The sequence below is a fragment of the Mucilaginibacter sp. GW822-FHT03E02 genome (assembly GCF_058801545.1).
Genome location: NZ_JBXANJ010000001.1, coordinates 5,246,638 through 5,477,323, shown reverse-complemented (window position 1 = coordinate 5,477,323; position 230,686 = coordinate 5,246,638). Strand labels below are relative to the sequence as shown.

At 44.7% G+C, this 230,686-nt stretch carries 199 protein-coding genes, 1 tRNA gene and 1 pseudogene (1 of these 201 cut by a window edge); 82 read left to right on the top strand and 119 right to left on the bottom strand.

Annotation, left to right across the window (positions count from 1 at the left end; all coding sequences use genetic code 11):
- Positions 1-49: 49 nt before the first annotated feature.
- The 15 genes from ftsZ to AC1RM2_RS22670 all read right to left on the bottom strand — a co-directional run bounded on the left by ftsZ (position 50) and on the right by AC1RM2_RS22670 (position 17,603).
- Positions 50-1,660 carry a cell division protein FtsZ gene (gene ftsZ / locus AC1RM2_RS22740; RefSeq protein WP_477382431.1) on the bottom strand — a complete coding sequence of 537 codons (1,611 nt, stop codon included), beginning with the start codon at positions 1,658-1,660 and terminating at the stop codon, positions 50-52.
- A gap of 127 nt (positions 1,661-1,787) precedes the next feature.
- Positions 1,788-3,128, bottom strand: a complete 1,341-nt coding sequence (gene ftsA, locus AC1RM2_RS22735) for a cell division protein FtsA (protein ID WP_492987446.1) — start codon at positions 3,126-3,128, stop codon at positions 1,788-1,790.
- 1 nt (position 3,129) lies between these two features.
- Positions 3,130-3,990, bottom strand: coding sequence for a cell division protein FtsQ/DivIB (locus AC1RM2_RS22730; RefSeq protein WP_492987445.1), 861 nt, complete (start codon positions 3,988-3,990; stop codon positions 3,130-3,132).
- On the bottom strand, positions 3,983-5,341 hold the full coding sequence (murC, locus tag AC1RM2_RS22725) for a UDP-N-acetylmuramate--L-alanine ligase (protein WP_492987444.1): 1,359 nt from the start codon (positions 5,339-5,341) through the stop codon (positions 3,983-3,985). The genes AC1RM2_RS22730 and murC overlap by 8 nt, the downstream gene beginning before the upstream one ends.
- Positions 5,342-5,402: 61 nt before the next feature.
- On the bottom strand, positions 5,403-6,560 hold the full coding sequence (gene murG / locus AC1RM2_RS22720; protein ID WP_492987443.1) for an undecaprenyldiphospho-muramoylpentapeptide beta-N-acetylglucosaminyltransferase: 1,158 nt from the start codon (positions 6,558-6,560) through the stop codon (positions 5,403-5,405).
- A gap of 82 nt (positions 6,561-6,642) precedes the next feature.
- The gene (locus tag AC1RM2_RS22715) at positions 6,643-7,788 is read right to left on the bottom strand and encodes an FtsW/RodA/SpoVE family cell cycle protein (RefSeq protein ID WP_090652420.1); all 1,146 of its coding nucleotides are present in this window, start codon (positions 7,786-7,788) and stop codon (positions 6,643-6,645) included.
- Positions 7,789-7,904: 116 nt separating this feature from the next.
- Complete coding sequence (murD, locus tag AC1RM2_RS22710; RefSeq protein WP_492987442.1) at positions 7,905-9,290, bottom strand: UDP-N-acetylmuramoyl-L-alanine--D-glutamate ligase; 1,386 nt, start codon at positions 9,288-9,290, stop codon at positions 7,905-7,907.
- A 79-nt stretch (positions 9,291-9,369) separates the two neighbouring features.
- Positions 9,370-10,611 carry a phospho-N-acetylmuramoyl-pentapeptide-transferase gene (gene mraY / locus AC1RM2_RS22705; protein WP_492987441.1) on the bottom strand — a complete coding sequence of 414 codons (1,242 nt, stop codon included), beginning with the start codon at positions 10,609-10,611 and terminating at the stop codon, positions 9,370-9,372.
- Positions 10,612-10,727: 116 nt separating this feature from the next.
- Positions 10,728-11,072 (bottom strand): four helix bundle protein, encoded by a 345-nt coding sequence (locus AC1RM2_RS22700; protein ID WP_492987440.1) that lies wholly within the window; start codon positions 11,070-11,072, stop codon positions 10,728-10,730.
- A gap of 111 nt (positions 11,073-11,183) precedes the next feature.
- Positions 11,184-12,644, bottom strand: a complete 1,461-nt coding sequence (locus AC1RM2_RS22695; RefSeq protein ID WP_492987439.1) for a UDP-N-acetylmuramoyl-L-alanyl-D-glutamate--2,6-diaminopimelate ligase — start codon at positions 12,642-12,644, stop codon at positions 11,184-11,186.
- Complete coding sequence (locus tag AC1RM2_RS22690) at positions 12,641-14,755, bottom strand: penicillin-binding protein (RefSeq protein ID WP_492987438.1); 2,115 nt, start codon at positions 14,753-14,755, stop codon at positions 12,641-12,643. Before AC1RM2_RS22690 ends, AC1RM2_RS22695 begins: the two co-directional genes overlap by 4 nt.
- On the bottom strand, positions 14,742-15,155 hold the full coding sequence (locus AC1RM2_RS22685; protein WP_492987437.1) for an FtsL-like putative cell division protein: 414 nt from the start codon (positions 15,153-15,155) through the stop codon (positions 14,742-14,744). Before AC1RM2_RS22685 ends, AC1RM2_RS22690 begins: the two co-directional genes overlap by 14 nt.
- Entirely contained in the window at positions 15,152-16,054 is a 903-nt protein-coding gene (gene rsmH, locus AC1RM2_RS22680) for a 16S rRNA (cytosine(1402)-N(4))-methyltransferase RsmH (protein WP_492987436.1), read from the bottom strand. Before rsmH ends, AC1RM2_RS22685 begins: the two co-directional genes overlap by 4 nt.
- Positions 16,047-16,511 carry a division/cell wall cluster transcriptional repressor MraZ gene (mraZ, locus tag AC1RM2_RS22675; RefSeq protein ID WP_090652428.1) on the bottom strand — a complete coding sequence of 155 codons (465 nt, stop codon included), beginning with the start codon at positions 16,509-16,511 and terminating at the stop codon, positions 16,047-16,049. Before mraZ ends, rsmH begins: the two co-directional genes overlap by 8 nt.
- Before the next feature lie 366 nt (positions 16,512-16,877).
- Positions 16,878-17,603 carry a copper homeostasis protein CutC gene (locus AC1RM2_RS22670; RefSeq protein ID WP_439696058.1) on the bottom strand — a complete coding sequence of 242 codons (726 nt, stop codon included), beginning with the start codon at positions 17,601-17,603 and terminating at the stop codon, positions 16,878-16,880.
- Between the two features lie 144 nt (positions 17,604-17,747).
- Here AC1RM2_RS22670 and AC1RM2_RS22665 point away from each other — a divergent pair, with 144 nt between their 5' ends.
- Both AC1RM2_RS22665 and AC1RM2_RS22660 read left to right on the top strand, forming a co-directional pair.
- Positions 17,748-18,032 (top strand): type II toxin-antitoxin system RelE/ParE family toxin, encoded by a 285-nt coding sequence (locus AC1RM2_RS22665; protein WP_492987435.1) that lies wholly within the window; start codon positions 17,748-17,750, stop codon positions 18,030-18,032.
- A gap of 11 nt (positions 18,033-18,043) precedes the next feature.
- Positions 18,044-18,343 (top strand): HigA family addiction module antitoxin, encoded by a 300-nt coding sequence (locus AC1RM2_RS22660; protein ID WP_492987434.1) that lies wholly within the window; start codon positions 18,044-18,046, stop codon positions 18,341-18,343.
- A 46-nt stretch (positions 18,344-18,389) separates the two neighbouring features.
- Here AC1RM2_RS22660 and AC1RM2_RS22655 read toward each other — a convergent pair whose 3' ends face one another.
- Entirely contained in the window at positions 18,390-19,601 is a 1,212-nt protein-coding gene (locus AC1RM2_RS22655; protein ID WP_492987433.1) for a PepSY-associated TM helix domain-containing protein, read from the bottom strand.
- 179 nt (positions 19,602-19,780) lie between these two features.
- Entirely contained in the window at positions 19,781-22,249 is a 2,469-nt protein-coding gene (locus tag AC1RM2_RS22650; protein WP_492987432.1) for a TonB-dependent siderophore receptor, read from the bottom strand.
- Positions 22,250-22,420: 171 nt separating this feature from the next.
- Between AC1RM2_RS22650 and AC1RM2_RS22645 the strand changes: the two genes are divergently transcribed.
- Complete coding sequence (locus AC1RM2_RS22645) at positions 22,421-23,731, top strand: polysaccharide deacetylase family protein (RefSeq protein ID WP_492987431.1); 1,311 nt, start codon at positions 22,421-22,423, stop codon at positions 23,729-23,731.
- Positions 23,732-23,773: 42 nt separating this feature from the next.
- On the opposite strand, the gene AC1RM2_RS22640 is transcribed toward AC1RM2_RS22645, so the two are convergent.
- From AC1RM2_RS22640 to AC1RM2_RS22630, 3 genes are read right to left on the bottom strand one after another with little or no spacing between them, the layout of a single operon-like run.
- Positions 23,774-24,193 carry a hypothetical protein gene (locus AC1RM2_RS22640; protein ID WP_492987430.1) on the bottom strand — a complete coding sequence of 140 codons (420 nt, stop codon included), beginning with the start codon at positions 24,191-24,193 and terminating at the stop codon, positions 23,774-23,776.
- A gap of 47 nt (positions 24,194-24,240) precedes the next feature.
- Entirely contained in the window at positions 24,241-24,693 is a 453-nt protein-coding gene (locus AC1RM2_RS22635; protein WP_492987429.1) for a DUF2314 domain-containing protein, read from the bottom strand.
- A 32-nt stretch (positions 24,694-24,725) separates the two neighbouring features.
- Positions 24,726-26,591: a CocE/NonD family hydrolase gene (locus AC1RM2_RS22630; RefSeq protein ID WP_492987428.1), complete on the bottom strand. Its 1,866-nt coding sequence runs from the start codon at positions 26,589-26,591 to the stop codon at positions 24,726-24,728.
- Between the two features lie 361 nt (positions 26,592-26,952).
- Between AC1RM2_RS22630 and AC1RM2_RS22625 the strand changes: the two genes are divergently transcribed.
- Entirely contained in the window at positions 26,953-28,191 is a 1,239-nt protein-coding gene (locus tag AC1RM2_RS22625; protein WP_492987427.1) for an endo-beta-N-acetylglucosaminidase H, read from the top strand.
- Between the two features lie 60 nt (positions 28,192-28,251).
- On the opposite strand, the gene AC1RM2_RS22620 is transcribed toward AC1RM2_RS22625, so the two are convergent.
- The 5 genes from AC1RM2_RS22620 to AC1RM2_RS22600 form a co-directional block, all read right to left on the bottom strand.
- The gene (locus AC1RM2_RS22620; RefSeq protein ID WP_492987426.1) at positions 28,252-28,680 is read right to left on the bottom strand and encodes a GNAT family N-acetyltransferase; all 429 of its coding nucleotides are present in this window, start codon (positions 28,678-28,680) and stop codon (positions 28,252-28,254) included.
- 68 nt (positions 28,681-28,748) lie between these two features.
- Positions 28,749-29,939, bottom strand: coding sequence for a phosphoglycerate kinase (locus AC1RM2_RS22615; RefSeq protein WP_492987425.1), 1,191 nt, complete (start codon positions 29,937-29,939; stop codon positions 28,749-28,751).
- Positions 29,940-30,040: 101 nt separating this feature from the next.
- Positions 30,041-30,475: a GNAT family N-acetyltransferase gene (locus AC1RM2_RS22610; protein ID WP_492987424.1), complete on the bottom strand. Its 435-nt coding sequence runs from the start codon at positions 30,473-30,475 to the stop codon at positions 30,041-30,043.
- A gap of 84 nt (positions 30,476-30,559) precedes the next feature.
- Complete coding sequence (gene gap / locus AC1RM2_RS22605) at positions 30,560-31,561, bottom strand: type I glyceraldehyde-3-phosphate dehydrogenase (protein WP_492987423.1); 1,002 nt, start codon at positions 31,559-31,561, stop codon at positions 30,560-30,562.
- A 116-nt stretch (positions 31,562-31,677) separates the two neighbouring features.
- The gene (locus tag AC1RM2_RS22600; protein ID WP_492987422.1) at positions 31,678-32,298 is read right to left on the bottom strand and encodes an MraY family glycosyltransferase; all 621 of its coding nucleotides are present in this window, start codon (positions 32,296-32,298) and stop codon (positions 31,678-31,680) included.
- A 169-nt stretch (positions 32,299-32,467) separates the two neighbouring features.
- Between AC1RM2_RS22600 and AC1RM2_RS22595 the strand changes: the two genes are divergently transcribed.
- Positions 32,468-33,559 (top strand): acyltransferase family protein, encoded by a 1,092-nt coding sequence (locus tag AC1RM2_RS22595; protein ID WP_492987421.1) that lies wholly within the window; start codon positions 32,468-32,470, stop codon positions 33,557-33,559.
- A 55-nt stretch (positions 33,560-33,614) separates the two neighbouring features.
- Here the strand turns inward: AC1RM2_RS22595 and AC1RM2_RS22590 are convergent, their stop codons facing one another.
- A complete protein-coding gene (locus AC1RM2_RS22590; RefSeq protein WP_492987420.1) occupies positions 33,615-34,076 on the bottom strand; it encodes a redoxin domain-containing protein in 462 nt (153 codons plus the stop codon).
- A 206-nt stretch (positions 34,077-34,282) separates the two neighbouring features.
- On the opposite strand from AC1RM2_RS22590, the gene AC1RM2_RS22585 reads away from it, so the two are divergent.
- The 4 genes from AC1RM2_RS22585 (at position 34,283) to AC1RM2_RS22570 (ending at position 39,317) form a co-directional block, all read left to right on the top strand.
- Positions 34,283-36,676 carry an ABC transporter permease gene (locus AC1RM2_RS22585; protein ID WP_492987419.1) on the top strand — a complete coding sequence of 798 codons (2,394 nt, stop codon included), beginning with the start codon at positions 34,283-34,285 and terminating at the stop codon, positions 36,674-36,676.
- Between the two features lie 402 nt (positions 36,677-37,078).
- On the top strand, positions 37,079-37,972 hold the full coding sequence (locus AC1RM2_RS22580) for a DUF4349 domain-containing protein (RefSeq protein WP_492987418.1): 894 nt from the start codon (positions 37,079-37,081) through the stop codon (positions 37,970-37,972).
- Positions 37,973-38,174: 202 nt separating this feature from the next.
- Complete coding sequence (locus AC1RM2_RS22575) at positions 38,175-39,062, top strand: DUF4349 domain-containing protein (protein ID WP_492987416.1); 888 nt, start codon at positions 38,175-38,177, stop codon at positions 39,060-39,062.
- Between the two features lie 60 nt (positions 39,063-39,122).
- Complete coding sequence (locus tag AC1RM2_RS22570; RefSeq protein ID WP_090651678.1) at positions 39,123-39,317, top strand: hypothetical protein; 195 nt, start codon at positions 39,123-39,125, stop codon at positions 39,315-39,317.
- Positions 39,318-39,893: 576 nt separating this feature from the next.
- On the opposite strand, the gene gldB is transcribed toward AC1RM2_RS22570, so the two are convergent.
- Positions 39,894-40,931, bottom strand: a complete 1,038-nt coding sequence (gene gldB / locus AC1RM2_RS22565) for a gliding motility lipoprotein GldB (RefSeq protein ID WP_492987415.1) — start codon at positions 40,929-40,931, stop codon at positions 39,894-39,896.
- Positions 40,932-40,988: 57 nt separating this feature from the next.
- On the opposite strand from gldB, the gene AC1RM2_RS22560 reads away from it, so the two are divergent.
- On the top strand, positions 40,989-42,638 hold the full coding sequence (locus AC1RM2_RS22560; RefSeq protein ID WP_492987414.1) for an NAD+ synthase: 1,650 nt from the start codon (positions 40,989-40,991) through the stop codon (positions 42,636-42,638).
- A 172-nt stretch (positions 42,639-42,810) separates the two neighbouring features.
- Complete coding sequence (locus AC1RM2_RS22555) at positions 42,811-46,554, top strand: S8 family serine peptidase (RefSeq protein WP_492987413.1); 3,744 nt, start codon at positions 42,811-42,813, stop codon at positions 46,552-46,554.
- A 101-nt stretch (positions 46,555-46,655) separates the two neighbouring features.
- Here the strand turns inward: AC1RM2_RS22555 and AC1RM2_RS22550 are convergent, their stop codons facing one another.
- On the bottom strand, positions 46,656-47,153 hold the full coding sequence (locus tag AC1RM2_RS22550; RefSeq protein WP_147056004.1) for a hypothetical protein: 498 nt from the start codon (positions 47,151-47,153) through the stop codon (positions 46,656-46,658).
- A gap of 245 nt (positions 47,154-47,398) precedes the next feature.
- Between AC1RM2_RS22550 and ggt the strand changes: the two genes are divergently transcribed.
- The 4 genes from ggt (at position 47,399) to AC1RM2_RS22530 (ending at position 51,641) form a co-directional block, all read left to right on the top strand.
- Positions 47,399-49,120, top strand: a complete 1,722-nt coding sequence (gene ggt, locus AC1RM2_RS22545; protein ID WP_492987412.1) for a gamma-glutamyltransferase — start codon at positions 47,399-47,401, stop codon at positions 49,118-49,120.
- 277 nt (positions 49,121-49,397) lie between these two features.
- Positions 49,398-49,841 (top strand): MarR family winged helix-turn-helix transcriptional regulator, encoded by a 444-nt coding sequence (locus AC1RM2_RS22540; protein WP_492987411.1) that lies wholly within the window; start codon positions 49,398-49,400, stop codon positions 49,839-49,841.
- 310 nt (positions 49,842-50,151) lie between these two features.
- Positions 50,152-50,649 carry an FKBP-type peptidyl-prolyl cis-trans isomerase gene (locus tag AC1RM2_RS22535; RefSeq protein WP_492987410.1) on the top strand — a complete coding sequence of 166 codons (498 nt, stop codon included), beginning with the start codon at positions 50,152-50,154 and terminating at the stop codon, positions 50,647-50,649.
- 62 nt (positions 50,650-50,711) lie between these two features.
- On the top strand, positions 50,712-51,641 hold the full coding sequence (locus AC1RM2_RS22530) for an FKBP-type peptidyl-prolyl cis-trans isomerase (RefSeq protein ID WP_492987409.1): 930 nt from the start codon (positions 50,712-50,714) through the stop codon (positions 51,639-51,641).
- Between the two features lie 2 nt (positions 51,642-51,643).
- Here AC1RM2_RS22530 and AC1RM2_RS22525 read toward each other — a convergent pair whose 3' ends face one another.
- The 3 genes from AC1RM2_RS22525 to AC1RM2_RS22515 form a co-directional block, all read right to left on the bottom strand.
- Complete coding sequence (locus tag AC1RM2_RS22525) at positions 51,644-52,957, bottom strand: cryptochrome/photolyase family protein (RefSeq protein ID WP_492987408.1); 1,314 nt, start codon at positions 52,955-52,957, stop codon at positions 51,644-51,646.
- A complete protein-coding gene (locus AC1RM2_RS22520; RefSeq protein ID WP_492987407.1) occupies positions 52,950-53,870 on the bottom strand; it encodes a TIGR01777 family oxidoreductase in 921 nt (306 codons plus the stop codon). Before AC1RM2_RS22520 ends, AC1RM2_RS22525 begins: the two co-directional genes overlap by 8 nt.
- A gap of 157 nt (positions 53,871-54,027) precedes the next feature.
- Entirely contained in the window at positions 54,028-54,909 is an 882-nt protein-coding gene (locus tag AC1RM2_RS22515) for an NAD(P)H-binding protein (RefSeq protein ID WP_492987406.1), read from the bottom strand.
- 267 nt (positions 54,910-55,176) lie between these two features.
- Here AC1RM2_RS22515 and AC1RM2_RS22510 point away from each other — a divergent pair, with 267 nt between their 5' ends.
- The 8 genes from AC1RM2_RS22510 (at position 55,177) to AC1RM2_RS22475 (ending at position 64,368) form a co-directional block, all read left to right on the top strand.
- Entirely contained in the window at positions 55,177-56,106 is a 930-nt protein-coding gene (locus AC1RM2_RS22510) for an outer membrane protein assembly factor BamD (RefSeq protein ID WP_492987405.1), read from the top strand.
- 12 nt (positions 56,107-56,118) lie between these two features.
- Entirely contained in the window at positions 56,119-56,451 is a 333-nt protein-coding gene (locus AC1RM2_RS22505; protein WP_147055989.1) for a DNA-directed RNA polymerase subunit omega, read from the top strand.
- Between the two features lie 176 nt (positions 56,452-56,627).
- Positions 56,628-57,833 carry a bifunctional phosphopantothenoylcysteine decarboxylase/phosphopantothenate--cysteine ligase CoaBC gene (gene coaBC / locus AC1RM2_RS22500; protein ID WP_492987404.1) on the top strand — a complete coding sequence of 402 codons (1,206 nt, stop codon included), beginning with the start codon at positions 56,628-56,630 and terminating at the stop codon, positions 57,831-57,833.
- Entirely contained in the window at positions 57,830-58,720 is an 891-nt protein-coding gene (gene porD / locus AC1RM2_RS22495; protein WP_492987403.1) for a type IX secretion system protein PorD, read from the top strand. The genes coaBC and porD overlap by 4 nt, the downstream gene beginning before the upstream one ends.
- Positions 58,721-59,154: 434 nt before the next feature.
- On the top strand, positions 59,155-59,532 hold the full coding sequence (locus AC1RM2_RS22490) for a BlaI/MecI/CopY family transcriptional regulator (protein ID WP_090651664.1): 378 nt from the start codon (positions 59,155-59,157) through the stop codon (positions 59,530-59,532).
- 6 nt (positions 59,533-59,538) lie between these two features.
- Positions 59,539-61,467: a M56 family metallopeptidase gene (locus AC1RM2_RS22485; RefSeq protein ID WP_492987402.1), complete on the top strand. Its 1,929-nt coding sequence runs from the start codon at positions 59,539-59,541 to the stop codon at positions 61,465-61,467.
- 189 nt (positions 61,468-61,656) lie between these two features.
- On the top strand, positions 61,657-63,381 hold the full coding sequence (gene recN / locus AC1RM2_RS22480) for a DNA repair protein RecN (RefSeq protein WP_492987401.1): 1,725 nt from the start codon (positions 61,657-61,659) through the stop codon (positions 63,379-63,381).
- Between the two features lie 174 nt (positions 63,382-63,555).
- Positions 63,556-64,368 carry an enoyl-ACP reductase FabI gene (locus AC1RM2_RS22475; protein ID WP_492987400.1) on the top strand — a complete coding sequence of 271 codons (813 nt, stop codon included), beginning with the start codon at positions 63,556-63,558 and terminating at the stop codon, positions 64,366-64,368.
- Between the two features lie 75 nt (positions 64,369-64,443).
- Here the strand turns inward: AC1RM2_RS22475 and AC1RM2_RS22470 are convergent, their stop codons facing one another.
- The 5 genes from AC1RM2_RS22470 to AC1RM2_RS22450 form a co-directional block, all read right to left on the bottom strand.
- Positions 64,444-64,842, bottom strand: a complete 399-nt coding sequence (locus tag AC1RM2_RS22470) for a hypothetical protein (RefSeq protein ID WP_492987399.1) — start codon at positions 64,840-64,842, stop codon at positions 64,444-64,446.
- A 72-nt stretch (positions 64,843-64,914) separates the two neighbouring features.
- Positions 64,915-65,610 (bottom strand): GDSL-type esterase/lipase family protein, encoded by a 696-nt coding sequence (locus AC1RM2_RS22465; RefSeq protein ID WP_492987398.1) that lies wholly within the window; start codon positions 65,608-65,610, stop codon positions 64,915-64,917.
- A 243-nt stretch (positions 65,611-65,853) separates the two neighbouring features.
- Positions 65,854-66,342, bottom strand: a complete 489-nt coding sequence (locus AC1RM2_RS22460; protein WP_492987397.1) for a hypothetical protein — start codon at positions 66,340-66,342, stop codon at positions 65,854-65,856.
- Positions 66,333-67,976 (bottom strand): hypothetical protein, encoded by a 1,644-nt coding sequence (locus AC1RM2_RS22455; RefSeq protein ID WP_492987396.1) that lies wholly within the window; start codon positions 67,974-67,976, stop codon positions 66,333-66,335. Before AC1RM2_RS22455 ends, AC1RM2_RS22460 begins: the two co-directional genes overlap by 10 nt.
- A gap of 145 nt (positions 67,977-68,121) precedes the next feature.
- Positions 68,122-70,656: an ATP-dependent Clp protease ATP-binding subunit gene (locus AC1RM2_RS22450; protein WP_492987395.1), complete on the bottom strand. Its 2,535-nt coding sequence runs from the start codon at positions 70,654-70,656 to the stop codon at positions 68,122-68,124.
- Between the two features lie 837 nt (positions 70,657-71,493).
- Here AC1RM2_RS22450 and ettA point away from each other — a divergent pair.
- The 3 genes from ettA (at position 71,494) to AC1RM2_RS22435 (ending at position 74,456) form a co-directional block, all read left to right on the top strand.
- On the top strand, positions 71,494-73,176 hold the full coding sequence (gene ettA, locus AC1RM2_RS22445) for an energy-dependent translational throttle protein EttA (RefSeq protein ID WP_090651655.1): 1,683 nt from the start codon (positions 71,494-71,496) through the stop codon (positions 73,174-73,176).
- Positions 73,177-73,351: 175 nt separating this feature from the next.
- A complete protein-coding gene (locus tag AC1RM2_RS22440) occupies positions 73,352-73,888 on the top strand; it encodes a hypothetical protein (protein ID WP_492987394.1) in 537 nt (178 codons plus the stop codon).
- Between the two features lie 40 nt (positions 73,889-73,928).
- Entirely contained in the window at positions 73,929-74,456 is a 528-nt protein-coding gene (locus tag AC1RM2_RS22435; RefSeq protein WP_492987393.1) for a hypothetical protein, read from the top strand.
- Positions 74,457-74,500: 44 nt separating this feature from the next.
- Here AC1RM2_RS22435 and AC1RM2_RS22430 read toward each other — a convergent pair whose 3' ends face one another.
- Positions 74,501-77,368 carry a carboxypeptidase-like regulatory domain-containing protein gene (locus AC1RM2_RS22430; RefSeq protein ID WP_492987392.1) on the bottom strand — a complete coding sequence of 956 codons (2,868 nt, stop codon included), beginning with the start codon at positions 77,366-77,368 and terminating at the stop codon, positions 74,501-74,503.
- Between the two features lie 248 nt (positions 77,369-77,616).
- On the opposite strand from AC1RM2_RS22430, the gene AC1RM2_RS22425 reads away from it, so the two are divergent.
- The gene (locus tag AC1RM2_RS22425) at positions 77,617-78,684 is read left to right on the top strand and encodes a branched-chain amino acid aminotransferase (RefSeq protein ID WP_492987391.1); all 1,068 of its coding nucleotides are present in this window, start codon (positions 77,617-77,619) and stop codon (positions 78,682-78,684) included.
- Between the two features lie 183 nt (positions 78,685-78,867).
- Here AC1RM2_RS22425 and AC1RM2_RS22420 read toward each other — a convergent pair whose 3' ends face one another.
- Positions 78,868-79,425: a histidine phosphatase family protein gene (locus tag AC1RM2_RS22420; protein WP_492987390.1), complete on the bottom strand. Its 558-nt coding sequence runs from the start codon at positions 79,423-79,425 to the stop codon at positions 78,868-78,870.
- Positions 79,426-79,463: 38 nt separating this feature from the next.
- Positions 79,464-79,745 (bottom strand): ATP-dependent Clp protease adaptor ClpS, encoded by a 282-nt coding sequence (locus AC1RM2_RS22415; protein WP_147055964.1) that lies wholly within the window; start codon positions 79,743-79,745, stop codon positions 79,464-79,466.
- Between the two features lie 113 nt (positions 79,746-79,858).
- Between AC1RM2_RS22415 and AC1RM2_RS22410 the strand changes: the two genes are divergently transcribed.
- Entirely contained in the window at positions 79,859-80,752 is an 894-nt protein-coding gene (locus tag AC1RM2_RS22410) for a hypothetical protein (RefSeq protein ID WP_492987389.1), read from the top strand.
- 54 nt (positions 80,753-80,806) lie between these two features.
- Here the strand turns inward: AC1RM2_RS22410 and AC1RM2_RS22405 are convergent, their stop codons facing one another.
- From AC1RM2_RS22405 to AC1RM2_RS22395, 3 genes are read right to left on the bottom strand one after another with little or no spacing between them, the layout of a single operon-like run.
- Positions 80,807-81,544 carry an SGNH/GDSL hydrolase family protein gene (locus AC1RM2_RS22405; protein ID WP_492987388.1) on the bottom strand — a complete coding sequence of 246 codons (738 nt, stop codon included), beginning with the start codon at positions 81,542-81,544 and terminating at the stop codon, positions 80,807-80,809.
- A complete protein-coding gene (gene lipB, locus AC1RM2_RS22400) occupies positions 81,541-82,299 on the bottom strand; it encodes a lipoyl(octanoyl) transferase LipB (RefSeq protein ID WP_492987387.1) in 759 nt (252 codons plus the stop codon). The genes AC1RM2_RS22405 and lipB overlap by 4 nt, the downstream gene beginning before the upstream one ends.
- On the bottom strand, positions 82,299-82,943 hold the full coding sequence (locus AC1RM2_RS22395; protein ID WP_492987386.1) for a 4'-phosphopantetheinyl transferase family protein: 645 nt from the start codon (positions 82,941-82,943) through the stop codon (positions 82,299-82,301). The genes lipB and AC1RM2_RS22395 overlap by 1 nt, the downstream gene beginning before the upstream one ends.
- A gap of 202 nt (positions 82,944-83,145) precedes the next feature.
- Between AC1RM2_RS22395 and dcd the strand changes: the two genes are divergently transcribed.
- The 6 genes from dcd to AC1RM2_RS22365 all read left to right on the top strand — a co-directional run bounded on the left by dcd (position 83,146) and on the right by AC1RM2_RS22365 (position 92,234).
- Entirely contained in the window at positions 83,146-83,682 is a 537-nt protein-coding gene (gene dcd, locus AC1RM2_RS22390; RefSeq protein WP_439695925.1) for a dCTP deaminase, read from the top strand.
- 57 nt (positions 83,683-83,739) lie between these two features.
- Entirely contained in the window at positions 83,740-83,970 is a 231-nt protein-coding gene (locus tag AC1RM2_RS22385) for a hypothetical protein (protein ID WP_492987385.1), read from the top strand.
- Positions 83,957-84,349 carry a type II toxin-antitoxin system VapC family toxin gene (locus AC1RM2_RS22380; protein WP_492987384.1) on the top strand — a complete coding sequence of 131 codons (393 nt, stop codon included), beginning with the start codon at positions 83,957-83,959 and terminating at the stop codon, positions 84,347-84,349. Before AC1RM2_RS22385 ends, AC1RM2_RS22380 begins: the two co-directional genes overlap by 14 nt.
- Positions 84,350-84,591: 242 nt before the next feature.
- Positions 84,592-87,312 carry a TonB-dependent receptor plug domain-containing protein gene (locus tag AC1RM2_RS22375; protein WP_492987383.1) on the top strand — a complete coding sequence of 907 codons (2,721 nt, stop codon included), beginning with the start codon at positions 84,592-84,594 and terminating at the stop codon, positions 87,310-87,312.
- Positions 87,313-87,373: 61 nt separating this feature from the next.
- The gene (locus AC1RM2_RS22370; RefSeq protein ID WP_492987382.1) at positions 87,374-89,803 is read left to right on the top strand and encodes a hypothetical protein; all 2,430 of its coding nucleotides are present in this window, start codon (positions 87,374-87,376) and stop codon (positions 89,801-89,803) included.
- Positions 89,754-92,234: a carboxypeptidase-like regulatory domain-containing protein gene (locus AC1RM2_RS22365; protein WP_492987381.1), complete on the top strand. Its 2,481-nt coding sequence runs from the start codon at positions 89,754-89,756 to the stop codon at positions 92,232-92,234. The genes AC1RM2_RS22370 and AC1RM2_RS22365 overlap by 50 nt, the downstream gene beginning before the upstream one ends.
- Positions 92,235-92,332: 98 nt before the next feature.
- Here the strand turns inward: AC1RM2_RS22365 and AC1RM2_RS22360 are convergent, their stop codons facing one another.
- A complete protein-coding gene (locus AC1RM2_RS22360) occupies positions 92,333-93,760 on the bottom strand; it encodes an L-serine ammonia-lyase (protein WP_492987380.1) in 1,428 nt (475 codons plus the stop codon).
- 135 nt (positions 93,761-93,895) lie between these two features.
- Here AC1RM2_RS22360 and AC1RM2_RS22355 point away from each other — a divergent pair, with 135 nt between their 5' ends.
- Both AC1RM2_RS22355 and AC1RM2_RS22350 read left to right on the top strand, forming a co-directional pair.
- Entirely contained in the window at positions 93,896-94,330 is a 435-nt protein-coding gene (locus tag AC1RM2_RS22355) for a DUF5684 domain-containing protein (RefSeq protein WP_492987379.1), read from the top strand.
- Between the two features lie 35 nt (positions 94,331-94,365).
- Positions 94,366-94,668, top strand: coding sequence for a DUF2752 domain-containing protein (locus tag AC1RM2_RS22350; RefSeq protein ID WP_492987378.1), 303 nt, complete (start codon positions 94,366-94,368; stop codon positions 94,666-94,668).
- Here AC1RM2_RS22350 and AC1RM2_RS22345 read toward each other — a convergent pair.
- A complete protein-coding gene (locus AC1RM2_RS22345) occupies positions 94,665-95,426 on the bottom strand; it encodes an RDD family protein (protein ID WP_492987377.1) in 762 nt (253 codons plus the stop codon). The genes AC1RM2_RS22350 and AC1RM2_RS22345 overlap by 4 nt on opposite strands.
- 93 nt (positions 95,427-95,519) lie before the next feature.
- Between AC1RM2_RS22345 and AC1RM2_RS22340 the strand changes: the two genes are divergently transcribed.
- From AC1RM2_RS22340 to AC1RM2_RS22310, 7 genes are read left to right on the top strand one after another with little or no spacing between them, the layout of a single operon-like run.
- Positions 95,520-96,503 carry a stage II sporulation protein M gene (locus AC1RM2_RS22340; protein ID WP_492987376.1) on the top strand — a complete coding sequence of 328 codons (984 nt, stop codon included), beginning with the start codon at positions 95,520-95,522 and terminating at the stop codon, positions 96,501-96,503.
- The gene (locus tag AC1RM2_RS22335) at positions 96,478-97,323 is read left to right on the top strand and encodes a hypothetical protein (protein ID WP_492987375.1); all 846 of its coding nucleotides are present in this window, start codon (positions 96,478-96,480) and stop codon (positions 97,321-97,323) included. The genes AC1RM2_RS22340 and AC1RM2_RS22335 overlap by 26 nt, the downstream gene beginning before the upstream one ends.
- Positions 97,324-97,331: 8 nt before the next feature.
- Positions 97,332-98,108 carry a DUF4129 domain-containing protein gene (locus tag AC1RM2_RS22330; protein WP_492987374.1) on the top strand — a complete coding sequence of 259 codons (777 nt, stop codon included), beginning with the start codon at positions 97,332-97,334 and terminating at the stop codon, positions 98,106-98,108.
- Complete coding sequence (locus AC1RM2_RS22325) at positions 98,105-99,292, top strand: DUF4350 domain-containing protein (protein ID WP_492987373.1); 1,188 nt, start codon at positions 98,105-98,107, stop codon at positions 99,290-99,292. Before AC1RM2_RS22330 ends, AC1RM2_RS22325 begins: the two co-directional genes overlap by 4 nt.
- Complete coding sequence (locus AC1RM2_RS22320; RefSeq protein ID WP_492987372.1) at positions 99,282-100,259, top strand: AAA family ATPase; 978 nt, start codon at positions 99,282-99,284, stop codon at positions 100,257-100,259. Before AC1RM2_RS22325 ends, AC1RM2_RS22320 begins: the two co-directional genes overlap by 11 nt.
- Before the next feature lie 9 nt (positions 100,260-100,268).
- The gene (locus AC1RM2_RS22315) at positions 100,269-101,615 is read left to right on the top strand and encodes a DUF58 domain-containing protein (protein ID WP_492987371.1); all 1,347 of its coding nucleotides are present in this window, start codon (positions 100,269-100,271) and stop codon (positions 101,613-101,615) included.
- A gap of 4 nt (positions 101,616-101,619) precedes the next feature.
- Positions 101,620-102,762 carry a hypothetical protein gene (locus tag AC1RM2_RS22310; protein ID WP_492987370.1) on the top strand — a complete coding sequence of 381 codons (1,143 nt, stop codon included), beginning with the start codon at positions 101,620-101,622 and terminating at the stop codon, positions 102,760-102,762.
- Between the two features lie 23 nt (positions 102,763-102,785).
- Here the strand turns inward: AC1RM2_RS22310 and AC1RM2_RS22305 are convergent, their stop codons facing one another.
- From AC1RM2_RS22305 to AC1RM2_RS22265, 9 genes are all read right to left on the bottom strand, one after another.
- Positions 102,786-103,574: a mechanosensitive ion channel family protein gene (locus tag AC1RM2_RS22305; RefSeq protein WP_492987369.1), complete on the bottom strand. Its 789-nt coding sequence runs from the start codon at positions 103,572-103,574 to the stop codon at positions 102,786-102,788.
- Positions 103,575-104,011: 437 nt separating this feature from the next.
- The gene (gene groL, locus AC1RM2_RS22300; protein WP_477361009.1) at positions 104,012-105,643 is read right to left on the bottom strand and encodes a chaperonin GroEL; all 1,632 of its coding nucleotides are present in this window, start codon (positions 105,641-105,643) and stop codon (positions 104,012-104,014) included.
- 169 nt (positions 105,644-105,812) lie between these two features.
- Positions 105,813-106,088, bottom strand: coding sequence for a co-chaperone GroES (gene groES, locus AC1RM2_RS22295; RefSeq protein ID WP_090641441.1), 276 nt, complete (start codon positions 106,086-106,088; stop codon positions 105,813-105,815).
- 240 nt (positions 106,089-106,328) lie between these two features.
- On the bottom strand, positions 106,329-106,673 hold the full coding sequence (gene secG, locus AC1RM2_RS22290) for a preprotein translocase subunit SecG (protein ID WP_492987368.1): 345 nt from the start codon (positions 106,671-106,673) through the stop codon (positions 106,329-106,331).
- Positions 106,674-106,731: 58 nt separating this feature from the next.
- Positions 106,732-106,950: a preprotein translocase subunit SecG gene (secG, locus tag AC1RM2_RS22285; RefSeq protein WP_492987367.1), complete on the bottom strand. Its 219-nt coding sequence runs from the start codon at positions 106,948-106,950 to the stop codon at positions 106,732-106,734.
- 11 nt (positions 106,951-106,961) lie between these two features.
- On the bottom strand, positions 106,962-108,428 hold the full coding sequence (locus AC1RM2_RS22280; RefSeq protein ID WP_492987366.1) for a hypothetical protein: 1,467 nt from the start codon (positions 108,426-108,428) through the stop codon (positions 106,962-106,964).
- 21 nt (positions 108,429-108,449) lie between these two features.
- Positions 108,450-108,959 carry an LptE family protein gene (locus AC1RM2_RS22275; RefSeq protein WP_492987365.1) on the bottom strand — a complete coding sequence of 170 codons (510 nt, stop codon included), beginning with the start codon at positions 108,957-108,959 and terminating at the stop codon, positions 108,450-108,452.
- 4 nt (positions 108,960-108,963) lie between these two features.
- Positions 108,964-110,217, bottom strand: coding sequence for a sigma-54 interaction domain-containing protein (locus AC1RM2_RS22270; protein WP_492987364.1), 1,254 nt, complete (start codon positions 110,215-110,217; stop codon positions 108,964-108,966).
- A 72-nt stretch (positions 110,218-110,289) separates the two neighbouring features.
- The gene (locus tag AC1RM2_RS22265; protein WP_492987363.1) at positions 110,290-111,795 is read right to left on the bottom strand and encodes a MiaB/RimO family radical SAM methylthiotransferase; all 1,506 of its coding nucleotides are present in this window, start codon (positions 111,793-111,795) and stop codon (positions 110,290-110,292) included.
- A gap of 153 nt (positions 111,796-111,948) precedes the next feature.
- Between AC1RM2_RS22265 and AC1RM2_RS22260 the strand changes: the two genes are divergently transcribed.
- A complete protein-coding gene (locus tag AC1RM2_RS22260; RefSeq protein ID WP_492987362.1) occupies positions 111,949-113,754 on the top strand; it encodes a hypothetical protein in 1,806 nt (601 codons plus the stop codon).
- Between the two features lie 80 nt (positions 113,755-113,834).
- On the opposite strand, the gene sov is transcribed toward AC1RM2_RS22260, so the two are convergent.
- The 14 genes from sov to AC1RM2_RS22190 all read right to left on the bottom strand — a co-directional run bounded on the left by sov (position 113,835) and on the right by AC1RM2_RS22190 (position 135,129).
- Positions 113,835-120,863, bottom strand: a complete 7,029-nt coding sequence (sov, locus tag AC1RM2_RS22255; RefSeq protein WP_492988267.1) for a T9SS outer membrane translocon Sov/SprA — start codon at positions 120,861-120,863, stop codon at positions 113,835-113,837.
- A 34-nt stretch (positions 120,864-120,897) separates the two neighbouring features.
- Positions 120,898-121,482 carry a Holliday junction branch migration protein RuvA gene (gene ruvA, locus AC1RM2_RS22250; protein ID WP_492987361.1) on the bottom strand — a complete coding sequence of 195 codons (585 nt, stop codon included), beginning with the start codon at positions 121,480-121,482 and terminating at the stop codon, positions 120,898-120,900.
- Positions 121,483-121,515: 33 nt separating this feature from the next.
- Positions 121,516-123,792, bottom strand: coding sequence for an NADP-dependent malic enzyme (locus tag AC1RM2_RS22245; RefSeq protein WP_492987360.1), 2,277 nt, complete (start codon positions 123,790-123,792; stop codon positions 121,516-121,518).
- A gap of 118 nt (positions 123,793-123,910) precedes the next feature.
- The gene (locus AC1RM2_RS22240; protein ID WP_492987359.1) at positions 123,911-125,197 is read right to left on the bottom strand and encodes a lytic transglycosylase domain-containing protein; all 1,287 of its coding nucleotides are present in this window, start codon (positions 125,195-125,197) and stop codon (positions 123,911-123,913) included.
- Positions 125,198-125,261: 64 nt separating this feature from the next.
- The gene (gatA, locus tag AC1RM2_RS22235) at positions 125,262-126,686 is read right to left on the bottom strand and encodes an Asp-tRNA(Asn)/Glu-tRNA(Gln) amidotransferase subunit GatA (protein ID WP_492987358.1); all 1,425 of its coding nucleotides are present in this window, start codon (positions 126,684-126,686) and stop codon (positions 125,262-125,264) included.
- Between the two features lie 100 nt (positions 126,687-126,786).
- A complete protein-coding gene (gene tatA, locus AC1RM2_RS22230; RefSeq protein ID WP_147055904.1) occupies positions 126,787-126,954 on the bottom strand; it encodes a twin-arginine translocase TatA/TatE family subunit in 168 nt (55 codons plus the stop codon).
- 78 nt (positions 126,955-127,032) lie between these two features.
- Entirely contained in the window at positions 127,033-127,458 is a 426-nt protein-coding gene (locus AC1RM2_RS22225; protein ID WP_492987357.1) for a Sec-independent protein translocase subunit TatA/TatB, read from the bottom strand.
- A gap of 210 nt (positions 127,459-127,668) precedes the next feature.
- Positions 127,669-128,952: a murein hydrolase activator EnvC family protein gene (locus tag AC1RM2_RS22220; protein ID WP_492987356.1), complete on the bottom strand. Its 1,284-nt coding sequence runs from the start codon at positions 128,950-128,952 to the stop codon at positions 127,669-127,671.
- A 16-nt stretch (positions 128,953-128,968) separates the two neighbouring features.
- Complete coding sequence (gene lolB1, locus AC1RM2_RS22215; RefSeq protein ID WP_492987355.1) at positions 128,969-129,757, bottom strand: lipoprotein insertase outer membrane protein LolB1; 789 nt, start codon at positions 129,755-129,757, stop codon at positions 128,969-128,971.
- Positions 129,735-131,363 (bottom strand): tetratricopeptide repeat protein, encoded by a 1,629-nt coding sequence (locus AC1RM2_RS22210; RefSeq protein ID WP_492987354.1) that lies wholly within the window; start codon positions 131,361-131,363, stop codon positions 129,735-129,737. The genes lolB1 and AC1RM2_RS22210 overlap by 23 nt, the downstream gene beginning before the upstream one ends.
- Positions 131,364-131,580: 217 nt before the next feature.
- A complete protein-coding gene (dut, locus tag AC1RM2_RS22205) occupies positions 131,581-132,015 on the bottom strand; it encodes a dUTP diphosphatase (protein WP_492987353.1) in 435 nt (144 codons plus the stop codon).
- Positions 132,012-133,511, bottom strand: coding sequence for an oligosaccharide flippase family protein (locus AC1RM2_RS22200; RefSeq protein ID WP_492987352.1), 1,500 nt, complete (start codon positions 133,509-133,511; stop codon positions 132,012-132,014). The genes dut and AC1RM2_RS22200 overlap by 4 nt, the downstream gene beginning before the upstream one ends.
- A 39-nt stretch (positions 133,512-133,550) precedes the next feature.
- Entirely contained in the window at positions 133,551-133,829 is a 279-nt protein-coding gene (locus AC1RM2_RS22195) for an acylphosphatase (RefSeq protein WP_492988266.1), read from the bottom strand.
- 133 nt (positions 133,830-133,962) lie between these two features.
- The gene (locus AC1RM2_RS22190) at positions 133,963-135,129 is read right to left on the bottom strand and encodes an amidohydrolase family protein (protein WP_492987351.1); all 1,167 of its coding nucleotides are present in this window, start codon (positions 135,127-135,129) and stop codon (positions 133,963-133,965) included.
- Positions 135,130-135,291: 162 nt separating this feature from the next.
- Here AC1RM2_RS22190 and rlmN point away from each other — a divergent pair, with 162 nt between their 5' ends.
- From rlmN to AC1RM2_RS22175, 3 genes are read left to right on the top strand one after another with little or no spacing between them, the layout of a single operon-like run.
- Positions 135,292-136,353, top strand: a complete 1,062-nt coding sequence (gene rlmN / locus AC1RM2_RS22185) for a dual-specificity RNA methyltransferase RlmN (RefSeq protein WP_492988265.1) — start codon at positions 135,292-135,294, stop codon at positions 136,351-136,353.
- 24 nt (positions 136,354-136,377) lie between these two features.
- On the top strand, positions 136,378-137,076 hold the full coding sequence (locus AC1RM2_RS22180) for a ComF family protein (protein WP_492987350.1): 699 nt from the start codon (positions 136,378-136,380) through the stop codon (positions 137,074-137,076).
- Positions 137,066-137,200, top strand: coding sequence for a hypothetical protein (locus tag AC1RM2_RS22175; RefSeq protein WP_492987349.1), 135 nt, complete (start codon positions 137,066-137,068; stop codon positions 137,198-137,200). The genes AC1RM2_RS22180 and AC1RM2_RS22175 overlap by 11 nt, the downstream gene beginning before the upstream one ends.
- Here the strand turns inward: AC1RM2_RS22175 and AC1RM2_RS22170 are convergent.
- Both AC1RM2_RS22170 and glyA read right to left on the bottom strand, forming a co-directional pair.
- Positions 137,177-140,308, bottom strand: coding sequence for a PAS domain S-box protein (locus AC1RM2_RS22170; RefSeq protein ID WP_492987348.1), 3,132 nt, complete (start codon positions 140,306-140,308; stop codon positions 137,177-137,179). The genes AC1RM2_RS22175 and AC1RM2_RS22170 overlap by 24 nt on opposite strands.
- Positions 140,309-141,595, bottom strand: a complete 1,287-nt coding sequence (gene glyA / locus AC1RM2_RS22165) for a serine hydroxymethyltransferase (RefSeq protein WP_492987347.1) — start codon at positions 141,593-141,595, stop codon at positions 140,309-140,311.
- A 482-nt stretch (positions 141,596-142,077) separates the two neighbouring features.
- Here glyA and AC1RM2_RS22160 point away from each other — a divergent pair, with 482 nt between their 5' ends.
- The 3 genes from AC1RM2_RS22160 to AC1RM2_RS22150 all read left to right on the top strand — a co-directional run bounded on the left by AC1RM2_RS22160 (position 142,078) and on the right by AC1RM2_RS22150 (position 143,320).
- On the top strand, positions 142,078-142,611 hold the full coding sequence (locus AC1RM2_RS22160; RefSeq protein ID WP_492987346.1) for a GNAT family N-acetyltransferase: 534 nt from the start codon (positions 142,078-142,080) through the stop codon (positions 142,609-142,611).
- Positions 142,612-142,666: 55 nt separating this feature from the next.
- A tRNA-Ala gene (locus AC1RM2_RS22155) sits at positions 142,667-142,740 on the top strand.
- Between the two features lie 223 nt (positions 142,741-142,963).
- A complete protein-coding gene (locus tag AC1RM2_RS22150) occupies positions 142,964-143,320 on the top strand; it encodes an ISAon1 family transposase N-terminal region protein (RefSeq protein WP_492987345.1) in 357 nt (118 codons plus the stop codon).
- Between the two features lie 166 nt (positions 143,321-143,486).
- Here the strand turns inward: AC1RM2_RS22150 and AC1RM2_RS22145 are convergent, their stop codons facing one another.
- Positions 143,487-143,705: a hypothetical protein gene (locus AC1RM2_RS22145; RefSeq protein WP_492987344.1), complete on the bottom strand. Its 219-nt coding sequence runs from the start codon at positions 143,703-143,705 to the stop codon at positions 143,487-143,489.
- Positions 143,706-143,949: 244 nt separating this feature from the next.
- Here AC1RM2_RS22145 and AC1RM2_RS22140 point away from each other — a divergent pair, with 244 nt between their 5' ends.
- The 4 genes from AC1RM2_RS22140 (at position 143,950) to AC1RM2_RS22125 (ending at position 146,167) form a co-directional block, all read left to right on the top strand.
- The gene (locus AC1RM2_RS22140; RefSeq protein WP_492987343.1) at positions 143,950-144,210 is read left to right on the top strand and encodes a DUF3276 family protein; all 261 of its coding nucleotides are present in this window, start codon (positions 143,950-143,952) and stop codon (positions 144,208-144,210) included.
- A 30-nt stretch (positions 144,211-144,240) separates the two neighbouring features.
- Complete coding sequence (locus AC1RM2_RS22135; protein ID WP_492987342.1) at positions 144,241-144,363, top strand: hypothetical protein; 123 nt, start codon at positions 144,241-144,243, stop codon at positions 144,361-144,363.
- 163 nt (positions 144,364-144,526) lie between these two features.
- Positions 144,527-144,802: a hypothetical protein gene (locus AC1RM2_RS22130; protein ID WP_492987341.1), complete on the top strand. Its 276-nt coding sequence runs from the start codon at positions 144,527-144,529 to the stop codon at positions 144,800-144,802.
- Between the two features lie 264 nt (positions 144,803-145,066).
- Complete coding sequence (locus AC1RM2_RS22125; RefSeq protein WP_492987340.1) at positions 145,067-146,167, top strand: ComEC/Rec2 family competence protein; 1,101 nt, start codon at positions 145,067-145,069, stop codon at positions 146,165-146,167.
- Here the strand turns inward: AC1RM2_RS22125 and AC1RM2_RS22120 are convergent.
- The 3 genes from AC1RM2_RS22120 to AC1RM2_RS22110 all read right to left on the bottom strand — a co-directional run bounded on the left by AC1RM2_RS22120 (position 146,164) and on the right by AC1RM2_RS22110 (position 148,547).
- Positions 146,164-147,444 carry a hypothetical protein gene (locus AC1RM2_RS22120; protein ID WP_492987339.1) on the bottom strand — a complete coding sequence of 427 codons (1,281 nt, stop codon included), beginning with the start codon at positions 147,442-147,444 and terminating at the stop codon, positions 146,164-146,166. The genes AC1RM2_RS22125 and AC1RM2_RS22120 overlap by 4 nt on opposite strands.
- Complete coding sequence (locus AC1RM2_RS22115; RefSeq protein WP_492987338.1) at positions 147,441-147,875, bottom strand: hypothetical protein; 435 nt, start codon at positions 147,873-147,875, stop codon at positions 147,441-147,443. The genes AC1RM2_RS22120 and AC1RM2_RS22115 overlap by 4 nt, the downstream gene beginning before the upstream one ends.
- Positions 147,876-148,007: 132 nt before the next feature.
- Positions 148,008-148,547: a hypothetical protein gene (locus AC1RM2_RS22110; RefSeq protein ID WP_492987337.1), complete on the bottom strand. Its 540-nt coding sequence runs from the start codon at positions 148,545-148,547 to the stop codon at positions 148,008-148,010.
- 956 nt (positions 148,548-149,503) lie between these two features.
- On the opposite strand from AC1RM2_RS22110, the gene AC1RM2_RS22105 reads away from it, so the two are divergent.
- Positions 149,504-150,940: a hypothetical protein gene (locus tag AC1RM2_RS22105; RefSeq protein ID WP_492987336.1), complete on the top strand. Its 1,437-nt coding sequence runs from the start codon at positions 149,504-149,506 to the stop codon at positions 150,938-150,940.
- Between the two features lie 390 nt (positions 150,941-151,330).
- Here AC1RM2_RS22105 and AC1RM2_RS22100 read toward each other — a convergent pair whose 3' ends face one another.
- From AC1RM2_RS22100 to AC1RM2_RS22070, 7 genes are all read right to left on the bottom strand, one after another.
- The gene (locus tag AC1RM2_RS22100) at positions 151,331-152,497 is read right to left on the bottom strand and encodes a Wadjet anti-phage system protein JetD domain-containing protein (RefSeq protein WP_492987334.1); all 1,167 of its coding nucleotides are present in this window, start codon (positions 152,495-152,497) and stop codon (positions 151,331-151,333) included.
- A complete protein-coding gene (locus AC1RM2_RS22095) occupies positions 152,498-155,902 on the bottom strand; it encodes an ATP-binding protein (RefSeq protein WP_492987333.1) in 3,405 nt (1,134 codons plus the stop codon).
- Between the two features lie 9 nt (positions 155,903-155,911).
- The gene (locus AC1RM2_RS22090; protein ID WP_492987332.1) at positions 155,912-156,478 is read right to left on the bottom strand and encodes a DUF4194 domain-containing protein; all 567 of its coding nucleotides are present in this window, start codon (positions 156,476-156,478) and stop codon (positions 155,912-155,914) included.
- Positions 156,479-156,480: 2 nt separating this feature from the next.
- Positions 156,481-157,905: a DUF3375 domain-containing protein gene (locus tag AC1RM2_RS22085; protein WP_492987331.1), complete on the bottom strand. Its 1,425-nt coding sequence runs from the start codon at positions 157,903-157,905 to the stop codon at positions 156,481-156,483.
- A gap of 254 nt (positions 157,906-158,159) precedes the next feature.
- Entirely contained in the window at positions 158,160-158,969 is an 810-nt protein-coding gene (locus AC1RM2_RS22080) for an ImmA/IrrE family metallo-endopeptidase (protein ID WP_492987330.1), read from the bottom strand.
- Positions 158,938-159,294 (bottom strand): hypothetical protein, encoded by a 357-nt coding sequence (locus tag AC1RM2_RS22075; RefSeq protein ID WP_492987329.1) that lies wholly within the window; start codon positions 159,292-159,294, stop codon positions 158,938-158,940. The genes AC1RM2_RS22080 and AC1RM2_RS22075 overlap by 32 nt, the downstream gene beginning before the upstream one ends.
- Positions 159,281-159,946: an RNA polymerase sigma factor gene (locus AC1RM2_RS22070; protein ID WP_492987328.1), complete on the bottom strand. Its 666-nt coding sequence runs from the start codon at positions 159,944-159,946 to the stop codon at positions 159,281-159,283. Before AC1RM2_RS22070 ends, AC1RM2_RS22075 begins: the two co-directional genes overlap by 14 nt.
- Before the next feature lie 140 nt (positions 159,947-160,086).
- Between AC1RM2_RS22070 and AC1RM2_RS22065 the strand changes: the two genes are divergently transcribed.
- The 5 genes and pseudogenes from AC1RM2_RS22065 to AC1RM2_RS22045 all read left to right on the top strand — a co-directional run.
- Positions 160,087-161,133 (top strand): CBASS oligonucleotide cyclase, encoded by a 1,047-nt coding sequence (locus AC1RM2_RS22065; RefSeq protein WP_492987327.1) that lies wholly within the window; start codon positions 160,087-160,089, stop codon positions 161,131-161,133.
- 1 nt (position 161,134) lies between these two features.
- Positions 161,135-161,620 carry an HORMA-1 domain-containing protein gene (locus AC1RM2_RS22060; RefSeq protein WP_492987326.1) on the top strand — a complete coding sequence of 162 codons (486 nt, stop codon included), beginning with the start codon at positions 161,135-161,137 and terminating at the stop codon, positions 161,618-161,620.
- On the top strand, positions 161,614-162,519 hold the full coding sequence (locus tag AC1RM2_RS22055) for an AAA family ATPase (protein WP_492987325.1): 906 nt from the start codon (positions 161,614-161,616) through the stop codon (positions 162,517-162,519). The genes AC1RM2_RS22060 and AC1RM2_RS22055 overlap by 7 nt, the downstream gene beginning before the upstream one ends.
- Positions 162,516-164,273, top strand: coding sequence for an SAVED domain-containing protein (locus tag AC1RM2_RS22050; protein ID WP_492987324.1), 1,758 nt, complete (start codon positions 162,516-162,518; stop codon positions 164,271-164,273). The genes AC1RM2_RS22055 and AC1RM2_RS22050 overlap by 4 nt, the downstream gene beginning before the upstream one ends.
- 511 nt (positions 164,274-164,784) lie before the next feature.
- A pseudogene (locus AC1RM2_RS22045) lies at positions 164,785-165,210 on the top strand (DUF8757 domain-containing protein); the annotation flags it as partial.
- Positions 165,211-165,219: 9 nt separating this feature from the next.
- Here AC1RM2_RS22045 and mobC read toward each other — a convergent pair.
- From mobC to AC1RM2_RS22025, 4 genes are all read right to left on the bottom strand, one after another.
- On the bottom strand, positions 165,220-167,199 hold the full coding sequence (gene mobC / locus AC1RM2_RS22040) for a conjugal transfer protein MobC (protein WP_492987323.1): 1,980 nt from the start codon (positions 167,197-167,199) through the stop codon (positions 165,220-165,222).
- Between the two features lie 143 nt (positions 167,200-167,342).
- Positions 167,343-168,641, bottom strand: coding sequence for a relaxase/mobilization nuclease domain-containing protein (locus AC1RM2_RS22035; RefSeq protein WP_492987322.1), 1,299 nt, complete (start codon positions 168,639-168,641; stop codon positions 167,343-167,345).
- Positions 168,629-169,018 carry a plasmid mobilization protein gene (locus AC1RM2_RS22030; protein ID WP_492987321.1) on the bottom strand — a complete coding sequence of 130 codons (390 nt, stop codon included), beginning with the start codon at positions 169,016-169,018 and terminating at the stop codon, positions 168,629-168,631. Before AC1RM2_RS22030 ends, AC1RM2_RS22035 begins: the two co-directional genes overlap by 13 nt.
- Before the next feature lie 211 nt (positions 169,019-169,229).
- On the bottom strand, positions 169,230-170,162 hold the full coding sequence (locus AC1RM2_RS22025) for a DUF8464 domain-containing protein (RefSeq protein ID WP_492987320.1): 933 nt from the start codon (positions 170,160-170,162) through the stop codon (positions 169,230-169,232).
- A 142-nt stretch (positions 170,163-170,304) separates the two neighbouring features.
- Between AC1RM2_RS22025 and AC1RM2_RS22020 the strand changes: the two genes are divergently transcribed.
- A complete protein-coding gene (locus AC1RM2_RS22020) occupies positions 170,305-170,586 on the top strand; it encodes a hypothetical protein (RefSeq protein WP_492987319.1) in 282 nt (93 codons plus the stop codon).
- A gap of 373 nt (positions 170,587-170,959) precedes the next feature.
- On the opposite strand, the gene AC1RM2_RS22015 is transcribed toward AC1RM2_RS22020, so the two are convergent.
- From AC1RM2_RS22015 to AC1RM2_RS22005, 3 genes are all read right to left on the bottom strand, one after another.
- Positions 170,960-171,262: a hypothetical protein gene (locus AC1RM2_RS22015; protein WP_492987318.1), complete on the bottom strand. Its 303-nt coding sequence runs from the start codon at positions 171,260-171,262 to the stop codon at positions 170,960-170,962.
- Positions 171,263-171,298: 36 nt separating this feature from the next.
- Entirely contained in the window at positions 171,299-171,877 is a 579-nt protein-coding gene (locus AC1RM2_RS22010; protein WP_492987317.1) for a hypothetical protein, read from the bottom strand.
- 134 nt (positions 171,878-172,011) lie between these two features.
- Entirely contained in the window at positions 172,012-172,590 is a 579-nt protein-coding gene (locus AC1RM2_RS22005) for a UPF0758 domain-containing protein (protein WP_492987316.1), read from the bottom strand.
- Positions 172,591-172,705: 115 nt separating this feature from the next.
- On the opposite strand from AC1RM2_RS22005, the gene AC1RM2_RS22000 reads away from it, so the two are divergent.
- Both AC1RM2_RS22000 and AC1RM2_RS21995 read left to right on the top strand, forming a co-directional pair.
- The gene (locus AC1RM2_RS22000; RefSeq protein WP_492987315.1) at positions 172,706-173,140 is read left to right on the top strand and encodes a hypothetical protein; all 435 of its coding nucleotides are present in this window, start codon (positions 172,706-172,708) and stop codon (positions 173,138-173,140) included.
- 406 nt (positions 173,141-173,546) lie between these two features.
- Positions 173,547-173,765, top strand: coding sequence for a hypothetical protein (locus AC1RM2_RS21995; RefSeq protein ID WP_492987314.1), 219 nt, complete (start codon positions 173,547-173,549; stop codon positions 173,763-173,765).
- A gap of 358 nt (positions 173,766-174,123) precedes the next feature.
- Here AC1RM2_RS21995 and AC1RM2_RS21990 read toward each other — a convergent pair whose 3' ends face one another.
- The gene (locus AC1RM2_RS21990) at positions 174,124-174,525 is read right to left on the bottom strand and encodes an RNA recognition motif domain-containing protein (RefSeq protein WP_492987313.1); all 402 of its coding nucleotides are present in this window, start codon (positions 174,523-174,525) and stop codon (positions 174,124-174,126) included.
- Between AC1RM2_RS21990 and AC1RM2_RS21985 the strand changes: the two genes are divergently transcribed.
- Complete coding sequence (locus tag AC1RM2_RS21985; protein WP_492987312.1) at positions 174,524-174,655, top strand: hypothetical protein; 132 nt, start codon at positions 174,524-174,526, stop codon at positions 174,653-174,655. The two genes, AC1RM2_RS21990 and AC1RM2_RS21985, sit on opposite strands and share 2 nt — an antisense overlap.
- A gap of 183 nt (positions 174,656-174,838) precedes the next feature.
- On the opposite strand, the gene AC1RM2_RS21980 is transcribed toward AC1RM2_RS21985, so the two are convergent.
- From AC1RM2_RS21980 to AC1RM2_RS21960, 5 genes are all read right to left on the bottom strand, one after another.
- On the bottom strand, positions 174,839-175,381 hold the full coding sequence (locus AC1RM2_RS21980) for a hypothetical protein (protein WP_492987311.1): 543 nt from the start codon (positions 175,379-175,381) through the stop codon (positions 174,839-174,841).
- A gap of 6 nt (positions 175,382-175,387) precedes the next feature.
- Positions 175,388-175,705 (bottom strand): hypothetical protein, encoded by a 318-nt coding sequence (locus tag AC1RM2_RS21975; RefSeq protein ID WP_492987310.1) that lies wholly within the window; start codon positions 175,703-175,705, stop codon positions 175,388-175,390.
- A gap of 156 nt (positions 175,706-175,861) precedes the next feature.
- Positions 175,862-176,068: a hypothetical protein gene (locus AC1RM2_RS21970; RefSeq protein WP_492987309.1), complete on the bottom strand. Its 207-nt coding sequence runs from the start codon at positions 176,066-176,068 to the stop codon at positions 175,862-175,864.
- A 7-nt stretch (positions 176,069-176,075) separates the two neighbouring features.
- On the bottom strand, positions 176,076-176,810 hold the full coding sequence (locus AC1RM2_RS21965) for a hypothetical protein (RefSeq protein WP_492987308.1): 735 nt from the start codon (positions 176,808-176,810) through the stop codon (positions 176,076-176,078).
- 7 nt (positions 176,811-176,817) lie between these two features.
- Positions 176,818-178,494 (bottom strand): hypothetical protein, encoded by a 1,677-nt coding sequence (locus AC1RM2_RS21960; protein ID WP_492987307.1) that lies wholly within the window; start codon positions 178,492-178,494, stop codon positions 176,818-176,820.
- A gap of 272 nt (positions 178,495-178,766) precedes the next feature.
- Here AC1RM2_RS21960 and AC1RM2_RS21955 point away from each other — a divergent pair, with 272 nt between their 5' ends.
- Complete coding sequence (locus tag AC1RM2_RS21955) at positions 178,767-179,117, top strand: RNA polymerase sigma factor (protein ID WP_492987306.1); 351 nt, start codon at positions 178,767-178,769, stop codon at positions 179,115-179,117.
- 604 nt (positions 179,118-179,721) lie between these two features.
- Here AC1RM2_RS21955 and AC1RM2_RS21950 read toward each other — a convergent pair.
- Positions 179,722-180,396, bottom strand: a complete 675-nt coding sequence (locus AC1RM2_RS21950) for a hypothetical protein (RefSeq protein ID WP_492987305.1) — start codon at positions 180,394-180,396, stop codon at positions 179,722-179,724.
- Between the two features lie 185 nt (positions 180,397-180,581).
- Between AC1RM2_RS21950 and AC1RM2_RS21945 the strand changes: the two genes are divergently transcribed.
- From AC1RM2_RS21945 to AC1RM2_RS21930, 4 genes are all read left to right on the top strand, one after another.
- On the top strand, positions 180,582-181,181 hold the full coding sequence (locus AC1RM2_RS21945; RefSeq protein WP_492987304.1) for a Crp/Fnr family transcriptional regulator: 600 nt from the start codon (positions 180,582-180,584) through the stop codon (positions 181,179-181,181).
- Between the two features lie 54 nt (positions 181,182-181,235).
- A complete protein-coding gene (locus tag AC1RM2_RS21940; RefSeq protein WP_492987303.1) occupies positions 181,236-182,561 on the top strand; it encodes a hypothetical protein in 1,326 nt (441 codons plus the stop codon).
- Between the two features lie 12 nt (positions 182,562-182,573).
- A complete protein-coding gene (locus AC1RM2_RS21935) occupies positions 182,574-182,906 on the top strand; it encodes a hypothetical protein (RefSeq protein WP_492987302.1) in 333 nt (110 codons plus the stop codon).
- Positions 182,907-183,336: 430 nt separating this feature from the next.
- Positions 183,337-184,857 (top strand): IPT/TIG domain-containing protein, encoded by a 1,521-nt coding sequence (locus AC1RM2_RS21930; protein ID WP_492987301.1) that lies wholly within the window; start codon positions 183,337-183,339, stop codon positions 184,855-184,857.
- Between the two features lie 705 nt (positions 184,858-185,562).
- On the opposite strand, the gene AC1RM2_RS21925 is transcribed toward AC1RM2_RS21930, so the two are convergent.
- Complete coding sequence (locus tag AC1RM2_RS21925) at positions 185,563-185,823, bottom strand: helix-turn-helix domain-containing protein (protein WP_492987300.1); 261 nt, start codon at positions 185,821-185,823, stop codon at positions 185,563-185,565.
- A 91-nt stretch (positions 185,824-185,914) separates the two neighbouring features.
- Here AC1RM2_RS21925 and AC1RM2_RS21920 point away from each other — a divergent pair, with 91 nt between their 5' ends.
- Positions 185,915-186,184, top strand: a complete 270-nt coding sequence (locus AC1RM2_RS21920; protein WP_492987299.1) for a hypothetical protein — start codon at positions 185,915-185,917, stop codon at positions 186,182-186,184.
- On the opposite strand, the gene AC1RM2_RS21915 is transcribed toward AC1RM2_RS21920, so the two are convergent.
- Complete coding sequence (locus tag AC1RM2_RS21915) at positions 186,117-187,286, bottom strand: hypothetical protein (RefSeq protein ID WP_492987297.1); 1,170 nt, start codon at positions 187,284-187,286, stop codon at positions 186,117-186,119. The genes AC1RM2_RS21920 and AC1RM2_RS21915 overlap by 68 nt on opposite strands.
- A gap of 279 nt (positions 187,287-187,565) precedes the next feature.
- Here AC1RM2_RS21915 and AC1RM2_RS21910 point away from each other — a divergent pair, with 279 nt between their 5' ends.
- Positions 187,566-188,630, top strand: a complete 1,065-nt coding sequence (locus tag AC1RM2_RS21910; RefSeq protein ID WP_492987296.1) for a sensor histidine kinase — start codon at positions 187,566-187,568, stop codon at positions 188,628-188,630.
- On the top strand, positions 188,627-189,358 hold the full coding sequence (locus AC1RM2_RS21905) for a LytR/AlgR family response regulator transcription factor (RefSeq protein ID WP_492987295.1): 732 nt from the start codon (positions 188,627-188,629) through the stop codon (positions 189,356-189,358). The genes AC1RM2_RS21910 and AC1RM2_RS21905 overlap by 4 nt, the downstream gene beginning before the upstream one ends.
- Here AC1RM2_RS21905 and AC1RM2_RS21900 read toward each other — a convergent pair whose 3' ends face one another.
- Positions 189,359-192,361 carry a thiopeptide-type bacteriocin biosynthesis protein gene (locus AC1RM2_RS21900; RefSeq protein WP_492987294.1) on the bottom strand — a complete coding sequence of 1,001 codons (3,003 nt, stop codon included), beginning with the start codon at positions 192,359-192,361 and terminating at the stop codon, positions 189,359-189,361.
- A gap of 90 nt (positions 192,362-192,451) precedes the next feature.
- Between AC1RM2_RS21900 and AC1RM2_RS21895 the strand changes: the two genes are divergently transcribed.
- Both AC1RM2_RS21895 and AC1RM2_RS21890 read left to right on the top strand, forming a co-directional pair.
- The gene (locus tag AC1RM2_RS21895; RefSeq protein WP_492987293.1) at positions 192,452-192,895 is read left to right on the top strand and encodes a MauE/DoxX family redox-associated membrane protein; all 444 of its coding nucleotides are present in this window, start codon (positions 192,452-192,454) and stop codon (positions 192,893-192,895) included.
- A gap of 106 nt (positions 192,896-193,001) precedes the next feature.
- Positions 193,002-193,298: a DUF6520 family protein gene (locus AC1RM2_RS21890; protein WP_492987292.1), complete on the top strand. Its 297-nt coding sequence runs from the start codon at positions 193,002-193,004 to the stop codon at positions 193,296-193,298.
- Between the two features lie 65 nt (positions 193,299-193,363).
- On the opposite strand, the gene AC1RM2_RS21885 is transcribed toward AC1RM2_RS21890, so the two are convergent.
- From AC1RM2_RS21885 to AC1RM2_RS21870, 4 genes are all read right to left on the bottom strand, one after another.
- Positions 193,364-194,758, bottom strand: coding sequence for a RagB/SusD family nutrient uptake outer membrane protein (locus AC1RM2_RS21885; protein ID WP_492987291.1), 1,395 nt, complete (start codon positions 194,756-194,758; stop codon positions 193,364-193,366).
- Positions 194,759-194,765: 7 nt separating this feature from the next.
- Entirely contained in the window at positions 194,766-197,987 is a 3,222-nt protein-coding gene (locus tag AC1RM2_RS21880) for a SusC/RagA family TonB-linked outer membrane protein (RefSeq protein WP_492987290.1), read from the bottom strand.
- 32 nt (positions 197,988-198,019) lie between these two features.
- On the bottom strand, positions 198,020-199,015 hold the full coding sequence (locus AC1RM2_RS21875) for a TlpA family protein disulfide reductase (RefSeq protein WP_492987289.1): 996 nt from the start codon (positions 199,013-199,015) through the stop codon (positions 198,020-198,022).
- Positions 199,016-199,183: 168 nt separating this feature from the next.
- Positions 199,184-199,351: a hypothetical protein gene (locus AC1RM2_RS21870; protein WP_492987288.1), complete on the bottom strand. Its 168-nt coding sequence runs from the start codon at positions 199,349-199,351 to the stop codon at positions 199,184-199,186.
- Between the two features lie 709 nt (positions 199,352-200,060).
- On the opposite strand from AC1RM2_RS21870, the gene AC1RM2_RS21865 reads away from it, so the two are divergent.
- A complete protein-coding gene (locus AC1RM2_RS21865) occupies positions 200,061-200,447 on the top strand; it encodes a helix-turn-helix domain-containing protein (protein WP_492987287.1) in 387 nt (128 codons plus the stop codon).
- A 4-nt stretch (positions 200,448-200,451) separates the two neighbouring features.
- A complete protein-coding gene (locus tag AC1RM2_RS21860; protein ID WP_492987286.1) occupies positions 200,452-200,781 on the top strand; it encodes a hypothetical protein in 330 nt (109 codons plus the stop codon).
- 511 nt (positions 200,782-201,292) lie between these two features.
- On the opposite strand, the gene AC1RM2_RS21855 is transcribed toward AC1RM2_RS21860, so the two are convergent.
- Both AC1RM2_RS21855 and AC1RM2_RS21850 read right to left on the bottom strand, forming a co-directional pair.
- Positions 201,293-205,294, bottom strand: a complete 4,002-nt coding sequence (locus AC1RM2_RS21855) for a cache domain-containing protein (protein WP_492987285.1) — start codon at positions 205,292-205,294, stop codon at positions 201,293-201,295.
- 876 nt (positions 205,295-206,170) lie between these two features.
- Positions 206,171-208,297, bottom strand: a complete 2,127-nt coding sequence (locus tag AC1RM2_RS21850) for a hypothetical protein (RefSeq protein ID WP_492987284.1) — start codon at positions 208,295-208,297, stop codon at positions 206,171-206,173.
- 327 nt (positions 208,298-208,624) lie between these two features.
- On the opposite strand from AC1RM2_RS21850, the gene AC1RM2_RS21845 reads away from it, so the two are divergent.
- Together AC1RM2_RS21845 and AC1RM2_RS21840 are read left to right on the top strand one after the other, a co-directional pair.
- Positions 208,625-209,230, top strand: coding sequence for a hypothetical protein (locus tag AC1RM2_RS21845; protein ID WP_492987283.1), 606 nt, complete (start codon positions 208,625-208,627; stop codon positions 209,228-209,230).
- A gap of 259 nt (positions 209,231-209,489) precedes the next feature.
- On the top strand, positions 209,490-209,663 hold the full coding sequence (locus AC1RM2_RS21840; RefSeq protein ID WP_492987282.1) for a hypothetical protein: 174 nt from the start codon (positions 209,490-209,492) through the stop codon (positions 209,661-209,663).
- Between the two features lie 26 nt (positions 209,664-209,689).
- Here AC1RM2_RS21840 and AC1RM2_RS21835 read toward each other — a convergent pair whose 3' ends face one another.
- From AC1RM2_RS21835 to AC1RM2_RS21805, 7 genes are all read right to left on the bottom strand, one after another.
- Positions 209,690-209,959, bottom strand: coding sequence for a hypothetical protein (locus tag AC1RM2_RS21835; RefSeq protein ID WP_492987281.1), 270 nt, complete (start codon positions 209,957-209,959; stop codon positions 209,690-209,692).
- A gap of 31 nt (positions 209,960-209,990) precedes the next feature.
- Entirely contained in the window at positions 209,991-211,748 is a 1,758-nt protein-coding gene (locus AC1RM2_RS21830; protein ID WP_492987280.1) for a coiled-coil domain-containing protein, read from the bottom strand.
- Positions 211,749-211,820: 72 nt separating this feature from the next.
- The gene (locus AC1RM2_RS21825; RefSeq protein ID WP_492987279.1) at positions 211,821-212,879 is read right to left on the bottom strand and encodes a DUF4407 domain-containing protein; all 1,059 of its coding nucleotides are present in this window, start codon (positions 212,877-212,879) and stop codon (positions 211,821-211,823) included.
- A 5-nt stretch (positions 212,880-212,884) separates the two neighbouring features.
- Entirely contained in the window at positions 212,885-214,687 is a 1,803-nt protein-coding gene (locus AC1RM2_RS21820) for a hypothetical protein (RefSeq protein ID WP_492987278.1), read from the bottom strand.
- Positions 214,671-216,992 (bottom strand): hypothetical protein, encoded by a 2,322-nt coding sequence (locus AC1RM2_RS21815; protein ID WP_492987277.1) that lies wholly within the window; start codon positions 216,990-216,992, stop codon positions 214,671-214,673. Before AC1RM2_RS21815 ends, AC1RM2_RS21820 begins: the two co-directional genes overlap by 17 nt.
- Positions 216,982-217,569, bottom strand: a complete 588-nt coding sequence (locus AC1RM2_RS21810) for a TIR domain-containing protein (RefSeq protein ID WP_492987276.1) — start codon at positions 217,567-217,569, stop codon at positions 216,982-216,984. Before AC1RM2_RS21810 ends, AC1RM2_RS21815 begins: the two co-directional genes overlap by 11 nt.
- A gap of 97 nt (positions 217,570-217,666) precedes the next feature.
- Positions 217,667-218,638 (bottom strand): caspase family protein, encoded by a 972-nt coding sequence (locus AC1RM2_RS21805; RefSeq protein WP_492987275.1) that lies wholly within the window; start codon positions 218,636-218,638, stop codon positions 217,667-217,669.
- Positions 218,639-218,879: 241 nt separating this feature from the next.
- On the opposite strand from AC1RM2_RS21805, the gene AC1RM2_RS21800 reads away from it, so the two are divergent.
- From AC1RM2_RS21800 to AC1RM2_RS21785, 4 genes are all read left to right on the top strand, one after another.
- Entirely contained in the window at positions 218,880-219,320 is a 441-nt protein-coding gene (locus AC1RM2_RS21800) for a hypothetical protein (protein WP_492987274.1), read from the top strand.
- Positions 219,321-219,413: 93 nt separating this feature from the next.
- Positions 219,414-220,100, top strand: coding sequence for a hypothetical protein (locus AC1RM2_RS21795; RefSeq protein WP_492987273.1), 687 nt, complete (start codon positions 219,414-219,416; stop codon positions 220,098-220,100).
- Positions 220,067-220,879, top strand: coding sequence for a sensor histidine kinase (locus AC1RM2_RS21790; RefSeq protein WP_492987272.1), 813 nt, complete (start codon positions 220,067-220,069; stop codon positions 220,877-220,879). Before AC1RM2_RS21795 ends, AC1RM2_RS21790 begins: the two co-directional genes overlap by 34 nt.
- Before the next feature lie 7 nt (positions 220,880-220,886).
- Positions 220,887-221,567, top strand: coding sequence for a response regulator (locus AC1RM2_RS21785; RefSeq protein WP_492987271.1), 681 nt, complete (start codon positions 220,887-220,889; stop codon positions 221,565-221,567).
- 212 nt (positions 221,568-221,779) lie between these two features.
- Here the strand turns inward: AC1RM2_RS21785 and AC1RM2_RS21780 are convergent, their stop codons facing one another.
- The 9 genes from AC1RM2_RS21780 to AC1RM2_RS21740 all read right to left on the bottom strand — a co-directional run.
- Positions 221,780-222,613, bottom strand: a complete 834-nt coding sequence (locus AC1RM2_RS21780) for a hypothetical protein (protein WP_492987270.1) — start codon at positions 222,611-222,613, stop codon at positions 221,780-221,782.
- A gap of 24 nt (positions 222,614-222,637) precedes the next feature.
- Positions 222,638-223,378: a hypothetical protein gene (locus tag AC1RM2_RS21775; protein ID WP_492987269.1), complete on the bottom strand. Its 741-nt coding sequence runs from the start codon at positions 223,376-223,378 to the stop codon at positions 222,638-222,640.
- Between the two features lie 274 nt (positions 223,379-223,652).
- Positions 223,653-224,885: a hypothetical protein gene (locus tag AC1RM2_RS21770; RefSeq protein ID WP_492987268.1), complete on the bottom strand. Its 1,233-nt coding sequence runs from the start codon at positions 224,883-224,885 to the stop codon at positions 223,653-223,655.
- Positions 224,886-224,958: 73 nt separating this feature from the next.
- Positions 224,959-225,600, bottom strand: a complete 642-nt coding sequence (locus AC1RM2_RS21765; protein ID WP_492987267.1) for a DNA/RNA non-specific endonuclease — start codon at positions 225,598-225,600, stop codon at positions 224,959-224,961.
- A gap of 13 nt (positions 225,601-225,613) precedes the next feature.
- Positions 225,614-226,420, bottom strand: a complete 807-nt coding sequence (locus AC1RM2_RS21760) for a S1/P1 nuclease (protein WP_492987266.1) — start codon at positions 226,418-226,420, stop codon at positions 225,614-225,616.
- A 22-nt stretch (positions 226,421-226,442) separates the two neighbouring features.
- Positions 226,443-227,717 carry a hypothetical protein gene (locus tag AC1RM2_RS21755; RefSeq protein WP_492987265.1) on the bottom strand — a complete coding sequence of 425 codons (1,275 nt, stop codon included), beginning with the start codon at positions 227,715-227,717 and terminating at the stop codon, positions 226,443-226,445.
- Between the two features lie 122 nt (positions 227,718-227,839).
- The gene (locus tag AC1RM2_RS21750; RefSeq protein ID WP_492987264.1) at positions 227,840-228,421 is read right to left on the bottom strand and encodes an N-acetylmuramoyl-L-alanine amidase; all 582 of its coding nucleotides are present in this window, start codon (positions 228,419-228,421) and stop codon (positions 227,840-227,842) included.
- 553 nt (positions 228,422-228,974) lie between these two features.
- Positions 228,975-229,742, bottom strand: a complete 768-nt coding sequence (locus AC1RM2_RS21745) for a hypothetical protein (RefSeq protein WP_492987263.1) — start codon at positions 229,740-229,742, stop codon at positions 228,975-228,977.
- A gap of 11 nt (positions 229,743-229,753) precedes the next feature.
- Positions 229,754-230,686, bottom strand: partial view of a type I restriction endonuclease gene (locus tag AC1RM2_RS21740; RefSeq protein WP_492987262.1) — the 3' portion only. Its footprint extends 141 nt past the window's final position; 933 of the gene's 1,074 nt are visible here — the last part of the coding sequence; its start codon lies beyond the right edge, outside the window — the gene reads right to left on this strand; it ends in the stop codon at positions 229,754-229,756.

The following is a 230,686-nucleotide window of genomic DNA, read 5'->3' as shown; positions in this document are numbered from 1 at the left end:
TTACTTATAACGGCTTTGCGTTTTTTATCTTGATACTTACTACTTGATACTAATCCGCATTATCGTGCAAAAACGAGTTATTTCTCCTTATCTCGGTGTTGCCTTCGTTATCGGGCATCAGGCTGAAACGGGAGATGGCGCTTTCGTCAGATTTTGGCGTATCCTGCAGGGCAACTTCTTTACGTTTGTAAGCAGGTACATTTTCCAGCTCCTGGATGTTGCCTGTACGTAGTTTCATGCTCAAATCTTTAAGGCGCATGATACGCTCGCGCGATTTTTTCAGCTGCTCCTCTATTGATTCGTTTGTTTTATTATCATCAGCACCTGCAAGGGCTACCGGCTCCGGCTCAGGAACAGGAGTTGGCACAGGCTCGGGCTTGCGTGCTTCCTGTACTGGCGCGCTGTAAGTTTCAGGCTCACTCATTTTAAAAGTGAAGCCAGCCATATCCTGCTCGTTTTCTTCTTCCTGCTCCTCTTCGTGCAGGTTAAACTTAACTACATCGTCGTCCCTTTTTTCGGTGGCTCCAAACATATCAAACAAACCGGTTTGCTTAGGCTCCTCTTTGTGTTTAATATATGGCTGAGCAGGCGTGTTGGCTTTAACCGGGTTTATAAATTCATTTACAGGTTTCACCAACGGTGCGTTCTCGGGAACCAGCATTGATACTATCTTTTTGTTGTTTTGCTCTTTTGCGCGCTCATCCTGGGTTTGGAAACCGGTTGCTATAATGGTAACCGAAAGTTTATCTTCCAGGTTTTCATCAACACAGTTACCCCAAATCAGGTCGGCAGCCAAACCGGCTTCTTCCTGTATATAATCGGTAATAATGCTCACTTCATCCATGGTAACCTCTTTAAGGCCCGAACTGATGTTAAGCAAAATGTAACGTGCGCCTTCTATCTCATTATCTTTTAATAATGGCGAAGCCAACGCACCTTCAACGGCCTTTAAGGCGCGGCCTTCGCCTTCGGCGCTGCTGCTGCCCATAATACATACGCCGCTATCTTTCATTACGGTGCGCACATCTTTAAAGTCGACGTTGATATAGCCTGGTAAGGTTATAATCTCGGCTATGCCTTTGGCGGCTGTGGTTAATATATCGTCTGCCTGGCCAAAAGCGGAACTCATGGTAAGGTTACCAAAAATCTGGCGCAATCTATCGTTCGAGATCACCAGGAACGAATCAACGTATTTGCGCAGTTCTTCCATGCCCGCATCGGCCTGCATTTTGCGGCGTTTACCTTCAAACGAGAATGGCGTAGTTATAATACCCACGGTTAATATATCCATTTCGCGGGCGGCCTTGGCTATAATGGGGCTTGCACCGGTACCGGTACCACCACCCATACCCGCGGTAATAAACAGCATTTTGGTATTAACACCAAGCATTTGTTTTATATCGTCGATATTTTCTATTGCAGAGTTTTTTCCCACCTCGGGTATCGAACCGGCACCCATACCTTCGGTAAGGCTGGCGCCCAATTGTACCTTGTTGGGTATAGGGCTAAGTTCCAGCGCCTGGGCATCGGTGTTACAAATTATAAAGTCGACACCGGTAATTCCCTGCCTGTACATATGGTTTACGGCGTTACCACCGCCACCGCCAACACCAATTACTTTGATGATTGACGATTTTTCTTTTAACATCTCAAACTGCATAATCTTCGTTTTCAGCTATATGTGATTTTACCAACATTTAGATTTAACCATCGTAATAATAATACTTTTTCCACAGGAGTTTTCCACAAATGTCTACAATGTGGAAAATCTTAACTATTGTGTATAATTATTTCAAAAAGTCCTCATCATTTATATCATCCTTAATAAAGGTGATGCTTTTCTTTAACAACCTGTCAAATAAACCACCCTCTTTTCCTTTGCCCTCAAACTTGGGCTTCTGTGCTTTTTCAACCGGGGCATCTACACTCATGTACTCCGTTTTCTGAATACCTTTTATCAACAGGCCTATACCGGTAGCAAACGTTGGGCTTTGCAGCTCTTCGTAAATATTTTTTGGCAGTACTTCATTCTTGGCCAAGTGCTCGGTAGGGTAGCCTACGCGGCAATCTAAACCGGTAACAAACTCTACCAATTGGCGCAGGTGTTTAAGCTGCGCGCCACCACCTGTAATTACTATACCGGCAATCAGTTTTTTCTCGTAGCCTGATGATTTAATTTCATAATACACATGCTCTACAATTTCCTCCATGCGGGCCTGTATCACGTAAGCCAGGTTTTTAACACTGATCTCTTTGGGCTCGCGGCCGCGTAAGCCGGGTACACAAACAATCTCATTTTCCTTATTCTCATCTGCCAGGGCCGATCCAAACCTTACCTTCAACTGCTCGGCTATATTGCGCATTACCGAGCAACCCTCGCGGATATCCTCGGTTACGCTGTTGCCACCAAAAGGGATAACGGCGGTATGGCGGATTATGCCTTCATGGAAAATGGCCACATCGGTAGTACCACCGCCAATATCAACCAGCACAACACCGGCTTCTTTTTCCTCTTCGCTCAACACAGATTCAGAAGATGCCAATGGCTCCAGTATCAGGTCCTGGCTATCCAGGTTGGCCTTGTTAACACATTTTACAATATTTTTAATAGCAGTAACCTGGCCGGATATGATGTGGAAGTTGGCCTCTAAACGCACGCCGGCCATACCAATAGGGTCTTTAATCCCAGGCTCGTTATCAACAGTAAACTCCTGTGGCAACACATGGATAATATCCTCGCCCGGAGGCATTACCAGGTTGTACATATCCTCAATCAGCTTATCAATATCCTTACGGCTTATCTCCGATTGTAAATCGCGACGGGTTATTAAACCACGGTGCTGCAAGCTTTTAATATGCTGCCCTGCAATACCCACAAATACCACTTTGATATCTACATTTGATTGCGCACCGGCAATCTCAACCGCCTGGGTAATACCCTGTACGGTTTTATCTATATTTGAAACCATCCCACGGGTTACGCCCGCAGATTCTGCTTTACCAATTCCTAATACCTCAATCTTTCCATTCTTGCTCCTGCGACCAACGATGACGCATATTTTAGTAGTCCCGATATCCAATCCTACTACAATTGGTGAACTTTTTTCTTGTGTTGAGCTCTTGTCCATATTACATTTTTATTTGAGATGTATCCTTTTTCATTTTAAGCGAGTCCAGCTTCAATGCTTTCATTTTAGCCGAATCTGCTTTAGTCAGTTCGTTTTTTACACCAATTACCTGGTTGGTGTATTTAATATTAATGGTGCGGTATTTATCCCAGCCCACGTGTGGCAGCACTTGTTTATAAAAGGCTTGCAGGTTTCTTAGTTTTACATTTAACGAGTCGGCATTACCTATCAAAATCCGCTGGCTGCCTACCCTTGGTATCAGTTCAATCTCGCGATCTGTGTTTACATAGATCTGTGCTATCTGCGCATCCCATAATGAATCCCGGCGAATAAAATCAGCTGTTTTATATAAATCTTTTGCCAGCTGCGTATGCAATGAATCAACATGGTTGGTAAACAACTCATCGATATAACCATTGGCAACCAATACCCTTGCGGTAAAGTTTGACGACAGCGGAATTTTTAACCCATGCTGATCGATATAAAAATCCATATCGTAATGGTTCATCACCCTTAATATGGGCTGGCGCTGGCTCACCTCCACCATCAGCACCCCATCCATTTCGGTGTATACCTTGGCAAACTCAATAAATGGATTTGCCCTTAGCTTGTTTTCCAGGTCCTGGATATTAATACTTTCCAGCTTTTGCCCTATTAGGGTATGGCTGTTGGCTTGCAATATCTGGTCAACCTCCTGTTTATCTATAAAATACTGGTTACCCGGAATATTTACTTTTACCGCAGTGCAAACCACCGATGCTTTTTTCGATTCGATAAAACCCATAAGCACCACAAGACCACCCAGGCAAATTATCCAGGCAAATCCTATTAAAAGGCGCTTCCAAATGAGTTTTTTATCCATGCTGCATTATCTCTTTTAAGGGATGTACCAGTGTATCTATATCACCCGCGCCTACTGTTAACAGCAGTTCGGGTTTTTCATTTTTAATAGCGTCCAACGCTTCCTGCTTGCTCAGTATGCGTTTATTGATCAGCGACATTTTGTTAAGCAGCATGCCTGAAGTAACCCCTTCAATAGGCAACTCGCGGGCCGGGTAAATATCCAGCAGTATCAGCTCATCAACCATGCTCAACACCTCGGCAAAACCATCGGCAAAATCGCGGGTGCGGGTGTACAGGTGAGGCTGAAAAATGGCGGTCAGCTTTTTATCAGGGTATAATCTTTTTACCGATGATATGGCCGCCCGCAATTCTTCGGGATGATGCGCGTAATCGTCAATATAGATATGCCCCGGTGTCTTTACGATATACTCAAACCTGCGTTTAACACCGCGGAATGATCCAAGCGCATCTTTAATTGATTCGGCCGGGATATCCAGTCTTAAAACAGCCTCGATAGCAGCTACGGCGTTTTCGATATTGTGCGTACCGGCAATGCCCATTTTTATGCCGGGGATACTGATATCGGCATTGATAAAATCAAAGTAAAAGTCGCCACCCTCAATACGGATGTTTGCCGCATGCGCGTCGGCCGTTGCATCTTCCAGGGCATAGGTATAGCCGGTATCTAAAGGCAGTCCTTTTTTGTGTACCAGTGTACCGCCGCTTTTTATCTGCGATGCAAATAGCTTAAACGATTCTGTTAAATGTTCATGATCGCCATAAATATCCAAATGATCTGCATCCATGGACGTGATAATGGCCACATCCGGGAACAATGTTAAAAACGACCGGTCGTACTCATCAGCCTCTACCACCATTACATTGTTTTTGCCATAAAGCACATTGGTTTGGTAGTTTGACGATATGCCACCCAAAAAAGCCGAACAATCGTTACCCGATGCTTTTAACAAATGCGCCACCATGGTTGATGTGGTGGTTTTGCCATGTGTACCGGCAACGGCTATGGTGAAAGAGCTTTTGCTGATTAAGCCTAAAACCTGCGAACGTTTAAATAACCCGAATCCTTTATTTTTAAAATAGTTAAGCACCGCCGAATCCTTAGGGATGGCCGGTGTATAAATAATAAGTGTATCTGCAGATGGCTCCTGGAAGCTGATGGGGATACAATCGGCATTATCCTCAAAACAAATCTGGATACCCTCGTTGTGTAAATCGGTGGTGAGGTCGGTAACTGTTTTATCGTACCCGCAAACAATACAGCCCAAATGATGGAAGTAGCGGGCCAGGCCGCTCATCCCGATGCCGCCTATGCCCACCAGGTAAACCCTTTGTATGTCGCGTAATTCCATTTTAGTGTTTTTAAAAAAGGCCCTCCCCTTTTTGGGAGAAGGAGGACCCTAACTTTAATTGTTATTTTATTATTTGTAAAAGCTCTTTTGCTATCACCTCATCGGCATTTGGCATAGCCATTTTACCTATGTTAGTGCTTAGCTTCTTTTGTAATGATTTGTCGTTCAATAATTCAATCGCCCTATCCACCAATTTCGCTTCGGCATCCCTGTCGGCTACAAAAATGGCGGCATCCTCCTGCACCAGTGCCAGCGCGTTTTTTGTTTGGTGGTCTTCGGCCACATTTGGCGATGGCACCAGGATAACCGGCTTTTTCACCACGCATAATTCGGCAATGGTGCCCGCCCCTGCTCTTGATATAATAACATCGGCAGCTGCGTAAGCCAAATCCATCCGGGTTAAAAACTCCCTTATCTTCACATCCGGGTGGTAATCTTCGCCCAGTTTCCCGATGATTGTTTTATAATAAAACTTACCGGTTTGCCAGATGATCTGCACGTCGGCAGCTATCAGCTTATCCAAACCAGCCATAATGCTGTTATTTAATGTACGTGCGCCAAGGCTGCCACCGGTTATCAGTATAGTTTTTTTAAAGGTTGATAACTTGTACAACTCCAAGGCCTGCATGTGCTTACCGGCTATATTTACCGAATCTTTACGGATAGGGTTACCGGTTTTGATGATTTTACCGGCAGGAAAAAACTGCTCCATATTATCAAAAGCCACACAAATTTTTTGTGCTCCTTTGCCCAGCCATTTATTGGTAATACCTGCATAGGAGTTTTGTTCCTGTATCAGGTATGGTATTTTTTTCATTGATGCCGCATACAACAACGGGCCCGACGCATAACCACCAACCCCAACAGCAGCATCAGGTTTAAAATCCTTTATAATTTGCAATGCCTTGCGCACGCTACCTACCAGTTTAACCGGGAACATCACATTTTTCCAGATAGAATCGCGCTGAATGCCGCGAATATCCAAGCCGATGATTTTATACCCGGCAGCGGGCACCTTTTCCATCTCCATACGCCCAAGGGCTCCCACAAACAGGATCTCGGTTTTAGAGTCGATAGCCTTCAAAGCATTGGCAATAGCAATAGCCGGGAAGATGTGTCCTCCTGTTCCGCCACCACTTATGATGATGCGAGCCCCCCCCGCTCCCTGAAGGGGGAGCTTTTGATTGGCGGCTTTTGCTTTTATGCTATTATCTTTCATCTTTTAAACTCTTTAACTATTGTTCCCCCTTTAGGGGGTTAGGGGGCTACCTTTTCGTTCCCCCTTCAGGGGGTTAGGGGGCCTACGCCACGCTTATCTCCCCAACCACAACTTTCTTCGGTTCCTCTATATCCCTGCTTACTGATAGTATGATGCCAAAGGCCACACTTGTGAACAACAGCGATGTACCACCCATACTTACAAAGGGCAACGGCACACCCGTTACCGGGCCAAGGCCTACTGCCACAGCCATATTGGCAAAGGCCTGTATAGCCAGGCTAAAACTTAAGCCGCAAGCCAGCAACGCGCCAAACGCTTTGGGCGCTTTGGTAATAATTTTTATACACCTGTACAACAAAAACAGGTAAATGCCTACCAGCGCGAAACCGCCAACCAGGCCGTACTCTTCTACTATGATGGCATAAATTTCATCCGAGTATGATTCGGGCAGGTAATTCCGTTCGGTGCTGTTACCCGGGCCTTTACCAAAAAGGCCTCCGCTGGCGATGGCTATCTTGGCATGGTCGGCCTGGAATGATTTATCTGTTTTGGTTGAATCGGGGTGCAGGAAGGTATTTACGCGCGAAACATAAGTATGTCGCCTTGGCCCCAAAAATATTACTCCCAATAACAATATAAATCCAGCGCCGCATACAATTGCAATCTGCTTTATGCTGATACGGCCTATGATCAATAACAATATGCTTACCCCAAACAGCATCAACGCGGTTGATAAGTTGGCCAGCGCTATCAGGATAAAAACCAGGCAAACCGAACCCATGATAGGCAAAAACGATTCTTTTACATCCTTGATATTTTCCTGCTTGCGCGATAAAGTGCGCGCCAGGTAAGTAATCAGGGCGAGTTTGGCCAAATCTGATGTCTGGAAGCTTAAACCGACAAGCGGGATATTTATCCAGCGGCTTGCATTGTTGATGTGGCTACCAAATACCAGTGTATAGATAAGCAATGGAATAGTCACGATCATCATGATTTTGGACAAGCCGGCATAGTACCTATAATCCAGTTTGTGCGAAATGTACATCAGCATAATACCACCCACAACCATAGCCAGGTGTTTCATCAAAATCGACTCGACACCAACACCACGTTTATAAGCAAGCGTACCCGTTGAGCTGTATACAGCCAACAAGGATATAACAGAAAGCAATATCACTATCAGCCATATCCACCGGTCGCCTTTTGTGTTGTTTAATATCCTATGCATAGCCCCCTCTAAATCTCCCCCGGTAGGGGAGACTTTTGTTTTTATATTTGTTAATAATCTTTTCTCTAATTATTCCTTTTAATCTGCACATCTGAAATTTGAAATCTGCACATCTGCTACAATTCCTTCACCGCTGCTTTAAACTGGTTTCCCCTGTCTTCGTAATTTTTAAACAAATCAAAGCTGGCACAGGCTGGTGATAACAATACAGTATCCCCTTTTTCGGCCAGGTGAAAAGCCACCTGGGCAGCCTCCTGGGCCGAGAATGTATTTACTATAACATGCACATCATCTTCAAAAGCATCATGTATACGCTTGTTATCTTTCCCCAGGCAAACTATCGATCTAACCTTCTGCTTCACTAAATCCTTGAGCATACCGTAATCGTTACCTTTATCAACGCCGCCAAGTATCAGTACCACATCACTACTCATGCTCTCCAATGCATACCAGGTTGAGTTAACGTTGGTAGCTTTTGAATCGTTGATAAAACGGATGCCCGATATATTGGCTACAAATTCAAGCCGGTGTTCAATAGCTTTAAAGTTGCCCATGCTCTCCTTTATCGTTCCCTCGCGCAACTCCAGCACCCTTGCTACAATACCTGACGCCATGGAGTTGTAAATGTTGTGCTTGCCCTGTAAGGCCAGTTCTTGAATTGACATTGTAAAATGTTCTTGATTTGTGTTGATGACAATATTGTCGATATCGAGATATGCTCCCGGTTCAATCTTGGTTTCAATAGAAAAAGGCAATAGTTGAGCGTCGAATTTCCGGTTGGCCATACCTTTAATGGTTTCCGGGTCATCGGCGCAATAAATGAAATAGTCGGCCGCCGTTTGGTTCTGCGTAACCCTGAATTTGGATGCCGCATAGTTTTCCAGCTTATAATCGTACCTGTCTAAATGGTCGGGTGTGATATTGAGCAATACCGCTATATCTACCTTAAACGTAAACATATCATCCAGCATAAAGCTGCTTAGTTCCAGCACGTACAAATCAAAGTTTTCGGTAGCCACCTGGTAAGCAAAGCTTTTACCTATATTGCCGGCCAGCCCAACATTTAAACCACCATTTTTTAAAATATGATAGGTTAAACTGCTGGTAGTAGTTTTACCGTTTGATCCGGTTATGCCGATGATCTTCGCGCTGCAATACCTGCCCGCAAATTCAATTTCGGATATTACCGGGATCCCTTTTTCTTTAAGTTTTTTGATGATCGGCGCTTTATCCGGAATGCCCGGGCTTTTGATCACCTCAACCGCGTTCAGGATTAAATCCTCAGTATGTTGTTTTTCCTCGAAGCTGATATTCCAGTCTTCCAGTTGTTTTTTGTATTTATCCGCAATGGTCCCAAAATCCGACACAAACACATCATACCCCTGCTGTTGCGCCAGGTATGCCGCACCAACACCGCTTTCGCCGGCGCCAAGCACAACAATAGCCCCCCCCGCCCCCTGAAGGGGGTGCTTTTGATTGGGTATGTTGTTGTTAGTACTCATTATCTCTTTATCTTTAATCTTTATTCCTTTTCACTCTCCGCTATCGTTCCCCCTTCAGGGGGTTAGGGGGCTTCGCCTCCTATCTCAGCTTCAACGTTATTATCGTTATTATCGCCAGCAGTATCCCGATGATCCAGAACCGGGTTACGATCTTAGCTTCGTGGAAACCTTTCTTTTGGTAGTGGTGGTGCAGCGGCGCCATTAAAAACACCCTGCGGCCTTCGCCAAATCTTTTTTTGGTGTACTTAAACCAACCCACCTGCATAATTACCGACATGTTCTCGATCACAAATACACCGCATAACACCGGCAGCAATAACTCTTTACGAATCATGATAGCAAAAACAGCTATGATACCGCCTATGGCCAAACTGCCCGTGTCGCCCATAAAAACCTGCGCCGGGTAGGAGTTGTACCACAAAAAGCCAACACAGGCACCAACAAAAGCACCAGCGAAAATCACCAGCTCGCCCGAGTTGGGGATGAACATGATGTTCAGGTAGTCGGCTATTTCGATATTACCGGATACATAAGCCAGTATGGCCAGCGTAATACCAATAATGGCCGAGGTACCCGTCGCCAGGCCGTCTATACCATCCGTTATGTTTGCCCCGTTGGATATAAAGGTGACAATGAGTATCACAAAAAACAGGAACACCACCAAAGCGTAATACTCATATCCGGGGCCGATGAACTTTAATACTTTGCCGTAATCCAACTCGTTATTTTTGTAAAAAGGCATGGTAGTTTTGGTAGAGTGTATATCCTGGGTATATACCGGTACATTCTTTTTCAGGTGAAAATCAACCGGGGCGTTGACCATTACCGGCAATTTTACTTCCTGGCGAATAACGATGTTGGTATTGAAATACATTGTCCAGCCTACTATCAGCGATAAACCCACCTGGCCTACAATTTTAAAACGGCCTGCTAAACCCTCCTTATTCTTTTTAAATACTTTAATATAATCATCTAAAAAACCAATGGCGCCCAGCCAAACGGTAGTAACTATCATCAATATGATGTATACATTACCCAATTTGGCAAACAACAATGTAGGCACCAGGATACCCAGCAAAATGATTAGTCCGCCCATGGTTGGTGTACCCGATTTTTGCATCTGGCCTTCCAAACCTAAATTCCTAACTGTTTCGCCCACCTGTTTAAAACGCAGGTAATCAATCAGCCTACGACCATACACGGTTGTAACCAGCAACGATGTTATTACAGCCAAAGCCGTACGAAACGTGATATACTGAAATACCCCGAGTCCCGGTATGTTGTAGTTTTTATTTAGATAGTTAAATAAGTAATATAACATTGGCTTTGCGATGTGCAGATGTGCAGATTTCAGATGTGCAGATTAATAATTTGCAGATTCGAGATAAGCAGATTTGCGATTAATGTTTTAATTTCTCAGTTCTATTTAATTACTTTTTATTCTTTTATCGAGGAAATTATCTTTCCTAAAACCTTTACTATTGATTGCACATCATCGAGCATCGATTGTTCAAAGGGGTAACTCTCTGCTTTCTGACATAACAACAACCAGTACCTGGTTTCTTCGGCTTCCTTATAAGCTACTTTACATTTATGTTTAAAATCGCTTTTACTTTGCGCCCCTTGTGCTTCGCAAACATTTGCCCCTATTGATGTACCGCTTCTGAACAACTGATTAGCCATATTGAATTTCCTTAACGCTTCCAGCTTCTCGGTGAAGCTGATAACCTTTAAAGAAAACTCGAAAGTCAAATCAACAATCAGGTTAGGTCTATCACTCATTATTTTATCAATTCATCAATCACTAATTCCCAATCCAAACATCTATTCCTCATCTGCATATTTGCATATTTGCATATCTGAAATCTGCACATCTGAAATCTGCACATCCACCTACACCAATAATTTAAACTGCTCTTCCAACTCCTCCATATCGTCAAAATGACTCTTTATGCCATGCGACTCCTGGTATTTCTCGTGCCCTTTTCCCGCTACCAGGATTATATCTCCCGGATTTGCCAGCATGCAGGCTGTTTTAATTGCCTCTCTCCTGTCAACTATGCTCACTGTGTGGCGTTTAAACGCGGGGTCAACGCCTTCAACCATCTCTTTAATGATCTGGGCTGGGTCTTCCGTACGTGGATTATCTGATGTCAGGATCACTTTATCGCTCCATTCGCTGGCTACACGGGCCATAATAGGGCGTTTGGTTTTGTCGCGATCTCCGCCACAACCTATTACGGTTATTACTTTTTCGTTGCCTTTGCGGATGTCGTGAATAGTGCTTAGCACGTTTTGAACAGCATCCGGTGTATGGGCATAATCAACTATGCCTATAACCTTGTTCGGGGCAACTATGTATTCAAAGCGACCTTCGGCGCCAGTTAGTTTACTCAGGCTGGTTAATGTTTTGGCTTTATCCTGCTCTAACAACATAGCTGTGGCGTAAACCGCCAACAGGTTGTAGGCATTAAAGGTGCCCACCATTTTAAACCATACTTCTTCGTTATCAATATGCAATAACAGGCCACCAAACTGGTTTTCCAGGATGCGGGCCTTGTAATCGGCCATGCTTTTTAGCCCGTAGGTTTTGCGGTGTGCCTGCGAGTTTTGCAGCATGATGTTACCATTCTTATCATCGCTGTTGGTTAAAGCAAAGGCGTTTTTCGGTAATCCATCAAAGAAGGCTTTTTTGGCCTTCAGATAACTGTCAAAGGTTTTATGATAATCCAAATGATCGTGCGTGAGGTTGGTAAATACCCCGCCCGAAAAATGCAGGTTGGCTACCCGGTGCTGTGCAACCGCATGCGAGCTAACTTCCATGAAGCAATAATCGCAACCCTGCGTTACCATCTCTTCCAGCAAACGGTTAAGTTCAATAGGATCGGGTGTGGTATGGGTTGATGGTATTACCTGGCCATTAATCTGGTTCTCCACAGTTGATAGCAAACCGGCTTTATAACCCAGATCGCGAAACAATTGATAAAGCAGCGTAGCGATGGTGGTTTTGCCGTTGGTACCGGTAACCCCAACCAGCTTTAACTGTGCCGATGGATTGCCGTAAAAATTAGCAGCCACCAAACTTAATGCCTTAGCCGAATCGGCAACCATTAAAAAATCAACTTCGGCCGCGGTATGGGCAGGTAAATCTTCGCATATAACAGCGATGGCGCCCTGTTTAATAGCCTGGTCAATATAGTCGTGCCCGTCAACCTGTGTGCCTTTTACGGCAACAAACATCGACCCCGGAATTACCTGGCGCGAATCAAAAGCTACAGACGTAATTTCTACATCGGCGCTGCCTTGTAACTCGGTAAATGCTAACCCATCTATTAAATCACTTAAATACCTCATTGCAGTTCAATTGTTATGCGTGATCCTTTTGGTATTGAGCTGCCGCCGGTAACCGATTGTGTGGTTACCATGCCGCTGCCGCGTACCGTTACTTTATAACCTGCATTGCCCAAAACATACAGGGCATCGCTCAGGCCCATTCCTGTTACTGTTGGAACGGTGCCTTCTTTATATCGTGTATCCTCAAATGGAATACCATTGCTGGTATCAACTCCGTTGCCGGCAGCATCTGCAGATGCATATAGCGGTTTTACGCCCAATTTGGCATATACATGTTTTAGTGCCTTTAAATTACCCTGCTTTACCTTAGGCATTGATGTATTGCCAACAAGGCTTACCGGCGACGGCTGGTTTATCTCCATATCATTGGCATAAACCTTATCGGCAATCTCCCTGAAAATAGGCCCTGCCACTTTAGCCGCCAGGTACGATCCGCGGGTGGGGTTATTTACCACCACGATCATGGAATATTTAGGATGATCGGCCGGGAAATAACCGCAAAATGAGGCCTGGTATTTTTTTACTTTATAACCTTTTGTACCATCGGCTACCTGGGCTGTACCTGTTTTGCCGGCTACCGTATAACGCGGGTTTTTTATTACACGCTTACAATTACCTTCCTGCACAACGCCTTCCAGCATACTTCTAACCTTACCAAGCGTAGCATCCGAACATACTTTTTCATTAATAACCCTGGCGTTAAACTGCTCAATAGTGCTGCCCATCCTCCTGATCTCGCGCACAAATATCGGCGCTATCATTTTACCATTGTTGGCTACCGAATTATAAAACGCCAGCATTTGCAACGGGGTAAGATTCATTTCATAACCATAGGCCATTTCGGGCAGTGTATAATATTTATTCCAGCTGCGGTTGCCCGGGTTTTTTATAACAGGCCTTCCTTCTCCGGGTATCTGCAACCCCAGCTTATCATTTAAATGATAGCTATACAGCTTATTGATAAACTGCCATGGGTTATCTTTATAATGGCCATAAACCAGCTTTGCTGCCGCCACGTTTGATGATTCTTCAAAAGCCTTTTTTACCGTCATTTCATAATTGTCATGTTCGGTATCGGTAATGGTTGGCCCCTTGGGGAACTTGTATTTACCGCCCTCGGCATTCACTATAGTGTTGGTATCCAGTTTATGCTGATCAAGCAGGGTCATATAAGATACCAGTTTAAAGGTTGAACCCGGATCAATAGCGTTGCTGATGGCGTAATTAAAGCTCTCTTTAAAAGTATTTTCTTTTGAACGGGTAAAATTCGCTATAGCACGCACCTCGCCGGTAGCAACTTCCATCAGCACCACGCAGCCATGATCGGCGGCGCTTGAATCCAGCTGCCTTAACAAAGCCGCCTGCGCTATCTCCTGGAAGTTAACGTTGATGGTCGACATAATATCCGCACCATCTTTTGCCGGTATCTCGTCTTCATCATTATTTACAGGCATCCACGTTCCGCCGGGAATACGCTGCATTAAGCGCCTGCCGTTTTCGCCATTGATGTATGACGAGTAGGCGCCCTCCAGCCCTACCGGGTTTTTAATATTTTCGTTTTTATAACCAATAGTACGTGCGGCCAACGCATGAAAAGGCAAAATGCGCTTGTTTTGCTGCAATACAATCAGGCTGTTTTTAGTTTTCCTGTTTTTAAACACCGGGAACTCGCGGATCTTTTTTAACTCCTGGTAAGTTACCCTGCGGCGTAAAAGCTGGTAACGTGAGCCGTCTTTACGGGCATCGCGTAGTAACCTGGCATATTCGCGTGGCGTTCTATCGCCATATAATTGCGATAAACTTGCCGCCAGCACCTCTACGTTATCATTAAAAACACTATCAATAGCAAGGCCTGCACCCAACATATCCATGTGCAGCTCATACTCAGGTACCGATGTTGCCAGCAGGCTGCCATCAACGGAAAAAATATTACCCCGTGCGGCCTCTACATCCCTGAACTGGGCTGTCATGTTTACTGCCTTGGCTTTCCACTTTGCGCCCTGAATAAATTGTACCCGGCAAAGCTGTACCACAACCGCGAACGAAAAAAGCACAACAAGGCCAAAGGCAATATACACCCGAAGCAATATGTTAGTCCTAATTTTCATCATTATCCTCCTTCACCGTTATCTTTTTTGGCGGTTCAACGCTTTGCCTCACCCCAAGGGTATCGGCACGTTTGGCCACTTCAATTAATGTACTTTTAAAAGCCATATCGGCTTTTGTAGTTTTAAAATCCCAGCTGCGCTCTTTTACTTCTTTAGTAAGATCATCAATATCGCGGATGGTTTTTTCGGCCAGGTGCATATTGCCTATATACACCATACCCAAAAAAGCAATGAATAGTACAAAAGGCAGGGCGTTGGTAGCCTTCTCGCTTGTAATAAAGCGTTTGGTGAAAAATTGTGTAAAGAAATTATCGGGGATCTCCCTTTTCCGGGGTTTATCCTCAATAATCAGCTCTTCCTCTTCTTCCTCCTCCTGAATTTCTGTACGTAAACGATTGCTCATATTTTTACAGCTATCCTTAATTTAGCGCTCCGTGCCCTGTTATTGTTACTTATCTCATCTGCCGATGCGGTTATAGCCCCGCGGCTTACAGCATCAAGCGGCCTTTTATTATTACCGTATAAATCCTTTTCTACCTCGCCGCTAAACTTACCTTTGGCGATGAAGTTTTTTACCAGCCTGTCTTCCAGGGAGTGGTAGCTCATTACTACCAACCTGCCGCCAACAGCCAGCACCTCGGCACTCTGTACCAAAAATTCCTTCAAAGCTTCCAGCTCCTGGTTCACTTCGATACGCAGCGCCTGGAAAACCTGTGCCAGGTACTTATTTTCTTTCCCCTTCGGGATGCGGTTAATAATCGCGTTCTTCAAATCGGCTATGGTTACTATCGGGGCATTAAGCCTGGCAGTGACTATAGTTTCGGCCAATGATTTGGCGTTTTGAATTTCGCCGTAAACACCAAAAATGCGGTGCAATTCGGCACCTGTATAATTGTTTACCACATCCTTGGCCGTAAGCTCCCCGCCCTGGTTCATCCGCATATCCAACTCGGCATCAAAGCGGATTGAAAAACCACGCTCGGCCTGGTCAAACTGGTATGATGATACGCCCAAATCGGCCAGTATGCCATCAACCGGGATAGCACCGTGCAAACGGGCAAAGTTTTTCAGGTACCTGAAATTCTGATCTATAAAAACAAAGCGCGCATCGTCAATAATATTTTGTTGCGCATCGGTATCCTGGTCAAACGCCAGCAAAGTACCTTCGGGCCCCAAATGTTTCATAATCTCGCGCGAATGCCCGCCGCCGCCAAAGGTTACATCCACATAAGTGCCGTCCTTTTTTATTGCAAGGCCTTCAATGCATTCCTGCAGCATAACCGGTGTATGGTACTCACTCATCTATCCTCCTTGCTTTACTACCCATTACCGCTTCAGCCAATTCGGCAAAATTATCAGGCTCGTTATTTATCATTTCGGTATGGGCAGCCTTATCCCATACTTCAATTTTGTTTAATACACAGGTTAAAACCACATCGTTGCCAATGCCGGCAAAATCAAGCAAACTCTTTGGCAAAAGCACCCTGCCGGCCGAATCGGGCATCAAAGCCGTGGCGCCGCCGGTGAAATAGCGAATAAAACGCAGATTTTGCCGGTCATATTCGTTAAGTTTGCTCAATTCGTCAAGTCTTTTGTCCCATTCGGATTTTGTGTAAATAACCAGATACTTCTCCAGGCCGCGATTGATCATAAGGCCCTCTCCGTCAGCTTCAGGAAGCTGCTTTTTGAGGCCCGCAGGGATCATCATCCGCCCTTTGGCATCCAGTTTACATTCAAATTCTCCGGTTAAATGCGGCATTATAAGACTATGGCTTAATTTAATAGGTAAAAGTAATTTTCTTTTACCACAAATTACCACTTTTTACCACCAAAAAGTTTTCAACATTTTTGATGGCTTTTGGGGCTCTACGGCCAAATGCAAAAACCCGGCAAGTGCCGGGTTCAAATCTTTCAGTATTACTAAATTAATTAGCAATCAATTCATTATTAAACAGATAAGATTTAAGGGTGAAATGCTTCTATCCACTCCGCTTATCCCGATGGCATTGTTTCGAGTAGAAATATTTTATCTTTTTTGCGGAGTTAATCTTCACTAAATAACGGCAATAGCACGGTAAAAAACTGCTTCATAATCAACCAGGACTGTACCTTAATTATAGCATTTTTAGCCTTTCAAAACCGCCACCATCGCCCTCACTTCATCCTCATCAGCTATATAAACATGGCCATAATCGCTTACTTCTTTATTAATATAAGTTAAAGGATTTGGCGCTATTGCGCGTGCCGACGAATGGTATTCTGTTGCATTACTTTCGCCTATAAGTTTTTGCAGATTGGTTGATTTAACACCGGCACCGGGCATAATGGTAATGCGGCCGGCGGCTTGTTTAACCAGTTCACCTAACAACTGGCCGGCATCGGGCGCCGCGCTTTTTTGGCCGGAAGTGAGTACCCGCCGGCATCCGCAGGCTATCAGTTCTTCTAACGATTTAAAAGGATCGGGCGTACCATCAAACGCCCGGTTGCAGGTAACGCTCATTGGGCCAGCCCATTCAACAATGCGTTTCAGCCATTCGGTATCAATCTCGGCATCTATGGTTTGTGTGCCTACCGAAATGCCATTACAGCCCAGCTCGCGGCAAATTTGTATATCGTGCTTAATAATGGCATATTCATCCTCATTGTAAAAGTAATTTCCAGACCGCGGCCTGATGATAGGGAACAAGTCGATACCTATTTTATCGCGCACCTGTTTTATGGTGCCATAGCTCGGTGTAGTACCGCCTTCAATAGGGTTATCACATAATTCAACCCGCGCAGCACCGGCGCGTTCGGCTATAATACAGGTTTGAATAGTAAAGGCGCATACTTCGAGAATCCTGGCAGGCATATTTGTTATTTGTTAAGTTGTAAACATACAAGGATTATTCCCTTACTAACAACAGGCCCAATAAATTCAATAGTTTACATGTTAAAAGTATTGACTGTTAAAATTGCATACTGTATATTTACAATATACAGTATTGCTTAAGCAATGATAAAGTCTATACAACATAAAGGCTTGAAATTATTTTGGACTAAAGGAGATTCCAGCAAACTTCAATCTGAATATATTCATAAAATTAAAAAACTTTTAAATATTATAGAATATTTGGAAAGGGTGCCACAAGATCTGGAAGGCTTTAAAAACTTGCGGCCACATCCTTTAAAAGGTGACCTGGACGGTTTTTGGTCGCTTGATGTTTCAGGAAATTGGAGGACTATTTTCAGGTTTGACAATGGAAACGCCTTTGATTTAGACTATTTAGATACGCATTAAATTCAGGTAAAATGGAAAGAGCATTAAACACAAATATCCATCCGGGGATAATTTTAAAAGAAGACATCATAGAAGCAAACGGCCTGAGCGTTAGTAAAGCTGCCGATTTATTAGATATATCAAGGTTAACCCTATCTAAAATAACAAACGGCAAAGGATCTATTACACCTAACATCGCATTAAGAATTGAAGGTGTTTTTGGAGGCAATGCAGATTTTTGGCTTAGAATGCAACGAGGGTATGATTTGATTGAAGAAAAAATAAAATTCCTAAACAATCCACCCAAGTTAACTCATTTTGAGCTGGCCTGATATTCGGGCTATATTGCCAGATATTAAACAAACCATCAACCTCAATTTAAACCAATTCCAGCTTCCTATAGGTTTTAGTTTTTTTACGGGTACGGTTAAGCCACATCATTACCCCTGTTACCGGGAATATGAGTGATAAAAGGCATACAATAAAACTGATTATTTTGGTAGGCAAGCCGTAAACCGAGCCGGTATGTACCGGTTTTACGTAAGCCCTTACCCGCTGGCCTAAACTTTTGGCGGCAAACAGTTGCGCGCCTGCTATGTCGCCGCTATATTGGTCAACGTAATAGGTATCGGCAGTGGTTTCAACTGCACCCTTAGGTAAAATGTTTATGCTGTAAACCGCCAGTGAGTCTTTAGGCACCCTTACCGTATAATAATCTGCCAATGCGGTTTGTGCTGCTACTGCCTGTAATGCGGCATCTGCCTTTAAAGCTTCGGCCCCGGCCTGGTACTTTGATTGCGGTGCTTTAGGCTGCTCTTTTACCAGCTTTGAGCCGGTTATAGCAAACAAGGCCTGATTGGCAAGCTTAAATGTCATGATCAAACCTGTTAATGTAATTACAATTAAAAATAACGAAGTGTAGAAGCCGGTAACCAGGTGCAAATCGTGCACCAGCCGTTTGGTACTGCCGCCCCACTTTATTTTTAACCGCTGCTTCATAATGTTTTTGGTTTTAGGCCACCACAGTATTACCCCGGTTATTAATATAAACAAGAACAGCAACGTTGAGATTGACACCACCCAATCACCAAGGCTATCCTTACCTGCCAGCAAAAACCGGTGAAACATCTCGGCCGAGTACAGGAACGATTGCTTGCGGCTGTATTGCCCTGTTACCTGGCCGGTATAGGGGTTTACAAACACGCTTAAATTTGCCCGGTCGGCCTCTTTAGCTTTTTTATCCTTATCGCCCTGTGCCTTTGCGGGCCTGCTTTTTTCGGCCTGGGCAGCATTATCTTTTTCACCTTTCTTCTCGGGTACAATTAAGCCAATCTCAACCGTTCTTGTGGCATCATTATAAACCATTGCCGATGCCAGCTTTGCTTTGGGAACGTGCTTAAGGGCTGCCTTAATCATTTGCTCCAGCGGCACCCGTGTGGCTGCGGCCTGTACGTAATAAAGTTTGGGGTGCAGGGTATGCTCAATTTCTTTTTCAAAAACCAGCATAGTGCCCGTGAGGCATGAGCAAAAAATAACAATGCCTGCTGCAAGGCTCAAATAAAGATGTATGGTACGGAAAAATACTTTCATGGCTTTCATTACAAAACCGGGTATACTAACGCATATCCCGGTTTGTTTATTAATATGTATTAGTAAGTCAATCGTCCCAAGTCGTAAGTCTAAAGTTGATTTTTTTCTTTTCTACTTAGAACTTAAGACTTTAGGCTTAAGACTATCCCTCAATTTATCGTTGACACGACTTTAGTGTATTAAAAACTATAACTCACGGTAGTTAAAAACTGCCTTGGCGCTATTGGGTTAATACTATAATTTTCATGCACATTGTAGTTAAGTACATTGCCTATATTGGAGATTTTACCAATGATAGAAACCTTTTTATAGGTGTAACCAACCGAGGCATCAACCGTGGTAAAGCCCGGTACATTAACCAGCCTTGATATGGTTTGAGTTTGCCCAACCGTGTTGGCGTTACCCGCTATACGGTTACCCAGGTAGTACACGGAAGCTTCCACTTTAAAACCTTTCAAATCGCCATTGTAAAAATTGTAGAATGCGCTGGCATTGGCGGTGTGCTTAGGTACGTTTATTAATGGCTGGCCGGCTATATTACTGCCAACCGATGTTGATGTTTTTGAGTAACGCGCATTGGTATAGCTGTATCCGGCCATCAAATCGAGCCCCTTTACCGGGTGGCCTGCAATATCAAGTTCAACACCGTCGCTTTTGGTTTGGCCAACAAGTTCCTTGATATTGGTATTAATGTTCACTGTGGTTCCATCGGCCAAAAACGGCGCTGTTTGGGCCAGGTTATTATTGATAATACGGTATGCCGTTACATTTACTGATAAATTACCGTTCAGGAAATCGTTTTTAACACCGGCCTCAAACTGATCTACCAATGATGGCGAAAGTGGTTTATTATTAACATCTACCCCTGTATTGGTGATAAAAGAGTTGGAGTAGCTTGCAAATAACGCCGTATTGGCCACAGGCTTATAAACTATACCAACGCGGGGCGAAAATGCCTTATCCTCTTTACCGGCAGCTTGTACAGCTAAAGCAGGGCTTGAAATATAATAGTTGGTAACCGATGTCGGCGCTACATACTGATACGACCAGCGGATACCGGCTAACACCTTAACTTTATCTGATATGCTTATCAAATCATTAAAGTAAGCCCCAAAGCGGTTTGTTTTTGTAAGGATACGGTATAAAGGGTTCATCTGCGGCTTATTGGTGCGCAGGGTATATTTATTTACATTAAAAATATTGATAGTATCGTAAACCGCCGGTTTTAACGATGTACCATTATCCCAATAGCTTGATACCTTATTGATGGTTGCCACGTAGGTATAAGCCGTGTTGTTGTACCTGTCGGCATCAATACCAACTAAAATGTTATGTTTTATGGCGCCTGTATTAAACTGGCCGGTTACATTAAACTGGCCGGTGTAATAATCTTCCAGTGTTTTTGCACGGTTAAGCGTACGGCCCCAATCGCCGGTTGCATCGGGCAGTACACGCTCGGTAGTTTGATACTGCCTGTTAAAATGCTGGTAATTTATACCGCCGCTTATTTGCCACAAGCTGTTAATTTGATGGTTAATGGTAACTGTACCTGTTGACTGTTTGGTATTCCCTGTCGACCATGAAGCGCCCAGGTAGCGGTTGCGCGGCACATTGGCTATTACGTTGTTTATTTGCCCGGTTCCAAAATCGGGTGTAAAATCGTAGTTCAGGTAATCGCCCTCAACTGTAATGGTTGTTTTATCACTTACTTTATAAAGGAACGAAGGGTTGATGTACTCCCGTTCGGATTTTACATTATCGCGAAAGCTGTTCGCCTTCTCGTAGGTGCCATTTAAACGATAAGCCAGTTTAGAAGTTATCGGACCATAAACATCAAACGACGGGCGGTACAAATCATAGCTCCCGTATGTCATAGATACTTTGCCGCCTGCCTCAAACAATGGCTTTTTAGTTACCATATTTAAAATACCACCGGGCGCTACGTTACCATATAATAAAGCCGCACTGCCTTTTAATACTTCAATACGGTCAAGCGAGCTTACTTCGGGCACAACACCGGAGTTTACCCGGAAACCATTTTTAAACATATTGGTGCTCGAAAAATTGTAGCCACGTGCACCAAAAGTTTCCTGGGTATTGCCGCGGGCGCTATACAGGTAAACGCCATTAACATTCCTGATTACATCACTTAACCTGATAGATTGCTGCTGGGCAAGCGTATTGCTGCTGATAACCATAACGCTTTGCGGCAAATCCATAGGCGCTACATTCATTTTACCAATAGTAAGCTTTTTGGTGTTGATGGTTTTTGTTGACGAAATAAGCACCTCATCCAGCTGCGCCGAAGTTTCATTTAAGGTAAAATTTACCTGGGTAGTTTGATTGGCCACCACGGTAACCGTTTGCTGCTCGGCTTTAGTGCCCATAAAGCTGGTAACTAAAGTATATACTCCCGGCTTAATGTTAACAAAGGTAAACGAACCATCATCAATGGTAGTGGTGCTTTTGTTTAAGCCTTTGATAGCTACAGTAACGTATGCTGCCGGTTTACCATCATTGGTTTTTACAAAGCCATTAATTTTGCCGCTATTGCCATCATCATCGGCTTTAAGGGTTAAAATATTTATAAATACGAAAAGAAAGAGGAGGGTAAATTTTTGCAGGAAGTTGTGTATATGATCTGACATTCTATTTAGATTAAGTCTAATTAAGCGCAAAAATAACAACTCAATTTTAATTCACAACTTTTATTTAGAATTAGTTTAAATAAGGTCGTCCTTCCATTGAATAACTATTTCGTTACAGGGATAAAGGGAACAACCATCTGCATATATTAGCTTTTGTAAATCCTCCCCCAAATGAAAAAGCTTTTCGCGGCCTTGTTGTTCATGCTGTTGTTTATGAACTATTTAAAGGCACAGCCTGGTAAAACTGAAATAACCAAATGGCAATATGACCGCAATGGCGCGGTATCCGTTACCTGGGATGATGGATCCATCAACCAGTTTAAGGTAGCGCTGCCTATTTTAAACAGGCTGGGAATCAAAAGCACGTTTTTTATTATCACGGGGCAAATACCCGGTTCGCAGTACCAGGCAAAATTTACTGGGAGGCCTTTGAAACAAATAATTGCCGAAACCGCCACAATTCCTACTAACAAAGAGAATTTTTACGAGCGTGCATCCGCCGCGGGGCACCTGGGGCTTGTTGGCACGCTCGACTATCATTATAAAGCCGGTTCGTTAATTGACGATAACAAACCCGGAGCGGCCTATAAGGTGATAGATGAACTATACAGTAAAGTGCGTCATGGTGATTTTAAACCAGGCATTGAGCATAACACCGAGTACAATGATGCTCACGGCACAACCTGGGCGCAAATTAAACAATACACTGCGCAGGGGCACGAATTTGCCAGTCACATGGTTACCCACCCGCGCCTGGCCGCGCTCGACGAGCCCAATATGCTTTATGAGATGGAGAAAAGCCGGCTGGATATTTTGCATAACCTTGGCCTACGATACACTTTTAGCGCCGAAGGGCCCTTTGGCACCGAAAACGAGCGGGCGGTAGCATACCTAAGCAGGGTTTACCCGGCACTGCGCAACCGCATGCCCGAACCGTGGCTGAAAGAGATTAGCAGGGGGAATAAAGAGACGCCCGGCAATACCGATAAACCTTATGTACAGTACCAGCGCGGCGCCACCACCAAAACACCGCTGCCTATGATGAAGGACTGGGTTGATACTACCATGAACAGGCAGGATACATGGCTGGTACTTACCCACCACGGCGTCCAGGGCATTGGCTGGGAGGCCTTACCTGCTACCGAGCTGGATGAGTATTTTACCTACATCAAAAACCACGAAGACAAACTTTGGATTGCCACCTTTGGCGATGTTACCAAATATATGCGTGAACGCCAAAGTGCCAATCTTACCACCGGCGTTGAAAATGGCAAACTACTCATAAAAGTAAGTCACCCGCTTGATAAGCGGTTTTACAATATGCCACTTACGCTTAAAACCTATTTACCTGCCGGGTGGAAAAATGCTAAGGTAACGCAAGGTGGTAAGGCTGTTGATGTCAGATTGATTCGAAATAAACAGGGCGATTATGTGCTTTACCAGGTTAAAGCCAGTACACTTGCAATTATAACAAAATTATAAACCTGGTAAAGCAATCGGGGATTTATCCGCTATCCAATACCCTTAATCGAAAACTATTGTATCGGGTCCCGAAACCTTGCTGATGTGGCAGGCACATCCGCCTGCAATTTTTACTATGGCAGTTTTAATTTGATGAGTTGATGGATTTGTTGCCGTAATTTGTACATTATCGCCACTTGTAGAGAATTTATTGATAAGGCCATCGTTGGCAATGGTTTTAAATGCAGGTGAGAATCCCGGATCAATAACACCCGGAACTACAATAACAGAATCGGAACGCAGGTTTTTTGCAGCAAAGTTTTCAACGGCTACTCCGTCTCCATTTTTGTCAACGAAGCGAACGCCAACGCTTACAAATTCCTGCGTACAAGTGGTGATAGTGCAAGCAGGTTGCTGTCTGTTTTTGTTGCAGGCTGTAAAGGATGAGGTAATAAGAAGCAGCAGTAATATTCTCCTGATCATGATAGTGGTTTTATATCATTACGGAGTATGAGATCAGAATGCTACAGTTAATTATCCTTGCTCTTCAGATACTTTTCCGAAAAATCGCCTGCTATTCTTTCATTATTTCTAAACACCGCCCAATCTTCAACATCTATCTTTTTAATGGCAATTTTATCGCCGTTTTTTATTTTTTTGAGATTGAAAGGCGAATCAATAAATACAGCTCTAAAAACACTGTTACTGTACCCTACAATCTGCGACCACATATGTTCGTGATTTGTGTCTTCTACAAAGTCAGACTTTACTATAAAACGGTAGTTGTTATAGTCTGCACCATGTTCTTTTAGCAGATCTAAAAACTCAGGCATATGTTTTTGGGCCGTATCTTTTAATTTTAGAAATTCAGCATCATCTTTTTTTAACCTAACAGATTGATACTTTACATCTTTCTCAACTTTAGTTTGGCCGAAAGATTGGGCACTGATAAGAACCAATAAGAGAAATAGCATTTTCCTCATAAGCATACTGTTGATATTGTTTGTTTCTTTCTTTATTCTATCACCCTGACTTTCAAAAGGCTTGGCTCATCTTTAGATGTATAAACCTTGTGGGTTGCCTTTTTAAAATCGGTGTCCTTAGCTTTCATAATATCCTGGAATTGCTGAGTATTACGATCAATCAGCGGGAACCAGCTGCTTTGCACCTGCACCATCAGGCGATGGCCTTTTTTAAAGGTGTGCAATACATCCTGTAACTCAAAATTAACAGGGGTTACTTTGCCGGGTACAAAAGGCTCGGGCTTATCAAAACCATTGCGGAATTTACCGCGCATGGCCTCGCTGCGTACCATTTGCTGGTAGCCGCCCAGGTAAACATCCTTGCCGGTAAACTTGTCGTTTTTGGTCGAGTCGGGGTATACGTCAATTACTTTAACTATCCAATCGGCATCGGTGCCAGTTGTTGATACTTTAAGGTTGGCCCAAATGTTGCCTGCAAGGGTTACATCTTTGTCAAGCACATCGGTTTCATAAGTCAACACATCAGGGCGTTGCGATGCAAAGCGCTGGTCGGCGGTCATGTACTCACGTTTCATGTCGTTTTCAATCGTACTGATGAATGGCACCGGTTTGTTGGGATCAGACACAAACTCGTCAAAACTATCGCCTGCTGCTGGGGCATCAAATGAAAGTTTACCGCCGGGCAGCAGGTACAGGCTTTTATCAACGGCTTCTTTTGGCGGCCAGGTTTTATAAGTTTTCCATTGGTTAACACCCGTTTCAAACGTCGAAACCGGTTCCAGGTTAAGGTCGGTACCTTTCAAGTAGTGGCTAAAAAAAGCAAATTCAATTTTTTCGCGGTAAAAGGGGCCTGTAGGGCCGCCAAAACCAATATCGCCTAAATGATCGCCGTCGCCACGGGCCCAACCGCCATGCACCCAGGGGCCCATGGTAAAGTAAACCGGGGTTTTAGGATTTTCCTTAACCAGTGTTTTGTATGTGTTGATAGCGCCGTACAAATCTTCAGCATCATACCATCCGCCGGTAACCAGCACTGCAGTTTTTATATCGTGCAGGTGGTAAAGTACATTACGATCTTTCCAATGCTGATCATAGTTGGGATGATCAAGCATCTCGTTCCATAAACGGATGGTATCTTTATAATATTTATCGTTGGAGTTTTTTACCGATCCCATCCTCATAAAAAAGGCATAACCATCATTTGTGCCGGCGTTAAATCCGTTGCCACGGCGTTGTGTGGGTTTATCATCCTGGCGGTTGGTAAAAAACGGGTAGAAGCCAAAATTGGCGGTAAGCATAAACGCGCCGTTATGAAAAGCGTCGTCGCGGTACAAATCGGCCATTGGCGCCTGCGGCGATGCAGCTACCAATGCCGGGTGACGGCTTAACAATGCAGCAGTTGTATAAAACCCGGGGTAAGAAATGCCCCAGACGCCCACTTTGCCGTTGTTGCTTTTAATGTTCTTCAGCAACCAGTCAATAGTATCATAGGTGTCAGTACCTTCATCAACATCATTTTTGGTTTTGTGCACTTCCCTTTCAGGAGTCATCTCTTCAAAAATGCCTTCGCTCATCCAGCGGCCGCGTGCATCCTGGTAAACAAAAATATAGCCATCGTGCACAAATAACGACGACGGGCCAAGGCCGCTCTTGTAGGCATCAACACCATAAGGCGCCACACTGTACGGCGTCCTATCCATCATGATGGGGTATTTTTTGGTTTGATCTTTTGGCACATAAACCGATGTAAACAGCTTTTTACCGTCGCGCATGGGCACATTGTACTCGTACTTGGTGTAATTTGCCTTTATATAATCAGCATCGGGGCCTTTTGGCTGTGCATAGGCACAAAAACTTAGCAGCACAAAGCTTAAAGCTATGAGGAGGGATTTTTTCATGTCAACTTAATAGTTGCCCTAAAATAGTCGAATAAAATAAATTGGGCAAACTGGCGGTCTGGCATTTTATAAAATGAGTGTATTTGTTACAAAAAGCGATGCTTTTTTTTCGAATTAAACCATCGAGATAATTTATATTAATCAATATATTATTTTAATAAAATAATAAGCAATATTTGTAAGCGAAATCGCCGCTTAAATTGCCCTTTTGTTATAAACCAATAACCTGAAGTATAAATTCCCCGGTTATACCCAGGCAACCTGATAAGATAAATAAAATTGATATTTCACTAATTCCTGGCTGCACTGCGAGGGAACAAGACCTTTATATATCTATTTATTCATCATTTAAAACAACACTATGAGAACAAATTTTAATGTGTCCCTAACCAAAAACTTAACAGTTTTATTCGGCTCGCTTATGCTGATGACTGCCGCTTGTAAAAAAGACCAGGCACCCGCCGCTGTCGAATCGCCGAAAACAAACAACCCTTCAAAAGCCGGCACCGATGCCATAGGCGTAAGCGGCCCAAAGGGAGTTTGCTATGTAGAGGTAAACAACAATGATATCCGGAATGTGGGCAATTACTACCTGTCAACCGGGCAGCAGCTGTTTGATATCGCTATTATTTTTGCGGCCAATATCAACTACAACACCACAACACAAAAAGCAGAGCTATTTTTTAACACACAGGTAACTAATGTGCTTAGCAACAAAGCAACTTATATACAACCACTGCAGGCCAAGGGTATCAAAGTTTTACTATCCATTTTAGGCAACCACCAGGGAGCGGGCATCTGCAATTTTCCAGACCAGGCTTCGGCACAGGCCTATGCGCAATTATTGAGCAATGCCGTGACAACCTATGGCTTGGATGGAATTGACTTTGATGACGAATATGCCGATTATGGCACCAACAACACCGGGCAGCCAAATTCCAGCTCGTTTGTTTACCTGGTAACTGCTTTACGTCAGCTAATGCCTAATAAAATTATTTCCTTTTACGATTACGGCCCCGCGGCATCGCGACTAAGCTTTAATGGTGTAACTGTAGGGTCGAAAGTTGATTATAGCTGGAATGCTATTTATGGCACCTACTCGGTACCAAACGTACCGGGCCTTGCTGCTGCCAACCTTGGGCCCGCGGCCATTGACATTCAAAGCACCAGCGCATCAACTGCTGCTTCATTGGCTACCCAAACTGTAAATAATAATTATGGCATTTATTTGTATTACAACCTGCCAAACGCCGATACCCACACCTATTTAACCAGCGTATCTAACGCTCTTTACGGCCAGGCTACCACTTTTAATACAGGAACGCCTGCGGCGGGCGTTAATTTTTACCAGGATATTAATTACGCCGGTACCGCAACCGGTGCCATACCTAAGGGCAATTATACTTTAGCGCAGTTGCAGGCTTATGGCTTTGTAAACGATTGGGCATCGTCTATAAAAGTACCATCCGGATGGACTGTTACTATGTACAGCAATGATAATTTTGCCGGCACATCATGGACAATAACTGCCAATACCACCAACTTTACAACCCTATCGCCAAACGCCAATGACGTTGTATCATCGGTTAAGATAAACTAAAAAACAAGCGGGGCGGCTTTTCTGTCAGGAAAACCGCTCCGCTTTGCTTATTAAAATACCTTAGCTATAGCTCATCAAAAAATAATCGCCTGTTTTGCTCTCATTTCTTGCCTGGATTTGCCACCCTTGCGACCGGTAAAATGCCAAAGCGGTTTCGTTACGGGCTAAACACTTCAGCGTAACAGGTTTGTTAAGCATGGCAACCGCAGCATCCGACAACATTTTTCCCACACCTTTTTTGATATAAGCAGGATGAACAAACAGGTGGTGTATGAAATTATCGGGCAACCATAGTGATATAAAACCAATTACCGCGCCTTCATAATCGGCAACCAGGATCTTTTCTCCTTCGGTATCCCTGTCAAAATCATCCAGGCTATATCCGGACGTGTCAAACCAGGTAAATGTTTGTTTTCGGCTTATGAGGTAAATGTTTCTAAGGGCATGGCGGTCATCGTCTATAAAATCCCTTATTTGCAATTGGGTCATGGCTAATTAAAATACAAAAAGTCCGGCCGTTTAGTGGCCGAACTCTTTATTTTTATACCTTTTTATTATTATTCGTTGATAGCTTTTACACCTGGTAACTCCTTACCTTCCATGTACTCTAACAGTGCACCACCACCAGTTGATACGTAGCTAACTTCATCAGTGAGGTTAAATTTAGCAACAGCAGCGGCAGAATCGCCACCGCCAATCAGGGAAAATGCGCCGTTTTCGGTTGCCTTAACCACTGCCTCGGCAATAGCTTTGGTTCCTACTAAAAATGTTTCCATTTCAAATACGCCCATAGGACCATTCCATAAAATGGTTTTTGATTCTTCAACCACCTTGCTGAATATTTTTACCGTTTCGGGGCCGATATCCAATCCCATCCAGTTGTCAGGAATTTCGCCGGTTTTGGCAACGCCGGTTTTAGCATCGTTTGAGAAAGCGTCGGCAATAACGTTATCTACTGGTAAGTAAAGATTTACTCCTTTATCCTTAGCTTTTTGTCGTAGGCTGATAGCAAGATCAAGTTTATCGGCCTCTACTAATGAGGTACCGATATTACCACCATCTGCCTTGGCAAAAGTGTAAGCCATCCCACCACCGATGATAAGATTATCCACTTTATCCAATAGTTTTTCAATTAACTGAATCTTGTCAGATACCTTAGATCCTCCCATGATAGCCGTAAAAGGTTTTGCAGCGCCATTCAGGATTTTTTCGGCGTTAGCCAATTCGCCTGCCATCAGGTAACCAAAGTATTTGGCATCCGGGAAAAACTGAGCGATGATTGATGTTGAAGCGTGCGCACGGTGAGCTGTACCAAAAGCATCATTTACATATATATCGCCTAATTTTGAAAGCTTTTCGGCAAAGGCTACATCACCTTTTTCTTCTTCTTTATAAAAACGGAGGTTTTCTAACAACAGCACTTCGCCATTGCCCAGGTTTTTTGATTTTTCAACAGCTTCTTCACCGATACAATCATTGGCAAACTGCACCTGTTGGCCCAACAAATCAGAAAGGTGAGCAACTACGTGTATTAAAGAATCCTTTTCGTTCGGACCATCTTTTGGTCTGCCCAGGTGCGACATCAGGATAACCCTGCCGCCATCTTTCAAAATCTTTTTTATAGTTGGCAATGCTGCCGTCATCCGGTTATCGTCGGTAATGTTATAATCTTTATCCAAAGGCACGTTAAAATCAACCCTGATAAGGGCTTTTTTGCCTGCAAAACTAATTTGATCTACGGTTTTCATATAATTATATGGGTCGTTTAATGGTAAGGCGCGCAAATTCAGCATTTTATTCTAAATTCTTAACTAAAAAAGTAAAAAGCTGGTGTATTTTACCCAATATTTCACATTAACTTAACGTACATCACAAAATGCGGTCCTATTCCGGGCACGTCAAACTCGGCCGAAACAATCTCAAAACCAGTATTATGGTAAAACGCCACTGCCTTTTTGCGGGCATTGCACCAAACATAGTTTGCCTTTTGGCCACGCAGGTAGGTAAGTGCAAAATTAACCAACTGGTTTCCCAGCCCCTGTCCCCTATATTTTTCAATTGTAGCCATTCCCCTTAACTGGTAACCTGTGCCAATAAATTCGCCATAGTTTTGGGGGTGAAAAGATACGATACAGGCCAACTCATCGTCCCTATAGTGCCCCAAATGAAAAGCCCCGGCTATTTTATCTGTAGGGAAACGGCATTCTTCGGGCGTAAGGCGGCCTTCGCGCAATATTTCATTACGGATAGGCAGCAATTCTTCAACCTCAATAAATTTTATCATGTTTAAATAAGTAAGTGCCGATAGGGTACATTTTTTACTATGTACAACAACCGTCAGCTTTGTTATACCAAAAGGTAAATCTGCTTATATCTTTTTTAATTGGGCTATTTTTTCTACCAGGTCGGCAAGGCGACTGCTGTACCCCATTTCATTATCGTACCAGCCCACAACCTTTACCAGCCCCCCTACTATTGAAGTGAGTTGGGCATCAAAAATACAGCTATGAGTATTATCCAATATATCTGTTGATACTATCGGATCGTTGGTGTACTCCAATACATTTTTCATTGGGCCATCGGCCGCATGTTTAAATGCAAGGTTAATTTCACTAACGGTAGGCTGTCTTTTCAAACTACAGGTAAAATCGGTTAATGAACCATTGAGTACCGGTACCCTGATACCAGCGCCTCCTAAATGACCATCTAAGTGCGGAAATATAGCCGTTATTGCTTTGGCGGCACCCGTAGTGGTTGGAATTATAGAGGCCGACGCCGCGCGGGCACGCCTTAAATCTTTATGGGGGGCATCGTGTAAATTCTGGTCGCCGGTCATGGAGTGTATAGTGGTTATATAACCATCGATGATACCCCAGTTTTCATCGAGTATTTTTACCATAGCCGCTACATTGTTGGTAGTACAGGAGGCATTTGATAATATAGGCGATGATAAATCAACCTCACCATCATTAACTGCCAGCACCACTGTTGGCACGCTTTTATCTGTTGCCGGGGCCGATATGATAACCTGCTTTGCACCCGCTGTCAAATGTTTTTGAGCCCCCTCTTTCGATATAAATTTACCCGTCGATTCAATTACCAGATCTATGCCCAGGTGTTCCCACGGTAGCGCCGAAGGATTGTTTTCGGCCAAAACCTTTATCGCCTTACCATCAATATAAAGATTACCGGTATCAAAACTTACCTCGCCCTTAAAGCCGCGGTGAACCGAGTCGTATTTAAATAAATGGGCAAGGGTTTGGGTATCGGTAAGGTCGTTAATAGCCACAACCTCAATACCCGGCCTGGTTAGGATGTTACGCAAAAAAATGCGCCCAATACGCCCAAAACCGTTTATAGCAATCTTCATCTTATTTGTGTTTTATAAAGGGCGCAAAGTTAATGAAGATGAATGGCTAATTATAGCGCCCCCAATTTAGTGACGCTAAAACTACTTTACAGCAGATTGCCGGGGGGGAGATGTTATTAAGCAAAAAAGTTGCGAAGAGCAAAATGCTCACGTTCTTTTGATCGAAGGCTAAATGTTATAATCCAGTTGGCTATGATTGAAATTGCCAGGATAAGCACTATAAGTAAAGAATTACTAAGCCAGCCAAACATAAATACCATGGCTATTGACACTAAATTTAGTGCCGATAAACACAAAGTTGCTTGCAGGTGATTTAACCCCAACCTTAAAATACGGTGATGAATATGGTTTCTATCGGCCTCAAAAGGTGATTTTCCGCTTGCTATCCGCAAAGTAAATACTCTTAGAGTATCAAAAACAGGGCCTATTAATATAGCAATGGTTAATGCTGGCGCACAGCTGATGGCAGGCACACCTATGTGCTCAATTTTTGTAACCTCGATAAATTTAACGGCCATTACCGCCGATATTAAACCAATAAGCAATGCGCCGGTATCTCCCATGAATATTTTGGCCGGAGTAATATTGTATTTTAAAAACCCAATAATAGCACCCACCATAGCCAGCGAAATAGCCGCAAGTTCATATTGTCTGATGTACATAAATAAAAAGGCAAAAGTACTGTTTACAATAATACCCGTAGTTGCAGCCAAACCATCTATGCCATCTCTATCCAATTGAGCTACGAGTGCTTTTCGAAACGGAATGCAAAGATAGAATTTCTTTTTAATCTCTCATACTTTTTTTCAAAAAACCCATAAACCGCAGTTTTGCATGGTCTTACTTTGCTTCATAATTAGCTATTTGTTTTTATATCTTTAAATTTTTAACCGGATAATAACCAACGTGAAGTTTAACAATAGCGCCAGCCTTTTCTCCGAAATAAAATCGGTGCCTGCTATTTTAGATCAAAAAAAATATCCGTCGCTTGATGGGTTAAGGGCCGTTTCAATCATCATGGTGCTTATCCATCATTTCATCCTCAACTACAACCCTTATTTTCAAAGCCTTGTATTTATCGGCCCCCTGGGTGTTGATGTGTTTTTTGTGATCAGCGGTTTTTTAATCACCACTTTATGCATTAAGGAGAAAATCACAACCGGCGATTTATCGCTCAAAAACTTCTACATCCGCCGCGCGTTAAGAATCCTCCCGGTGGCTTACCTGTACATAGTGGTGATTGCCATACTTAATTATTTTTTCAAATTGCAGGTAGGCGCGTTAAGCTTTATTTCATCGGCGCTGTTCATCGCCAACCTTTCCTATTTCAGAAGGTTACAGTTCGACTGGAGCCTGGCCCATTACTGGTCGCTATCGGTCGAAGAACAGTTTTACCTTCTATTCCCGGTTTTTATCAAAAAGAAGTTTCAGCTATACGTAACTATCCTGCTGGTAATCATTCTGCTGGTGCCGGTACTGGTTTACCTTCAAACAATAATCGCTTTTTTAAATAACGGCGTGCTATCTGCAGCTTTACGTTACCTGGTTAAATTCCAGGGCATCGCTGTGGGTTGCCTGTTTTCGGTTTTGTTATTTAAAGGTTATTTAAACTTTGGCAAATTGAGCCTGGCGGCTACGCTGGTATCCGTTTTTATGATATTTTACCTAAAGTTCGATGCCTTTTTTACGCTGCAATCCTGCTTTATCAATTTGTTCATATCCATTTTTGTCGGCATTATCATTGTCAATAACATCAGCCCTAAAACTAATTTGATCTATAAATTTTTGAACTTGAAGGCCTTGAGCTTTATAGGCGTCCTATCGTACAGTATCTATATCTGGCAGCAACTATTCCTATCTAACGATACACGGTTCCCGCTTACCAAATATCCCATCAACCTGCTGTTCCTGGCGCTGGTGCCGGTGTTATCATATTTTTATTACGAGAAGTTTTTCTTAAAGCTGAAGAAACATTTTGCCAAAAACAAAAAGGCATAAAAAAGCCTGCCAGGCATTTCGGCTTAACAGGCTCAGTGTGCTTTAGTATACAAAATTATTTTACCACTTCGGCAATGGCCGCAAAGTTTGGCAGATCGGTAGCAACCTCCAGTACTTCGGCGTAAATGATATTTTGCTCTTCGTCGATAACAAACGCGGCACGTTTTGAAACGCCTTTTAAGCCCATTACAAAATCGGCATAAATGGCTTCGTAAGCGGTAGATACCTCCTTGTTAAAGTCCGACAACAAATCAAACTGGTAACCATTTTCTTCTTTAAACTTGGCCAGCGAAAAAGGCGAATCCACCGAGATGCCCAGTATGGTGGCGTTTAACCCATCGTAATAGCCAAAGCTATCGCGCATGGTGCATAGTTGCGTGGTGCAAACGCCGGTAAATGCCAAAGGGAAAAAATGTAATACCACCTTGCGTCCCTTAAAATCAGACAGTGATACAGTTTTCAACCCTGATGATACTAATGTAAATTGTGGTGCCGCCTGGCCTGGTTGTAATGACATAATGCGTGTTTTTATACTGCAAATGAATGATAATTAAATGAAAACATAGTAAATAAAGGGTCAAAATTTCACTACGATCTTTCTCGAGTGCGCCGCCATAATATCTCTGTTTACTGATATGGCAAAAACAAATCAGATCCATTTTCTTTCAACCCTTGATTAACTAAATATTTAGTTATAGCTTTACCCTATCAACCAATAAAGCTATGATCAGGAATTACATCAAAACCGCGTTCCGTTCCCTTTTAAAAAACAGGGGGTTTACTTTTATCAATATTATAGGGCTGGCGATGGGCCTGGCAACCTGCCTGCTTATTGTGCTGTACGTGGTTGATGAATTGAGCTACGACAGGTACAACACAAAATATGAACGCATTTACCGGGTAAATACCGATTTAAAATACGGCGGCGTTGTAACCTCATTTGCTATTGCCGCGCCACCGGTGGGCGATGCTTTAAAAAGCAATTTCCCTGAAGTAGAAAATGCGGTAAGGATTTCGCCTGCATTAAATATCCGCTTTAAAAAAGGCAGCCAGAATATTGCCGAAGATAAAGTGATTTATTGCGACCCATCCCTGTTTTCGATATTTACCCTGCCCATGATTAATGGCGACCCGAAAACCGCGCTTAATGATCCTAACGCCATTGTACTTACCGAATCGTCGGCCATCAAATACTTTAACAAAACCGACGTGGTAGGCCAAACACTCACCATTAATACAGATAGCATCCCGCATAAAATAACCGGGGTTGTTAAAGATGTACCCGTACAATCGCATTTTACGGCCGGCTTCTTCCTGTCCATTTTGTCGCAGGAATCATCGCGCGACAAAACGTTTAATCATTTTAGTTTCGGCACCTACATTTTATTGAAGCCAGGTGCAAGCTCTTCACATCTGGAAGCAAAGCTACCTGCCATGATACGCCAATGGCTTAACGGCAGTATGAATATGGATAAATTTGAAAAAGGCGGTAATTATATCCGCCTGAATTTAACGCCGCTAAAAGACATCCACCTGCAATCAAACCGCCAGCGCGAACTGGGGCCAAACGGCAACATTCAGTATGTATACATCTTCTCGGCCATTGCATTGTTCATATTGGTGCTGGCCTGTATCAACTTTATGAATCTTTCAACCGCCCGTGCTGCCAACCGTGCCCGCGAAGTTGGGGTGCGCAAAGTACTGGGCTCCTCGCGCTGGGCGCTCATCGTACAGTTCCTGTCCGAATCATTTATGGTTACCCTGGCAGCTACGATCATAGCGGTGTTAGTGGCATGGGCGTTGTTACCTGCATTTAACCAACTCGCAGGGAAACAAATAACGATAAGCAAGCAACTGGTTAGCTGGCTGTTGCCTGCTTTGGCGGCTATCATCATCATTGTTGGCATTGTTTCCGGCTCGTACCCTGCCTTTTTCCTGTCGGCCTTTCACCCTGCTCATGTTTTAAAGGGCAAAATATCAACCGGGTTTAAAGGAGGCATGCTGCGCAGCTTCTTGGTAGTATTCCAGTTTTCGATTTCCATTTTCCTGATCATTGGCACCATGATAGTTTACAACCAACTCAGGTATATCCAAAATAAAGACCTTGGCTTTAACCGCGACCAGTTACTACTGGTAAAAAATGTAAACGCCTTAAACAATCCGCAGCTGCTAAAACAGCAGGTAAAGCAATTACCTGGCGTTGTAAACGCCACACTTAGCGCCTACTACCCTACCAACACAACCCACTTCCCAAACAGCATCAGCAGCGAACATAAAAGCGGTTTGATGGCCGAATATTGGTCGGTTGATGAAGATTATCTGCATACTATGGGGATGCAAATGTTAACAGGCCGCGGATTCTCGAGCCAGTTCCGTTCCGACTCATCGGGCATGGTCATCAATCAAACAGCCGCCAATATCCTTGGCTTTAATAATGATGCCTTAAACAAAACGCTTACTACCGGGCAGGGGGCAAATGCAAGAACATATCACGTTATTGGTGTAGTAAAAGATTTCAACTTCAGTTCGTTAAGGGATAATATCAGTCCGCTGGTGATGGTGATGGACCAGGATTGGCGGCAGTTGCTTTGCGTTAAGGTGGATACCAAAAACCTGCCGCTTTTTTTAAGCCAGGCAGCTCATGAGTGGAAAAAGCTTGCCCCCAACCAGCAATTTGAATACTCGTTTATGGATACCGATTTTGACGCCCTTTACCGTACAGAGCAGCGCATGGGCAGCCTGTTTGTAGTATTTACCGCCCTTGCCATTTTGATAGCCTGCCTGGGCTTATTTGGCCTTGCAGCTTATGCCGCCAGCCAGCGTAACCGCGAAATAGGCATCCGCAAAATATTAGGTGCCGGGGTGTTCGGTTTGGTAACCATGTTATCAAAAGATTTCATCAAACTGGTACTGATTGCCATCGCTATTGCTACCCCTTTGGCCTGGCTGGTCATGCAAAAATGGCTGCAGGGCTATGCTTACCGGCAAAATATCCAATGGTGGGTATTTGTGCTTACAGCACTTACGGCTGTTGTAATTGCCATGATAACCGTGAGCTTTCAATCTGTTAAAACGGCTATGGCCAACCCGGTGGATAGTTTAAAGGAGGAATGTTAGTTCATTGGTTCGGTTAGTTCATTGGTTCGGTTAGTTCATTGGTTCACTGGTTCATTAGTTCATTGGTGAAAAGCTGGCAACACTTTGCGGGGACATAACATCGGCGGGTTGACTCACCCCAACGAGGCTACGCCCGTCTGCCCTCTCTCCGACTGCGTCGCATAGAGGGGCGAAAAAATAATAAAATAAAAATGGGGTTAACCCTCTTTGCGGCGCCAGCCGGAGAGAGGGTCGGCCAGCGCAGCGTAGCCGGGGTGAGTCGTGGCCAGCGTTCGACAAACACTACATTAAAGTCAATCTACCCTTACAGCCCCACAACTTTAATCCCCTGATAATCTCGTCCGTAGGGTTACCTAAATACCCTTTTTGGTATCAATAGTAACCAAAAAACAAATTAACATCATGAAAACAAAAATTTTTACTGCCCTTGCGGCGGGAGTATTGCTGCTGGGCGCATGTAAGGGAGGCAGGTCGGGAAATTACGAAGCTATTAACAACAGCAGCAGCGCCGATTCGGCTAAGTCAGGTAAAGAAACGATGGCCGATACCTCCTTATTTGTGCAGCCCAAGCTTGTAAAATCGGCCGATATGCGTTTCAAAGTAAAAAACGTACAGCAAACGGCCGAGAAAATAACAGCGCTCACGGTGAAAAATAACGGCATGGTAATGCACCACCAAATGGAGTCGTCGGCACAGGGTAGCCAGGATTACCGCATCAGTGGTGACTCCGTACGCAGGGTATCAGCATTTAATACCAACGAAGACATGACCATAAAAGTCCCCTCTGATAAACTGGAGGATTTTATGTACCAGGTGGCACATATGGGTACGCATGTTACCTTAAGCAAAATGGATATTGAAGATAAATCGCTCGATTATTTATCCGCAAAACTAAAACTAAACAGTCGTAAAGAACTCGTAGATCAGCAAAAGAAAGGCAAGGTAACCATCAAAAATCCGCTGAATGTATTGTTACTAAAGGATGATGTGGTAGACGGGCAGATTGACAATCTTAAAATAGATGCTGCCGTTAAGTTTAGCGTAATTACCCTTAACTTTTATGAAAGCAATACCATCATCCAGGAAAACATCGCCAACGATGATCCATCGGCCTATCAGCTATCTTTCGGCAAACGTTTTTTCAATTCGGTGGCTTACGGTTGGTTTTTGTTTACCGAATTAATTTTGGCGCTTACCAATCTTTGGGTATTTGTTTTAGCCGCGATAGGCGTGTGGATGTTATTCAGATATTATAAAAGAAAACACCCGGCTTTTTTAGGTGCGATAAAACCCTGAGTAGTTTTTCATTCCTTTCGGGAACGGTGACGAAGGGTATTGAAAATGGTGTAGAGCAGATGATGGTTAGATAATACCCATGAGCGGGTGAGTCTTTAACCAACGTCCAGCCAATCATCATAACTTACTGATTTTCTTAAACATAAGGGTTACCTAAATACCCTTTTTGGTATCAATAGTAACCAAAAAACAAATTAACATCATGAAAACAAAAATTTTTACTGCCCTTGCGGCGGGAGTATTGCTGCTGGGCGCTTGTAAGGGATCAGGCGGAGCCTACGACAAAGAAAAAAGTGCCGAAAACGCGGATACCGCAGGTTTGGCTATGGAAGTAAGTGCAAAAACCGAGAAATTAGATTCGGCTAAGCTGATTAAAACAGCCGATATGCGTGTAAAAGTAAAAGATGTTGGCAAAGCCACAGAAACGGTTACCGCCTTAACTGCAAAATATGGTGGCATGGTAATCCATCACCAAATGCAAACAACAAATGAAGGCAGCCAGGACCTTAGCGTCGGTAATGATTCTGTGATGCACATTTCTTCGTTTAGCAGCGTTGCCGATATGACAGTCAACGTTCCTCCAAATCACCTGGAAGATTTCATGAACCAGGTTGCCCAGATAGGGCTATATGTCGAGAACAGGAAAATGAACATCGAAGATAAATCTCTTGACTACTTATCATCAAAGCTCAAGCGCCAAAACAGGGAAAATGCGGTGAAGCAGGAGGCTAACACCGGTGAAAAGATTGACCCGGAAAAACAACTCACGGCTAAAGATGACATTGTCGACAGAAAAATTGCTAACCTTAAAACAGACCAGGATGTAAAGTTTAGTACCGTAATATTAAGTTTTTACCAAAGCAGAACGGTATTAAAAGAGGTACTGCCAAGTAATGATGCATCAGCATATCAGCTGCCTGCTTCTAAACGTCTGGTTAGCGCATTAATTTATGGATGGTCGCTTTTTATTAATCTGGCCGTTGGTTTCGCCAATATCTGGGTATTTGTTTTAGCTGCCATCGGTCTGTGGCTATTTTATAGGTATTATAAGCGAAAACACCCGACATTTTTCGGCACTATAAAATCATAAAATTTTAGTAGCATTTTCGGTAAACATTTCTATTTTTGCGGTACAAAAAATATCGGTATCATGGAGTCAATGGAAAACGCTAACGCAGAGAAACATTACAAACTATTAGTTGTCGCAATCATCATAGGCATTTTTGGTGTATTTATCCGTTTTGCAGGCGATGAAAACTCAGCTTATTTCTCATGGATAGCCAACGCAGCATTGTTAATTGGTACTCTGATAGCTTTAAAAGCTGTTTTTGCAATTATGAAGTAACCCCCCCGGCCCCCTGAAGGGGGAGGAAGAAAATATATTATAAAGAAGCCTCGTTCATTTTTTGGATGGGGCTTTTTTGATTTTATACATTTTTTAAAGCTTGTTATGCCCAGTTGTAAAATTGGCGAAATTATGACATCGATTTGCCGCCAATGCCATGCCGAACTTGTTTCAGCACCCCACATGCAAGGTGTACAACACGTTGGCTACCTGTCCTGTGGGATCCTGAAACAAGTTCAGGATGACTTCCGTTTTTCAACTAGTCAGGGAAGCATTGCGGGCAAAGGCCTCTCCGCGCGAGTCTTCGACAGGCTACCCATGACATGTTGGAAATAACCTCTTTGTCATTCTGAACGTAGTGAAGAATCTGTTAACCGACATGCATCGCCGACAGAAAAGTTCGCGTATAGATCCTTCATTACGTTCAGGATGACAATTCTCTTATTGTATGCCATTCCCCCCTTCAGAATTTTGCGAAATTTTACCACTCAGACTGACAAGCCTTCTCTTTTTCTTATAAAACTTTCTTTACCTGCAAGTCAAAAACTCCCCCTTCAGGGGGTTGGGGGGCTCGTCCTACTTAGGCCTGTACTTTGACTCATTCAATATTTTCTGCGCATCCTTATTGGCCATCAACTGTTGCAGGGTAACTTCGGGATGTTTATCCATATAAGCGCGTACAATTTGCCAGCCCGTCCACACGGCCAGTTTTGGGGCCGATTCATTGCGTTCGCCAAGGCCGGGCGTAAAGGGTGCTTCGGTAAGGTATTTTTGAATTTTGGGATAGTCGGTTTCGTACAGCAGGTTTTCTTCTAAAAAGTAAGCCCATATCTTAGGCTCAAAATCGGTGCACCATTTTAGCTGGTCGCGGGTGTAGCTTATTTTCAGGGTATCGCCGGCATCGGGCAAAATTTTGTCCATAAAATACATGATCTTACCATTGTAAATCATTTTTGTCAACAACGATTTATCATCGTCACTTTCGGGGAACATATCTTCGCGGGCAACGCCTTCAACCACCCGCGGCGTGATATTTTCGGGCGTAAAATGCCTTGATAAATAATGCGGGAACGCGCTGGTGATGGAAGGGTAAAACCGCGAATTAGCACCCAAAAACAAATCGAGCCCGATAGCAAAATACCCATCGCCTATGGATGTTTGCGCCTGGAAGCCCGAAAAATAACTGTAAACCTTAGGAATCCTTTTTTGGGGGTAATAATATTTAATATGCTTAAAGGCATCGGTAAGTTCGGCTTCCTGCTTATCCAGTTTGGGGTAAGTAGCCTCCACATCATGTCTTAGGTCGTTATAGGCTTTGTTGGCAAAAACATTGCGCAGGGTTTTAAAATAAGCGGTATCCTTAATGCTGCCTACCGGCAAAATACGCTCAATAAAATCCTGGTAAAACACCTTATACTTATTATGCAGGTGGATAGCCTGCTGTGCCATAGGGTGGGTGCGCATGGCGTCGAAATCCTGGTCGAAGCGTTCAATCTTCACCTCAAGGTCAATATTACTTACATCAACCTTTTTGTTGCCGCGGCAGGCCGACAATATCATACCGATAAAAAAAATTAAGTAAATTTGTTTTGCTTTATACCGGGTAGTTATCATATTTATCCTTTGAACAAAAATAATTTTTATTTGCATTAATACGTTACTATACCATCCATGAAAATTGCATTAGCCCAGCTTAACTATCATATAGGTAACTTCGAATCAAACACAGCCAAAATAATTGACCACATATTAAAAGCCAAACAAAACGGCGCCGACCTGGTGGTTTTTGCCGAGTTGTGCGTGTGCGGCTATCCGGCGCGCGACTTTTTGGAATTTGACGAGTTTATTGGCCTGTGCGAAGAATCGGCAAAAAAAATAGCCGAAGTGTGTATTGATATCGCCTGTATTATCGGCCTGCCTACAGTTAACAATAAAACCGAAGGCAAGGACTTAAATAATTCGGCTTATTTTATTGAGGATGGTAAAGTAAAGGCGATAGTAAACAAAGCGCTGCTGCCCAACTATGATGTATTTGACGAATACCGCTATTTTGAACCGTCAACGGATTTTAACTGTATTGAGTTTAAAGGCAAAAAAATAGCGCTTACCATTTGTGAAGATTTGTGGAACACGATAGAAAACCCTTTATACATCACCCGCCCTATGGATATCCTGATCCATCAGCAGCCCGATGTAATGATCAATATAGCGGCATCGCCATTTGCCTATAACCATGATGAAACGCGGATTGCTATTTTAAGCGATAATGCCAGCCGTTACAAGCTGCCTCTTTTATATATCAATAACATAGGCGCGCAAACGGAATTGATTTTCGACGGCGGATCACTGGTATTTGATAATACAGGAACACTGATAGATGAAATGCCTTATTTTGAAGAAAGCACGGCTTACTATACCCTCAATGAGGATAACAGCATCAGCTTTGAGCATCCGTCAACCATGAAAACAGACAGGCCCGGTGATATTGAACAAATTCACCAGGGGATCATATTAGGCATCCGCGATTATTTTTATAAATCGGGCTTTAAGCAGGCAATTTTGGGCCTGTCGGGCGGTATCGATTCCGCCGTAGTTTGCGCTTTGGCAGCCGAGGCCCTGGGTGCCCAAAATGTAATGGCTGTTTTGCTGCCATCCCGTTTTTCAACCGATCATTCGCTGAAAGATGCCGAAGACCTGGTGGCTAATTTGGGTTGCAAGAGCGAGACCATCGCCATAAAAGATATAACCCAGGCCATAGAAACATCGCTGCACCCCCAATTTAAAAACCTGCCGTTTAACATTGCCGAAGAAAATATCCAATCGCGTACCAGGGCGGTGTTGTTAATGGCCATGTGTAACAAGTTTGGCTATATATTGCTTAATACCAGTAATAAAAGTGAAGCCGCCGTTGGCTACGGAACTTTATACGGCGATATGTGCGGCGGCATTTCTGTTATTGGCGATGTATACAAAACCCAGGTATTTGCCCTGGCCCGCCATATTAATAAAGATAAAGAGATCATCCCGATAAACTCCATTGTAAAACCACCATCGGCCGAGTTAAGGCCCGATCAAAAGGATACAGATTCGCTGCCCGAATACGATATACTGGATAAGATATTGGAAGAATATATTGAATACCGCCGCTCATCTGCCGAGATCATTAAAATGGGTTACGATGAAGCAACCGTGCGCCGGGTGATCAAGCTCACCAACTCCGCCGAGCATAAGCGTTACCAAACCCCGCCGATATTACGGGTATCACCCAAAGCGTTTGGCATGGGCCGCAGGATGCCGATAGTAGGGAAATATTTGTCGTAGGAAGAGAGCCAAGAATTAAGAGTCAAGAATCAAGACGGGAAAAACAGGTAGAAAAACAAGAAAGCGCCGGAAAAATAACTTTTTGGCGCTTTTTTATTAGCTATTTAAAAGTCTTAACTCTTGATTCTGGGCTCTTGATTCTTTCCCCATAAAATACCTATATTTCAAGCCTATGAATAAGCGATACGCCGCGATATGTACTTCCTTTTTTTTGCTGTGTATTGCAGTTCAAACGTTTGCCCAGCAACCCCTTGTTAGCGATGCAAAAAAAGCCGAATTAAATAGTTTTTCTTCGCAATTGAGGAGCGCTTTCAATGTAAATAAGCAACAGGCCCTTTCATTGGCGGCGCAAAAAGGCTGGCCGGTTACACGCCGGTCGCGCAACGGCAACCACGTGTTTTTACAGGGCGTTAACAGTCTTGGTTTTCCTATATATCTTACTACACACAACAATACAACGGCCGCAGCTACAACGGGCACTAACGCGGTACAGCCAGGCGGCTCATTAGGACTAAATCTTTCGGGATCGGGCAGCAACCTTGTTGGTAAGCTGGCCATTTGGGATGGAGGTTCGGTGTATACCGCGCACCAGGAATTTGCGGGTAAAGCCATCACCATAAAAGATGGCGCTTCGGTGCTTGACCATACTACGCATGTGGCCGGCACTATGATTGCCAAGGGTGTTTACGCACCGGCAAAAGGGATGGCGTTTAATGCAAGCAGCCTGTTATCATGGGATTTTGATAACGATGTAGCTGAAATGAGCGGCGCGGCAGCAGGCCTGTTATTATCAAACCATTCTTATGGCGATGTTGCCGGTTGGGATTATAACAGCGATGCCAGTCGCTGGGAATGGTACGGCCTGCCGGGGGATACCGTCGATTACACTTTTGGGTTTTACGATACCCGTGCCCAATCATGGGATAAAATAGCCTACACGGCCCCCTATTACCTTATTGTAGAATCGGCAGGTAACAGCAGGGCCAGCAACGGGCCGGCCATAGGTACAACCTACTACGGTTACCGAAGCCGAACCGATCAAACTATGGTAAACAAAGGCGCCCGTCCCTCAACAATAAGCGACAACAGCGGCTATGATATCATCAGCACCACCGGCAACGCTAAAAACACACTGACGGTTGGCGCTGTAAACCCGCTGCCATCGGGTCCTACCAACAGGAACGATGTGAGCGTTGCCTATTTCAGCGCCTGGGGCCCTACAGACGACGGTCGCGTAAAACCAGACATTATGGGGGATGGGGTTAATGTAACTTCGGTAGGGATAGAGAACGCTACGTCGTACCTTACCTTATCGGGCACGTCGATGGCGGCACCTAATATCACCGGCTCATTGTATTTATTGCAGGAGTATTATTCGCAAAAAAACAGCGGAAGTTTCATGAAGTCGGCCACGCTGAAAGGGCTGGTTTGCCATACCGCTTTTGATGCCGGCAACGTTGGGCCCGATTATATTTATGGTTGGGGATTGCTTGATATGCCAAGAGCAGCACAGGCCATTACCGACAATGGCATTAAAAGCATGGTAAAGGAAAACTCGCTTACCCAGGGCCAAACCCAAACCTTTAATGTACTGGCATCTGGCGCCGACGCCTTGATTGCCACCATTGCCTGGACGGATCCGCAGGGAACAGTTTTGCCCGATGGCACCATTAACAGCCGAACACCAAAACTAATTAACGACCTGGATATAAAAGTGAGCGATGGCACCACCACTTACAATGCCTGGGTTTTAGATCCCGACCATCCATCCGCAGCTGCAACCACCGGCAACAACATTAGGGATAATGTGGAGCAGGTATATATTGCCAATACCATACCCGGCAAGGCTTACACCATCACCGTATCGCACAAAGGCACTTTAACATCCGGCCCCCAGGCTTACTCGCTTATAGTTACCGGGATAGGCGGCACGGCATATTGCTCTTCGGCTCCTTTAAGCAATGCCGATTCGCGTATAGACAATGTTAAGCTGGCCAATATCAACAACAGCCCGGCAGCGGGCTGCAAAAGTTATTCTGATTATACCAATTTAACCTTTCAGCTTGAGCAGGATAAATCATACCCGCTTAGCCTTACATTGGGCACCTGCGGTGGTAACTTCAATAAAGCAGCCAAAGTTTTTATTGACTATAACGAGAACGGCATTTTTGAAGATACCGAACTTGTAGCAAGCACCGGCATTATAAATGGCACCGGTACTTACAATACAACCATTAAAATACCGGCAAACGTTGCAGCCGGAACTTACAGCCTGATGCGCGTAGTACTTAGCGAAACCAATACTGCTACAAATATTACAGCCTGTGGCAGCTATGCCAAAGGCGAAACGCAGGACTACCGGGTGCAGTTTTTACAAACCAGTATTGATGCCGGCGTGCTATCGATAATTAACCCGGGGTCAAGCGGGGCATGTTCGGCAAGTACACCGGTTACCATCGCGGTTAAAAACTTTGGCAGCGCGGCTATTACCAACATTCCATTAACCGTAAAAATAACTGCCGCCGATAATACCGTAACTACCTTTACCGGTACTTACACGGGCACCCTTGCCCCCGGCGATCAGGATAACTTTACCTTCGCCCAAAACTTTAATGCCCTGGCCGGCGCCACATATACCATAACGGCCATCAGCAATTTAACCGGCGATCCGGTAAAAACCAACGATACCGTTACCACAACCATCGTCATCAACACCCCATCGGCAATAGGCGATTTAAGCGCCTATTATTGTACCGATACCAAACAATACCAACTATTAGGTCAGGGCGATGGCACCATCCTTTGGTATCAAAATATTAACGACGCTATACCCATTGCCGCAGGCAGCCCTGCAAATACCACGGCAACTCCTGTAAACAATACCTTTTATGCAGGTGTAAATGATTTTAAGGGCTCTGTTGGGCCGGCAACAAAAAACGTTTTTACGGGTGGCGGGTACAACCAGTTTACGCCATCGGTGATTGTTAACACTAAAGTTCCGGTGGTTATACAGTCGGCGCGTTTATATATTGGCAGTTCGGGCAAAATAACATTTAACATAAGCAACAGCAGCGGTCAGGTTGTGGCTACCACAACTATCAACGCCCAGGCCACCCGCACCACCCCCTTACCCGGCGCACAGGCCGATGACCCCGCCGACCAGGGCAAAGTATATGACCTTAACCTGGAGTTACCGGCAGCCGGCAATTACCTAATATCTATTGCTTATGACAACACGGCCACCATATACCGTAATAATGCGGGCGTAACAAGTTATCCTTTTAGCATCGGCAACGTCTTCAGCATCCTGGGTAACGATGCCACCGGTGACAATCCCGCCGACACCAATTACTACAAAGGTTTTTATTACTATTTTTATGATATGAAGGTACAAAGCCTTGGCTGTGCTTCGGCGGCGCGTAAAGCGGTTACCTTAACCAAACCGGTTATTGTGCAAAGCAACAATACCTTAAACTCCAGTTTTGCAACAGGCAACCAGTGGCTGTTAAACGGCAAACCCATACAAGGTGCCACCGGCGCTACGTTTGATCCCTTGCAAAGCGGGAATTACCAGGTTGTTGATACGCTTGCCAGTGGTTGCGCGGTAATATCGGATGTATTTGCCTATGCCCGCACGGCATCCAACGTTGATAAATCTACCGATATTGGTTTAACCGTTTTCCCGGTACCGGCAAGCACCAACCTGTATGTGGTTTTTAAAGCAAATGCTGCTACAGATCTTGACTTGTCACTTATAAACTCAGTTGGGCAAACCATAATTTCCGAAAAGCAAAGCATCCCGCAGGGCAATTTCAGCACGGTAATGAATGTAACAGGCGTGCAGCCCGGTGTGTATATATTAAGGGCCACGCTGGGCAGCAAGGCTTATGCAAAGAAGGTGATTGTGGTGCATTAAGCCTCCAGCCCCCTCTAAATCTCCCCCAGTAGGGGAGACTTTTTATTTTTTAAGCCCTCCCTTCCGGGGAGGGTTTGGGTGGGGCTGGCTGCTGGCTCTCTTTACTGAAAAGTATACTTCACCCCTACACCGGGCGCGATATCAAAAAACGGGCCGGTAGCTACTTCAAGGCGCGGGTTCAGATCAAGGCTTACGGCAATGGGGCTGTTGGGTATTACCCATTCCAGGCCTGCCACACCATCGGCGCCAAATAAAAGATGCCTGTCTTTATAATATTGGGCGTCGCTGCCAAAACGTTTGTAATAACCGCTGCCTATCGAGCCTAAGTGACCTCCAAAGCCGTAAAAAAAGTTCAGCTTATCAACGTTAAACGCACGGGTATGAATTTCGTACAAACCGGTAATTACTATACCATGATCGCGGATGCCCAGGATACCTTCAATAGCGGTTGTCTGGTTTAAAAAGTATTTTCCCGATGGGCCTATCTCATAAGCGCCAAACTTTAAACCGGCCGCGGCCTTGTAATCCTGCGCCTGCGAACGCTGGTTTATCAATAAAAACGAAACCGATAACGACAGGATGTAAATGATTTTTTTCATGTAGTAGTTTTAGTAAATGAATTAAACAGGTAATACAATGACATTTGAATTTAACATAGGTTTAACCCATTTTCGACCCGAATGTTCAGGTAAATAAACGTTCAAATATGCTTTTTATGCTATTTCGGCTTAAAATGGGGGCTAAATTGTGCCCAGTCCATTGATTTTCAACCCTAAATAATGAGCTTTTTCCGTGGGTTTTGCCTATAAATAGGTTACTTTAGTGAAAATAATTTTAGTTGATAATGATATTACACTCCTTTAAAATAAAAAACAACAAACATCTTGGCCTTGCTATGGCGGTACTTTTGTTTATACCCGCCGGATACGTACATGGGCAATCAGGTATAAGCAATACTGGTCAATACAGTAATGGGATGGTAGTTTGCGCCTATCCGGATGCTTCGCAGGTGGGGGTTGATATTTTAAAGAAGGGCGGCAACGCTGTTGATGCCGCCGTGGCTGTACATTTTGCATTAACTGTTACGCACCCGCAGGCCGGCAATATTGGCGGCGGAGGGTTTATGGTTTTCCGCTCGGGCAAGGGTAAAACCAGCACGCTTGATTTCAGGGAAAAAGGTCCGGGTGCCGCCAGTGCAAATATGTATCTTGATTCGGCCGGGAATGTAATTCCGGATATGAGCCTGTATACCCACCAGGCCTCGGGAGTCCCCGGATCGGTAGACGGGATGGTAACCGCCCACAAAAAATATGGCAAATTGAAATGGGCCGACCTGGTACAACCATCCATTGACCTGGCCCGCAATGGTTTTAAAATAACCAAACACCTGGCCAGCGACCTTAACCGCACCCAGGCGCAATTTATAAAACTAAACCCCGGCAAAAACTATCTTATAAAAGAAGGCGGATGGAAAGAAGGCGATGTACTGGTGCAGGAAGACCTTGCCAAAACATTCGAGTTTATCCGCGATAAAGGCCGCGATGGCTTTTATGATGGTGTAGTAGCCAACCAGATTGTTGCCGAAATGAAAAACGGCAGCGGGCTGATGACCAAAGAAGATCTTAAAAACTACCATTCGGTTTGGCGCGAGGCTATAACAGGCAATTACAAGGGCTACAAAATAATTACTATGCCGCCACCATCAAGCGGGGGTATTGCGTTGCTGCAGTTACTTCAATCTGTAGAAAAATATCCTTTAAAACGATGGGGGTATAACCAGGATTCGACCATCAGGTTAATTGTTGAGGCCGAACGCCGGGTGTACGCCGATCGCTCTAAATACCTTGGCGATCCGGATTTTTATAAAGTACCTGTTGATAGCCTGCTTAAACCAGCCTACATCACATCGCGTATGAGTAATTTTAGCTGGGACGCAGCCACACCAAGCGCCAGCATAAAACCCGGCACTTTTGTTGGATACGAGAGCGACCAAACCACCCATTACTCGATAGTAGATAAAGATGGCAATGCGGTATCCATCACCACTACGCTAAATGATAGTTTCGGTTCTAAAATATTTGTAAACGGCGCAGGTTTTTTATTAAATAATGAGATGGACGATTTTAGCTCGAAACCCGGCGTACCCAACATGTACGGCCTGGTAGGTGGCAAAGCCAACAGCATTCAGCCGGGCAAACGCATGCTTTCATCCATGACGCCAACCATCATCGAAAAAGATGGTAAGCTGTTTATGGTAGTGGGCACCCCGGGCGGATCTACCATTATAACCTCTGTTTTTCAAACAATATTGAATGTGATAGAGTTTGACCAAAACATGCAACAGGCAGTAAGTTCCAAACGTTTCCACTCCCAGTGGTTGCCGGATGAAGTTGTTTTTGAGCGGGATGGCGTTGATAGTGCAACCATATCCAGGCTTGAGGCCAAAGGCTACAAAACAAAACCCATCGGAGGCATAGGCCGCGTAGATGCTATCCTGAAAAAAACATCAGGCTACTACGAAGGCGGAGCTGACCCAAGGGGGGATGATACGACGGTAGGGTATTAGTTCATTGGTTATACGTTGTACGTGATACGTTTTACGGTTATCAGGAGTGCAGCTTTCCTTTATCGTAATTGCTCCGCAGAAACAGATAATCCTACGATGAGATAAACGTATAACTTACAACTTATCCAGTACAACACCCTTGAAACCTTTTACGTTCATTAAAGGTGAAGAAAATAAGATGTACTTTCGCAACGTTGTTACAACAGAAACCGAAATTGCTTAGGGAAACCGAAAATAAAAACGTATCACGTACAACGTATAACCTATATTATTAAAGATGCATAAAGGCGTAAAACACCAGGAAACCATCGATTATTTTTTGAAGATTGTGTGGCAAACCGTAGCCAACAGGTATAACCAGTTGGTTACAGAGTTTGGCATTACACAATCTATCGGCTACCTGTTAATCAATATCGACGAAAACGAAGGCACCACGGTATCGCAGGCGGCCGCTTTACTGGGCCTTAAATCAACCAGCTTGTCAAGAATGCTCAGCCAGCTGGAAAAAACCGGGCTTATTTACCGCGAATCAAACCAGGGCGACAAACGCTCGGTAAAAATTTACCTGACCGCACTTGGCAAAGAAAAACGCCACCAGGCCCGCGCGGTGGTAAAACAGTTTAACAACTACCTTAATGAGCACATCAGCGAAGCTGATAAAGAGTACCTCACCGAAATGCTCAAAAAAATCAACAAACTCACCATTAACTATAAACCTTAATTGGTCATTGGTCATTGGTTCATTGGTTCATTGGTTCATTGGTTCATTGGAACGCGGGCATACCGATCATGCTGGCTTTTCGGCTGAATGCTGCCCAACTGATCATCCCCACCAGAAAAGATCAATGAACCAATGAACAAGTGAACCAATGAACTAAAAAAAGCACAGATAATTTTTTTGATTGGAATACGTTTTTTGCTGATACAGATGTTTTTGTATAACAGCTTGAGGCTTTTTTTAATTGAATGTGTTAAAAAATGTTAAGCTGCCGTTTTTCTATTATAAAAGAATAAATTTGCCTTTTGAAAAAATGAACAGGTTACTGGTTTTGTTATTGGTTTTGATGGCTGGCTTGGGCGCATGTAAAAAATCTGTCGACCCGATGGTGCAGTATAATATTCAAAAGGGTATTGACGATAAGATCATAAGCGATTACGTAGCAGCACACCCCGGGGACAGTGCCAAGAGAATTGACACCACCGGGGTATATTATATTATTAAAACAGGCGAGGGAGGTTCAGGCAACGATTTGTATACCAGCTCCACAACCATAACAGTAGGGTTTACGGGGCAAATACTAACTACCGGTTATACATTTGCGCAAACCAATAATTTTCACCCGTCGTACACATTAGGGAGCGTAATAAGGGGATGGCAGTTAGGTGTGCCGCAGATAAAAAAGGGAGGCAAAGTGCGGTTATTGATACCATCGCGCTACGCTTACGGGCCATATGCGCAGGATTCGATACATTTGCCGGCAAATTCGGTGCTTGATTTTAACATACAGCTTTATAACGTAACAAACTAAAAGACAATAATGAAGGTAAAGGCTGATAATTACGCGCCGCTTACCGGTAACAAATAATATAAATGAGAAAAATTACTTTTACGCTTTTATTCCTTATTTCTGTAGGGTTATTATCTTGCCGCAAGACCAGCGACGATCCGAATATTACGCAATACGACGCCACCAATATCCAAAACTACATTAAAGCCAATGGCCTCACCGGAATGGTACGCGATACATCCGCCGGTGATACCAGTGGCATTTATTACCAGATCCTGTCGCAAGGTGCCACTACTACGCCTATGGCCTATTCGGATACCGTAAAATTTGTATTTACCTTAAAATCATTTGACGGAAAATACACCAATTTAGATTCGCTTACAAACAATCATTATGATGGCTTTGTGGGGCACATCAACTCTGGCTCAGGCCTTCCTAAGGGCCTGCAGATAGCCATCCATAACATTATCAAGTATAAAGGCACAAGGGCAAGAATATTGATACCATCTCGTTTGGCATATGGCGTTAATGGTTCTGGCAGCGGTAGCTCCAGCAACGTAAACACCCGTATTGCCGGCAATCAATGCCTGGATTACTATGTAAACGTAGTATCTGATCAAAATTTATATGACGATCAGATCATTAAAAACTATATATCAACAAAGGGCTTAACCGGTTTTACCAAAGCCTCCGGCGGCTACTACTACAAAGTAACTATTCCCGGAACCGGTACAGATCCTATTGATCAATACTCAACCTTTACAGCAACATATGCTGCTAAGTTTTTAACGGACGTTCAGTTCGACGCAAGTCCTACAGATGGTACCGCTACATCGCTTTCGATAGATAGCGTTGTACCTGGCGTTGCGCAGGGCCTCCAGGGGCTTACAACAGGGGCTGCTGTTACCTTGTTATTACCGTCCAGGTATGGTTATGGCAGGGCTGGTACTACAGGAGTTGCCGGAAACACCAGCCTTCGGTTTGATTTTACAGTAGTTACCATAACTAACTAATATTACTTAGCCAGCGCGGCTTTAAAAGCTTTCAAACAACGCTCGCGTGCAAAGGCGTGATCGATAATGGGTTTAGGATACTTGCCGAAATCGGCATATTCCGGAACCCATTTTTTTATGTATTTCAGTTCAGGATCAAACTTTTTGGTTTGCGATTCGGGATTAAAAATCCTGAAGTAAGGTGCAGCGTCCGTTCCCGACCCTGCCGCCCATTGCCAGCCGCCAACATTGCTTGCCATTTCGTAATCTAACAGCTTACGGGCAAAGTAATGTTCGCCCCAGCGCCAGTCAATCAGCAAATCTTTGGTTAAAAAGCTGGCTACTATCATGCGCACCCGGTTGTGCATAAAGCCGGTTGCATTTAACTCCCGCATACCCGCATCAATAATCGGGTAGCCGGTTTGTCCTTCGCACCAGGCTTTAAACTGGTCTTCATCATTTACCCATTTTATCCGGTCATATTCGGGCCTGAAAGCATGATCCATGGTATGCGGAAAATGGTGCAGTATCATCATATAAAATTCCCGCCATATCAGCTCATTCAGCCAGGTTTTGTTGTGATAGCTATGCGCTGTTTTAGCCAGCTCACGAATACTTACCGTGCCAAAGCGGAGGTGTAAGCCGATATGCGAGGTGCCTTTGGTAGCAGGAAAGTCCCGCTTTTCTGCATAGTCGCCAATCACATTTTTATATTCCTGGTCGGGAAAATTCGCTTCACTTTTCACAAAACCCATTTCATTTAATGACGGTAGCGGCAGGTGACGGATTTTAACCAGGTTGTCGAGGTATTTTTCGGTAGGGTAGCTTTTTAAATAAAATAGTTTAAGCGTTGCGTACCATTTGCGCTGATACGGCGTGTAAACGGTGTAGGGCTTACCATCATCCTTGGTAACCTCGTCCTTTTCAAAAATCACCTGATCTTTAAAAGTATGGAAGGCGATTCCGTGCTGTTTTAGTTTCTCGCTTACAATGTCATCGCGTTTCGTCGCGTAGGGCTCATAATCATGGTTGGTATATACTGCGGCAATGGGATATTCTTTGATGATCTTGTCCCAGGCATTTGTTGCTTTATCATACACCACCAGTAAACTGCAGCCGTGTTTGTGCAATTGGCTGCGCAGGTTTTCGATGGTATTGTAAATGAACGTTACCCTTGCATCATTTTTATCTTCCAGGTTGTCCAGTATCTCCTGATCAAAAATAAATACGGGCAAAACCGGGTTGCCCCTTTTTAACGCCCGGTACAAACCGGCATTATCATTTAAACGCAAATCGCGCCGAAACCAGAAAATGGTAACAGGTGCGTTATTATCCATAAATCTCCTTTAACGCATCGGCTACTTCGGGGTATTTGAAACTGAAGCCCGCATCTGTAATTTTTTGTGCCGATACTTTGGTACTTCCCAAAACCAGCGAACTCATTTCGCCCGACAATAATTTTAATAAAAATGCCGGAACCCTGGGAGCCCATAGTGGTTTACGCAGCTGGTGGGCCACAGCTTGTACCATTTGCGCATTGGTAACCGGGTTTGGCGCCACCATATTGTACACGCCTTTCAGGCCCTTATTTTCGATGCCGAAAAGGTACATATCAATTACATCCTGCCAATGAACCCACGGGATCCATTGTTTACCGGTGCCTATGGGCGAGCCAACATACAATTTTACGGGCAAGGCCAACATTGGTAATGCCCCTGCATCTTTATCCAAAACCACGCCTGTACGGAATTTCAATATCCGCAGCCCCAGCTTTTCGCCTTCGTTAACAGCGGCTTCCCATTCAACACAACATTGGGAAATAAAATCATGGGTAGGGGCGCTGGTTTCTGTCAGCAGCTCATCGCCCCTGTCATTATAATAGCCAATGCCCGAAGCGGATATGATCGTTGCAACCTTATTCGCCCTATTTTTTACCAGGTTATAAATAAGCGCGATTGATTTGGTACGGCTTTCAACTATCTCTTTTTTGCGTTCACCCGTCCAGCGCTTATCGGCAATACCGGCGCCTGCCAGGTGAATAATAGTATCTACGCCATCAATGCAATGCTCATCAATGGTGCCTTTATTTACATCCCACAAAAAGGTTTTAACGTTATTGTCGCCACCCGGTGCCCGGCTCAGCACACTTACCTGGTAGCCTTTGCCCAGCAAATGCTTACTTAACCGTTTGCCTAAGCCTCCCGAGCCGCCTGTTATTAATATATTGTTCATTGGTTCTTTTTTGTTCATTGGTTCACTGGTTCATTAGTTCATTGGTCTTTTCTGGTGGTTAATAGGTTTATCGGTTTTGGCTGGCGGCATTAAATAAAAATCGTTGGCTATCGCTGATAAACCAGTTGTCAATGAACTCTGCACCAATGAACCAGTGAACTAATGAACCAATGAACTAAAAAGAACTAATGAACTCGTGGTAACTAAGGCATTTGCGTGGCACAATATCGTCGATACTATGATCTTTCATGATGGCTGCGTTCTTCATACTGTTTACCAGGCTTTGGGCCAGGGTAAAGCTGGTGGAGGTTACGAAGTAAAGCCAGTATGACGAGATTTTTGGCGACAGATACGGTACAACAAATATATGCCTTTTAAGCTTATGCACTTTGGCATATACCAGCATCATATCTTTGAAAGATAAAATATCCGGGCCGCCAATATCAAATGTTTTGTTGAAAGTTATTTCCTTCATCATTACGCTTCCCAGGTAACCCAATACATCGCTGATAGCTATGGGCTGACAGCGGGTATTTACCCAGCCCGGAACAGCCACGACAGGCAGTTTTTCTGTGAGGTCGCGAATGATCTCGAATGATGGGCTGCCCGGACCAATAATGATACCGGCCCTTAACACCGTAAGCGCGGCCTTGCCCTCTTTTAATACGTTCTCTACATGCCTGCGCGATCCAGGGTGTTCTGAAGGTTTGTCATCATTGGTAATCCCGCCCAGATATATAATTTGCCTGCAATTAGTTTTATCAAGGGCATTGATAAAATTATAGGCCGATAACACCTCCAGCGCGGCAAAATCCTGCGCCTGCAACATGGGATGAACCAGGTAATAAGCAGCATCAATATCTTCCGGGAAAGCTTCAATGTCCGATTCTTTGAACAAATCGCCGGTAATCAATGTAACCTGTTCGCTAAAATCGCTATGCTCATGAAAGTGCCGCTTATCGCGTACCAGGCAAATTACATCGTGGCCTTTCTCCAGCAAAACCGGGATGAGCCTTGCACCTATGTAACCATTAGCACCAGCAAGTAAAACTTTCATATTTTTTCTAAACAATAAAAATGGCCGGGTGTTTTGCAAAGCCAATTTAAAACCAGGCTCGCAATAATTGCAGCAAAATAAACTTTAATGATATTATGCCAAAAGAAAAGTCCTTTGCTTTATAACCCACGGGACGATGTATAAAACTGCCATAAGTTAAAAGATGTTAAAAGCGCGCGCGATGTATAAAAGGAGCACCAAACACGTTATATATTAGCACCTAAATAAATAATTGACTGATTTACATTAATCACCTATCTTTGCAAAATGTTTAAAAAACAACTAACGTTATTCGCCTGTGTTTTAGCCCTGTTGATTATAACACTGGGAAGTTGTAAAAGCAAATACGAAAAGTTAAAAGCAAGTAACGATTACGCCAAAAAATACCAGGAAGCCATTAAGTACTATAATAAACAGGAGTACGAAAAAGCGCTGGGTTTGTTTGATGTGCTGGTTGAACGCTATCGTGGCCGCAGTGCTGCCGAAGACTTGTTTTATTACTATGCCTTCACCAACTATAAGTTAAAGGATTATACATCTGCAAGGTTTCATTTTAAAACCTTTGCCGATACTTACCCATCGAGCCCAAGGGCCGAAGAATGTCGTTTCTTTTCAGCTTATTGCTACTACCTGGATTCGCCTACCTACTCGCTTGACCAGGAAAACACTTTAAAGGCTATTGAAACGTTACAGTTGTTTATTAACCTTTACCCTAAAAGCGACCGTGTTACCGAGGCAAGTAAACTGATACAAAACCTGCGCGATAAACTGGAGCAAAAAGCTTATGAAAACGCTAAGTTATATTTAACCATCAGCGATTATCAATCGGCAGTTATTGCTTTTAATAATGTGCTGCGCGATTACCCGGATACCAAATATGGCGAGGAAATTGAGTACCTTACCATAAAAGCGCAGTATGAGTACGCCAACCATAGCTTTGAAACCAAACAGGTTGAACGTTTTGAGCAGGCCATAACCTACGCAGATCAGTTTAACGAAAAGTTTCCTAAAAGCAAATACGGCCACGAAGCCACTACGCTTAAAAAAGATAGCCAAACCGGTATTGTGGATGCCAACCGGGTACTGGCCGAAGACCTTGCAAATAACAAACTGGGCAAAAAGTTAGCCGCCAGGAAAGACACGCTCAAAACGCAGCCACCATCAGAAAAGAATCAGGATCAGAAAATACCATATTAAAAAAATTAAGATATGACAGCTAATAACACCAACAAACCGGCAGTAGCAAGCAGCACTGTAACCCGCGATTTACGCGAGCTGGACGTTAAAACCAACAACATATATGAGTCGCTTGTGATCATGTCTAAGAGGGCGAACCAGATATCAAACAATATTAAAGAAGAGTTACACCAAAAACTTTCGGAGTTTGCATCATCAAACGATAACCTGGAAGAAGTTTTTGAAAACCGTGAGCAAATCGAGATCTCTAAATACTACGAAAAATTGCCAAAACCATCTTTGGTTGCAGTTCAGGAGTTTTTAGACGATAAGGTTTACTACCGTAACCCGGCTAAAGAAGTATAAGCTTCGTTAAAGCAAAATTCAAAAGTCAAAATTCAAAAGTGATCTATATGGTTACTTTGGGTTTTGACTTTTGTTTTTTTAGCTATATTCACATGGTTATTTAAATTATCTTTTTTGAATTAGCCATATCGATGTCGTTGACTAAGTCATATTTTTTGACTTTTGAATTTTGAATTTTGAATTTAAAAAGTAAAAACATCATCCTGGGAGTTTGCGGCAGTATAGCCGCATATAAATCGGCATTGCTGGTTAGGCTATTAGTTAAGGCCGGCGCACAGGTGCAGGTTGTAATGACACCGGATGCCGTTAGCTTTATAACGCCGCTTACACTTTCAACCCTATCTAAAAAGCCGGTATTGGTGAATTATTATAAAACCGACACCGGCGAGTGGCATAACCATGTTGAGCTTGGCCTTTGGGCCGATATGCTCATTATAGCTCCCGCAACGGCCAATACCCTGGCAAAAATGGCCAACGGACTTTGCGATAATTTACTTACCGCCGTTTACCTATCGGCCAAATGCCCGGTATATTTTGCCCCTGCCATGGATTTGGATATGTGGCTGCACCCCGCAACCCATCAAAACGTAAGCCGGTTACAATCCTTTGGTAATACCATGATAGCACCCGGCAACGGCGAGCTTGCCAGCGGGCTTTATGGCGAAGGCCGATTGGCCGAACCCGAAGAGATTGTGGCTTTTTTATCGTCGGAGCTTAAAAAAAAAGCCCTTTTAGCGGGGCATAAAATTATGGTAACCGCCGGCCCCACTTATGAGGCTATTGATCCGGTACGTTTTATAGGCAACCATTCATCTGGCAAAATGGGTTTCGCTATTGCCGATGAGCTGGCTGGTATGGGTGCCGATGTTACTTTAATAAGCGGCCCAACAGCACAGGTTAGCAAGCATCAATCTGTTAAACGGATAAACGTTACATCGGCAGCCGAAATGCTTGATGCCTGTTTAACCATTTACAAAGATGCAAAAGCCTGCATCATGAGCGCCGCCGTGGCTGATTATACACCAACAGAGGTAGCATCGCAAAAAATCAAGAAAAAAGATGCTTCGTTGAACATAGATCTTAAAGCCACCACCGATATTTTAAAAACCCTGGGCGGGCAGAAAGCCGATGGCCAAATACTGGTTGGCTTTGCGCTGGAAACCAACGACGAGGAAACAAATGCAATAACCAAGCTGCAAAACAAGAATTTGGATTTTATTGTATTAAATTCGTTGAATGATGCCGGCGCCGGTTTTAAGCAGGATACCAATAAAATTACCATTATTGACCGTAACCTGCAAAAAACAACCTTCGCCCTAAAAAGCAAGGAGGCAGTAGCGCATGATATTTGCCTTAAACTCGCACAACTTATAACCGGATGAAACAATTGTTCATTTACACTATCCTGATTTTTTGGGGTTTCAGGTGCGCTGCACAGGACCTGAATGCACGTGTATCGGTAGTTTCGCCAAAGATACAGGTGAGCAATAAGCGGGTTTTCCAGACACTTGAAACCGCCATGAAGGATTTTTTAAATGGCCGTAAATGGAGCGCCGACCCTATTTTACCACAGGAGCGTATTGATTGTAATTTTGTGCTAAACATTACCAACTGGGATGGCGGCAGTAATTTTAGCGGCGAGTTGCAGGTACAATCATCAAGGCCTGTTTTTGGGTCGTCATACAGCACAACGCTGATTAATATTAACGATCGCGACGTTGATTTTACTTACAACGAAGGCCAGACAGTTGATTACAGCGATCAGAATTTTCAAAGCAACTTAAGTTCGGTAATGGCATTTTACGCCTATATTATTGTAGGGATGGATTATGATACCTTTTCGCGCTTTGGGGGCAGCCCCTATTTTGCCGCAGCCCAAACGGTGGTAAACAATGCCCAAACAGGATCTTATAAAGGCTGGAAAGCTTTTGATGGTAACACCAACCGTTATTGGTTATCCGAAAATTTAAACAACAAACTTTACGCCCAGCTACGCGGTTTTATGTACGATTACCACCGCAACGGGCTCGATTTAATGGCCGACAACGTGAATAAAGGCCGTAAAGCCATCTCGTCTTTTTTACCCACCCTGCAACAGGTCGACAGGCAGCGCGTGGGCTCTATGTTTCCACTCATATTTTACACCGCCAAAAGCGATGAACTGGTATCACTATACAGCAAGGCCGATCCGCAGGAGCGCGTGCAGGCCATGAACTTATTTTTACAAGCCGATCCGGCTAACGGGAATAAGTACCAGGCTTTAAAATAGCCCCCCAGCCCCCTGAACGGGGAGTTTTTGATCCGTTTATTTGAAGCCTGCTTCACTATCGTCCTTGCCCAGTTCTTCGGTCTCAAATCTCACATCTAATGTCTCAAATCTCAATAATGGTGTTGCCTGCGGCCCGGGCTTTACGCTTATACTGCACGGGCATTAACCACATGGCCGGTATTCGCTGCAATCCCTAACACATTTGTCTGAACCGGAATTTGTCAGATTAATAGATTATACAGGATTTTCTTTTCAAGTTATCCATCCACCTGCAAATCAAAATCAAAAAACCTGTTAAATCTGCTCAATCCGAGTTCAGACAACCACTCACCTAATCAACCCAATCAACCATTCACCAAAAAAATTTCACAAATCTCTTGCATATACGAAACCTATCGTAGATATTTGTACGAAGAAATTCGTATTAAAATAAAATGGATATAAAAGCAACAGAAAGCGAGCTGGAAATTTTACAGGTAATCTGGAGGATGGGACAATGCACCGTGCGCGATGTACACGAAGAATTGGCCAAAACTAAAGATGCAGGCTATACTACTACCCTTAAACTAATGCAGATTATGCATGATAAAGGTATGGTTGAGCGCGATACCACCTCTAAAACACATTTATACAAAGCTTTATTTACACAAGAGCAGGCGCAAAGCAACGCTTTGGATAAAATATTGTCTACTGTGTTTAAAGGCTCCACATCCGATCTGGTGATACAGGCACTTGGCCAGCACCGGGCCTCAAAGGATGAGATAGATGCCATTAAAAACTTTTTGAATCAGTTTGATCAGGATAAAAAATAAAACGTTATGGAAAGTGTGTTCTATAATATAAGCCAGGTTTTGGGTATCACCATTATCCACTCATTATGGCAGGGGTTATTGGTTTGGTTTGCTTTGCGCCTGTTACTAACCTGCGCGCCATCGTTATCAACCATAAAAAAACATAACACCGCTATGGTTGCCATGTTGGCTATAAGCGTGTGGTTTGTTTACACCTTTGTAAACCAGCTACAGGCGCATGTTTGGGTAAATTTAGCGGCAGCAAACGCCCCTGCCCTGTTACCTGCACTTAACCTGCCCTTGATTAACATCCATTATACAGCACAACATAATTATTACTATTACGCCATCGAGGGTTATTTGCCCTACATATCGGCCATCTACTTTATCGGGCTCACCTTCAATATTTTAAAAATGGGGCTCAACTGGCAAAAAATCAACCATATTAAACGCACCATGATGCCATCTGATACCGTGCAGGTTTACGTGGATACACTTTGCCGCCAAATGAACATTAGCGAATATGTAAGCGTAAACATCAGCCGTTTTGTGGATGTGCCCTGCATGATTGGCTTTTTTAGCCCGATAATATTGCTGCCCATTTCGCTCACTACTTACTTATCTGCCGACGAGATAAAATCTATTTTATTACATGAGCTATCGCACATCAAACGTAACGATTACCTACTCAACCTGTTGCAGCAGTTTATGAGCATATTGCTTTTCTTTAACCCCTTTGCCCAATTAATTAATAGGATAATAAACCAGGAACGCGAAAACCGGTGCGATGACCTGGTTGTACAAACCACTGCCCAGCCCTTAGTGTATGCGCATGCACTATTAAAACTGGAGCAAAAAAGGCAGGTAAACCTGCAAATGGCACTTGCCGCCACCGGGAAAAAATATCATTTATTAAACAGAATTGAACGGATCATGAAAACCCAAAAACCAATAGGCAACATACGCCACCTTTTAGTGGCTGTTGCAATACTTACCGCCGGCATCAGCAGTATTGCCTGGCTTAACCCTACCATAGCTGATGGCAAAATAGCCATCAAAAAAGTAAAAATTACCTACCCAACCGTATTAAAAGAATTACTGGCCGATACCACCCGCAAAAAGGCTGTTAAAGCCAAAAGGGTTGTAGCTAATAAAACTGCCATCAGGAACAAACAACTTGCCGAAGAACGTTACAGCAACTTTGATGATAAAGAGTTGAACAGGTTAACAGCCGAAGTTGATAAGTACGCAAAACAGATGGATAAGTACTACAACAGCGCCGATTTTCAAAAACTACAAAAGCTGATGGAAGAGAAAGGCGAAGCCATGGAGAAGTTTTACAACAACCCGGAGTTAAAGAAGATACAGGAAGAACAGGAGAAAATAGCCGAAGACTTTCAGAAAAACTGGGCCGAAACCGGTGAAACCACCAAAATGAGCGAGCAAATGGGCAAGCTTGGCGAAAAAGTTGGCGCCTACTATAACAGTGCCGAATTTAAACGTATGAATGCCGAGCTGAGGAAAAAATATGGTATAAAAGGCGAATATCATGATGACCGCAAGGATGAAAACTATCGCAAATATCAAGACGAACTGCAAAGCAAAATATCGCCCGAGGTAAAAGAGCAAACCGAACAATTGAAAAAAATGGGCGAGGAAATGCGCGGTCATTATGACTCACCAGAATTTCGCAAAAAAAGCGAGGAGCTTAGGGTAATGAGCGATAGTTTGAGAAAAGCCTTCCGCAACCCGCAAATGGAAGAGCAAAAGCAGGAGATGAGAAAACTTGGCGAACAAATGCGGGGCTACCAGGATAATGCCGAAATGAAACAGGCAAAAGCACAATTACGTGAAGCCAGTAAAAAATTGCGCGAATATACCAACAGTCCCGAATTTAAAAAGCGCATAGCCGAAGCCAAAAAAGAGGCTTACCTGATGGACAGTGACAAAGAATAATTGAAGTGCCAAGTCCGAAAGTCGGAAAGTCCGAAAGACCCAAGTCTGGATTGCATTTTTGACTTTCGGACTTTCCGACTTCCAACCAAAGACCAACACTAAATTATTTAGCAATAATTTATTAAATTTTATTTTAAAGAAGCTTAATGCTTAATTTAGTATCCTTAATAAAATAAGGATACTTTTTTTATGCTTCAAAAGCTAACCATCAATAATTACGCGCTGATTGATAACCTGGAGATAAGTTTTGGCGAGGGCCTTAACATACTCACCGGCGAAACCGGCGCAGGTAAATCGATCATTTTGGGTGCACTGTCGCTTATTTTGGGGCAGCGTGCCGAGAGCCGCTACTTTTTTAACCAGCAAAAAAAATGCGTTATCGAAGGTTCGTTTAAAATCAGCGGCTTTCACTTAGGCTCCTTTTTTGAAGAGAACGACCTGGACTACGAAGCCGAAACCGTTTTACGCCGCGAGATATCTGCCGATGGTAAATCGCGTGCTTTTGTAAATGATACACCGGTAAACCTTACATCGCTTAAGCAATTAGGCGAAAAACTGATTGACATCCATTCGCAACACGCCACATTAGAGATTAACGACCCGGAGTTTCAGCTATTGGTGGTTGATTCGGTAGCCAAACACGACGATTTGCTGAACGACTACCGCACTAAATACCGCGCATTTAAAAAAGACACCGGTAAGCTTACTCAATTGATTGCCGAAAGCGATAAGGCCAAAGCCGACCTGGATTATTTTCAGTTTCAGTTTGATGAACTGGAAAAAGTTAGCCTGGCGGCCGACGAACAGGAGCCGCTTGAAAAAGAACTGTATGCCTTAAATAATGCCGAAGAAATAAAACGTAACCTGTACGGAGCATACTACCTGGTACAGGAAAGCGAAACCGCCGCCCTGGCACAACTGCGCGAGGCGGGGCAGCAATTAGGCTCCATAGAAAAATTTGATACGCAGATTGAAGAACTGCACCAGCGATTGAACAGCGCTATTATCGAATTAAAAGATATCGCCGCCGAAATAGAAGGCATTGAACAAAAAACGCACACCAACGATGCCAGGGTTGATGAAATTAATACCCGGCTTAGTTTGATATATAACCTGCAAAAAAAACACCGGGTAAATAGTAACGCCGAACTATTGCAGATACAGGATGACCTGTCAGAGAAAATTCAACAGGCTTTGTTTGGCGATGAAACCATCGAAAAATTGCAAAAACAACTTGCTGCCGATAAAGCTGAGCTTGAAAAACTGGCAGGCAAATTAACTGCAAACCGCCTGAAAGCCATCCCTGCTATCGAAAAACAGGTAATTGATACCCTGGCCGAAATGGGGATGGGAAGCTCGGCGTTGAAGATTGAAAACATAGTCCGAAAGCCGGAAAGTCCGGAAGTCGGAAAGTCAAATCATCTTCCGGACTTCCGGACTACCGGACTTTCGGACCATCTCACCAAAAACGGTGTAGACCAGGTACGCTTCCTGTTCTCGGCCAATAAGGGGCATGCTTTGGCCGAAATGAGTAAAGTAGCCTCAGGTGGCGAGCTTTCCCGGCTGATGCTGAGCCTTAAATCTATCATTGCTAAATACACCGCCCTGCCAACAATTATATTTGACGAGATTGATACCGGGGTATCCGGCGAAGTAGCCAACAAAGTAGGCACCATTATGGAGCGCCTTGCCGATAATTTACAGGTGATAACCATTACCCACCTGCCGCAAATTGCCAGCAAGGGTAAAAACCATTACTTTGTTTATAAGGACGATAGCGCGGCAACTACCTATACCCGCATGAAACAACTGGATGCCCAGGAGCGTATATTGGAAATTGCCAAAATGCTGAGTGGTGATAAACCGGGCGAAAGCGCTTTGCAAAATGCGAGAGAGCTACTTAGTAGTAAGTAGTAAGTATCAAGTAGTAAGACCGGGAAGTTTTGGACAAAAGCTTTTGGCCCCCTGGACTTTCAGACTTCCTCCCTTATTACGTGATATGCGAAGAAAAATCTTACTACTTGATACTTACTACTTACTACTATAAAAACTAATATTAACTTTGCTCTAATTACATAAACTCAAAACATGGCTTATAATTTATTAAAAGGCAAAAAAGGTATCATATTTGGTGCCCTTAATGAGCAATCCATCGCCTGGAAGGTAGCGCAGCGCGCTGTACAGGAAGGTGCCGAAATTGTATTATCAAACGCGCCTATTGCATTACGCATGGGCGAACTCAATAAACTTGCCGAAGAATGCAATGCGCCCGTTATAGGTGCCGATGTTACCAGCAATGATGACATCAACAACCTGTTTACCAAAACAAAAGAACATTTTGGCGGTGGTGTTGATTTTATCCTGCACTCTATCGGCATGAGCATCAACGTGCGTAAAAACATTCCTTATTACGAAAACAACTACGATTTTACCCATAAAGGTTTTGATATTTCGGCCTTAAGCCTGCACCGCATTTTACAGGCAGCCATGAAGCATGATGCCATTAATGATTGGGGATCTGTAGTGGCGTTAAGCTATATAGCCGGCCAGCGTTATTTCCCGGGCTATAATGATATGGCCGATAACAAAGCCGTTTTAGAAAGCATTGCCCGTAACTTTGGTTACGAATACGGCGTAAGCAAAAAAGTACGCGTGAATACCATATCACAATCGCCAACCCGCACCACTGCCGGGGCTGGCGTAAAAGGCTTTGATGGCTTTATTGAATTTGCCGAAAAAATGAGCCCGCTTGGCAATGCCGATGCCGACCAATGTGCCGACTACTGCATTACCCTGTTTAGCGATTTAACCAAAATGGTTACCATGCAAAATCTTTTCCACGACGGCGGTTTCTCCTTTACCGGTGTAACGCAGGCTGTTATAGATCAGATGGCGAAATAAAAAATCTCATCAATCATAAAAATGGAGCCTTGCAATGCAAAGCTCCTTTTTTGTTAAAAATAAATGAGTTTCTTTTTAACTACCCTCTACCAACAAAACTTTTACGGTTGCCGCCCCAGGTTTAACCGGTGCCGAACCAGTGCTTGTTTGAGCATCTATCTGGATAGATCCTTTTACATAGCTGAAGCTATAAGCTGTGCCGCCATAAACTTCTGGCACTTGCTCATAAGTTGTGCCCCCATCAAATGAAATGTAAACCAATACAGCATCGTGAGCAAGGGCATAACTATCAATTTCGGGAACGTCCAATACTGTTGAGTAAGTGGCGCCGTTGTTTCCTAAAGCCCAACCGGTTGATCCATTGACAGTAAAAATAATGGTCTGGGTAGTATTTGGCCCAACAATGGTTTCTTTTTTACATGATGTAGCTGCTAATAGTATCGTGCAGCAAATTAAAGTCAAGATTTTTTTCATAATGTTTCGATTGTATATACTGTAAGAACAATATAATTAAAAAAGGTTTAACGGAATTTGAGATAATTTATTTCAAAACATATTTATTACGCATTCGGTAATATATTTTTCCAGCTGCTTTTTCCATAAATAATAGCCATAAGGAGTAAGGTGGGTACCATCGGTAGTTGCAAGGGCGTTTAGCTTATTATCAACCAAAAAACAATCATACATATCTATATAAACCACATGGTTGGCTATACAGTAGTTTGCCATCCTGCGGTTATAGGCTTTTATCTTCTGGTTAAACTGGTTATTCAAAGTAGGTAATACCGATTGCACATACAGCCTTGTTGCGGGCGAGACAGCTTTGGACACCGTACACATTTCCACAAAGTTATTGTAGGCATTGTCCATACTCTTGCCGTTGCGTACATCATTTATGCCGGCTTCTAAAAATATCTTTGGCGGTTTACGTGCAATTATCCTCTTTAGGTTTTTCAGAACTCCATCCGTCTCCAACCCGGCAAAGCCCATGTTTTTAAGGTGGATGTTATCAAAGGTGCTTCTTAACGCGAAGCCTTCGGTTAAGCTTGTACCAATAAATATAATTTCCTGGCTGTCTTTTTGTGTACTAAAAAGGGCATACCATTTTTGCTTTTCAAACTGATGCCGGCGCATGTAACCAAAATAAACTTTACGATCGATAAAATAGCCCACAGTTATGATATTCAGCAGTACTGAAATAATGAAAAGCCATTTATAGATCAATCTTTTATTTACCGGCATAAAAATTATTAATGCGTCATCCCACACACCCTGTTGGCGATAAAGATACAATTAACAAGAATGTACAGGCAGCGAATATGGTGCGAATAAATTCATTCGTTATAACAAGCACCCTTAAACTTTATTCATCGAAATTATGTTCTTCACTCTGGCTATTGACTTTTTTAGCTGGAAGAATGGCCAAAGCATAGCAGAAGGTTCCCCCCGCCGGAGGTAAATAAATAAGGTAAGCGTACTTAGCCTTTATTGTTGGGGTGCCCAATACTTTTTTATGATGGGATATGGCTCTATATCTATTTTAGGATCATCTAACCTTAACCGTTGTAAAATGCCACAAATTATATCAACAACCTGGTTAGGATTGTAAAAGATTTTTTGCCCATTTATGGGTTTACATATTTCTGAATTATCAATCGAAAAATAAAATGCTAACGAATGCGTCTTAACGTTAATTTTTTCTCGAAACTTGTATCCTATAATAAAATCAAAATTATATTTCATCGTATCGGGCAAACTACTTATAACTTTATATTTAGTTATTTTATGTTCCCTGTTAATGTCAACTTTTACCACAGCATACGTCCACTCACAATTCAACTTCAGGTTATCAGGCAGTGTAAACTTATTACCAACAAAACCAATGAAATCGCTATACTTCAAAGCAGATTGGGCTTTAACTGTTAAAGAGCATAAAACCGCTCCCCAAATAAAACAAATTTTGATTATGGACATGGCGTACCTGATTTTCCGGTTTTATAATCCTTATTAGTGATCGTTATATTATTTTTATCTGCCTGCGGAAGGCTACTGTACGTACTCAATGCATCTTTTTCCAACCCTCCCCATGTCAAGGCATTTGCATCAGCCTGGCTGAGGCTTGGGTACATTGCCCTCAGTTGTGTTGCCATAGATGAAAAATAATTACGCGCCATATCTAAATGTTGATTTAATATAGTGTGACTATAAGTCAAATAGGCATGAAACGCTTCGTGCATTATTGTTGCAGTTACATATTCCTGAGAAGCACTTTGTAATCCCGGATGATTTAATGTAATCCTAATATCCATAGCCGTGGTAACTATTCTTCCGTTAACATTTTGTTGGCTCGAATTATCCACTTGGGTTACTCCGTCAACCGTTGGACTTGTGAAAAAACTACTTGGCGCGTCAAAATAACTTAAATTAAAGTTTGTATTGCTGTTAAAAATAGACACCATAGATTCATTTAATTTAAATATAACATCTTTTGCTACAGCGGCATTAACTTTATTTCTCAAACAAGGATCATCTGTTATATTATTGGTGATTGTTTTACTAGTAGTGGTCGGGCAAGGCACCTTCCCGCTCGGCGGCGGAAAGCCATTGCCACCATCAATAGGTGGTGTAACAAACTGTACCTTTAAATCATTTACCGAAAGACCACCTGAATTTTTAACATTTTGCACCGCACTCCCCGATCTTGGAATACAAGGTGTTGGAGGAATGGGCTTCGTTGAAGTACCGCCGCCGGTACCACCGGAGGTGGTACCAGTCGTAACGCCACTGCCACCACCGCCACCACTTCCATCATCATAATAAGAATAGCTGTTTGTACATTGTGTACTTAGGGTTACAGGTGCGTTGGTAACCGTTTGCCCCGCACTGTTTGTATATGAACTTGTTTGTGTCCAGGTTATGCAAGTGGTCGTTGTAATAATAACTATTTTATTGGTTTTTAAAGCTTGGGTAGCTTTAGCATGTGCCGCATTGACGGAAGCCGTCTCATCATCGCCCGACATCTGACTTATAGCTACCCCATTTTTATACTTCCAGCCATTTACCAATTTGCCTATTGGCGTAGTATATATCACCGTCCCGCTAAAGTCGCTATCGCGTTTGTTGTATTCATTGTTATTAAGTTTGTCAAGATCACCTTTCAAGTAATCATCATCGGCTATTATGGTCATGATATAGGCATTATACTTACCAAGCTCATTCAGTAACAAAAACCAACTACGACTATTCTTTTGAGTGATAGCTTCATCGTTTAGGTTTGCCGATAGTATGGGGCCGGCCTCCATCGGCATTTCTATCACATCTGCCTCAAAGCGGCTATATATTGCCGGATTATTCCAATCCGGGCTTACCAGTTGGCTGAAATCAGCTCCGCTTGAATCCAGGCTGCTTACATTTTTACCAGCAAGCGATTTTTTTGGATAAGCGCTCTCATACCATGATTTCGCTTGTGCAACAGGCGGACTTAATACAGCCTTTGGGTTGCCAGTTTTGGCATCTTTTTTACAACTGTATGCAAAAAATGCCACCACCAAACATAAGGCAGCAATGCTTGAGCGAATAAATGATTTTTGGGTATTGTATTTTTTCATGACAAGGTTACAGGTATTATTAATGCAAGATAATATAAATCAATCATAAATGCAATAATAATTAAATATAATCTCCAACAGCCCACCCAACAAAAAACCCCGCCTGCTTGCACAAACGGGGTCGTATTTTAAAATAAGAACTTGCTTATTTGGTTTCCTCTTCGGTTGGGGTTTTGCTTTCGCCTTTTTCGTCGATGATGGTGATCTGGCTGGTTTCTTTGTCGAAATCAACTTTCATAATATCACCTTCGCTCAATTCACCTTTCAGTATCTCTTCGGCAATTGGGTCTTCCAGGTATTTCTGGATAGCACGTTTTAACGGACGTGCGCCAAATTGCGAATCGTAACCTTTTTCGGCGATGAATTCCTTGGCGGCTTCAGTAAGCTCAATTTTGTATCCCAGGCCATTTACGCGGCTAAACAAGAATGCCAGTTCGATATCGATGATCTTGAAAATCTCGTCTTTACCCAATGAGTTAAACACGATAACATCATCAATACGATTCAAAAACTCAGGGGCGAAAGCACGTTTCAAAGCGTTCTCGATAACGCCTCTTGAATGTGTATCGGCCTGTAAGTTTTTAGCATTGGTGCTGAAACCTACACCCTGCCCAAAGTCTTTCAACTGGCGGGCACCGATGTTCGATGTCATGATGATGATGGTATTCCTGAAATCAACCTTACGGCCCAAGGAATCGGTTAGCTGGCCTTCATCCAATACCTGTAACAATATGTTGAATACATCCGGGTGAGCTTTTTCAATCTCATCCAGCAATACTACAGCGTATGGTTTACGGCGTACCTTTTCGGTAAGTTGGCCGCCTTCTTCGTAACCTACATAGCCCGGAGGCGCTCCAACCAAACGAGATACCGCGAATTTTTCCATGTACTCGCTCATATCAATTTGTATCAACGCGTCTTCGGTATCAAACATAAAGCGGGCAAGCTCTTTGGCAAGCTCGGTTTTACCAACACCGGTGGGGCCCAGGAAAATAAATGAGCCAATTGGCTTTTTAGGATCTTTTAAGCCTGCACGGGTACGTTGTATGGCACGGGTTAGCTTTTTGATAGCATCGTCCTGGCCAATAATTTTGCTGGCAACAGTATCTGCCATATTCAATAGCTTTTGGCTATCGGCCTGGCCTACCCTTTGTACAGGGATGCCGGTCATCATAGATACTACTTCGGCAACATTATCTTCGGTTACTGTATAACGTTTTGATTTGGTTTCGGCTTCCCAAACAGCTTTGGCCTGGTCAAGTTCGGCAATCAAATTCTTTTCGGTATCGCGTAGCTGGGCAGCTTCCTCGTATTTCTGGCTGCGTACAACCTTGTTTTTCTCGATTTTTATCTGCTCAATCTTTTGCTCAATATCCAGTATATTTTGTGGCACATGAATATTGGTTAAGTGAACACGCGAGCCCGACTCGTCTAAAGCATCGATAGCCTTATCCGGTAAAAACCTATCGGTAATATAACGGGTGGTTAGGTTAACGCAGGCATTGATAGCTTCGGGGGTGTATGTTACACCGTGATGCTCTTCGTATTTCTCTTTGATGCGGTTCAGGATCTCGATAGTTTCAACAGGGGTGGCTGGCTCAACCATTACCTTTTGGAAACGACGGTCCAATGCGCCATCTTTTTCGATGTACTGGCGGTATTCATCTAAAGTAGTTGCGCCAATGCATTGAATTTCGCCCCTTGCCAAAGCAGGTTTAAACATATTTGATGCATCAAGCGAGCCCGAGGCACCACCTGCACCAACTATAGTATGAATTTCATCAATAAATAAAATTACATCAGGAGATTTTTCCAGTTCGTTCATCACCGCTTTCATCCGCTCTTCAAACTGGCCACGGTATTTTGTACCGGCAACCAACGAGGCTAAATCAAGCGTTACCACCCGTTTGTTAAACAATACACGCGATACTTTACGCTGTACAATGCGCAGTGCAAGGCCTTCGGCAATAGCCGATTTACCCACACCCGGCTCACCTATTAGTATAGGGTTGTTCTTTTTACGGCGCGACAGGATTTGCGATACACGCTCAATCTCTTTTTCGCGCCCAACAATCGGGTCAAGTTTACCATCTTCGGCGGCACGGGTTAAATCGCGGCCAAAGTTGTCCAATACCGGGGTTTTTGATTTAATGTCAGATACCTTTTTAGGCTGGCTGAATGATTCTTCTTCTTTAAAGTCGTCATCTCCGCCGGTTGGTGATCCGGGCATTTCGTCGGTTACATCGTTTTTATGTGATTCCACTTCACCTTTAAACACCTCGTAGTTTACGTTAAACTGTACCAATATCTGCGATGCGATATTATCCTCATCGCGTAATATAGATAGCAACAGGTGCTCGGTTCCAATTACATCACTTTTAAATATTTTGGCTTCCAGATAAGTAATTTTTAATACTTTTTCAGCTTGCTTGGTCAGGGGGATGCTGCCTATGTGTACATTGGTTCCAATGGTACCTTTAACGGCATCTTCCACAGCACGGCGAAGCTTTGCAGTATCAACGTTCAAACCTTTCAGCAATTTAATTGCTACGCCATCACCATCCCTGATGAGGCCCAGTAAAAGATGTTCCGTTCCTATATAGTCGTGCCCAAGGCGTAATGCCTCTTCTCTGCTGTATTGAATGACATCCTTAACCCTCGGCGAAAATTTAGCTTCCATATATACCTTTCAATTATTATGAACGCCGCAATCTATAAATTTTGTTTTTACAAACCCGACGCGTGAATTAACTTTTATCAACAATATTGCCAACATTTAACACTTTGCAGAAACAGACATTGATATGATACGCAAGCTATTAAAGTTTGGGTTTAATCAATAATTTTTATCAAAAAATCCAACAATCACCTAATTTTTTTACAATATACGAACGAAACTCACCAATTTGATACAAAAAATTCAAAATAGTTTAAACATTGTGTTAATAAATTATAACGATAGCAACAAAACAGGCATTTCGTCATAACATATGCCATAAAGGCATTAACATAATATTTACGTTCCGTTCACCTATATGTACGCAAATACAAGCAAAACAGTTGCCATTTTACTCTGTTAAACGCAATTAAATACTTACAAGTATGTATAAATTAATATGGATTTGTATTTGGCAGTAAATAATTTTTCTGCCATCGGTTTTTTAAGCGAATCCATCAATTTTACTCATATTTGTTGCGATACTTATTTATCGTGTGAGTATAGTTCTTAAATAAAGAGTTGTTATTCGGGTGAGGAAAATCCGAGCGTAGGTTGCAGGCAAGCATCGTGTAAACTAACCACGGAAAAGACTCACCCGGCGAGGCTACGCCCGCCACCCTCTCTCCGCTTCGCGCAAAGAGGGTGAAAAAATAAAAAAATGGAGTTTACCCTCTATGCGGCGCAGCCGGAGAGAGGGTCGACCGGCGAAGCCAGGTCGGGGTGAAAAACGACACTTTTTATTTATAGAAACAGCTATTCACGCAATAAAATGTTCATCAGCATTTCAAATCAATTATAATGGCAGACGAAAAGATCATTTTTTCAATGGCTGGGGTTAGCAAAGTTTATCCCCCGCAAAAAACAGTATTAAAAAACATTTACCTATCGTTTTTTTATGGCGCCAAAATCGGCGTTATCGGTTTAAATGGCTCGGGTAAATCATCCTTATTAAAAATTATTGCAGGCATTGATAAAACCAATATAGGCGAGGTTGTTTTTTCGCCGGGCTATACTGTTGGTTACCTGAGCCAGGAGCCCGAGCTTGATCCTGAGAAAACCGTGCGCGAAATTGTGGAAGAAGGCGTTGCCGAAACCACCGCCTTATTAAAGGAGTACGAAGAGATAAACGAAAAATTTGGACTGGAAGAGTATTATAGCGATGCCGATAAAATGGATAAGCTGATGAACCGCCAGGGCGAATTGCAGGACCAGATAGATGCCGTAAACGCCTGGGAGTTGGATACCAAGCTGGAACGCGCCATGGATGCTCTGCGCTGCCCAGAGCCGGATACCAAAATTTCGGTATTATCGGGAGGCGAACGCCGCCGCGTAGCTTTGTGCCGCCTTTTATTAAAGGAACCGGATGTGTTACTATTGGATGAGCCTACCAACCACCTGGATGCCGAATCGATAGATTGGCTGGAACAGCATTTACAACAATATAAAGGCACCGTTATAGCGGTAACGCACGACAGGTATTTCCTGGATAACGTTGCCGGATGGATCCTGGAGCTCGACCGTGGAGAAGGAATCCCATGGAAGGGAAATTATTCCTCATGGTTAGATCAGAAAGCCAAACGCCTGGCCCAGGAAGACAAAACCGAAAGCAAACGCCAGAAAACCCTGGAACGCGAACTGGAGTGGGTACGAATGGGACCAAAAGGCCGCCACGCCAAATCAAAAGCCCGCTTAGGCAATTACGAAAAACTGGCATCCGAAGAAACTAAAGAACGCGAAGACAAACTGGAACTGTTTATCCCCCCAGGCCCGCGTTTGGGTAATATAGTGATTGAGGCCAACGGCGTAAGTAAGTCATACGGCGATAAGTTATTGTTTGATAACCTGAGCTTCTCCTTACCGCCCGCAGGTATTGTAGGCATCATAGGCCCCAACGGCGCGGGCAAAACCACCCTGTTCCGCCTGATTACCGGGCAGGACCAGCCGGATGCAGGTACCTTCCGCGTAGGCCCAACCGTTGCTTTAGGTTATGTTGACCAGATGCATGATGACCTTGACCCCAACAAATCTGTTTGGGAAAATGTAACCGGCGGCCTGGAAACTATTATGGTGGGCAACAAACCGTTAAACTCGCGTGCATACGTATCAAAGTTTAACTTTAACGGTGCCGATCAGCAGAAAAAAGTAGGCGTACTATCGGGCGGTGAACGTAACCGGGTGCACCTCTCTATCACCCTCAAAAAAGGATCGAACGTGTTGCTGCTGGATGAGCCCACCAACGATATCGACGTAAACACTTTACGTGCCCTTGAAGAGGCCCTTGAAAACTTTGGCGGCTGCGCCGTAGTAATCAGTCACGACCGCTGGTTCCTTGACCGTATTTGCACACACATCCTGGCTTTTGAAGGCAACTCGCAGGTTTACTTTTTTGAAGGGAATTATTCTGATTACGAAGAGAACCGCAAGAAACGTTTAGGTGATGTTGCGCCGAAAAGGATTAAGTATAAGAAGTTGACGGTGTAAACCGAAGCCCCCTCTAAACTGCGCAGCACTCATGAACAACTTAAAAAATAAACAACAGTGAATAATCTCCCCCTGAAGGGGGAGACTTTTGAATTGCATAGTGAATATTCCCAGACTTACGAAGTTTTAAAAACTTCGTAAGTCTTCAAGCCCAACCGGCATCCCTTACACATCAATGAGCCAATTAAACTTTTTCATAACCCATGACGAAACGATAAGTATATTAAATGCCCTTATCGACACAGGTGAAGTTGACATCTTTATCGGAAACGCTTTTGAACAAGAAAAGCCGGTCCCTGTTAGCAAGATCACCACGTCAATTGATGCTGACTACTTTACGCTTTGGCTAAAAAATGAATTTAGGGAAGCAAAAGGGGTAAAAATGAATCATGTATTTAATAAGGACCAGTATGTATTCAACCATTACAAAGACCCCATCATACAATTTTCCGATTGTAAAAGAACACCAACATTAATCTCGCCTGGTCGTATATTTTATAAGGCCGGATGGGTAGAACATGAAGCACTAAGGCAAAAGCATAAAAATTGGGGTATACGAGTATCACGCTTAATTGATAAAAGGCTCCATAAATTAAACAACATCTGGAGAATATCTGATAATGTAAAAGATTGGGTGGTAAATGGAGGAAATTTGGAATTGGGGCTGGGTGGTATGATTGTTAATAAAGATAACCTTACCACTATACCATAATCCGTAGATAATCAGTCATCATTTCCCTCATTTTTATCAAATGCCCTACGATTACTCCCAGCCTTCTACATATACGCCTCCCCCCTCAAAGGCCACCGGCATTATTATTATGGCCTCATTTTTTATCGGTATCGCTGCTACGGTACCAGAAATCAATTTATTTAGGCTCACGTTTATATCGCTGCCCTGTGCCATGGGGATATGGGCCATATTTTCAGCATTGCCGTTTTTGCTGCTCCTTAATTTGTTTCGGAAACATCTTTCGGCTGTAACGTCTTTTTTATTGGCTTCACTTTATGCGTTTGCATGCGCCGGGCTGCCGCTTTACCTGTTTATGGCCGCAAACTATTATTTTGCCGATGCCAAAACCACAACGCAAATATATGTTGTTATTACCGCGGACAATGGCAGCCCTACCGGCAAATGCGTTGAGCCTTACATCGAAATAGAACATAAAGGATTAAAAAAACAGATCATTTATCCCTGCGGCACGGTGGTTGATAAGCAAAAATCTCTTACTTTAACCACAAGCAGAGGTTTCTTTGGGTATGATATCATAAGAAATTAGCAATTGCTCCCATCAATACCAATGCAGTAAAATAACGAATGCTGCTACTTCACAACTTTAATAATTGTCGACCCATACCCCACATTTCCATTCAAATCACTCCCCTGCAAAATAACCGTATACCCCGTATTGCTATCCGAAGCGTAAAAAGAAACATGGGCTACGCCTGTGGAGTCTGTTACTAAATTAGGCTCCCAATGAATGGTTGAACGTAAATCGGTATTAGCCATTTTATCCTTGATGCCATACTTCGGCCTGTAAAAAGCAGCCGGAACACTGAATGGCAATGGTTTATATAAATAACGGCCAATGGTATTATCAACAACAGGCCCGTGACCGGAGCGGGTAGTGATCTCGATGATAGCGAAATCAGACGCGTTATAACGGGAATATTTGCCCCTGAAATAGTTTGCTGTATTACCAGTTGTAGTCATCACTTCAACACCTTTTACATCCTCGGCAGTATTTGTTTCAAGGTAATTCATCATCAGTTCGGCGCCATTATGGGGTCCACCCGAATAAGCTTCCATTACACTGGTTCCGTCAACAAAAAATTTAATTGCCCGGTCTTTTACAAAACACCATTGCTTACTACCAATATTCATCGGGATGGCAACACCGCCGGTGGTATCACTTAAAAAAAACATTTTGCCCAAATCGCCTGATGCCCTGCTGCTTTGACCAATCAACATGAGCGAAGCTATTCTAAAACCGGGCACACGCTCCTGTAACAATTCCAGATAAGTTTTTTTGCCGGCCTGCTCCAATTCCGCCTGGTCCAAAACTATATCGGCACCTCCGGGGCCATTTAAATTCTTCGAACCCTTGATTATCTTTTTTGCCTTAATATTTACCTGCTGCAGTAAATGCCCTGCTATCCCGGTATTATCCATATTTTTTAACCTGTTGGCATTGTTGTTCAGATATCGTAAAAGGGTACTATCATTCGTACTGATGTTTATCCCCCTGTTAAAATAAGAATTTGCAAAGACTGTCGGCTTAAACGCATCCATTTCAATATTCACATTAAAGCTGTTACCCCTTTTGTTACGTGCCTGTAAAACATAAGCAGGTGTATCCAGCGGGGCTATATTTAAAAACGTAAAACGGCCTTGCTCATCGGTAGTGGTATCTTTAAACAATTCCGGCTTTTTAGATAACAGCACAACATGGGCATTCTTTACAGGTTTGTTAAAAAAATTATTCACGCGCCCGCTTATCTTAAAATCAATTTCGGCCGGGTAGCCGGGCTTCGTATTACCCTTCATCACCTGTTCCCAATTATACCCAACCCATCCCTGTGTAAGCAGCAGGTTATCCAGGTCGTGTTTTCTTCTGGCAGATGAATCTGGCTTAAAATAATACGACGGATCTTCAACCTCGCCCTTTAAATCTGATGTGAGCAGCATATAACTGCGGATATTATTTGAGGTATTGGCTTTAACCTGGGCGTTGTCGGTAACAGCCACAGAAAAATTACCGGCAACGGGCAAGCCGTTTTCGTCAGTCACTTTCACCTCCAGGTCTATACTGTCTCTTTTAGAAAGTAAGGTTTTATTTGATTTTATGCTGATATGCATGCCGTCCTGGTGATCTATAAAAACCACCCGCTCATTAAGCGGATGCAACATATTATCCAGCAAAGTAAACCTGCAAATACCCGTAGGGAATGCGCTTTTGGGCACCGCTACGCAAAGTAGCCCGCCGGTAATGTTTATAGCTGCCGAATAGCTAACTATGCCCCGGGCCTGTCCAACAATGTAATAACGCGTATTTAAAGCTTGCCCACCCGCCGCTGCCGAAATATTTACTATCAATGAATCGCCCCCGGTATCTTCTATCCTCAGCACCGTACCAAAACTCTTTACATCCGGGAGCGAATAGCTTTTCTGCTGCCCATTTTTAAAAGTTATACTGGCCGAATACATTTCTCCCGATTTAGGAATGATATCGAAAGCGCCCATACCACCGTGGCCAGTTGCTACCGATGTTATCTTTTGACGATGCTGATTGTACACATCGGCAGTCACCATTACAGCGTGGCCGTCATGCCCTATCGCTTTAAAGCCAATACGTGCAGGCAACCCGGCAACCATTGCGCCACCTTCGGGCATAAATTGCAGGTCGATATCATTTTGCAAAGTCGCCGTTAGGGGAATCATGATCTCCTGCCCGTCGTTTTCGGCCATCGGCTCCTTGGCATTTAGCACCAGGTTGTTTTTAACGTCATTTGTATCCAGTGAAAAAGCTAATTCGGTAATCCCATCAAGATTAGTTTCCTGGCTTTTACGGTATAAAACTTTGGTGCCGTTTTTTACCGTTAGCTCCAAAGCCTTTAATCTTAGCGGCATTTTATTCTGTTGGTTAAACCTTAAAGTAACATGCGCTTTGCCGGGCTCCTTTTTAAGGTCGATGGTTGAACTTACCTCCCATTCATTTACCGCGACGTCACCTATAAGAATATCTTTCTTAAAAATGTAGTCTTCGCCAAAATTGCGCATCCAGTTGGTGTAGGCGTTAACATGGTACCTCCCTTTAGCAAAATCTTTTGCATTCAGCGCAATATTGCCCCAGCTTAAACCACCGGCAACCGGGAACATAACGCGTTTCACCGGCACATTTTTTTCGTTAATGAACTCCATATATAACCGTCCGCTCAATAGCGAGCCGGTTAAATAAGCCGCATTCAACAAGTACGCCTTAAGCCAAATGGTATCGCCCACAGCATAGTAAGGCTTATCAAAGTGAACAAATAATTTTTCGATAGGCAGCGTTTTTTTTGCAGAATCCATCAGCGCAGAAATGCGATGTACCTCTGATATCTGAACCGTTTGGGCAACAATTTTTTGCGAAGTATATAAAAGACAAAAAAACAGGCAGCAAAGCGCTGCTTTTAAATACTTTAACTTCATAAGGCTGGTATGGCGAGGTTTATTTTATGAAGGTAAGATTTAAATATTAAAACAGGTAATGCTATCCCCAATATTATCGCGAACCCCGGTTAATTCTTATCGCATACAAGCTTGCCCAATTTGTTTGGCCTATCCATTAAATCTAACTCATTCAAACCACCTTTTTTACCCTTACTATCAATTCCTTAACACAACTCATTAAAAAATTTCCTAACTTGCCGTTTTCTAATAAATAATACTTTAAGGCCATGACAGAGACGCTGGACATCAAGATCACCAAGACCACGCATTCCCGTTTAGCAGAAACGGATTTTGACAACTTACCTTTTGGAAAAACATTTTCTGACCACATGTTTGTGGCCGATTATGCTGATGGTGAATGGAAAAACCTGCAGGTCATTCCCTACGGCGAGATTGGTTTAAGCCCGGCAATTTCGGCCCTGCATTACGGCCAGGCATTTTTTGAAGGTTTGAAAGCCTACAAACATGCCGATGGAAAGGTTACCATTTTCCGCCCTGATAAAAACGCTATCCGTTTAAACAAATCGGCTGAGAGGCTTTGCATGCCTGCCCTGCCCGAAGAAATATTTTTACAAAGCATGGCCGCCGTTGTTGACCTTGACCGCGAGTGGGTGCCATCAAAACCAAACCACGCTTTATACATCCGCCCATTCATGTTTGCTACCGATCCTTACCTGGGTGTAACACCATCGGCAACTTATAAATACATGGTATTGTGCGGCCCGGTTGGCCCGTATTTTTCAAAAACACTACGTGTAAAAATTGAAACCTACTACACCCGCGCTGCCGAAGGCGGTATGGGCTACGCAAAAGCTGCCGGTAACTACGGAAGTTCGATGCTGCCTGCCCGCAAAGCGGCAGAAGAAGGCTTTGACCAATTGATATGGACTGATGCCAAAGAACATAAATACGTTGAAGAAATGGGCGCTGCAAACGCCATGTTTATGCTGGATGGCAAACTGATAACCGCCGAAGCAAAAGACACCATTTTAGATGGCGTAACCCGCGATACGGTTATCGCTTTAGCCAAAGAGTGGGGTATCCCGGTTGAAACCCGCAAAGTTTCGGTTGCCGAAATTGTTGAAGGCGCCAAAACCGGCAAACTAACCGATGCTTTTGGCGCAGGCACTGCCGCAACCATCGCTTCGGTAGGCTCTATCAGCGTTGATGGCGAGGAATATTTCCTGAGCGATCCAAAAACACGCGAGTTTTCACAAAAAGTATTAGCCACCCTTGATGCAATTAAGTACGGCAGAGCAGAAGATACCCACGGCTGGAATTATTTGGTTGGGTAATCAGGATATTAATATAAGTTGAAAAGGTGCTCTGATGGGCACCTTTTTTTGTTTGAGGGGATGGCACTAAAATAAAAAACTGTCATCCTGAGGTACGAAGGATCTCCTATTCGCGAACTTTTCTATCGGCGATGCGTGTCGGTTAATAGATTCTTCACTACGTTCAGAATGACAAAAAGGGAATTACAAACTACAATTCCCCACCGGCTTTATCCCCTCTTTATCCTTTGTTAAAACCGGTTCACCATTTTTAAAGGTTACAATCCATATACTATCATAATCATCATCGGGCCAATCCATCCCTTTAACTTTAACGCCCAGGGCTTTTATAACCGGTTTAATATAGTTGTGTTCCCAAACAACCAGGATGGTGCCTTTTTTGCCTTCCAGTTCATCAGCCAGGTCCTTGGCATCTTCCTCCTCAAATTTGGTATTAACAGGTAAGTTATATTTGCTGGCAAAGGGCGAAGCCGTCTGGAACATTCTTGCTCTTGGGGTTGTTTTACCCAAATGCAGTGCTGGTACATATATTTGAGCAGGTAACCCAAATTTGGCTTTTAAAACTTCAGGAAGCCTAAGGGCACGATTTAGCCCTATACAGGAAAGGTTATCACCATCCGCGGGCTTCTCGGCATGCCGGATAAAAATCAGTTTAAGATTTTTGTTTTGTGCTTTAACGTTATACGTTACCAGGCACAACAGCAATAAAATTATGGCGGGGAGTATGGCGTATCTTTTCATATAAGGCAAGATACAATTCCTAAAGTGGTGTCAAAAATTTAATCAACCGATACGGTCAATCCTTCTTGCTGAAGAATTTTACGGTAGATCTCCATTTCCGTAAAGGAACCTTCCAGCACTGCGCATTTGCCTTCGTTGTGTACCTTCCAGGCAATTTTCTCGGCCTGCGATTCGGAGTAATCCAGGTACTTCATCATACAATGGATCACATGGTCAAACGTGTTGAAATCATCGTTCCATAATATCAGGCGGTGAACTTCCTTAAGTCCTGCCAGTAATTCTTCGAGGGTAAATGTTTCTTCCTGTGTTTCAGTTGGCATACGTAACTACAAAATTACTCAAAAACAATAATAAAAATAGTAAAATCGTGTTCAATTCACTTAAAAACATACCCCAACGGTGTGCCTGCTACACACCGGACAATCTAAACACCATGAAAAAAATCGCTATTTGTATTATTATCCCATTAGCAGTTCAAGTTTTTGCCATTGCCCTGGCAAACGCACAAACATCAAAAAACACCCCTGTCAGGCTACAACCCCCACCTCCAAACATCAAAGTAGATGGCGATGATAAGGATTGGGGCGATAGCCTGCGCTACTTCAACGAAGACCGGAAACTAAACTATGCGCTGGCTAATGACCAGACAACACTTTACGCTGCCATAAAAATAACCGATAAAATGGACCAGATGCGCACGCTGAATGCAGGCATCACCCTAAGCATTGATAATAAAGGCAAAAAGAAAGAAAGCTTCTCGCTCACCTTCCCCTTAGCCGAACCGGGCAGCAAACCTGATTTTGGCAAACGCCCCGACGATAATACCGAAGTTACCCAGCAAGACCGCGACGATTTGCAGCGCGAACGCATAACCAAGCTACGCGACATTAAAGTAGTTGGGTTTAAAGATATTGAAGGCGACATGATTACCACTTCAAACACCTACGGAATTAAAGCTGCCATTGATTATGATGCCGAAGGCAATCTCATTTATGAAATGGCCATACCCCTGAATTTTTTTCATGCTGATGAGCAGTTTAAAACCGAATGGGCTTTCAATTTTAAAATAAACGGCATCCAAAAACCAAAAGGTGACGGAACGGAAAACAATGGTGAACGGCAAGGTGGCGGAATGGGCGGCGGCGGCGGTCGCGGAGGACGTGGCGGGGGTATGGGAGGTGGCGGCGGACATGGCGGCAGGGGCGGTCGCGGAGGAGGCATGGGCGGTCGCGGAGGAGGCATGGGCGGCGGCGGTGCCGAAGGCAGCCGCAGCGAACTATCCAAATCAACCGATTTTTGGACTAAGTTTTTTCTTAATAAAAATTAACAATTTATTACCGGGCCTGGGTTTAAGCCGATGAAAACCGGCCAAAGCCCAGCCCTATTTTTTAAATTGAGCAAGTATCTCGGGTATCAGCTTTAACACCCACTGGTTGTACATTTTGGCAGACGGATGCAGCCTGTCATTAGCAAGAAGGCTAAGGTCAAACGCAGCTTGTTTTGATATGGAGGTAATATCAACATAAATAACCCCTGCCTTTTTGCTCTCATCCAGGTTAATGGCGTTAAACTGATCTATATCGGGGCCAATCACCGCATCATTTCCATTAGCAAAGGGCGTTACGCCATAATCCGGAATAGATAAAACAAATACATGCTTTTTATTGCCTTTTGCAAACTTAATGGTTGTATTTAAAACCGCCGCAAATTTTATACGATAGTTATCCTTGCTGTAGCCCCCGTATTGGTCATTAACGCCAATAAGCAGGGTTACAAAATCATAAGTTTTACCGTTGATAGTGCTGCTTTTAATGGCAGCTATCAATTGGTCGGTTATCCAGCCGGTGCGGGCTATAATTGTCGGTTCGGTTACTTTAAACCCTGGCAGAACGGCTGCAAGCTGATAAGGGAACGACTCTGCCGCGGTAACAGACTGGCCTATAGTATATGAATCGCCAAGTGCAAGGTAGCTTAGGGTATCTGTTACAGCGCCGGTTACCGGCACCGTATCTGCAGGCTGCGGAATAGGGCCGCTATTACTGTTTTGCATCTGATCGGTCTTTTTTGAGCACGCGGTTAGCGCGCCTATCGAAAATAAAATTAAAAATAGTGCTTTCATGACAACATCTCCATATCAAACAATACGGAAATGTGGTGCTTAAGGATTTCTTTTACTTCATTTATATTTACCTCGTAGCTAAGTTCCTGCTGCATCGAGGTTACGGCTTTATCGTCAATACCGCAAGGCACAATGTTTTTAAAATAATCGAGGTTGGGGTTTACGTTAAATGCCAGCCCATGCATAGTTACCCAACGGCTGCACCGCACACCCATAGCGCAAATTTTGCGGGCCTTTTCGTTATCGGCATCAAACCAAACGCCAGTGTAACCCGGGTAACGGCCGGCCTTTAAACCATAATCGGCCAGGGTTAATATTACAGCCTCCTCCAGCGTGCGCAGGTACAGGTGAATATCGGTAAAAAAATTATCCAGGTCCAATACCGGGTATGATACTATTTGCCCCGGGCCATGATAGGTAATATCCCCGCCCCGGTTAATAGTATAGTAAGCCGCCTGCTTTTCCTTCAGTCCGGCTTCATCCAATAGTAAGTGTTCGGCTTTGCCGCTTTTGCCTAAGGTATATACATGGGGGTGTTCGCAAAAAACAAGGTAATTGAAGGTTTCGTCAGCTTCAAAAGCATCAAAGGTATTTACCGGCACCAATGTTTTAACTGCCTCGGCATAAGCCAGCTCATTATTCCGGTTATCCAGCTTGGTTTTTACCGTTGCCGAAAACAGGTCTTCCTGCCTGTCCCAGGCTTGCTGGTAATCTATCAGCCCCCAATCCTGGAAAAATACTTTCTTATTCTTCATCACTTATCTTCTTTTACGTAGCCAATCATATAATCGGCGTATTGCATATAGCCAACGGTGTAGTCTAAATTAAGTTCATTTTTATGCAAATTGGCATTTAGCACGCCGTGGTGTTCAAAGTTAAAAGGCTCTAAAAAAATGTTCTCGGCAAATGATACCTCTTTTTGCCCGTTGCATTTATAAACCGCTTCTTTGGCACACCAGCAAACATACAGGTGTTCTATTTTTTTATCCTCGCCAATAAAAGCAAGCTCATCGGGGCGCATAAATTTAGACGCTATACGCTCAACTTTTTCCTTTATCTGTTCAATATCAATGCCTACCTTATGAGTTTTACTAATCATCACCGCGGCATAATCAAACGAGTGACTTAACGAGATGTGGTAAGGCAGGTTTACCAGGTAAGGCTTGCCATGCGCGTCAACTTTACAATCAATATACTCATCAGTGCTCAGCATTTTACGCAACAATACGCGGGTGCCAAGCCAGTGCAGGTACCTCTTACTATGGCTTAGCTTTTCAACATAAGCCTTCTCATCTTCATCCAATTGCAATTGTTTATACAGGTCATCAGCCTGCTCCTCTATTTTCCAGAGTGCAAACTCAGTATCATCATCAATACGCTGCCGGTACGCTATCGCCATAAAAGTAAAATTGCAAAATCGGACGCAAACTTATGCCAAATAAATTTAATTATAATAATTGCCATATCATATTCATAAACGATTGATTTTTAATTAACTGTATACCAAATTCTATTCAACAATCAATTTCAACAATGTTTGGTTGTTTACTGTTGCCTGTTGCGGTAATTAGTCATATTTTCGCCCCTCATCAAATTTGGCTATGATATTATCCGATAAGCGCATCCTCGAAGAAATAGAAAAAGGGACCATCATTATTGAACCATTTGCGCGTGAGCAACTTGGCACCAACTCCTACGATGTGCATTTGGGTAAACACCTGGCTACTTACCGCGACAGGGTACTTGATGCCAAAAAACATAACGAGATTGATGCCTTTGAGATACCTAAAGAGGGCTTTGTACTGCAGCCCAACACCCTTTACCTGGGCGTAACGGTAGAATATACAGAAACTCATAAACATGTACCCTTTTTGGAAGGAAAATCGAGCACCGGCCGTTTGGGTATTGATATACACGCCACAGCAGGCAAAGGCGACGTTGGTTTTTGCAACACCTGGACACTTGAAATATCATGCGCCCAACCCGTACGTGTATACGCCGGAATGCCCATTGGCCAGCTGATATATTTTGTAGTTGAAGGCGAAATTGAAACCCTGTACAACACCAAAAACAACGCCAAATACAACAACCCCACCACCCGCCCGGTTGAAAGTATGATGTGGAAGAATAAGTTTTAGGGCTAATAGTTTTATAATATATTTCTTTAAATTTGTTAGCAACATAAATTTAATCAGATGTTCACAGAGGCCAGAAAATTGCATTTACTTGAAGAAGTAATTAAATTAAGAAGCGAAAAGGCATTAATGCAAATTGAGCACATCTTAAAAACCGCGGTATCTACCGAATCGGCTGGTCGGCCGTCTGCACATAGTTTTCTTGGTAAAATATCAAAAAAAGATATCACACTTATGGAAAACGCAATACAAGAAGGCTGTGAGCAAATTGATCCGGATGACTGGGATTAATGTTTTACTGGACACCAATATTGTTTCAGCATTGCTCAAAGGAGAAACTACCGTAGCAAACAATATAGACGATGCCAATGAAGTTTATATTCCGGTCATTGTGATAGGTGAACTTTATTATGGTGCCGAATACTCAACCCAAATCCAGAAAAATGTAAACAATATTCTTAAATTATCTCAAACGTATACTGTATTATCTGCCGATGCAGAAACAGCTCGTTTATACGGAGCCATAAAATCCGCCCTGAGAAAACAGGGAACACCTATTCCTGAGAATGACATATGGATAGCCGCGCTGGCTAAACAATATCGTCTTACTTTAATTACGAGAGATAAACATTTTAGCCACATTGGCGAATTGGATAAAGACAACTGGTAGTGTCCGGTCGCTTTTTTTTCAGTTGATTAAACCTTTACCTAAACCAAGTGTCAAACGGCAAGTTATCTAAAACCTCTACCTATGAAAACCAAAAACCGACATAGCCTTAAATACAGTTTTATCAACGTAAAACTTATAACGTAGCACGTAAAACCTAAACCATTTTCCCAGCGTCCCCTCCCGTAACACACTTGTTATAATATTATTATAATATTTTCCGTAGATTGAAAATTATTTACCTGATGAAAAACAAACGTCTTTTTACCGGTTTATTGATAACTGTTATTGCTACAGCTATATTGAGTTTTAAAGGGCCGGGCGAAGAGCTGCTGCACAAAATGGTCGACCAGCTTTATAAATGGCGGGCCGAGCATCCGCAGGAAAAAGTTTACCTGCAATTTGATAAACCAGGTTATGCCATTGGCGACGACATCTGGTTTAAAGCTTATGTAACTATCGGCAGCAAACACCAACTCTCGGCACTAAGCGAAATACTCAATGTGGACCTGATTGACGAGAACGACTCTGTAAAACGAAGCATCAAACTCCCGCTTATCAGCGGCCTGGCCAGCGGCGATTTTGCCCTTGCCGATTCGATGAAAGAAGGCAACTACCGCATTCGCGCTTATACCAACTGGATGCGTAACGAAAGCGATGCTTATTTTTTTGATAAAACCATCACCGTTACAAATAGCATCAGCAATAACGTTTTTACTAAAACCGCGTTTACTTATTCCACTCAAAACGGCAAGCAAAAGGTAAATGCACTTATTAGCTATAGCAACATTAACGGCGAAGCTTATGTGGCTAAAGAAGTGAGCTACCATATAGAACTGAACGGGAGAACCGTTTTTAAAGGCAAGGGGATTACTGATGATAAAGGCAATATTGATGCAAGCTTTATAAATACCACAAACGATTTAGCGGCCACCGGTCAAATACTAACCACCATTAAATATGCCGAGAAGAAAATGGCCGAGAAAGCCATTGCAATAAAGGCTGTATCCAACAAAATTGATGTTCAGTTTTTCCCCGAAGGGGGCAGCCTTATTAACGGGGTAAACTCAAAAGTAGCATTTAAAGCTATTGGCGCCGATGGTTTAGGTGTAGATGTAAAGGGCACCGTAGTAGATGACCAGAACCAGTTAACTGCCAATTTTAATAGTACGCACCTGGGTATGGGTGTTTTTAAATTTCTGCCGACGACGGGAAAAACTTACAAGGCACACATTACCTATCCCGACGGAACTGAAGGAATATTTGATTTGCCCAAGGCGGTTGATAACGCGTACTCCTTAGCTATTGATAATTCATATGACGACAACATTTTGATTAAAATACTGCCGGGAAAAGATCTGTTAAATGGTGCTACACCCACAGCCGGGCTTTTGCTGGTAGCGCAGGTGGGCGGCGAGATTTATTACGCAGGCAACAGTGCCGACGGAGGAAAGACTTTTACCGCCGAAATCCCCAAAAGCAAATTCCCTTCGGGTATTGTGCAATTCACTTTATTTTCAGATAAGGGCGAACCATTGAATGAGCGGTTAGTTTTTGTAAAAAATAACGACGATTTAAAGCTGTCGGTATCGGCTGACAAGAAGAAGTATGCCCCCCGCGAAAAAGTGACCATCAGCCTTAACGCTAAAAACATTGAGGATAAACCGGTAAGCGCCAGCTTCTCGGCCGCGGTGATAGATCTGTCGAAAGTTTCGGTTGATGAAACAGCAGAAGAAAGCATTTTATCAAACATCCTGCTTACATCCGATTTAAAAGGTTATATCGAAAAACCAGGCTACTACTTTCACAACGCAAGCGCCCAAACCGACCTTGATGCCCTGCTCCTTACCCAGGGCTATCGCCGTTTTGAGTGGAAAAAAATATTGAATGACAGTTTTAGTCCTATAGTTTACAAACCCGAAAAAACTTTACAGGTATCGGGCCATTTAAAAACCTTTGGCGGCAAGCCGGTAGTGGGTGGTAAAGTGACTTTATTCACCACATCAGGAGGCATTTTTATTCTCGATACGGTATCTGACGACAAAGGGAACTTTGTATTCAAAGACCTGGTGTTCAGGGACAGCATTCGTTTTGTAGTACAGGCACGTACTGCTAAAGACCGAAAAAACCTGGAAATTGAACTGGATAATATTGCCCCACAAGCCGTGGGCAAAAACAAAAACGCGCCCGATGTACAGGTAAACATCAGCGATGGCCAGTCAGTGTACCTTAAAAACAGCAAAAACAGATTTAACGAGGATATTAAATATGGTATTGGCAACCATACCATTGTTTTAAAAGAAGTGTTTATAAAGGACGTGAAGGATAAAAAAAATCTGATTAAAAACTCCAACAATTTAAATGGCCCCGGCAATGCCGACCAGGTACTTACTTACAAGGACTTTCAAAACATGGGCGGCTCTTTTACCAACGCCTTACAGATGAAAATTTTTGGCGTAATTTTTAAAAATGGAGTACCCTACTCAACCCGAAGCCAAAACCAGCCCATGACCATTATGGTTGATGGAGTTGAGGTTGAAGGCGATTATCTAAATAGTTTATCTACAAATGATGTTGAAGGCGTGGAAGTTTTACGGACTATAGGCAATACGGCAATTTATGGCTTTCGCGGTGGTGGTGGTGTTTTGGTTATCACGACAAGGCGCGGCGGCGATGGATCTGTTTACAACCGCTATGCGCCGGGTGTTGTAACCTATGCGCCAAAGGGATATTATAAAGCCCGCGAATTTTATTCGCCGGCGTATGATGATCCTAAAACGAATACGCAAATGCAGGATTTACGCTCAACTGTATACTGGAAACCTAATATTATAACGGATAAAGATGGCAATGCAACGTTTTCTTTCTTTAATGCAGATGCTAAAGCCACTTACCGCATTTTAATTGAAGGAATTGATGTTGAGGGCAACCTTGGCCGGCAGGTTTATACCTATAAGGTGGAGTAAACCGGGTTGGTAGCAGTTGATTATTGCGTACCCCCTCAACTATTGCATTTATTGTTTTTTTATGAAACTTAGCCTAACCTTCATTTTCCTGTTTACTTTATTTTGCGCATTGAACGGCTTTGGTCAAACCGATTCGGCATTTTTGACCCGCACCGTTAATTCGCTTGAAAAATATGCATTGGCAAACCCTATAGAAAAGGTTTACCTGCACCTTGATAAACAGGAATATATGCCCGGCGATACCATTTGGTTTAAGGCATATACAGTTGCCGGGCCAAATCATGGGCTGTCGGCCATTGGCAATATAGTACACGTTGAATTACTTACCCAAAAAGATTCCGTTATCGGCCGGATAGCCCTGGCATTAAGTTCGGGAATAAGCTGGGGCGATTTTGCTTTGCCCGTTTTAATTAAAACCGGGGCCTATCACATCAGGGCCTACACCAACTGGATGCGAAACTTCAGCCCCGATTACTTTTTTGATCAAGCTATCCGCGTGAGCGAAGGAGGTACAGCACTTGCTCAAAAAAAATTAAAGGCCCTGCCCGATCCCGATGTGCAGTTTTTCCCCGAAGGCGGCTCGCTTGTTAACGGGTTGAGGAGTAAAGTAGCCATTAAAGCTGTTGGTACCAGTGGCATGGGCGAAGACCTTGAAGGCTCGGTTATAGATAATGACGGTACCGAAGTTTCTGTATTCAGTTGTCAGCACCTGGGGATGGGTGTGTTTGCCATCACACCACAGGCCGGCAAAAGTTATAGGGTTAAAATAACACGGAAGGATGGCAGGCAATTTACAGTAACGCTGCCAAAAGCACAAGATGATGGCTTTGCCATCGCCATAAATAATAGCCAGGTGGATAGTATCAGTATTAGAGTTGCCGCATCAGCCAACTTGCTCGATTCAAAAAAAGAGGCAAAATATTACCTTCTGGCCCAATCTGGTGCCAAAGTTTATTATACTGCCGATTTTAAATTATCGGCACAAAGTTTCACAACTTTAATTGATAAAAAGCGCTTCCCAACAGGTATTGTGCAGTTTACTTTATTTGCCGGTAATGGCGAGCCGCTTAACGAACGTGTAGTATTTATACGCCGCAATGATCAGCTGAAACTTAACCTTACATCAGCGAGAGAAGCTTATACGACACGGCAAAAAGTGGATATACAGATAAAAGTAAGCGCCCCCGGAGGCAAACCCGCTTTGGGAAGTTTTTCGGCAGCTGTGATTGACCAGGACCTGGCAAACCTGGATAAAACATCGGCCCAATCCATTTTTAGCACCCTGTTACTTACATCGGATATTAAGGGTTATATTGAACAGCCTGAGTACTATTTTACCAACGTAACAGCTAAAACCAATAATGACCTGGACATCCTGATGCTTACGCAGGGATATCACCGGTTTGAGTGGAAACAGGTATTGAACGAAACTTATCCAGCTATTACTTATCAGCCGGAGAGCTCCCTTTCTGTATCCGGCTATATAAAAACATTTCACGGCAATCCCATTCCCAGGGGCAGGTTAATGTTATATAACATGCAGCGAGGATGGTTTAAACTGGATACGCTATCCGATGACAATGGGCGGTTTACGTTTGATGGATTGATCTCAAATCCCGATACTACTTTAAAATATGTAATACAAGGCCGAACCGCCACCAACAAAAACAAGTTGGATATTACCCTTGATACCATTGCACCTTTTAAAAAGCAGGCAAATATTGGTGTTTACCACTGGCTTGCAACTGATGCTGGTGATACCGTACAGCTTACCCCCTACCAACACCGGGTAAAACAACAAATTAAGGTTAGCCTGGATAAAAGGGTGATTCCACTAAAAGAAGTAGTGATTAAAGACACCCAATACCATTTGGTTGGTGCACCAATTCCAGATCAGTTTGTAAAATTCCCTAAAGAGAACACAGGACAAACCCTGGCCCAGTTTTTATCGGTGCGATTATCAGCCATTAGTTTTATGGATGGGTTGCCTTATACTTACAGAACAATAGCCCGTACACCTGCGGGCCTGGCCCCTACGCCGATGAACATCATGATAGATGGTCTTTACATTGACAACACTGTTTTTTCGATGCTCAACCTGGCCGATTTCGAAAGCGCAGAGGTTTATCGTACCACCGGAAAAATTGATATTACAACCGGCAAAGGAGAGATATTGTTGCTAACCACAAAAAGACATACCAGGGAAACTATCAAACAAGTAACGCCTGATGTGATAACTTATAATTCAACGGGGCTTTACAAAGCTCGCGAATTCTATTCGCCAAAGTATAGCGTTGTAAATGAAAGCACTTCGACTAACGATTTACGGACAACCATTTATTGGAAACCTGATATAATTACTGATAAAGATGGTAACGCTACATTTTCATTTTATAATGCGGATACCACGGGCACCTACCGCGTAACTATTGAGGGAATTGATGCAGACGGAAATTTGGGCAGATCAGTTTTTACGTATAATGTACAATAACAGAGCATTGAATATAAAATTCATTAAAATTTTCATTTTATCGGGCCTGTTGTTTACGGCACTTAACAGCCTGGCACAAACCGATACGGCATTTTTAAGCCGCGCTGTTAACTTACTGGATAAAGATGTTACAGCAAACCCTATAGAAAAGGTTTACCTGCACACCGACAGGGATTCATACCTGCCCGGCGATACCATTTGGTTTAAGGCTTACACAGTAATTGGCCAAAAACATGAGCTATCAGCTTTAAGTGGTACGCTTTATGTTAAACTGCTCGGTGCCAAAGATTCAATACTGCAAAGCATTACTTTAAACATTGTAGCAGGTATTACCTGGGGCGATATAGCCTTACCGCTTACCCTTAAAACCGGCGCTTATCATCTTATTGCCTATACCAACTGGATGCGCAACGCCGGCAACGATTATTTTTTTTATAAACAAATTGTTGTTAACGATATCAGCAATACATCGCCACAAAAAAAACAAAGTTTAGCAGGTAAACCAGCTGTACAGTTTTTTCCGGAAGGGGGCGATTTGGTCAATGGCCTACGATCAAAAGTGGCCGTAAAATGTGTGAACGAAAAAGGATTGGGCCAGGACATACGCGGAACAATTATTGACAATAACGGCACCGAAGTGGCCGATATAAAAACACAACACCTGGGGATGGGGATATTTGCCTTAACTCCCGAACCGGGAAAAACCTACAAGGCTAATTTGCTTACCACTGATGGTAAAGCGCTTACAGTAGATTTACCATCAGTGAAGGATGATGGGTTTACTATCTCTGTTAATAATGGCAGGCCAGATAGCTTAACTATCAGGGTAGTTTCGTCAAACAAGCTGTTTGATACTAAAAAGAATGCCGGTTATTATATACTGGCACAATCGGGCGGTAAGTTATACTATGCCGCAGGGTTCAAACTTTCGGCACAAAGTTTTAATGCCATTATAGATAAAAAACGGTTTCCAACAGGCATTGCCAGGTTTACCCTTTTTGCTGATAACGGCGAACCGCTAAATGAGCGTATTGTATTTATTCAGCATAACGACACTTTAAAGTTAAGCATAGGCGTTACCGGCAAAACTTTTGCGCCAAGAGAAAAGATGAAAATCGATTTAGCTACGAAGAATATTTCGAGCAATAGTGTAACCGGGAGTTTCTCGGTATCTGTTATTAACGAAAATTTCGCCCCGGTTAATGATTTGGCGCAAAGTACCATCATCAACAACCTGCTACTTACATCAGATATAAAAGGGCACATTGAGCAACCCAACTATTATTTTAATATGGCAAATGACAAAACAGCTGCCGACCTTGATATTTTGATGCTTACCCAGGGTTATCACCGGTACGAGTGGAAGCAGGTATTGGCAGGCGATGATCAGGCAACACCTTGTTTTGAATCCGAAAAATCTTTACAAATTTCGGGGTATGTAAAAAACCTGGCAGGTAAACCGCTTGCAGGCAGCAAGGTATCGTTACTGACTACAACAGGCGGCTTTTTTATGCTGGATACCATCACTAACCAAAATGGCCGGTTTACTTTTAACCTCATCCCCGATGAAACCCTGAAATACGTAATACAGGCAAGTACAGGCAAGGATAAAAAGAATGTAATGGTTGCTTTGGATACTTTATCAAACTATAAAGCATTGGCATTTGTATCAGTACCTGCAGCAGTGGATACTTTAACACTATATCAAAAACAAGTTGAACAACAACTTAAGGCAAGTTTAGATAAGCGGGTAATTCGCATTAAAGAAGTGGTGATAAGAGAGAAAAAAGAACCCATAAAAGACATGTTTATACATGCAGATAATCCAGACGAGGTTATTAATGATTTCCCGAAGGACGATACCGGGGAAACAATGAGTTCCTTTTTGTCTGTACGGCTGCGCAATATCCAGGTTTATGTTAATCGTGATAACACCATCAGTTTTTATACATATCGTGAGATAGCTAAAGAGCAACCGCCAAAACCGATGTTAATAAAATTAGACGGCCAGGTAATAGGATCAAGCTTATACAGCGATTTACGGTTAACCAATATAGAAAGTGCCGAAGTGATCAGAACGACAGGCAAAATGGATATGACCAGTGGGGTAAAAGAAATGATCTATTTTATATCGCGGCGAATTCCGGCCGGGTATAAGCCGCCAATCACAAATGTTATTAATTACCAATCAAACGGCTTTTATAAGGCAAAGGAATTTTACTCGCCCAGGTATGATATGCTAAACGAAAGCAGCGCAAAACCCGATTTACGTACCACTATTTACTGGAACCCCAATTTAATAATAGATAAAGCACCTACAGAATTTGAGTTTTTTAACGCCGATACCAAAGGCACTTACCGCGTAACCGTGGAAGGAATTGATGCCGACGGTAATTTGGGCAGAGTTGTATACAGATATTATGTTGAGTAAATGATGCTCCTTCAAGCCTCCGAAATCAACCCTTTTGACCACATACCCTTTTATCTATCATTTGCATATCTGAAATCTGCACATTTGCACATCATTAGCTAACACTCCGGTAAACTGATAGGTATATTAATAGCCAGCCCGCCATCTGACGTTTCTTTATATTTAGAATTCATATCAAGCGCGGTTTGCCACATCGTTCTCACTACGGCATCGAGGCTTACTTTAGCTTTTTCGGGATTGCTTTGCAGCGCCAACTGCGAGGCCGTAATGGCTTTTATGGCCCCCATAGTATTGCGCTCGATGCAGGGGATTTGCACCAGGCCACCAATAGGATCGCAGGTAAGGCCAAGGTGATGTTCCATGGCTATTTCGGCAGCCATGAGTACCTGTCGCTGGGTGCCACCCAGGCATTCTGTTAATGCGGCAGCAGCCATAGCAGATGACACGCCAATTTCGGCCTGGCAGCCGCCCATCGCTGCAGATATGGTAGCGCCTTTTTTAAAGATGCTGCCAATCTCGGATGCGGTTAGTAAAAACTGGATGATCTTCTCGTCGGTATTACCTTCACAAAAAACAATATAGTATTGTAATACGGCTGGGATAACGCCGGCGGCCCCGTTTGTAGGTGCGGTAACTACTCGGCCAAATGAAGCATTTTCTTCATTCACTGCCAGCGCAAAGCAGCTTACCCAATCCAATATATTTTTAAAACTATCGCCTGTTTGTCGTATAGCGATAATCCATTCCTCGTAATTATTATACGGCCGGTTACCCAGTAGTTTGGCATTTAATTTGAAAGCCCTGCGGGCAACATTTAATCCCCCGGGTAACTGGCCGGTAGTATGGCAGCCACGGTACATGCATTCTTTTAGCGCATTAAAAATATTGAGTACACCGGCACGTGTTTCATGTTCGCTACGCCAGGCCAGTTCGTTTTCCATAACCACTTCAGAAATGCGAAGGCCGGTTTTTATACACCAATGCAATAAATCTGCAGCAGTATCAATTGGGAAAGGCAGGTCAACCTCGTGTTTTGATTGGGCCGATGCACCATCCTTAACCACAAATCCCCCGCCTATGGAGTAATAAGTTTCGGATACCGCTTTGCCATTGCTCAAAAACGCCTGAAATGTTACCGCGTTGGGATGAAAAGGCAAACTTTCGTTAAACAAAAACAACAGGTCGTCAATTACCGAAAATTCAATTTCCTTCGTCCCACCTAATATCAATTTATGCGAAGAGGTAATATGGTTGATTTTCGGGGTAATCTGATCAACCTCAAAAGTTACGGGATCATCTCCGCTTAGGCCCAGCAGTACGGCAATATCAGTGCCATGCCCCCTGCCTGTTTTTGCTAACGAGCCATAAAGCAGTATTTGCACCTGGTTAACAAGCGGCAGCACCTCCTGCTGTTGCAACGATAGTACAAACTGCTGGGCAGCGCGCCAGGGCCCAAGGGTATGCGAGCTTGAGGGCCCTATCCCTATCTTAAACATATCAAATACCGAAATTTGTTCCCTTTGCATCGGTGTCAAATTTAAAAATAATAAGCTAACCAAGCTTTGTAATAAATATGATGGAGTGCTTAATTTTTATTTAAAAAATTTATATTTTGCAGGAACTTAAAAAACACGAACACTATTTACTAAACCTTCAAAAAAATGGAAAATTATCCTTCTTCAGCACCAGCGTTTGGCGCCGGCTTTTTTGTAATCATTATTGCTGTATACCTTCTTACGATAGCTGGTATGTGGAAAGTATTTACCAAAGCCGGAAAACCGGGATGGGCCGCAATAATCCCCATATACAATTATATTGTACTGTGTGAAATTGCTGGTAAGCCAATCTGGTGGTTCCTGCTTATGCTTTTTCCTTGTACCTCGCTTATATTTCTAATATGGGTTTACAATCTGGTAGCCAAAAGCTTTGGAAAAAGCGAGGGTTTTACTGTTGGCTTAGTTATTTTGGGGCCTATCTTCTGGCCTATTTTAGGTTTTGGCGACGCAGTTTATTTAGGCCCATCTGCAAAAGAGGCAAACATGAACAACCGTTTTGGATCTGGCGATTACCAAAAACCATTTGATCCTCAGGCATAATTATGCATTGTTATACCATATTATGCAGCCATTTCATGTTTATTGAATGGCTGCATAATCATTTAATACCCTGTCCGTTTAAAAAACTAACCGGTATTGACTGCCCCGGTTGTGGCTTTCAGCGCTCCGTCATCGCCCTGCTACAGGGTAACCTGCACCAAAGCTTAACACTTTACCCGGCGGCTATCCCGCTTATTATTACCATACTGTTCGTGGCATTAAAAACAAAACTCCATTTTGATAAAAAGCACCTTATTACCAAAACATTGTATCTAATAACCGGGAATATTATCCTGTTCGCTTACATTTATAAAATGTATACCCTATACGGCAATTAAACGCCCTGCCTTGAAACTACATAGCTATAATCTTTAACTACGGTTTGCAAAAAGTCGTACTCATTCATTCCGGCCGGGAGCTCGATACCTAAATGACTTTTTACCTGTACAGCCATATTGTAAACCAGGCTGCTGTTACCTGTTGCTTTAAAATTGGTTATCACCTCGTATATTAAGGTCATGTCCGAGTCTTTCAAGTCGCTAACGCCACTAAACACAGGCTCATATTCATCCTCGTCCTGGTAATTAAAAAACAGTTCGTTCAGGTTTGTCTTGGGTGTGGTTTTAACAACTGTGGTGCCCGCTACAATATCGCCAATCCTCTGCTTTTTTTCGGATACAGCAACCGAGATCACGGCGCCTACTCCCACTGTTAATAAAAAATCAACCAACCTGAAAACCCATCGCAAAAAAAACTGCCCTAATGTTGGCCGGGCACCGTTAATATTTACCACGCGTATTTTTAAAGCATATTTACCAATGCTTTGGCCGTTAAAAAACACTTCTGCAACCAGGTCATAAAATATGGTGATAAGGGCATAAATAACGCCAATAACTATTAGTACAACAGGCGCGCTCTTACCATCCAATCGCTCCATAGTACCGATAAAAAACGCTATAACAATAATATATATCGCGTATAGGAGCCCCATAAATACCCCCGTATCTACAATCCGGGCAAGTACCCTATCGCCAAGGCCGGCTACTTCATAATCGATATCAATATTTTGCGAGGTGCGTATTTTTACTGTTTGCATGTATAACAAATATAAATTAACTATTTGATGTGTTTATATCCACACATCAAATATTGTTATTATTTTAACAAAAAATTACTTGACCCTTTCACAATGCGTGAACCATTATTTATAAAGCAAAATTCTGCCCGGTGGAAAAGCTATGAAACCGACCTTGCCAGTGATCCTGATGAGCTTGCCGAACGCTTTATAACCATTACCGACGATTTAGCGTACGCCAAAACTTTTTATCCAAAATCAAAAACAACGGTTTACCTTAACGGTTTAGCGGCGGGTTTTCACCAGTCGATATATAAAAACAAAAAAGAAAAAGCCAATCGTTTTATATTTTTCTGGCAGATGGAGCTTCCGCTGCTTTTTGTACAATACCGCAGGCAGCTATTATACTCATTTATATTTTTTATCACCTTTTTCCTTATCGGCATACTATCATCCAAATACGACCGCAATTTTATCAGGCTGATACTTGGCGACGATTATGTGAATATGACTAACGAAAACATAAGCAAAGGCGACCCCTTTGGGGTATATAAAAGTCAGAACGAGTTTTTGATGTTTTGGCAGATAGCTAAAAACAACCTCCAGGTGACGGCAATAACCTTTGTTGCAGGTATTACATTATCTGCAGGTACTATTTATCTGTTATTTAAAAACGGCATTATGGTTGGCTGTTTTCAATATCTTTTTATAGCCCAGGGGCTGGGCATTAAATCTGTGATGGTAATCTGGATCCACGGCACGTTAGAGATTTCGACAATTATTTTGGCGGGCGCCTCAGGTTTAATAATGGGCAACAGTATTTTATTCCCAAAAACATTCAGCAGGGCCGTTTCTTTAAAAAAAGGCGCGTTGGATGGTATAAAGATAATGCTGGGCATATCCCCCATTGTAGTTACCGCAGCTATTTTCGAAAGCTTTATAACCCGCCGCACCGAAATGCCGATGTGGCTTAGCATTTCCATTTTGACTGGTTCCTTTTTATTTATCATATGGTATGTGGTAATTTACCCGGCCTACTTGTCATACAATTTAAAAACTACTGCTAATACAAATGAAGGAGAAAATAGAACTAAGTAAGGTTCGTGAGTTTGGCGATATTATAAGTGATAGTTTTATCATCATCAGGCAAAATTTTAAGCCTTTGATTATATCGTATCTGGTTATATGCGGTATGTTTATTGTTACCGGAGTGCTTGTTACGGTGGTTGCCCAGTGGCGGCAGGTTGAAGAAGGCAGCTCCGGCTTCTTTTCATTTTGGAATATTACCAGCCTGTTATTTCAAATGGTTGAGTATACCGCTATAATTTTAACCACCATCAGCTATTTGGCCATATATAAGCAAAAAGATAACCAGCACCCTACGTTGCTGGAGGTTTGGGAATACTTTAAGTTTTATTTTTTGCGGGTATTTGGCGCGCAGGTGGTTTTAACGATCGGATTGTTTTTGGGGATTTTATTGTGTTTTCTACCGGGAATTTATCTTAGCCCTATCTTCGCGCTGGTAACTCCGATCATGATCATAGAGAACACTAACCTGGAGTATGCCATCCGTAAAGCCTTCCGCATTATTAAAGAAAACTGGTGGTTTACCTTTGGTGTAATTTTGCTTTTATCTATCATTGTGGGAATGGCCTTACTGGTATTTTTTATCCCGGCGGCTATATTTTATGGCGGGAGCCAATGGCTAACCGGCAATAGCTTTGATACCACTTTTAACACTATTCAGGCAATAATTTTTAATGCGGGCCAGGTTTTATGGCTGTTGCCTATTATTGCCGTTACACTGGTTTATTACAGCTTAACCGAGCATAGCGAGGGTAGCAGCCTGGTAAACCGCATAAAAATGTTTGGCAAAACCGATTCCCCTTCTGATCAATTCCCAACCGAGCAATATTAACAACTGATATGTTTAAGCCTTTGGTTATATTGTTTAAAATAAGCGCGACGGGGAACGCTAAAGCGATGGCTGCATTAAAGCATGCTGCAGTTAAAGCATCGCCTGCAAAACTTAAAACCGACAGCACTAAAATAAACGTACGCCACTTTGATGCGGCATCATTAAAAGCCTACAAAAACGATAAGGATTTTAATTACCATACCCAAAAGGAGGCTATTACCTGGTGGGATAGGTTCTGGAACTGGGTTTGGCACCTCTGGGATAACTTTTGGCAATGGGTTGATGAATTACTCCGCAAAATATTCGGCGGTTCATCCATGGGGCATAATTCTGCTACGGTATTTAAATATTTAATTATTGGCATTGCCGCCTTTGGTGTAATTTATATTATTTTAAAGTTGTTGGGCATCAACGCCTGGCATCTCTTCAAAAAAGATCCGAAACAAGTTCCCCTTCCTTATGATGAATCCATTGAAAACATTCACGAAATAAGTTTTGACCAGGCCATTGAAGATGCATTAGCTATTAAAAACTATCGCCTTGCTGTAAGGTTACTTTACCTGCGCAGTCTTAAACAGTTGAGCGACCATAATCTTATCAACTGGCGCATAGAAAAAACCAATTCAGCTTATATCAATGAACTAACAGATCAAAACAGGCGCCGGCAATTTATTATTGTTACACGGCAGTTTGAGTATATCTGGTATGGCGATTTCCCGGTTGACGGAGATTCGTACCAAAAGATCAATACCATTTTCCAGGAATTTAAACAGTTGCTGTCATGAAAAGTTTAAAACTATACATTGCCGTGCTGGGCTGTTTAATGCTGGTGTACCTTATAGCCCAATACAACCGCCCTAAGCCTATAAACTGGGATAATACATTGGATATTAACGATAAGATACCCTTTGGCACCCATATACTGTATAACCGCATTAACGACATTTTCCCCGGCGCTAAAATATCAACCTTTCGCGAACCGGTTTATAACGTACTTAACGATCATGGAATAAAACATGGCTCCTATATTATTATCTGCAATTCGGTAAAATTTAACGAATACGATTATGCCAAGCTGAAAAACTACATAAGCGCAGGCAACGATGTATTTATCGCTGCATCGTATTTTGGCGACGAGCTAAAGAAAAACCTTGGGGTTGAAGCGCAGGTTGAGTTTGGCAATAAAAACCGGGTCGGCATTAAATTTAGCAACAAGTACCTTGATACTACAAAGCTTTACGGCGGCGAAAAAGGAATAGGTGATGGCTACTTCAGGCGAATAGATACCTCAAAACTTATAGCGTTGGGCAGCAATACCGGGCATCATACAAATTTTGTGAAATACGCCATTGGTAAGGGCAATATGTATTTAAATGCCAATCCGCTCATGTTTACCAACTTTAGCATGTTAAGTGACAATAACGCCGAATATGCATCAAAGGCCTTATCTGTTTTAAAAAACGATTCCAATTTAATATGGGATCAATATTATACCCTCGGCCGGTCTGACGATGAATCAAGCATGCGTGTATTTTTACGCAACCCCGTTTTACGCTGGGCATTTTACATCTCTTTCTTTGGGCTGATGACTTTTATCGTTTACGAAGCCAAGCGCCGGCAGCGTATTATCCCTGTTATTGAACCATTGCCAAATTCAACCGTAGAATTTATAAGTGTAGTTGGCCAGGTATACTATGAAAAGCGCGACAATGCCAATATTGCCCGTAAAAAAGCAACTTACCTGTTAGAATATTTGAGAGATAACTATCGTTTAAAAACCAATAACCTCGACGATGAGTTTATAAGCACCTTATCCCAAAAAACAGGTACACCAATGGAGTTTATAACAGATCTGATTAATACCATCAATTTCATAGATACCCGCGAACACATATCCGATATAGAACTGATCAGATTTAACAAACTAATAGAGAAATTTTACAGCCAAAACCGATACAATGGAAAATGATATTTTTGAACAACGAACAGATATGACCAAGCTAAGCCAGGCGGTTGAGCAGATAAAAGCAACGCTGGCAAAAATTATTGTAGGCCAGCATGATTCTATCGATCTGTTGATAGCCGGCATACTGGCCGACGGGCACATCCTGATAGAAGGTGTACCTGGCGTGGCGAAAACACTTACCGCCAAACTGATAGCTAAGGCTATAGATGCCCAATATTCGCGCATACAGTTTACTCCGGATTTGATGCCATCAGATATATTAGGCACTTCGGTATTTAACCCTAAATCAACCGAGTTTGAGTTTAAGCGGGGGCCAATTTTTGGCAACATTATACTGATTGATGAAATTAACCGTGCGCCGGCCAAAACGCAGTCGGCTTTGTTTGAGGCGATGGAAGAGCGGCAGATTACTATCGACGGGCATAGCTATAAAATGCAGGAACCTTTTACTGTATTGGCTACCCAAAACCCTGTTGAACAGGAAGGCACTTACCGCTTGCCCGAAGCCCAGTTGGATAGGTTTTTGTTTAAGATAGAAATTAAATATCCAACCCTTGAAGAAGAGATTGCCATTATAACCCAACAGCATAGCCAAAAAACAACAGACCAGCTCAACCACGTTGAGCCGGTTTTATCGGCAGCCGATATTATAGCATTAAGGCAACAGGTAAAAAGCCTTCATGTTGAGGATAAATTGCTGGAGTTTACTGCCAAAATAGTTTATAATACCCGTAACCATAAATCACTGTACCTGGGTGGTTCGCCAAGGGCATCGCTGGCCATTATCAATGCGGCTAAGGCGCTGGCCGCCATTAAGGGCAGGGATTTTGTAACCCCCGAAGATATTATTTATGTAGCCACTCCTGTCTTAAGGCACCGCGTTATGCTAACGCCCGATAGGGAGATGGAAGGCGCGAGTCCGGATGATGTTATAACGCAAATTATTCAAAAACTGGAAATTCCCCGTTAAAATAATCGTGTGAAAAAATTCTTCCGCCTGTTTTATAAAGACCTTTTTTTAACCAACCGATTATTTACCGGCCTGGGTGTATGTGTTGTATTGTTTTTACTCACATTCTTTTTTCCTTGGCTGGGCATCATTCCTGTCCTGGCCTTTGTGGTATTGATGGCTTTGCTGTTTATCGATATCCTGATGCTTTATACAACCGCCAAAGGCGTGTTTGCCAAGCGCCATGCCCCCGAAAGATTAAGCAACAGCGACGAAAACGAACTGGGTGTTTATGTTGAAAACTGGTATCCGTTTAATGTTAGCATCGGTATCATCGACGAGATTCCCTTTCAGTTTCAAAAACGCGACATCTGGTTTAAAACAACCTTAAAACCACATGAGCGTAAACTGATAAGCTATAGCTTGCGCCCCACCAAACGCGGCGAGTACGAATTTGGCGACATCCGGGTTTACGCCAAATCGCCATTAGGGCTCATCAGGCGGCGTTATACTTTTCAGCAGGCCGAGACATTGCCGGTATACCCATCCTTCCTCCAGATGCGTAAATATGAGTTGATGGCTATCTCTAACCGGCTCACAGATATCGGCATCAAAAAAATACGCCGAATTGGCCACAGCCTGGAATTTGAACAAGTAAAAAACTATGTTGCCGGCGATGATTACCGCACCATTAACTGGAAAGCCACTGCCAGACAGGGCAACCTGATGGTTAACTCCTATACCGACGAAAAATCGCAGCATGTGTATTGCATAATAGATAAATCGAGGGCGATGAAAATGCCTTTTGAGGGCTTAAGCCTGTTAGATTATGCTATAAACGCCAGCCTTGTTCTGTCAAGCGTTGCGCTTATAAAAGAGGACAAGGCTGGTTTAATTACTGCATCTGAAAAAATTGGCGCTGTTATTCCTGCTGACAGAAAATCGTCGCAATTGAATAAGATACTGGAGGTTTTGTATAAGGAGCGTACCCGCTACCTGGAAACCAATATGGAGCTATTATACAGCACAGTGCGTACGGTAATAAAGCAACGCAGTCTGGTGGTATTTTTCACCAATTACGAAAGCATGAACGCCCTTAACCGGCAATTACCCTACCTGAAAAGGATAGCCAAATTTCACCTGCTGCTGGTTGTTTTTTTTGAAAACACAGAACTTAAAACCTTGAGCGAGCAACCAGCCACCGACCTGGAAGGTGTATACATAAAAACCATTGCCGAGAAATTTGCTTACGACAAAAAACTGATTGTAAAAGAGCTTGCCAAATATGGTATCCAATCTATTTTAAGTGCGCCGCAAAATTTGACGGTTAATACCATCAACAAGTATTTGGAATTAAAGGCTAAACAGAAAATTTAAGGTTATGCTGTTGCATTTAGTATACCACGCTATAAAAGGCATTATTAAGCTTGCCGAAGACGATGAACCTGTACAACATTTAGATTCGGCTTTATACCGGCGAAAATCGAGAACAATCTTACAATACATCGATTTTGCAACAAATGCAATGATCAATGATGGCAAAAAAATCGACGAAGTTAAAGCGAACCTGCTAAAAAAGGGGCTACACGAAGACCACCTGGACGTAGTATTAGATAAAGCCCAGCGCGCTTACAAAAAATGGGTTAACGAAACCGGGGGTAAGCCTGAACTCACTGTATTTGAACTTTATGAACAATCGCTAAAAAATGTATCAAGTACGCCGATTAAAATGGACACACATCCCGGCGAAGATCATGCCCTGCATTTTTGTACTTTAACTAATTTTGATAGCTATTATAATATAAATGGCAGAGCCTTACTGTCAACTATCGCCAACAAGGCTTTGAATACTGCGCCTATAATTCAACATAAAGAGGCCGCCATAAGGCAATCCACCTTTGCGCAATTGGGTGGCACCCCAACAAATCCGTTTTTACGTGTTGTTACCATCAATAACTTTACAGAAGCCGTATACCCCTATCTCCGCACTACAAGCAAAATAAGCTTTCGTACCGAACAGATTACCGAATGGGATAACGGCGACCCGATTGTGGAGGCTGAAATAGAGGGCAGATTAAATAACCTATATCCCCTGTGCTTTTTTGCAACCGACTATGCAGTAAATCAGGTTATATACAAAAGCCGACCGGAGATTGAGATCCGGCTCTCGGCCTTTGTACTGGAACTTGTTGACGTTAAAAGAAACACCAACGACACCAGACAGCAGCCAAGGGCAATGCAGCAAAACAAAAATTACGACAATAAGAGTTATTTTTCATTTGAAGGCGTGATTCTCGATATAAAAGCTGCCTCGGTTGACCGTTTTTGCATAGGCTGCATAATGGCATTAAAACTTAATTGCAGCGATCGTCCGGGCAGCAACAGCACTATTGATGCATACGTGACCAATGCTAACATTAAAGCCAATAAAATACTAAAGGGCATGTTAGTGACGGGAGTGCTTTGGTTTCAGGGAGAAATTGCAACAGAACTCCCCTTTTCAGAAAAAAGTCTTAAATCTTGATTCTTACATCTTGACTCTTATTCCTATCCCGCCTTCGGGAACGCCACTCCATTAGCGCCGAAATCCTTAAATATCTTTTCCTGCAGGGCTATTTTGGCAGTTAAAAAGTTGGCTGGCTGCACCCATACGTTTATGGTGATGCGCACCGAATCTATCTCCATACTTATGATACCTACTCTTGCGGCCGGCTCGGTAAGCAGGTCGTGGTTTAAGCTGATGGCTTCATTAATGATGGCCTTCACCTTATCCAGGTCATTAGCATAGGCAATCTTAATCTCAAAATCCAACCGACGTTTACCCTCGCGGGTTACGTTTACAATCACTTCGTTAAAAAGCTTTCCATTGGGGATAATCACTTGTTTGTTGTCGGCAGTAATTAAAACGGTGTAAAAAATCTGGATAGATACCACCTTACCATCCTGACCCTGCGCTACTATGCTGTCGTCAACCTCAAATGGCTTTAATAGCAGTATAAGCACCCCGCCGGCAAAGTTTTGAAATGTACCCGAAAGGGCCAAGCCTGCCGCCACACTAAAGGCGCCAATTATAGTGGTAAAAATAGTGAGCTGGAAACCAAAAATATTAATTACCGAAATTATCAGTAATATATAAAGGCTGGTAATTGTAACACTAAGAAGAAAGGGCTGTAATGATGAATGAACTTCCTTTTGAAGAAGCCGTTTGCGTATCCGCGACCTTAAAAATTTGATAAACCAAAGGCCAACAATTAGAACTATTAATCCGAATGTATAGCGAATCCAATTATCAACTATCCATTTGTGCGTATCAAAATAAAAATCTTTTAACTCCATATGTGGAGGCAAAAGTAAAAATTAATTACTTACCGTAAATGGTTATAAATAATTCGGGGCCTTTAAACAACAACCAATCTACGATGGCGCTGTGTATTTGTTTTGATTTTTGTGTTATATTTTTCATATCATCCTACGCTATTCAAATCCTGTGCCTAAGAAACTATCTTTCAGCTTTGTTACGCAAAAATACAGGTTAGCTGTTAAGATAATTTTAAAAACTAATCAAATGATTAATTAATGACCATCCGTTTACGTTCAAATGACCGTAAGCGATCTTTAAAAAGCAGAAACCCTGTATACAAAAGCATACAGGGTTTCATTTTTAGTACGTATGATCAAGTCTCAAGTCCGAAGTGTTAAGTCTTAAGTCACAGGCTATTTCTGGCCTTTAGACTTCGGACTATAAACTTAAGACTTTCAACTCAGGGCTTATATTACATCATGCCGCCCATACCGCCGCCGCCCATTGGTGGGCCAGCTGGAGCATCTTCAGGATCATCAGCTAATACAACTTCTGTTGTTAACAACATAGCTGCGATAGAAGCTGCGTTCTCTAATGCTACACGACCAACCTTAGTTGGATCGATAACGCCTGCTGCAATCAGGTTTTCGTATTTATCGGTACGTGCATTGTAACCGAAATCGCCTGTACCTTCTTTAACTTTTTGTACTACAATTGAACCTTCGATACCAGCATTCTGGCAAATCTGACGTAAAGGCTCTTCGATAGCGCGACGGATGATCTGGATACCAGTGTTCTCGTCTTCGTTATCACCTTTAAGATCAGCTAAAGCAGCTACCGCACGGATGAAGGCAACGCCACCACCAGCAACAATACCTTCTTCAACAGCAGCGCGTGTTGCGTGTAAAGCATCGTCAACACGGTCTTTTTTCTCTTTCATTTCAACTTCTGTAGCAGCACCTACGTAAAGCACAGCAACACCACCAGATAATTTGGCTAAACGCTCTTGTAATTTTTCGCGGTCGTAATCAGATGTAGTTGATTCGATTTGAGATTTGATTTGGCCAACACGACCTTTGATCTCATCGGCAGAACCAGCACCATTAATGATGGTTGTGTTATCTTTGTCGATAATGATTTTCTCGGCAGTACCTAAGTAAGTCAAGTCAGCATTTTCTAATTTGTAACCTCTTTCTTCAGAGATCAAAGTACCACCTGTAAGGATAGCGATATCCTCTAACATGGCTTTACGGCGATCGCCAAAGCCTGGTGCTTTAACAGCAGCAACTTTCAGTGAACCACGAATTTTGTTAACTACCAAAGTAGCCAATGCTTCGCCATCAAGATCTTCGGCAATAATTAACAATGGTTTGCCTGTTTGTACTTGTTTTTCAAGGATAGGAAGTAATTCTTTCATCGAAGAGATCTTTTTATCGTAGATCAGGATGTAAGGATTTTCTAACTCTACTTCCATTTTATCAGCATTGGTAACAAAGTACGGAGAAAGGTAACCACGATCAAACTGCATACCTTCTACAGTTTTAACTTCAGTTTCAGTTCCTTTTGCTTCTTCAACGGTGATAACACCATCTTTACCAACTTTAGCCATAGCTTCGGCAATTAACGAACCGATGATCTCGTCGTTATTTGCAGAAATTGCAGCAACTTGTTTTATTTTGTTATTGTCTTCGCCTACAGTTTGCGATTGAGCTTTTAAATCCTCAACAACAGCTGCAACAGCTTTATCAATACCACGTTTTAAATCCATTGGGTTTGCACCTGCAGCTACGTTTTTAATACCTGCGGTAACAATAGCTTGTGCTAAAACGGTAGCAGTAGTAGTACCATCACCTGCAATATCAGCAGTTTTTGATGCAACTTCTTTAACCATTTGGGCACCCATGTTTTCTAAAGCATCTTTCAGTTCGATTTCTTTAGCAACAGTAACACCATCCTTAGTGATCGACGGTGAGCCGAATTTTTTATCAATAATTACGTTTCTGCCTTTAGGGCCTAATGTTACTTTAACCGCATTAGCCAAAATATCAACACCGCGTTTTAAGGCGTCGCGTGCTTCAACATTGTATTTAACTTGTTTTGCCATGATTTTAGTTTTGAATTATTGAATTACTGAATTATTGATTTGGCTGTCAGCCTAATCTATTTTCAGCATCCAATAACTATTTTCGTTTTAACTTTTGATTGTGAGTTGAAGAATTATTGTTTGTGCAGGATAATTCAATAAATCAATCCTTCAATAATTCAATAATTAGTTACAGTACCGCGTAAACGTCAGATTCGCGCATAATTAAATACTCTTTTCCTTCGTAAGTAATTTCGGTACCGGCATATTTACCGTATAAAACCTGGTCACCAACTTTTACTGTTAAAGGCTCATCTACTTTACCGTTACCTACTGCAACGATAGTTCCACGCTGAGGTTTTTCTTTAGCGGTATCCGGGATAATGATTCCCGAGGCGGTTTTCTCTTCGGCTGCTGCGGCCTCTACAACCACTCTGTCGCCGATTGGTTTAATGTTTAATGACATAGTTATAACTGTTTATTTATTTAAGTTTTTCAACCACCAAATCCTCATCAATTATGCCAAGGCCGGGCAATGGCAAATATTGACATACTTAACTGTTGTAATGGCAGCAAAAACGTTTTTTTACTTTTTACCCTTAACAGTATTTTAACTTGCCCGTGCCATCGTGTCAGTTAAACAGGGCACAAAAAAACGGCTTTGGGACAATCCAAAGCCGTTTTTTACTATTTACTAAGTGTAAGCTTATTTCGTTTTATTTGGAGTTTGCGTTGCAGGCAAATTCAATGGCTGTGATACCGGCGCTGTTGATGAAGGTTTTGAAGCCTTATCAATTTGGTTTTGCAACGGATTTGCGGTACTTGCTGAACCACCTTTGGCTACCACGTTAATGGCTAATGCCAATACCATTACGGTAATTGCCAATACCCAGGTACCTTTTTCTAAAAAGTCGCCGGTTTTTTGAACGCCCATTAATTGCGATGAACTTGAAAAATTAGATGATAAACCGCCGCCTTTAGGGTTTTGGATCAGCACGATTAGCCCCAACAGAGCACATACAATAACGGTAAGGATAATTAAAATGACCATTTCTTTATTTAATATTAATTCGTTTTCTTTTCTAATTGTTCAATTTGACTGATTGCTGCTAACGAGCTATAACATTAATAGCCATTGCCAAAACCATTATCCCAATTGCCAATACCCAGGTTCCTTTTTCTAATATATCGCCGGTTCTTTTCACACCCACTATTTGCGATGAACCCGAAAGATTAGATGATAAGCCGCCACCCTTAGGGTTTTGTATCAAAACAATTAGCACTAACAAAGCACATACAATAACAGTAAGAGTAATTAAAATATACATTGTTTTATTGGTTAATTCGTTTTATTTTCTAATTGTTCAATTTGGTGGGCAAAGTAACGGCTTTTTTCCGGGAATTTCAACATCAATTTTTTATAAGTAGCAATCGCTTTGTGATATAGCATCTGGTCGGCGTATATCTGCGCCAGGGTTTCGCTTACCAGCTCATTTTTATCTTCCGAACTTTTTTTGGCCTTATTCTCGTTATCTATCTTGTTTATTGATGGCGGTCTTATTTGTGGCTCCTCCTTAATAAACTTTTCAATAATGATATCTTCTTTGCGCTTTATCTCAGGAGCATCTGGTATGGGGGCATTTTCAAGGTCCTGAAGCGATTTATCATGAAATATATTTTCAAAATACTGCTGTTGCAGTTCATCGGCAGCATGTTCCTTTTTTTCTTCGGCAGTTATCCCTTGCGGTACCTGCGGTTGTATCGGCGGCAAATATGGCTGATATGTTGACGCGTACTCTTTACGTGTTTTATCAAGCCACCACATGAAGGAATAAGGCATCTTTTCATCATGATACTTTGATACCGTTTCGGCGTCCTGGGCAGTATCTTCGGTTTTGGCCAGTACCGGAAGTTCTTCGGCCTCAACAGACCCAGGCTTTCCAGCTCCTTTTTGATCGGCTATCGAATTATCAAACATAAAATAATCGGTAGCAGCAATACTGCCAATGATCCATTTTTCTGTTTCAAAATTAATATCGGCCGAATTGCTTTTAGGCTCTATTCGCTCAGCAACAGTCAATTCATCAGCAGTAACCGGCGTTTCTTCCGCAGCTTCAGTTTCTTCAACAGCTTGCTCTTTGATGTCCGACACACTGCCATTAAAGCTGATATCTTCGATACCTACAATTTCGTCAAAAATCTCGTCTTCGATATCTTCTTCATTCTTTTCGTCAGCTATCTCTTGAAACGCAACAGGTGGCGCAGTTTCTTCAACAGCCACCGCTACTTCATTCTCTGTTTTATCATTTTCTACCGATAACTCTTCAACAGCTGGTTCTTCCAACTCTCCGGTTATAACATCGGCTTCATGTTCTGTTACAGATTCGGGCGCAGGCTCTTCTGTCAATATTTCAAATTGGTTTTCCTGGCCGTTGATGCCCTGCGGCTCCTCAGTTATTTCAGTTGCTGTACCTATATTAAAATAGTTTTCGCTTTCGGGGGCGGGTGGTGCGTAAACGGGTGCCGCACCATTTTTTAAACCGGCAATTTGCCCTGCCGAAACAACAGGCAGGCTCTCAGGATCGTTAATAAGCTTGTGCAGCAACCGGGGATTAAAGTAGGCAGCGGCGTGTTTTAAGTCGCTTCCGTTACCTGCGTGGGCAAGCATGGCCCTTAATATGCCACTTTGCGGAAACTCATCAACCAACTGCTGCAAATCATAGTTATGCAACTGGCCATTATCGGCCGGATTGGCCAACAACTCCCATAATATCTCGTTTTGCCTGTTATTTAAATATTGATCCACGTGGTTGAAAGTACGAAATGCCTACCAATTAGAAAAGGCCTTGTTATAAATATCTTCGGTTAATTGCTTGGTAATATTCTGGATAAGATTTTGTTCCTGCGATCCTATATCACCTTTATAATCGGCAAACCTTGTCATGCTTTCGTCAAAGTTAATCTTTTTGTCCTTATCATAAACAAATTTCACCTTTACGGTTATACTTAACCTGTTTGCACCGGCAATAGGCGCAGTATTAGTTGAAGTAGCCTCTATAGACACAGGAGCGATGGTATAACCAACAATACTCCCGGACAGGGTTGCATCGGCCTCGCCACGTACCAGGCTCAGCCGGCTTTGCGTACGTACACGTTCTTTTAAAGCCTCGGTAAATGTCTGGCTTAAGTTGTTTACCACCAGCGGTGCGTTATTCTCAAAAAACTGGATGTTCAGTGTTTTCAAACCGGGTGGAATAGCTTCATTACGGAGTGTATAGCATGATGAAAGCAAACCTAAATTTAAAACTATAATTACAGAACCGATTATTCTTTTCATCAACCTATAAATTTAACTCTTTTATTTTTCTGTACAGTGTGCGCTCAGATATACCCAGCTCATTGGCAGCCAGCTTGCGTTTCCCTTTATGTTTCTTTAAAGCCTTACGGATCAGGTCTGATTCTTTTTCAATCAGCGATAGCGATTCCTCTACCTCCTCGGCTTCGTGGGTTATATTATACGCATCGTTACCGCCAATATTGCTGCCATTATTATTTGTATTAACGGGTTGCTGCAAAGTAAATTGTCCCTCGGGGCCGCCCGGAATTTCAATATCGCGATACAACTGGTTAAGTGTTTGCGAGTGGCTGGCGTAATTGGTTGATACGCCGCCGTGTTCAATAATATCGGCCACCAGTTTTTTCAGTTCAACCATATCGCGTTTCATATCAAACAGTACTTTGTACAATATATCACGTTCCGAAAAATCTTCTTTGCCGGGATTACCCACACGCATAGGTAAATTGCGGCCGTTTGCCTCTTGTGGAATATATGTTAACAAGGTTGGCCCGGTAATAATACGATCCCGCTCCAATACAGCTAACTGCTCGGCCATATTTTTAAGCTGACGCACGTTACCCGGCCAGCTGTAGTTTATCAGCACTTGTTGTGCCTCTTCATCCAATTGAATTGGCGGGGTACGGTATTTATCTGTAAAATCAGATGTAAATTTCCTGAACAGCAGGTAAACGTCCTCCTTCCTATCGCGCAAAGGTGGAATTTTCAAGGGCACCGTATTTAAGCGATAGTAAAGATCTTCCCTGAACTTACCGCTTTTTACGGCATCGTAAACATCAACATTGGTAGCGGCTATAACGCGCACATTGGTTTTCTCTACCTTTGATGAACCTACTTTAATGTACTGGCCAGATTCCAGCACCCGGAGCAAACGGGCCTGGGTGCCTAAAGGCATCTCGGCAATTTCATCCAAAAATATGGTACCACCGTTTACGGTTTCAAAGTAACCCTTACGTTCGCCAACAGCACCGGTATAAGAGCCTTTTTCGTGGCCGAACAATTCCGAATCGATAGTCCCCTCGGGTATAGCCCCGCAGTTAACCGCGATGAAAGGCCCATGCTTACGCGGACTCATCTGGTGTATAATATGCGAAAACACTTCTTTACCACTCCCGCTTTCGCCGGTAATCAGCACCGAAATATCTGTAGGCGCCACTTGGTTGGCTATATTTATGGCCCGGTTAAGCAATGGCGAATTGCCAATGATACCGAAGCGTTGTTTTATTTCTTGTATTTCCATGTATTCAATTTGAAAATCCGGCAATTTGAAAATTTGAAAATTACCTCATCTTCAAATTTTCAAATCTTCAAATTAATCAATTACCTTCCCTATCAACGTAGCCGTAGTAGTTCGTTCAATCAAAACGTTCACGTATTGGCCGGGTTTATAGTTGTCGGCTACCGGGAAAATCACCATGGCGTTTTGATCGCTGCGGCCGCAATAATCATTTTTTGATTTTTTGGAGAAACCTTCAATCAGCACTTTTTCTGTTTTGCCAACGCGTGCTTGTGCACGGTAGTAAGAGTATTCCTGCTGCTTGGCAACTATCTCAGTTAATCGTTTTTGCTTTACTTCCTCGGGAATATCATCAGCATAGCGTTTCGCGGCTAATGTTCCTGGGCGTTCGCTGTATTTAAACATGTAGGCAAAATCGTATTTCACGTAATCCATCATGCTTACGGTTTCGGCGTGTTCTTCGTCGGTTTCAGTGCAAAAACCGGTTATTACATCTGTAGAAATTGCGCAATCGCCAATTATCCGGCGAATAGCATCAATCCTGTTAATATACCAATCACGGTCATAAGTACGGTTCATCAAATCCAGGATGCGGGTATTGCCCGATTGTACCGGAAGGTGTATGTAGTTACAAATATTATCGTATTTAGCAATAGTATATAAAACCTCGTCGGTAATATCCTTCGGGTGCGACGTAGAAAAGCGCACGCGCAAATCGGGATTAATGAGCGCCACCATTTCCAAAAGGTTAGCAAAATTGGTAACGGGGGCCTCACCTAAATCCTCTCCAAAGGAGAGAACTTGCTTAGCACCTTGTCCATCCTGCTCATCAGAACCCTCTCCTTTGGAGAGGGCAGGGTGAGGCCTCCACTTATACGAATCCACATTCTGCCCCAACAAAGTAACCTCGCGGTATCCTTTATCAAACAAATCGGTACATTCGGCTACTATTGATTGCGGGTCGCGGCTGCGTTCGCGGCCACGGGTAAATGGTACCACGCAAAACGAACACATGTTATCGCAGCCACGCATAATAGAAACAAAAGCGTTAATACCGTTGCTGTTTAAACGTACCGGGCTTATGTCCGCATAAGTTTCCTCGCGGGATAGCAATACGTTTACGGCTTTTTGGCCGCTATCAACCTGGTCTATCAGGTTAGGCAGGTCGCGGTATGCATCAGGGCCAACAACTACATCAACCAGTTTTTCCTCTTCTAAAAATTTCGATTTCAGGCGTTCGGCCATACAGCCCAGCACGCCTACCACCAGGCCAGGATTTTTAACCTTCGTTATGGCAAACTCCTTTAAGCGATTACGCACACGGGTTTCGGCATTCTCGCGGATAGAGCAAGTATTTATAAATATAACATCGGCCAAATTATGATCGCCGGTGGTTTCAAAGCCCTGTTCAGACAATATGGATGCAACAATTTCGCTATCGCTAAAATTCATTGCACAGCCATAACTTTCAATATAAAGTTTACGGCCGTTATTTTTACCCGTCACCGGCTGCTCTAAAACTAAAGCCTCGCCTTGCCTGCTCTCGTCATGTATCTTATCCGGAAGAACCAAATCCATCATTCAATTAAAAATTAGTTTGCAAAAATACATAAAATTTGAATACACGGATGACATATTGTCAGTATTTAACAAAATCGAAATTTTATTGTTATATTTCTGATTCTATACGTATAACAGTACCAGTAACACCATAAAGTAAACGGATATCTTTAAATGAAGCTTAAATTTTTAAGGCATAAGTGGCAAAAAATAGCATTTAGTTTTGTGTTGGTACCGGTACTTATAGTATTTATTATTGCCCTTATCCTTAACCATTACCTGGCCCCTATTTTGGCCACGCAAGTGCGCGACGCTGTTTTAACCGGCAGCGACAACCTTTACAGGGCCGATTTTACGAGGGCCGAGCTACATTTACTGGAAGGAAAAGTTACCATATATGACATTAGCCTTATCCCCGATACGGCTCTGTATAACCGAAAAAAGAAGCAGCACCTGGCACCTAACAACCTGGTAACCCTGCATGTAAAAAAGCTCATTTTAAAACACATACACCCATTCAGCTATTATTTCAGGCAGCGATTAAAAATAAATGAGATAATTTTAAATGAGCCCGAACTAAACGTTAGCTATGCGCTTAACCATACGCAGGATACCGTTTTAAAAGATCATCGCACAGCCTGGCAAAAAATTTCCAAAAGCTTGCATTCTATAAGCGTAGATCATATTTATTTTAACGATGTGAAATTTAAATACGAGGACTACTCGGGCCATAAGGTAGTTATATCAACCCTTAAAGAAATGAACCTGAGCGCTACCGACCTGCTCATTGACTCGGCAACCCAGACTGACAAATCGCGACTTTTATATTGTAAGGATATTGTTACCGAGCTAAATAATTATAGCGGCAAAACAGATAACGGGCTATATGATTATAAAATAAAATACCTTAAGCTATCAACCATGTACGCGCGGCTCAATATCAGGGGACTGCAATTACAAGCCGCAAAAAACGACCTGTTTTTTAACAAAAGCCAAAGTGATAGTTTTACGCTGGGCATGGATTCAATACAACTCAATAACTTCGATTTTTTGAATTACCATAAATACCGGCGCGTACAGGCATCAAGTCTTGAGCTTGCCAATGGCGCATTAAAGGTGTTTGGCAACCCCAATAAGGCTAAGCAGGTACCGGAAGACAAAGTGTCCACCTTCCCTAATGTGCTGGTACGCAATACTGATGCCGACCTGACGATAGATACCATCCGGTTAAAACACATCAACGTATCCTACTCCGAATATAATGCCGAGACAAAAAAAACAGGATCGGTTGAATTTGATAATACTGAAGGCGAATTTCATAATGTAACAACAAACAAGGCGTCCATAGCTAAAAATAACATTACCGATGTACGGCTTAGCAGCTACTTCATGAACCGGGGGCGATTGGATGTTCAATTTCTGTTTAATTTAACCGATGCCGATGGCTCATTCAACTATAAAGGATCACTAAGTACGATGGTTGCCAACAAGCTTAACCAGGCAACCGTACCGCTGGCCATGCTCAAGATAACATCGGGCAATATCAAACAATTTAATTTTGATATTCATGCAAACCGCAAGGCCTTTAAGGGGCGGATATCTTTATTATACAACGATTTAAAGGTATCAATCCTGGAAGCCGACACGGCCAACAACCGTTTAAAAAAGCAGCAGCTGATATCCATATTTGCCAACCTGTTTGTTATAAAACACAACAACCCCGATGCTACCGGCAAAGCCTCCCGCTTTGCCGATGTTAATTACATTCGACCAAAAGACTCGCCATTTTTTAAAACTGTTTGGCGCACATTGTTACAGGGCATAAAAGAATGTGCCGGGCTGGATGAAAAATCGCAACAGGCTGCAATGGGGCGCTTAACCGAACACAAAAAAAACAAGCAGGAAAGATTAGTAAGGAAAGCCGAACGCAAACAGCATAAAGCTGAAAGAAAAGCGGCAAAGGAAATGGATTCACACTAATTTAAGAAATTGAAAATTAACGGAACTTACTATGCATTTTCAAATCTTCAAATTCTCAAATTTTCAAATGGGCTCCAACTTTATTGCAGCAACAATTTCAGGTTGATGCCGAAATTGGTAAAGGCGGTATTAAATGTTTGCGAGGTATATGGCCGGGTGATGTTTGAATCGTAAAACAGGTTGAGGTTAAAACGCTGGTTTATCACATAGTCAATTGACGGCCTCACGGTAATGTTTTGCGCGCCTGATGATATTTCGGCGGCTGCTACGTCGGCACGGTAAATAAGGGTTTTATTATCGCGCAACGAGAAATCGAGCTTAAAATTAACATCTTTGGGGCTGCCACCGGGGAACAGGCCAAACGGGAAGTGGAAATTTTTGGTATGATAGCCAAAGCCAAAAACCATGATCTTTTCGTTTTGCTGCGCCAGCTGGCTGTTAAGCAGGCTTAGGCTAAGGGTACGACTCTGCCTAAACTCTACGTTGGCGGTCATGCTGTTTTTAAACCTGGCGCTGGCTCCCAACAAAGGCACAAACTGCTCAAATATGGTAACCTGCGAAAACTGGTAAAGCGGCAAAAAATCGTTATTTAAATCGCGCGCGCTGCTGGCGCCGTTGGCTTCCTGGTATTGCAGCAAGGTGGTAAAACCGTTTACGTTGTATGACGACCGGTAACCGTGGCTCAGATCGAACGAGTCGAAAATATCGGCGAAAAACGGAATTTTGGCCAGGCCGCTGTACCTGACATCCCAGTTGGGTATAGGTATTTTAGGAAACTGCGATGTACTGGCCTTCGCCGCTTTTTTACCTGTATAGGCAGCCAAAAATGCCGGCACCAGCACGTTTTGTGAGTTTTGGCCGTAACCATCTCTAAGCCCAACAGAATCTACCAATTGCGTTGAATTAGGATTTTGCGCGGCAAGCCTTTGCGATATAATGGAACGATTGGCAAGCATTTGTTGAAACAGCGGCGATGTATTATTAATACCGGTAGTTTTTTTGAACGCCGTGCCTATAGTTAAATAAGAGACACTATAATTACCCGTGGTAACCGGGCTTAACGATTCTATACTGTTGGTTGCGGCCAGGTATTTAAAGTTAGATTGATAGTTATTATCCTGTGTTTTAAAGGCGATGAGGTCAATTTTAAGGCCAGGAATTGGCTCGAGAACAGCCCTGAAGTGCATATCCTCATTGAGTGATTTTGTGTACAATTGATTTTGCAGGGTATCTGTAGATATCCATCCATTGGCCACCGCCCTGGCACGGATATCGGTTTGGCTGCCCAGTAAGAAACCTATCCCCGGCGCGTTATAATCTGAATTTTCGCCAAAAATACCCGATTGGGGCAGATAGCCCGGTAAATAGATACCCTGCTTGCGCGAGTAAGTAGCGCTTACATTTTTAACACTGGTAAGCAGGCCAATTAACACCTTGCTAATGCCACCCGGCGAATTAGGGTTACCGGCCTTGCGTATAAATGGAAACTTGTTATACAACGATACCATGTTAAAAGTCGGGTTCACCTGTATTTCGCGCAGGTTGCTGATGCTGTTACCTACGTCATACGAAGGATCATTAATGGCAAACAAAGGCTGGGTTTGCCAGTTAAAATGCGTGCTATACCGGGTAGTTACCGATGTCCAGTCCATCCCCGGAATTTTGTTGATAGGAAGGGCATAGTTGATATTGATTGTGTGGTTGTAGTTGGTGGTGCGGCCCAGCTTTTTCAAGTTATCCCAAAGGGTATCGCGTTTTAAACCATTAATGCGCCCCGCTGGTTCATCAACAACCGAAAGGTTGGTGGCATCAATATCTAATGATAAGGATTTTGATAAATTCCAACCTATGCCATATACCCTGGTAATATTAAAGTATTTATTGAAGGTAGTTGTTGGTATGGGAATAAAATTGTTAGGATCGTTATCCCGCAAGGTGTTTTCAGAGTAAAACCGATCAAAATTAATACTGAAATTTAGCCTTGATGGTAATATGCTAAAGTTGATATCGCGCGCCAGCGCCAGCAAATTACTTTTAATAATTTTTGCAAATGGGTTATAGTATTTGGGCGCGTTGGTATAATTATAGGCAAAGGTAAAGTGATACGTTTTTTCTAAATCACTTTGGGTGGTAAAATCATGATGGGTAAACTGTGTAAAGGCGTAGCTGGCGCTCAGGTTCTCGATATCCCAAACATGATTTTTTGCCGTAGGGTCAAGCTTTGTTTTATGTACGTTGGTAAAATTGAAGCTTTTTCTGAAAGTGTAATCAACCGCCGCGTTCCTTATCGAATCGCGCTCTTTAGTACTTGTGGCTGCGGCAAGTGATTGCTTCAATTCTATATCCGGCGCCCCCGGATCATACTGAGGTAAGCTTGTTTGCGACGATACATTGATGTAGGCTGGTATACTGATCCCGCTTTTAGCCGGGAAAAACTTACCTAACTCGGCAGTGGCCGATATATCATAAACCTGGTTATCGCTCTGGCTCCTGTCGTTCAGCCGTGAATCCAGCGTACCAAAACCTATGCTGGTTTTACTACCCGATACGGTAACGTCGGCAAAATCGGCCAGCTTAGTATCCAGCCTTGCTGTAGCTGCCCAACCACCGCGCTGGTCAAAATCGGTTAAGCGCAGTTCATCAAACCAAACTGTGCCTGTTTTATCCAGCCCATCATCTGTACCCGTTGCCTGGCTGCCTTTTAAAGGGTTACGTACACCTATCATAATGGTACGCAGGCGGCTTAAGTCAGGCTGGCCTTTTATATAAACAGTTTGGATGCCTTCGGTATATTTAAATACCTGGTTAAAGGATACATTGCTGTGGTTACGGGCAAGTTTTGCACGGGTAAGCAAACCAAGCTCCAGGTCAATAGCGTTGGCGTCGGGCCATATAGCATCGGGGCTGCTGGTGCCCGGCTGCGTAATTTTTAAAGGCACTTCGTACTCGTAATAGTTATCCTGGTAATCAACACCAAGGCGTAAAAACGCGTTCAAATCGTCGTCTTTCAACAACTCGCCCTCGGCGTGCACAAACATTTGTACACGTTTGTATTTGCGCAAATCGTTATAAAAAGTCCGGAAAGCAGCCCTTGAATAGCCATCCCGAAGACTTTTTACATTTAATGACAGCGATTGCTCGTTCAGCTTGGTATTTGTTTGCAGGTTATTATAATTACGCTGGCGCTGAATGCCCGGCGGCACCACGTATGGGATGGGCGTACGGTTACCATTCTCCTCAATATTCACTGCCTGCACATCAAGCGTCGAGTTATCTAAAGGCGGATTGCTGATAGATGGATCGGCAATAACATTCAGCGGATTTCGCTCGATGTTAAATGCCCGCCATTCGCCGCGCACCAGTTCCAGTGTCGCGAAGCGGAGGATGGCGGTATCGGCAAAATTGGTCATGAACATCCGCATAAAACGAATGGCTTTAAAATCGCCAATATTACCCACCTTGCTTTGGTAATCGGTAATCGGGATCCTGAACTGATACCAGTTTACCGATTGGGTTGTACCATCGGGCAGTTTAACATTTGCCGTTACCTTATCGCTGATGTTGTTTTGCCCAACAACCATATCACCGGGCCGGATAGATACTTTGTACTGAAAGTACGAATCTTCCTGGCTCATGTTATTATCGCGGTTAATATCCTCGCCATCGGGCAACGAGGTTGATGCCGAATTCTGGATCCCAAGTTCGGCTTGCGATTGCTGCGATGTTTTGGAGTTGCCATCGGTACCATTGTACTTGCTATACCTGTCAAGGATACCTAACCTTCCCTGATCCAGCGCCGAACCCTGGTAGTACTGATAATCATCAGACGATGGGTCATTTGCAAAGCTGGTTGCAGCCTGCGCGTTCAGTTGCCCTTTTACCTGGGTAACTATCGGGGCAAATTTTTTCTCCTCGTCGGCATCATTTAATCCATCCAAACCTACATCCTGCAAACGGCGAGCATCGGGGTTATTGTCAAAGGCGTTAATAACCGGCTGTAGTTTAGATACCCGACCCCAGTTGGTTTCGTCAACCTGGGTAAGGTCGCCATTCACGGGCAGGCTGTTCTCCAGGCTTTTCCGGCCATCTTTCAATATATCTTCAGATACGCTACCCAGGTTAAAATACAAATCGCCACCTGCCGAGTTGGGTTTGTAAATAAAAGGATCGAGTACCCAAAACTCAATGTATGATACGTTTAACGATTCAAAATCATTCGTTTCCAGTTTCCTGAACATACCCCCCCAGCGCGATTTTGGATTTTGTAACGTACCATCGGGATTAAAGCCCGTAGTGGTATAGTTGTACGGACCGCGCACATTGGGATAAAAAGCCATATTCAGTGTAGCCAGGGTTAATGGCTGCCCGGTGCTCGACTGCTTGTAGGGGAATACTTCCTGCTCCAATACCTGCCTTGCATAATGATTGGACAGGTCGGCCCTTGATATGGCAATGTTATTCGAGTTGGTATAAAATATAGGGTCGATATTATAAAATGCAAGGCGAGCGCGATTGTAACCGTAGCTCAGGTCATCAAACCGGCTGGCTTCGGGGAATAACTGCGGCGTACCCGAAATTTGCCAGGCATTAGCGCTTTTTATATCGATGATGGATTGGCTGTTTTCAAAATCATCCAGGTACGATGTACCGTTTTTTGAGCCTGCAAAATTTAACGCGCCGGGGCTGCCCGGTAACAACTGAGCAAACTCACCCGAAAAGGTAACCGACGATGGCGCCTTGGTGTGGATCAGTGGTATTTTATCAACCAGGCGGGTAAGCATGCGCGAATCTGAACTATAGTTAACATCAAAACCCCATATGGTGTTGGAGATTGATTCCTCGCCTGCTGTTTCATTTTGAGTAATAGGCTGCTCGGTAAGGTGCATCAGCGTACCGCCTAAATTCAGCTTATCGTTCACATGGTAATCAAACCTCGATCCGTATAATGACTTTTGCTGAACGCCAAACAACTCATTATTCTCCAGCTTTACGCTGATAGTTTGGCCCGACGATAGCAAGGCCTGGTTCAATATCCTAATCCGGCCGGAGTTGTAATCAACAGTGTAATCTGTGCCCTCCGTTAATTTAAGCTGGCCAGCCGTTACCGTTACTGATCCCTGCGGAATATTCACAGCGTTCAGCTGGTATTCTGATCCGCCTGTCGAGGTGTAAGTACCTTTAATTACATAGCGGTTTAAGGCCGGAAAATATTGCTGTGCTATAGTTTTTGTAGAGTCGTACAGTTGTTGATATACGTAACGTTTGGTAAGGTCCGTTTCGCCGGCGGTAAACTTGGCAGCCAAATCAGAGCCGAAAGGCTCAATAGTAGGGAACGAGATGCGGCCGTTTTGCGAGTCGATAGTAACTCCTTCCAAAAAGTCGAAATACCCATCGGGCTGTTTTGCGCTTTGCTGATCAAGATTGTCAAGCCCTGCAACCTGCAGCCACAATTTACCTTTCAGGTTGGCCCCTTCCTCCATCACCGTTTTTTCGATACCCGATTTATCATCCAACCGGGTCACCGTCAATTTAAAATTCGTTGGAGCAATCTGGAACGCGCCCAGCGAGTAGATGTTTTTCATCATCAAATCCCAGGATGGCAAATTGGTTTTCAGCAGTTCGTTTTTTAGCAATTTTACAAATAACACTTTAGGCGTATTGGGATCAACCGCCACATCGCTGCTAAACTCACCCACCTGGTATTGCACACCATTGATAGTGTATTGGTAAGCCACCGCCAAAACCTCATCGTTATTTAAAGGATAATTGAGGGAGATATAGCCCAATTGCGGGTGAAGCGTATATTCCTTATCGGTGAGTTTACGGGCATAGGTTAGCTTGGCATAGTTATCTGTATTACCAGTTGATTGAAAATAACTGGCTACTGCGTTTGAGTTTGTTTGCCTTGCATCGGCAGGTAAGTTATTTAATAAAGAGTTGGACTGCTGTGCAAAGCCGGGGCCTTTAAAGCCGGCTGGCAAGCCGCTAAAACCGGCGCCGCCCTGTATTCTTGATGTATTATAAGGTTTGTTTTCGCCCAGGTCAAGGAATGCTAAGATATCCCTCGAATCGGTAGTTACGTTGGTACGGTTGGTTGTCCACACCTCAATTTTTGTGATATTTACGTTGGAGCTGATGATTGGGATGTTGGCCAGCGCCTTGTTATAGTTATTGCGAAAATACTGCGATAAAAAGAAGTGCTTGTTGGCTTCGTAGTCCGCAGGGGTTAGCCTGAATTCGCCCTGCTGCGAGCCATTGGTTATGGTAATGGTTTTTGATTGCGACCGCTGTTGTGATAAAATACTGGTGATATCCAACCGGCCAAATTTCAGCTTGGTTTTTACGCCAAAAAGCGCCTGGCTACCGGTTATAAGTGTAGTAGGCAGGGGCATACTCACGGTACCGGCTTCTATTTTCTGGATGATCTCGTCGGGCGAGCCCGTATAATCCAGCTTTACCTGGTTTTCAAACTGAAATTGCGCATCGGTATTGTAATTGGTAGTAATCTTCAGTTTATCGCCGATGTTACCAGTTACGTTAAGCTGAATCTTTTGGTCGAAATTAAAATTAAACTGGCTGCGTTGCCTGGTATTAAATAATGGGTTTTCGTTTTTATTAACCTGCCCGGCCAATATCATTTCTGCCGATCCCTGTGGGCGGATATCAATGTTCTGGCTACCAAAAATTTGCTCAAAAGTGCGGCTTCTTACTTTAATAACGGGGATAAATCCGGGTTGCTGCGAATCGTAGGCATAGTTATCTGCCAGCTGCTTGTAATAATTGCGCTGCTTTGATTTATCTGTAAGTTTTAAATATTCGGCGAAGGTGAGGTATTGCGGCGGCCGGTATAGCAAGTTACCAACCCGCTCGTACAAAATATAGCGGTTTGTGGCCGCATCATATTCAACGGTGCGCACAAGCCCCGGAGGATCGGAACTAAAAATACCCTCCCTGACCCTAACATTTTTGGGTTGGGCTAAGTCAAGCGGTACACTTTTCCGGGTCGTATCGGTCCTTATCTTCGGTATTTGCTGCTGCGCATAAGCGCCGTTAAGCACACCGAAAGTGAGAATTACCAATACACTTATAATAATATTATAAGTAAATATTCTTATCAAAAGTCAAGTCGAAATTTATACGTAATTATAGGGTTTTTAAAGCAAATTTAATTAGTTGTTCAACAGTTAAATCGCCGCTATTTTTATTCATTTCCTGCTCCAATACCTTTTCGGCAGTATTGCGGGCAAAGCCAAGCATTACCAGGGCGGTAAGTGCTTCATCCTTAGCAGTTTTATTTATTGGCACAACGGTTAGGGTATCCGGACCTTCCTTGCGCAGTTTATCCTGCAGTTCTAAAATTATTCTTTGTGCCGATTTTGGGCCTATCCCTTTAATACGCTGAATAAGGGAAACATTACCGCTTACAATAGCCGCCTGAATCTCGGCCGGCGTTATAGAAGATAGCATCATGCGGCCCGTATTTGGCCCGATACCGGATATCGAGATCAGGTGCATAAACAAGCGGCGCTCACCATCATCGGCAAAACCGTACAGGGTGAGCGCATCTTCTTTTACATGTTGCCATATATATAGCTTGCAACTTTCATCGGCACCAAGCCTTGAATATGTATTTACCGATATATTGATATGATAACCTACACCCCCTGTATCAATAACAACATGCGATGGGCTTTTAAAAACCAGTTTACCACTAATATAATCGTACATAAATATTATTTTATTCTTTTGTTTATCAAAAAACTATTGGTTCTCCGCCTTCGCTTGTGCCGTAATTACCGCAATGGTAACCATATTAACAATCTCGCGGACCGAGCTACCCAACTGCAATACGTGCACCGGCTTTTTTAAACCTAACAATATAGGCCCAACCGCTTCGGCGCCGCCTATTTCCTGCAACAACTTGTAAGCGATGTTACCCGATTCAAGATTAGGAAATATCAGCGTATTGGCAGGCTTTCCGTTTAATGTAGAGAATGGAAAATTATCGGCCAGCAAATCCGAGTTCAGGGCAAAGTTTGCCTGCATATCGCCGTCAACAACCATGTCAGGATATTTTTCGTGCAGTATTCTTACCGTCTCCCTTGTTTTTTCTGGGATTACGCCCTCGTTCGATCCAAAGTTGGAGTACGATAATAAAGCGACCCTGGGGGCGATGTTGAAGCGTTTTACCGAGCGTTCTATCAGTACGGTAATATCTACCAGTTCCTGCACCGTTGGGTTTACGTTTACGGTGGTATCACCAAAAAACACAGGCCCCTTGGGGGTTATCATCATGTACATACCCGCAACGCGATTTACGCCCTCTTCGGTGCCGATAATCTGCAATGCCGGTTTTACGGTACTCACATAGTCTTTTGTCAAGCCCGAAATCAGCGCGTCGGCCCGGCCAAACTGCACCATACTGGCACCGTAATAATTACGGTCGACCATTAGTTTTTTGGCCTCGTACAAAGTAATACCGCGGCGCTGGCGTTTATTGTATAAATAATTAACGTATTCGTCCATGTTTTCGCAGCCCTCACGCGGATCGATGATCTGTACATCGCCCAGGTCAAGCTCGTTTTCACGCATGATCCGTTTTATCTTTTCTATATTGCCCAACAATATCGGAGTAGCAATACCTTCATCCTTTACTATCTGGGCCGATCTTAGGATCTTATAATTATCTGCTTCGGCAAACACCACCCTTTTAGGGCTCTGCTTCGCCTTATTGGTAAGGTTGCGCAGTAGTTTATCATTGTTACCCAAACGTGATCTTAGCTCCTCTGCATAGGCATCCCAATCGGTAATAACCTTACGGGCAACGCCCGAATCAATAGCCGCTTTAGCAACCGCCATAGACACTTCGGTTATCAACCGCTGATCCATCGGTTTCGGAATGATGTAATCCCTGCCAAATTTAAGGTTGGTGATATTGTAAGCCAGGTTTACAGCCTCGGGTACCGGTTTCTTGGCCATTTCGGCAATAGCGTGGGTGGCCGCTATCTTCATCTCCTCGTTAATGGCGGTAGCCCTTACGTCAAGTGCGCCACGGAAAATGTACGGAAACCCCAATACGTTATTTACCTGGTTAGGATAATCTGACCGGCCGGTTGCCATAATAATATCTTCACGTGCGGAAGTTGCCAAATCGTAATCAATCTCGGGAACGGGATTGGCCATCGCAAAAACCACCGGCTTTTTAGCCATCGATTTGAGCATTGCCGGGGTTACCACATTACCTGCAGACAGGCCAACAAATACGTCGGCATCTTTCATGGCATCCGATAACGTTTTTACATCGGTACGGGTGGTGGCAAACTCCATCCTGATATCGTCCAGATCGGTACGGTGTTGATCAAGCACACCGTTGATATCAAACATTACCAGGTTTTCTTTTTTAACCCCTATGGAAAGGTACATTTTTGAACAGGATACCGCGGCGGCACCTGCACCATTGACTACCAGTTTTATTTTATCCAGTTTTTTACCCTGAATTTCGCAGGCATTCATCAAAGCAGCAGCCGATATAATAGCCGTACCGTGCTGATCATCGTGCATTACGGGGATGTTCATTTCGGCTTTAAGCCTGCGCTCTATCTCAAAACAGGTTGGCGCCGAAATATCCTCGAGATTTACGCCACCAAATGTAGGCTCAAGCGCTTTTACTATCGCCACAAACTCATCAACACTTTTGGCATTCACCTCCAGGTCAAATACATCAATGTCGGCATAAATTTTAAACAGCAAGCCCTTGCCCTCCATTACCGGTTTACTGGCTTCGGGGCCAATATTACCCAAACCTAACACGGCAGTACCATTGCTTATAACTGCTACCAGGTTACCTTTAGCAGTATATTTATATACGTCATCAACGTTTTCGGCTATGCGCAGGCAGGGTTCGGCAACACCAGGCGAATAAGCCATGGTTAAATCTCGTTGCGAATTGGTAGGCTTGGTGGGCACTACCTGTATCTTACCAGGACGGCCCATGGAGTGGTAATTCAGCGCGTCCTGTTTACGGTTGTTCTTGTTCATCTTCTCAAAATTCAAGCGCCCAAAATTACAATTCTTTTTATGGTAACCTGAAATAAAAAAGCCCGGTTTTGAAACATGTCAAAATCGGGCTATTATTTAAGCGGATATTATCCCGTGTTTACAGCGTTGTTTTTGAACCAGCTGATACGTTTGCCGAGATATCGCCACCGGCGGCAACCCTTATTGTTTTACCAACGGGAGCGCGGTTGCTCTCCAGGTTATTCCATACTTTAAGATCATGTACCTCGCAGCCAAACAAGTCGGCTATACCGGCCAGAGTCTCCCCTTTTTTTACTTTATGATAGGTAGTTATCTTTCGATCAGATTTTGGCACATCCACATAAACCGGGTGGGTGGCAGGGGCCGCTACCGCATAAACTGGGGTTGGCCTGGCAAACTCCATAGGCGCTACCGCATCACCGGCACTATTTAATACATTGTATAAAGCAGCAAAGTTCTCTTTGGCGGTTTGTGGCAGGATAAGCCTGCGTGGAGTTTTTGGCGTACCATTTACAATTAACCTGCGATAGGCCGGGTTAAGGATGGTTATTTCACTGATGCCTACATTTAAAGCACGGGCAACATTACTTAACGATACAAACTTTTTAACCATAACAGTATCCGTCTTTAACGAAAAGTTGCAGGCCTGCGCTACGATGTTGTGCTTACCAAAATAGTTCATCACATAATTCATGGCAATAAAAGCAGGTACATAACCACGGGTTTCGGCGGGTAAGTATTGGCGTATAGCCCAAAAATCGCTGCCGCCGCCAGCTTTTTCCATAGCATGCTCCACATTGCTTTTCCCGCAGTTGTATGATGCTATGGCCAACAGCCAGTCGCCAAATTCCTGGTAAGCGTCCTTTAAGTACGCGGCTGCAGCATAACTGGCTTGTATCGGGTCGCGGCGTTCGTCAACATACTCATTCATGTTAAGGCCATATATTTTTGCAGTGGTACCCATAAACTGCCACAAACCTGTTGCCCCTACCCTTGATACCGCGTTTGGATCAAGTTTGGATTCAACAATCGATAAAAATTTTATCTCGTCGGGAATCCCGGCATCATGAAAAGCTTTCTCATAAATTGGGAAGTAGTACCTGGTAAGGCCGGCAACCTGGCCCATTTCATCGCGGTTGTGCATGTATAGCTCAATATAGCTTTGTACATACTCATTGTAATCAAGCTGGATATCCTTCTTGATCGAATCAAGACGGCGTTTATAAATATTGCCTTGCGCGCCTATTGGCAGCGGATGGTTTATAACCGGCAAAATGATGGTATCGGCATTAATTTCGCCATGAAAAGCAGCAAAATGATGGCTTTGCTTTACCGACGGGAGGGCATTGGCTTGAATGATTTGTAACAGCGACAGGCAGATGGTAAGCGTAAATAATCTCTTCATTCGTTGGATTTGATTAAGTAATGATGCTTCCTGCATCGGTTAATTTTACTAAAATATGGCTTTTTTATAGCTTTAAGAAATATTCAGCAAAATCTAACAGTTGTTGTTCGTTAAAATGTTTTGTTAATAATTGTAAACCTAACGGCAAACCCTTGCTATTATTGCCGGTGGGCAACGATATGGCAGGTACACCGGCTAATGATGCTTGTACGGTAAAAATGTCATAAAGATACGTTACCACCGGGTCTTTTTCTTCAGCGCCTATCGGAAAGGCTGGTTCCGGAGCGGTTGGGATCAATATAAAATCGTATTCGTTTAGTATCTCTTCGGTTTTTTCTTTTATCAATCTACGCACTTTTTGGGCCTTGGCGTAGTAGGCATCATAATAACCGGCGCTTAGTACAAAGGTGCCCAGCATAATACGGCGCTTCACTTCTTTACCAAAACCTTCAGAACGCGACCTTTTGTAGGTTGATTGCAAATCATCGGCCGCCGGGCTGCGATAGCCATAATGCACGCCATCAAAACGTGCCAGGTTTGATGAGGCTTCGGCCGTAGCCAATATATAGTAAGTAGGCACCAGGTAATCTAATTGTTCAAAGGCTATGGGTTTTACCGTATGGCCTTCGGCGCGTAATTTGTCAATGTATTGTACCAGTACGTCTTTAACCTCAGCATTAACGCCGGGACTCGAGAGCGCTTCCTGTAAATAGGCAATTTTTTTCTTACCCGGTTTTTGAGTATCAACAGTTATTGACGATACAGGCTGCTGAATCAACGTGTTATCGTAATCATCGGGGCCAGCCATAACTTCGTATAACAAGGCGGTGTCTTCAATCGAACGGGTAATTGGCCCAACCTGGTCAAATGACGAGGCGTAGGCTATAATACCATGCCTGGAGATGCGGCCGTAAGTAGGTTTAAAACCTATCACTCCGCAAAATGCAGCCGGCTGCCTAACTGATCCCCCTGTATCGGTACCAATGGCTGCGTGGCACATATTGGCCTGTACAGCAACTGCCGAACCGCCTGATGACCCACCCGATACCCTTTTTTGATCGGCGTAGTTTTTTACCGGACCATAAAATGAATTTTCATTGGAGCCGCCCATAGCAAATTCATCGCAATTGCAGCGGCCTATAATTACGGCGTCTTCTGCAAGCAAGCGTTCAACTATGGTTGATGAATATATGGATGTAAAACCTTTGAGGATTTTGGACGATGCCGTTACCTGGTGTCCTTTGTAACAAATGTTGTCTTTTATGGCTATAACCATACCGGCCAGCTTGCCGGCTATTCCGTTTTTAATCCGCTCATCAACATTTTTGGCATTGATAAGCGCTTCTTTTTCAAACACTTCATTAAAAGCGTTTAAGTGGGCGTTCTTTTTAATTTCGCCCAAATAGTTTTTTACCAAGCCCTGAACAGTAATTTCCGCACACTGCAACCCGCTCTTTATTTCGGTTAAAGAGGAATAAAATTTAGCCATGGGGCTAAAATAAAAAACTTATCCGTTGAAATAACAAATTAATTCAACAGATAAGTTTATATCGTAAATAAAGCTGCTAAAAGTATTACCTGTTGAGGTATTATACTTTCGGTTTTTCTTCTGTAGAAGTGCCTTCGTTGTTTTGCGCGTCTTTAAATTCTTTAACGCCTTTTCCTAAGCCTCTCATTAGTTCAGGTATTTTTTTACCGCCAAATAATAAGAGAATTGCCAAGATGATTAGAATAATTTCTGGTGCCCCTAAACCCATGATTTTAAGTTTTTATATAAGTTAATATTATTATTAATGATAGAATGCTCTTTTTATTAAACTGCCAAGGCGGCTTTTTTAGTGTTTACTAAGGTCGATTTTTGATTCGGTAACCGTTTCCTGATCGGTACCTACGTGAAACTCGGCCGCAGGGATTGTATTTGGTACTTTATTTTCGGCAATCACCGGGTTAGGATGATGCTCTACGCTTTCGGCAACCGGAGTTTCATCAATAGGATGTTCTTCGATAAGCGGTGTTACATGCTCTTCAATTACCGACTCAACAGTTTTAGTAGCCTCCGGCTTTTCCTGGAAATTATTGATCTGGTTATTGATTTCGCGCTTAACATCCTCAGATGCATCTTTAAAATCGCGCAGGCCTTTACCTAACGTACGCGCCATACCCGGAAGCTTTTCGCCTCCAAATAGCATTAATGCTGCAAAAAGTATCAGTACCATCTCCCCTGTACCAATATTTAAAAATAAAAAAACTGTACTTAGCATTGCATTTTTTTAAGGTTACAAATATAAACAATTAATATCTTTATAATTAAGAATCAAGAGTTAAGAGTCAGGAATCAAGATAGCTGCAAAAAAGTTTTATATTAATTTACTGCCTTGTAAGCTGTTTCTTCAGCTAAGCTGAGCATAATTTAGCCTATTATTGTTTTCTGTCTTAATTCTTGACTCTTGATTCTTCTTTTTGATTCACAACTAATTAGGCGCCAGCCAAAACTTAGGATTTTGGGCCTCTTTAGCTTTATATATATCAAAGTTAACTTCCGTTTCGCCGGTTGATGGATCGGTTGCAACAACACCTAAATTTTGTTTAGTGGTCACTTTTTGCCCGCGTGCCACTGTAACCGACCGTAAGTTTCCATACACCGTAAAGTACTCTCCGTGCTTTATCATTACCAGGTACGTACCGCTCACATCAACCACCCTGATCACTTCCCCCTCGAATACTGCTCTTACAGTACTGCCGGCATTTGTTCGGATATCGACCCCGGTGTTTTCGCTTCTGATACCTTCAGAGGTATATGTTCCAAATCCCTGGGTTATTATACCATTACTAACCGGCCATGGTAAGCGCCCTTTGTTGCCTAAAAAGTCGTTAGATAGTTTGGCCGCCTCTGGTGTGGCATTCAAATATCCCGAGCTGGTTTTTACAACGGCTTTACGTTCTACAGGTGCCGGCTTATTTTCGGCTTTGGCTTTAGCCGCGGCCAGTCTTGCTGCCTCCCTTGCCTCTGCCTCAGCCTTGCGCTGCGCTTCCTCTATCTCCCGGCGAATAGCGCTTGCAATCTCGCGGTTTGTTTTGGCAAGCTTATTTTGAACATCTTTTTGTTGCTGCTTTAACAGCCCCTCATGTTGCGACAGGTCTTTAACTACTTTAACCTGGTCGTTCTTTTGTGCTCCCAGGGTTTTCTTTTCCTTTTCCTGATCTTGAAGCAAATTGCTTTTTTCCTGCTTGGTTTTATCAAGCTCGTTTATTTTTACGTGCAGTTCCTTTTGCGTTCCCTGTATATAACCGGCCTGGCGTTCGCGGTAGGCGCCAAACTGCTGTAAATACTTTAATCGTTTGTAAGCCTGGTTAAAATCTTTTGATGCAAAAATAAACATCAGCTTATTGTAAGCGCTTTGGTTACGGTAGGCAAAAAGTATCATTGCCGCGTACTCTTTTTTTAGCTGATCCAACTGGCTTTGTAAACTATGTACAGTATTATTGCTTTCGGAGATTTGGCTATCCAAATTTCTTACCTCCGAGTTAATGTTATTTATCTTCTCTTCCCTTAGGTTTATCTGCGCTTTTAACAGGCTCAGTTGTTTTAATGTAGCCCTTTTGTTATTTGATGTTTCCTGGTAATCCTTATTTAACTGGTCAAGCTCTTCTGATAATTTATCGCGCCTGCGCTTTAGTTCGGCACTGCTTTGTGCATGTGCATCAACAGCGATAAGTACTGCTATAAAAAAGAGAATTGCTTTTAAAAATTTCATCAAACAAAAATAGGAATTATTTGGCCGGCTCATATCTATCCGGAATACTAAATGGATATTCCTGTTGCTGGTCAAAATCGACCTTAGTATAATGCAGGTTTACACGGATCTTTTTATCTTTTACTACTGACGCAATATCTATCTGCGATGGCAGGATACGGTTATTGGCCTGTATAAATGTATTGTTGGCTACCTGCAACGACTGTCCTTCGCTTTGGTTATTCAGGTTGGTTTGCGTTACTTTATTATCGGCTCCAACTATCAATTTGTAAAGCAAATCATCAAGGGTGCCGCTTAAAGTAGTATTGCCGTTCGCGGTTGCAAAATCAGCGTTTTCGGTAAGCAGTTCGGGTATCGCATTACCAATCAGCAATGATTCGAGCGTTTTATAGTTCACCTGTTTGCTGGCATACGCGTAAACGTAGCTAAATGGTTTTTTCAGGTAAACACCCTCCAGCCGGTTTATGAGCAATATACTATCCGGCGTAATCACTGCGCGAGCAACCTCCACACCTAATATCGCTGTAATTGATACCCATATTTTTTTGCCTTTATTTATACGGATATTAAGCGTAACATCATTGCTGTTGCCGTTAATATCCAGATTTGTTTTGGCCTTTCCCGAAAACGTATTAAAGTTTACCTGCTGTGCTTTTATAGCAGCCAGTTTTGTATTTATCTTATTATCGGGCTTGGCTACAGTATCGGCTTTGCGGGTTACCATAACCTGCTTGCGTGCTTTACAACTTACTATGGCCAGCAAACCGCAAACTATCAGTAACCTATTCAAAATATTTTTTTTCATTTATCTTTCGATCTAATACCGGCGATTGATCACCGTAGCCTTTGGCCTTTTTCCAGTTATCTACAGCTTCATCTGTTTTACCAAGGTAAAACAAAATATCGCCATAATGTTCGTACTTAACCGCACTTTTATCCTTATCGTGTGCTAATGCCTTCTCCATCCATACCCTGGCATCCGGGTATTTTTTTTGCATAAACAGTATCCATGCATAAGTATCTTCAAATGATGCCGTATTGGGCTGCAGCTGGGTTGACCGCGCCGACATTTGCGCCGCTTTATCCAAAGCTTCATTTCTTAACGATAAATAATAAGCATAATTGTTTAAGGTATATGCATTATCGGGATTAACAGCCAGTGCCTTATCATAAGCATCGTCGGAACTTTTGTTGTTCTTCATGTCATGATAACAATCGCCTAATAACGAAAAACTGAGCGAAAGTAGTTCCTTATCCTGAATTTCTAATGAAGTTGCATTTTTAACATAGCCCAGCGCTTTGTTAAAATCCTTTTTCTGTGCCCATGCCACGCCTACCAAATAATTCATCCAGGCCTGGTTAGGGAATAGGGAAAGCGCATTTTCTCCGTCCTTAACAGCGCCATCCAAATCATTCATACTTAATTCAATACGCACCAGTTGTTCATGTACCTGGTAAACCTGCCCGTCCAGCTCTATCGATTTTCGGTAGGCATCTTTCCCTTCCTTCAATTTATCACTTTGCAGCAGCATATCGCCATACATGGCAAAAGCTTTACTATCCTTAGCATGCGTAATTGTAAGTATCCTGCTTAATTCAAGCGCGCTGGCTTTGGCATTAGGATCTGGAAATTTGGGGTAATAACCGGTTATGATCCTTATTTTTTGATCGATGCTTACCTCGGGAATGGCGAAGGCCTGTGTAAGTTCTTTATAGCTTGCATCATTGTTCTTTTTTTCGCGGTAAATATCGGCAAGCGCCAGGTGGACCATGCCGTTACCCGAATCAATCTTCTCGGCCTGCAGCAAAACTTTTAATGCCTTATCGCCAAATCCGTTTGAGTTATATATCTCTGAAAGTAATAGGTAATAACGAATTTGACCGGGATTATTGGCTATCGCTTTTTCAACATCGGCCGCGGCCTGGTCAACCTTGCCTTGCTTGAGGTATACTTTTTGACGGCTGCCTAACAAGTCGTCGCTGGGGCCTGTAATTTGCTCTAACTGATCATAAACTTTTAGCGCATCGTCATATCTTTTCAAGATGACGAACGCGTTGGCTTTATCAAAATAATACTCGGGTTTGTTTGGATTAAGGCGGATAAGCTGGTTAAACACATTCTCCAGCTTGCCAATGTTATTACTTTTTTCATAACTATCGGCAAGTGCGCTCCAATACCATTCGTTATTGGGTTTTACGGCTACAGCACGTTCAAGCAATGGCTGTGCGCCGGTGTAATCGTTTTGTATTTTTTTCAGGTTAGCCAGTTCGTATAGCGATGCATCATTCCCCGGATCAGCCTGTATAACCCGCTCAAACAACTCTGATGCGTGTTTCAGGTTTTCCACCGTTTTCTCGCGCAAAGCCGAAAAAAACAACTGCCTGATCTCGCTGCTATCCAGCCCACCCATTTGTTTTGACGCAGCGGTGGTTTGAGCCCTGAGTTGAAGAGGCAAGAACCAAGAACCAAGAATCAAGACAGTTGCAATTTGCAAGCGCCATGTCCGGTTCATTGTATTTCTATATCCTGAATTCTTATCCTTCATATCCAAATCTACACTAAAATGCCCGTCTTTACCTTCCAGCCGATTTTCAAAAGTCTTATTTCTTGACTCTAACCTCTTGATTCTATTTTACCGCTGTATGCCCAAAACCGCCCTCGCCCCTTGTGGTATCATTCAATACCTCAACCTGGGTCCAGCTTACGGTTTCGTGTTTGGCAACTACCATCTGGGCTATCCTGTCGCCATGGTTAATCTCAAATGATTCTGCACCCAAATTAATGAGCAATACTTTTATTTCGCCCCGATAATCGGCATCAATAGTTCCCGGCGAATTAACAATACCTATACCATGTTTAAACGCCAAACCACTACGTGGCCGTATCTGTGCTTCCAAACCCACGGGTAACTCGATATACAGACCTGTTGGCACCAATTTACGCTCCATCGGGTTTAACCGGATGGATTGCTCCAGGTTGGCCCTTAAATCCATACCTGCGGCATGAGCCGTTTCGTAAGCCGGTAAGCTATTGTTCGATTTATTAATTATGCTGATGGTCATCTTTTAAAGATAATCTTTAGTTCCTTTCGTTCAAAATAAAATGCGCCTAAAGCAAATAACAGAAAAAGCCCGTTTCCCACAAAAATATTATGATTGAATACCGAAAATGAAAGATATACCAACGTTATCGATATTAAAACGTACGCAAGGCACTTTTTAAGATTATAGGGGATAGGATAGTTTTTTTGCCCCCACAGGTATGATAAAACCATCATGGTTGCATAGGCAATTAACGATACCCACGCCGATGCCATATAGCTGTATTTTGGAATGAATACCCAATTTAAAACAAGCGTTAATATAGCGCCGATTCCTGAGATGTAAAGGCCATATTTTGTTTGATCGGAAAGCTTATACCATACCGAAAGGTTTACATAAATACCAAGGCTCACATAGCCAAACAACAATAGCGGCACAACGCCCAACCCCAACCAATATTGATTATGCGCAGTGTGCCTGCCAAATATAAAAGTGGCTAAAATATCGATGTTGGCTGTAAGTGCAACACAAATCATTGCCATTGCAATTACAAAATAAGTCATGATACGGGCATAGGTATCACCGGAGTTTTTATTTTTTGAATGGCTGAAAAAGAAAGGCTCGGCTCCTAAACGAAATGCTTGAATAAACAAACTCAGGAACAAGGCTATTTTCGCGCAGGTGCCATAAATGCCTACCTGCTGATCGCTAATGACTGTCGGCAGCATTTGTTTAAGCATTGCTTTATCTACCGATTCGTTGATGATAAACGAGATGTTGGCTACCAATACAGGCCAGCTATATACAAACATATCCTTGAACATGGCACCATCAAATTTTAACCTCAATTTCAACACTTCGGGAAGCAACAAAACAATAGTTAAAATACTGGCAATAGCATTGGCTAAAAAAACATAACCAACCCAATGCGGCCTGTACCAGCCAACCATCCAGTGAGCCCCAGTTAACTGATGCCCAATAATAAAAGGCACTCCAAATAAAAAAAACAGGTTAAGCAACATTACAAACAGAATGTTGGTGCATTTAATTACAGCATATTTAACCGGGCGTCCATCAGCGCGTATCTTGGCAAACGGGATAACGCAAAAGGCATCGCACACCAAAATAACCAAGAAATTTTTAACATAGAAAGCATAGTCGGCATGGTCGGCTTTTACACCCGCCTGCATATAATTAATAATGTTGTCTAAAAACAGGAAACTAAAAAGGCTGAAAATTAGCGCGACTAATATAACAACGCCAAAAGCATTATTATATACCTGCTGTTTGTTATCGGCCCTTTTTTGCAGGTATCTAAAATAGGTTGTTTCCATGCCAAATGCCAATACAGCATTTACTATAGAAGCGTTACCATACATTGTAGTAAATATGCCATTACTGCCTACCGAAAGGGTGCGGGTATAAATTGGTGTAAGCACAAAATAAATCATCCGGGAAATGATGGTGCTTAAACCGTAGATGGCCGTTTGCCCGGCAAATTTTTTAGCGGTTGACAATGTTGATGTTCAATGTAATTAATCTGCTATCCGTTAAAATTACGGGCGCCTTTTTACAACTTCAAAATTACGATAGTTTTTTAATTCGCCCTCATGGGTTTCTACAGAAGTTACCTCGCCATACTCGGGGCCTTCATTGCACCAATCCATAAACATTTCCATTGCAAAATCATCGCCCTCGGCTTCAATGTATACGTCGCCATTTGGTTCGTTCAAAATAAAGCCCTTTACACCCAACTGATCGGCCGTTGCCTTGGTTGATTTACGAAAGGAAACGCCCTGTACCTTGCCTTTAACTATTATATTGAGATGTTTCATCATTCTAATTTGAAAATTTGAGAATTTGAAGATTTGAAAATGATTTGCAAAGTTCTTCATTTTCAAATTCTCAAATCTTCAAATTCTCAAATAATTCTTCCCCTCATTTTCAAATTCTCAAATCTTCAAATTCTCAAATTAATTTCTTCACTTTCGCTTCCGGTGTTATCTTCAAACCATCAAGGCCGGTTATTAAGTTAAGGCCGGGGGTTTTTCCAACTTGTAACGAGCCTTTTTCATCATCGATACCTAAAAACTCAGCGCCGTTAAGGGTGCCCCATTTTATTAACCTTTCGGTACTTAAAGCAGGGAATTTTTTTTGAATAGCCCTCATTTCGCTCAATATACATAAGCCGTCGTTCGATGCCAGGCTATCGGTGCCCAGGGTAATATTAAAGCCCTGGTCAACAAAAAGTTCAATTTTTGGCAGCTTGCCTTCAATATATAAATTGGCATTAGGGCAAAAGCAAAAATTCACTTTACGGTCAAAACGTTTAATGAAATAGATATCCTTTAAGTTAGTGCAAGTATTGTGCACAAGTAAAACCTTTTGCTTATTGGTAAGCAACGGTATGATTGATTGCACCGAATTGCGCGCCTGTGGTTTAAAAAAACTGATATCGATACCAAAATGTTGGTACAGGTCTAAAAATCCGCCGAGTTTATAGCGATAAAACTTATTTTCGTCTTCGCACTCCTGGTTGTGGATACTGATAAGGTTATGGCCTTCTTCGCTATGTTTCCTGATAAGCTTAAACAACTCCTTTGACACCGAATAAGGAGCATGCGGGGTTACAGAAACAGACTGGGGCTTAAACTCATGAAGCAATGCCGTAGCCTTATCAAAAACATCACCAGCATTTTGCGGTAAAAAACCAAAAGTTTCTACAAAAGTATGGTAGTATAATTTGCTTTTGGCTTTAACCGGAATACTTAAATTGGTATTTGAAATATCACCAACAGCAACAATACCATTGTCATACATTTCCTGATCAGCCTTTTCAATGGCATCTGTTACTTGCTGCTCATCGGAGTTTCTGAAGGCCTGAACCTCTTTTATAAAAGAAACCAGGCCACCGCCTGTTTTAATTTTGTTTTTTAGATGAGAAAGTTCAAGGTGGCAATGGGTGTTTACAAATCCGGGGCAAATGATACCGCTAACATTTTCTATGGGGCCATTTGGAGGGTTGTTTGAATCTGTAACCGAAATTATTTTACCAACATCATTAACGGTAACAATTCCATTCTTTATCGGATCGGCATAAACTGGAAAAACGTAATCGGCTCTAAAACTTTTCATTCATCTGTTAAACTTTGGTATCTGTCTAAAAACGTTTTTCTAAAATATGCCCAGTTCAAATTAACACAATTAACTTTTAGTTATTGCTTTTTTACCATCGAAAAGAATGACTTTAAAAAAAGAAAAACATTTTTTTAAATTAAGTACCTTTGCAACGTGAATATTGCAAAAAACAAAATAGACATCCGCAGCCTGAGTTTGAACGCTTTACAGGAACATTTTATTCGTATGGACGAAAAAAGTTTCAGAGCTAAACAGGTTTATGAATGGCTTTGGAAAAAATCATGTTTCTCATTTAATGAAATGAGCAATATTTCAAAAGAACTGCGTACTAAACTTGATGAAAACTTTGTTATCAACAACGTTAAAATAAACACATCACAGGTTAGTGCTGATAAAACTATAAAAAATTCTTTTATTTTACACGATACTCACCTAATTGAGGGTGTTTTAATTCCAACTCCGGGCCGAATGACGGCTTGTGTGTCCTCTCAAGTGGGCTGCAGCCTTACCTGTAAATTTTGCGCTACCGGTTATATGGAGCGTAAAAGAAACCTTAATCCCGACGAAATATACGACCAGGTGGTGCTTATTGACCAGCAAGCCCGCGAAAATTACGGCATCCCGCTATCAAACATAGTGTATATGGGAATGGGCGAACCATTGCTTAATTACAAAAATGTAATGGACTCGATAGAGCGCATTACTGCCGAGGACGGCCTAAACATGTCGCCAAAGCGTATCACTGTATCAACAGCAGGCATAGCCAAAATGATAAAAAAACTGGGCGATGATGAAGTAAAGTTTAACCTTGCACTTTCGTTACATGCTGCTAACGACGAGAAGCGGAATACGATTATGCCCATTAACGAGCAAAACTCATTAAAAGCATTGGCCGAAGCCCTTAAATACTATTACGCCAAAACCAAAAACCCGGTAACATACGAGTATATTATTTTTGATGGTGTAAATGATGGCATCCAGGATGCTATGGAACTTGCCAAATTCTGCAAGCACCTGCCCTGCAAAGTGAATATCATAGAGTATAATCCTATTTCTTTTGCCAGCTATATTAATGCCGACGAGGATAAAGTAGAGGCTTTTGCCAATTATTTAACTAAACAAGGTATCAATACACACCTTCGCCGTAGCCGCGGTAAAGATATTGACGCGGCATGCGGCCAGCTTGCTATTAAAGAAAAAGCAAAAACTGTAGAAGTTTAAAAAAATGTACCTTACATTAAGGGCATGAAATTACCGGGCGGCTACCTTGCCGATTTTGTTTCGCTGCTTTTCCCCCAGCTTTGCCCTGCGTGTAATGCCAGCCTGGTGACCGGTGAGCATATCATTTGTTCGGATTGCCGGTATAATTTGCCCTTTACCAATTTTCATACACAGCCGGATAACGTTGTTGCACAACAGTTTTATGGCAAAATAAAGATTGAGGCGGCCTATGCCCTCTATTTTTTTAATAAAGGCGGCAATGTGCAAAACCTGATGCACCATTTTAAATACAACGGCATGAAACAGATTGGTAATCTTACGGGAAACATTGCAGGCGCCCAATTGAAAGAGAACCCGATTTTTAATACGGTAGATTACATTATCCCGGTTCCCCTGCATAAAAAACGTTTAAAAGAGCGCGGCTATAACCAAAGTGCCTGCTTTGCCGATGGATTGGCAGATAAACTGACAGCTACTGTTGAATTGGATAATTTGGTACGGAAGGTTGCCACAGTTACTCAAACCCACAAATCGCGCTTTGCACGGTTTGAAAACATGCAGGAAGTATTTGCAGTTGATAAGCCGGAAAGACTGGAAGGCAAGCACGTTTTACTGGTAGATGATGTTGTAACTACAGGATCAACCCTGGAAGCTTGCGGAATAGAATTATTGAAAGTACCCGGATTGAAGTTGAGTATCGCTACTATCGCATATGCGGTTTAAAGTTCAGCTGAAAGCTGAAACCATCTGTAACCACGAGCTGGAAGGTAGCGGCAGCGACAGGCAGCGTTTATTTTGCTCCCCCTTCAGGGGGCTGGGGGGCCTACTGGTGCTGATACCTGCTTAGCTTCTCGAAAAGTATTTTTGGATCAAATGGTTTCAGGATATAATCGTTCATGCCGGCATTATCTATTTCGCCCATCTGGTTGCTGAGCATAGATGCGGTTAGCGCGATGATAGGCAATTGCTGAAAATATGGTTCGGGATTTGAGCGGATAACCTGGGTAGCTTCTAAACCACCCATTTCGGGCATGTGTATATCCATCAATACCACGTTATAGTTTTGATTAGCAACTACTTTGTTTACCGCTTCGAGCCCGTTTTCGGCAAAATCGGCATCCGCGCCCCATTTTTTTAGAATTTTATTAATCAATAACCTGTTTATCTGGTTGTCATCAACTACTAAAACGTTAATTTTTAGTCCTTCTTCCACTTTGTTATTATTGTTATTTAGTTGCTTATCTGCTTTGTTGAAAGTAATGGTAAACCAAAAAGTAGAACCCTGACCTGGTACGCTATCCACATTTATGCGCGAATCGTGCAGTTCAATAAGGCGTTTGCTAATTGCCAGACCTAAACCTGTACCCCCATATTTACGTGTGGTATCGACTTCGGCTTGTTTAAATTGCTCGAATATCACATTTATTTTATCAGGCGCAATTCCTATCCCTGTATCTGTGATCGAAAACCTGATCCTAACATCCTTATCCGTTTCCTGGATAACCTTCAGATCGACATTGACACCGCCTTCTTCGGTAAACTTAACCGCATTGCTTACCAGGTTTAATATGATCTGGCTCAAACGGGTCCGGTCGCCCAAAACAATTGACGGCACATCATCATCAATGCTCTTGCTAAGATATATATTTTTTTCGACTGCTTTGTATTGCAATGAGTTATTGATGCTCTGTACCATATCGCGCAGGTCAAGCCGTACACGCTCAAGTTCCACATTGCCTGTTTCCATCTTGGCAAAATCAAGCACATCGTTTATCAGCGTCAATAAATTCTCGGCCGAAAATTTAAGAATAGCCAGGTTTTCTTTCTGCGATTCCAGCGGATCTTCATCCATCAGCAGGTGCGACATACCAATAACCGCGTTCAGCGGCGTACGGATTTCGTGGCTCATTACCGATATAAACATATCCTTGGCCCGGCTCAGCTGCAGTGCCTCTTCTTTGGCGGCAATCAATTGAATTTCGGCCTTCTTTTTCTCGGTAATATCAATAATCACCTCTACGTACTTATCAACTTTACCTTTAGCATCTAATATTACCGAATTGATGACAGATACCCACAAAGGCTGGCCGTCTTTACGGTATATAAGTAAATCAACCTCAAAAGATTGCTTATTCCTGGAAAGCTCACGTGCCCGCTCAATAATGGCAACATCAGTTAGCGCGCCCTTTAATATATCGCCCAAATGCTTGCCACTTACCTCTTTTATCCAGTAGCCCGTAATTTTTTCAAAGGCTTCATTAACCCACTCAACCCTGCCTTCGCTATTATTGATTACTATGCCGCTGGTAACCTTGCTCGCCACGAGCGACAAGAGGGTGAGCTCTTCCTCGGCTTTCTTACGTTCGGTGATGTCAACCATTACTCCTATCTGCCTGTCAACCTTACCCGTTTCGTTAAATATCGGGCTATTTGACAGCCAGGTCCATATCGGCGTGCCGTCTTTTTTGTACACTTTTATTTCAACCTCATACGGCCGGTTTTCTTTAACAGCCTGTACGGCGCCTTCAAAAACGCTTAGGTCAGAGTCCTTTCCCAACAACGAGGTTCCAATCGCTTTGCCTTCCAGTTCGGCAAACGAATAACCTATAATATCTTCCAAAGCCTGGTTCATCCATAAAAACCGCCCTTCATTATCGCGAATAAATATCCCTCCGGGTGATTTCCGGGCCGCAAATGATAGTATCTCCAGGTCCTGTTCAATCTTCTTCCTGGCCGATATATCAATAATTACCCTGATGTATTTATCAACATCACCCTCGCTGTTACGTATTACTGAATTAATGACAGTGATCCAAAAAGGTTTGCCACTTTTTGGCGTTACTAAAAGCTCAACCTCGTACGATTCTTTATTTTTTATTGAGGCTATCAATTTAGCCTCGGCAGCAGCATCTGCAACAGCACCTTTGAGTGTAGCGCCCAGCCATTTATTTTTAACTTCGGCTAAGGTAAAGCCGGAAATTTGTTCAAATGCATCATTCACCCAAACAACCTCATCGGCGGCGTTGCTTATTACAACGCCGTTACTAACTTTGCTTGCCACCAGGGCCAATTGTTCAAATTCCTGCAAAATATGTTTTTGATAGGTAATATCGCGCCCGCTGGCAAACCATTTATCACCACTGAATTTAACCGACCAGCTTAGCCATTTAACAACCTCATCAGGAGCTAATACAATGGTTTCGATATTAAATTTACTTTGCTGTTTACCTAATCCCACCTTAAGCAAATTCAAAGTCCGAACCTTTTCCTCTTCAGGAAAAAAGTTCCAGATTGGCTGCCCAATGGCGCTATCCGGGCTTATACCCAAAACCGTATCAACCGAACGATTGATTTGTTCAATATTAAAATCCCTGTCCATAATACAATGAACATCGGGCGAACTATCAAACAGGTTGTAAAAATCTTTATGAATTTGCAGGTTGCGCTCCAATTCGCGCTTTTGTTTGCGCAATTCAAGGTGCGACATCACATCTTTGGCAAGTGTCTTTAACGCATCTTCCTGCTCGGCGTTCAGCACCTTTATTTTTTGATCGAAAACACACAGAGTCCCTATGCGGTAACCTTGCGGGTCAATTAAAGGCGCACCGGCATAAAACCTAATAGCCATTTCGCCATTTACCAGGTCGGTATTGGCATACAAATCATTTTTAGTAGCATCAGGAACAACAACTATATCATCGCCCAAAATGGTATGGCGGCAAAAGGAATCTGTTTTGGGGATATAATCAACCTGCAAGCCAACTTTTGATTTAAACCACTGCCGGTGATCGTCAATAAAAGTGATAAAAGCTAAAGGCGCCTGGCATATATAGGATGCCAGGCGCGTTATAGCGTCATATTCTTCTTCGGGCAATGTATCAAGCACATGGTATGATTGCAGCGCGATTAAACGCTCTTTCTCATTATCTATAGATCCATGCTGCTTTGTTGCCATTTATTCTGATCCTTCTTCGCGATACAATGGAAAATCGTGCATCAGTTTGTGCACCTTTTTACGAATTTTCTTGATAGACTGCTCGTTTTCAGGATCAGAGAGTACCGCATCTATCAGCTCAACAATTTCTTCCATATGTTTTTCTTTCATATGGCGGGTGGTGATGGCCGCTGTACCAACACGGATGCCCGATGTTACAAACGGCGACTTATCATCATAAGGCACCATGTTTTTATTTACGGTAATATCGGCGCTAACCAAAGCATTCTCGGCAGCTTTGCCTGTGATGTTTTTATTACGCAAATCAATTAGCATCAGGTGATTATCTGTACCACCGGAAATGATCTGGTAACCGCGTTTTACAAATGCTTCGGCCATAGCTTCGGCATTCTTTTTTACCTGTACAATGTATTTCATGTAGCTATCACTCAAAGCTTCGCCAAAAGCAATGGCTTTAGCCGCAATGATGTGCTCCAGCGGACCACCCTGGGTACCAGGGAACACAGCCATATCTAATAATGACGACATCATCCGGGTTTCGCCTTTTGGGGTTTTCACACCGAAAGGATTTTCAAAATCTTTACCCAGCAAAATTAAACCACCGCGCGGCCCGCGTAAGGTTTTATGTGTAGTTGTAGTAACGATATGGCAATGCGGAAGCGGATCTTTCAGCAAACCGCGGGCGATAAGACCTGAAGGGTGCGAAATGTCGGCCAACACCAAAGCGCCAACCTCATCGGCAACTGCACGGATAAATTCATAATCCCAATCGCGTGAATAAGCAGAAGCACCACAGATAATCAGTTTGGGTTTTTGCTCCAAAGCCACTCTCTTTAGCTGATCGTAATCAATTAAGCCGGTTTCTTTAACTACACCGTAAAAATGTGGCTCGTATAATTTGCCCGAAAAATTTACCGGCGAACCGTGTGTTAAGTGGCCACCATGCGAAAGATCAAAACCTAATATTTTATCACCAGGCTGTAAACAGGCAAGCATTACAGCAGCATTAGCTTGTGCACCAGAGTGTGGCTGCACATTTGCCCACTCGGCATTAAACAGCTGTTTTGCACGCTCAATAGCAATAGTTTCAATTTCATCAACTACCTCGCAGCCGCCATAATAACGTTTGCCCGGCAAACCTTCGGCATATTTGTTGGTAGCAACAGAACCTGCCGCTTCCATTACCTGACGGCTTACAAAATTTTCAGACGCAATCAGTTCAATACCCTCTTCCTGGCGTTGCTGCTCTTCATCCAAAAGTTTAAATATCAGTTTATCTCTTTTCATTGTGTGTTTTTAACGGCGCTAAGTTAAGTAATTGATACAGAATTGAGATGTGAGATATAAGATTTGAGGCAAAAGTAATCTGAGATTCTACTCGTCATAAAATTAGCGCAATATAATTTGCTATACAAGCTATAATAACTAATATATTTTTGCAACAAGCTTGTTCTCCAACCTAATAATCTGAACTTATCGATCAACAGAAACTACAATTATGCAGTTTGTTCAGAAAATGAGCTTTACGGCTGCGCTTATCTGATGAACTGGAGCTCCTTAGCTTCAATAAAAATGCTCATTAGTTTGTTAGTCAGCTTTTTCACCATAGCTATCCCCAATTTATCGCCCTCAACGGACTACGATACATCCCTTACTCTCGGCGACGTTTAACCACAGGACTTATACCATCCATTTTGAAGTTCCACTTAAATTATTGATAGGTAATTCACAATGTATATATTTAGGTATCATCCCATGATAAAAAGTATATGGACAAAAACAGCAACGGTCTGATCATTCGCCAGGCTTCAATAAAGGATGCAGGTGACATTCTTGAGATTTATAACGACGCTATTTTAAATACAACTGCGGTTTATAGCTATAAACCACACACCATTGACATGAGACGGGAATGGATGGAAGAAAAAAACCGAAATAACATACCTGTTTTTGTTGCCGAAGCAAATGGAAAGGTAACAGGCTTTGCAACTTACGGACCGTTCAGGGCCTGGGCTGCTTATCAATATACCATAGAGCATTCAGTTTACGTGCACAAGAATTACAGGCAACAAGGAATAGCCCGAAAACTCTTAGTACACCTCATTGAAGCCGTTAAGCAAAAACCAATACATACCATAATTGCCGGCGTTGATGCCAATAATATAGCAAGCATCAGCCTACACCAAAAATTGGGCTTTGCAGAAATAGGCACTTTTAAACAGGTTGGCTATAAGTTTAACAACTGGCTCGATTTGAAATTTATGCAATTGATATTAGATAGCGATTTCAAGCCCGACAACTAATTTTAAAATCAAATTCTTTTTTAATACTTAAAATTATATATTTGCCACCCGAAACGGGGGATTAGCTCAGCTGGCTAGAGCGCTTGCATGGCATGCAAGAGGTCATCGGTTCGACTCCGATATTCTCCACATTGATAATCAAGGCTTTACGAATTACCGTAAGGCCTTTTTTCTTTCAAGTAAAACACAAGTAAAACACAAAATAGATTTAAGGCGGTGCAAAATTTCGATTTTTCTTTTTAACTCTTTAATAAATGACCTCCTGTTTTATGAAATTTAGGATCAAGTAGAATTCTTGTGGGGAATTAATAAAAGTATTTGTTTTGCATTAGAATAACAAATACGAATACCCTTGTCAGCAGCATACGAAACCCTTGTCCGTTTAATCTTACCAGAAGGTCTTTTAGAATATTTTGAACTTATGGATGTTCGCTCATCTAAGAGCGGGCAATTGAACATTTATCTGGAAGAAAAAAACCTCGCTCCATCGGGGTATGAAAAGGCACAACTTGAATCCAAAGCTTTCTTACCGGAAACAGCTATACAGGACTTTCCCATCCGCGGCCATAAGGTAGCCGTGTGTATTAAAAGACGCAGATGGGAGGTCAAGGCAAGTGGTGCGATTATCACAAGAAATTGGGATTTAGTAAGAAAGGGAGCGCGAATGACTACGGAATTCGGCATTTTTTTAAAAGGTATATTTGGATAGTCTTGGCCCGGTCTCATCTGTGTTAATCATTGACCAATATTATTGCCTGGTCTGTCAGGACGTAACTTTCGCTAAAGCAGTGACGCTTCAATCGGCCTTCCTGTTCGGTCACGCCGGTCAGGTGCCGGAAGCTAAAGCCAAGGTCCTGAAGGTATAGCAGGCTGAATTACTCCCCACGTTTGCGCAGCATAGTCAGTATTTTGTAGTTGTGCAGGAGTGTTTTCTGAACGACAGTGATGCATTCGGGAATCTGCCGCGCTTCTGCCATCTTCTTCCGATTATTTGCTACCGTCCGGCACATATCGGAACAATATTTTTGATCTACCCTTCCGCGTAGCGTTCCACCACATTCCTGACAAGTTCTTGTTGCAACCAAAGTTTCCATAATGATGATCTTTAAGTTTATAAATTCATTAATTATGGCGCGGGGTACGGGAGGCGCGACGAAGAAAAAAAGGAAACGGAATAAATAGGTGCAGCGCACCGATTTTATGCCGAACGCTTTTTTTGACCCGGAGCGTCTCCCGTAACTTTGTGCGGAATTGATGATAAGACCCGATACCCGTTTGTAGTCGTTTCTACACGGGTAATGCCAGCCATCTCTCAAAAGCATCACCCAGTTTTGCTGTATGACAAAGAAAGATTTCATTACAGAAACCAATATTTTGGAAACGGAGACCATCGGTGAGGGCAGGCATCATTACTTCATCGACCTTCGTATGACGGCTAACAGCAAAGAGTTTTTGAAACTGGTACACAGCGAACGTGTGGTTGATAACGAGGGAAAAGTTTCCTATAAACGGGAGGTCGTGCGGGTGTTCGAGGAAAACCTCGGACCGCTGTTCGCAGCGATGTTGGATGTATTCGGACGTTACAACGCGAAACTTTAACGTTAACTATAAACAAAAAAGACGGGCCTCGTGCCAGTCCTTCCCCTAAACCAGGTAAAGCCATTGGCCATTTTGCCGGTATGGACCGCCTTGTCCAGCGGTAAGGTTTGGGCCGTAGCAGCAGCCGTAGCAGCTGCCATCAACCCGGTGTAAAGGAAACGCTTCAAAAGTATTCGCATGGTTCTGAAATTCTGCGTAAAAGTCGCTGGTGCCGACGTTATGTGCCAGTCTGCCCGGGATTTCCGTGTTTTCTACGGAAAATGAGCCCGCGAACGAGAGTTTAGCGTGCCGTGGATATATTTGCGGTATAACGGACGTGCAATTCTTTAATCTTAACTGGCTGGCTGCGGCGATCAGCGAAGCGCGCCGTCCGGGCAAACACTTTTATTATGACACCTACACGGAGCAATTTTTTAGGGTCGAACAGTCTGCCGGTAACGAAGACAAACACTTCTACAACATGGTCGGGCTGGAGATGCAGGGCGAAGAATATGACGAGCTGGTCTTCCGTTTCCTGACCTTTGATGAACTAACCAGTGGCATTGCAGAATTACCGCGCCTGACCGAAGTGCAGAAGAAAGAATTACAATGACAGTTCCTGGCCCCTTACAGCGGTAACCCATATCACTATGAATACCACAAGGCGGTCGAGTATCAAACCGATACAGAGGGCTTTATTTTAGACCAGGTGATCCAGGAAGATGAGGACCTCGGCATGTTCAAAGCACTGTGGGAGACCTACAAGTTGAACATCGTTACCCAACTGATCAAAAAGTTTGCTGATCGACTTATCGATATAACTTATTGATATTCAAATATTAATTAGGTAGCTTTATCCAAATTAACCTGCCTTTTTATGAAACCTGTCACCAAATTGATCAAAACCGGCCTGACCCTGGCCATTTTTCTTGCTGTTTTCTGTTTAAGGGCCTTCAGCCAGGCGCTGCCTGCGAACGAGATGCGTGCCCATTTTATTGATGTCGGCCAGGCCAACGCCACTTTACTGGAGTTTTCCTGCGGGGCTGTCCTCATCGATGCGGGTGTCGACAGCAACAAGAACATTCCGAAACTCACCCGCTACCTCGACCGCTTCTTCGCACGCCGGACGGATCTCAATAAAACCCTCCAACTGGTCTTAATCACCCATTGCCATGTCGACCATAACAAAGGCTTGAAAGAAGTGATCAGGCGCTATAAGGTCAAGAACTATATTGACAATGGCCTGCGCAATGGCTCGGGTGATACCAGCCAGACCTGGGCACAGGATAACCGCGCGTCCTTTGGCTATCAATATGCGAACTATAGTTTCGATGAGGCTACCGCCGTCTCCGGTAAAAAAGGGCTGCACGACCTGAAGATCGACCCTGTGAACTGCAATGGCACCGACCCGGTGATCAGCATCCTGTCTGGCCGCTTCCAGCAACTGCCTGCGGGTTGGACGGCTGCGGAATCGCGCAGGGAAGGCAATTACCACAGCCTGGTGGTAAAGGTCGTATTTGGCGGAAGCTCTTTCCTGTTCACGGGCGACCTCGAAGTGAAAGCCATGAAAGAGGTGGTCAATTTTTATCAGGGTACGCAGCTGCTGGACAGCGACGTCTGGGAGGTCAGTCATCATGGTTCTTACAACGGAACGACCAAGGAATGGGTAGATGCCGTTACGCCTAAATACGCCATCATTTCAGCGGGAAAATGGTACGATGGAAAGGGTACGCCAACTGGCTCATTCAACACTTACAATTTCGGCCATCCAAGGATCGTGGCGCTGGACACACTGCAACAAGTCATTCCCGGCGATCGCCCGCCTTTAGATAGCGTACAGGTATTTTACGGTATAAAAGAAAAACATAAAAACTACAAAGTCACCAAGAATATCTTCAGTACCGCCTGGGATGGCATTATCGTGATGCGGGCTTTTAAGGACGGAACGTTTAAAATGATCACGCCTTCAGAAAATTAGAATTTTGAAAGGACCGTGCGTGCGGCCAGCTTGAATGCGTATCTCATTCTCATTTCCTCGTCGCCCGTCTTCATGGTACTCTTTAATAAGAAATGTTCAACGAGACATAAGTCGAATAATGACGTTCCGGTATCATTTTCCAAGGCTTTGAGTTCCTCAACGCCTTCGGAAAGATAATGGCCGCCAGCGAGCACTTTCCCGTAGGCAATAAGTATCTTAACGGTCAACCGGGGGAAGTAAGGCTTGGTTGGCGTGCTGTGCGTTCTGATAAATTTGTAAATGAAGTCGCTGCCATGTATCAGTAAACCTTGGGCGATGAGTTTAGGAAAGAAATCAGGTTTGTTGAAGAAAAACTGCTTATTAGAAAATCCGGTGACCGCACAAGCCCAGCCTTCTTCAGCCACAAGTGCGTTATACTTCAGGTCTAATTTGATATCGCTGTTTATGGCACCCTGAGCGATCAGCTTCGCCCCGTAAAACTGATGCGCAGCTATACGGGTTAATTGCATAGCATCTTCCACACCGTAATCTTTGATCGCCTTGTTCAAGTTCGCTGTAGCCTTATCGTAAAAATCATTGCCGATATCGGTCAGTAAATGCAGCAGATCAGGCGATCGCTTTTTCGCTTGCCATATTAACTCATTGATGTGCGGCTCAGGTATACTGTAGGCATTCACCTTGATAAACATTCCCAACCGTAGCTGTAATTTTAGCAGGGTGATACAAGCCGAAAAATGCGCAAGTTGCATCGCATACGTATAGTAGTATTTTTTAAAGAGTTCGTCAAATAACTGACCGACCACTTCTTGAGAATCAGCTTGTTGGATACGTTTAGCTGTCTCGTAAAAACCACTAGCGTCAATAAAGATCTCCTTGCCATTCGGGCCGACCCTTTTTCGCAACATCCTGATCTGATCGGCCATATCCTGGGTTATACCTTCCGGGGAAACCGATTCTGCGAAGTCCAGGAACTTTTCCATTTTGGTCAGACCGGTCTTTAAAGGCCTCTTCCAGTTTCTGATCATGTCATCTGGTCCATCAGGTGGTGAATCGCGATATTCTCCCGGTAAAAAATTAAAGAAGTGATCTTCGCCGTTGTCGCTGAACCTGAACCAAACTACCTTACCATATTCATACCACAGGTCGGTTTCTAAAAGTTCTTCTACACCATTTTCATCAAGCATATCGACACCTCTGTTAATCGTGGTGGCACCGAGCGCACATTTGAGACTCAGGCTCAGTCCTCCAGGGAGATGGATGTCGTCAAAGGGGATCATTTGCTCAATTTCCGGTAAAGTAACGTTGTTAGTTCAGCGGCTTTGAGCTCCGCTGTTTGCGACGGATAGTTGATGCTTAGAAGATAAGCTTTGATCTTTTGCTCCGCTGCCTTCTTTTTGTCTAAATTAAATACGGAGGGATGCTTGCTGATAAAATCGATCGCTTCGTTCAACATCTTCATCTCGGATAGGTCCTGAAAATTCGGGCTGTCGTCCCGGGCGAAAAGAGCTTTGACCTGTGCCTTCAACTGATCTGCGATACCCTCAAAATCAATAAAAGGTTTAATAAACTCGAAAAGGACAGATGCGGCGATCGCGGTGACCATCTCTTCGACGATGGCGTATTTTTTACCAGATCCAACGTAATAATTGTAGGCCTCCAAGCCTATACTATCTTCAACGTCGAGGTATAGTTGATCGATATTTTCCATGTTTAAGTTCTTAGGTTTGTGAGCACTCAAATTAAGAATAAAGTGGTTCAACTGCAAAGGCCGATCCGAATATTTTAGGTAAAATTTCGGGCATCCACGGATCGTCGCGTTGGAACCATAGAGAACGAGTTCTTAAAGTAATGCCTGCACTAGCTGTAACTGCAAAGTCGGAACAATTATGGGAATATGCGTCACTTTTAAATGCAAGGACACCCGCAAACGGTGTTTTCCGTCCTGCGGGTCATTCCGAGCATTTAGCGGATTAAAGAAGATCATTGGCGGGATCAATTCCTGCCTGTTCTTCCAATGCTGTAACACCCGGCAGAACTTGATGTAAGTGAAGTCAGCACGACCTGCGATCCGCATGGTGCTGACGGCGCGTGCCCTGTCCGGGTCGAAAGAAGCGAAGAGCCTGGAGAGTTCAACGTTCTGGATCAGCGTAATTCCTGCGTTCATAAAATCCGCAACGATCTGGTCGGGTTGAAGGCCCAGGTCGATTTCAGAAACATCCTGATGCCATAGCGGGGTGAGGTGATCCAGCCCGCCTGCCCTAAATTCTTTGGCGAGTTCGACACACGCTGCGTTTTCTTTTATTCGGTTTTCCTGGTCTAGTATATAGGCCAATATATCATCGTTCGCCATATCGTAAAAATGCACAAAAAAGGCCGCCATCGTTGGCCGCCATTTATCGCAAAGTCCATTATTTGCTGTAAATTATTGGGCTCGGTTTTCCTTTATGTTACTGTAAGCGGATCTCATTCGAGTAAAATAGCTTTGCATACGTTATATTTATTCGATAATGGGAAATATAACTATAAACGGTTCCGGGGAATTGATGGCGCACATGCAGTCGAATTTTCCTAAACGGCTCCAGGGATATAATGCAGAACATGATGTTCAGCCGCATGTTATCGTAAAGAAGGTGTTCAAGGACTATACCTTTACGGGTAGTTTCAGCTTTCTCTTTAAGAATTGCAAGTTTGTCGGCTGTACGTTCGAGAATGTTTGGGGTTTCTTTTTCATGTTTAACGATTGCGTGTTTGAAAGGTGTTCATTCATTAATTCGCGGTTTTCTCATTTTGAAGAAGAATGGAAGGGCCTGGAATTTAAAAAATGCCATTTCAAGGCGGTCCAACTAGATGAAGGGACATTTTTCAATGTATTTTTTGATGATTGTAACTTCGAGATGTTCAACATGATGGACTTCTATAGCATCGAAAATGCATGGTTCACCAACTGTAATTTTATTACTTCTCAATTCCATTCGTTGAATTATTATAACAACGAGGTTTTTACACCATTTGAATATCCCGACCTTTGCTTTGATCACTGTTCGATAGATAATAGCTGCTTCTCAAGTGTTGATCTGAGAAGCAGCATATTCATTAACAGCATAATTTATGACACGGCGTTCGTGGATTGTCGTTTGAAGGAGGACGTGAAAAGTATCTTCAGGACATCAAATTACCTATAACGGAGTTCGAGAAGCTTCCCCTAAGGGCTAGTTAATAAGGTACAGTGATTTAGGAAAAATATAAGCAATTGGAAGCTTTACAGAAAAATGTTTTTGTTTCAGTTTGCTTTTCATTATCAGTAACTTAGATTTCATAGCATATATTTTTGGAGTCATGAATAGATACCGTTTTTTATTAAGCCTAGTCTTATCACTATTATCATTTTCAAATGCGACTTCCGCTCAATCCGTCCAACACGGAAATGATAGTTTGGTTTTTCAGTTTGATCAAAATAAAAATTTTAGGAATAGCATTAAAGATGTTCGAAAAACTATAGTCATAAACCAAAAGCGGTTCGATTCACCTATAGTTTTTGAAAAAACCGTTGATATTAATGGCGGAAAATATCCGGAAAACGTTTTATTTTATAATGTTCATTTTGAAGATTCCGTTTCTTTTAGTTTTTCGAGGTTTCAAAAAGCGGTTACTTTTCAAAACGATTATTTTGAACGTAAAGCAGGCCTTGACCATTTGATGTGTCAGGAGATGGTATCTTTCGAAGCAACAAAGTTTAAAAGTGGGGCAAATTTAAGCTTTGCAGTGTTTCCCAAGATCGCCAATTTTTACTACACGGATTTTCAGGGTATCGTTGACTTTTCCAACTCTATAATTTCAGATTCTACAACATTTTATTTTAATCACTCCTTGCTCCCTGCATTGATAGGCTTTTCCGCTAATACCGGATTTCATCATATCGTTGATTTTACTACAGCCAATTTTGATCGAAATAATTTTTATTTAAACTCGATGCGTAATTGGCATTATATTAATTTATACGATTCAGATATTTCAGAAATCAAAATCGATTATCAGCATTTTAGATTATGTTTCTTCTCGGATCAACTTGATGTTGCTAAACTTGTGGGAATTAAATTCAAACAAACTCAGGATTCTATATCAATTGGAAATAAGACATATTTTGTAACAGACTACGAGCAAATATTTACAATAAGTACAATAAAAAACTACTTGAGGCAGATTTTCCCTACTGCTGAACTCAATGATAGGGTTGTTGAGGTTTTCTTTAAAAACTGTACCGACAATCGATTCTTTCCAACACCCTTATCACGTGATGCGATCATCTCAACCTATGAAAAAGTATTAAAGAATTTCGATTCTGAAGGACAAAAAATTAGTTACGAAACCTTGGATATCGAGTATCGTGATTATAAAAATGATTGGTTTATTGTGCCTCATATCTGGAACTGCTACGGTTATCATAAAGAATGGATATTTATATGGAGCTTGGGATTTCTTATCTTATTTAGCGCTATAAGTTACATGCTATTTGAAAAATTAAATGGGCAAAACAAAAACGACGGCGTTTATCATTTGGCCAATGTACCGACAATTCTGGTCGCTACGAGCCCGCTAATGGTATTTAAAAAAATTTGGTATGCTCTGATGTATACATCAACAATTTTTTTCTTAATTAATCTTAAGACAGATAAGCTAAATTTCAAGAAGCCTTTGGTTGCTTACATTCTGTTGATGTATTCTGTCGGCCTTCTATGTCTCGGCTACATGGCCAATTTTGTTTTACAAAAATAATCCTCGACAAATTGTCAACTCTAATATTGAGTAACTGAAATGACGTAAATAATTTGTAGGTGTTTCGTCTGTGAGCTAGATAATTAAAGATAATTGCCTGACACTATCGAGCAGGCGGTTCGATATCAGTCCTGTTGGGTCCACCTCAGAATCAGGCAGTTACATTAGATCGCGACTACCTTTCTTTTTTCTGTTAACGTATTGTTAACGGTTTTTAGCTTGACTTTGGCTTATGTAAATATACAAAATTTCAAAGCCTTCACAAAGCAATCGTTAGCAATATCTAAAAATGCGGTGGTCTAGTCCGCAATCAATCCTGCCTCACGACGCTATCATGTATGTTTTTTTTCGGTAAAGATCCGCTGCCCTGCGCATAAAATTGATGATACGCTAAGTAATCATCTTTCTTAATTGATCAACAACATACAAATGGGGTATCTTTTCCTGTTCCAATCTATTTTGTTTAGGCTGCCCTTTAAGAAAGGTATAGAGTTCAGCCTCATCCACACTAAGGTAGCTTAGTTGTTCAGCAGGATTGAACTTACCTTGTACCGTATATCCCTTAAAATTATCATAGGTCGCCCGGTCCATCATGACGCTTTGCGTATGCGGGAAATAGCTTCTTAACTGATGTAATATCTGAAAACCGTGCTCATCAATGTCCCCCCAATAGTAGATGTGTTTGTTATTTAGCCAGCTAGCGTTTTTAAGATAACCTATATTAAACCCGCCGCCGCTCCATAAAGCAATTGACGAGGATAGTTGAGGCAGGGAAAGAAAATTCATCTTGTTTTCCGCAATGACCACATTAGTGCAAGCCCAGTTTGTCTTTTCAAAATCCGATAGACGTATGCTGATATCTGCAATATTACTGTGAATGAAAAGCTGTTCATCCAATATTCGTGCACGAACCAGGGGTTCGTCGTGTTTCAAAAAGTAGCGTTCCGCCGTTCGCTTTTGTCCCGGGTCGCGGATGTGATCGGCAATCAAAAAGTCAAGCAACGATTGCAGAAGAGTACTATTTTCTTCAATAAATTTGGTGTGTACCAAAATGGGCAATTGCCGCAAATACAGATCAGGCCTGGGGGTTGCCAGAAAATACTGACAAACTTCAATAATGCCATGCCAATCCTTATCCGGAACAGTTAGAGACAAAATATTTTCCGTTAGCCAATCCTCCAATTCTGGAAATCTTTCTGACAGAAATAGGTGGTTTGTCAAAAACAGGTTCCACTCTTTCTTTTTACCTATAAAAGAAATATAATCGTCCGCAGTTTCAAACTCAATACTGTCCGGCAAGTCATGTGCGCCGCTTCTACGAAAATTTCGGCCTGCCGTTTTGATGCTATAGCCGATACCTGTTTGATTCTTTGAAGCTTTATAAAGCAATTCTATTTCTTGTTGCAGAATTTCGAATTGACGGGTGATCTGCCCAGGCTTTACTTTTCCGATCCGGTCTATTTGCTTCGGAAAAAAAGTCGCTTTAGCGATATAGCTTTGCAAAAATGGCCTCCACCACTTTAAGGCTTGCTGCTTTATTTCTTCCGGGCTGATCATCTAAGACTCTTGATTAGCTAAAGGTTGAAACAAACTGTTATGTTTTGCCTTTTCCAACAGGTATTCCTCTTTGGTAAAGTTGCTGACTTGCGAGTTGTTGCCGTCCTTGTTGCTGATAAAGTGAAAAGAATTGGCATGACTTTCAATAATGTGTATTTTTTGTAGTGGAGTTACAATGAGTAATTGCAGGTTCAATTTCTTGAAAAGCTCCAGGCCGTAGCGCGTGCTTTCATCACTGCCTCTTCCAAAAGCCTCATCAATAACCACAAATCGGAAGCTCCGGCTCTTGCTTTCTCCGAATTGCAACCCGAACTGATAAGCCAAGGCGCTGGCTAATATCGTATATGCCAACTTTTCCTTCTGACCACCGCTTTTGCCGCCTGAACCTTCGTAAAACTCTTTCTCGGTATCATCTTCAAGATATTTTTCACTAGCGTTAAACTCGAACCACTCTCTTACATCGGTGACCATACTGGTCCAGTCTTTATCGCTGCCATCGGCACTTGCAAAACGGTCCAAAATCCGTTTTACCTGTTCGTATTTATCTTCGGTGTAAAGATCCGCATTGCTACTGAAGGAATGGATATAGCATTTCTTCAGTTCCTCTTTAAATAAACGGACGTCCTTGTTAGGCGTACTGTCCATCAAGATCTCAATATAAGTTCCCTGCGCTGTATTATAAACGATTTCCCGGAGGTGCTGGTTGATGGTTTTTATTTTTAACCTGATGTCTTTTTCATGCTTTTCTAACTGGCTGTCAAAAACGGCGATGCTGTTAATTGTGTTTTTATTCAATTCTTCCTTAAACCTGTCTTCGTGACGTTTTAGATCTTCAGACACTAGTTTTTCGAATTTTCCGATATACTCTGCACGGGCTTCGATGCTCTCGCCGATTTCACTATACTCCGCTTTGGAATGTTCCTTAATTTCGCGCATCCTTCTTTCAATGCCAGAACGCAGCGTACTCAACTTATGACGTAGCTTTTTCAATTCTCCCGTGTCGCCTTCGAAAATCTTTTTGAATTGATCCTGCTGCTTATCAATAGTCGACAAACGCAAAGCTTTATCTACGAGTTTTGCTTCAATGACCGGAAAATAAAGTTCCCGTTGCCGGGTTTCAAGTAGACTGATAATTTCGTCGGTATCCTGTAATGTCCTTTCATGACTTTTGATGACTTCCTGCAGCCTTCCAATTTCCTGGTTCTTATCTGTTTCTTTTTGTTTGACCTGGTCTATCAGGGTGATTACTTCGTCTTTCTTTTGTTGAAGGAGGGCTAGCGTGTTGTTATTGTTCAGCAATTCGTAACGTTCTTCTTCCAACTGGTGTATTTTTAATGCAGAGTACTGCCAATTGATGCGACTGTACTCTTTTAGAAAAAGCAGTTGATTGATCACCGCCTTCAAATCGGAGGATTCCTGTTGTGCTTTTTCGATGACAGACTTCTGGGATCTAAGCGAATGGATTTCGCGCTCCAGGTCACCTATCACATCTTCCAGCGCCTTAATCTTTTCCACATTGCTCCAACCTAAAATATAATTTCGGCGGTCATTGATCCTGCTCCGGTCGTCTTTGGTATGCCTTATTTTCCCGCTTTTGATTAATCCCTGCTGGGTAATGCCATAAGGCACATGCTGTAATTCGGTAACGTCTACGCAGATAAAATCCCCGAACATCCTGTGCAAATAATTTTCCAGCCAGTCGTAAAATGCGGTGTCGGGTTTGATATCAACTTTAAAGACGATGCTGCTGTTATCTAGCTGCCTGGTTACCCTATTGAAGCTTTCGATGTCGGCCTCGAGGTAAGTCAGCTTGATGCCCCGGCCATCCCGGCTTCGCAAAAAATTATCATTTACATATTTACTGGTACTCCGATAATGCTGTTTAGGTACAAGCAAACTGATACCTGTTTCGTGTAACAATTTCTCGATAGCTCCTTCCCATTCCCCTTCCTGTTCATTGACCTGTAAAAGTTCACCTACAAAAGGAAGCTCTTCTTCGCTGATTCTTAGATCTTCGCACAGTTGTGTTCTGAAGCCCACAAGCCATCCGGGAATTTGTGTTTGTCTGGCTTTCAGAGATTGTAGTTCTTTTTGCTCCGCCTGCAAATCAGTGTCCTGCTTGCGTAATTCGCTCATGACATTATCTCTTTGCTGCTGGAGCTCGGCTTCCCTTTTTTCACCTGATTCCTGCATTGCCCTTGCCTGCCGAATATTATCCTGAAAATCTTTTTCGTCAAGTACTGTGCCTAAGCCGCATTGGTTGGCCAACCTTGCGTAGTCGTCAAAATCATTTTTACGGTCGACTTTTTCCTTTTCTAACTGCTTGATTTCAGTAGCTATTTGTTCCAGCCGCTTGCCGCCATTATTATCAATGTCCTGCAAAATTCCCAGTTTCCGGTTTTCTAATTCCTCCTTTTCCTGGGCCAATATCTTTTGCATTCGTGTGGCTTTTTGCAATTCCTCACCCTTTTCTTCGATTGCTACCTTCAGTAGCCCTTGCTTCTGCAAGGCAAACCACGCTGGTATCACTTCCAGCATCGCTTCAATATTTTCGATCTCCCTGTTGACATTGCCGTATTCGATAGATGATTCCGTCAGTGGCTTTAATATCTGAAATTGCTCTCTTGAATTGACAACCGCGGCATGTGCTTTGTTCAGGTCATCAAACCGTTTCAGCAATGCTGCGATCTGTTCTTTGACGTCGGTTCGTTCCAGCATTTGTTCCCGGACAAAATCAGTCAGGCTGCTCACTGATTTCATGGATACCGTCTGATAAAAAAGGTCTATCGCCTTATCGCTGTTCATACCGAAGAGACGCCGAAAATGCTCACTGTACTTGCTGAAATTATCATCGAATAATTGAATGCCTTCTGTATTGCGCAGTCTTTTGCGGAGATCAGTTATATCCGTAAAGCCGCTAAAATGACGGGCAATCGTTAAGGGCAGCGTCCCGATAATCAGTAATTTCTCTACTTTACCTTCTTTACCTATCCAGAACACCTGGGACAAACATATGTTTTCATCATAGCCGCTATTGTAGAAATTACCGGTGATTACGGTATAGGTATTATCATCCGGGCGCAAATAAATGCGCTTGGCCACCTTGGTGATTTCTTCTTTCTCCTTTTTATATTCCCCCTTTACATAGCTTAGTAAATTGCGCTCTTTCCCCTCGGCACCGGCAGCTTTATTAAAAACAATCTTGTTGTGTGGCACCAACAGGCATGTCAGCGCATCGACCAAAGTGGACTTCCCGGAACCGATATCACCTGTGAGCAAAGCATTGTATCCCCCAGGATGAATTTGCCAGCGTACCCTGTTAAAAGTCCCCCAGTTCAGCACTTCCAGATATTGGAGGCGAAAACCAGCGATGTTTGAAGCGGTATCTGCTATTAATTCTTCCATGGATGCCGTTTAATCTGTTATATTTTTTTCTGCCGCATACGCTTGCAGCTTTTTAAGCGTGTCATCGATCACTTCTGCATTGACAAAACCCTTGATGATCCGGTGTATTTCATAATTATTGCTGTTGTCATCCAGCTTTCTTAAAAAACCGATATCGATCACTTTATTGATCGTTGTGATGATGCGTTCCTGCTGCCGGGCCTCATCTGAAACGGTGGGCAGGAATAATTTTGTTCGATTAATAATTTCCTGCTGGGTGATGATTGCCCGCACCATACCTCCCTGGGCATCGTGTTCCAGCAAATATTTTCGTAGAACAATACATAACAAGGAAGCAAAAAAGTTTAACTGCCGTTTTTCTGCCATCCTTGGAATTTCCGATTCCTCGTCTTGCTCTTTTTGCTGTAGATAAGCATAGCCCTCGCTTTTATCGAGATACAACTCCAGGCCGATGGTGGAAAAATACTTCTTTACATCATTTTCATACTGCAGCAGACCTTCCCATGCATCTTTTTGATGATCATACAAAATACCTTTGAGCAAGGCTACCAGGCTTAGCGAATATTCACGTATCATGATTATCGGTTAAAAATAATTAAAGGCGCCTCTAACTGGTATTCCGTACCCGCATCCTTATTCTGCACGATTAATTTTTCTATATGCTCGTTGTTAACCAAATGCCTGCTGTCGGCGGATGCAATTTGCATATAGCCCAGAACTTCAGCGACGCCCTTGGTAGGCACGTAATAGCTTAAAATTTCTGTCAAGGAAACTTGTGACTTGTTACGCAACAACGACTGAACATTATTGCGTAACAATTCGATATCTACGTAAAATTGTTCAAACAGGGCATTGGTATTTGCGTCAGCAGTACCTTCTTCGACCAAGGTTTGCTCGAAAATAATTTTCACGGGCGGTTTAAACAAAGGCCGCTGCATCAGGAAGTTCGGCCGGAATAAACCATCGACCTCCATTAAAACCTGCTGCGGCTCCAGTTGATCCCGATGCCTAATCAATAGCTGTTCGATAGCTTCTATACTTTGGAGGATATGCTTACTCTCGGAAAGATTTTTTTGTTCCACATATTTCCGCAACTGTTCAATTAGTCCATCGTTGCTCCGGTTAACCTTATCCCCTGCGTCCACCAGGTTGGTTTTGATTCGGTCAACAATCTGTTCCTTTTTAACCTGCCTGATCGCAGGGATATTATTCAGCTTTCCGATAAGCTCTTCTAATTCCTGCTGCATACCTTCGCTCATTAAAAATTCCCAGAATGCCTTAAAGCTTTTTCCCTGGTCTGTATTCCAGAGATGGTTTTGTTGCTCAAAAATATCATCCAGCAGGATACCTTTTGACAGGTTGCTCTTAATGATGGTTTGCCGGGTATTAATGTCTAGTTCCCTAAAATTTTCTTCGACCTGCCTGAAATCAGCCAGCAAGTGTTTCGCTGTTTCCTCGGCAAGGAAATAATCTTCTTTGAGTTGGGTATCGCTGGGCTGCACATAATTTCCTTTTTTGATCTTTTCAATTTCTATGTCCAGCTTTTTTCGCTCTTCCTGCAATTGCTGTATCCGGTCATACGGCCCGGCAGTCCTGTTAACAATTTGCTGCAATAAAGCAAAGAATTGCAACAATCGGCTGTGCGTTCCAATAAATTGTTGTTTATTCAGGTCATCCAGCCATTTCAGCGCATTCTCTGTAGCGGGGGAGAGTTCAAATACAGGTTCATCTTCCGTTTCGTAATACCTCCGGAGAAAACCTTGTTGGGCCCATTTTTGGAGGTAATCCAGCGGCGGTTGCGGATAATCAGTTATTCCCTGCCGTTCCAATGAAAAGAGGAAATCTCCTAATAAACCAGCCAAACCGGATTGCAGGTAAGAAATTTTATCCTGTTGTTTAAAAGCCAAATGAAAAAAACTGATCAATAATGGAAAATGATCCGCCCGCAGGATCTGCAGCGTTTTATCATTTTGATATAGAGCCAATGCTTTTTCGTAAGTCATACGGGCAGCCAGGTAGTGAATAAATTGTTTTGGTAAAACTCGGTATTTTTTTCTATCAGTAAAAGCCTGATGAGCAGACGTATTTGCATGTTATCCTTGGTTATAGGTTATTCAATAATACATAAAATATATGATATTATAATTTGTCTCATTTCAGGCATAAAACAAATAACACACTGTTTGAAAATGATAAGCCGTCCACATCATTCCTAAAACTGATGATTACGTCAAATAATGAAATAGGACGGAGTTATTTATTTAAACCAAAGTAAACTGATTACATAACCGTAGCTATCTGAATAATAACATTGCTCATTCATTTTACGATTAGCCCGGTTGTCATTTGGGAAGGGATAAAACCAATCATCTGGATTAACTTCTTCTATCGAGGTGAATTTACTATCCAACTTGGTAAAGAATTCACCGGCAACTGTTGTGGGTGGTAATTTATTGCCCACTCTAAATCTAAAAGGCCACTTTGGAAATGGCTCATTCTGCGCATACCATAATACGTTATTTTCTCTGGAAACTACAATCATCAACTCATGGACACACAATTCAATATATCTCAACACAGCTGCTAAAACACTGGCTTGGAAATGCTCAGACACCGCCAATATTTTTTGCAGCGAGAACTTCATGTTGATATTCAGGTTCTTCATTTTATCATGCGGCATTAACAAACAAGCTGCAAAATAATCCGCTTCAAGTTCTATGGGGTCTTTTTGATTTAATTCATGTTTGGAGCCGTGGGATTCTAAAAAGCCATATTTTAAACCGATCCGGTGCTCATCTAAAAAATAATGTGCTAATTCATGGCTGAGGGTAAAGCGCCCCCGCTTATAGGCTAAGTTATTTCCGCGATCAATATTAACGTGAATATTAAAATCAAGTTCATTGTACGTCAGCATGCCATCAAAATAATCTTCATAATGATCGACATGGCAGATTAAATCTTCGGAACCTAAAACATCCTCCAGCAATGTTTTTTTTCCATCAGTATACTCTGTAGCCAGGTAGCTGGTAAACTCATTAATTTTCTTCTTTCTGATCGGAAGCATCATCTTTCTTTTTAGCCTCGTTCTTTTTTATTTTGTCAATAATATTTGGCGGTAGTTGTTCGGATTTTCCAAAACGCGCAACCATTTTGTATTGCCTGATACTGGCAATGTTGTCCTGATCAAACATCGGTTTGATGGTTAATGAGCGTGTGTTACCTGATAAAATCCTTTCAATGCTGATATCATAATCCATCACCCCATTTTCCACGTCCGGATAAAGCTTGTTGAATCTTTCCAACTCAACTTCGTTTGAAGGGAAAAGAAATCCTGTGGAAGCAAGCCATTCAGTTATATTTTCCATGTTGATAATTTCTTTATTTGTTGCCATACAGTTTTAGGTAGGTTGCAATTTCTGCTTTTGCTTCTTTTTTATAAACCCTTATCGAATTTTGTGTCAATTCCAGTTCATCTCGCAATGCTTGCAGTAATGGCCGTGGGAGTTTTAATCCCTTTTTTTCATAAGCATGGTAAGTGAGGTAAACGACCTTGTGTTTTTCAGTCAGTCTTGCCAATGCGCCAGCCAATACTTCATATGCCTTGCGGATATCCTTTAATTTTTCTTTAGGGTAGTCCATGTTTTCCAGGTCAGGATAATCCACCTGAACTTCCTCTTCACCCGTGTATGGGCTCGGTTTATCGGCCGTTTTTTTGTAATCTGCCAGTAAGCGCTGTGCGATCTTATAAATGTAAAAGAGCACGCATTTGTCAAGGTTACTGGTTTTGCACTTCTCTGCCTCGAATGAGTAGGGTCGGGACCAAAAACGCTCGAATGCCTGTTCGGCGATAACATCACCTACATCTTTATCATAGCCCCAGTTGATAGCGACAACTCTTGCCTTTTTTCCGATATCTTCCTTAAACCTAAAAAAAAGCGATGTATAGGCGGCCTTTGCATCCTCCTTATAGGCTTCCTGATCTTTCCAGGATATATAAGTTAGCAGATCTTCGGTAGAAGTGTGCTCATATTGCTTCCAGTTCATAATTGGTTATATCTGTAATACGGAAAACCGTTAGTAACGCTTTTCGTATCAATTTCATCCCCGGTAAACTAAGACACCTAACGGTTTCGGTAGTGAGGGTAATTAAATGATAAGATAAAGTTTTTTATAAATATAAGCATATGAGTGAATTAAATACAAAAACAGTATTGCAGTCCCGGATGGAATGTTTTACCAAATGGATTGCTCCTGATCCTGATAAAAAGAAGGAGATTTTTGCTAAGGCGGATGAAATAAGACAATATATCAAGCAAACAGCAGAAGAAGACGGGTTGACGGTAAAATCGATGCCGATAGCAGGGTCATCGGCCAAGGGGAATGGATTAAGGCGGCACTACCGCGGCCATTCCGAAGTGGATGGCTGGGATATCGATATTCCAATTGTGGTTAAAATCGATGAAGAAACAGATTTGTTAAATAGCTTATTGGACAAATTTGAGCAGTATGCCCTGAAATCATACCCTAATACCACGATCGAAAAGACGAAGAGCTCGATTAAGCTGCACTTTTCTAAAAAAGGGTCCTTTGACTTAGTGCCCATGCTAGCCACTGATAAATCTGACGAGCAAATTCTCGTTCGCCGTGACGGCGAGCGGATATCAACCTCGGTGCAAAAACATAATGAATTTGTAAAAGGGCGAACCAAGAAAAGCCGAGCGATTGATGGTGTAGTTAAATTTAATCAATGCATCCAACTATTAAAATGGTGGAAGGAGTTTCAGGCTGACAATTCATATTACCTCGGGTATAACGATACCACTAAAATAAACAATGTACCGCCATCCATTCTGATGGATCTTCTTTGTGCTTTGGCATTCGATAAACTCGGTGTTCAAAAAACTTATGCAGAAACCATGGCTAAATGGTGCGGGTACCTGGCCCATATCGTAAGGAACAGGGTGCCTGTGTTTTTTACCGACTATTATGCTACCCCTGATATCACCAAGGTAGCTGTTTGGACGGTACTTGATCCGGTTAATCCCGAAAACAATATTGTAAAAAAATGGGATAGCACTAAAGTGAATGAGCTGGCTGAATGGTTCGAAAATGCCAGGGATAACTGGAATCGCATTATCCACTTTGATGAGGATGGTGATGATTGCAAGGCATTAGAAATATTAACTGAATTGTTTGGAAATCCTTTTAAAAACCATTGCGGAGACGAATAAGATGATACAGAGTTTTACAAATAGCGGATCAGACACTTATAGTGAGGCCCGCGCAAATTATATTGTTGGAAAAGTTTATGAAAATACGCTTAACTTAATGAACACAGGGCTCATCTCCAAAATAAGAGCGGATGGTATCCGCCGGGACATTTTGTACTTATTGGGTAAAAAAGCGCTAAATTGGTTTGAACTTCAATTTCATAAGCCTGATGGAACTAAGGGCGGTATTCATTATCAACTGAAAGCAGACGGTAGCATCTATACGGATGAGCCGGCAGGCGGCCTGGACTTTTGGGGGCTTCCGTCAAAGACAACCGTTAAATTACTGATTGACCTTGACAGATCTTCGCCGCATATTGCCGAAGTTGATGCACAGATTACGGCCTGGGGATGGGGAACCGGTAACGCACTTCAAGGTACCATAGAATATCACAAATCTTTTAGCAAAGAGGGCTTCGGCCTGCAACAATCTTTATACAAATGGTAAATACAGCACTTGCGTTAGTAGAGTATAAGCATCCTGATCAACAGGCAGAACGGGAATACGGCTTATTAGTTGGAATTGATGAGCAAAAGAGCGAGCTGCTTAAAACGCTATCATTAATATTAGACCCCGGACGTGTTACTGCCTGGCAAAAGAAATATTACAAACACGGCCTGGGCATTCTCTCTCATATTGAAAACGGGTCACCATTGATCATGCTGTCAGGCGAAGTTGGCTGTGGTAAGACCGCATTAGCACAAACCATTGGGACTCCGCTTGCTTTAGCGCTTGGGCATCCGGTGAAGGTCTTTGAAACGCCATCAAATATTCGTGGCGGCGGTATGGTCGGAGAACTTTCAAACCGGGTAACTGATGCATTTGAATCAGCCAAGGCGAAGCTGAAAGACGGAGAAACAGGCATCCTGATTATTGACGAGGCGGATGATCTTGCAACAAGCAGATCGCAAAACCAGGCGCATCATGAAGATCGCGCTGGACTGAACGTATTAATTAAGCAAATTGACGGCATCAAAAAAAGCAAGAAGAACCTTGCCGTAATTATGATTACCAACCGTATCAATGTGTTAGATCCTGCGGTTAGGAGGAGGACAGCGCTTCAGCTTAACTTTGAGCGCCCAACGGGTAAAAAACTCGAAGCTGTTATAGATATGCTTTTTAAAGGGGTGGTACACACAAAACAGGATTTGAAAAAGCTGTTAGATTTTATCGATACCAAAACAGTCCCTTACAGTTTCTCCGATTTAATACAACGTGTTGGTAAGCAAGCGGTATATTATGCCATAGATCATGATAAACCGTTTGATGCAGATTTGTATTATCAGATACTCAGCATCACCGAACCCACACCATTGATTATAGCATCTAAAATTGAAGAATTATGAGTAGTACGCCCAAAGGCTTAATTATTATCAAGCACGAGTTTTTTCAGCCAATAACAAACGAAGAGTGTATTGTAGCCCTCCCTGAAAATTGGAAAAACCTCGACCGGCATTTTATATCGGTTGCTCCAACTGCGTTAAGGCTTGAAAATTTATACGACACCGATCAGGTGCAAATCGCCATGAACCAGCGAAAATTCTTTTTAGACGGCGTTGAACCGAAGCTGAGATCAAGTGCGGGTTATAAAGTATTGTATTTTGGTCTTGCTCCTATACCATTGGCGATCGACCTTGGATATCAGTTTCATAATTTTAGGGATATTGAGGTATTTCAATTGCATCATGTAGAAAAAACATGGTACCAAACAAGCGATCATATTGCCACAGAGACTTTTGAGCTACAGGTAAACGGAGAACTTAATCCCAAACAAAAGGGTATTACGGAAGTGATGTTGAGATTGAGTATTTCTCATCGTGTTAAAAGCCCCGATACCAATGGCGTAATAGAAAATGCGGCGGAGATAGATATTGAATTGTCGCAGCCTAATGAAGACAGCCTGGATAATAAAGAAAAGATAAACGAAATCGCTGAGGCATTTAAAAATGTACTGGATAATGTTTCGGATAACGAGAGTATGATACCAGTCATACATTTATTTGCGTCTGTTCCGACTGGCTTGGCGTTTTTAGCGGGGACTAAAATAAGTCCCAATATCCATCCATTAATTCAAACCTATCAATACGATGCGACCAAAGAGCCGCGCTATACAAAATCGGTCTTAATCAAGGGTGAAGCGCGTAGCGAGGTGCAGTGGACCGATGAGGAATTGGTTGAGGGTATGCGCCTGCGGCAACTTGCTGCGGACCAATTAAACACCCACATAAAAGATTTTTTGAATAAAAATAAAAGCGATTCTCGTGGCCGGGCCTGGTACTTAGGTTTGATCCCGGAGCTCGATGATAAGCTCATGGCTGATAAATTCTGGACAAATCTGCCGCCGATTAGCGATACAACGCTCAAGGATGATGCAATTGATCCTCACTCCGATTCCATTACAGATGGGTTCACCTGGAAAAATAACCGCTGGTATCTTAATAATGTTTTTTTTGTCTCCTTAGGTAAGCGGCTCGTTGAAGACGCCAAACTTCAAAAAGCCTATCGCTTATTTTTATTCCATGAGGGCTTACATTATTACCGGCATAAATTAACCTCGTCAACTGTCAACAACATTGGCAGCTTTCCTAAAGTTTTAGAAACGGCAGACTATCAAGCGGATGTGTACGGCCTATTGAATGATTATGGATTTTCAGTTAAGGCTGATCTGGTCGTTTCTCCGGTTAAACAATTCTTTTTAGACAGCATTGATGTTGCTACGGAAACCATGTGGGCTTTTGATGATAATGGCGTTAATTTAGAGGAAATTCAGATCAGAAGGGTTAACCGTTACCTCATGTGGTATTGGCAATATGTGATGATTGAGAAATTTGGCACCGACTTGAACGAAATCGTAAAAGTGTTGGAAGATAAGCCGGTTATAGAAATTAACGGATTAAAAACCAAAGAATTAAATAATAGGTTTTATTTCGACTTAAATAGTAAAAATTCACCCCACCTAGAAATTGCGATCTTTAAAAACAATGAGGTTTATCGCCATGGAAGCGCTTCGAATTTGCCGATTGAAAGCTTAGTCGAAGGGTTTAAAAAAATGAATGGCGATCTGATCAAAGAAGTATTAAGGGGATTCAGAGATGCCTAAGTGTTTAATTCAGTTTGATATAATGTTTATTAATGTGATGCTGTGCGGAGAATGATGCCCAGATAGTCCGCAAAATTGCGGACTATCTTTATACTATGCGGAGAATAATATACATATTTACCGCACAATTTCGGAGAATATGTATATACATCAATTAAAAGGATGGCCTTCGTTCACTTGGGACTCCGAGGCGATATTGGGCCGCCTGGGTTGACGGTGTAATCGGAACGTATAAATTCACCTGGATCGAATTAAGCCTGCGCCGCAGAACAGAAGACCTCAGACCGGAAAGCCATTCGCCTTTGAATTACAACTTTTCGGACATGACGGCTCGGGAGAGTATCGATATCAAAGGTGGTACGAAGGCGAAGCAGGAAGCTTGGAAATCCCGGATTGCGTTTTGTACCAAAAAGGTGTATAGAGATATGGCCTTGTTGATCGACGACAGTAAGGCACCGACCAACGTTTCGCTTGCCACATTTAAGCCGACGCGGCTAATCGGTTTCGAGTTGAAGCCGACGATAGGGAGTGGAAGCTGGAATGGAAGGATCAGTTGAATCAGTTGGAGCTGTTTATGACCAACGGAACGAATAGCGAGCCACGTAAGCTAATTGCAAAACTTCCCTATAAATTCTTTTACAAGTTTGAGGATATCAATGGACGCGTCTCGCGTTTAATGATCGAAGATTGGGAAATCGGCCAATTGTATTTTAACTGCGTAAGAACAGCCGCCAATGAACAGAAAGCCCTCGCAAAAGTAAAAGAAAAATATTGGCATTATTTTATTACACGTAACCTTTACTTCTTTTTGGGGACAACGAAAGAATGGCATACCCGCCATTCTAAAAATCCTTTCGTAATTATTGGCGTTTTCTACCCTCCGGTCATACCAATAGATAATTATCCTAAAGAAAGCCAACTCAAATTAGCTTTGTAAAAGGCATCACTACTTTTTAATTACCAGATGCGCCAGCGCCGGATCACTCAACAACCGCTCCATTTCCAGTTCGATGATATCCCGGATATCCTGTTTGATCTGTAAATAATTCCGCTCGACAATTGCACTGCTGATCTTCCGAACCTCCGGTAATGGCACGTAGGCATCGATCTCTTTTTTCAACGCCGCATGGTCATTGACGATCTCGCAGTGAAAGGCTTTTAGCTCAATCTTTTCATCCGGGTTATCGGCTACCATGCCCACAAACTCGCCGGAGCTCAATGCGGAGATACGCGATGCCGGTACCGCGGCTTCGAGTTGTTTAGACCGGCTGATCGAAGTATCCGTACGGTTGATAGATAAACTTTCCCTGTCCTGCATGATCCGGCCGATCTTTTCAGAAACGTATTTTGCCGTATCGCCCGATACCTGGCCGACCGCCATGTTACCCGTAATATTCATGATCACGTCCGCCTGTTCCCTGCCGTAATCTTTGCGTAACTGGCTGGCATCCTGGATGCCCAAACAGGTCGAAATTAAATTGGATCTCCCTGTAGATATGGTAGGTATGATGTCCGTAGTGAGCGTTGGGAACTCATCTAAAACCAGGCTGCACTTCAGCTTATTCTTCTGGTTAATGATTTTTAGCAGCCGGTTGGTAAACAGCGAAAGCACTGCCCCATAGATCTGGATCTTCTGCGGGTTATTGCCCATACAAACGATCTTCGGTTCCTTTGGGTTGTTGATATCCAGCGTAAATTCATTACCCGACAGCACATAATATAATTGCGGCGAGGCAATGCGCGCCATCGTGATCTTGGCCGAAGCGATCTGCCCTTCCAGCTGCTCCACCGCATCCCGCATAAAGGCACTCACGAAGGGGTTGATCAGCACATCGATTTCCTGCTGGGTGCGCAGGATGGTAAACAGCTTATCGTATTCCACCTGCATCAGCTCGATCACATGCGGCAGCGTGCAGAACTCCCCCTCGTTATACCTGCGCAGATACCAGATGATCGCCGTCAGAAAGTTGATCGGGCTTTCCACGAAGAAATCACCCTGGCGCTTGATCCATTCCCGGTTCAGGCCTAACAAAATCGTCCTCGCCGATTCCACCGCATCCGTCAGGTCCAGCATGGCTGAAGGGTCTAAAGGGTTACAGCGGCTGCTCCGCGACAGGTCATCAAAATTGATCGAAAAGAATTTGGGCGCAACCTGGTAATTGCCCTTATACTTCAGCCACGTATTATAGGCGATGACCGCCAGGTCCGGCATTTTAAAGTCATAGACAAACATCGCAAAGCCCTTGCGGATATGCTGCGTGATCACATGCCGGATGACGAAATAACTCTTGCCCGAACCCGGCGAACCCAGCACCAAAAGCGCCCGGAACATATTGATATAGTTGACATAAGAATTGCGGACCTTACCCTTCAGCACATAGCGCGCCGGCAGGTTCACCGAATACTCATTCTCCAGCAGCCGCTCCTCCTGCGGAAAGGTCTCCTGGTCGCGGTTAAAAATATCACCGCCCAGCTTATCCCGGATGATCCGCGACACCATCGTCCCGCCGGTTAAAAACAACAAATAGCCCAGCCCCGTAAGCCCCATGTACAAAGAGGCTATCAACTGCATTCCTCCCCTCACCAGCAAAATAAAATAGCTGGCGAGGAAAAAAAGCAACCCTGTTAGGAGGTAAAGCAGCGCCGTTTTAAAATGCTGCTGCTCATCCTTCTTCCCCTTAACCCCGATCAGCGCAATGACCAGGAAACCCAAAGCGATCAGCTTCGGCTTATAAAAATTGCTGAACAGCCCCGTCCGCACGATATTACCCAGCAACTTGTCCGATATTGGCGCCACCAAATGCCAGCCCGCAAAAGCCCCGTAACATTCCTTGTAAAAATGTATCCCCAAAACCGCTATACTGATCAGCCTGGTCATATCCAGGATCTTGCGCATCGCCTGATCGTTCTCCCCAGTCGTTGACATAAACCACCCTCAGCCCCCTCTAAATGACGAAGCCTTCATGAGCCCCGCCAAATTTGAATTGTTTGCAAATAATCTCTCCTTGAAGAGGAAACTTCTTAATCATCCACAGTCTTTTTTTTCTGCTCACCAGCCGACTTCAAAGCCTACTCCGGCGACAGCCGCCTCCGCTTCTTTTTCCTCTTCGTCCGCTTCAATTGCCAGTCCATCGTTTCAGGCTGATACCCCGGATCGAGCAAGGTCTCCATTAATCCCATGCCCGATATAACATCCCCCTCAGCCACAAAATTTTGACCCCCGTTTACGATCCGCGACCCCTCGTTGGCCGCCCTGCCCTGCCCCATTTTTTCCGCCTCGCCGGTTTGCTTTTCCCCCTCACCTGCCCCAAGGTTTGCACAGCGCTCCAGGACGGCCCTGGCACTGTATCCTTTCCCCAGTTCACTGCCGTTAAAAACCGCTTTATGGTATCTACGATGGTCAACATAAGTGATCCCATAAATCACCCCGTCTTTATTCTGCCGGATCACCACGTCAATGCCCTGTTTTTTCAACGCCGATATAAACCCCGTCAAATCCGCTTTGCCATGCAACAACGCCAGATCGATGACCGGCCTTAAACCTGACCGCAGCGCTTCTTTCCGCACTGCCTTTTCCGTAAACAAGTCGCGCAGCTTTTTCAAAGTCGGCTTACTATAAAAAAGACTGGCTTTGACCGGCGTACCCACCTTATTGCCCTGCTCATCCAACACCCGGAACACCAGGCCGTCATGCTGTTTGACCCGGCTGCCTTCACCTCCTGTATCAGCGGTAATATGGTACAAGCCCAGCACCGCGTTCAATTCCGGAAGGGAACTAAACTGGTACTCCGAAAGCACCTTATGCAGCACATTACCGATAGCCCTTTTGGTTTCCGTTTTACCATAATCTACCTTGGCTGTATTGACCGGTTTCATCCCGCAAACTTCCTGCTGCTTTTTGCCGGTAGCTTCCACCAGGCCGAACATTTTTTCAATCTCCAGCCGGGCTTTTTTAGACTTCACTTTGGCCAGATTATGCAGTGTGATCGCCTTGCCATCCGGCTTAATATTCGTTGTCACCAAATGCACGTGCGGGTGCCCCGCATCCATATGTTTGTAGAGCAAATAAGGCTGTTCGCCAAACCCGATCTTCTCCAGATAAACCGCCGCAATCTTCCGCAAACGCTCATCTGAAAGCTGCTCCGAAGGATCAAAATTTAAAGAGATATGCAGCGTGTTTACTTTCGTCGCCTGGTTCAGTTCCATCAGCTTTTCAAACCGCCGCAGCTTCTCAAAAAAGTTGAGCTCAGCCGCCGCTTTGATAAAGCCAGCAGCCTCCAGACAAACTGCTTTACCCTCCTTTAATTTGTGCTCGTTATAGTTCAGGATATTGCGAAAAGACTTGCTCCCATGGACTACTGCAACCATCGTTCTTCCACCTTTGAAAGCTGCTCCTTTATGGCAGATAGCTGCCCGAACAACACCTCCTTATCGCGCTCCCAAGCCAGCAGCCAACGCTGCATCTGGGGCAAATAATCCAGCGTATGTAAACGGTGCGTAGCCTGGTTAAAATTCACACCGACAGCGTTCAGTTCTTTCTTCAATAAAACCAGCTCCGCCACAAAATCATCCAGCGAAACATTGCGCGTTTTCACCGTCACCACCTTCCCAAACAGCACACGCCGCACATATTCACTCAGCTTCTTCACCGTGCTTTTTTGCCAGCGGCTCTCCAAAACCCCATACTCATCGCCTGTCAACCGCAGGCCGATGATCCGTATCCTGCCTGTTTTCTTTTCTTCCATCGCCACATCCTCCACCTATTCAAAACATCAAAAAACAACCTCTCCGAAGCCAGGATCCCGGAAGCGCAGCGCTTTCCCCAACGCTCCCGACTTCGGAGGGAGCGTTGCCTTTTTAGTTGTTGTTAAACAACTATACATCTTGCCGATTGCGCACAAGGCAAGCTAACCCCAGGCCGGTGAGGGGAAAAAACATAAAAAACCAATGCCGTCGCTACCCCACCGGCCGCAGCCGGTTACCCGGCTTTAACCGTTCTTTCTGAACCTCTCCCTTCTGCATCAGCCATTCGTTCAAATCCTTATGCAAGCTATAAAACCCGCTTTCATCCCTGTAATTCGCACCCAGCGAAAGCGCATACTGCGTATATGCCCTGCCCGTTACATCGCGGTCCAGCCAAAGTCCCACGCTTTCGTGCCGCTCCAAAAATGGCAGCGCCCGGTCAAACAGGCCCGCGCCATTCAGCACTACAAAATCCGTTGTGCCCGGTTCCCGATAAGGATGCAAAGCCTGGTAGGAAAGAAAGTCCATAAAACCCTCGAATACCTGCACTGCACCAGAGCCATAACACATCGTTGTGATATCCTTTGGCGAACTGCTTTGCTTATAACTTTTGTTGCGGATCTCGTACCCGCCGGAATCGTTTTTAAAACCGATACCATAGTAAGAATTACCATTAATTTTGTAATCAACTTCAACACAAAACCGGTCAGCCACCGCAACCGGAATTGACCGCTCGTGCAGGTAATTTTTGAGCGGGTATTTGTACAGTGGCTTTGCATCCGTAACCACCAGTTTGCTTTCTTTTCCCACGCGCCCCTCCAACAGATCCGGCTCAAACACATTGAGCTGCTGAGGGGAAAAAGAAACATTGACCCGCTCCAGCATCTCCTCGATGGAACACCCGTAATACCGCAGTAAAAAGTCCACCGGGTTGCCCCCTGCCGCCAGTCCGAAATCGTACCATGCATTGAGCGAACGGTCAACATGAAAACTCGCTGTCCTTTCATTCCGCAGCGGCGACAAATACCACCAGTCCGTATCATTTTTCTTCCGCGCCGCAGGCTCATACCCAAACATCTCTAAAAGATAAGCCAGGTCTAATTCCCTTATCCGGCTAAGCGAAAACGTTTCCTTTGTAAAATCCATTTCACCAATCCCTTTCCTGTGATAAAACCAAAAGTAGGGCGGCCAGCTGACATCCGCCCATCCCGGCTAAACTTTGAACAGGATGTTTTCCCGCCGGCCAATTAACTTTACCACCATTATTAACCATTAAAATCAAGCGAATATGGCAACGAATGTGTTGGGAACGGTTTACGAAACCTTGTTATGTAGCCCTGGGATGAATGACGCCGTAAAGATTGACCTGAAGATCAGCCGCAAAACAGTTTTACTGCTGAATAGTGTGATTGAAGGCGGACTCGGTAAAGAGGGCGAAGCGGCTCTGGAATTACTCAAACTGGTACCGGCCGGGGATCTTGAAGAATTAAAGCTTTTTGCGGAAGAATGCCTTAAAAAAGCCGGGTTGAAAGAGCTAAGCGAGAAAATGAAGAACCTACCCGGAAAATGATGACAAAAGCTAAGGCGGTCGATAGGCAACTGCCCCCTTCACTTGTTTAACCGCCTGCATTAGCTTATTACTGCAACAACTCACGGCAAAATTGAAGGGCTATCTGTATGCGGTCAAGCTGGTCGGTTTCCCGAAGCAGTTAGCCTTTGCCTTCTTTAGTTAACTGGTAACCGGGACATTAAATTCGTTACCGAACAAGTCAACGACCGGATAAAGATTATTCATGTGCGCTTGGTGGTATTAACCGGCAATTATGCCAGCATTGGTTCAGGGGAAAGATGATACGATCATATTTTTATCGGGAGGGGGGTGATAGTAACAAGTAAAGCGTAACAAATGAAATGAAAATGCAGGTTTTTAATAACAAAACGGATCAGCCGATCAAGCCTAACCGCAGCAGCAACCCCCGCGAAGGCGAATGCCTCCGCGGCACATAGGGCCTGAAATTTTCCGTAGCGAAATCTTCAAGTTCCGTATAGGCCTGGTACAGTTTTTTCAGATCAATGTCCCAGTCAATATCACGGTCGGCATCCTGGCGCTCAATGTGAAGCACCTCGTCCCGCAGGCCTAAAACCCGGTAGCGTTTGCCATGCGAACTGGTGAAATGGGTTTCATTTTCAACCCGCGTTAAAAATTCGGGATAAGAAATAAGCGGTATCTTTTTGCGGAAGGCCATACCACAAAGCTATCGGTTTTCAGTTGGCAAAACAAGCTAAAACAAGGTCAGCTGAACCATACTAACTTCAAAGACTGTGATAGCTTTCAACGTTTTCTGCAATACATCCTGTTTATAATTCGTGGTGTCTGCATTACCTAAATACTGTGACATTTTAGCTTTCATTTCAGCTAATGCAGCTGTTAGCGCCGCATCGCGGTGAGGATATTTTTTACAGAAAACGCAAAGCGGCCCGCTGCTCCCTGCAGTACCATAATTACAGCTTAAAGCATAAGCCCAAATACCATTAGGCCCGTGACCGATACGGATGCTGCTTTGTTCTAATTTGATTTCTTCAAAATCCAGGAACTTCGGTGAAGCAAACCAGCCATATTGATTAAAAGCAATTTCGGTAAACCCGAATTCCAGCGCGCGGCGGTGCTCTTTCACATTCCTTGTGATTTGGCTGAAACCATCGCCAAAACCCGCGAACCAGCCTAAACGTTCTACATTACCTGTCTCGATAAGCGCGGTAATCTCCGCTAAGATGTCCCGTTCTTCGCGCGGCATAAAATGCTCCGCAAGATGAGCGTCGATTGCGGGCCGGGACTGCAGGGATAATTCAAACTTTTCCATAACACAAGCATTAAGTTTTTATGGCCCCTTCAGCGCGGCACGGGCTGCTGTCAGGGGCCGCGGCGGAGCCGCGGTTGATATACCCTTGACGGCTGGCCGGGCCTGCGCTACCTTTGCCGGTAAAACAATTAACGCTATGGGGAAAGAAATGCCCTGCGGCCCAGCTCCAGTGCCGCCATAAGCGTTGCCGCCTTAGCCACACCGATACCCGGAAAACGGCAGAAATCTTCCGCCGTCCGGGTCAGCAGCCGGGATGGTTCATCCTTAACGGACTTCATGATCTTACCACAAAGATCCAGCACCGATAATTCCGGCGAACCCGTACATAACAGGATCGCCAGCAATTCCGCGTTGCTCAGCTTTCCCGCACCCAAAGCATGCAGTTTTTCCCGCGGCCGGTCGTACTCCGCGACAGCTTTCATCCCTTTTGGGTCTTTGACTACTTCCGTTTTGGTTTCCGGGGAACTAAGTTCGCCATAGGCGATCTTATTGAGCACTATCGAGAGCGCCTCCACGAAAAATGCCAGATCTTCCTCCCAAAGCTGGATCGTGCGCCGGTAATTGGTATCCTGATTTGGAAAGGATTCATCCGAAGTAATCAATAGAAAGTGCGTATTATTAACCGCTTTCTTCACATCGATATAATAACGTCTTCTCCCGTGACCGAACGTCTCGCTCGCCAGGTTCGGGTAATTTGTTTTGATGGCTTCCATGGTGGTTAATATTTATTCAATACAAAACTGAATCTTAAAAAAATCAATTTTTAATTTTAGCTGTTCTATAATCGTGTGATAAACGTTTCAGTAATCCGAAAACCGACTCTGGAACATGACTAAAGCCGCCAGTGACAAACCTACCGCTCATTGCCTTTATTGTAACGAGCTATTTGAGCTTAAACGTGCGGATAAAAAATTCTGCACCGAGGCCTGCAAAACGGCCTACCATAACGATAAACGCTATATTCCACAGCCGGTAATAGTAGCTGAACCTGAAGAAGAATATGATATTAATATTGCTGCATTAAAAAGGGTTTACAATATCCTGATCAGCAGTCGCATCGCCTTGCACAACATGAAGAGCCTTTACCAAAGCCAAATTGCATTAAATGACTTTTACGGTTTTGGCGTGAACCTGAAGTATTTCACCAGCGAATATAAAGATGAAGACGGACGGGTTTTCCGGATGTGTTTCGATTACGGTTATTGCATAGCAGGAGAACAGGTTTACCTCGTCTATTCCGGGGCAGAAATTCATTTTAATTAATCGTATGCCGTTAGCCTTATATTTTCCTTGGTACGAAACCAGAAAAGCACAAGAACTTGGAGTCTTAAGCGTCCCCCGGCAGCGGGCAATAGTCTGTTCCCGATGAGGATATCAACGATCTCATCGTTCACAAGCAATGGTCCTGTCTTTCCTATCCTGAAGTGATCCTAACAGACTTTACCATGTTCAGTACTGCCGTGAGATGTACGGCCTGTGAATTGTCGACAACCATTTACGGTCTGAGCGCAATGACCAGATATACGAAACATTCTGTTTATGATGATACTGATTGGTGTACTTTAGCATAGAACATCAATTGACTATGATTTCACCGCAATGGATATAGCAACAGCTAAAATAGTAAAACGGGCAGCGCCGAGCTTTTACAAAGACCGAGAACAGTTTTATGGAGCGGTACCCATGGGTGAAAAATTGCAGTCATTGCCGCCATATTATCGAAAATCACCTGTTATATGGAACCGGTCAATATTTTTGTAGCGATTTTAAAGACGAGGATTTCGAGGAGAAAGTTTTGGAAACGCCTTATTTTATTTACCTCCGCTGTTGCTGTGATTATGCCTGGGAAGCGCAGATCATTGCTGACAAACGTGATAAGCGTTTTTAATAAAACAGCAACTGCCGTGGTTTTGGTCAGCGCAGAAACAGCTTAGCCGCCTGCGCTGGCGAAGCGTAATTAAAACTGCGACTGTTGCGTCTGTCGGTAAAGCGGGGGAACCGCAAGACGTGCGCTAAGCTCGTGGACTGGAGGTGAACCTGCTCGACCGCATGTAAATTTTGATCGCCGGGAAAGAGTAAAAAAGGAAATTATTATGCTGGATAAGGTAGGAATAATTTAGCGGGATAATTGCGACCGTTTCTTTTTCGGTGGTAGTTTCACTAACCGGACTGACCGGAAGATATTTGGGTTTGGCTACCGGCCGTTGCACTAGCACCGGCTTTTCTTCCGTCAGTCGCACTTCCATCTACCGATCGCCAAATGGGTGACCGCTCAATGTGGTAATCTCCCCTTCAGCACCCCTTTGGGTTTTCATATGTATAAAAGCATAACCCTTGCTCCCCCCATTTGCCTTATTCTGGACAATCGTCAACAATTCGATACCGCCGAACGGCGCGAACAATTGCGCCAGCTGCGGTTCATCAAAGTCACTCGAAATTCCAACCGCAAAAAGCTTGCACATAGTTCTGTATTGTAATACAAAAATAGGATTTCTTACGGTAAACCGGACAGATCGTGCTACCGTGCCTTCATCATATCCTTTTGGCTCGTCAATAAGACAGTTGTTCCGATAAATCAATCCCCAGCGACGGCTTGGCAATCTTGTCCATAATACACCCACACCCGTACTCAGGTGCATCGGCATCATGCAGGAAACCGGGTTTATCAAAGGATTCGTCGCCCTCCTCGACCGCCAGCAGATCGGCTTATCTGTCGTGGTCGTTACCGACGTCAAACTCGAAATGAAAACCACCGCCACCATACCCGAGATCCAGTAGTGCCTCCAGGTTTGCGTCTAACGGAATTTTATTCTCCACGCAACCGCAACTACACTGCACAGCTATTTCCAATTCCTGATGGAAAAGATCAATAGCCCATCAACATCGCCCATACCGACAGCTATTTCGTCATGAAGGAATGCAAAAGCTTCTGCCCCTTTCAGTTATAGGCTTGTCAATGCGTTAACCGCCAGCCGGCGCACTGGCCTGTGGTTTAGGGCCATGCGTAATAACCGCCGGCTTGCGCAGCTTTACCGGGTATAGCGTATCCGGCTTCACCGCATTACCTGCTACCGGAGCCGGTTGCTGCAAGATAATGATCGTCTTCTCCTTTTCCGCCTTCTTCCCCCCGAACAGTTGCGTAGAACCAAACACCATGCTCAGCACCAGTCCCGCCAGGAACAAGCCGATCTGGAATTTTCCAGGCTTCCGCACATTCTCCGACGTGATTGTCAGTTTTGGTGTGGCCCCCGGTTCCACCGGATCCAGGTTCCCCGTCAGCGCCATCAGCCGCATAATCCCGAAACAGATCGACAATGTAAACAGCAGCCAGCTCAGCACCAGCAATATCTTGGAAGTCGTTCCGCCGCTTTTCAGCTCATCCGACAGGAAAGTCACCATAAACGTAATGATGCCCGTCGACAACGTGATCAGTTGCTTGGTATAATCCGAGACAAAGTCGAATGCTTTTTTTTGTCTTTCGTCCATATCTTGTATTGTTGTCATAGCTGGTTAGCAAAAAGGGTCAAGGGGGCAAAACGAACGCAGGAAATCCCGGAAGCTCCCGAATTGTGGTACATTCGCCGCCCCGCGGTAAGTCAGCGCATCCACCAGCTGGCCCGTTGAATAGCTCAGCCGGTCCTCGTATTCTTCGCCGAGTACTTCCTGTGCGAGCAGCTGCGTCCCTCCCTCATAAAACAGGCGTAGGTCCTGCTGATCTGCAGCGCTGAGCGTGAAGCCCAAGCCGGTGAGAGATTGCACTAATACGTTAAAATTCTGGTTGTTCAGCCGGTCCATTTCCGCCGGGCTCATTAAAGTTGCTGTTGGCATTTTCTATCCGTTTTAAATGTGATCAAATCAAAAAACATATCCCTATTGACAAAGCCTCTGAGCACACCAGTTTGCTGAGTGCCTGGATGGACTTGTTTGAGAACCAGATATGGCTAGGTGCCGAGACTGTGTCCGATTAGTGCGTGTCGCTTCTTATCAGTGACAACCGTCCCGGTCGCAAATCACATCCGGGCCGGTTTCATCACGCGTCTCGCCGCGCCTTTTAAAACCTATGCTATGCGGCTCGATATCGTCGTCCAGGTTAAATTCAGTTTTCAGGACCTCGTGTATTCTGTCCATTACATCTGGCATTTGCTCATGCCATTTTTTTGGTGCTCGTGTTTCTTCTTCTGGAGTTCCCATGATTGATTTATTTGTTAATGGTGAGTTGAATGGTATTTGTAATTGTTGTCTTAGCACCCTGCGCGTCCAGTACAGTCGCCTTGATAAGCACAGGTGTGCCCACCGGGTACATGCCCGTCGAATAGTTCGCAGACACCCCCGTAGTATCCACAGAAACATTCACCAGCTTGCGGTAGACCCCGTTGGCTGGTGCGCCGCCCGCCAGGTAATCTTCGAAAAGCACCTTGACACCAGCCGATGCGTATTTCCCCGCCGCGTTTTTCAGGATCCCGCTCAGGGTGACTTCGCCCTGGTAATTCGAGTTTAGCCCATAAGCCGAAGGCTGTAAAGTGACCGACGCTACCGGCGAAGGTTGTGCCGTCACCTTTGCCTGTTGTATAAAATTGTTATTTACCACCTGCGGCAAGTCCGGCTGCACCTTCACCAGAATCGTTCCAGGATTCACCGTCCCCTTCAGCGTCGCCGTAGCAATCAGTTGCCCGCTGATAAATGTCGCCGTCACTGAAACCGTGCTGTCCTTGCCGCCCACCCAACTACCCGGCGAAGCTGTAAAACGAACCGCCCTCTTCGTGGGGTCCGCGTCCTTATTCAATATGACCGAAAATAGCACGGGCGTACTTCCGTCTGCCGGAATCGAAGCCGTCAGTGGCGTCAGCCCCGAAAGCACATCAGCGCTGTTTACCGAAACTTTCTGGCAACCCATAAGCAATACTAAACCGATATATAAATAATTCTTTTTCATCTTGCGCTTATTTGGTGATCATGGAAAAGAAATCATTCGCCGCCTTCAGGAAATTCAGGTCCACCGAAAACGAGGCGTAGTAACCCACCGCCACCGGTTGGTTCGTCAGCAAGGGGTTCGGATTTTGCCGCTTCATAAATGCCGCCCCTGCGCTCAGCCGCAGTACCCGGCAAAAACGGTAACTGGGCCCTGCCGTCAGTGAAAACGTATTGTAAAAATTATTAAAATCTGTATTCGGCAGATTTCCAAGCGTTAAGCCTAGGGACAGCGACAAGTGCTGCCAGCTCGTCCGTGTGGATATCAGGTCCGGATGAATCGGCTCTTTGGACAGTGGCTGGTACAGATCCAGAACCTCCTTTTCATTATGGTACAAGTATTTGGATTTGATATCCCGGTTCACCTGGCGAAAAAAAATATCGACCCCCATAAACAAACGCGGGAGATAAATGGTCTTATTGTTATTGTTCTTGATAAATATATTCGTCATCCCGAATTCCGTGGAAAGGATCGAACCTGATAAAGTCTGAATATCCTTTGCCCCGGAGTTGCCGATTAGCCAGGTCTGGTTACTGATCTTTGGCGAATTGGTGATTGCATCCCGGATCGTTTTATAATGTTTTTTAAGAAAAGCTTGGTTGGTCATCAGCGCCCCTACATTCAAGCCAATAGTCCTACGTAGCGCATCGATGTCCCCGTCCTGATGGGCTGCCGCTACTTCAGGCCTTTGCTGCAGGCGCCCCAGTATCCTGTACAAACTATCCAGCACATGGATACTTTTATCCAAGTTTGCCTGGCGCTGGTCGAAGTCATAATCATCCGTTGCCAGGGTATATTGCTGGTCACCCAGCGCGCTGTGCCCGTCCGCTAAAACCGCCAGCCCCGGTTCATTGACTGTATAGAGCAGATAGCCGTCCAGCTTGCAATCGCCCAGCAGTTTAGCTGCCTCCTTTAAGTAAACCGGGTTTGCCAGGCCATATGCCAGGTATTGCGTTCTGTCCAACAAGAGGTCGTAGTCCCCCGATAGCGTGCTGTAGAATTGATCGTAATCTGCTAATTTTTCAAACGTATAGAGCACGTTAGGCCCGTCGATCACCTTGTAGGTAAACCGCTGCTGTAACTGGGTGAAAGCCGCAGCGATCTTAACCGGATCCCCACCGCGCTTAATTTTATTAAAAGCCAATATTGCCTTGATCTCATCTGCGCTAGGGTCCTGGATCACCAGCACATCGAAGACGCTATTGGGCTTTACCCCCGGAAAATAGAGGTTTAGATTGCCATCTTTCACGCTGTCTTGCACCGTGAATTCCGGCCGGTAAACCGTATGCAGCGAGGTATCCGTTTGTTTCGCGGTCAACACAGCTACCCGGTCGCTTTTATATACCTCGTGGTAAATAAGCACATCTTTGCCATTGACCTTCTGGTAACGCCCCGCGTAGAGGTTGTCAAACAGCCTTTTGCCATGATCATAATATTTCTTATAAACCTTGACCTGGATATGCCCCGTGGCCGGGAAACTTTTATATTGCAGGATAAAAGGCTGATCAAACGGAATCGGGTCCGCCTTTGCAATCGGGTCGAAATTGATAATCTGACGGGCATTCGGGTTGACCGTGATCGCCTGGCCCGAGGCTTTAACGAAAAACCCCAGGGAGAGCATCAGAATAATACAGGTGTTTTTTTTCATGATAAGTAAAAAGGCTCTCTAAATCTATGTCAAATATTCCTCATCTCCAATAGTTTACCCTTGTTTTAATAAAATAAATTATCAAATATTGCAATTGCGCTCCCTGGGGACCTTCAGCAAGGGGCTCAAGGGCTTTGAGCCTGACCAATCCCGGTTTAGTTACCCGCTAAAAAACGAAAATTTGCACGCATACCAGCACACTTAGCCTATAGTTCAAAATCGTTTAGTTGCTTTACACGTATTAATTTGCTAAATTCGTTAGAGGAAAAAGCGTGAACACCCACAGCGACCAAGAACTGCTTACCCTTCTCGGGGACGGAAACCACGCTGCCTTCACTGGCATCTACCATCGCTACAAAAGCCTCCTGCACAAACACGCTTACCAGCGACTTCGCAACGAAACCGAGGTCAACGACATCGTCCTTGAATTGTTCAGCAGCCAATGGGAAAAACGCAGCACCCTCCACCCGCAGGCCAACCTCAGCGGCAACCTTTACACCGCCACCCGCAACCGCATCCTCGACGTCGTCGCCCGGCAAAACATCCAGAGCATCTATATCAGGTCACTACAAACCTTCATCGACCAGGCCGAAAACGGCACCGACCACCTCCGAGGGCACTGAAAAAGTCCTTTAAAGTTAAAGAGGTAGTTTTCAAAGAAAATGGTGCCGCTGAGAATCGTCTTTACTAAAGTGCTCTCCACGGCCTACCCCAAATACCTCAATGAAAACAGCCCCTTTTAATAAATAGCCACTTTTTCAGTGCTCTCCCACCTCCTGCGCGAACTCCAGCTCAGCAGACTCATCGAAAAAGAAATCGCTGCCCCCACCCAAAATGCGCGACGTCTTCGAACTCAGCCGCAAAGTCCACCTGTCCCACAAAAAAATCGCCCAACACTAAGGCATCTCCGAAAAAACCGTCAAAAACCAGGTCAACAACGCCCTCAAAATCCTCCGCGTCAAACTCGGCATCTTCGCCTGGATCATGCTCCTCCTTTACTGCTCACCGATCCCGCTCCCCTGGACAGTCAAGCCCTTCAGCCACTGCCTCCCCATGGTTATCCTAGCCTTTCCCACATCCTCGCAGGCGACTCACATTCCTGAAAGCGATGTTCACCGAGATAAGCAGCGGAAGATCAAAATTATCCGGTCCAATATCCCGCATGACTATCCCCGGAATACTTCACCTGATAAATAACCTTTTGTAGACAAATCTCATATTAGCTTGTCAGTATTCCTTCACCTTCTCGATCAGCGCCTCCAGCGCCCGGATCACCATCTCCTTATCCGATCCTTCCATTTTATAAGTACTGCTCCGGGCGCTCTTCCAGGAGAAGTCCTGCAGGCGCTCCGTGGACAGGAAAGGAACAATCGTGCGTAAAACCAGGCTGAAGGAACGGGAGGTCAGCAGCCTGATCTCGTCTGCCGCCTTCAGGACAATAGCCACCTGGTCGACAGTAAGCCGGCACAAAATCTTAAAGGACGGCGCAATTGTGCCCGGTCTTTTTTCCCCTGCCGATTCTTCAGCCAGTAAGGGCCCGTACCATCTCATGACCTGCTGAATAAGCTCCTCCAGCTGCTCCAGGACTAAATGGCACAATGACAGTACAGGGTGCCCTTCCGGGTAGGCCGGCAGAAAAACAACCACCTGGTCCCGCGATTTAAGCAGGTATTGATAGTAGCCGATAACGACCGCCTGATATCGCTTCATGGGCAGCAGACAAAAACTTTGCTGCTTTAAAACGCCCCAGACCAGCCTGAACTCGCCACGGAGACTTCGGCGGATAAGTTCAATTTCGTCTTCGGCCGGGGCCGATAATTCATAAAACGCAGGATTCAGCGTTACTTCGATCACCTGGTCAATCCAGGCGAACGGATACGTAAATAATGGTTCTGATCGCATAGGTAAATGGTATATGATTTTCCCCTTATGAATTAATAATTTTCGGTTATGCACCTATTATTATAAGCTTGTTTACAGCGACGCACAATATTTTTAATAAAAAATAGTTTAACTTTTAATCATTATCTGTTAACCCAAAGCTAATTTCTATAAAGTTCAGGCGGTTTGATTACAATCAAAATCGTATGGATACAACAAATCAGCTTTCGGATGTGGAACTGCTGTTCCGTGTCCTGACCTTTATCGCCCCGCTTTCCGGTGCGCTGCGCAGGCGTTTTGAGGATTTTATTGTCAGCAAAACCTACCGCAAAAAGCACCGGCTGTTAAGCGAAGGCGAAATCTCGCGCCATATATTTTTTATCTGTAAAGGTTCCGCCAGGGCCTTCTACCTCGATGCTGACGGCCACGAACACACCGCCTGGTTTATGGGCCCGGGCGACCTGATGATCTCCGTTTACAGCTTCTATACACAGCAGCCGGCAGCTGAAAACATCGAATTACTCGAACCTTCGGTTTTGCTTTCCATGACCTGGGACCAGCTGCAGACCATTTACGCCGAGTTCCCCGAATACAATTACCACGGCCGGCTGTTCACCGAAAAGTATTACATTCTGTCAGAAGAACGGGGTATCCTGCTTCGCACCAGGAAACCCGCGGACCGGTACAACCTGCTGTTAAAACAACATCCCCAAATCACCCAGCAGGCCTCGCTCGGCCAGATCGCGTCTTTCCTTGGAATCACACCGGAAACGCTCAGCCGCATCCGGGCCGGCCGGGGAAATTGATCAGGATCAAAAAAACACCACAAATAATCATGCACAAAATAACCAACAAGGCTTATGCATAGAAAAACAATCCTGACAATTGTCCTCCTGCTGACCGTTGTCGCCTGCAAAAAAGAGAGCCGGACCGGCAAATCCACCGAAGCACAAAGCTTCCTGTTCCCGCTGGAAGCAGTCAAAAACTGGTATCAGCCCGAAACGGGCATCACCGTTAACTGGAATCAGGCCGAACACTACCAGGGGAAAACCGGGGAATACTGGCTCATCGGCATCGATGGCCGGCCCACCTTCGGCCGGCTGAAACTTGGCTACCGCAGGCTCCTCTTTTTTAAAAACAGCCAGGGCGAAATCACCGAACAGGTCCTCGAGATCATTCCCGACGCCTTTTATTTGCAGCGGGCGCAGCAGGTATCCGGTAACAATTTTACCGGCCGCATCTTTGTCTTTGACCGGAACCACACCCTGCTGGGCGGCCTCACCTATCAAAACGGGAAACAGATCGGCTCCATTAAAGCCGCCGGAAAAGACACCGCGAGGCTGCAAACGGACAGCGCACCGGTTAACTGTGTCTGGTACGACGATAACTATATCAACGCTGACGGCGAACTGGTCGTGTACGCCGAACAGATCTGCGACCCTATTTTCAACGCCGGTGGCGGCGACGGTTTCGCCGCAGGATCCGGGGGCGGGTACAGCCCCGCCAGCTCCGGAGATGGCGCTATCGTGGAACATGGCGGCGGCAGTGGCGGGGCCGGTAACCCCACGGCAGCACCTGCCGTATCGAACCTCCCGGGTGAAAACAACGCCGCCATCAAACCCAAAGACTTCATGAAATGTTTCCAGGATATCCCCGACCAGGGCGCCACCATGAAAATCACACTTTATGTACAGGAGCCATTCCCGGGAACTACCTTTAACATTGGCCCCAACAGCGTTGGCCATGTAGCCATCGGCCTCACCAAAACCAACGGCAACCAAAACATCACACAGGTGGTCGGCTTTTACCCCGACGCTACTGGCCTCGACAAAATGCATGCACCATCCAAGGTCGTTAACAACGGGGGTGACCTCCAGTATAATGTCAGCATCAGCTATACTGTAAGCGCCGCCGATTTTCAAAAGATCAGCAACTACATCGCCAACCCGCCGGCCACCTATGACCTCACCTCTTTCAACTGCACCAATTTCGTATACACCGCCTGCAAAACCGGGAACATCACCCTCCCCGATCCATACAGCACCGTGGGCCCGGCCACCCCTCCCGGCGCCCCGGCCGTTATGGCACCCGCCGGCCTGGGTGACAGCATCGAAAAACTAAAGGGCCAATCAAACGTCAATATAAACGGAGGAACAACTCCCATTAGCAAAGGAGCCTGCCAATAAAATTCAAACAATATGAAAAAATATATGCTTATCATCCTCGCAATTGTATTGCTAAGTAACCTGCCTTTTTTTGATTTCTTTCTTTCCGAAGACTTCACCTATGAAAATGTAGACCGCACATTTACCTATAATGAAAATGCTTCGAAAGGTCTTAATTATATTAGTGTGGTAAGAGCCTATACCATTTTTCTTTGCCAACACCCGGACAAAGACCAGGGTGATAATCGTCTTTTCCGAACTTTCACCATCAAGCCCTGGCGGCTCTGGGAATGGCGACAGATGATTTTCCACAGTGAAAGATTCAGCTTACCCTATAAAGAACCATCCGTAAATCTAAAAAACTGATTTATAGCTGTGTTTAATCCGCGGGCTTGCTTGACGGAAATTCGGTTTATTTGTAGAACGTCATATGTCCGTCCGGCTTCGACCTTGGAGACACTCACCAGGATATTAGTTTGTCACAACACCTAATTATTAAATTCGGTCTAACGCTGTAAGCGACAAACCAACCAAATGAAAACTGCCTCCAATAGCATAGATAAACCAGGAACTTGATATGCCGTGCTAACATTTAATTTCTCAATTGCGGGCCATATTATGGATAAAGATTGTAAAATTCGGCTGATACAATTTTCGCAGCCGGGTGTTCCCCATTAAAGAAAATATTTTGCAGTATCCGGGGGGGGCCACACAATTAATTATCGCAAAAAACAAGCTAAAAGTATTTTACTTTATGACTATATTTAGTAAAAATAAATAAACGCAAAATTTTTCCATGAAAAAGGTATTGCTAATCAGTTGTATGGTTACCACTTTATTTTCCTGTAAAAAAGACCTCTCTTTTCAGCAGACCGATGAAGGCGTTGTTGCCCAAAAAAACTTTTCAATTTCACCGGTGCCGGTCATTAATTCCTTCCTACCGACTAATGGTCACGCGGGAACGATCGTAACGATCAATGGGACGAATTTAAACGGTGTCCAGTCACTGACAATTGGCGGGCAGCCTGCGATTGTCCTTGCCAATACAAGTACCTCAATAAGGGCTTTTGTTATGCCAGGAACAGCTGCTGGCGCCATCAATCTGATAGCAGCAACCGGAAAAACAACAACAAAAAGCCTTTTTACACTAACCGCTTCTTCGTTTCCCGCAATTCAGCAGGGCGCAAAATTAGTCGGGGCAGGAGGCAACGGTCAAACGGAACAAGGTGGTTCAGTTTCGATCAGTGCTGATGGAAATACCGCAGTTATAGGCGGTAATTATCATAATTATCCCCAGTACCTGGCTTGGGTATATACCAGGTCCGGAACCGTCTGGACTCAACAGGGTAATAAAGTCGTCGGCACCGGCACCCCTGGGAAAGCTCAATCGAGCACTACTACAGCTGTTAGTGCAGATGGAAACACCGCGATTCTGGGCAATGGATATGACAACAACCGACTTGCCGGTGCTGCTTTTATTCTTACCCGAACCGGTAGCACCTGGAACCAACAAATCAAACTAATTGGAAGCCCTAACATTGGCGGTAATGCACAGCAGGGCAGCGCGGTAGCGATGAGTGCTGACGGCAAAACCGTGCTCGTCGGAGGGCCGGGGGATAATAATGCCCAAGGTGCCGGATGGATCTTCACCAACAATGGCGGTATTTGGACACAACAGGCAAAACTGGTAGGTAAGGGCAACATCGGAGCTGCATTACAGGGAGGTTCAGTTGCCTTAAGTGCTGACGGCAACACTGCGGCTTTAGGCGGCGTTGCTGACAATGGAGCGATTGGAGCAGTCTGGATATTTGTCAGAAATAATAACGGCTGGGTGCAGCAGGGAACTAAACTGACCGGCAGTGACAGAAAAGGAGCAGCACAACAGGGTTATTCTGTTTCGTTAAGCGCGGATGGCAACATGGTGTTAGTTGGTGGCATAAATGATAACGGAGGGAAAGGTGCTGCATGGCTATTTGCCCGGAGTAGCGGCGTATGGGGACAGCTAACTAACAAACTGATTGGCTCAAACGCCGTTGGCAATGCCGGACAGGGCGGCGCTGTGTCGTTAAGTGCGGATGGCAGCATCATCATCTCAGGTGCTGTAGCGGACAACAATTACCAGGGTGCTGTCTGGTTCTTTAAACGAACCGGGAATACATGGCTGCAACAAGGAAATAAAGTTACAGGAATTGGAGGATCGGGAAAACCGAACCGTGGGACTTCTGTTATGTTAAGCGCTGACGGCAGCACGGGGATCTTTGGCGGACCGGGTGACAATAACAGCATTGGCGCCAGTTGGATCTTCGCAGCGCCATAATTATCCGGAATAATCCCATTTTACCACCTGTCAGTATCGGCGATATATTCGCAATATGATATCAGCGCTCCAGATTACCGGTTTTGCAATCGGCTATCTGAGGTTATTTCATTCATCAACTGCCCTTCAGCAGTTGATGCCATCAGCCATTAGGACCACTTCGTTGACATTTTATTGGATAGATGATCATCCCATTCATCAGGATCTCCACATGGACTTCCCTATAGCATTTTTTTTACGGAAAATAAATCCTATCTGGTTATGTCGTTGGCCTTTAAAAATTTGATTGCGCCGGTCTGCACGCCCTTTATCCCGGCATTTTTAACACGAAGACTGACAAATTCCCGGGTAACCCGGGTCAGGTGGTTCGTTTTCGAGGTTAGTGTTTCAGTTTTATCTGCGATAAATATTCACCTAAAATATTATATCCGTGCCGAAGCGCTGACAACCAGACAATTTTATCACAGGCCATTTAGCTATACCCCCTCATGGTCAACACCGGCTCTAAAACCATTTTTCTTCTGTCGGACGTGTTTGTTGCGGTTAACGTCATCCTGATCTGTACTTACATCCCTTTACCGCTCACCGCGCTCTTTCACAAAAAGGGGAGTCAACCAACTCCCCTTTTCAGCGGCATAATTATTATCTGTTTGCCAAATCTATAAAGAACACCGGGTTGCGCATTCAGCCGGCCTGCCGTTTAGGTCACCATTCCGACCATTGATCAAAAAATTCCTTTGGTGTGATACCCAGTTCCCGGATGACAATCACCAGGCTCGAAAAAGTCAGGTTGTCCCCTTTTTCATACCTGCCCATCTGGACGCGGTGGATATTATGCGCATTGGCAAAATCCTCCGCGCTCGAATAACCCGCCTGCTTACGGAAAGCCCTGATCAGCTTCCCAAGCCTTTCCCGCTGTGCTTTTGTAAAATCACCATTTGTTATTTTGGAATTACCGGCAGCCATACCAGTAAAATAAAAGAAAAGCCTACGGAAAAATAACCACTTAAAAGAACCAGCATATAAGTGGATTATTATAAAGAACCGGTATATTTACATGAACGATTATCCAGCACAATTAGCCATGAGCAACGAGGAAAAACTATCAGAACAACCTGTTAGCCAGATCAGTACCAACAAGGACTTTATAGGGCGCTGTCAAGAAATGGGCTTTAAAAAGATTGGCGATATATTGGCCGTGAAGCCGGCCGAACTCGTGGCCAAAAACGGATTTAGCTATCACTGGCTGGAAGAAATCGTTAATTTCCTGAGCAAAAACAAAGCGCTGCACCTGTTACAAGCAATACCGGGAAAAAGTCCCGGCTGAGGGTTGCTGCCATCTCCTGCAACATACGGAGGACAGCTGCGGCGTTTTTTTGTGAAATACTGTAGTACTCCTTACTCAGGCTTCCCAGGGAAATATCCTCGCGTTGTTTGGTACTGAAAACCAGGATGTGGAATTTTAACACTTCGGAAAGATTTTGCGTCGCATAGAGGCCGTTGCAGAAGAATACCCGGATCAGGCAGGCCAGTTGCGCCACCGAAAGGTCCAGTGCGAATTTTTTAAACACGGCCGACGCAGCAGGAACCACAGGCTGCGGATTCGAAAGATCAATTTCTTCTGTCAACCACCCTTTCAGCATTACACCGAGCGGCGGCCAGTCCGGATCAAAACTCGGGCTGTCCCAGATCCCGGGTTGCAGGCGTACAGCAATGTCCCGGAGCGCTGCGGCACGTTCGGCAGGCCGCAGCCCGGCAACGGAGGTGCGGGTCTCCGTCTGTAAATAGCCTAAAAAGCCCATATGATTGAAATTCAGGGCCAGTAGTTTATCCTTCAGCAGTTCGTTCAGGGTGTGGGCCTTGCCCTGGCACAGCACAGCATTGATCTCTTTCAGGAGCGTACCGGTATACTTCAGGAAACCAAAGGTAAAGGTCAGTTCCCCGCCCGGCTCAAAAAAAATCAGCAACGCATCTAAAACAAAATCCATGATGACGAGACCTGTTGCTTTCTCCGCCGCCAATTCCCGGAGCTGCCGGAATCGCGGACTGAGTTCTGTCCGCTTACAGCTGTAAAAAAGAGCGGGGAGCGGCAACTCGTCACCGATGTACCGGCCGTAATAATGGTACAGGTGGGCGATGAGTCCGGTCAGCCGGGCGGTAGGATCACAGGTGGAGCAGGCACAGGTACCATGTTCATCGAGCATCCCGGAAAGCATCCTGGCATAATAGGTAAAATACCGCACCAGCGTATCATCCGAGGCGCCGGAAAACACGGCGGAGGCCCATGCCTTTTTCGCGTTGGCACAAACTTCCGGGTAACCGGCAACATCCCCGCCGGGTTGCGCAGCCGGTCTGGAATCCCAGGCAACCTGCCGGAATTGTTCATCCAAGTCCCAGAGGGACATCAGTTCGGTTTCATGCAGCGCCATCAGGGTATGTTGCCGGTTGGACGACCGCCTTAGATTTTATTAAAATGCGTAGTGGTCACCACGGTCGTACAAGTTGTCGTATTATCCGTCGAGTCTGAAGTCGGCCCGTTCATCTTCGCCATTTTATACGCATACAATGTCCGGACTTGTTTTTTTGGTAATTGAATGTTGTTTGTTTTCATATTATTTTTTTTACTATATTAACATATTATTAAGTATAGCGCAATTTTGTTACGCGAATGACCGGATTAGCGACGCCAATTACACTACCGAAGGAAAATGATCAGATTCACCGCAAATTCTGCATATAAACGGGTAATTTTTCATTCCCTGTCCTGGTTATCTTTCATAGCCTACGAACAATCCTATGTATATTATATCACACGGAGCCTGGGGGCCCCTTCCCATATCATTTATTTCTATAGCTGTAATATTGCCCTATTTTATTGCCATTACCTGCTTTTAAATAGAACGGCAGGCAGGGAGCCGCCTGCCTATGGCAGGGCCATCAGCCTGACCATACTGGAGTTGTTTGGCTTTCTCCTGATCAAAGCAGGCCTGGAATATCTTGTGCAGACAGCTCCGCTGCCGGCCAGGCTGCCGGTTCTGGAAAAAGCGGCGGCATCGGACCTGTTCAGGAACATTTATTATGCCGGTCTGGCCACCCTGACCTGGTCTGCCGGCCGTATAGCCAGGAACCGGAAAGAGCGGGCCGAAGCACTTATCAGCAGGCTTGGGCTGGAAAAAGAAAAAGCCCTGCTGGAAAACAGGCTGGCCAAAGCCAGGAACGCCTACCTGCAACAGCAACTCAACCCGCACCTGCTGTTCAATACGCTGAACTTCATCTATAACACCGTTTACCGGCATGACAAAAAAGATGCTGAAGCCGTACTGCTACTCGCCGAAATCATGCGTTTCAGTCTGGAGCAAAGCGACGAGGGGAACCCGGTTCCCATTTACCAGGAAGCCGAACAACTGGAAAACCTTGTTACGATTAACAGGTACCGTTACCATTACCCCTTGGCGATTGATTTTTCGGTCAGCGGGGACACCCGCCGTTATGCGGTTATTCCATTAATCCTCCTGACCCTGACGGAAAACATGTTTAAGCACGGCGACTTCGAAAACAAAAAAGCTTCCATCGGCCTTTCCGTCAATGAAACCGGGCTGTTTTGCTTTACTACTCGCAATTTTAAAAAACAGCGTTCCGCGGCCCATTTAAAAAGCGGGCTCGGTCTCCAGAACACCCGTATGCGCCTCGATTATGCGTACCCCTCGGCTTATAGCCTGCAGATCCGGGACGATGCCGGCATTTATGAAACCTTATTGACCATCCAATTATGAACATCTATATCCTCGATGACGAATTCCACGCGCTGGAAATACTGGCCAGCTACACGGACCGGACAGCAGGGCTGTCGCTTTGCGGCGCATTTACAGATCCCGCCGCAGCGCTCGCTGCCATTGCCACAACCCGGGGTCCCGGTGTATTTTTCCTGGATATCGAGATGCCGGCCCTGTCCGGTTTTGAGGTGGCCAAAATGTTAGGCCGGCATATCAAAGTTATTTTCACAACCTCGTTCCGCGAATTCGGCCCGGAGGCTTTTGAACTCCAGGCTTTCGATTATTTACTCAAACCGGTCAGCTATTCCAGATTCCTCGCCAGCATCCAACGGGTGAGGGATGAAATCAATGCCGCCGACAACGCCGTTAACAACAACTCCCATTATTTTTTCATCAAAACCGAAACCAAGGGAAAACTGCTCCGCATCCTGACCAGCGATATCCTGTACATCAGGGCCGGGGGAAATTACGTGGATATCGTTCTGATTGGCGGAGTGATCACCGCTTACCTCACGTTGCAGGAAATCAGCGAAAAGTTACCACCCGGCCTTTTCGTGCAGGTACACCGCTCCTGCGTCGTCAATATGAGACATGTCTGCGCCATCGAAGCGGGAAAGGTAAAATTATCCAATAATGAGGATCTCAGCCTGAGCCGGGGCTACCGGGAATTATTCCTGAAAAAACTTGAAAACAACTTGTTTATCAGTCACCGGGACCCAAATGCCTGATCATTTTATCCTGGCCTGCTGCGAAACCGTATACTTATGGAGGCAATACCAGATCAGCCCTTCGTACTGGCGCTGCCTGGAAAAATAAAGCCTGTTGACCTGTAAATGCACCAGGTCGGCCAGCAGCTTATGCCTGTTTTCCGCAGGCTCTGCGGCTGTTGCAAAGGCCAGGCCGGCCAGACTCTCCAGGAATGCTGTTGTAACCCGGCCGCCTGGGAGGCTTGTACAGTCTTTACTTTCGAGCAAATGCCCCAGCGCGGTTGATACCGAACGGTATTTCCGGTCAAATCCGAGCTTCAGCCGTTCCCCGCCGTTAAATTCCGCGAGGAAACTATGCGCCCGGCCTGCCAGGAACGGCAACAATTCCCCGGGGGACTTTAAAAACTGTGCGCACATTCGAGCGGCCAGGGCAAAGGGTTCCAGCCCCGGGATGCCGGCCGGAGGGTGTACCACCCCGGCATTCAAAAATGCCATGGCACAACGGCTCCCCTGATAAAAACAGGCTTCGACCTGCTCTATATAGGCTGCGCCGTAACGTTCCAGTTCCCGGTAATAGGTTTCGTTCCGGTAATCCCGTACCAGGTCCTTGTATTGACGGCGCAGCAGGGACTTCCTGAACGCCGCCAGCAGCGCCGCAGTATCGGCTTCGGCCATCCTGATGCGCAGCCGGATATGGTGACCTCCCTCCTGGTAGCGGATAAAAAACCAGGATAGCACTTTGGACTTTTGCTGTCGCAGCTCCGGCAACACCACTTCCCGCAGGATCAGGTCGGCGCTTTGCGCAGTACAATAGATTTTCAGGTACAGCCACTCGCTGCCAGGCAGGAATACCCGCTCGGTAGGCGGGACTCGGACTCCGCCGCCCGGGCCCGTAGCCGCGTAAGCCGGCTGCTTAGCTGTTAACAGGGCCAGTCCCTGCCAGCTATAGGTCTTTTGCCCCGCGGTCACCAGCCCGTCCGGCACGAGGTATTCCCGCAGCACCGCCTCCCCGGAATCCTTCAGGTTTTCAAGGAAGAACAAGGCCTCCTCGTCATGAGCCAGGTCAAAAACCAGTTGCTGGTCCGAGCGCCCCATGCTGACCATGCGGGGGATACCACGTTCCTGCCGGAACAAGTGCAGCCTCCCGAGTGAAAAAGGCTTTGCCGCCAGCATTTCAAATTCCTCCTTCCGGAGGTGCCACCTGGCCAGGCTGATGACAACATCGCGGTATTCGATCCTCGGGTAAAAGGCCAGGCCGGGGAACAGCTTTTCGGGATCAAAGGACAAATTTGCGCGGAGCCCCTGGTATTGCAGATCGCAGAGCATCCGGAAGAGCGCGAGGTCATTATGGTGATGGTTATAAGCCGTCGGAAGCCTCGGGATAACCCTCTTGCCCAAGCTTATAGATTCCAGGAGCAGCTCTTCCCCTTTTACGGACAACAACAGGTCCGCAGGCAGCAGGTATTTCCCGTCCGCGGCGCACGGAAAAGTATTCAGCGGGATGACATAATCGAAGACCTGCCGCCGCCGGTTGACATTATCCACCTGGTCATGGGACAACTGGTGGATCTCAGCAAAAACGACACCCGGATTTGCGGCAGCTTCGGCTGTAGCCAGTTCCTGGCAAACCCGGTGCGCAGCAGCGCTGAAAGCCGAAAAACGACCGATCAGGGCGGTCGAGGATACGCCGCCACAGCTCTCGAGGACGAGCTTGTCACCCGACCTGCCAAACAACAGCGCCAGCCCCGGGCTGGTCTTATCCCCATTTAACTCCGGGAGCTGCGCTACATCCGAATCGCGGATGACTACCGGATCGGATATCTTCCGGTTATTATTTTCCAGCCAGATCTTCAAAAACATCCGGTGAATAACGCTCCATTGCACCTCGTCCCTGGCCAGCCCTCTTTCGGGAAAGGGCAAGCCGTCCAGGATGCCCTCGGTCCCGGGATCCCGGTGCAGGCTGCCATAACTGACCCCGGTATCCGGGTCAAGAGCTTTGAGCAGCGGGACTTTTTGCGCATCAAATTTCTCCAGGAAAGCCCTGCGGAAATCGCTGAGCGCCTGCAAAGGAAATGCGGGGACAATGCGCTCCAGCAGACCGGCAGCATCCTGCAACTTAGCGCGGAAAACTGCAGGCATCCCGCCGCTGAGGGCCGGTCTTTCCAGGTTGGCATAAAAAGGCTGCGGATTTGCAGCGCCTTCCGCTACGGGCAGCCGGGCAGCGAGCAGGGGCAGCCTTTCCCCGCCAGGGAAGTTGATGCGCGCATTCTCCTTCCAGAACGCGAAGGTTCGGCTATCGGCGCAGGTGTAGCCAAGCGACCCCTCCCCAGCCAGAAGATGAACCTCTTGGCTATCCAGCAGCACCTGTTCAGCGGAAAGGAAATCCAGATAGGCTCCCGCGTCTTCCGCACTACAGCCCGCCAGGCTGACCAGTTCCTCTTGCATCAGGCAGCGGGCAACCGGGCCTTCGCCCGCCATCCGAATCAGCTTGTTATTAATCTTCCCGGCATCGACGGCACAAAGCGAAAAAAACAGCCTGCCGGAATCATCCCTGACCGATTGTGTAAACCGCCAGGAAGCACCAAGCCGGTACAGGGTTGGATTAAGGGCCAGGAAACGTTCTTCACCCGTCGCCTCCCGTAACCCGGCCTCGTTTTGCAACCAGCGCAACGATGGTAATAAATGCAGTAAGGCTGCTTTGCCCGCAGGCAGGCGGATCGCTCCGCCGTCCGACCAGCCGAGTACCGTAAACGAGGCAAATGCGCCGAAAGGCGTTGCCCGGAAAGACATCCTGTTATAATATTTCAGCAGGGTAAAGCGCTCCTTTTCATCCAGCAGCTCCAGCCGGAATTCTTTTTTTTCGACTAACCGGTAAAAGCCTGTGCTGGCCAGCCATAGCGCGTCCCGGAAAGCAGCATCGCTGAGCACTTCCGCCAGTTTCGCCGGTGCATAATCCGAAAAACTGTAAAAGGGGAGTCTTAAAAAGATCTTATCAGAAAAAATATAACCCTCATTATCAATCATATAAAATTCAATTCTGGGGTATAGTACCCATTTACCACTGTTTTACCATCTCCGGGTCGCCTTCCTTTGTTCCGGCAAACCCCATACACCATGAAAGCATTAACCAAATCCATTGTCCCCCTGCTGTTTATCCTATTGTTCACCTACGCCGCCGCCAGTAAACTCCTTGACTCCGGCAGGTTCCGCTCGCAACTCTATTTGCAGCCGTTTCCGCACAGCCTATCCGACCTCCTGCTTTACCTCATTCCGGTTACCGAACTGCTGCTGGCCCTGCTCCTTTGTTTTAACCAAAGCCGCTTCGCCGGCCTCGTCCTGTCCACTATCCTGATGGCCCTGTTTACCGGCTACATTTCGTACCTGTTGCTGTCTTACCAGGGTAACCTGCCCTGTTCCTGCGGCGGCATCCTCGAACACATGTCCTGGACAACGCACCTGGCCTTTAACTGGACTTTTGTCGTCGCCGGTGTCACCGGGATCGCCCTGCATCTGACCGACACAAAAAAGAGCCCAAAACAACTGACTTCAACGCGATAAAAACCCAACGGGGAAAGCCGAAAACCCGCAGAACAGAGTAGGCGCCATTTATTTATTCACTTAAGTTTTTCGTCCGCTTTTTAGTAAAAACAGCGGTCACAGTACGATGAAAACCATCAAAGGAAGCATGATCGCCCTCGCCTTCGTATTAGGCATCGGCGGCGCATTCGCCACCAACGCGCACCACGCTGCGCACAAACCGGCCGCCAAAACTGCCGATGTCTGGTGGCAGTTCAACGGCACCCAGGCCCAGATCAACGACGCCACCAAGTACACCCAGGTGGCTAACGAACCAGGCTGTTCGGGCAGCACAAAACGCTGCGCGATCCTGGCACAGCCTGACCCGCTGCACACCACCCAGCCCGACCTGTCGGCGATCAGCCAGGAAGACCTTAAAAATTAAGGTACTTCCACAGCAGCCCTTAGCGGAAGGCCCTCGCGGCCTTCCGCTTTTTTATTTTCATTCATTTATTCATTCTGCGCGATCCCCGTTTGCGCGATCACCGACCGCGGAATCGGGAAAACATACCGCGCATCCCCCGGCGGCAATTCATATCGCTGACCGTTCACCAGTTTAACCACTGTTTTCCGGTAGGCTTCCTCCCGGTTCAGTCTCCGCAGATCCGTCCAGCGCTGTCCTCTCAGTACCAGTTCCTTCCTGCGTTCCGCCAGGATCCAGCCCAGAACTTCCGCCGCATCGGTAGAGGACAAGGCAAGGTAGGATACGGCCGAATACCGGTACTTCCGCAGCAGGTTCAGGTCCGCCAGCGCCGCGGTAATTTTACCCGACCTGGCCGCGGCTTCTGCCCGCAGGAGATAAAGTTCATCTGTTGCCAGCCCGCTGAACAAGGCCGTCGTCCCGTCATAGCTGCCGTTGAAATTATAATAAGGTTTCGTTGCCGCCTTTTTAAAAAAGAGCGTTTTGCGCAGGTCTCCGGCGGTATAGGAAGCATACAAATTGGTATCGATCAAACACCGGGGCGCCAGTAAGACCGGCGCGGAGGACAGCACGGCATGAAAGATCACTTCGTCATTGAATCGTTTGAAAGAAGCCGCGCTGCCCGCGGTCAGCTGGTTATAATCCATCAGCTTCCCGGTCAGCCTGAGGCAGGAATCAGCATAGGTGTAGGCACTCGTGTAATCTCCCATAACCAGGTAAGTCCGGGCCAGCATGTCTAAAGCCGCAGCCTTTCCTGGGCGGGTTTTCGCTGCGACATCAACCGTTAAAGCCGCCGCCGCCAGTGTAAAGTCGCTGATTATCTGCCGGTAGCTCTGCGACACCGTAGACCGCACCGATTTCGAATTCAGGTCCGATGAGGCCCGCAGCACCAGTCCGGCATCCGTATTGGCCGTTTGCACATCATAGGTCTTACAAAATTCTTGCGCGAGCGCGTAATACGCGTAGCCACGGAAGAAAGCCGCCTGGCCCTGTATATTCCGCCAGGCCGGGCTGCCATCGCCGTATTTGGCCGCCCCTTCCAGCACCAGGTTGGTATAAAACACAACGGTATACGGGTATGACCAATCGTTCCTGGGCAGGTCGTTAAACACCTCCTTGTCCCAGGTATAGGCGTTGCGGTTCGTTACTGATACGGATGCCCAGGTGGCGTTCGTAATAAAACCGTCATCCGCGCCATCAGTACCGGCATACGGCCAGTTTTGCGTCATGACATTGTTATTGTCCATCAGGGCCTGGAAATCCGCCGGCGTTACCGGCACCTGTAAGCTGAGCGAGGGTTTGACGTCCAGCTGTTTTTTGCACGAAAACAGCAGCAGGCACAGGCAGGCAGCAATTAACAGCACCCTTTTCTGTAAACCGTCCCAAAGCTGCTTTTGTATATTGGTTATCATTGTCTTTTTCATTATTCGTTTAAAAATTGGCGCTTAAGCCCATGGCGACCGTCCTGGCCGGCCTGACACTGTAAGGATAATCGGGATCTAAGGAACTTTTGGTGGCTTTCCAGACCAGGCCCAGGTTTGCCGCGTACACATAAACCTGCACATGTTTCAGCGCCAGGCGTTTCAGCTGCCGGGCCCCGAGGTCATAAGCCAGCCGGGCATCCTGCAGGCGGATATTATCGCCTTTCTCCACGTTCACGGAGGATTGATTGTAAAACTGGTCGCGTGAGCTGTCCGTGGGGTAAGTAAAGGACGGTACATTCGTATGCTGCTCGTCCCCCGGCTTTTGCCAGCGCCGGGCGTAATCACCGCTTTGGTTTGAGCGGTAATAAGCCAGCGCATCGTAGGCGATGCCGTATCGCATCCAGTAGTACCCGAAACGGTAGGCCAGGCTGGCCGAAACCGACCAACCCTTGTAGCTGAATGTCTGCCGCAGGTTGCCGTAAAACGGCGGCACCGCCGGGCCGCTGTATTGCAGCTCACCGACCGTGGTCTCATCGATGATCGTCGCGGCGTCGCTGCTGACGACGCCATGCAGGTAGCCCCTCGGGTCACCCGTCTGCGGGTCCAGCCCCGCCCATTTATAGGTCAGGATCGCATACAGGGGTTTACCTACCAGCGGCGATATGCCCAGCCCGTTCGCGGCGTAGTTATAGCCCAGGTCGCTGGTCTGATCATAAGCCGTCACCGTATTCCGGGCATAGTTGAACAGCAGGTCCCCCTGCCAGCTGAAGGAGCCAATAGTATTCCCTTTGATGAGTTGGGCGCGCAGGTTCAGCTCCAGGCCGCTGCCCTTCATGGAAGCCACATTGCCCTTATACTGGAATAAATTCGTGGCGGGGTTAAGCACACCCGTCGTCTGGTCCAGCTGCCGGAAACCGATCAGGTCGTGTCCCCGTTTGCTGTAAACTTCCAGTGAACCGGACAATACATCGCCCGCCATAGCGAAATCAAGCCCGGCGTTCAGTATCCCGGTCTTCTCCCAGCCCAGGTCCGGGTTCGGCGGGCTGGCCACCGTTGCATAGGTCAGGTGGCCGATATTGCTGGTACCCACGTACCGGATCGCGGCCATTGCCGAAAGCGTATTATCCACGTTCCCGCTGTAGCCGTAGGTAAGCCGTACTTTCAGGTAGGGCAGCCAGCCCAGGTGATAAAATGCTTCGTTATTGACCGTCCAGGAGGCACCTGCCGAATACAGCGGCACGCCCTTGTGGTTGGCATCCACCCCGAACAGGTTCGATTCATCCTTCCGTGCGCTGGCCGACACGCTGTACCGGTTAGCATAGGCATAAGCCAGGTTGCCGTACCACGACACATTATAATTATCCCGGGTACCATAGCTGTTCCCATAAGGAATGCGGTTGCTGCCCAAGTAAGACTGGTCGGCAAGCGGGAAAGTGGTCGCATAATCCACCGGCTGGCCCTGCCCGATATCCGCATTGTAGCCATAATCCCGGGAACCGCGGGTAAGCGTATGGTCGTTCCGGTACTCATAACCGGCCAGCGCGGTCAGCTGCTGCTGTCCCCAGTCCTTGTGGTAGTTCAGCTGCGCCCGGATGCTGCTCGAGCGGAAGCGGCTGTCTGCACTGTTCATGATGCCGCCTGCGGGTACCGGTCGTGTGAGGCTGCCGTCTGCGGCGGTCTGGGTGTAGCGGTTGACCATGTTCCTGGCGTAATAGCTGTCTTTGCCATAAAGCAGCGTGCCGTTGCTTTGCGCGGCTTCCAGCTGGTAACGGAATTCCGCGTCCAGCCCCGGCAATACCTGGTAATGCAGCGCGGTGTTCAGCAGCAGGTCGAGCTTATCCGTATGGTTGTCGATATGCTCATAGTCAGTTAAAGGGGTATAAGTCCAGTCGAGGAATCCCTGCGCTTTGGCGGCACCGGTAAAAGACTGGCGGTAATCCAGCGCTACGGGCAGCGCATTGCCCTGGTCATCGGCCAGCCGGGCATAGGGATAAAGCTGTTTGCCGTCGGCGCTGACCAGCGTGGAAGGATCGGGCCGGCCGGCTGTTGTTTTGCTGTCGGTAAAGTAAACCGAGGCGTCCAGTTTTAATTTTTCGCCGAAGGCGAAACTGTTGTCGGAACGGAGGTTCAGCCGCCGGTAGCTGCCCTGGAGGGCGTCAAGGTTATGGTCATAACCGCCGGAGAAATAATAGGTGGCCTTGTCACTGCCGCCGCTGAGGTTTAAGGCGTATTGCTGGTTGACGGCATTGTGGTACCAGTATTTTTGCAGGTCATTACGTACATCCACCCTGCCCAGCGCATCCAGTTGCCTGGCAGCATCAGCAGCGGTCAAAGTCCCCTCCAGCTGTGCAATCATCACCTCCACGGCGGGTGAGATCCCCGTATGGGTCACCGACTGCTCATCGCCACTATAAAAACCCTGCGCGAACAGCTGCTTTTCCACGCCGATAAAATCAGCAGACGACATCTGTGGCAGGTAAAACGCATCGGGCTTGGCGGACAGGGCGACATTGGCGTTAAAGCCGATGGACAGGGGTTTGTTCTTTGCCCCTTTTTTCGTGGTGACCACAATCACCCCGTTACTGGCGCGGACGCCCCAGATCGCCGCAGCCGATGCATCTTTCAGTATGGTGATGCTTTCCACATCATTGGGGTTCAGGTTCGCCAGGTCGCCGTTATAAGGAAAGTTGTCCAGGACCACCAGCGGCGCGGCATTCGCAAAGAGGGTGCTCCGGCCGCGGATGTTGAGTTCGCCGTCATGCCCTACCCTTTTGTCAAACAGGATGCTGCTGACGCCTTCGAGGCGGGCAAGGACATTGGTGCCCGCGGAACGGTTTAACAGCTCCTTCCCTACCTGCTCATAGGAGCCGGTGGCTTTTTCGAGGGGGAGGGACTGGTAACCGTTGGATACTACCTTCGCTTCTTCCATTTGCTGTACCAGCAGGCGCAGGGTTATTTTAAAAGTACGTTCACCATGCACTACGATTGCCTTGGGCAGATAGTCCGCCTTTTCAAAGTACAAGGTGTCTCCTGGTGTCGCGGGTAATACGAAGCGCCCGCCGGCGTCTGTCATTACCGTGTTTGGTTTTCCCTTTATCCCTACCCGCACACCGGCTATCGGGAGGGTGCCGGGGTTTTGTACCAGGCCGGTTATGGCCTGCGCAAGGCTGGCTGCGGGCAATAGAAAGCACAGCAGTAGCCCGTAAAATATGTTGTAAAAAAAATTCATCAAATCTGTTTTAAATGGCGAAAAAATTAGCGTTATAACGTAAGCGGCCCATCTCCTACGCTGTCATCCGGCAGGGGCGACAAGCGAAAGGCATTGCCCGAGCATTCGGACTTTACCCCGAAAAACCGGTCGAGATCCTCGCGGATACTGCGCCGAACCAAAGCGGGTGAGGCTGTGGGCAGGTCGAGCTCATAGCAATACAGGCCGGATAGGCCGCCCATATCTACACTGCTTTCCGGCAGGCTGCGCAGCCCTTTATAGGCCAGCATGTATAAGCGCAGGGCGGATATATTGGTGGCGCGGACAATGGTCATCCGCTTCAGGGAATCGTAGCTGAAGCCCATGGCCGAAGGCAGGCCTTTGAGCATGCCGGTGATCACCGAGCGGTAACGGTATGCGGTGTCGGCCCCGCCGTTGCCTGCAAGCAGCAGGGGTTTGTGGCGGTCATAATCCAGGATATCTTCTTTAGTGGGGGCGGTAAGGCCTTTACCGGCGAGAGCCTGTTCGATGGTGGCGGCGGTGACGGCTGTAGCTTCGGTAAATCCCAATACTTTCCCCGTGCCGTCTATCCAAACTTCGTGCGGCAGGAGGCGGTGCGGGAACAGGGCATGCAGGTTTTTATCCTCCACCACCGTACGGAACTTCCAGCCTTTTAAAAAGGCGTTCGACTGTTGGAAGGCGGTGATCCTTTCGGCCTTTTCAGCGGTAACGGGTAAAATCACCAGTTGGTCTTTATATAAATTCGCCAGTGAATCCAGCCGGGACATGGCCTGGATGCAGGCACCGCAGGAGGTGGCCCAAAAATCTAATATCAGGAGCTTGCCTTTGAAAGCGGCGAGGTCAAGTAAGCGGCCATTGTTGTTGAGCGCCTTGCTTGGGGCAATGGACGGCAGATAATCGCCGGGTTTTAAGGGCGGCAAAATGGCTGCTGTCGTGGCATGGTTGCCGGCGGGCAGCGGTGTATATTCCTGGGCCTGGGTGCTTAAAAAAAGGCAAAGCGTGGCCAGGAGGCTAAAAATTAGCTTCATTACGGTTGAATTTAGCGGGTTAAAAAATGGGGAACGGCTCAGTGTGCCGGGTTCCCGTTGCGGTTACATTTGGGACATCGTTTTTTGTGCGGGGTTTGGTGCCATGTTTCTACGGCGCTGACGAACGCGATCAGTTGGTCGAACAGTCGGACAAAGGCGGCAATATCTTCATCCATACCCTAATTTTCCAGCGGTGGCCATGGCGGTGTAACGGCAAAATACGCCGGTCAACTCCTCTCTTACGGCGTCTTGGTTATACAGCGTGTAGAAAGCCTGTATGGCCCGTTGCGGTGTCCGAAAATTAAGATGGCTGATATGGTTGTTGATGGCATTCATGGCAAACCGATTAAATAAAACAATGCAAACCCAGCAGGTAAAACGTGCTGTTTCCCGGTAACTAAGAAAGAAAACGACAGCCCTGTATTTAACTATTAACTGGGGGCTGCCGTTTTCGTAAATTATGTGGGCGATTTGATGACGTTTTTTATTGGATTTTGGAGGGGGGAAGAAGTTGCAATGACAAAATGATATCGGCAGAAATCAAGGTTAAAATCCCTAATAACTCTACCAATATAAATCTTTAATATTTTCTCTATCATTTTGCTCATTATAAAAAAAATAATAAGCCTATTTAGAAATATCGGGCGGTGCTTAAAGCGATAGGGCTGGCAACCCGTTAGTCTAATGTCCTATGGCTCTGGTGGGCCGCACCCTTTCTTATGAAAGGGCTCACACATCGACGTAAGCGAGCGCCAGCCCTATCATTTTAAATAGGGTTTGGGCTCAACTTACCGCGCGTGAATTTACCAGATTCTAGGGCGAGGCTCGTTTAGCAGCTCTTTATGTTACAGAACTGCAAATCTATGTTAATTTTAGTTTTCTTTTTTTTTAATTATATTCTAAATTATTCCCTTACTTGCAATTTATAGATAAATTATCTTTTATATATTTGCATTAATAAATGCTAAATTTCAGCAAATTAATCTATTATTTCAATTACACTACGTAATAATATAATTACTAATTATTACTAACCTAACGAGACATGGAAATAGGAAGCAAATTAAAAAAATTAAGAGATCAAAGTGGATTTAGTCAGGAATATGTCGCTAATGAATTAGGAATAAGTCAATCTACTTACTTCAAGCTTGAATCTCAGCAGATTCGTCTTACTGTAGAGAGGGCAAAACAGTTGGCTAAACTTTACGAGATTGATACCGAATATTTTTATTCTTCGGAGTCTGCAGTTGTCCACAATAATTATAGTAGCGGGAGTTACAGCAATAGTAATAATGGAACAATCGATAAATATGAAAATAACAATATTTCTAAAGAAATCATAGATCTGCTACGTGAAGAATTAATTCAAGCCAAAGAGGAAAGGAAGCTCTTTGGACAACTAATCGCGAAATTTTTAAACGATCAAAAATAAATTTATGAGCCTATCATATCTACTAGAATTAAACAAAGTTAAGGGTTGGGATACCAGCTATGCCGCATCTTTAGCAGATATAGATATGGGTCGTTACCTGTCTATATTGACCGGCTCGTTACCAGTCAGTTATGAAGATGCTCAAAAGCTTTCAAAATTGTATGACATGCCTGTCTCAGCTTTTCTTGCGAATCAAACAAATTCAACTCACGTTAATGTAGGAGTGGGAACATACAGTAGCAGTAATCACGGTTATATTCATACGGTAACTAATAACTCAAATGCGGGATTGAAAGAATTATTAAAAGAACTCATAGATAGAATCAAAAGCTAAGATGAATTAATCGATTAGGAGTGAGCACGTAACCATCATATTTTTGGCCGCTGTACTGTTGCAGTTGTTTTGTAGTAAGCGCTCAGGATATTCTAAATCCAACCTTTGTCCGAACCGCATAATATGGGTTAAAGATATTATACAGATATAGCAGAAGCCGCCAAGCATGATCCCATTGTTTTTTACAACCCTATTACCAAACGGCGTCCCGAAATACCCGATTGTTTAAAGGAGATATGTCAACAAAAATAAATCGGCGAACGATCCTTTTAAATCGCTGTTTTTAATTCGGATTAATTTCACTGTCGGCTTTGACGCTTAATCTTCTGAAAGTAGCTGCAAAGGCAACCATATATCGAAAATTCCAAAAAAACAGCGCAAAATACGATTTGAATCACACGGATAAATTAGCTTATAGTTTTTCCGCATTATTACCTCAAGTATTTTTACCAACGAAAGCTTTCAAGGGATGCCTGCCCCGGGTTCAACCGGGGCAGGATCTACCGTTGTGTCAGGATTTGCTTGCTACACTGCTATCGGACTTGAAAAAACTAAATACCTGCGTGATCAAAGGCACCCCTCCGGTGATTACCGCCAAATATTTCAGAACGTTTGCATATGTTTCTTTCTGGGAAGCAAACAGGAAGACCAAAAGGCAGACAATAAGCAGTATCAACGGTGATTTTAACTTCCCCCAGTTTCCATTATCTTTGATCTCCCGCTGGATCAGCAGCGCTTCTGATGGGCCGATTGCTGTCATGATAAAATCGCGAAAGCCCTGGTTGAAAAGGCGTAGTACGCCATCCTGCCGCACGATGATGCCTTTGGTGATAAGCAGAACCAAGTTATAGTCATCGAAAGGATTTACGAGTCCGTCCTCTGCCAGGTCATAAAGGATAAATTTTTCTTCCTTGGTCAAGGACTGCCAGAGATACATGTAAAAATAATGTGCGGTAATCCCCATCTTGAGGGTAAGCGAATCACCGTTTATCCCTGCTTCGTCCAGGATTGCGGCGTTGTCTAAAACCGGCTGCTTCATGTCTTTCAGCAGTTCGCCGCTTCGGGTTTCATAGGCCAAGATAGATTGCCAGTCCTGCCTGGTTAAATTAACGGGGTAATCGTTATCTAATTTCCTGATCACTATCCTGAAATGCCCCAGCAGTACATGCCAGCGTTCCAGTTCATGTCCGGGTGACTTTTTATCCGGGCTGTCATCGGGGACAGTGCCGGACGGCTGATTAAGGGAATCAAGGAAATTGACCGGGTGTACAGTGGAGATAATAATCACTTTAGCCGTGTTTTTCTGAAGTATATCTTCGAGTAAAGTAAGCTTGGCCCGGTTAGACGCAGGGTTTTTGATATCATATTCGAACTGGTTGATGATAACAAGCTTATAACGCTTATCCATCGCTTTCTTTTTCATGGCCGTCCAATCTGCTTCAGCGACTTCGTTACCTTCGTCATTAGGTGTAAGGATCATGTCGGCGATAAAATAATTGATGTCCCTGCATTCATCTTTTTTGTAGACCAGCGTTGTATTGTCTTTACCAGTAATCTTTCCGCCTTCGATCAGTTGTTTCACATAGGCAAGTTTTCCTGACCCGGGGGCTCCTATAAGAAAAATAAGTTTATTGAGCGGGTCCGTATTGAGCAGCACGTCATCGATAATGGCCCAGCCTTTATCGGTGGGCAGGTTCAATGCGAAGAGGCGTTTAATAACATCGTAAAAAACCAGCAGAAAGCAACCCAATACAAACGGTACAAGTAGCCAGAAAACTATTCCCCTGTACAGAAAAGGACCTTTTTGGGGTTTAGGCATATTGTAATTAAGCCGCTGCGACCATGCCTGAAAATAGCGCTTGTCGGGTAGCCTGGACCAGGTCGTATCGGGGCCTGGTCCAAAAACACGGGTGTACTCCCATGCACTATCTGCAGGGGCCTCATTCATTGCGCCGATACCCGGAATTTTTATATTGTCAATAGCCAGTTGACGGAACATAACACCAGCAATGCTATCACCGAATAAGGCTGGGTGCCCCCCGGGCATCTTCCCGGTAATGGCTATGGACTCGATCCAAACTCCGTCAGCATATGACACAAGTTTATCTAGGCCTGACATGTCATGTACTCCGCGGGCCAGCACACTTTTGATAAAACCCGACTGCCTGTACCGGATAGCCTGTTTCAAATCGTAATTGTAGACAGCGATAAAAAAGAGAATCACGGGCAGGCCGCTGGTAATGATCAGCCTGCTAAAGGTCATAAGGGTAAAACTTAAGGAAAACGTCCTCGCGCCCAGGCAGCTCATTTGGTTCAGCAGCCGTGTATAACAATAAAGTACTAAGATAGTGCCTAGAAAAAAAGTTACTGTAAGCTGAAAGGTGATTAATATTGAGAGGGGAACAATAAAACAGGCAACTGCGTCCAGGAGGGCCAGCATCCCGCTCATGACCACTATCCCCCTGCACTTGAGCCGGAAACGGCTGCTCCCTTCCCTGTAATACCGTACGGCGTATAGGCTATTCTGGAACAGATAGCATAGATTGGCAGATGAAAGAAAGATGAACAACAACTGCAGGAATGACGGATGAAATGACCAGAATAATACTAAAATAAAAATAATGAATATATTACAGTAAAAAGTCAGGTTGTAATCCGTATGGAACCGCTCGTTCGGCCCTATCCAGGATATATCAAAATAATGTTTCTTATAATGCGCCGGTTTAACAGAAACCGCGAAAAGGACCAGCAGTTCAAGGCCAAGGACTATAAAATATCCAAAGAGCATTGTAAAACTAAAAACGAACTGATTGGTTAGCCGGTTCTTGGCAAAAGCATCGCTCTCCATAATAACAATCGAAAAAGGCAGACATCTGACCGGGTGGACGAAGACCCGATAATCCTTACCCGCATAGGCTGCGCTGAATGATTCTGCCAGGTGCGCATGAACTGCAGCTGAAAGCCTTTCCTGTTCAGAACATTCTGTAAATAGGTTTTCATTAAGCTGCTTGGCGGTGTCGGAGTGATAAAGCACCTGTCCATTGTCATCGATGACAGCATATTGAAAGCCAGGAGTCAGGATCGGCTGATCAAGGCTTTTCAAATCAAAGGAAATGACTGTAAAGGTTTTATTGCTGCTAAAAGTGCGGATACACATTACCGTGGTAAATTTACCTGTAATCCTCGAGACCACGGGCTGCAGTACATAGGGCTGCTTCTCGTGATTATCCAGGTAAAAAGGATCGTTCCGTTTCAATTTCTTAAAGTAGTCCCTGTCCGAGTAATCCCCCGGCGGAGCTGCCGGGTCATGCGGCGACCAGTTTTGCCGTTCCTTTCCTTCCGAATCTAACTGGACAATCTGGTTGATTCGGACAGAATCGTTAAGCTGTGCCAACTGTCGCTGAATTATTCCGGAAAAGCCTGGCTTGCCACCCTTAACCGTTTTAAAGGGCCCCCGGAGGTTAATGACACTGTCTGCTTTGCGCAAGATGACATAGGTTTTTCTGGCTTCTTTCGTGATGCTGTCGTCGATTCTCCCAGACATATGCTGTGCGGCAGTTTCAAAGGCATCGACCCCGTTGCGCAACCCCTTCGAGTATTGAAGCAGTATAAAAAACAAGACCGAGGTGAGTAACATAGGGACCGAGAGGCAGAGAACGCCGTCTGTTACTGTCAAGCGGTCCCTGCTGCCCATCTGGTAAAGTTTGATCCAGGGCAGTGCCAGGATCAGGGACAGCACTAACGTGAACAAGGAAAACACAGCCTCGCCGGGCAGGCGGTTCTTTTCAGCATCGTAGCTTTCCTTTGATAACAGTCCGGCTATCGTTAGCTCAGCCCCATGTTGCAGGATAATTTGCTGGGAAAATAACTTGTAGTCCGTACCGCCTAATGAAATATCTTTAATCTGGTTACGGTTAAAAGCGCTTTTGTCACTTTTCAGGGAATCGGAAGCAAGTTGAGCCATACCGCTCGGAAATGTCTGATAAATCACATCCGCATGATGGAGCAACAGGTAATTATCAAAGAGGTCCCGGCGTAAAAGGGGCTCGATAAATTGTTTGAGGGTGTATGTCATTTCTATCATCACGTTTCCCCTGCGAAGTCTGATAGACAATACATTTTCATTTAAGGTCAGCGTCGTGTCCCCTGTCAAAGAAGTTGTCCCACTTTTTGGTGAGGCTAACAGCTTTTTAATATTCAAGCGAAAGTTCTTCTGCCGCAGGTTTTTTTGAGAATAATAATCGATGTACTGGTCCACTTGCTGCGCGCTATATCCGGGTATTGGATGTTGCCTGTCATCCATCATGGTATTGAGAAATTGCAGTGAATTAGCTATCTTATCCCGGATATTCATTTCCAGGCTTTGCAGACATCTAAACTGCTTCTGCTCCAATGCACTTTGCTGCTGCGGTACATACCATAAAAAATAAGCTGCGGCTGGAATTATGAGCAATAAAACAGTAGCGAACACGAGGCTCTGCTTTGGTGAAAATGAAAAACTGGGAACTTTCATGATAGGTTTTATGAATGGTTACAATATTGAAGTCTTGGGAAACCGGTTGTTGTTTCTGATATTGGCTATAAATCCTCAAAGCCTACTACACAAACAACTCATTTACAGATATATGACTACCATTACCTTCGGTTATGGTTAGCCTCCCGGGTTGTACATTAATGTTTGTGGGCCAAATTGACCGCATGTATAAATATACCGGGGACAGGGGTCTTCGGGGCCTTTCCGGGCATAAATACGCGTGTTGCAAAAGCTGTAGAGGTTGCCATAGTGCAGAGTTTAGGATCCGAAATCTAATATAAATATTTCTTTTCCAAATATTTAATAAAAAAAACAATCCACCAGATAATTTCGGTAAACTTTTTGTCGGGCTGAGCCACGCCTGTCCCCCCTTTTTTGTATAGCTATAGTAGTATTGGTATTTGCAGTCTCTTTTGAACGGTTGATATCAAATACAGGGACATCAGCGCAGGTTAGGGTAGGGGATTTTCTGCCGTTTTTTTGTGTAATTCGAAACGGATATTCGGATTCCTGTACAGACTGGGTTAGTTAGGTATTCCCGGAGACCTGCTTGTTAAAACAAAATTTAATCAGGACAAAGACATAAGCAACATCTGCTGCTATCCAAAGACCCCATTATCGTTAAATTTTGGTGCGCAGGTTGGGCCAAACCTGCGTAAGATTAATAATGACACGAGCACCCGGCCGAACAATGATGCCGAACACCGTACTTATTGGCGCTATAGCATGTCGCTGGTAGTAGATATACCGGTGGTGAATTTGTTTTCAGGTAGCGCCGATCGTAAGCCATGGCAACAGGTGGACTTAGGTGTCCCGGCAACCGTTACCGCGCGATAGCTGTCCGGGCTGAAGCATTCAGCGCATGACCCTATACGAGGCCTGACGGTGCTGGCCGCGCTTGTCCTTATATTTTAATATTATTTCCGTAATACTTTCATCTTGGGAGGCAATGCTGATCTTGACGTTTCCTACGAGGACCTCCAGCCTGTTTTTGAGTGCATCATCGAGCGCTGTGACATCGTTAAACCCGTGGTCGAGCGCGAACTTGAGGTATCTGCTTTTGTTTTCATCGCCCGGCACCACGCAGGCATAATGAAAGAACAGCGGACCATAGCTGATGTTGCGGCCCAGGTTGTTCTCATGTTTATTGACTTTAATCATGTTATTCTCCACTCCGGTGAGCAGGTCGAGCGCTCGGTCGTGCGCGCTGTTGAACCGAAAATACTCGTTAGAATACAGCGGGATCGGGCTATACTCGGTGTTGTTGTCGGCTTCAAGGAGGATAACGCGGCCACAAATGGGGGCATCCGAATAAGTGGTGGTTGCATAAACTCCGTTAAAATAGTTTACGACCCCGGTAGGGCGGCCGAAAACGTAGAAGATGTAGAGGGCATCATAATCGATCTGATCGCGTTTATAGATGTTGAGCATGAGGCAGGGGCTGAGGAAGGTGGCTGTCCCAAGGTATTTGCGTTCTCCTTTGGCTACCTGTAGGCTAAAGCTGGCCGTGCCGTCCTGGATACGGACCATGTACCGGTTCACCTGTTCTTTATCAGTGTCGAGCCGGAGCATGAGGTAAGTTTTGTTGAAACGCTTGCTGTCACCGGTACTTTCGATGACCAGGGGATCAAACCATTTGCGAAAAGTGCTGTAATTGGGCTGTAAAAACCTGGAACTTGGGGCATCAGGGGGATTTCCGACAAAAAAATCGAGCAGTTCGCGGCCGATTCCGGGTAAAAGCCGCTCGGCATCATCCAGGCTTACCTTCACGGGCGGTTCGGCCGGCTGTTCGATCGGCAGGCAGTATAAGCGGATCTTGCCCGCAACCAGATGGAAGTCGGCTTGGTGACCGGAATATGCCCCGTCAAGGTACCCGTCCGCCCGGCTCTTCAGGTCGAATACCAGATGGAGGGCGGCAGGCTCATCATCGGGATGAAAGGCGAGGGCGCATTTGAGGACCTGCCTTGACATGTCGATACCTGTGACATACCCGTACATATCCTCGTTTTTCAGGCCCTTGATCCGGCAGCTGCCATCTGCTCCGATTACCATGACCATGCGAACGATGTGGAACTGCCGGGATACCACGAACCAGTAGCCCTGGTAGGTACCTGCTACTTCCTTAACCGCATGAAAAGCCGTGGTCTTACGCAGGCCGATCGTTTCATCAAAAAGCTCGTAGCGGGCCAGCGGGCTGGCCTGTTCGGGACCGCCGTCATTTTTCCGGACAATTACTTTGCACGCCGTCAACCCGCTGTCATCGGTAGGCGCGGCACTGTAGGAACCCGTAAAGGTATTGGCAAACTCCGGCTGCCCGTTACTGCTGTGGAGGTAAAAGAAGGAAAGGAATCCGTTGTCCTGGTTGCTAAGCTGGATGAATAAGTGGCTGCCGATTAGTTTTATATCACCTATTGAACGCTCTTCCGGATCGCCGGGCAGCAGGAGCGCAGCTTGCTTCTTTTTGAAGAACAGTTCCAGTCTTGCAGCAACGGGTGCATTTTTACCGGCGGACAGATAACAGGTATAATACCCGGGTGATTCGCCCCTGTCACTCCGGGCAAGATCGGTCAGCTGGCGTTCCGCGAGCTCATGTGTAAGGATGCCTTTTCGTTCCAGTTGCCTGATCACCTGGTCGGGGCTGACATGATAGGTGTATTTCTGCCGTTTCCCGTACTCGGTTTTAAAGGGTATATGTATACCGAGATAGGTGCAAAGCAAAATAAAGGTATGGTAAGGCTCGCTTTCGCCCATTTTTTTGCGGGAACCGCCAAAACCGTTGAGCATGGTCTTGATCCGTCCTTCCCAACGCAGGTTAAGGTCCGGCTGTTTCGAATTGATCTCTTTGACAGCATCGGGGAACAACGCACGCAGTTTCCTGGTTACCGGCGGATAAACCGTGTATTTTAAATTATCGGGGAATGTATTCCATACGGCGTTCCTGACGGTGGTCACAACATCTTTCAGGATTGTTATTGGTTCCATTGGGTTTTCGACAGTTTAGGTGTTATTTCCATGGAACAGAGAGGTTTCCATGGTTTTTTTGGTAAAAATATCATAAAGAATCAAAATTCCATGAAAAAAGAAATTTTCCGTGCCTGGTCATGTAAGCGATTGTGGACTACCGGGGATACTATTGCCCTGAATTGCCGTTTTAGGCCATATTAACCGATTGAAATTTAGCCAAGTATGAACCCGCAGCTTAGCCTTTACCAACGAAGACACCGTCGACGAGGCGGAGGGACCGGCATTTCACCTGTCCCGACCACCTCCCTGAGTTTAATCCAATCGTTTATCCTAAAATTTAGAAAGATGAAAAAGTTCATTTTATTGATCGTACTGCTCCTCGGATGGAACCTCGCTTGGGCACAAACAGGAACTGATGCAGCCAAGGACAAAACCGGCCTGTTGAGTATAGCTGGTGTAAAAGTTAAAGTTGGTTTTACCGTGACCTATTTTAAGAACTTCAACGGTGATTATGTATATATCTTGCAGCCGGATTCGCATGTGGTGGAACATGTGGAAAACAAATACGGGACGGCGCTCTCGATCGTCACCCTGATCCCCTTTGACAAGGAGGGGGCGTTCAATTTTCTGCTCAACCTTTCACTGAAGGATTACAAAAATTTCGAGACGGACAAGGACGGCGGCTTTTTTAACTCTCAGACACCTTTTGGGGTGGGTTTTGCCGTTTTCCCTTTTCCCGGCGCCCGTTTTTTTGGTTTTACCCTCATGGCCAATTTCGGCAGGCAGAACCGGATGCGTCAGGAAGCGGTAGCCAGCGAGTATTTCCCTATCGCCAGTCACACAGATTATGGCCTCAAAGTCGCCGCACCCGTACCCGATGGCCTGCTGTCTCCTTATTATCTGAAAGAGAACACCTATACCGCGAATATCGGTATCACGATCCGAATTTGAGGCTGGTCCCTGAGGACTCGACAGGAGGGCGCGAAAATGCGCGCTCCTGTCTTTTCGAAAAGTCTTACAGTAAATAAATATCGGACCCGATTTTGCTTAAACTTCTGACAGTTCCTTTAAATGATTCATGAAAATATCATATAACCTATCGGGGATATTTGTTTCATTTTCCCGATTTTTTAATAGCAGGCTCAGGCGGAAGGAGAGCCAATTCCCATGACACCCCTCAGGCATTTTTGTTTACATCCAACATACGGGGATGACAGGTTTTGCGGATGCTTTATTTATCGGAGGTATAGCAGGAGTTCCCTTACAGCGGTCGGCTGTTCCGGCCAATACAGCCGCGCCGGTGAGTAATTTCAATACCAATGCTTTGTTTATGGAGCGCATCGTAGCGCGTAGAATAATCACTGAACCCGGAGCCGTGAATTAAAACTGCCAGTCCCCCCGTGTGGGCGGCTAGTACTTAGGGGCGACGGCCCGCTGGATAATACTATCCCTGCCGGTTACGAAAGCTGCGGCGCCGGTGACCGGGTCGGTTTTGCGGTGGCCGATATTTTCCTTCGCCGGCGGGTCGCTGGCGGACTTATGTACCCGGATAAAGCGTTTTGCTGGGAAAATATCCAGCATCGCCTTGACCGATCTTTTCAATAGTATCTTCCCCGGCTGCGTATAAACGATAGCACAATCTTTCAATCCCAGTATGTAGGTAACATCGATAAATTGCAACCTGATACGCTCAGATCGTCTCGGGACATATTTACAATCTTTTTTCTTTCAAATAGATAACCGTGGCTGTGGTCAGGTAAGTAAAGACTCCCCCCAGGCACATAAATCGGTAATCCGATGCGCCTACAGCAAAAAATACGGCGACACTGGAAATAGCAAGCACGAGATGGATATAAAAGTAAAGTCTTAATTTTCTGTTTTGCTTTTTCCTTAGTTCTGCATAAAACGGGTTTTGGCTTCTAAGTCCGGATTTATACTTATTGAACAATACGTTGACGGGAAACAGCACACAGATATTGCAAAGGGGCAATAGCGATAAGTTTAGCAATAAGGTCATCTTTTTTGAGAATTCCTCTGTCCGTTTCCTTGGGAGTTCATTGAGCTGTTCAATGATACCGTTGAGGTCTTGTACGGCATTCAATAGCTCCTGTCGTTTTTGTATTAAGCAACCCTGGTTTGCAAGAAACAGGAACGCCTTATCGCTTTGTATGGTCTTGTCAGCCGTTAAGGTCAGCAATTCTGTTTGAATAATTGTTTGGACCAATTCTGTAAGGCCGTTTGGCAAGCTGAACGCCTCTTCTATGTGCTTTTGGACGGACTGCAACCAAGGCTTATGCTTATTCATGTATCGCTCCTGATCTTCTTCATCAAAAATGCGGATCGCGAAATACAGGTCTTTGGCGACAGGCTCCAGGATTTTGGTTTTAGTTTGGTTCATTTGTGCCAGCTCAAGCGCGGTTGACCGTTTAACAGCCGCTATCTGCTCAAAGACCGGAGCCTGTTCAGCCGCAAAATCCCGGATAAGCTGGATAGCATTTTCAAGCCGGCCTTTACCGGCAACGACCTTTTCCTGCATTACGTTTATTTCCGCTGGGTCGATGAGGTGTTTATAGGTAAAATCCTGTTTAACAGGCAGTCCCAGCAGCCTCTTGGCCTCCGTTTCATGGTCAAGGCAATGCTGATAGGGAAGCTCGTGTAAAGAGCAGTTGATTTGTTCCAGGTGTAACCTATTGGTGTCGAAGCACGAAAAAAGAAATTTCACCGTAGCGTACAACCCTTCGTCCACCTCCTGTTTATTTTGGGCAAGGATAAGTTCGGTTTCATCACTTATTTTTTTAAAAATATCCGTAGCTGATCGCTGGTTAAATGTGCCGTTTATCCGGTCGTATAAAAACAAGTAGACTTTCTTGGTTAGGTACCCGAGCAGGAATCCGCCGAAAAGGTTATTTTTATTGCTGATATAATCGTAAGCAAGTTGCTGCAGTTTGCCCAGCAGGTTAAGGATATCCTGATCCATCGCCGGTTTCAGTTCCTCCATTTTCTCACGGAGTTGCTCTTCGAGGTCGGCTCTCTTTTCATTGAACTTACTTACGGCATCCTCATGCCGTTCCTTAGCCCGGCTGACCTGGTCTATGATGCGGCGATGCAATTCAAGCTGGTTATTGTACCTGTTAACCTTTTCATTGTGCTGATCCACTGAAGCGGCATCGTTCCGGTTAAGCAGGAACGTGGATGGCGCGCTGCCCGGATCTTCTCGTTTCGACTGCGCGATCAATGAATTGAGTTCGGCCGCGGTCTGATCAACGCGCTCAGCCAAACCAGCAAGGGTTTGTTTGCTACGCGCGTCGAACTCCTGTATGCGCTGCACGGTCCGGCTGTAAACAAGACCTTTAATAATTACGGCAATCTGATTACCATCGTAAGCTGCACCGAAATTGCTTTCCATTAGAAAAAAGTCGATGTCCATTAACGGGGATACCTGGGTCCTAATAAGTTGTAAAGTTTCCATGAGAATTGGTTATTGTAAATTTAAAAATTGATTAACTTCCACTGGCTGACTGAAAAACATGAAATTCGCTTATTAATCAGACTGCGATAAATACATTTGCTTTATTCTCAAAGGATTTTCAATCGTAAGTTCTTCAGCGGTCTTGGAGTAATATTCGGACGTTGCCTGCTCGTAGATAATTGTCGTGGACAGGATATTCAGCAATCTTCTTTTATCGATCATTGCATCATATTCGGTCCTGGGCAGCAAAAGCTTGATCAGCGAGGGAATGGTTTCAAATAGGAGGAACAAGGCAGTGATACCCCAGCCCATGCGGGTGGCGGCACCGGATTTGTCGTTGCCCTTGACCTCATCCAGGGCAATACTTTTGGACAACAGGTCATAGGACTGTTTGTGTTTGCCGGAATGGTATTTGACATCTTCATCGCTTTTGGCTTTATCCAGATCCGCTTTGACCTGCTTGAGATCGGTCTTATATTGATCGATCAGGGTTTGCTGGGCCTTCATATTCTCCCCGGCCTGTTCATAGGCGGGGCCTTTGCCGGGGCGATGGGTTGCGCCGGCTATAGGGCTGCCCACGATCTCCGCTGATTCGAGCTTTTGCCAGGTGTTCCAGTTGTCGACGGCCGCACGCAGGTTGCTGTCAAGGGTATTGTACTGGCGCTGCAGGATTTTAACATTACCGGCCAGCTTATCAGACAGTCCCTTGTTATCCTGGTCACGCAGATCGTCGATGGATAGTTGTTTGATTAAAGCGGCATCAAAGAGTTGCATTTCCATGGGCTTGGAGATGATCAGGCTGACGACGATAGCCAGGGGGATCCGGTAAGCTACGGCGGTTTTGTTAGCGGCGGAAACAATCTCCCTGTCAATGGCCATGATAAAGGTGGCGTAGATCAGGCCGAGTATGACAGAAGCAGGCCAGCCGAAAAAAGGCATGGTGGGCTCGCCGGAGCCCAGGTCTTCGCGGATGAACATATTAGAGATGGCATAGGTGCCCGACAGAAAGGCAATTGTGCCGGTCAGCAGGACAAAGAAGCCGAGCGATGCCTGGATATTCCGGGCCATGGGCGAGCAGCGACTGATGACGGTCCCGTCGGTTTTGGACAGGAAATATAAAAATTGTTCCATGACGCTTAGGATTTATGTTGCGGGTCAGAGGTATCACTGTTGCCGTCCGGCGCTATACGCGGCTGGCTGTGTAAGCTGCTGGTCAGGCTTTCCCTGCCGGTGGTAAGGCCTTGTATTTCGCGGTCAATTTCCTGCTGTAATTCGGCGGCGCGTTCCTTATCATTCCTGGAAGCTTCCAGGTGCTCCTGCAGGAGCTGGGTGAGTTTGGCGTTGCTGTGATTACGGAGGTATTGGCGTAACATTGCTTTCATTTCGTTATCCTTCAGCCGCTCTTCAATGTGAATGCCTGTTTTTTCGCTGATCCGCTCGGTCAGGCTGTGGACCCGGATCTCCAGACCGAATTCCATGATTACCCATTTCCTGGCTTCCCCGAACTCGGCTTCGATGGAGGGCTTGTCGATCAGGCCGCTGCGGTGAAACATCGCGGTGTTCATGATACCCTGTATGCCCCGGCCGATGGCAGCCAGTTCATCCTGGGTATCTGCATAGTTATTGCCGCGGAAGCGGAACCAGCCGTCATCGGCGACCGCACTGACCTGGAAGCCGAGTTCAAAGCCCCGTTCTTTCAGATCTGCATCGAAGCTGATGAAAAAAGGTTTTTCCTGGAGGCGGAAGAACCGGTCGGAGAGGTTGGATTCGAGGGACTGCACGCTGATATTGAGATCGTGGAAGCCATAGATTGCTTCCAGGCTGTTCCGGACATGGTTGATAAGGTCGATTTCGAGCTGACTGAACTGCAGGAAACATTCGTGCGGGGTTTTGCCGATCAGGTAGGCCCGGGCGCTTTCGATCGTTTTTTTCTTCATCGCGTCAATGATGTCAAAATCGGGCTTGATGAAGGCGCTGGTTTTCGGATGGTGCAGGTCGAGTTTCCCGCTGACCACCATATTGACCGATATCCGGAATTTGGTATCCTTAGTGCTGTAGTCCTTCTGGGCATTATGGCTATCGTCGGCAGTTTCAAAAAAGAACTTTTCGTTGTCGAGCCCGGGAACGGAGATCATTTGTTTAAGTTCATAGCCGATCTTCCGGACGGCATCGTTCATAGGAGCCTTGATCAGGGACTGGTCCATATTGGTCAGGATCTGCGCATAGCTCAGCTCAATAACGGCATTGCTGGTATACTGGTCCAGCTTGTTCTGCACCCATTGTTTAATATCCTTAATGCCGGAAAGCGCATATTTGATCCGGTCGGTCAGCGTCAGGGCCAGGTCGTGCCGGATCTCCACGGTTTGCCCATCGTTGGTCTGGGCTTTAACAATGTGCTGGTGGAAGAAAAAATCGCCGATATCTTCGGTTTTCAGCTGGTGTTGGAGCTGGATGTCCAACTCGAGGCCCAGGCGTTCCGCGACGGCTGACAACAATTTGCTGAGAGCTCGCCCATGCTGGCTGAAATTGATGACGAAATCTTTATACTGGAAAATATAATCATCGGCTTCCTGCTGAAGGGCGGTATTCAGCAGTTGTAGCGGTGTGCCTTCACCGTTCATGAACCGGACCAGTTTGAATCCCTGGCCGGGAATGATACGCGCATTAAAGCGGACAGCAACTTTAAAGGGTTTCTCTGCATTTTCGTAAGAAGCGGACAATAGTGGTCCCTGGATGTTGAACAGGGCGCTTTTCATATGCAGTTCGAAATAACGCAGTTTCAGTAGCCGGAAGGGGTCAAAGGGTTGCTCGTAGGCGATCTCTCCGGTCCTGGCGTTGATGATGATCACCTGGATATGGGCTTCCTTGCGTTTGGGCATTGCTGTGATTTCCCGGATGATCCCATCCAGGGTGCTGATGGTTTTATCTGTCGGTTCCATGATCGGTTGAATAAGTTCTTAGTAAACGGATAAGTATTCTGGCGGATGATCTTTTAGCTTCCAGCGGAGCGATGGATGTCTGAATGGCCGGTGGAAGGTTTTTGATGCGCTCGATATTCTTATTGATAATGGTTACCGCCTTGTTGAGCGCCACTTCCATGCGTCCCGGTCGGTGGCTGTTAAGCGCCTGCTGCAGCGCTGGAGCAAGCAGCTTTTCCAGGTCAGCCGGTTCCAGCTTTGCTGAATTACCGGGATTTTGTAACAGGTCATGCCACTGGGTGAGCACGATGGCCCAAATCAGTTGCAGGTCATCTTCGGTATCGGTTTTCAGCAGTTTTTCCTGCAGGTAGTTTTCCTGGTACAGTTTGCTGTAAATGCGTCGGAAGGCAACTGCTGCAGACGGGCCGAAGATAAACTGGCTAAGCAGGGACAGGCTTGCCGCCGAGTCCGGGTGGCTCACTTTTTCCAGCAGCTGTAGGGCAAGGCTTCGTTTACCGCGTTTTTCCAGCCAGCCGTTATAAAAAATAAAAGTACAGGCGATCTTGATGAATGCACAGGATTTGGCGGGCTCGCCTCCCGCAGTGTCGGTCCAGGTATCCACTTCGCTAAAAAAAAGGTGCAGCTGGTCAAGATAGTTCAGGACGATGACCCGGATCATGCGGAAGCAACCGCTCATTTCCCGGCTGCCGGTGTTTTCGAGAAATGTTTTCAGCCGGGCTAAATTGGCCGGTCTTTCCGGTATGCAAATATGGGTTAACAGGGCACCGAGGATCTCCCGCCGTGATTCGGTCTCCATCATTTGCTTGTAGAATAGCCCCAGGTATGACTTGAGTACCTCGTGGTCTTCCCAGGTACGGATGAAACCGACAAGCCACAAAAAATCATTTTGTTTACGGCGGCCGTTGGTGTCGTCCGTGTCATCATCGGCGATCCAGTCGGCCATGTTTAAGCAAAACCCCGCCAGGTAGTGATGGGGATTGATCGCGGCATTTTCAAAATTCAGCGCCAGGCAGCCCGAAATGATCCCCTGAGAGTATACGCTGGCCGCCGAAAACAGACCCCTGCTGATAATTTCGTGCCTGCGCAACAGTACCAGCCGCTGGCTGCTGCTAAAGTATTCTAACAGGGCATCGCGGCGGATGGACTTCTCGAACCGGTAGGCGGGTATCTTTTTTTTTTCGGAGAGGTCGAACTGCAAGCCGCAGTCCGCCAGTAACAGATCCGCGTTTGTCTCCCACTCCCAGAGCAGGTCAAATGCGCCGTTTTTCTGCTGGGTGATCAGGGTTTCGGGCAGCTCGTTTATCAGGAGTTTAACGAGCCGGTCAAAATCGATAACGCTGATATCATCGAAATAAGTGGCGATAAACAGGATCATGCTTTTGATCGGTTCAGCCAGGAGTTTCCTTACAGCCTCCCTTTCTTCGGGGTAGCTGATCTTGCTGCGTTGGTTTTCCAGTGCTGTCTGCAGCGAGCCTGCTTTTAACAGCGAGGTTATTTCGCGGACGATGTCGCTTTCGGTGCCGGAACGAAGCCAGCCGGTCAACCTGGAAGTAGCGGTGACCTCCTGGTAGATGGCCATTGCTTCGTCGTAATCGTTCGTTTCCCGGCTGATACCGAGAATCAGGCTGTTGACCAGGTGATAGGCCGCGTGCAAATCCTGCTGGACAGCGGTTTCGGGCAGGCCGGCTTGCTGGCCTGCGTAGATCAGCCAGATATTTTGCCGGGCCAGCTCCAGGCTCAGGCTGCTGGCCGAGCCGCCTTTTCTGGTGAATGCGCTTAAGAAACTGGCCGCTTCGTTATGTTCCCGGTTTTCAAAAACAACCAGGGCTTGGGCTTCACCGGGCCGGCACAAGGGGCTGGCGCGGAACTCACTGATTAGCCGGCTGACCGGGAACGCGGATTGCAATTGCAGGGTGCAACAAACAGCGTCCGGCCGGCCGGGGCAATGTTGCCGCACGATCTGCGCGATGGCGTCGGCGGCCTCTTCGTCGTGGCTGGGGCTGTGGCTGATCAGCAGCATCCGGCTTTCGCCGAAGCGTTTACTGGCCTGCTGCCCGAATGGCAGTGTGCTTTCTCTACCAGTGCTAACTGGCAGTATACTGAAGTCGATTTTGTCAGATTCCCGCCCGCCGGCACTAAAGTAAACATCCACTTTGTTGACATTATGCTGGTCATAAGCCTCCCGCAGATTTTCAATATGCTGGGTAGCTTCTACGCTGATGTCGGGTTTTTGGTGCGGGGCCTCTTCCGGCTTAGGCTGTTCGGTCGGGTTGATAGTGGATTCGTTATTTTGTTCAGTTTCCATTTCGCAGATTTCCTGTATTGCTGTTCGTATTGATCTGATTGTATGTTATCTGCTGATTGGTAATTGTCTGAATGGCCTGAATGATAAACCGTTTTTGCCTGTCTGGCGCGTTGCCGGGCAGTTTGCGGTCAAACATCCGGGACATCATGGTGGCAACATCTTTTGGATTGTAGTCCCAGGGGATGTAACCGAGGTTTGCAAGCTCAGGGAGAGCCTGTGTGCCAACTCCATCCAGCAGCACCGGGATCAGGTAGATCCGGTCTTTTGCAGATTGCGTTCTTGTAAGGATCGCGGCCAGTTCGATCCGGGTATAGGTTTTGAGGGCGTATGATCCGGACAACAGAACGATGGCGTAACGGGCCTGCTCCGAATAAATGGTGTTCAGGGTACTGTCGAGCGGCAGGCCGACGGTTGCCTCCCGGTTATTCGGGTAATAATATATATGCTCAAAACTTTGCATTTCCAACGCTAGTGCCAGAGCCAGGGCGGCATTGCGGTCCTCCTCGGCAAAGGAAATAGCGATATCGTATTTGAAATCTTGATTTTTAGTTCTGGCTTTTGTGTTTTCAGTTTCCATTTGTCTCTTATTTCATTTGGCGTCAAACAGTGTTTTCAGGTTGTTCCGTTTAAAGACCACCATCTTTTTGGGAACTTCATCTATGTTTGTATCTTGTTTAGATTTTCCCTTCTTTCACCAGCCGCCAGTAATGTTTGCCCAGTGGAGTGAGTTTGCAGGACTGGCTGTCCATGGCGGCGAAATACATAAAAGGAGCATTCTGCGGCGCAACCAGGCCGGCGGCCTGCATTTGCTGTAGCTCCTTGAAAATATTGACCTTGCCAGGTTCGGCCCAGGGTCTCCGTCGCAGGGGTTCAAAATCGGGGCTGTTTGTGTCCTCATAGGCCGGGTCCAGCGGAAATTCGTCGCCGGGCGCCTGGAAGTAATCTGTCAGTTTAACCATGACTTGCTGAGGCAACCTGGGCTTGATCTCGCGCAGGGATACGAACCGGGTGATATGAGTCTTGAATACGGGCCGCTGACCTTTTTCGCCGAGAGCCTGGTCGATATAAGCGTAGACACTCCCGGGACTGATATGACCCCGGATATCGGCTGCGCCACCAGCAAGGGCCTGGGTGAGCAGGTCAGTGAAGAGGCTTTTTCCGCTGTACATCATGGCTGGTTCGTTATGGCGGCTGGCGCTAAGGATGGTCAGGCCGTTCATAACCTGGATGTTCATCCCGGAAGCCGGGTTACCGTCAGCCATGGCACCAGCATGGCAGCAATCGAGTATGATGATCTTGTCGAGTGCGGGTGACTCATTGGCAATCTGGACGATTTGATCCATGGATACGCCTTCATCGAACTCTTTAAAGTCCGGAGTCACCAGAACACCGCCGCGCTTGCTGAAATAGCCGTGGCCGCTGAAATAAAGGAGGGATACTGCCCTAGGGTAACGGAACAGGTCGGTGATGTGGGCGAGCAGCGTCGCCTTGTTGGGGACGTTGGCCTGTACCTCGGTGGTCATGTTCAGGTGACCGTCTTCATTCCGGCCGAGCAGGGCGGCAACCGCTTCCGCGTCTTTGACACAGCCCTGCAGGGCTGCATCGTCCGGGTATTGGTCGATGCCGATGAGCAATGCTTTTTTCATGTGGGGTTTGGTTGATTTTTTCATACAAATGTGCACGATCATTTACTTGGTAAAAACCTGATTTTTAGTAGAAAAATCCCCGGAAATCCCCTGTACTCCAAGAGCCACAGGGGATTTTTCCTGAGTTTGGCTGGGGATTTTCCTGAATATGCGAAACTACCGATCGGGGTGGCATATCATGCCTTACTTTAGCCCTGAGTTTTTTAAACAATTATTTCTTAACGTTTCAAATCCTAACATTATGAACACATCAAACAAACCTCTACCCTTTTTCTTTGTCGGCCAGACCCTGGTAAACCAGCGGTCCGCTGACTTTATCAGCAAAAAAAACAACTTGCTCAGCGAGGCGCTGGGCAAACCGGATACGCGCACGATCTGGTATTCCCGTGAACATATTGCCGGGCTGCTGGATGAGATCGACCATGCGGGGGGCGACGGTCTGCGTGTGGCTTTCGGGATGTATGAGCCGGGGCATCAGTTCGAAGGGCAGTTATGCCTGGTAATGAACCCGACCCGCGCGGTTCCTGTAGGTGATGCCGTGTTACATCAAGTGGTGATCCTGGAAAATGAACCTGATTTTGCCGCTCGCTCGGCAGCGGAAAAAGGAGGTTTGCTTGGTGGGATTCTGGGTAAGAAAAAAGGATTCAACCTGGGCAGTCCCTGCCCGCCGATATGTGACTGATCTAACGGAGATAATGTGGCGGGGCAAGAGTAGCCGCACAAAAAATTAATATTCCGGGGCTTAAAGTCCGGTGGTTACGCTGTATATTAGTCGATGCATAAATTGTTGAGCTATCATTATATATACCTGATTCCTTTGACTTTAAGCGCCCTGGTGAGCCTGAGGGCTTTCCGGGTGGAGTGGCTGAGGCCTTACCGGATTTTTTCTTTATTCCTGATAACAAGCCTGATGATCGAAGCATTTGCAATAAGCTGGAAATGGGGGCTGCACCAAACGGCTTTCTGGAGCTTTCCGGCGTCCAATATCTGGATCTATAATGTATTTATGATGGTGCAGCTGCTGTTCCTTGCTGCCGGTTATGGCCGGCTGCTGGGGGCGGGCAGGTTCCGGAAGCTGATACGTGCCGGGTGGATTCCGGTAATGCTTTTTGGTATCGCCGACTTCTTTTTTTTCCAAGGCCCCTGGGTGCTGAACAATCTGACGATCATTTTGTATTACCTGCTCTTCGTGCTCCTGGCACTGGCTTTTTTCTACCAGGTACTGCACGCAAAAGAGTTGGTATCGCTTGCCTCACATCCGGGAGTTTGGATCTCCCTCGGTATATTTATCTACTACGCGGCAGCCCTTCCCTACTGCATATTTCTTCCCTACCTGATCCGGCAAAATCTTAGCCTGGCTTTCGTGTTGTTCAACATCAATGTGGCGCTCGACACGCTGATGTACGCCCTTTACCTAATCTCATTTTTATGCAAACCTCGATTTCTGAAGTCAGTATCCTGACGATCATTATTTCTACGCTGTTAATCCTGGTACTGGTCGGTATGGTAATCTATTATCTTTTTTTGTACCAGCAGAAGCGGTTTCAACATGAAAAACAGGTCCAGGAGATGCAGGATACTTTTACCCAGACGCTGCTGCAGTCCAAGCTGGAGATCCAGGAGGTGACGCTCGACCATATTGCCAAGGAGTTGCATGCCAATTTCAGCCAGCTGGTTTCGCTGATCAATATCAACCTGTCGACAATCCTTCCGCACAGTTCGGACGAGGGGCGGGAAGGTATCCTGGAAACCAAGTCGCTGGCCAAGCAACTGCTGCTGGAGCTGAAGGCGCTCAGCGCCAGTCTGAATACGGATCATATTATGCAAATTGGCTTTATCGCCGCGTTGAACAACGAGCTGAACCGGATGGCCAAAACGAAAAAATTTAATGTTACCTTTAGCAAGACAGGCGAGGAATACAGGTTGCGGCCGGAGCATGAGATCATCCTGTTCCGGCTGTGCCAGGAGGTATTGAATAATATCATGAATTATTCCAAGGCCGGGGTGGTGTCTGCTGCTTTAAATTACCAGGCGGGCCTTTTCGAGCTGGAGATTTCGGATAACGGGGTTGGCTTCGACGTCAGCGGGGTGATGAAGCCAGAAGCCGGAAAAGCGAGCACCGGGCTGCTGAATATCCACAAACGGGCATCGCTAATCGGCGCTGAAGTGACCATTGAAAGTGCGCCGGGTGCAGGGAGCCGGGTTTCGATCCGTATCCCTTCGGCGGTAACAACCTGGTGATACTTTAATGATGCTTACAGAAAAAAAAACAATAAAGCTGGTGGTCGTCGATGACCATAACCTGTTCCGCAAGGGGCTGATCAAGCTGATCACGCTGGCAGACACGGAGGAAAAATACGAAGTGTTGTTCGAGGCCGAAAGCGGCAATGATCTCAAAAACAAGCTTTCGGCGGAACTCATGCCGGATATCGTGCTCATGGATATTGATATGCCGGAAATGGATGGTTACCAGGCGGTGGAATGGCTGAACCGGTACCACCCGGATATAGCGATTCTGGTCATCTCTATGTTTGAAAAAGAGGAAGGGGTTTTGCGGATGCTCCGGCTGGGGATTAGAGGTTACTTGTCGAAAGATATCGAGGTCGAGGATATCAACCGCGCTCTTGAGGCGATCAGCAACAAAGGGTATTTCTACGCGGATTTTGTTTCGGGTATTATTAACCAGCAGATGCAGGGTAAGCCGGCTGCGGGCAGCCAGGTGGTCGCAAAACCGGCTTTTTCGGAAACGGAGCTGACGCTGATCAGCCTGGTGTGCACCGAGCTGACATATGTGGAGATCGCTGACCGGATGCACGTCAGCCCTAAGACGGTGGATGGGTACCGGGATGCGCTGTTCCGGAAGCTGGGAGTGAAAACTCGGGTAGGGCTCGCGATGTATGCTGTGCAGCAGGGAATTGTCCGGTTCTGATCCTCCTATTGGAGGATTCTGGAGCCAATGATCAATGCGTTTGGGAAAAGAGTTCAGGCTGTTCCCCTACACTTTGATCATGCTAACTTGCTGATTTAAATATTTGAAATTAATATTTATCAACACAATTCATTGGTCTAACGCGCACGGAACAGCATGGTCAAGCATGGCGATGGCGAATGCCTACTCTATGCGTCGATGGTTTTAACATCTTATCTGCTGATGGTTATAGGTCGTTGCAATACCGCTGATAATGGAATTTGTTGTGTTTTTGATTTTTGCCGGGTATAATTCAGCGTGACCGGAACCCACACCGGTCCTCCGGTCACGTTTATGGTCTCGTCCTCACCGGCTTTGACCTGTTTACGATCAAACCAATTGGTGATGTAAAGGGGGATAAGCATCGCTGCTCCCGTATCCATTGTTCCAAGTTTTAACTGCTTTCGGGAAACATCATACAACCTGCGGTCCCCGGGCGTTAGTAATGAGTCTGTGCCAAACTGGATATCTGTGGGGTCATACATTTCATGTGGCTGATTTAAAGTTAACCTATTGTAGTCCAAAGTGACGTTTTCGGCCTTCCCCTTGCCGGTCTGTTTTACAACCAGGCAAATTATCCCTGGTTCACGCTGCTTCATCCGGCGCTTTTTACGTGCCTCCAGATAAGTTTTTAAAAATGCGTTATCACATGTAATGAATGTACAGGTGGTATCCAAATGACCTGATTCCAAAAGCCCGTCGACCTCATTATTGATGGTTGCATAGGCTAAAGAACTGCTGTCTTTGATTCCGGACCTCATTGATTTGTACAGGCTGCTATTGATCTCTCCGTAGCCCACATCGAAACGCGGGCCTGCGGTATCCAGCACACGCAGGAGGCTGTCTGTACGCCGCTGTATTCTGCCTGTCTCCCGTTCCCGGGCTACATACCGGTAGGCATTAAATCCTAACAGTGAAATACCTGAAATTAAAAGCACAATTGCCCATACCGCTTTCCGGGTACCGGCGGGTTTGTTTCCTTCATTGCTATTTTCTTCTTGTTTCATGGGCTATTAGTATATTTTTCAGGATCAGCCACGTACTTCAACCCCCTCTTCCACACGAACAGGTGCCTGCATCTTTCGTACCTTTATGGCTTTTTGGGTAGTGTCCGTGGCATCTTTGTACCTGATATTTTCCGGGAGAAAAATTAATTTGGATGCAATTGTCCATTTCTTGTCGTTTCCGCTATATATTGGCGGATGATAGCTGATAAAGAGCGGCACAAGAATGCCCTGACCTGTTAAAAGGGATTGAGGTAAGCGGATCAACTCTTTTTTTAAAACACGCCGGGTCCTGATCTGATCGTCATAATCCGCCGTCTTATCTTCATCAATTTTCAACGGCAGGTTACTACTGATTTTACTAAGCTCGACGACAATACTGTCCGCATCACCTTTACCTTTGTTTTCGATCATCAGGCAGGTGATAAATTTCGTTTGGCCGGCAAAGGTACTATCTTCATTGAGACCGGCTTGCTGACCATGACTGCTATCATCAATCTCGTTTTTAAGCCTCAGATAATTGAGGTAATATTGTCTTTTCGATACAGAATCGCCGTCTGCCATCGAATAGATATTTCCCGCCATACTGATATAGGATACTTTCAGGTTTGGCAACAAATCTTTATTCACCGGCTCCTTCGTGGCGAATTCGTTTTTTATAAAACTAAAGGCGGTTGTTGCCAGGCCTAATATTGCTGCGATGACGCCAACTCTCAAATTGACCGCTTCCCACCATTTCTTTTTGTTTGTTGCCCTTGAATTAGCCATATTATTGGTGATGATTGAAATCAATAACTATTAATAAAACCGAAATAATCAAAAAGCGAGCAAATTGAATTTATCGTACTGAATGACAGAGCACTAAGTTTCTTAAAGCTAATAAGAATATTCGGATAGGATAAAATTATTTAATATATTCTGCTTAAATTTTTTGATCCATGACAGTACCCGTTCGAGATCGTCACCAACATGTATCGCCATTTTAAATACTAGGGTCGTTGATAAGCAGGCTGTACATGGATCAAACTTAAGGATAATCATTTTACTCAAACAGTTGCTTTAGAAAAGTTTTAAAGTTTAGGGTGTCGTTCATGTAGGCTTGAAAGGCATGGTCCTGGTATTTGCCTAAAATCCGCGGGGTGGAAAATTGGATGGGAATAACCAATTTATCGTAGTCTGCTGCGGGATAGCCAATTTTAATAAGGGAATCACGGACATTATCCAGCTCTCTGTGAAAATTGCAGCCGAGGGTGGTTGAACCGTAGATACTCGCATGCTTTAATTTAGAAGTGGCGTAATCCCATATGTTGTAGCCAATAACGACACGGGTAATATTGTTTTTTGCCGGGATGATGTCGGGTGAACGTTTATTGAAATCAATAAATGTGGAACCACCGGGAATCGCGGGTACGATCATGCCTAAACGAATTGGAACGTCGACCGGTGCGGGTATGGCATTGGAGATGCTGTCGACTTCTGCCTTATCTCCGGACGGCCCCCATTTGGTGCTGGTATTAAATAATGCGCCTGTTCCTACGCTCGCGCCTAAGCTGTGGGTGACCACGACGAATTTTAAACGATCTGTTAAATGACGCATGAGATCCCTGACAGCAAGGCAAACCCATTTGGTGTTGTTTTGGGCATGTGGCCAAACGGAAAATATATCCGTTGGAAGTTTGTTGCTGAGGCCGTCCCAATATATTTCGATATAGATGGGTTTTGCTTTAGCGTCATAGCCTTGTGTGGTGACGGCGGTTTCAAAGTATTGATAGTCGCCGGATGGGTCATTGACGTTAAATCCGTGAATGAGGAATACGATTGTTTTGGCACTAATTGTACTTACTAGTTTATGGACCTGGCGGTTGATATTTTGGAGTTCTTTTTCCTGCACCGCATAGTAGTCTTTGCTGAAAAGACCGCTTTTGGTAACATGATAGTAGTTTAAGAGCGCGTCGTTGTCGTTATTATTCCGTCCAAAGTAGGCAAAGAGGTTGGCGCTGCCTATTGTTTTGGCGGTGCTAAGTGGGCTTGGGTGAATGAAATTATGCTCATCAATAGGAACGGCGATATCGGGATAGAAGTATCCGAATTTGTCAAGGTAAACGCGTACAACTTTGTCGCTATCGGATGCTTGTTGGGTTTGCAGGGTTCTCCAGTTGACTTGCCGGTTCGCGAATTGTGCGTTGCTGATTGCCGGGTATAAACAGGTAAACAGGATTGCGATGTACAATTTATGCATGGAGCATGTTGAGTTTATGAGGTGTTTGACTTCCATATTTTGGTAATGCTTAATGTAGGGATAGCTGCGGCGCAGTACTATGGGTGCAGTTCCTTAACGTGAATGGTATTTAAAGATGAAGTCCTGTCAGGCTGTTTAATTCATGGATGTGATTACTCAGGGTATCTAATTTATGCCCTTTGGACGATGGATCGTTGAGCATGATCCAGGCTTGCCAATGGTTGTTGCGAAAGATGGCTTTGTACATGAATTTGGGTATATTTTCTCCGGCTGGCAGGGTTCCGAGGGAGCCAATGCCACCGGCGATGATGTGGAGGTTTTGGGTTTTGGCCCATTTTTGTTCCTGGATTTCGAGTTTTTTCCAGTCGCCCTGGTTGAAGGATTGGTATTGGGGGAGCATGTTGCTGGTGTAATAGCATTCATCGGAAAATGGGCCGTCGCAGGCGGCGTCCAGGGCGTTGAAGAGGTGGCCGAGGTCAATCCATTGAGTGCGGGGTACGACGTGGTTGACGGCATAATCGCCTGGCGGTGGGCTGCCGGGGATGTTGGGGTCTGCCTGAAAGTTGTTGGTCCGTGGTGCTCTGGGGGAACAATTCATCATTGCCGGTGTGAGGTCATAAGCTACGGAGTCGGGTTCTTTGAGTCCGGGGCGGTAATAGGTGGTATAGGAATGATGTTTGACCACCTGCTGCTGCGCATAAAGGGTTCCGGCTGAAAAAAAGGTTACCAATAAGTATATAATTGCTTTCATGCGGGCTTTTTATTCAGTGGTTTCCAAATGCTTTTTCAAGGACGCTGGCAAGGCGGATGGAGGCGTAAACGAGTTGCTGCTGGACGGTCGGAATATTTGCGTCGAGGTAAGCGAGGGTCAGCGGGGTCATTTTGTGTGTGTCGGGCTTGCATTTGTATATATCGGGCAGATAAGCGCGTGCCTGGCTTAGCCAGGCTTTGGTATTACCCTGTTTGGCTGCAGCTATTTTAGTGGCAGACAGGGCATGGTAATAAGCGACGGAGGTTTGGAGGTTGATTTTACCTTCTAAGATGATGATGTCGTCCCAGGTGTGGTGGAGGTTGTTGTCCGGGCTGTTATAAACGGGCGTGCTGACGCTGTCTTTGTTGCCGCCGAGGTCGTATTTGTACCCGACGTGAAGGGGTTGGGTGATGTCTCCCATGAGGTGAAAGAGGATGCGCAGGTTTTGTTTGAGACTGTCTGCGCTATAAGCGTTTGTGTTATTGAGAGCCCCGATGACTCTTTGGAGATTATAAACGACGTCATTTTGGTTGGCCACCTGGGCATAGGTTTGACCGGCTTCCATGTTGACGAAGTGCCAGTTCTTCATATACTTATATTTTGCCACATTTTTAATACGAACGGAGTCCATCCATACGGCGGCGAGGTCGGGGCTGTAGTGTGGGCCTAAAGCGGCTAATACTTTTTGCCGGGCCTGGGCGCTAAGCATGGAGAGGGCGGTTTCTACGATGAGGCGGTGGCCTTGCGCCCCCCAGGCGATGGAGGTCGAGGGTTGGATTAAAAGGCTAAAAAACGCGCTTATGATGATGATTTTTTTCATGTTATTATTTGCTTTGTTTGGGTTAAACAGTCGGATTAACTCTTTCCAGTTTAAGTTCTATTGGTTTGGTACCGCTATTGATTTGGCCGGTTTGGGTGGCGCTAAGGTGGATTTGTTCCGCTCCTGCCCCGATGCTGTAATCTGCGCTGATGTTGTAGTTTCCTGCGGCCAGGTTTTTGAAGGTAAATGTACCTAAGGGATCTATGGCCATTCTGCTTCCGGTGGTGGCGGTTCCGGACACGGTTGACCTGATGATAACGACGGTTTTATTGAGCCAGTCGGGGCCTGCAGCGGAAAGTTCGGCCGGTGTCAGCAGGGCCTGATCTGCTATTACCTTGATAGTCAGTACGGGAATTAACGCATTGGCCCCTGTAGGCGGATTATTGCCTGGGAGGGTGCTGGTACCGCTGTTGGGGAGGAGGACTTCTTTGAGTCTGTCCATGAGGGCGATGAGGCGGCTGCTGTAAAAACCGCAGATAAAAGCGAATACGAGAACGCCTTTGCTGGAGCTGATGTCAACAATGTTTTGGTCGGTAAAGAAGTTGTACCCGAGGATAACGGCGAGGGTGCAAATGGGAGCGTATATGATTTTAGCGACCTGGAAGGGTACTTCGGAGGAGTCGTAATAGGATTGCGGGTTGGCGAGATCGGTGGTGGCGTTTCTGCCGAGTACGCCGAGGTTGAATAATAGGCTGGATAGGACGCCCAAGATAGACCAAAAAATAATTTCAAGATAGACGAATGGACCGGTGAGCCAAAAGTAAGATTCTACTTTGAAACGGGTTTTGCCGAGTATGGTTGGGGCATCCGTGGGTTTAAGTTCGCAAAGGAGCTGTTGTACCCGGTGTTTTTGTTCCGGGTCAAGTTTCCCTTCAAAAAGGTTATCAAGGTAGTCGATGACTTTGGCACATATCAGTTTGTTGCAGCAAGTGGTATCCGTTTTTTTTGCGGTATCTGGTTTGCCGGCCTTAGTAGTGACTTTTAGAGCCACTTTTCCGGCCGCCTTTGAGGTGTCGGCTTTTTTGCCGGTATCTTTCTCGATAGTGGCTGTTGATCCCCCGACTGGTGGTGCGGGTGATGTACTTTTCAGCGTTACATCGGCGTACATTTGGGTGATCTGGAGTACCTGATCCTGGTTGAGCACCGTATATTCGTAACTGTATTGCGGACACCATAAATTAAGTAACACATGACTGACGATGTAAAGTACCGCCGTGATGAGGGTTTTCAAAACGAGGAATTTGAACCATTTTTTTTCATCATAGCTTTTAAAGTCCCAGAAACTATTCTTTTCCATAACAATCTTTTTAACAGTATGCAGTATTGAAGATCACCCTAAGCCAAAGCTAAGGACCTGAAAGGATAGCCCCCTATCGTATTTTCACGGTAAGGGCACGGTGTTTTTACCCTGTTTTTTATTTAGGCGTTTATGGTGTGTTCACCGGGCGCTGTATGATGCAGGGCGTCCGTGACTTCCCGGATGATATTGGCTTTGATGACGTGTTTGCCGGGGCATCCTTTGTGTGTTGTTTTTGGATCTTCTTTGTGCAGGCGGATGGTGCCTGCTATTTGCGGGTCAAATCCAAGCGTGTTGCATAAGAGGCTCATGGCAGCGACGGCGTTTTGCTGTACGGCGAGGCCACGGCCGGTGTCAAAGGCCTCGGTTTCATATTCGCCGAGCATTTCGATGCCTAAGGCTACGCTGTTCCAGGATGGCGAATGGACGCCGGGTGTGGTCAGGGGCGTAAATACCCATATTTGTTTGTCATCTATGAATAAATGCGGGCCCGCGCTCCAATGTTGGTCGTCACGATAATAGGCCTGCAAGTCAAGGATGTGTTGTTTGTTCAGGCCGTTGGGGCGTTGGGCAAGGCTGGGTACGCTGGTGTTATGTAATACGATGAAGGATGGTCTCCAGTTTGTCCAGTGGAGCGATTGGCAATAAGTGGCGAATTCTTCGGGTTGGAAGCTTTGGCCGACAATGGGTTTCCAGTTTGGCATGGGGTGTGGGTTTAGGAGATCATTGGATTTGCTTGTCTAATGTAAGTATTTATATCTTAATATGTTATGAATTTTTTATAATATTTTTTTATGACTTTAGCGATAGGAATTTAACTGATTAGTAAGTGGATTTGCTGTAATGTTGATAGTTATTCGTTTGTATTAAGACGAAGCGAAAATTGTGGCAGGATCTCGGCAGCCACAAAAATTACAAAGTTCCGTAATGGTTAAGTATGAGGAGCCAAATTCCGTTGGACCGAGGCCGTAAGTCCCTTGAAAGGTAGTGGTTTGGAGGCGGAACCGGGTTGGATCTTCGGTAAGTTGGCCTAATTGGGGCATATTTTCCAGGGTAATCGTGATGTTTCACTTTGATCGTGCTAAATAGCTGATTTATAATTTTTGAAACTATTATTCAGCAACACAACTCATGGATCTAATTCGCACGGACCAGCACCGTCAAGCATGCCGGAATGTCCACCGAGCGCCCAATTTTATCCTTTTAAGAATTATGTAACAACACTGACAGATAGTTGGATGTACTGCTTTTGATGACTCAACCACCTTCCAAATGGCAAAGCGTCCTCCCAGTCTTCTTTGCACTATCCAAACTGATGAGAATGATTTCATGCCTGCAATTGCGCAGACCACTGCAATTCTTTCGCAAATGATACCTTTTCGCCCCCTGGCTATCACAGATATAAACCGAACCCGGCGGGGGCGGGTTCGGCCCCGATGTCAGCAAGACCCAGGGGAACGCCAAAGGGATCAGTATAGCATATTTCCACAGCATCGACCACTTTTTCTGATTTGAAGAACTGACTTCAATTTCATCATTATTTATTCTGCCGTCAATTCCTGCCTGCTGACTCCCCTTATCTCCGATTTGGCCCCCATCCCCTCCCTTGGCCGGTCGCGGTAAATCGTCGGGAGCGGTTACCGTTTTTCCGCGTTCAGGCGTTACGATGATATAATGTTGATACGGCCGGGCTTCAAAATCCGTCAGCCAGGCTAACATTTCCACCACCCGGTCTTCCGGTTTTTGCGTTCTACCCCGTAAAAAATTCAGCAACGGTCTGAAATCGTCCGGATCAGCTTTGTTTATCGCGGCAACATAAGCTGACTGATCCTTTTGCGCTTCAAAAAATTCAACTAAAATATGTTCATCCGATCTTTTAAATCTATTTGAACAAACATAAAGCGCCTCATCCTTTAAGTTTGCGGGAGTCGGGTGGACCAGGTTATACCTGAGTCCATTGACTGCTTTACGTTGCTCATAGTCTTGCAGCACTGTCGCCCTGTATTCGTCACCCCGGTATGCCATGGCTGTAACATTTAAACTTTAACCTTTTCCAATCTTTGTATTACCGCGAGCAGTGCATCCAGGTGGGAGTAGATCTCATCCACGGATTGGATCTCGTGCCTGACCTCCTTCTTTAGTTCATCCAGTACGACCAGGAATTTCCTGCCACTTCCAAGGTAAAGCCTGCAGATGGTTTTCCGGTTATTGTCATCCAGCAATATGGCGAAGTATGACAGCGCGTCCCGGTAAGTGATCCGGTTGGCGCCTACATGCTGCCGGAGCATGGATTTAACGATATAGAAGCCTTCAAGCTCTTCTTCCGTCGTAATGATCCCGTTCTGTGGTTCGGCTACAGCTTCTTCCATTTTCACGGCCTCGGCGACTTCGATCTGCTTCTCCTGGTTCAACGCAGACTTCAGCCGCTCGCTGATCGCATCGCTGACCAGCAGGTTGAGCGAACGCTTTACGATCGGCATAAACTGCTCTCTGACCTTGGTCGTGATCACCCCGGAATAAACCTGTTTGGTCAGGAAAGTCACAAAAGCCTCCGACGGCAGGATCATCTCCCTGTTCAGCAGGCCTTTCAGTTCATTCAGGTATTTCAGCTCGCTCGCCGTGTTCGTAATACTCTCCACGTCGAAATAAGACTTATGGAACTTCTTCAGCTCCACGATCTCCGTTTCCTTGATCTCGGTAATATTGAACTCGAAGAAAGGTGATGCATCCATCTTGTTCTTTTCCACCAGGTCTGTATAAAAACGATAGGTCAGTCCATTGGTCAGCAGGCCGAACTTCGCCTTCGTGGTGTGGAAATAACGGAACAATTGCGAATTGTGCGGATCCAGGTCTTCCAGGTGGTGCTTGCACTCGATAAGGATCGCCGGTTCGCCGTCTTTCATGATGGCGTAGTCCACCTTCTCCCCTTTCTTGATTCCGATATCGGCGATAAATTCCGGGTTGACCTC

What these genes read in the sequence shown, in the direction of transcription:
- ftsZ (WP_477382431.1), bottom strand. Translation starts at nt 1,660, where the DNA reads ATGCAGTTTGAGATGTTAAAAGAAAAATCGTCAATCATCAAAGTAATT.
- ftsA (WP_492987446.1), bottom strand. Translation starts at nt 3,128, where the DNA reads ATGGACAAGAGCTCAACACAAGAAAAAAGTTCACCAATTGTAGTAGGA.
- AC1RM2_RS22730 (WP_492987445.1), bottom strand. Translation starts at nt 3,990, where the DNA reads ATGGATAAAAAACTCATTTGGAAGCGCCTTTTAATAGGATTTGCCTGG.
- murC (WP_492987444.1), bottom strand. Translation starts at nt 5,341, where the DNA reads ATGGAATTACGCGACATACAAAGGGTTTACCTGGTGGGCATAGGCGGC.
- murG (WP_492987443.1), bottom strand. Translation starts at nt 6,560, where the DNA reads ATGAAAGATAATAGCATAAAAGCAAAAGCCGCCAATCAAAAGCTCCCC.
- AC1RM2_RS22715 (WP_090652420.1), bottom strand. Translation starts at nt 7,788, where the DNA reads ATGCATAGGATATTAAACAACACAAAAGGCGACCGGTGGATATGGCTG.
- murD (WP_492987442.1), bottom strand. Translation starts at nt 9,290, where the DNA reads ATGAGTACTAACAACAACATACCCAATCAAAAGCACCCCCTTCAGGGG.
- mraY (WP_492987441.1), bottom strand. Translation starts at nt 10,611, where the DNA reads ATGTTATATTACTTATTTAACTATCTAAATAAAAACTACAACATACCG.
- AC1RM2_RS22700 (WP_492987440.1), bottom strand. Translation starts at nt 11,072, where the DNA reads ATGAGTGATAGACCTAACCTGATTGTTGATTTGACTTTCGAGTTTTCT.
- AC1RM2_RS22695 (WP_492987439.1), bottom strand. Translation starts at nt 12,644, where the DNA reads ATGAGGTATTTAAGTGATTTAATAGATGGGTTAGCATTTACCGAGTTA.
- AC1RM2_RS22690 (WP_492987438.1), bottom strand. Translation starts at nt 14,755, where the DNA reads ATGATGAAAATTAGGACTAACATATTGCTTCGGGTGTATATTGCCTTT.
- AC1RM2_RS22685 (WP_492987437.1), bottom strand. Translation starts at nt 15,155, where the DNA reads ATGAGCAATCGTTTACGTACAGAAATTCAGGAGGAGGAAGAAGAGGAA.
- rsmH (WP_492987436.1), bottom strand. Translation starts at nt 16,054, where the DNA reads ATGAGTGAGTACCATACACCGGTTATGCTGCAGGAATGCATTGAAGGC.
- mraZ (WP_090652428.1), bottom strand. Translation starts at nt 16,511, where the DNA reads ATGCCGCATTTAACCGGAGAATTTGAATGTAAACTGGATGCCAAAGGG.
- AC1RM2_RS22670 (WP_439696058.1), bottom strand. Translation starts at nt 17,603, where the DNA reads ATGCCTGCCAGGATTCTCGAAGTATGCGCCTTTACTATTCAAACCTGT.
- AC1RM2_RS22665 (WP_492987435.1), top strand. Translation starts at nt 17,748, where the DNA reads ATGATAAAGTCTATACAACATAAAGGCTTGAAATTATTTTGGACTAAA.
- AC1RM2_RS22660 (WP_492987434.1), top strand. Translation starts at nt 18,044, where the DNA reads ATGGAAAGAGCATTAAACACAAATATCCATCCGGGGATAATTTTAAAA.
- AC1RM2_RS22655 (WP_492987433.1), bottom strand. Translation starts at nt 19,601, where the DNA reads ATGAAAGTATTTTTCCGTACCATACATCTTTATTTGAGCCTTGCAGCA.
- AC1RM2_RS22650 (WP_492987432.1), bottom strand. Translation starts at nt 22,249, where the DNA reads ATGTCAGATCATATACACAACTTCCTGCAAAAATTTACCCTCCTCTTT.
- AC1RM2_RS22645 (WP_492987431.1), top strand. Translation starts at nt 22,421, where the DNA reads ATGAAAAAGCTTTTCGCGGCCTTGTTGTTCATGCTGTTGTTTATGAAC.
- AC1RM2_RS22640 (WP_492987430.1), bottom strand. Translation starts at nt 24,193, where the DNA reads ATGATCAGGAGAATATTACTGCTGCTTCTTATTACCTCATCCTTTACA.
- AC1RM2_RS22635 (WP_492987429.1), bottom strand. Translation starts at nt 24,693, where the DNA reads ATGAGGAAAATGCTATTTCTCTTATTGGTTCTTATCAGTGCCCAATCT.
- AC1RM2_RS22630 (WP_492987428.1), bottom strand. Translation starts at nt 26,591, where the DNA reads ATGAAAAAATCCCTCCTCATAGCTTTAAGCTTTGTGCTGCTAAGTTTT.
- AC1RM2_RS22625 (WP_492987427.1), top strand. Translation starts at nt 26,953, where the DNA reads ATGAGAACAAATTTTAATGTGTCCCTAACCAAAAACTTAACAGTTTTA.
- AC1RM2_RS22620 (WP_492987426.1), bottom strand. Translation starts at nt 28,680, where the DNA reads ATGACCCAATTGCAAATAAGGGATTTTATAGACGATGACCGCCATGCC.
- AC1RM2_RS22615 (WP_492987425.1), bottom strand. Translation starts at nt 29,939, where the DNA reads ATGAAAACCGTAGATCAAATTAGTTTTGCAGGCAAAAAAGCCCTTATC.
- AC1RM2_RS22610 (WP_492987424.1), bottom strand. Translation starts at nt 30,475, where the DNA reads ATGATAAAATTTATTGAGGTTGAAGAATTGCTGCCTATCCGTAATGAA.
- gap (WP_492987423.1), bottom strand. Translation starts at nt 31,561, where the DNA reads ATGAAGATTGCTATAAACGGTTTTGGGCGTATTGGGCGCATTTTTTTG.
- AC1RM2_RS22590 (WP_492987420.1), bottom strand. Translation starts at nt 34,076, where the DNA reads ATGTCATTACAACCAGGCCAGGCGGCACCACAATTTACATTAGTATCA.
- AC1RM2_RS22585 (WP_492987419.1), top strand. Translation starts at nt 34,283, where the DNA reads ATGATCAGGAATTACATCAAAACCGCGTTCCGTTCCCTTTTAAAAAAC.
- AC1RM2_RS22580 (WP_492987418.1), top strand. Translation starts at nt 37,079, where the DNA reads ATGAAAACAAAAATTTTTACTGCCCTTGCGGCGGGAGTATTGCTGCTG.
- AC1RM2_RS22575 (WP_492987416.1), top strand. Translation starts at nt 38,175, where the DNA reads ATGAAAACAAAAATTTTTACTGCCCTTGCGGCGGGAGTATTGCTGCTG.
- AC1RM2_RS22570 (WP_090651678.1), top strand. Translation starts at nt 39,123, where the DNA reads ATGGAGTCAATGGAAAACGCTAACGCAGAGAAACATTACAAACTATTA.
- gldB (WP_492987415.1), bottom strand. Translation starts at nt 40,931, where the DNA reads ATGATAACTACCCGGTATAAAGCAAAACAAATTTACTTAATTTTTTTT.
- AC1RM2_RS22560 (WP_492987414.1), top strand. Translation starts at nt 40,989, where the DNA reads ATGAAAATTGCATTAGCCCAGCTTAACTATCATATAGGTAACTTCGAA.
- AC1RM2_RS22555 (WP_492987413.1), top strand. Translation starts at nt 42,811, where the DNA reads ATGAATAAGCGATACGCCGCGATATGTACTTCCTTTTTTTTGCTGTGT.
- AC1RM2_RS22550 (WP_147056004.1), bottom strand. Translation starts at nt 47,153, where the DNA reads ATGAAAAAAATCATTTACATCCTGTCGTTATCGGTTTCGTTTTTATTG.
- ggt (WP_492987412.1), top strand. Translation starts at nt 47,399, where the DNA reads ATGATATTACACTCCTTTAAAATAAAAAACAACAAACATCTTGGCCTT.
- AC1RM2_RS22540 (WP_492987411.1), top strand. Translation starts at nt 49,398, where the DNA reads ATGCATAAAGGCGTAAAACACCAGGAAACCATCGATTATTTTTTGAAG.
- AC1RM2_RS22535 (WP_492987410.1), top strand. Translation starts at nt 50,152, where the DNA reads ATGAACAGGTTACTGGTTTTGTTATTGGTTTTGATGGCTGGCTTGGGC.
- AC1RM2_RS22530 (WP_492987409.1), top strand. Translation starts at nt 50,712, where the DNA reads ATGAGAAAAATTACTTTTACGCTTTTATTCCTTATTTCTGTAGGGTTA.
- AC1RM2_RS22525 (WP_492987408.1), bottom strand. Translation starts at nt 52,957, where the DNA reads ATGGATAATAACGCACCTGTTACCATTTTCTGGTTTCGGCGCGATTTG.
- AC1RM2_RS22520 (WP_492987407.1), bottom strand. Translation starts at nt 53,870, where the DNA reads ATGAACAAAAAAGAACCAATGAACAATATATTAATAACAGGCGGCTCG.
- AC1RM2_RS22515 (WP_492987406.1), bottom strand. Translation starts at nt 54,909, where the DNA reads ATGAAAGTTTTACTTGCTGGTGCTAATGGTTACATAGGTGCAAGGCTC.
- AC1RM2_RS22510 (WP_492987405.1), top strand. Translation starts at nt 55,177, where the DNA reads ATGTTTAAAAAACAACTAACGTTATTCGCCTGTGTTTTAGCCCTGTTG.
- AC1RM2_RS22505 (WP_147055989.1), top strand. Translation starts at nt 56,119, where the DNA reads ATGACAGCTAATAACACCAACAAACCGGCAGTAGCAAGCAGCACTGTA.
- porD (WP_492987403.1), top strand. Translation starts at nt 57,830, where the DNA reads ATGAAACAATTGTTCATTTACACTATCCTGATTTTTTGGGGTTTCAGG.
- AC1RM2_RS22490 (WP_090651664.1), top strand. Translation starts at nt 59,155, where the DNA reads ATGGATATAAAAGCAACAGAAAGCGAGCTGGAAATTTTACAGGTAATC.
- AC1RM2_RS22485 (WP_492987402.1), top strand. Translation starts at nt 59,539, where the DNA reads ATGGAAAGTGTGTTCTATAATATAAGCCAGGTTTTGGGTATCACCATT.
- recN (WP_492987401.1), top strand. Translation starts at nt 61,657, where the DNA reads ATGCTTCAAAAGCTAACCATCAATAATTACGCGCTGATTGATAACCTG.
- AC1RM2_RS22475 (WP_492987400.1), top strand. Translation starts at nt 63,556, where the DNA reads ATGGCTTATAATTTATTAAAAGGCAAAAAAGGTATCATATTTGGTGCC.
- AC1RM2_RS22470 (WP_492987399.1), bottom strand. Translation starts at nt 64,842, where the DNA reads ATGAAAAAAATCTTGACTTTAATTTGCTGCACGATACTATTAGCAGCT.
- AC1RM2_RS22465 (WP_492987398.1), bottom strand. Translation starts at nt 65,610, where the DNA reads ATGCCGGTAAATAAAAGATTGATCTATAAATGGCTTTTCATTATTTCA.
- AC1RM2_RS22460 (WP_492987397.1), bottom strand. Translation starts at nt 66,342, where the DNA reads ATGTCCATAATCAAAATTTGTTTTATTTGGGGAGCGGTTTTATGCTCT.
- AC1RM2_RS22455 (WP_492987396.1), bottom strand. Translation starts at nt 67,976, where the DNA reads ATGAAAAAATACAATACCCAAAAATCATTTATTCGCTCAAGCATTGCT.
- AC1RM2_RS22450 (WP_492987395.1), bottom strand. Translation starts at nt 70,656, where the DNA reads ATGGAAGCTAAATTTTCGCCGAGGGTTAAGGATGTCATTCAATACAGC.
- ettA (WP_090651655.1), top strand. Translation starts at nt 71,494, where the DNA reads ATGGCAGACGAAAAGATCATTTTTTCAATGGCTGGGGTTAGCAAAGTT.
- AC1RM2_RS22440 (WP_492987394.1), top strand. Translation starts at nt 73,352, where the DNA reads ATGAGCCAATTAAACTTTTTCATAACCCATGACGAAACGATAAGTATA.
- AC1RM2_RS22435 (WP_492987393.1), top strand. Translation starts at nt 73,929, where the DNA reads ATGCCCTACGATTACTCCCAGCCTTCTACATATACGCCTCCCCCCTCA.
- AC1RM2_RS22430 (WP_492987392.1), bottom strand. Translation starts at nt 77,368, where the DNA reads ATGAAGTTAAAGTATTTAAAAGCAGCGCTTTGCTGCCTGTTTTTTTGT.
- AC1RM2_RS22425 (WP_492987391.1), top strand. Translation starts at nt 77,617, where the DNA reads ATGACAGAGACGCTGGACATCAAGATCACCAAGACCACGCATTCCCGT.
- AC1RM2_RS22420 (WP_492987390.1), bottom strand. Translation starts at nt 79,425, where the DNA reads ATGAAAAGATACGCCATACTCCCCGCCATAATTTTATTGCTGTTGTGC.
- AC1RM2_RS22415 (WP_147055964.1), bottom strand. Translation starts at nt 79,745, where the DNA reads ATGCCAACTGAAACACAGGAAGAAACATTTACCCTCGAAGAATTACTG.
- AC1RM2_RS22410 (WP_492987389.1), top strand. Translation starts at nt 79,859, where the DNA reads ATGAAAAAAATCGCTATTTGTATTATTATCCCATTAGCAGTTCAAGTT.
- AC1RM2_RS22405 (WP_492987388.1), bottom strand. Translation starts at nt 81,544, where the DNA reads ATGAAAGCACTATTTTTAATTTTATTTTCGATAGGCGCGCTAACCGCG.
- lipB (WP_492987387.1), bottom strand. Translation starts at nt 82,299, where the DNA reads ATGAAGAATAAGAAAGTATTTTTCCAGGATTGGGGGCTGATAGATTAC.
- AC1RM2_RS22395 (WP_492987386.1), bottom strand. Translation starts at nt 82,943, where the DNA reads ATGGCGATAGCGTACCGGCAGCGTATTGATGATGATACTGAGTTTGCA.
- dcd (WP_439695925.1), top strand. Translation starts at nt 83,146, where the DNA reads ATGATATTATCCGATAAGCGCATCCTCGAAGAAATAGAAAAAGGGACC.
- AC1RM2_RS22385 (WP_492987385.1), top strand. Translation starts at nt 83,740, where the DNA reads ATGTTCACAGAGGCCAGAAAATTGCATTTACTTGAAGAAGTAATTAAA.
- AC1RM2_RS22380 (WP_492987384.1), top strand. Translation starts at nt 83,957, where the DNA reads ATGACTGGGATTAATGTTTTACTGGACACCAATATTGTTTCAGCATTG.
- AC1RM2_RS22375 (WP_492987383.1), top strand. Translation starts at nt 84,592, where the DNA reads ATGAAAAACAAACGTCTTTTTACCGGTTTATTGATAACTGTTATTGCT.
- AC1RM2_RS22370 (WP_492987382.1), top strand. Translation starts at nt 87,374, where the DNA reads ATGAAACTTAGCCTAACCTTCATTTTCCTGTTTACTTTATTTTGCGCA.
- AC1RM2_RS22365 (WP_492987381.1), top strand. Translation starts at nt 89,754, where the DNA reads ATGCAGACGGAAATTTGGGCAGATCAGTTTTTACGTATAATGTACAAT.
- AC1RM2_RS22360 (WP_492987380.1), bottom strand. Translation starts at nt 93,760, where the DNA reads ATGCAAAGGGAACAAATTTCGGTATTTGATATGTTTAAGATAGGGATA.
- AC1RM2_RS22355 (WP_492987379.1), top strand. Translation starts at nt 93,896, where the DNA reads ATGGAAAATTATCCTTCTTCAGCACCAGCGTTTGGCGCCGGCTTTTTT.
- AC1RM2_RS22350 (WP_492987378.1), top strand. Translation starts at nt 94,366, where the DNA reads ATGTTTATTGAATGGCTGCATAATCATTTAATACCCTGTCCGTTTAAA.
- AC1RM2_RS22345 (WP_492987377.1), bottom strand. Translation starts at nt 95,426, where the DNA reads ATGCAAACAGTAAAAATACGCACCTCGCAAAATATTGATATCGATTAT.
- AC1RM2_RS22340 (WP_492987376.1), top strand. Translation starts at nt 95,520, where the DNA reads ATGCGTGAACCATTATTTATAAAGCAAAATTCTGCCCGGTGGAAAAGC.
- AC1RM2_RS22335 (WP_492987375.1), top strand. Translation starts at nt 96,478, where the DNA reads ATGAAGGAGAAAATAGAACTAAGTAAGGTTCGTGAGTTTGGCGATATT.
- AC1RM2_RS22330 (WP_492987374.1), top strand. Translation starts at nt 97,332, where the DNA reads ATGTTTAAGCCTTTGGTTATATTGTTTAAAATAAGCGCGACGGGGAAC.
- AC1RM2_RS22325 (WP_492987373.1), top strand. Translation starts at nt 98,105, where the DNA reads ATGAAAAGTTTAAAACTATACATTGCCGTGCTGGGCTGTTTAATGCTG.
- AC1RM2_RS22320 (WP_492987372.1), top strand. Translation starts at nt 99,282, where the DNA reads ATGGAAAATGATATTTTTGAACAACGAACAGATATGACCAAGCTAAGC.
- AC1RM2_RS22310 (WP_492987370.1), top strand. Translation starts at nt 101,620, where the DNA reads ATGCTGTTGCATTTAGTATACCACGCTATAAAAGGCATTATTAAGCTT.
- AC1RM2_RS22305 (WP_492987369.1), bottom strand. Translation starts at nt 103,574, where the DNA reads ATGGAGTTAAAAGATTTTTATTTTGATACGCACAAATGGATAGTTGAT.
- groL (WP_477361009.1), bottom strand. Translation starts at nt 105,643, where the DNA reads ATGGCAAAACAAGTTAAATACAATGTTGAAGCACGCGACGCCTTAAAA.
- groES (WP_090641441.1), bottom strand. Translation starts at nt 106,088, where the DNA reads ATGTCATTAAACATTAAACCAATCGGCGACAGAGTGGTTGTAGAGGCC.
- secG (WP_492987368.1), bottom strand. Translation starts at nt 106,673, where the DNA reads ATGGTCATTTTAATTATCCTTACCGTTATTGTATGTGCTCTGTTGGGG.
- secG (WP_492987367.1), bottom strand. Translation starts at nt 106,950, where the DNA reads ATGTATATTTTAATTACTCTTACTGTTATTGTATGTGCTTTGTTAGTG.
- AC1RM2_RS22275 (WP_492987365.1), bottom strand. Translation starts at nt 108,959, where the DNA reads ATGAAAAGAATAATCGGTTCTGTAATTATAGTTTTAAATTTAGGTTTG.
- AC1RM2_RS22270 (WP_492987364.1), bottom strand. Translation starts at nt 110,217, where the DNA reads ATGGAAATACAAGAAATAAAACAACGCTTCGGTATCATTGGCAATTCG.
- AC1RM2_RS22265 (WP_492987363.1), bottom strand. Translation starts at nt 111,795, where the DNA reads ATGATGGATTTGGTTCTTCCGGATAAGATACATGACGAGAGCAGGCAA.
- AC1RM2_RS22260 (WP_492987362.1), top strand. Translation starts at nt 111,949, where the DNA reads ATGAAGCTTAAATTTTTAAGGCATAAGTGGCAAAAAATAGCATTTAGT.
- ruvA (WP_492987361.1), bottom strand. Translation starts at nt 121,482, where the DNA reads ATGTACGATTATATTAGTGGTAAACTGGTTTTTAAAAGCCCATCGCAT.
- AC1RM2_RS22245 (WP_492987360.1), bottom strand. Translation starts at nt 123,792, where the DNA reads ATGAACAAGAACAACCGTAAACAGGACGCGCTGAATTACCACTCCATG.
- AC1RM2_RS22240 (WP_492987359.1), bottom strand. Translation starts at nt 125,197, where the DNA reads ATGAAGAGATTATTTACGCTTACCATCTGCCTGTCGCTGTTACAAATC.
- gatA (WP_492987358.1), bottom strand. Translation starts at nt 126,686, where the DNA reads ATGGCTAAATTTTATTCCTCTTTAACCGAAATAAAGAGCGGGTTGCAG.
- tatA (WP_147055904.1), bottom strand. Translation starts at nt 126,954, where the DNA reads ATGGGTTTAGGGGCACCAGAAATTATTCTAATCATCTTGGCAATTCTC.
- AC1RM2_RS22225 (WP_492987357.1), bottom strand. Translation starts at nt 127,458, where the DNA reads ATGCTAAGTACAGTTTTTTTATTTTTAAATATTGGTACAGGGGAGATG.
- AC1RM2_RS22220 (WP_492987356.1), bottom strand. Translation starts at nt 128,952, where the DNA reads ATGAAATTTTTAAAAGCAATTCTCTTTTTTATAGCAGTACTTATCGCT.
- lolB1 (WP_492987355.1), bottom strand. Translation starts at nt 129,757, where the DNA reads ATGAAAAAAAATATTTTGAATAGGTTACTGATAGTTTGCGGTTTGCTG.
- AC1RM2_RS22210 (WP_492987354.1), bottom strand. Translation starts at nt 131,363, where the DNA reads ATGGGTGGGCTGGATAGCAGCGAGATCAGGCAGTTGTTTTTTTCGGCT.
- dut (WP_492987353.1), bottom strand. Translation starts at nt 132,015, where the DNA reads ATGACCATCAGCATAATTAATAAATCGAACAATAGCTTACCGGCTTAC.
- AC1RM2_RS22195 (WP_492988266.1), bottom strand. Translation starts at nt 133,829, where the DNA reads ATGAAACATCTCAATATAATAGTTAAAGGCAAGGTACAGGGCGTTTCC.
- AC1RM2_RS22190 (WP_492987351.1), bottom strand. Translation starts at nt 135,129, where the DNA reads ATGAAAAGTTTTAGAGCCGATTACGTTTTTCCAGTTTATGCCGATCCG.
- AC1RM2_RS22180 (WP_492987350.1), top strand. Translation starts at nt 136,378, where the DNA reads ATGAAATTACCGGGCGGCTACCTTGCCGATTTTGTTTCGCTGCTTTTC.
- AC1RM2_RS22175 (WP_492987349.1), top strand. Translation starts at nt 137,066, where the DNA reads ATGCGGTTTAAAGTTCAGCTGAAAGCTGAAACCATCTGTAACCACGAG.
- AC1RM2_RS22170 (WP_492987348.1), bottom strand. Translation starts at nt 140,308, where the DNA reads ATGGCAACAAAGCAGCATGGATCTATAGATAATGAGAAAGAGCGTTTA.
- glyA (WP_492987347.1), bottom strand. Translation starts at nt 141,595, where the DNA reads ATGAAAAGAGATAAACTGATATTTAAACTTTTGGATGAAGAGCAGCAA.
- AC1RM2_RS22160 (WP_492987346.1), top strand. Translation starts at nt 142,078, where the DNA reads ATGGACAAAAACAGCAACGGTCTGATCATTCGCCAGGCTTCAATAAAG.
- AC1RM2_RS22145 (WP_492987344.1), bottom strand. Translation starts at nt 143,705, where the DNA reads ATGGAAACTTTGGTTGCAACAAGAACTTGTCAGGAATGTGGTGGAACG.
- AC1RM2_RS22140 (WP_492987343.1), top strand. Translation starts at nt 143,950, where the DNA reads ATGACAAAGAAAGATTTCATTACAGAAACCAATATTTTGGAAACGGAG.
- AC1RM2_RS22125 (WP_492987340.1), top strand. Translation starts at nt 145,067, where the DNA reads ATGAAACCTGTCACCAAATTGATCAAAACCGGCCTGACCCTGGCCATT.
- AC1RM2_RS22120 (WP_492987339.1), bottom strand. Translation starts at nt 147,444, where the DNA reads ATGATCCCCTTTGACGACATCCATCTCCCTGGAGGACTGAGCCTGAGT.
- AC1RM2_RS22115 (WP_492987338.1), bottom strand. Translation starts at nt 147,875, where the DNA reads ATGGAAAATATCGATCAACTATACCTCGACGTTGAAGATAGTATAGGC.
- AC1RM2_RS22110 (WP_492987337.1), bottom strand. Translation starts at nt 148,547, where the DNA reads ATGGCGGCCTTTTTTGTGCATTTTTACGATATGGCGAACGATGATATA.
- AC1RM2_RS22105 (WP_492987336.1), top strand. Translation starts at nt 149,504, where the DNA reads ATGAATAGATACCGTTTTTTATTAAGCCTAGTCTTATCACTATTATCA.
- AC1RM2_RS22100 (WP_492987334.1), bottom strand. Translation starts at nt 152,497, where the DNA reads ATGATCAGCCCGGAAGAAATAAAGCAGCAAGCCTTAAAGTGGTGGAGG.
- AC1RM2_RS22095 (WP_492987333.1), bottom strand. Translation starts at nt 155,902, where the DNA reads ATGGAAGAATTAATAGCAGATACCGCTTCAAACATCGCTGGTTTTCGC.
- AC1RM2_RS22090 (WP_492987332.1), bottom strand. Translation starts at nt 156,478, where the DNA reads ATGATACGTGAATATTCGCTAAGCCTGGTAGCCTTGCTCAAAGGTATT.
- AC1RM2_RS22085 (WP_492987331.1), bottom strand. Translation starts at nt 157,905, where the DNA reads ATGACTTACGAAAAAGCATTGGCTCTATATCAAAATGATAAAACGCTG.
- AC1RM2_RS22080 (WP_492987330.1), bottom strand. Translation starts at nt 158,969, where the DNA reads ATGATGCTTCCGATCAGAAAGAAGAAAATTAATGAGTTTACCAGCTAC.
- AC1RM2_RS22075 (WP_492987329.1), bottom strand. Translation starts at nt 159,294, where the DNA reads ATGGCAACAAATAAAGAAATTATCAACATGGAAAATATAACTGAATGG.
- AC1RM2_RS22070 (WP_492987328.1), bottom strand. Translation starts at nt 159,946, where the DNA reads ATGAACTGGAAGCAATATGAGCACACTTCTACCGAAGATCTGCTAACT.
- AC1RM2_RS22065 (WP_492987327.1), top strand. Translation starts at nt 160,087, where the DNA reads ATGAGTGAATTAAATACAAAAACAGTATTGCAGTCCCGGATGGAATGT.
- AC1RM2_RS22060 (WP_492987326.1), top strand. Translation starts at nt 161,135, where the DNA reads ATGATACAGAGTTTTACAAATAGCGGATCAGACACTTATAGTGAGGCC.
- AC1RM2_RS22055 (WP_492987325.1), top strand. Translation starts at nt 161,614, where the DNA reads ATGGTAAATACAGCACTTGCGTTAGTAGAGTATAAGCATCCTGATCAA.
- AC1RM2_RS22050 (WP_492987324.1), top strand. Translation starts at nt 162,516, where the DNA reads ATGAGTAGTACGCCCAAAGGCTTAATTATTATCAAGCACGAGTTTTTT.
- mobC (WP_492987323.1), bottom strand. Translation starts at nt 167,199, where the DNA reads ATGTCAACGACTGGGGAGAACGATCAGGCGATGCGCAAGATCCTGGAT.
- AC1RM2_RS22035 (WP_492987322.1), bottom strand. Translation starts at nt 168,641, where the DNA reads ATGGTTGCAGTAGTCCATGGGAGCAAGTCTTTTCGCAATATCCTGAAC.
- AC1RM2_RS22030 (WP_492987321.1), bottom strand. Translation starts at nt 169,018, where the DNA reads ATGGAAGAAAAGAAAACAGGCAGGATACGGATCATCGGCCTGCGGTTG.
- AC1RM2_RS22025 (WP_492987320.1), bottom strand. Translation starts at nt 170,162, where the DNA reads ATGGATTTTACAAAGGAAACGTTTTCGCTTAGCCGGATAAGGGAATTA.
- AC1RM2_RS22020 (WP_492987319.1), top strand. Translation starts at nt 170,305, where the DNA reads ATGGCAACGAATGTGTTGGGAACGGTTTACGAAACCTTGTTATGTAGC.
- AC1RM2_RS22015 (WP_492987318.1), bottom strand. Translation starts at nt 171,262, where the DNA reads ATGGCCTTCCGCAAAAAGATACCGCTTATTTCTTATCCCGAATTTTTA.
- AC1RM2_RS22010 (WP_492987317.1), bottom strand. Translation starts at nt 171,877, where the DNA reads ATGGAAAAGTTTGAATTATCCCTGCAGTCCCGGCCCGCAATCGACGCT.
- AC1RM2_RS22005 (WP_492987316.1), bottom strand. Translation starts at nt 172,590, where the DNA reads ATGGAAGCCATCAAAACAAATTACCCGAACCTGGCGAGCGAGACGTTC.
- AC1RM2_RS22000 (WP_492987315.1), top strand. Translation starts at nt 172,706, where the DNA reads ATGACTAAAGCCGCCAGTGACAAACCTACCGCTCATTGCCTTTATTGT.
- AC1RM2_RS21995 (WP_492987314.1), top strand. Translation starts at nt 173,547, where the DNA reads ATGGAGCGGTACCCATGGGTGAAAAATTGCAGTCATTGCCGCCATATT.
- AC1RM2_RS21985 (WP_492987312.1), top strand. Translation starts at nt 174,524, where the DNA reads ATGCAGGAAACCGGGTTTATCAAAGGATTCGTCGCCCTCCTCGACCGC.
- AC1RM2_RS21990 (WP_492987313.1), bottom strand. Translation starts at nt 174,525, where the DNA reads ATGATGCCGATGCACCTGAGTACGGGTGTGGGTGTATTATGGACAAGA.
- AC1RM2_RS21980 (WP_492987311.1), bottom strand. Translation starts at nt 175,381, where the DNA reads ATGACAACAATACAAGATATGGACGAAAGACAAAAAAAAGCATTCGAC.
- AC1RM2_RS21975 (WP_492987310.1), bottom strand. Translation starts at nt 175,705, where the DNA reads ATGCCAACAGCAACTTTAATGAGCCCGGCGGAAATGGACCGGCTGAAC.
- AC1RM2_RS21970 (WP_492987309.1), bottom strand. Translation starts at nt 176,068, where the DNA reads ATGGGAACTCCAGAAGAAGAAACACGAGCACCAAAAAAATGGCATGAG.
- AC1RM2_RS21965 (WP_492987308.1), bottom strand. Translation starts at nt 176,810, where the DNA reads ATGAAAAAGAATTATTTATATATCGGTTTAGTATTGCTTATGGGTTGC.
- AC1RM2_RS21960 (WP_492987307.1), bottom strand. Translation starts at nt 178,494, where the DNA reads ATGAAAAAAAACACCTGTATTATTCTGATGCTCTCCCTGGGGTTTTTC.
- AC1RM2_RS21950 (WP_492987305.1), bottom strand. Translation starts at nt 180,396, where the DNA reads ATGCGATCAGAACCATTATTTACGTATCCGTTCGCCTGGATTGACCAG.
- AC1RM2_RS21945 (WP_492987304.1), top strand. Translation starts at nt 180,582, where the DNA reads ATGGATACAACAAATCAGCTTTCGGATGTGGAACTGCTGTTCCGTGTC.
- AC1RM2_RS21940 (WP_492987303.1), top strand. Translation starts at nt 181,236, where the DNA reads ATGCATAGAAAAACAATCCTGACAATTGTCCTCCTGCTGACCGTTGTC.
- AC1RM2_RS21935 (WP_492987302.1), top strand. Translation starts at nt 182,574, where the DNA reads ATGAAAAAATATATGCTTATCATCCTCGCAATTGTATTGCTAAGTAAC.
- AC1RM2_RS21930 (WP_492987301.1), top strand. Translation starts at nt 183,337, where the DNA reads ATGAAAAAGGTATTGCTAATCAGTTGTATGGTTACCACTTTATTTTCC.
- AC1RM2_RS21925 (WP_492987300.1), bottom strand. Translation starts at nt 185,823, where the DNA reads ATGGCTGCCGGTAATTCCAAAATAACAAATGGTGATTTTACAAAAGCA.
- AC1RM2_RS21920 (WP_492987299.1), top strand. Translation starts at nt 185,915, where the DNA reads ATGAACGATTATCCAGCACAATTAGCCATGAGCAACGAGGAAAAACTA.
- AC1RM2_RS21915 (WP_492987297.1), bottom strand. Translation starts at nt 187,286, where the DNA reads ATGGCGCTGCATGAAACCGAACTGATGTCCCTCTGGGACTTGGATGAA.
- AC1RM2_RS21910 (WP_492987296.1), top strand. Translation starts at nt 187,566, where the DNA reads ATGATCAGATTCACCGCAAATTCTGCATATAAACGGGTAATTTTTCAT.
- AC1RM2_RS21905 (WP_492987295.1), top strand. Translation starts at nt 188,627, where the DNA reads ATGAACATCTATATCCTCGATGACGAATTCCACGCGCTGGAAATACTG.
- AC1RM2_RS21900 (WP_492987294.1), bottom strand. Translation starts at nt 192,361, where the DNA reads ATGATTGATAATGAGGGTTATATTTTTTCTGATAAGATCTTTTTAAGA.
- AC1RM2_RS21895 (WP_492987293.1), top strand. Translation starts at nt 192,452, where the DNA reads ATGAAAGCATTAACCAAATCCATTGTCCCCCTGCTGTTTATCCTATTG.
- AC1RM2_RS21890 (WP_492987292.1), top strand. Translation starts at nt 193,002, where the DNA reads ATGAAAACCATCAAAGGAAGCATGATCGCCCTCGCCTTCGTATTAGGC.
- AC1RM2_RS21885 (WP_492987291.1), bottom strand. Translation starts at nt 194,758, where the DNA reads ATGAAAAAGACAATGATAACCAATATACAAAAGCAGCTTTGGGACGGT.
- AC1RM2_RS21880 (WP_492987290.1), bottom strand. Translation starts at nt 197,987, where the DNA reads ATGAATTTTTTTTACAACATATTTTACGGGCTACTGCTGTGCTTTCTA.
- AC1RM2_RS21875 (WP_492987289.1), bottom strand. Translation starts at nt 199,015, where the DNA reads ATGAAGCTAATTTTTAGCCTCCTGGCCACGCTTTGCCTTTTTTTAAGC.
- AC1RM2_RS21870 (WP_492987288.1), bottom strand. Translation starts at nt 199,351, where the DNA reads ATGAATGCCATCAACAACCATATCAGCCATCTTAATTTTCGGACACCG.
- AC1RM2_RS21865 (WP_492987287.1), top strand. Translation starts at nt 200,061, where the DNA reads ATGGAAATAGGAAGCAAATTAAAAAAATTAAGAGATCAAAGTGGATTT.
- AC1RM2_RS21860 (WP_492987286.1), top strand. Translation starts at nt 200,452, where the DNA reads ATGAGCCTATCATATCTACTAGAATTAAACAAAGTTAAGGGTTGGGAT.
- AC1RM2_RS21855 (WP_492987285.1), bottom strand. Translation starts at nt 205,294, where the DNA reads ATGAAAGTTCCCAGTTTTTCATTTTCACCAAAGCAGAGCCTCGTGTTC.
- AC1RM2_RS21850 (WP_492987284.1), bottom strand. Translation starts at nt 208,297, where the DNA reads ATGGAACCAATAACAATCCTGAAAGATGTTGTGACCACCGTCAGGAAC.
- AC1RM2_RS21845 (WP_492987283.1), top strand. Translation starts at nt 208,625, where the DNA reads ATGAAAAAGTTCATTTTATTGATCGTACTGCTCCTCGGATGGAACCTC.
- AC1RM2_RS21840 (WP_492987282.1), top strand. Translation starts at nt 209,490, where the DNA reads ATGACAGGTTTTGCGGATGCTTTATTTATCGGAGGTATAGCAGGAGTT.
- AC1RM2_RS21830 (WP_492987280.1), bottom strand. Translation starts at nt 211,748, where the DNA reads ATGGAAACTTTACAACTTATTAGGACCCAGGTATCCCCGTTAATGGAC.
- AC1RM2_RS21825 (WP_492987279.1), bottom strand. Translation starts at nt 212,879, where the DNA reads ATGGAACAATTTTTATATTTCCTGTCCAAAACCGACGGGACCGTCATC.
- AC1RM2_RS21820 (WP_492987278.1), bottom strand. Translation starts at nt 214,687, where the DNA reads ATGGAACCGACAGATAAAACCATCAGCACCCTGGATGGGATCATCCGG.
- AC1RM2_RS21815 (WP_492987277.1), bottom strand. Translation starts at nt 216,992, where the DNA reads ATGGAAACTGAACAAAATAACGAATCCACTATCAACCCGACCGAACAG.
- AC1RM2_RS21810 (WP_492987276.1), bottom strand. Translation starts at nt 217,569, where the DNA reads ATGGAAACTGAAAACACAAAAGCCAGAACTAAAAATCAAGATTTCAAA.
- AC1RM2_RS21805 (WP_492987275.1), bottom strand. Translation starts at nt 218,638, where the DNA reads ATGAAAAAAGCATTGCTCATCGGCATCGACCAATACCCGGACGATGCA.
- AC1RM2_RS21800 (WP_492987274.1), top strand. Translation starts at nt 218,880, where the DNA reads ATGAACACATCAAACAAACCTCTACCCTTTTTCTTTGTCGGCCAGACC.
- AC1RM2_RS21795 (WP_492987273.1), top strand. Translation starts at nt 219,414, where the DNA reads ATGCATAAATTGTTGAGCTATCATTATATATACCTGATTCCTTTGACT.
- AC1RM2_RS21790 (WP_492987272.1), top strand. Translation starts at nt 220,067, where the DNA reads ATGCAAACCTCGATTTCTGAAGTCAGTATCCTGACGATCATTATTTCT.
- AC1RM2_RS21785 (WP_492987271.1), top strand. Translation starts at nt 220,887, where the DNA reads ATGATGCTTACAGAAAAAAAAACAATAAAGCTGGTGGTCGTCGATGAC.
- AC1RM2_RS21780 (WP_492987270.1), bottom strand. Translation starts at nt 222,613, where the DNA reads ATGAAACAAGAAGAAAATAGCAATGAAGGAAACAAACCCGCCGGTACC.
- AC1RM2_RS21775 (WP_492987269.1), bottom strand. Translation starts at nt 223,378, where the DNA reads ATGGCTAATTCAAGGGCAACAAACAAAAAGAAATGGTGGGAAGCGGTC.
- AC1RM2_RS21770 (WP_492987268.1), bottom strand. Translation starts at nt 224,885, where the DNA reads ATGGAAGTCAAACACCTCATAAACTCAACATGCTCCATGCATAAATTG.
- AC1RM2_RS21765 (WP_492987267.1), bottom strand. Translation starts at nt 225,600, where the DNA reads ATGAAAGCAATTATATACTTATTGGTAACCTTTTTTTCAGCCGGAACC.
- AC1RM2_RS21760 (WP_492987266.1), bottom strand. Translation starts at nt 226,420, where the DNA reads ATGAAAAAAATCATCATCATAAGCGCGTTTTTTAGCCTTTTAATCCAA.
- AC1RM2_RS21755 (WP_492987265.1), bottom strand. Translation starts at nt 227,717, where the DNA reads ATGGAAAAGAATAGTTTCTGGGACTTTAAAAGCTATGATGAAAAAAAA.
- AC1RM2_RS21750 (WP_492987264.1), bottom strand. Translation starts at nt 228,421, where the DNA reads ATGCCAAACTGGAAACCCATTGTCGGCCAAAGCTTCCAACCCGAAGAA.
- AC1RM2_RS21745 (WP_492987263.1), bottom strand. Translation starts at nt 229,742, where the DNA reads ATGGCATACCGGGGTGACGAATACAGGGCGACAGTGCTGCAAGACTAT.